Source organism: Cognatishimia sp. MH4019 (assembly GCF_020177595.1).
In the GTDB taxonomy this organism is placed as follows: domain Bacteria; phylum Pseudomonadota; class Alphaproteobacteria; order Rhodobacterales; family Rhodobacteraceae; genus JAHTBL01.
Genome location: NZ_JAHTBL010000005.1, coordinates 1 through 228423, shown reverse-complemented (window position 1 = coordinate 228423; position 228423 = coordinate 1). Strand labels below are relative to the sequence as shown.

Genomic DNA, 228423 nt, shown 5'->3' with positions numbered 1-228423 from the left:
TGGTTGCTTGCTGCCGCGACATCGCCTTCTTACTTCGCTGTGGCTGACGGGGTGTTGACCTCGGTCTTTGGCAAATTGGTGCTGGTGCTGTCGCTTTGGGGGCTGTGCTATCATCTGCTGGCTGGTCTGCGGCATCTTTACTGGGACAATGGCGGTAGCATGGAGATCGGCTGGGCTGAAAAGCTGGGCTGGGCCTGTGTAATTGGATCGGTCGTGCTGACCGTCCTGTGCCTGCTGATTATCGGAGGGATGTCGTAATGGCCTACATGACCGACCGAAAACGCGCCGAGGGTATGGGCTCGGCCAAGGAAGGGACGCATCACCATTGGTGGATGATGGTCAGCTCTGCCGGGTTGGCCGTTTTGACGCCCTTCTTTCTGTTCACTTTCGCGCCGATGCTGGGCAAACCCCATGCCGAGGTGCTGGCTTATTTCGCGCAGCCGTTCCCGGCGATTATCGCGGCCCTGATGATTGTTGCGACATTTCTGCATTTCAAAAACGGTGTGCAGGCCTTGATCGAGGACTACGTTCACGGAACGGCCCGCAAGATCACCCTGATCGCGACCACCTGTCTTTCTTACGCCGCGGCTGCGACTGGCCTTTTTGCCATCGCCCGCATGGCGCTTTAACGCACGGAGCACCGTAAAATGGCTGCATACGATTATGAAACACATGAATATGATGTTGTGGTTGTCGGCGCTGGCGGCGCTGGCCTCCGCGCGACGCTTGGCATGGCGGAACAGGGCCTGCGCACGGCCTGTGTGACCAAGGTGTTCCCCACGCGCTCGCACACGGTTGCCGCGCAGGGTGGTATTGCTGCATCGCTGGGCAATATGGGCCCCGACAGCTGGCAGTGGCATATGTATGACACCGTCAAAGGGTCTGACTGGTTAGGTGACACGGACGCGATGGAATATCTGGCGCGTGAGGCGCCCAAAGCGGTCTATGAGCTTGAGCATTACGGCGTTCCGTTCTCGCGGACGGAAGCGGGCAAGATTTATCAGCGCCCGTTCGGTGGTCACACGACCGAATATGGTGAAGGCCCCCCCGTGCAGCGCACCTGTGCCGCCGCCGACCGGACCGGTCACGCGATTCTGCACACGCTTTATGGCCAATCGCTGAAGAACAATGCGGAGTTCTATATCGAGTATTTCGCGATTGATCTGATCATGTCGGAAGACGGCGAATGTCAGGGCGTTCTGGCGTGGAAGCTGGATGACGGCACGTTGCATCTGTTTGCTGCCAAAATGGTCGTTCTGGCCACTGGCGGTTATGGCCGCGCCTATTTCAGCGCGACCTCGGCCCATACCTGCACCGGCGATGGCGGTGGCATGATTGCCCGTCAGGGCATGCCGCTTCAGGATATGGAGTTCGTGCAGTTCCACCCGACCGGGATTTACGGCGCGGGCTGTCTGATTACCGAAGGCGCGCGCGGGGAGGGGGGCTATCTGACCAACTCCGAAGGCGAACGCTTTATGGAGCGGTATGCGCCGACCTATAAAGACCTCGCCTCGCGCGATGTGGTCAGCCGCTGCATGACAATGGAAATCCGCGAAGGGCGCGGGGTTGGGGCCGACGGCGATCACATCCATCTGCATCTCAACCACCTGCCGCCTGATACCCTGGCCGAGCGTTTGCCCGGCATCTCGGAAAGCGCGCGCATCTTTGCGGGTGTCGATCTGACGAAAGAGCCGATCCCAGTGCTGCCGACTGTGCATTACAACATGGGCGGTATCCCGACGAATTACTGGGGCGAGGTTCTGAGCCCCACCAAGGATGATCCCGACCGTGTGGCCCCCGGCCTGATGGCCGTGGGTGAGGCGGGCTGTGCCTCTGTGCATGGGGCGAACCGCCTAGGCTCGAACTCGCTGATTGACCTTGTGGTCTTTGGACGTGCCGCCGCGATCCGCGCGGGTAAGATCGTTGATCCGGAGACGGCTGTGCCGACCCCGAACAACCGCTCGGTTGAGGCCGCGTTGAGCCGCTTTGATGGGTTGCGCTACGCCAAGGGTCATGTGCCGACCGCCGAGCTGCGTCTGGAAATGCAGAAGACCATGCAGGCCGATGCTGCCGTCTTCCGCACCGACAAGACGCTGGCCGAGGGCTGCGAGAAGATGGATGCCGTGGGTGGTAAGCTGGAGGATTTGCAGGTCACCGACACGTCGATGGTCTGGAACTCTGATCTGATGGAGACGCTGGAGCTGACCAACCTGATGCCCAACGCGCTGGCCACGATCACCGCCGCCGAGGCGCGCAAGGAAAGCCGCGGGGCGCATGCCCACGAGGATTATCCCGACCGCGACGACGAGAACTGGCGCAAGCACTCGCTGATCTGGTTCAAGGGCAACAAGGCCTCGCTGGGTTTCCGCGGCGTGCATCTGAACCCGCTGACAAGCCATAATGAAGGCGGTATTGATTTGAAGAAGATCGCACCAAAAGCAAGGGTTTATTAAATGCAAAGATCGGTACTTTTGATTGGCTTTGTTGCTGCAAGATGCGGTTTCACCTCTGTCGCTTCGGCAAATTCCGTCAATGGCGCAGTGAGCGATTGCATCCGCGAAACCCGCGCGCCCGGATCGTATTCGATTGTCGGTGGCGGGTCTCTGCCAGTGGTCGCGCCCGCCAGTGGGGCGACACAAGGATCTGCCGCAGCGGTCAATGATTGCCTTTTGGACAAGTACCAAGTTCAGTTTGCAGCCGTACCGACCGCACCTGCCGTGTGTGCGGGCACCCCAGTGCGTCGCAGCACTATGAGCCACTGTGAAAGACTGCTGAACCGAGGGTCGGTTGAGGCATTTGCGCGAAGCGTCGGGACCTCAATCTTTGCGGGCGGAATTGGAGCTGGCATCCATGCCAGCGCGGTTACAGCGAATTTTCAGCGATGCATCCGATCAGGTGCCTATGGTGCGGGAGCAACGTCAGGTGGTTTCGGATCATCCGTTCACACAGCTAATTGCCGGCCCGGTGCTGGCGTTATGCAAGGCGGAACGACGCTTTGCCCCGGTCAAGGTGGCTAGAATGCGGATTGCCGCTGCGGTTTTCGCTTCTGTGGTCCTTGTCGGGTGCGATACCGGCATTGGCGACTCGGTTGCGAGGGAAACAGCACGTAGCGTCGTGAAGCCCATCGTCGCGCAATACTTGCCCGGACCGGGCGGCGAGGCGATCACCGATTGCGTGATCGACAACGCCTCTGGTGCGGAAATTCTTCAACTGGCTCGCGCTGCCGCGACGGGGCCGGACGACAGCACGGTGCAGGTGGTTCTGGATATCAGCCGCCGCCCGGACACGATTAACTGTATTTCCCGCGATGGCCTAAGCGCCGTTTTGGGACAATTCGGATAGGAGGACAGCATGGTCCAACTGACACTTCCAAAGAACAGCCGGATGACCTCTGGCAAGACGTGGCCCAAGCCCGAAGGGGCCACCAATCTGCGCAAGGTCCAGATTTACCGCTGGAACCCGGATGACGGCAAGAACCCGTCGCTGGACACGTATTTCGTCGATATGGACACATGCGGGCCGATGATTTTGGACGCACTGATCAAGATCAAGAACGAGATCGATCCGACGCTGACCTTCCGTCGGTCCTGCCGCGAGGGGATTTGCGGCTCCTGCGCGATGAATATCGACGGGATCAACACGCTGGCCTGTATCTATGGCCTGGATGAGGTGAAGGGCGATATCAAAATCTACCCGCTGCCCCATATGCCGGTGGTCAAGGACCTGATCCCGGATCTGACGCATTTCTACGCCCAGCACGCGTCGATCATGCCGTGGCTTGAGACGAAAACAAACCGCCCTGCGAAAGAGTGGAAGCAGTCGATTGAAGACCGCAAGAAGTTGGACGGTCTGTATGAATGCGTGATGTGCGCGTCCTGCTCGACCTCTTGCCCGTCTTATTGGTGGAATGGTGATCGGTATCTTGGCCCGGCCGCCCTGCTGCACGCGTATCGCTGGATCATCGATTCACGCGATGAGGCGACGGGTGAGCGGTTGAACGATCTGGAAGACCCGTTCAAGCTCTATCGGTGCCACACGATCATGAACTGTGCCAAGACCTGCCCGAAGGGTCTGAACCCGGCAGAGGCGATTGCCAACATCAAGCAGATGATCGTTGAGCGCACGGTCTAGGCTGCACGAGCGCCGAAAAAAAGCCGCGCCCGAAATGGAGCGCGGCTTTTTACTTGTCCGATGGGCGGAGCTTACATGTCATCGCCTTCGATCAGCGTGTCGCGATCCAGATCGGTATCCATGATGGCTTCGGGGTTTTCCATCTCATTGGCGCCGAGCGAAACGTCGGTCTCTGCGCGCACAACCTGCGTCGTGCCGATGATCGTGCCGTCCTTGGCGTAAATCGGCGTTGGCTCTGTCACAACGACTTCGCGCTCTTGAGTAGCGCAGCCTGCCAGAGCAACAGCAGAGGCAGTAATCGCAGTCAGTTGGAAAAAGCGTTTCATAGTGTAAGTCTCCTATAGATGTGATGCTGCTCAACACATGCCATTTCCTTTGGTTCCACAGGAGATCCATATTTATGCCAAGCCGTGCGCCCGTGCCCCCGGTGATCTGTTATCCGGTCGAAACTCTGCCGCGTCCTGACCTGCCTGCGCTGCGTGCGGCCTGTGATGGCATGACCTGCGTTGCAACACATATCGCGCCGCCGCGCGAGGCGGCGTGTTTCGAGGTCAAGGCGGGTCAAGCGTTTCGGATCACCTCCATCGACGGGCCGCAGGTGGGGGATCTGAACCTGTGGAATGCCCATGACCTGAGCGAGCGGTTCTATTCCGGCAAAACGCGGGCGCTGCACGGCACGCATGTGACCGAAGGGCACCAATTGTGGAGCAGTTTTCCGACGCTGCGCCCAATGGTGACAATCACGCGAGACACGTTGAACTGGTATCGGTTCGATGCAGACGGAGGCGGGATACATGACGTGATCGGAACGCGCTGTGACCCCTATACCCACCACCTGCTGAGCGGACAGGATTATCACCACTGCTGTCATTCCAACCTGACGCGCGCGGTGGCAGAGCACCTGAACCTCTCGCTGAGCGAGGCCGAGTGTCATGTCCATGATGTGCTGAATGTTTTCATGTGCACCGGGTTCACGCGGGACACGCAGCAATACTTCATGAAAGCCAGCCCGGTGCAGCCCGGAGATTTCATCGAATTTTTTGCCGAGGTTGATCTGTTGTGCGCTCTATCGGCCTGTCCGGGCGGGGATTGCTCTGCCACGCATTCTAGCGATGAGGCGAAGTGTTATCCGTTGGAGATTACGGTCTATGATCTGGCGCGGGCTCCGGACGGGTGGTCTGCTCCTCAGACGAACGGGTATGACCGCACCCATGGGATTTGAGGTATTTATCGACAAAAGAAGACAGGCGCGCGCGTTAAGGTTAATGCGCGGTTACCGGCTTCTTTTGTCCGAAAATACCTATTTCCGACGGTTTAGGTGAACGCAGCCTCAAGGGCGATTTCCACCATATCGCCAAAGCTGGATTGCCGGTCCTCAGAGGGCAGCGCTTCGCCTGTGATGAGGTGATCTGACACCGTAAGCACGGCCAGAGCGCGCGCTTTGTAACGCGCGGCGAGGATGTAAAGCTCGGCCGCTTCCATTTCGACGGCAAGCGTGCCATGGCGCATCATCTGTTCATTCAAATCCTGGCGTTCGTCGTAGAATACGTCCGACGAATAGATGCCGCCCACATGGGTCGTGCAGTCTTCGCCTTTGGCCGCCTCGGCTGCGGCAGAAAGCAGGTCGTAATCGGCGCAAGGGGCGAAGTTCAGGTCTTTGAAGATGCCTGAGGACGGCGTGTTCAGCGTCGTTGCGGTCATTGCGAGGATGACGTCGCGCAGCTTCACATGCTCCTGCATCGCCCCGGTGGAGCCGATGCGGATGAGCGTCTTGGCCCCGTAATCTTTGAGCAGTTCGTTGGCGTAGATCGAGAGCGACGGCATGCCCATGCCCGAGCCATGGATCGTCACGCGATTTCCGCGCCATGTGCCGGTAAAACCCAGCATGCCGCGCACTTCGTTGACGCAGACGGGGTCGTCGAGAAACGTCTCGGCCGCCCATTTGGCGCGCAGGGGGTCGCCGGGCATCAGGACGGTTTCGGCGATATCACCGGGTTTGGCTGCAATATGGGGCGTCATGGCAGGCTCCTTTTTTCGGACCCTGCCATAGGCTTCGCAAAGGGGGAAGCAGGATTATTCTGCAGCCAACGGGGCCTCATCCACCAGACCGACGAGGTCAATCATGATGCGGTTCAGCTCGAAATCCTTGGGCGTGTAAACCTTGGCAACGCCCATGGCGCGCAAGCGGTCGGCGTCGTCTTCGGGGATGATGCCGCCCACGACCACGGGGATGTGGCCCAGGCCCTCGGCGCGCATCTTTTCCATCAGCTCACCGATCAGAGGGATGTGACTGCCCGACAGGATCGACAGACCGACGACATGGGCCTCTTCGGATTTGGCGGCGGTGACGATTTCATCAGGCGTCAGGCGGATGCCTTCATAGGTGATGTCCATGCCGCAATCGCGGGCGCGGGCGGCGATTTGTTCGGCACCGTTGGAGTGGCCATCAAGGCCGGGCTTTCCGACGAGGAACTTGAGGCGGCGGCCGAGTTTATCCGACACGGCATCGACCTGGGCGCGGATTTCCTCCAGCCCCTCGGTGCGGTTGGAGGGGTTCTTGGAGACACCCGTCGGTGCGCGGTATTGTCCGAAAGCGGCGCGGACGACGTCGCCCCATTCGCCGGTTGTGACACCTGCCTTGGCGGCTTCAATGGAAGGGATCATGATATTGGTGCCTGTGGCAGCGGCTTGGCGGACAGCCTCCAGCGCCTTTTGCACGGCGGCATCATCGCGGGCGTCTTTCCATGCGGCGAGGCGGGCCAGTTGGTCGGCCTCGGCGTCCTTGTCGGCGACCATGATCGCCTCGTCGCCTGCGGTCAGGGGGCTTTCTTCGGCCTCTTGATAGCGGTTCACGCCGACGACGGTGGTGCCGCCGTCCTCAATGCCCATGATGCGTTCGGCGTTGGAATCCACGAGACGGGATTTCATGTATTCGATGGCCTCAACTGCGCCGCCCATGGAGTCGATCTGGGCAAGCTCGGCGCGCGCACCGTCTTTTAATGCAGCGACCTTGCGATCCACGGCAGGGTTGCCGTCGAAAAGGTCATCATATTCCAAGAGGTCCGTCTCAAACGCCATGATCTGTTGCATACGGAGCGACCATTGCTGATCCCATGGGCGGGGCAGACCCAGCGCTTCGTTCCAAGCGGGCAGCTGCACAGCGCGGGCGCGGGCGTTTTTCGACAGCGTGACAGCGAGCATCTCGATCAGGATGCGGTAGACGTTGTTTTCGGGTTGCTGTTCGGTGAGACCGAGCGAGTTCACCTGAACGCCGTAGCGGAAGCGGCGGAACTTGGGGTCCTCAACGCCGTAACGCTCTGCGCAAATCTCGTCCCAGAGTTCGACAAAGGCGCGCATCTTGCACATCTCGGTGACGAAACGGATGCCCGCGTTCACGAAGAAGGAAATGCGGCCGACCATGGCGGGGAAATGTTCTTCGGGGACTTTGCCCTTGAGATCGTCAAGCACGGCGGTGGCGGTGGCCAGCGCGAAGGCCAGTTCTTCCTCGGGCGTCGCGCCGGCTTCTTGAAGGTGGTAGGAACACACGTTCATCGGGTTCCATTTTGGCAGATGCTCGCGCGTGTAGGCGGCGACATCGGTAATCATGCGCAAGGACGGTTTTGGCGGGCAGATATAGGTGCCGCGCGAGAGGTATTCCTTGATGATGTCGTTCTGCACGGTGCCTTGCAGTTTGGACACATCGGCGCCCTGTTCCTCGGCCACGGCGATGTAGAGCGACAGCAGCCAAGGGGCCGTCGCGTTGATCGTCATGGAGGTGTTCATCTTCTCAAGCGGGATATCATCGAAGAGCGCGCGCATGTCGCCCAGATGCGCGACGGGGACGCCGACTTTGCCGACCTCACCACGCGACAGCTCGTGATCGCTGTCGTATCCGGTTTGCGTGGGCAGATCGAAAGCGACCGAAAGGCCGGTCTGACCCTTGGCGAGGTTGCCGCGATAAAGCGCGTTGGAGGCTTTGGCCGTGGAGTGCCCCGCATAGGTGCGGAAAAGCCAAGGGCGGTCTTTTTGCGGCGCGTCGGTCATGGGAGCCTCGATTCGATTTGGGTAATAATCTTCTGTGAGTTCCTAATTCCGCGAAAGATTATAATCAAGCGTTTTCGCTGCGTTGCGGCGTTACGATAGGCTATGGGTCATGCGCGTGGCGTTGGAAAAGCCGAAAAGATAGCGCAGAGGGCCGATATGTTCGGTCTTGCCAGCTTGAAAACCCTCACGCTCGTAAAGCGCGCGGGCGCGGGGATTGCTGTCGATCACGTCAAGGCGGACCTGGGAAAGGTCGCGGGTGCGCGCCTCGGACAGGATGGCGCCCAGAAGCTGGGTGCCGACGCCTTGGCCACGGGCGTTCGCATCGACAAAAATGCCGTCCATCAGAAGAACGCCGGGTTCAAGATCACGTTCGAGGATCGTGAGCAGCAGACCACGCCAGAGACCGCCCCAAGGGCCGTAATGGCGCTGTATGTCGCTTAACTCACCGCCGACAAGTGCGCCATCGGCTGTCTTGAACCCCGCCAGCCCCAAGAGCTGGCCCGCCCCATCACGCGCGCTGATCGCGAAATCGGGGTTCAGCACGTCTTGTAAAAAGGCCAGTGCCTTGGCGTCGGGGCGCATCAGTTTGCCGAGTTTGCCAGAGAAAGCCTGCCAATAAAGCTGCGCGGCATGGGCGCGTTCTGCTTCGCTGAAGCCGGGCGAGAGCGTGATCTTCATACCACGCAAGTAAGACCAGGGATTGGGATTTTCCAGAGTGTGGCATAGGTTGGCGATTAATGTTTACGACCATCACCCTTCCGCTATGGCTTTTCGTGCTGCTGGTGCTGTTTGCAACGGTCACTGCGCTGAGCCATTTTCTGTTTCCATCTGTGCGGTGGTTCTTCCGCAAACGTGCAGAACGCGTCGTGGACAAGCTGAACAAAAAGCTGACACGGCCGATTGAGCCCTTCAAGCTGGCGCGGCGGACGGACATGATCCAGCGGCTATCTTATGACCCCGAGGTCACGCAAGCGATCGTCGAGCATGCCAAGGAGCATGGCGTTCGCGAGGACGTGGCGTTCGAGCAGGCCCGCCGCTATGCGCGCGAGATCGTGCCGTCGTTCAGTGCGACGGCCTATTTCGGGATCGGGACGCGGCTGGCCAAATGGTTGGCGACGGCGTTGTATCGTGTGCGGCTGGGACATTATGACGAGACGCTGACGGGCGTGCCGCGCGACGCGACGGTCGTCTTCATCATGAACCACCGCAGCAATATGGATTATGTGCTGGTCACCTATCTGGCCGCGCGGGCCTCTGCACTGTCTTATGCGGTGGGAGAATGGGCGCAGGTCTGGCCCTTGTCGCGGCTGATCCGGGCGATGGGCGCGTATTTTATCCGGCGCAAGTCGCGCAATGCTTTGTATCGCAAAGTTCTGGCCCGCTACGTGCAGATGGCGACGCGCAATGGCGTGACGCAGGCGGTGTTCCCGGAAGGTGGGTTGAGCCTTGATGGGGCGCTGGCGCCGCCAAAGCTGGGGTTGCTGACTTATATTCTGGACGGATTTGATCCTGAGGGGCGCGATATCGTCTTTGTCCCCGTGGCGATTAACTATGATCGGGTTCTGGAAGATCGCATCCTGATTGCGGCAGGGGAAGCGGGGAACCGTAAGTTCCGCGCGCGGATGAGTGTTGTCATGGGGTTCGTGCTGAAGCAGCTCTGGCTGTGGGTCACGTTCCGCTATCACCGGATGGGCTATGCAAGTGTGAGCTTTGGCAAGCCGCTGTCGCTGAAGGAATACACGGGCTCGTCGCCGCGCGCTGAAATCAAAGCGCTGGGCCGGGCATTGATGGCGCGGATTGAAGATGTGATGCCGGTCTTGCCGGTGCCGCTGGTGAGCCAGATCCTGTTGACGGCGGACGGTCCCCTGTCACGCGCGCAGATCGAGGCCGAGATGCAAGCCCGTCTGAACGAGATGGACACTGCCCATATCCATCTGCCGCGTGATGATCTGGCCTATGCCGCCGAGGTCGGTCTGCGCCAATTGCGCAAGCGCAGCCTGATCATCGAGCAGGACGACAATTACACAATCGCCCCTGAGGAAGCCCATGTTCTGCGGTATTATGCGAACTCGATTGCCCATGTGAATGCTGCGGATGCGGCATAACTCGCGCAACTTTCTGCGGCTGCAAGGTTATAAAGTTACAAAAATCTTTCAAATCGGATTGCTTTATTACCTAAATCCCAATATCTGAGTCGGCAAGACGGCGCGATTCTGCGCTGCGGCACTTGCGACCTGGAGGTTTTCATGGCTCTCGATACGAATACTGAAGTGTTCACTTACGACGCTCCGGAAAAGGAGCTTTACGATGTGGGCGAGATGCCTCCGATGGGGTTCGTGCCTCAGAAGATGCACGCATGGGCGATCCGCCGCGAGCGTCATGGCGATCCTGATACCGCGATGCTGAAAGAAGTCGTGGACGTGCCGGAGATCGACAGCAACGAAGTGCTGGTTCTCGTGATGGCCGCGGGTGTGAACTATAACGGTGTGTGGGCCGCTTTGGGTCAGCCGATCAGCCCATTTGATGGGCACACGCAACCCTATCACATCGCAGGCTCTGATGCCGCGGGCATCGTCTGGGCTGTGGGTGACAAGGTCACGCGTTGGAAGGTGGGCGATGAGGTGGTCATCCACTGCAACCAGGATGATGGGGACGACGAGCATTGCAATGGCGGCGATCCGATGTATTCGCCCAGCCAGCGCATCTGGGGCTACGAGACGCCTGATGGATCGTTCAGCCAGTTCACCCGCGTGCAAGCGCAGCAACTGATGCCGCGCCCCAAGCATCTGAGCTGGGAAGAGGCGGCGTGCTATACGCTGACACTGGCGACGGCATATCGGATGCTGTTCGGGCATGAGCCGCACGATCTGAAACCTGGTCAGAATGTTCTGGTCTGGGGCGCGTCGGGCGGGCTGGGCTCTTATGCGATCCAGTTGATCAACACGGCGGGTGCCAACGCGATCGGAATTATCTCTGAAGAGGATAAGCGCGATTTTGTCATGGGGCTGGGTGCAAAAGGCGTTCTGAACCGCAAGGATTTCAACTGCTGGGGGCAGCTGCCGAAGGTCGGCACGCCGGAATATGCTGAATGGTTCAAGGAAGCGCGCAAATTCGGCAAAGCGATCTGGGACATCACGGGCAAGGGCAACAATGTCGACATGGTGTTCGAGCATCCCGGTGAGGCGACGTTCCCGGTGTCGACCTTTGTTTGCAAAAAGGGCGGCATGGTCGTCATTTGCGCTGGTACCACGGGCTTCAACCTGACCTTTGACGTGCGCTACATGTGGATGCACCAGAAGCGTCTGCAGGGCAGCCACTTTGCCCATCTCAAGCAGGCCTCTGCCGCGAACAACCTGATGGTGGAGCGTCGTCTGGACCCGTGCATGTCCGAAGTGTTCCCGTGGGATGATTTGCCCGAAGCGCATATGAAGATGCTGCGCAATGAGCATAAGCCGGGCAACATGTCGGTGCTGGTTCAAGCGCCGAAGACGGGTTTGCGGACGTTGGAAGATACGCTCGCTGCACAGTAAGTATTACCAAATTAAAGCGGCTGTCAGTTTGGTTTGACAGCCGCTTTTTTCGTGCGACTTTACAGGTGGCGCAAACCTCACCTCAATAAATTCAAAGACTTAGGTTGCGCTGGCCCCACCAGAATAGGGTTAGTCAATGTTGCTAATTCTTTTGTAACGCTGCTCGTGCTAGAGTTGAGTTAATGTTTTGTTAACCTTCTCTAGAGAGTGTTAAATGGCAAATGATTGGATAATTGACGTTCTGGCCGATCTGCGTACCTTCGCAGGCGCCAATGGTCTGAACGCACTCGCAGAACAGCTTGACGATGCGGCGCTTGTCGCGGCGGCTGAGCTTGCGACTAGGGGAGAGTGTGCCACGGATGGTGCGCAATTTGGAATCGCTCATCGATCGCCTTTGGCGCGCCCAATCGCGTGACGATCTTCAAACGCTCTCGGTCGAGCTGCGTGATTACTACGAAATAGCTCATATCGTTTATCATTGGGTGAATAGCGACGGCGAGCAATACGGCGTCGGCACCTACCCGATGACATGGGTCGAACACTATCTTGAACACGATTATCTGCGTGTCGATCCGGTCATACAGGGTTGCTATCAGCGGTTTCACCCGGTGGATTGGAAGCGGTTGGACTGGTCCAGCAAGGCCGCGCGCAACTTCATGAAAGAAGCCATCAATTTCGGGCTGGGCAATCAGGGCTTTTCGATCCCGATCCGGGGGCCGCAGGGGCAATTTGCGCTGTTTACCTTGAATGACACCGCGACCGATGCGGAATGGGCGTCTTTCACTGAGCGCAATTTGCGCGATCTGATCCTGATTGCGCATTTCTTTAACCAAAAGGCCCTGGAGTTCGAGCCCAACGCCCAACCGGATGCCGCGCGCGCGCTGTCGCCGCGCGAGGTAGATGCGATGACCTATCTGGCGCTGGGCTATTCGCGCGCGCAAGTCGCCAACACGCTTGATATCTCGGAGCACACGTTGCGCGCCTATATTGAAAGTGCGCGGTTCAAGCTGGGCGCGATGAACACCACCCATGCAGTCGCGCGGGCGACATCTTTGGGACTGATCGTCGTTTGACGCTTTGAATGGCGGATGCCGGGTTTAGGTATTTTGAGACAAAAGAAAGCCGGGCGGGGCGTTAACCTTAACGGTTTCTTACACCCATCGGGCGCAGCCATTTTTTAACCAACTTGGCACAGGCTTTTCTTCAGCAACGTGACGGAGAGCCCCCATGATCAGATTTCTTTATGCAGACCAACTAAATGCGTTTCCCAAGCTGCGCGACGCGATGTTTCGGGACCGCGCGGACCAGTTCAAGCGGCGGCTTGGGTGGGAGGTGTCGGTGGATGGCGATGGCTTTGAGCGCGATGAATATGATGATCTGAACCCGCTTTACGTGATCTGGGAGACGCCGGACGGCGGGCATGGTGGCTCTATGCGGTTTTTACCAAGTGTGGGGCGCACGATGGTGAATGATCACTTTGCGCATTTGTCGAACACTCAGATTAGCAGTCCGGGGATTTGGGAGTGCACGCGGTTCTGTCTGGCTGCCGATGCGACCGCGAATGTCTCGGCACTGTTGATGCTGGCGGGGTCTGAGTTAATGACGCGGTTTGGGGTCACACATTTCGTTGGAGTGTTCGATGCGCGGATGGTGCGCATTTATCAAAGGATTGGTGCGCCGCCCGAGGTGCTGGGCAGTGTGGGTGAAGGGCGTGACCAGATCAGCGTGGGGCTTTGGTCGTTTACGCAACCGGCCTTGCTTCGCTTGCAAAAGCGCGCAGGCGTGAGCTTTGAGGTCTCGCGCTATTGGGCGCTGCGGGCGTTTGGCGGGAGCGATCAAACGGCCTGGGCCGCATAACCGCTGGCCCGTGCGGCGTGGCCCTTGTAGGGTCGCGACATGACTGTTCCCGCACTCACATTTTCTGACGATCAGGCCGAAGCTTATGACGCTGTGGCCGAGTTGATGGCACGGGCTGGTGTTGATCTGCACGAAGGCACATTGATGCCGCCGGGCAGTGGCACGTCTGGTGTGATGGCGGTCATTGGCAAGGCGGGATCGGGTAAAACGCTTTTGTTGGCAGAGCTTTACAAGGCGCTGGCCGAGGCGGGGGTCGATGTCGTCTCAGGCGATTATGAGGGGCGCAAGCGCAAGGATCGGCGGACACTGGCGATTTTGGCGCCGACGAACAAGGCGGCAAGTGTGCTTCGGAACCGCGGGGTTCCGGCGACGACGATCCACCGGATTTTGTACACGCCGGTTTATGATCCGGAATATGAGAAAATCGCGGAATGGCTTGCCGGGAACGGATCACGCCCGACGATTGACGGGCTCACCGAGATCGCACTGGATCGGGCGGCAGCGTTTTACGAGCATAACAAGTCGATCCCCGGCGCCTTGGCGGCTGCGGGCCTGCGCGGGTCGGATTTCATCACCGGATGGAAGCGGCGCGAGGAGCCTTTGGACATCGGGTTCGTCGATGAAAGCTCGATGCTGGATGCCAAGCAATATGAGGATTTGCAGGAGATCTTTCCGACGCTCTTGCTGTTTGGCGATCCGGCGCAACTGGCCCCGGTGAACCAGTCGGGCGGCATGGTTTTTGACGAGATCAAGGGGCCGCGTAAGCGTGAATTGAACCGGGTATTTCGGCAGGCGGAAGATAATCCGATCCTCGATCTGGCGCACGCTTTGGGCGATGACAGCATCGGGTTCGAGCAGTTCGAGCGGATGGTGGAGGATGCCGCGAGGCGCGATGACCGCGTGGTCTGGGCGCAGCGGGTGGAGGCGGACTTGATGGCGCGCTCGCCTGTGCTGGTCTGGCGCAACGCGACGCGCATTCGGTTGATCCACGCGTTTCGCAATGCGTTTGGCGCGCCGGAGACGGAGTTGCTGCCTGGCGAGCCGCTGATTTGCGATGGGATCGAGCTGCCATTGAAGCACCGCAAAAAGCGGCTGGATCTGGAAGCACGTGGGCTGATCAAGGGGGCGCAATGCGTTTACCTTGAAGAGGGGCGCAAACCGGGTTTCTCTAGGCTGCACGTGATGGGCGCGGAGGACCCGCAGGTCAGTGCGGCCTCGATCATCAAGATCGAGATGCCTGACGAGGAAGAGCCGTTCATCCCCTTTGCCGCACGTATGGGGGCGGCCTTTTTGCATGGGGCGGCGGTCACGATCCACAAGGCGCAGGGTTCGCAATGGGAAAACGTGCAGGTCTTTGCGCCGGATTTATATGCCGCCGCGCGGATGGGGCGGACGGAAGCGGGGCAACCGTTATGGAAGCGCCTAGCCTATGTGGCGATCACACGCGCGCAGAACCGGTTGTTCTGGGTGGTGCGCAATCGGCTGTCGCGCCCTTCGGGGCCTTTGCGGACAGATGATCTGGCCGTGGCCCCACCGCCGTTGACGCTTGAGGGAGAGGTTGAATGAAGACAGCGATTGTGACCGGAGCCAGCAGCGGGATCGGTTTGGCGACTGCACAGGCGCTGATCGCTGCGGGTTGGACCGTAGGCGTCTTGGCGCGGCGCGAGGACGCGTTGGCCAAGATCGAAGGTGGTATCGTTTTGCCCTGCGATGTGGCGGATGCGGAGGCTGTGCAACGCGCGTTTGACGCCTTCGTTGCGCAAGTGGGTCGGCTCGATTTGCTGTTCAACAATGCGGGGATTTTCGTGCCTGCCGCCCCATTTGACGAAGTGCCGCTGGAGGATTGGCACGCTTCCGTCGGCGTTAACCTTAACGGGATGTTTTATGCAGCGCGGGCGGCGTTCAAGCAAATGCGCAGGCAGGACCCACAAGGCGGGCGGATCATCAATAACGGCTCGATCTCGGCGCATTCTCCGCGTGAGGGCGCGGTGTGCTACACGACAACCAAACACGCGATTACGGGGCTGACGCGGCAGATCTCATTGGACGGGCGGCCCTTTGATATTGCTTGCGGGCAAATTGATATCGGCAACGCCCGAACAGGTATCCTTGAGGATATCGCAGAGGCCGCACAAGCCAAGGGCGAGGTGTTGCCGCCCATGATTTCACCGGAGGATGCGGCCAACGCGGTTGTGCATATGGCGGCGTTGCCGCTGAATGCAAATGTGCAGACGATGACGCTGATGGCGACCAAGATGCCTTACGTGGGGCGTGGTTAACCCTTGATCATGCGGAACACCGCAGAGGCACCCCAGCCCGCCGCGATGGCGATTGCGAGTGACATCAACCCGTAAAGCAGCGGCGTGTCATGCGCCATGTTGTAGAGCCAGCGTTCAAGCCCGACTTTACGCACGTCGATGATCCGCTCGTAGGTGTTGATTACCTCGCCGCCGCGGGTCAGGAAGATGCGGGTCTTGTAGCCGCCTTCGACCAGATTGGCGGGCATGTTGATCTGGGTGCGGAACAGCGTCTGCTGGGCAAGCTCTACGTTGTTTTCAAGGGTTTGATAAAGCTCTGCCTCTTTTCGGATACGGATCAGGGCTTCGGTGAATTTGCCGCTATCGGTGATCTGTTCCGGTGCGCCGACAAAGCGGATCGCGCGGTTGATCGTAATCTTGTGGCGCAGGTCTTCGGTGTTGCTCAGCACCTCTTCAATCGGGCCGGTAGAGGCAACGGCATAGAAGCTGGGGGCCTCGTCAATGACGACCGCATCGACATTGATCCAGATGCCCAAACGCTTGTCTTTGCGGCGCACGGTCAAGGGTTCTAACGGGCCAGCAACGGCCACGATCACCTCAAGCGGGTCGCCATTGGGAATCGGCTTTTCGCGCTTCACGGCCCCGAAAATGAGGATGTCGTCGCCGTCAAATGTCGCATTGATTGCGACCTCGTCCTGACTGAGGCCAAGAACGACCTCTTCAGCGGAAACAGGCGTGACGAGCAGGAGAAAGGCGAGAGCGAGGCGCAGCATCTAGTGACCCTCGAACCCGATGGAGTAGAGCTCGGACGGCATGACAAGCAGGTCAAAAGCGAGCTTGCCGCAAACCGCGAGCACCATGATGGCGAGCAGAATACGCAACTGTTCGGCCTTCATCTTGACCCCGATCTGGGTGCCGATCTGTGCGCCGATCACGCCGCCCAGAAGCAACAACACAGCAAGCACGACATCCACGGTGAAGTTCGTGGTGGCATGCAGCAACGTGGTAAACGCGGTGACAAAAATGATCTGGAAGAGCGAGGTGCCGACAACGACTTTTGTTGGCATGCCCAGCAGGTAAATCATAGCTGGCACCATTATGAAGCCACCACCCACGCCCATGATCGCGGCAAGAATGCCGACGGTGATCCCCACCACAATCGGGGGGATGACCGAGATATAAAGACCAGAGACGCGGAACTTCATCTTGAAGGGCAGCGCGTGGATCCAGTTATGCTTCTTCCGCTTGGGCTTCGCCGCAGGATTTTTTGAGCGCCGGATCGCGTTGAGGCTTTCGACAAACATCAACGAGCCCACGACGCCAAGGAACAGCACGTAGCAAAGTTTCACCAGCAGATCGACCTGGCCGAGCGCCTTGAGATAGTTGAAGATCACGACGCCAACAGCGGCCCCGATCAGGCCGCCGATCAACAGGACTGTGCCCATCCTCAGATCGACAGTGCGCCGTCTGAGATGCGCCAGCACGCCACTGAAAGAGGAGGCCACGATCTGATTGGCTTCGGTCGCCACTGCAACGGCGGGTGGGATGCCGATAAAAAAGAGGAGCGGGGTCATCAGAAAGCCGCCGCCGACGCCGAACATGCCGGAAAGCACGCCCACAATTCCGCCCAGCCCCAAAAGCAGGAAAGCATTCACCGAAACCTCGGCGATGGGCAGATAGATTTGCATGGGGCATCGACTCCTTAACCTGCCTTACAAAAGGATTTGGCCTGCGTGTAGCCCCCTTGTTGCGACAAATCGGATCGACGGTCGTTTTTTGACGCGATTAACGCTCTTTCACGTAAGGCGCACCCCCGGCGCGCGGGGGGATCGCCTTTCCAACGAAGCCTGCGAGGATCACCACGGTGAGGATATAGGGCAGCGCCTGCATGAACTGCACAGGCAGGATAAACCCTGCAAGTTCAATGCTTTGATAGCGGTTACCGATGGCCTCCAGAAAGCCGAACAGCAAACATGCATAAAGCGCATGCCAAGGTCGCCATTTTGCGAAGATAAGGGCCGCCAGTGCGATAAATCCGCGCCCGGCGGTCATGTCTTTGACAAAGCCAGCGGCCAGACCGGTGGCCAGATAGGCCCCCGCGATCCCGCACAGCAGGCCACAGATGATGACGGCGGTGAAGCGCAGGCGCACGACGGAAATGCCGGCAGTATCAACCGCGCCCGGGTTCTCGCCCACGGCGCGCAGACGCAGGCCAAAGCGCGTGCGGAACAGGATATACCAGGAGGTCGGGACGGCGAGCAGGGCGACATAGACAAGGATCGAATGGCCAGAGATCAGCTCGGCATAAAGCGGGCCAGCGACGGGGATATCGGCGAGGGTTTCGGCCAGCGGCCATTCAAGCGGATTAAACCGTGCGTCCCCGGCAAGAGAAGGCGTGCGCCCGCCAAGGCCGAACCAGCTTTGCCCGACAATCACCGTCAGGCCTGCGGCCAGAAAGTTGATCGCAACGCCGGAAATCAGCTGATCGCCCCGGAAGGTGATTGAGGCAAGACCGTGGATCAGGGCAAGCGAGATGGAGGCGCCGACGCCTGCCAGAAAGCCCAGCCAGACCGAGCCTGTGGCGGCAGCAACAGCAGCGGACAGGAACGCGGCGGCGAGCATTTTGCCCTCCAGCCCGATATCGAAAATGCCCGCGCGTTCCGAGAAAAGACCAGCGAGGCAGGCCAGTAAAAGCGGCGTGGCCAGCCGCATCGTGCTGTCGAGGATTTGGATGATCGTCAGGAAATCCATCAGGCGGGCTTTCGTTTCGCAAAGAGCTTTTCAACCGGGCCGCGCACCATGCCGTCGAGCGCGCCAGTGAGCAGGATCACGAGGGCCTGGATCACGATGACCAGCTCGCGGGGGATGTTCTCCCACAACGATAGTTCGGCCCCGCCTTGGTAGAGGAACCCGAACAACAGTGCCGCCAGCAGGATTCCCACCGGGTGCGAACGCCCCATGAGCGCGACAGCGATGCCGATGAAGCCCGCCCCTTCGACAGAGTTCAGGATCAGGCGTTCGGCCTCGCCCATGACGTTGTTGATCGCCATGAGGCCCGCGAAGGCACCAGAGATGAGCATCGCGATGACCGTGATTTTGACAGGGTTGATGCCCGCGTAGATCGCCGCGGATTCTGATTGGCCGAAAGCGCGGATTTCATAGCCTAGGCGCGTGCGCCAGACGAGGGCCCAAAAGAACACCAGACAGGCGAGGGCAACGAGGAAGCTGACATTCGCAGGCGTGTTGCGGTTGAACTCAATGCCCAGCGGGGCGAGCATTTCGTGGAAGGTGGGCAAGGACGCGCCCGGCGGGAAGGGCGAGGTTTCCGACGCCATGGAGCCGGGGGCCTTGATCACCTCGACCAGCAGATAGCCCATCAGGGCGGCTGCAATGAAGTTGAACATGATCGTCGTGATCACGATATGGCTGCCACGTTTGGCTTGCAGATAGGCCGGGATAAACGCCCAAGCCGCACCGAAAACCGCGCCGCCGACCATCGCGGCGGGTAGGGCAATAAGCCAGTGCGGCCACTGGATCGAAAGGCACACAAGCGCGACGCCAAGCCCGCCCAATGCGGCTTGGCCTTCGCCGCCGATATTGAACAATCGCGCGTGAAAGGCGATGGCCACAGCAAGGCCTGTGAAGATGAAATTCGTTGTATAATAAAGGGTATAGCCGATGCCGTTGGTGGACCCGAAAGAGCCCTGGACCATCGTCTGCAAGGCGACAACGGGGTCTTTGCCGATGGCCAAGATGACCAGCCCGGAAAGCGCAAAAGCGATCAGCAAGTTGATCAGCGGGATCAGCAGGACGTCCGCCCATTTTGGCATCCGGTCCATCTAGGCGGCCTCCCCTGAGATGCCTGCCATCAGCAGGCCCAGTTCTTTCTCGTCGGTTTGATCAGGCAGGCGCTCGCCCATGATCTGGCCGTCAAACATCACGGCGATGCGGTCCGAAAGCGACAGGATTTCCTCAAGCTCGACCGAGACAAGCAGGATCGCCTTGCCGGTATCGCGCAGGGCGACGATCTGCTGGTGGATGAATTCAATCGCGCCGATATCAACACCGCGGGTGGGCTGGCCGATGAGCAGCAAGTCGGGATTCCGCTCAATCTCACGCGCCAGAACGATCTTTTGTTGGTTCCCGCCCGAGAAGTTTTTGGCGTGCAGGTTGCAATTGGGCGGGCGGACGTCGAAACGCTCCATCTTGGCTTCGGTGTCCTTACGGATCGCGACATTGTCCATCAGCAGGCCACGATTATAGCGGGCGTCTTTGTGATAGCCGAAGGCGGTGTTTTCCCACGCGTGGAAATTCATGATCAGACCTTCGCGCTGGCGGTCCTCCGGTACATGGGCGATCCCGCGCGCGCGTCTTGTCTGCGCGTCGGAGGCGGAGCCTGTGATGTCGATCTCTTCACCATTGACGCGGATCATGCCAGAGCCGTTGGCATAGCCGCCCAGCACCTCAAGCAATTCGGACTGGCCGTTGCCTGCGACACCTGCGATGCCGAGGATTTCGCCGGCGCGCACTTCAAGGTGGATACCCTTGACGCGCTCGACGCCCTTGTCGTCAACAACGCGAAGGTTATCAACTTCCAATACTTTAGCGCCCGGTTTTGCGGGTGTTTTATCAACACGCAACAGAACTTTGCGGCCAACCATCAGCTCGGCCAGATGCTCGGGCGAGGTCTCGGCCGTCTTGACTGTTGCGGTCATTTCACCGCGCCGCATGACCGAGACGGTGTCGGTAATCTCCATGATCTCGCGCAGTTTGTGGGTGATCAGGATGATCGTCTTGCCCTCGTCCCGCAGGCCCTTGAGGATGCGGAACAGGTGATCGGCCTCTGCGGGGGTCAGCACGCCCGTGGGTTCATCCAGAATAAGGATATTGGCGCGGCGGTAGAGCGCTTTGAGGATTTCAACGCGCTGTTGATGGCCGACACTGAGGTTCTCGATCAGAGCTTCGGGATCGACGTTCAACTGATATTCTGTCGCCAGTTCAGTGAGCAGTTTGCGGGCCTTGCCGAGCGAAGGGGTCAACCGTGCGCCGTCTTCGGCACCCAGGACCACATTCTCAAGCACGGTGAAGTTTTCGACCAGTTTGAAGTGCTGGAACACCATGCCGATGCCCGCGGCGATCGCGGCCTGACTGTCAGGGATTGTCGTCTCGGTCCCATTGATCAGGATCGTGCCGCTGTCGGCTTTATAAAACCCGTAAAGGATCGACATCAGGGTCGATTTCCCGGCCCCGTTTTCGCCGATGATCCCATGGATCGTGCCTGGCTGGACGCTGATCGAGATGTCCTTGTTCGCCTGCACCGGCCCAAAGGCCTTTGAGATGCCGCGAAGTTCAATGGCAGGAGCGGCCGTTGCCAGCCGCTCCTCAGTCTTGTGCCCATCCATCGGGATTACATCACCGGGCAGCTGTCATCGGACATGTAGTCGTGCACGGTGATTTCACCGGCAACGATTTTGGCCGTTGCTTCTTCAACCGCGGCTGTCATCTCGTCGGTGATGAGGGGTTCGTTGAACTCGTCAATTGCAACGCTGACGCCGTCATTGGCCAGACCCATGACGTTGAAGCCGGTCTCGACATCGACGCCTGCGCTGAACGCCTCATAGACGGCGTTGTCCACGCGCTTCATCATGGAGGTCAGGACCTGCCCGGGGTGCAGATAGTTCTGATTGCTGTCCACGCCGATCGACAGGATGCCTTCGTCGGCTGCGGTTTGCAGAACGCCTACGCCGGTGCCGCCGGCGGCCGCGTAAACCACGTCAGCGCCTTGGCTGATCTGCGCCTTTGTCAGCTCGCCACCTTTGACGGGGTCATTCCACGCAGCAGGCGTTGTGCCGGTCATGTTCTGGATGACTTCGGCGTCCGGGTTCACTGCTTTGACACCCTGGACGTAGCCGCAGGCGAACTTGCGGATCAGGGGGATATCCATGCCGCCAATGAAGCCGACCGTTCCGGTCTCGGAGGCTTTAGCGGCCATCATGCCGACCAGATAGCTGCCTTCATGCTCGTTGAAGACGACCGAGCGAACATTGGGCTGGTCGACGACCATGTCGATGATGACGAATTTGGTGTCGGGGAAATCGGGAGCGACAGTTTCAAGCGAGGAGCCGAACGAGAAACCCGCCATCACGATGGGGTTCAGGCCAGCTTCGGCGAACCGGCGCAGAGCCTGCTCGCGCTGGGCTTCTGACTGCAGCTCGACTTCGCGGAAAGAGCCGCCGGTTTCTTCGGCCCAACGGGTCGCGCCGCCAAAAGCAGCCTCGTTGAAGGATTTGTCGAACTTACCGCCCAGATCGAAGATGAGGGCGGGCTCGGCAAAGCTCGCGCCTGCGCTGAGGGCTAGGCTGGCGGCGGCGCCGAGAAGCGATTTCATGAGGCTCATATGTGGTCTCCCAGGTTTGGTTTTCGGTGCGGAGGGTTTACCCACCTTTTATGCACCCACAGACAGATCTGTCCGATCCTGCAAGGGAGTAGGCCGCAGGGTGGAAGGACCGTCAACCGGTTTTTGGGTAGAACGCGGCCTGTGTGCGCGCGATTTCACAATTGTGACGCATGGTTAGTCACTTACCGGGTCTCGCACCATGATCAGCGCGTCAATTTTGGTGCCGTCGGGCGTGCGGTAATAGTCTTTGCGGTGCGCCTCGGCCCGGTAGCCAGCATGTGTGTAGAGAGCTTTCGCGGGCTGATTGTCAGCCGCGACTTCAAGGAAAATGCGCCCGGTCTGGTTTTCGTGCAGCTGGTCGAGAAGGCGTTGGGCATGACCTTTACGGCGATGATCCGGGTGCGTCGCGAGGGTCAGGATTTCGGTTTCGTCCAAGACCGTGCGCACCATCAGGAACGCTGTCGGATCGCCCAGCAGGTGAATGTGGGGGCTGGCTAGAAGATCGGTGAACTCGACCGCAGACCATGGGCGCGGTGTGGTGAAGCTCAGCGCGTGGGTGGCGGCCAGATCGGCAGCAGTCATGACAGGATGACAGGGGCCGGATCGCGCGGCGGGGCGGCATCAGCTGGCCGGATATAGAGCGGCTTGGGACGCGGTTGCGGCTCTGACAAGCGGGTGGCAGCGACCAGTGCCAAGGCTTCCGCCAACGGGTAGGCGGAGGCGGTCGCGCGCGCGTCAAGCTGGCGGCTGACCGCATCACTGCGACCGCCGATAACCGTCAGGCCGGGAGGGCTGGCGAGGCCAGCGATTGTGTCGAGGGCACGCTGTTGCGGCGGCGGAGCATCTGGGTAGCCAAAGCCCTGGAGGTAGACCTGATCGCGGCGCGCATCGACGGTAGACAGAACCGGGCCGGGCGTGTCGAAGGCCTGCGCCTCAAGCGTGCTGACGCCAATGGCCGGGATGCCCAGGCCCAAGGCCAGCCCCCGCGCGGCAGAGACCGAAATGCGAATGCCTGTGAAGTTGCCCGGCCCGGTGCCAACCGCGATGGCCGTGAGGTCGGCATAGGTCGCGCCCGCTTCGCTCAGCACCTCTTGCAGCAGGACCATCAGGCGTTCGGCTTGGCCTTTGGCCATGTCCTCATGGGCGTGCGCCAGGACCTTGCCACCCGACAAAAGGGCTGCGGTGCAATGGGCCGCAGAGGTGTCGAAGGCGAGGATCATGTTTTGCGCGATGCGCCTGCGCCGCTCAGCCGGGCGCGGCCAGAGCCTTCCGCTTGCGGAAGCGTATCCGTCAGGCAAAGCCATGGCAGTTTGGAGCCGCTATGAGAATGGCTTTCCGGCTTTAGCGACGTTGCATCATCGAAAAGGCCAATCGGCACATAAAGCTGATCGGGCAGATAGTCATAATGCGCCTGTAAGTGCGTTCCACACTTGGCGCAAAACCAACGGGTCACACCGGGGGCGACCGTGACAGAGGTTTCGGGTGCAGGTGTGATCGTAATGTTTTGCGGATCGAAAGCGGCGAAAGCAGAGACTGGCGCGCCGCTGACACGGCGGCAATCTGCGCAGTGGCAATAGGCAACTGTCAGCGGTGCGCTCGCAGACAATGAAAAGGCGCCGCAATAGCAGCGCCCTGTCAAAACCGGGTCCTCCGAGGTGGGGGCGTCAGGCGGCAACCGGGCGCACCTCGATCACTTCGGGGATGTAGTGGCGCAGCAGGTTCTCGATCCCCATTTTCAGCGTCAGGGTCGAAGAGGGGCAGCCCGCGCACGCACCCTGCATGTGCAGATAGACAATGCCGCGATCAAAGCCGTGGAAGGTGATGTCGCCACCGTCCTGCGCCACAGCCGGACGGACGCGGGTATCCAGCAATTCTTTGATCTGGCCAACGATTTCAGCGTCTTCGCCCGTATGCTCTGCATGGCCCGAAGCGGTTTCGGCATCGCCTTCAAGCACCGGCTGGCCGGATTGGTAATGCTCCATGATTGCGCCCAGAACCGATGGCTTGATGTGATCCCAGTCGGTTTCATCCGCCTTTGTCACCGTCACGAAGTCATTTCCGAAAAAGACACCTGTGACGCCATCAACCGCATAGATACGCGTGGCCAAAGGCGACTTGTGCGCCGTCTCTTTGGAGGGGAAGTCCGCTGTTCCGGTTTCCAGCACGGTCTGACCGGGCAGGAATTTCAGTGTCGCGGGATTCGGGGTCGATTCGGTTTGAATGAACATGGCGCTGCCTCCGGTGGGTAGACCCAAGATATGCGGTCGGCAGGGAGGGGTGTCAAGGTTTAGAACTGTTCTAAAACGTCGCGCTGATGCGCTCAGGTGATGGCCTCAAGCCGCTCCTTGGACAGATCGCCCGGCACAATCGTCATCGGGATCGGCAATTCACCGGCATTCTTGGTCAATTGCGTGATCAGCGGGCCCGGACCTTTTTTGTCCGTCGCAGCCCCCAGCACAAGCACACCGATCTCGCCGTCTTCTTTGACCTGCGCCATAATCTCCGGCACGGCTTCGCCTTCGCGGATCACCAGTTCGGGATCGACCCCCTGCTTATCCCGCATCCACTTCGCGAAAACCTCGAAATGGGCGATGATCCTCTCGCGCGCTTCTTCGCGCATGATGTCACCGACACCGATCCAGTGGTTGAACTCATCGGGCGGAATGATCGACAGGATCTCGACGCCGCCCCCGGTGTGAGAGGCGCGCATCGCCGCAAAGCGCATCGCGTTGAGGCACTCGCGGCTGTCATCAAGAACGACCAGAAACTTGCGCATGAAACCTCCCAGAAATCGCCTTGCATCATGACCGAGCGTGCGGCGGGTGGCAATTCTTTTCAGCCGGTGGAATGCGCCCAATCCCAATACATCTCGCGCACCCTCTTGGCTACGGGGCCTGCCTGATACCGGGTGTCGTCAAACGCGGTCACGGGGGTAACCTTCATCATGTTGCCCGAAAGGAAAACCTCGTCAGCCTCGTGAAAATCATTGAAAGACAGGACTTTTTCGACAACCTCCTGGCCGTCTTCGCGCAGGTTGTGGATGTGACGCGCCCGTGTGATGCCTGCCAGAAACGTGCCATTGGGGATGGGCGTGAAGACCACCCCGTCGTGCACCATGAAGACATTGGCCGTCGCGGTTTCCGCCACGTTGCCCATGGCGTCGGCCACCAGCGCATTGCCAAAGCCCTTGCGATTGGCCTCCAGCAGCATCCGCGCGTTGTTAGGGTAAAGACAGCCCGCCTTGGCATTGCACACATTGTCTTCCAAGACCGGGCGGCGGAACTGCGTGCGCGTCAGCGTGGTGGCTGTGCCAGCGGCGGGCATGGGGATCTCTTCAAGCGAGATGGCAAAGCCCGTGGCCCCTTCCTTGGGCAACACGCCCAACGGCCCGCCCTCGAGCGCCCAATACATCGGGCGGATATAAACGGCTGTGTCTTTCGAATAGGCCGCAAGCCCGTCCCACACGATCTCGACCATGTCGCTGGCAGAAATGGTGGGCGTGATCATCAGCGCCTCGGCAGACGCGTTCACCCGCGCGCAATGGGCATGAAGATCGGGGCAGACGCCATCGAAATACCGTGCCCCATCAAAGACGGACGAGCCAAGCCACATGGCATGATCGGCGGCCTTCATTACGGGGATGTCGCCGTCGTGCCAGGTGCCTTCGAAATAGGTGCGGATATTGATGCCGGTGGCCATGATCGTGTCTCCCTCGCCGGGCAAGCTACGGGTGCGGTTCGTAAACGTCCAGCTTTGCGCAAGGGGCAAGGCTGAGATCAGGTATTTGTAGACAAAAGAAGACAGGCGTCGGTCCCATTAACCTTAACGCGCGCCGCCCCTTCGCTTTTTCCAAATATCCTCGCCGAAGGCCTGCGCCTAGCTTTGGATCATCCCGACGATGTCATAGGTGCGGGCCAGAATGGGGTGCGCGATCTCACGGGCGCGCGCGGCCCCTTTACCGAGAATTGCGTCGATCTCGGCAGGATCATTCATCAGCCGGGCCATTTCATCGGCGATGGGGGACAGCTTGGCCACAGCCAGATCGGAAAGCTGGGGTTTAAAGTCGCCAAACTGTTTGCCTTCAAACTGGGTCAGCACGGTCTGGGCGTCTTCTTCAGCAAGGGCTGCGTAGATATTGATCAGGTTACGCGCCTCGGGGCGGTCAGACAACTCATCGAGCGTGGCGGGCAGCGGTTCAGGATCGGTCTTGGCTTTGCGAATTTTCTTGGCGATCGCGTCCGCATCATCGGTCATGTTGATCCGGCTCATATCGGACGGGTCCGATTTGGACATCTTCTTCGATCCGTCCCGCAGGCTCATCACGCGCGTGGCGACGCCTTCGATCACAGGCTCGGTCAGCGGAAAGAAATCGACGCCGAAGTCGTGATTGAACTTGGTGGCGACGTCGCGGGTCAGCTCAAGGTGCTGTTTCTGGTCGTCGCCCACAGGCACATGGGTCGCATGATAAACCAGAATGTCAGCCGCCATAAGCGCAGGGTAAGTGAACAGCCCAACTGACGCATTCTCGCGGTTCTTGCCGGCCTTGTCCTTGAACTGCGTCATGCGGTTCATCCAGCCCATACGGGCGACGCAATTGAAGATCCACGCAAGCTGGGCATGCTCGGCGACCTGGCTTTGGTTGAACATGATCGACTTGGCCGGATCGAGGCCTGCCGCAATGTAGCCCGCCGCCAACTCGCGGGTCTGATGGCGCAGTGCTTCGGGGTCTTGCCAGACAGTGATCGCATGCATGTCGACCATGCAATAGATCGTCTCGAAATCGTCTTCCTGCATGTCCACAAAACGCTTGATCGCGCCCAGATAGTTGCCCAGCGTCAGCCCGCCGGACGGCTGGATGCCGGAGAAAACACGCGGGGTGAAGGGGCTGTCGGACATGGGGTCTCTCATGCTGGCGTTTCAAGTCGGGTTGGCTTACCCATGGTGTAACGGCCCGTCAAGAAAGAGAGCCAGATGAGCGAGCAGAACAATATCTCACCGGTCAATCCATTGCCGCCTATTGTGGTGGCGCTGTTTTTGTTCATTGCGGGGATCGAATTGATGTTCCTGCTGGGCGAGCGCGGCATCCTTGGCGGCCCGGAGGCCGTTGGATGGCGCAATCAGGCGATCAACGATTATTCGTTTTTCAATCAGGTTTTTGACCGAATGGTGGCGCGGGGCGAAGGCACGGCCAGCGATTGGATGCGGTTTGTCAGTTACCCGTTCGTGCATCTGACTTTCACGCACACGCTTTTTGTCTGCGTGTTCCTCTTGGCGCTGGGCAAGATGGTGGGTGAGGTATTCGCCGCCTGGGCCGTGCTGGCCGTTTTTGTGCTGTCCTCGGTCGCCGGGGCCTTGGCCTATGGCTTGTTGCTGGATGAGACCTTTCCGCTGATTGGGGGATATCCGGCGGTTTACGGGCTGATTGGCGCGTTCACCTTTTTGCTTTGGGTGCGGTTGGTAAACGATGGTGCAAACCAGTTTCGAGCGTTCACCCTGATCGGGTTTTTGTTGTTTATTCAGCTGATTTTTGGGCTGCTCTTTGGTGGCGGCATGGATTGGGTGGCCGATATCGCAGGCTTTGTTGCGGGGTTTGTGGTGTCCGTTTTTGTGTGTCCGGGTGGATGGCGTTATATCAGGCAGCGCATTCGGCGGGATTAACGACGCAATGCGGCGCGGAACTCGGACAGACGGAACGCGCCGATGAGCTGACCGATCAGGGCGTAGCTGGCCATGCCGATGCTGATCAAGGCGAGAAGCGCGATATAGCGTATACCAGCCGTGTTGAGGCCCGGCGTCATCAGAAGGGCAGCGACCCAAAGCACCGCGCCCATGCCGATTGAGGCCAGTGTGATCTTGAAAATGCGAGTGCCGAACCCGGCTGCAAACCGCGCCTCGGGCCCAAGCTTGCGCGCCCCGACAAGCAGCAAAAGCACCATGACCCAACCCGCGACAGTGGCCGCGATGGCCGAGGCGAGCCAGCCGATGGAATATGCCAGACCCACCGCGAGCACGGCATTCACGATCATGCCAACCAAGGCGAAATAGAACGGCGTTTTGGTGTCTTCGCGGGCAAAGTACAGCGGTTGAAGCACTTTTTGCAGCACGAAAGATGGCAGGCCGAGGCCGTAGATCGCGACAGCGGCAGCGGTGGCAGCAGTGTCTTGGGCGGTCACAAGGCCGCGCTCAAAGAGGACCGAGACGAGCGGGATGGGCACGATCATCAACGCCACAGCCGCAGGGATCGTGAGCGCGAGCGCCAGTTCTCCGGCGCGGGTGAGGGCGTGTTGGCCACCCTCTGCATCGCCTGCGCGCAAGCGGCGGGACAGGTCGGGGAGCAGGACGATACCGATGGCAATCCCGACGACGCCAAGAGGCAGTTGATAAAGGCGGTCGGCGTTATAGAGCCAGCTGACCGCGCGGTCGTAATAGCTGGCGACTTGTTGTCCAACGACAAGGTTGATCTGCACAACACCGCCTGCAAGCGCAGCAGGGGCGGCGATCACGGCAAGGCGTTTGAGATCAGCGGTCATGCGCGGCCAGCGGAAGGTCAGTCGGAACCCCGCGCGGGAGGCCGCGACCCAGACCAGCGCAAGCTGCGCAACACCCGCCACAGGGATTGCCCAGATCAGCCAATCGGCGACGCTTCCGTCGACTAGAACCGCGATGGCGACCGCAGAAATGAAGAGGATGTTCAGCAGAACCGGCGCGGCAGCGGCGGCGGCAAAGCGGCCCGTGGCGTTCAGCACCCCCGAGAGCAGAGCCGCCAGTGAGATGAACAGAATATACGGAAAGGCGATGCGGGCGAAATCGACGGCGATGTCGAATTTCTCCTGACCGGCAAAGCCGCTGGCGATAGCGTAGATCAGCCATGGCATGAAGAGCTGCGCGACGAGTGTCAGCACGATCAGGATAGACGCCAACCCGCTAAACGCATCTTGCGCGAACTCATGCGCGCCATCCTGCGCCTCGACCTTTTTCGAAAACATCGGCACGAAGGCCGTGTTGAACGCGCCTTCCGCAAAGAAACGGCGGAACATGTTGGGTAGCCGGAACGCGACCACATAGGCCTCATACAAAGGCCCGGTGCCCAGCAAAGCGACAATGGTCGCGTCGCGCACAAAGCCCAAGACACGGCTGAGCAAGGTCCAGACGCCAACGGTCAGAAACCCCGAGACCAGCCGGATAGGCTTCATTCGGCAGCCCGTTCAACGCCTTTGGCGATGGCATCGCGCAAGCGTTTTTCGATAGTTTTCTGCTTGGCGTCAGAATGGAATTTCAGCCCGAACATATCCTTGACGTAGAACGTATCCACCACCTGCTCGCCATAGGTCGCGATCACGGCACTTGCGATGTAGATGTTGGAGGCGACAAGCGTCTGCGTCAGATCATGGAGCAGGCCGGGGCGGTCGCGGGTATCGACCTCGATGATGGTGTAGATATCCGATCCTTCATTGTCGAAGGTGATCGAGGTCGGCACTTTGAACGCCCGCTCGCGTTTTTTGATCTTGTCCTTGGGGGTCAGAGCTTCGCGCGCGATGACATCGCCTTTGAGCGTTTTCTCGATCATCTGGTTCAGGCGCGGCAGTTTGCTGGCCTCGTAGGGCGCGCCCGAGGCATCCTGGATCCAGAAGGCTGCGGTCGCGAACCCGTCTTGCGTCGTGAACGTGCGCGCATCGACAATATTGGCCCCGACGATGGCCAAGGCCCCGCAGACACGGCTGAAAATGCCAGGGTGATCGGCCATGGCAAAGCAGGCGCGCGTGGCGTCGCGGTCTTCATCCGGATGCAGGTCGATCTTGATCTCGTCGGCGTCGATATCGCGCAGCATATGGGCGAAAACCACATGAGCGGTGACGTGAAGACCTTGCCAATAAGGATCGTAATGACGCGCGGTTTCCGTGCGGATCGCCTTGGCATCCCAGCCATCCAACGCCTCGCGCAAAGCCTTCTTCGCTTCCGCACCACGGTTCTCGCGGTTGAGGTCTTCAAGCCCGGTTTCCAGCGCGCGGCGGGTCTGCCTGTAAAGCGCGCGGATCAGCACGGCTTTCCAGTTGTTCCATGTATTCGGACCAACGCCGCGGATGTCGCAGACGGTCAGTACGGTCAGCAGATCCAGCCGCTCTTTCGTTTTCACAGCCTTGGCAAAATCACGAACGGTGCGCGGATCGGCAATATCGCGTTTCTGCGCCATATCCGACATCAGCAGGTGATAGCGCACCAGCCATTCCACCGTGTCGACTTCTTTCTTCTTGAGACCAAGGCGCGGTGCCACTTTGCGCGCGATCCTGGCCCCCAGGACCGAGTGATCCTCGTCCCGCCCTTTGCCGATATCGTGGAGCAGCAAAGCCACATAGAGAACCTTGCGGTTCACGCCATCCTTTAGAATGCCAGAGACGACGGGCAGTTCTTCAACCAGTTCCTTGCGCTCGATCTGCGCGAGGTTCGAGATGCATTGGATCGTATGCTCATCGACTGTGTAGCTGTGATACATATTGAACTGCATCATCGCGACGATGGGCTCAAATTCCGGGATGAAAGCTGACAGCACGCCCAGTTCGTTCATGCGTCTCAGCGCCCGTTCGGGGTTGCCGTGCTTGAGCAGCAGATCAAGAAAGATGCGCCGCGCTTCGGGTGTGTCGCGCATCTCATCATCAATCAGGTCCAGATTGGCGGCCACAAGGCGCATTGCATCCGGGTGGATCAGGTAGCCTGTGCGCAAAGCCTGCTCGAAGAGGCGCAGCAGGTTCAGCTTGTCGGCCAGAAAGGTCGCCTCGTCTGACACTGTGATCCGGTTGTGCAGGATCTTATACCCCTCGGGCACCTTCTTCTTGCGCTTGAAGAACCGCGCCAGCATCGGCTCGGATTTGGCGTGGATGGCTTCAAGCCCGGTCAGGAAGATGCGGGTCAGATCGCCGACCGAGGTGGCGTGGCGGAAGTAATCCTGCATGAAATGCTCAACCGCGCGGCGGCCCGCCCGGTCTTTATACCCCATGCGGTCTGCCACTTCGACTTGCAGATCAAAGGTCAGCTGATCCATCGCGCGGTTGGTGATCAGATGCAGATGGCACCGCACCGCCCATTGGAAATCCTCGGCCTGAATGAATGTCTCGAATTCCTCGTCCGAAAACATGCCCAGATCAACCAATTGGCGGGCATCTGTCACGCCATGCATGTATTTCGCGATCCAGAAAAGCGATTGCAGATCGCGCAGCCCGCCTTTGCCTTCTTTCACATTCGGCTCGACCACATAGCGCTGACCACCTTGTTTGCGGTGGCGTGTGTCCCGCTCGGCCAATTTGGCGTCGATGAAATCGCTTGAGGTGCTTGAGAAAAGCTCGCTCGACAGCCGGGTTCTGAGCGCTTCGGCCAGCCCGGCCTCCCCATCGAGCCAGCGCATCTCAAGCAAAGACGTGCGGATCGTGTAATCCTCCCGCGCAAGGCGCAGGCTGTCTTTGACGGTGCGGCTTGCATGGCCGACCTTCAGGCGCAAATCCCACAGGATATAGAGCATCGATTCAATGACGCTCTCGGCCCAGGGGGTGATCTTGTAGGGTGTGAGAAACAGCAGATCGACATCGCTATGCGGTGCCATCTCGTTCCGGCCATAGCCGCCTACAGCGATGACGCAAAGCTGCTCGGCCTCGGTGGGGCTGGGCAGGGGGTGCAGTGTTTCGGTAGCGATGCGGAAGGCGGTCGTGACAAGACGGTCCGTCAGCCAGGCATAGCTGCGTGTTGCGTCGCGGGAATTGAACGGATCGGCGGTAAAGGCCTCGGCGATACGGGCGCGGCCTTCCTTGCGCGCAGCAGACAGGTGCTTGACGGTTTCGGCCCTGATCTTTCCGTGATCGCTCAGCCCTTCGAGTGCGGTATCAAGGGCGGTTTTCCGCGCCTCGACATCAAATATCTCGCCAGCCGGGCAGATCAGCGCCGGGGCTGTCTCGAATGTCAGCTCGTCCGGGTTAGAAACCAGCGCCGCGGAAACTTGTTGGGGCAGGGTCAAGGATCACCACCTGATTGTTGCGGACCGTCGCAACGGCCAATGACCTTTGATTAGTCCCATCCGCGCGCAAACGAAAGACGCCATTCGTCCCGACAAACCCGGAGGCTTGTGTCAAACCGCGCCCGCGCAGGGCATCCCGGTTGCCTTGACCCACCAGCGCGCCAATGGCGGCGATCCCGTCAAAGGCGAGACCGGCCAGCGGGTGCGGAGCTGCACCGTAGGCGGCTTGATAACGTGACCGGAAGCGCGATGACATGGTCGGGTCAGGCAGTGCGAACCAGCCACCCTGCACACCGGGCAGCGCCAGTGTTTGCTGCGGGATATCCCAGCGTGTGAGGCCGATAAACTGCGTGTTATCCGGTGTCACACCCGATTCAGGCAGCATCTGTGCGAATAGCGGCAAAGCCCCTGCAGTGTCCGATGTCAGGAAAATCGCATCTGCGTTTTGCGCGGTGATCGCGCCTTCAATGCGCGGCACAGCGGCCAGAACACCTTCTTGCGAGAACTCGTAATCGGTGATGCCGGCTTGCGCGACACCGTGACGGGCCAGCGCTTTGCGGATCGCGTCCCGCCCGACTTCACCCGCCAGATTGCGTGCATGCACCACAAGGATGCGCTGCTTGCCTTGACGTTTGGCGTAGTTCACCAGACGGTCGGCGGTGTTGTCAAATGTGTTGCCCAGCACGAAGACATTGCCGCCCGCGATGGAGGTGTTGTTGGAGAAAGACAGCACATTGACACCGTCATCGGCCACAGCGACGCCTGCTGCGTTAGCGGCTTCGGCAAAGAGCGGGCCAAGGATGATCTTGGCTCCTTCATCAACCGCACGCTGGGCCAAAACGGCAGCCTGCTGGGCGTTGCCGCCAGTGTTGTAGACCCGCAGATCAATCTGCACGTCGCGCAGATCGGCCATTGCCAGACGGGCCGCGTTTTCAAGATCGCGCGCGACGATGCCGTCCCCGGCACTGCCCCCTCCGGGCACCAGAAGAGCCACCGGCACAGGCGCATCTGTGTTGATCGCCGGGCCACTGCCACCTGCAGGCCCTGTCATCTGGATCGGCTCACAGGCCGCGAGCAGCGCAAACGACAGTGCCACCAAAGCACGGGTGGCCGACTTGCGGGTCTTCTGGAAAACGGCGATCATGATGGTAACACTCCCTCGAAGCGGATTCTCCGCATTTGAGACGGAGCATAAACGCCTCAACCAAGGGGTCTAGGCTTGAATCACCGCATCGTGCCATTATCCGCCGGTCTCACCTTCGTGGCGACCCCTATCGGCACGGCCCGAGATATCACGCTCAGGGCGCTTGATGTGCTGGCCTCTGCCGATATTCTGGCCGCCGAAGACACGCGGACCTTGCGAAAACTGATGGAAATTCATGGCGTTCCGCTAGGGGATCGTCAGGTCGTGGCGTATCACGAACACAGCACGCCTGCTGTGCGCGACCGGCTGGTCGCAGAAATGCGCGCGGGCAAATCCTTGGCCTACGCATCTGAGGCGGGAACGCCTTTGGTGGCCGATCCGGGCTATCAATTGGCCCGTTCTGCAATCGAGGCGGGTATTGCCGTCGACAGCACACCCGGCCCATCCGCTATTTTGGCGGCTTTGACCGTTGCAGGGCTGCCAAGCGACCGGTTCTTTTTTGCGGGCTTTGCGCCCTCTGCCAAAACACAGCGCCAGACATGGTTGTCGGAGCTACGCGAAATCAGCGGGACATTGGTGCTTTACGAAAGTCCCAAACGTCTCAACGCCTTGTTAACCGACGCGTGCGATACCCTTGGGCAGGATCGGCAGGCCGTGATATGCCGTGAGTTGACGAAGAAGTTTCAGGAAGTGGCGCGGGGCAGCCTTGGAACTTTGTCCGACGCATTCGCAACGCGTCGTATCAAAGGTGAAGTTGTCGTGTTGATTGATCGACCCGGCACGGTTGAAACGGATGAGAAAGATATAGAGGCAGCTTTGAAAGACGCATTGAAAACCCATTCAGTGAAAGACGCTGCGACCGTTGTTGCGGGTGCATTGTCGGTTCCGCGTCGTGAGGTGTATCAAATGGCGCTCGCGATGGGGAAATCCTCGTGAGCGGGGCTGTTGCATATCACAGCGGTCTGGCTGCGGAACATGCGGTCATGCGTCAATACGGGGCGGCAGGCTGTGCGGCTTTGGCGGAACGCTGGCGCGGTGCGGGCGGTGAGATCGATTTGATCCTGCGCGATCCCCAAAACGGTGGTGTCATCTTTGTCGAAGTGAAAAAGGCGCGTGATTTTGCGGCTGCGGCTGCTCGCGTCTCCGGGCGGCAGATCGGTCGCATCATGGCTTCCGCCGCACAATTTTTGGGCACCCAGCCTAACGGGCAGGATACCGATGCCCGGTTTGACGTCGCCCTTGTTAATGACAGCGGGGCTGTCGAAATCCTCGAAAACGCTTTCGGGCAGTTCTGACGCCATTGCACCTGCCGCAGTGCTGGGCCATGTAGGGGAACCGCTGCAAAGAAGGGCCGCTCGATGTCTGTCAAACCCCTTAAAGTCGCCTTCCAGATGGACCCGATTGACCGCGTCGACATCAATGCCGACAGTTCTTTTCGACTTGCTGAAGAAGCGCAGGCGCGCGGTCACAGCCTCTTTTATTATGCGCCTGACAAGCTGGCTTATGAGGCTGGCAAGATCACCGCGCGCGGTCATGATTTCACGGTAAAACGTGTCCAGGGCGATCATGTTGCATTGGGTGAAGAGCGATCCGTTGATCTGGCCGAGTTCGATGTTGTCTGGCTCCGTCAGGACCCGCCATTCGATATGTCCTACATCACGACAACCCATCTGCTGGACCGCGTGCACCCGGACACACTTGTTATGAATGACCCGTTTTGGGTGCGCAATTACCCTGAAAAACTGCTTGTGCTAGATTTTCCGGACCTTACGCCACCAACGACCATCGCCCGCGATCTGGAAACGCTTAAAGCATTCAAGGCCGAAAATCGCGACATGATCCTCAAGCCGCTTTACGGCAATGGCGGCGCAGGTGTTTTCCGCCTTGGCCCGGACGATCGTAACCTCGCCTCTCTGCATGAGCTTTTCACCGGCATCAATCGCGAGCCGCTGATTGCGCAGAAATTCCTGCCGGATGTCTCCAAGGGCGACAAGCGCATCATCCTTGTCGATGGCACCCCCGTCGGCGCGATCAACCGCGTTCCCGCCGCAGGTGAAACGCGCTCGAATATGCATGTGGGTGGCACGCCCGAAAAAGTTGGTCTGACGGCGCGCGAGCATGAAATTTGCGAAGCAATCGGGCCGACTTTGCGCGACCATGGACAAGTCTTTGTCGGTATCGACGTGATTGGCGATTACCTGACGGAGATTAATGTCACCTCCCCAACCGGCATTCAGGAGCTTGAGCGGTTTGACGGCATAAACGTGGCGGAAAAGATCTGGCAAGCCATTGAAGGCAAGCGCTAACTTTCGCGCGCCATGACAAGGCGGTAGCTGACGGCTTCAGCGATATGGGGGTGTCTGACATTCTCGACGCCATCCAGATCAGCGATGGTACGCGCGACCCGCAGCACACGGTGATAGCCGCGCGCCGACAGGCCAAAACGCTCTGCCACCTTGTTCAGAAAGGCACGCCCCTCGGCGTCTGGCGTGGCGATGTCGTTCAGCAAAGGCCCTTCCGCGTCGGCGTTCACGCGGGCGTTCGCGTTACCCTCGAAACGAGCAGTTTGGATCGCGCGCGCGGCTGCGACCCGGGTAGCAACCTCGGCCGAGGTATTGCCGGAAGGCGGCAGATCGAGATCCTGATAGCCAACGGGGGGAACTTCGACACGCAGGTCGAACCGGTCCATCAACGGACCAGAGATGCGACCAAGATAATCCTCGCCGCAGTGCGGAACGCGGGCGCAGGCGCGCGCGGGATCGCTGAGATAGCCGCATTTACAAGGGTTTGCCGCAGCGATCAGCATGAATTGGCAAGGGTAGCGGATGTGCGCGTTGGCGCGGGCGACCATGACCTCGCCGGTCTCGATGGGTTGGCGGAGGGTTTCCAGCACGGCGCGCGGAAACTCGGGAAACTCGTCCATGAAAAGAACGCCATTATGGGCGAGCGATATCTCCCCCGGTTTTGCCCCGCGCCCGCCGCCGACGATGGCCGCCATGGAGGCCGTATGATGCGGTTCGCGAAAGGGTCGCGCGCGGGAAATGCCGCCTTCATCCAGCAGCCCTGAAAGCGAGTGGATCATCGAGGTTTCCAAAGCCTCCACCGGTGCCAGCGGCGGTAGAATGCCCGGCACCCGTGCGGCCAGCATCGACTTTCCCGAACCGGGCGTGCCGACCATGAAAAGGTGATGGCGGCCTGCGGCTGCGATCTCCAACGCGCGTTTGGCGCGCTCTTGCCCTTTGACGTCGCGCAGGTCTTTACCCGATCCGGCCAACGCCACTTCGCCGGGCTCCGACGCGTCGATCACCCGCTCGCCGGTGAAGTGCCGCACGACGTCCAGCAAGGTGTGCGCTGCCGTGACTTTTGTCGCGCCGACCCAAGCGGCCTCGGCCCCACAGGCTTTCGGGCAAAGCAAACCGCGTTCCTGTTCCGCCGCGGCCATCGCTGCGGGCAGTGCGCCGATCACAGGCACCAACACCCCATCGAGCGCCAGTTCCCCCAAAGCGACACATCCTTCGACGTCTTCGCCGGGGATGATGTCAAGCGCGGCCAGAAGCGCCATCGCGATTGGCAAATCGAAATGCGAGCCCTCTTTTGGCAGGTCTGCAGGTGACAGGTTAACCGTGATCCGCTTGGAGGGGAGCGCGATTGACATGGCCGTCATCGCTGCGCGCACGCGTTCTCGCGCCTCCGAGACCGCTTTGTCCGGCAGGCCAACGATTGAAAAAGCGGGCAGCCCCGCAGTCACGGCGCATTGCACCTCGACCATCCGGGCTTCGACGCCCTCAAAGGCGACCGTGTAGGCGTGGGCGACCATGATATCTCCGTTAACCGCTGTTAGGGATGGTTAACGCAGAAGGTGTTTACGATTGGTAAATGGCCGTGAAGTCGGGCCAGGCTTCCGGGTCTTGAATCGTCTTGTCACGGCAGAAAGCGTTGCAAAAGCCGTAGACCTTCCCGCCGGTCTCCATGAAGTCCCTAACCGGATCGCCGGAATAGGGACAGGCGGAGTTTACCGATGGGCCGGTCTGGATTGGACGAGCCGGGATTGGTGTCGGACCGGGCCAAGGACGTGTCTCAAGCGGTTGCGTGTAGGGCATCGGCGCATAGCTGACCGTCGCCCCCATCGCACGCCATTGCCGGAAAAGCGGATCTGCCAGATGCGCATCGACATAGCTTTGAGCAGCCGCACTCACCGGCAAACCATAGCCGGCGATCCGTGCTGCGATCGGGGCGTAGAACACATCGGCCAAAGAGTATTTTCCGAACAGCCAAGGACCACCGGACCCGAATTTGGAACGTGCCTCGGACCAGAGTGTTTCAATCCGCGTGAGGTCGGATTTCACGGCGTCGCTGACCGGAAAATCCACCCAGCTCGTGCGTAAATTCATTGGGCAGGCCTCGCGCAATGCCCCGAAACCGGAGTGCATTTCCGCGGCGAGCCAGCGGGCCAAAACACGGGCGGACTGGTCTTTCGGCCAGAGCCCGGCATCGGGGTGACGTTCGTTCAGGGTCTCGGCCATGGCGAGGGTATCCTGGCTGACATCGCCCTCTGGCGTGCGCAGCACGGGGACCAGTCGGGCGGGCGCAAGATCGGCCAGATCATCGGCCATTGTGCCTGAATAAAGCCCGACAAGATGGGTGCGATGGGGCAGGTCAAACGCCTTGAGCATCAGCCAGCCGCGCATGGACCACGACGAAAAGCTGCGGTCTCCGATATAAAGATCATATGTCGTGGAATGAAGGTTAAGCGCCGGAAACACGCATCGCAAAGCGCGAAATTGTTGGATTTTGCATCACGGGCGGTGATTGATCGCGCCGATATGCCAGCTGTTGTCGAAGCTCAGATCGGTGACGGAGAGGTTGTCGATCTTGTTGGCAAATGCGTCATAGGCGCTGATCCCGAGGGCGCGTTGAACCTGCGTCAGGATCACCCCGAAATGACAGACGACGATGATGTCAGGGGCAGTTCCGATCAACCCGTCAATGACTGTGTTCACCCGCGTCTGCACATCGTGCCAGCTTTCGCCGCCGGGTGGGCGCACGTCGCCGGGTTGTTCCCAATAGGCACGGATCAGGTCGGGGCTTTCGGCTTCTACATCGGCGAAGCTGCGTTGCTCCCATGCGCCGAAATTGATCTCGCGCAGATCGCGGGTAGGGGGCAAGCGTGGACGCTGGTCCTGGATCGCATCAGCGGTTGCCGAGGCGCGGATCAAGTCAGAGGAAATCACGGGCGCGTCTGGCAGGTAGGTGCGCAAGCGTGCGAGGGCGCCTGTATCGCTCAAGTCGGCTGGAAGGTCTGACCAACCGACCATTGTCTTGGCATGTGTCGGCCCATGGCGAACCATCCAAAAGCGGCTCATGGGAGGCGGCCTTTCAGGACCATCGGAAGCCCGGCCATTACGGCGACGGCCAGATCAGCCCGTGCCGCGATCTTCTGGTTCAGGCGGCCCTGCGCCTCTCGAAACTCACGGGACAAGGCGTTGTCTGGCACGATGCCCTGACCCAGCTCATTCGTCACGACGACGATCTTTTGCGGAGCGGCGACAAGTGTCTCGACCAGTGCGTCCGAGGCCTCCTCCAATGGCGCCTCAGCCAGTAGCTGATTGGTTAACCAAAGCGTCGCGCAATCCAGCAAGATGGTTTCCGCATTGGTCATCTTCGTTAACGCCGCTGCAATATCGAGCGGTTCTTCTATGGTCAGCCACCCCGCGCCGCGCATCTTTTTGTGACGCTCAACCTTGGCTTCCATCTCGGCGTCCCAGATCTGCGCGGTTGCCAGATATCCACGCGCGCCACCATCCGCGATCACAAGATTTTCGGCGAAGGCGGACTTCCCGCTGGCTGCGCCTCCAATCACCAAAGACAAGGGCGGCAGCGATTTTTTTTCGTTTTGTTGTGATCCAACCACTTTGTCGCACCGTAACCCATTTAAACGCCACAAAACGTGGCTGCCATTTACCGGGGGGTCAACTCATGGCACTTGATGGTTACTCAGATCAATCCCTTTCCCGCCGCGCCATGCGCGCTGAACTTCTGGACGCCGAGACGGAATTGCGTCTCGCATATGCTTGGCGCGATGAACGCGACGAGGCAGCGCTGCACCGTTTGGTGACAGCCTATATGCGGCTGGCGATTTCGATGGCGTCCAAATTCAAACGCTATGGCGCGCCGATGAACGACCTGATTCAGGAAGCAGGTTTGGGCCTTATGAAGGCCGCAGACAAGTTTGACCCGGATCGCGGCGTACGCTTTTCGACTTATGCGGTCTGGTGGATCAAAGCCTCGATTCAGGATTACGTGATGCGCAATTGGTCGATGGTGCGCACTGGCTCCACATCTTCGCAGAAATCGCTCTTCTTCAACATGCGCCGCGTTCAGGCCCGTCTTGAGCGTGAAGCGGCCTCGGCCGGGGAGCGTTTGGACAAACACCAGATGCGCCAGATGATCGCGACCGAAGTGGGCGTTCCGCTTCACGATGTCGAGATGATGGAAGGCCGTTTGGCGGGTTCTGATTACTCGTTGAATGCGACGCAATCCACCGAAGACGAAGGTCGCGAATGGATTGATGCGCTTGAAGATGATGGGCCGCAGAGCTCTGATATCGTGGAAGATAACCATGATAACGACACGCTGCGCGAGTGGCTGCTTTCTGCACTGTCCTGCTTGAATGAACGCGAACGCTTCATCGTGCGAGAGCGTAAACTGCGTGACGAATCACGGACTTTGGAAAGTCTCGGCAACGAGCTGGGCCTCTCGAAAGAGCGCGTGCGTCAGCTGGAAGCGGCGGCCTTTGGAAAAATGCGCAAGAGCCTTGAGACGCAGTCGAAAGAAGTCTTTGAGTTCTTTAACTAATCTGATCGGCGCGGCGTTTTTTCTAGCCGCCGCGCCTGTCTTTGCGCTGGACCTGCCCGACGTCGATGTCGTCATTCTTGGTGAGGTTCACGACAACCCCATTCACCACATCAAACAAGCCGAAGCGGTCGCAGCGATTGCGCCATCGGCTGTCGTCTTCGAGATGCTGACGCCTGAACAGGCTGGGCGCGCGACGCCGGATAGTCGCACGGATTTGTCCACCTTGGAGGCCGCCATTGGCTGGAACGCGACGGGATGGCCGGATTTCGCGATGTATTATCCGATTTTTGAAGCGCTCGGCGACGAGGCAATCTACGGCGCGGCCTTACCCCGCGAGAGCGTGCGCGCCGCCATGACCGAAGGGGCAGCGGCTGTTTTCTCGGGCGAGCCGGCCATATTTGGGCTGTCGGATCCGCTGCCCGAGGCGCAGTTACAGGCGCGCAAGCAATTACAGGACGACGCTCATTGCAACGCAATGCCCGCTGAAATGCTGGGCGGTATGGTAGAAGCACAGCGCCTGCGCGACGCCGCATTTGCGCAGACCACATTGCAGGCGTTGCGTGACACAGGCGGGCCGGTGGTCGTCATCACGGGCCATGGTCACGCGCGCAAGGATTGGGGCATCCCGGCCAAGATCGCGCTGGCCGATCCAAAGGTGGATGTCTGGTCAGTTGGCTTTCTCGAAGCAACCCCGCCAAGTAGTGAACAGTTTGATTTCATTGAAATTACAGAGCCCGCACCCCGCGAAGACCCTTGTGCGGCATTTCGCTGAGAACCTTGCCACGCGCGCTGCTCTTGCCTAGAGCTTAGGCATTCGAACACCGAAAGGCGCGGCGATGTTGGCTGGCAAACATGTTCTTTTGATCGTCTCCGGCGGGATCGCGGCGTTCAAAGCGCTCGACCTGATCCGCCGGTTGCGCGAGCGATCTGTACAGGTGACCCCTGTCTTGACCCGCGCGGCAGAAGAATTTGTGACCCCGCTGTCCGTCTCAGCCCTTGCTGGCACGAAGGTTTACCGTGACCTCTTTGATCTGACCGATGAAGCCGAGATGGGCCATATCGAGCTGTCGCGCGCCGCCGACTTGGTCGTCGTGGCTCCGGCCACGGCTGATCTGATGGCCAAAATGGCGTCTGGATTGGCGAATGATCTGGCCTCGACCCTGCTTTTGGCAACCGACAAACGTGTCCTGATCGCGCCAGCGATGAACGTCCGCATGTGGGAGCACCCCGCGACACAGCGCAATCTGACGACCTTGCAAGGTGACGGCATCCTGACGGTCGGTCCGAATGATGGCGATATGGCCTGTGGCGAGTTCGGCCCCGGACGCATGAGCGAACCACTTGAAATTGTTGAAGCTATCAGTGCCGCACTTGGGGACGGACCGTTGAAAGGTCGCCGCATCCTAGTCACGTCGGGCCCAACTCACGAGCCGATTGATCCGGTGCGCTACATCGCGAACCGCTCGTCTGGTGCGCAAGGCACAGCGATTGCAGAGGCGCTTGTCGCGCTGGGTGCAGAGGTGCAGTTCATCACTGGCCCTGCCAGCGCGCCGATGCCGCGTGGAGCGCAGATCGTTAAGGTTAACTCTGCACGCGAGATGAAAGATGCGGTGGACGCTGCACTGCCAGCCGAGGTTGCAATTTTCGCCGCTGCCGTGGCCGATTGGCATGTGGCAGGTGCGTCGGACAGCAAGATCAAGAAAGACAAAGACGGTCTGCCGACGCTCCAATTTGCCGAAAACCCGGACATTCTGGCGGGTGTGTCGCAGATGAAGAAAGGGCGGCCCAAGCTGGTGGTCGGCTTTGCAGCAGAGACTGATGATGTCATCGCCAACGCCACCTCGAAGCGTCAGCGAAAGGGCTGCGACTGGATCGTGGCGAATGATGTCTCGCCTGAAACGGGCATCATGGGGGGGGCTGAAAATGACGTCACGCTGATCCATGGGGATGGATCGGAAGACTGGCCACGGATGAGCAAAACCGCAGTTGCACAACGTCTGGCGGCACGCATCGCAGAGGCGTTAAAATGACGCCAACTCTGAAATTTCAATGGGTTGAGGGGGCGGATACCACGCTTGGCTTGCCCTCATACGAGACAGCAGGTGCCGCTGGTGCCGACCTGCGCGCCAATCTTGAAGCGGATGCGCGGGCAGCTGGCCATATGCTGCAGCCCGGCGCGCGGCTGCTCATCCAGACCGGCCTTCGTGTCGCGATCCCGGCTGGGTTTGAGGTGCAGATTCGCCCGCGCTCGGGCCTTGCGCTGAAGCACGGGATCACCTTGCCCAACAGCCCCGGCACAATCGACAGCGACTATCGTGGCCCCCTTGGCGTCATCGTGATGAATGCCGGGCAGGAGGCGTTCACGATCACGCACGGCATGCGCATTGCACAAATGGTGGTCGCCCCGGTGGTGCAAGCTAAGTTCGAACTTGCCGAGGCATTGCAAAGCACAGAACGCGGGGCATCGGGGTTCGGATCCACGGGAACGCATTAACTATGATTTCAGTCCTATGATTGTCGTTTTCACCATGGCGATCACGCTTTGGGTGATCGGTCATTTCATGCGCGCACCGCATCAGGCGCGATGGATCATGATCGGCCTGCTTTATGTTGGCGTGATGATCATTCAGGTGGCGTTGCCCGACGGACACCCTTTGCGCGAAGCGACAGGATATAGCCCCCAGCTTTGGCTGCTGATCGGTGCGGCTGTCGGCGTGGCGCTGCTTTACAAGCGTGGCCTCATGGCGATCCGGGCGCGCACAAATCCGGTCAGCGCGGACCCTGAACCGACCAAGCCCGGCACCTTCGGCACGGTCGAGTTGGAGCGTTACGCCCGCCATATCGTTCTGCGCGAAATTGGCGGTCCGGGCCAAAAACGTCTGAAAACGGCCCGTGTTCTTGTGATCGGAGCCGGGGGGCTGGGCTCTCCGGCGTTGATGTATCTGGGGGCGGCGGGGATCGGTACAATCGGTGTGATTGACGATGATGTGGTCGACAACTCGAACCTGCAACGGCAGGTCATCCATCGCGATGCCGATATCGGCACGCCAAAAGTCTTCAGCGCCGAAGCCAAGATCAAAGCGCAAAACCCCTTTGCCGACGTACGCCCTTATCATCGCCGTTTGACCGAAGAGATCGCGAAGGATCTGATCGCGGATTATGACATCATCCTTGATGGATCGGACAATTTCGACACGCGTTATCTGGTTAATCGGGTGTGCGCCGCGCTTGGTAAGCCTTTGATATCAGGCGCGTTAAGTCAATGGGAAGGCCAGTTGAGCGTTTTCGACCCGCAGCATTCCGGCCCCTGCTATCAATGCATTTTCCCCCAAGCTCCTGCTGATGGATTGGCCCCAAGCTGCGCCGAAGCTGGCGTGATTGGCCCCTTGCCTGGCGTGGTCGGCGCGATGATGGCGATGGAGACGATCAAGCTGGCCACCGATGCGGGCGCACCTTTGCGTGGCGAGATGCTGATCTATGATGCGCTCTATGGTGAGACCCGCAAGATCGCGCTGAAAAAGAGGCGGGATTGCCCGGTTTGTGGCACCGGCTGAATGGACAACACCCCATGGCGCGCCTACCTATTTGGGAAAGGAGACGCCCATGACCAACCCGCTGCTCGCCGACTGGACCACCCCGTTTCAGATGCCGCCCTTTGCCGAGGTCGAAGACGCTCATTTTGAGCCAGCTTTCGATAAAGCGCTTGCCGAAGCGCGGGTTGAGATTGATGCGATTGCCGATCAGGCCGAAACTCCGACCTTCACCAACACGATTGAAGCTCTTGAAAAGGCCGGTAGAAAGCTCGATCAAGTGCTGACCGTTTTCTACACGGTTGCTGGTGTCGACAGCAACGAAACGCGCGAAGGATTGATGCGGACATTCTCGCCGCAACTGGCTGCGTTCTCAACGGATGTGACGCTGAATGCCGCGCTTTTTGATCGCATCAACGCACTTTGGGAGAGCAAGGATAGCCTTGATCTGACCGAAGAACAGGCCCGTGTTCTTTACCTCAAGCACCGCAATTTTGTCCGCGCGGGGGCGGCTCTGCAAGGGGCGGACCGCGAGCGGTTGAAAGAGATTAACACCCAGCTGTCTCAGCTTGGTACGCAGTTTTCCCAGAACCTTCTGGCGGATGAGCGCAATTGGTTCATGGAGCTTGAGATGGGCGATCTGGACGGTTTGCCCGATTTCTTGCGCTCGGCTGCGAAATCCGCAGGGGAAGAGAAAGACGTTCAAGGGCATGTCATCACACTGTCGCGGTCGCTTATCGTGCCGTTCCTGCAATTCTCCTCCCGTCGCGATCTGCGGGAAAAAGCCTATGAGGCCTGGACGTCCCGCGGGGCGATGGGCGGTGAGACGGACAACCGCGATCTGACACGTCAGATGCTTGAATTGCGTCACGAGCAGGCGCAGCTTTTGGGCTACGAGAACTACGCCACCTATCGCCTTGAAACCGAGATGGCGAAGACCCCGGAGCGGGTGCGCGAGCTGTTGATGAACGTCTGGAAACCCGCTAAGGCGCAGGCCGATGCTGATGCATGGGTCCTCAAACAGATGATGCAAAGCGATGGCGTGAACGGCGATCTGGAGCCGTGGGATTGGCGTTATTACTCCGAACAACGGCGCAAGCAGGATCACGATCTGGATGAGGCGATCTTGAAGCCCTATCTGCAGCTCGACCGGATGATCGAGGCGGCGTTTGATTGCGCCTCGCGCCTTTTCGGGCTGGAGTTTTCATCCGTTGATGTGCCGCTTTACAACGCCGATTGCCGCGCCTGGGAAGTCAGCCGCGATGGCGAGCATGTCGCGATTTTCGTGGGCGACTATTTTGCCCGTAGTGGTAAGCGCTCCGGTGCGTGGTGTTCCGCGATACGGGCGCAACAAAGGCTCGAAGGTAACATCCGCCCCATCGTCGTAAATGTGTGTAATTTTGCGAAACCGCCCAAAGATCAGCCCGCTTTACTGTCGTATGATGATGCGAGGACATTGTTTCACGAGTTTGGACATGCGCTGCACCAGATGCTCAGCGATGTCACTTACGAGATGGTCAGCGGCACATCCGTCCCGCGCGATTTTGTCGAACTGCCCAGCCAGCTTTACGAGCACTGGCTCGAAGTGCCAGAGGTGTTGGCGCAATTCGCGACCCATGCCGAAACCGGCGAACCGATGCCGCGCGACATGCTGGAGCGTCTGCTGAAAGCCGCCAATTACGACATGGGGTTTCAGACGGTGGAATATGTTGCCTCCGCCCTCGTGGATCTGGAGTTTCACGATGGCCCCGCCCCGCAAGACACGATGGCCAAACAGGCCGAGGTGCTGGACAGCATCGGAATGCCCCCCGCGATCAGGATGCGCCATGCCACCCCGCATTTTGCCCATGTGTTCTCGGGCGGGGGCTATGCGAGCGCCTATTACAGCTACATGTGGTCTGAGGTGATGGATGCCGACGCCTTCGCCGCGTTCGAAGAAGCGGGCGGTCCGTTTGATGCTCAGATGGCAAAAAAACTGGAAGACACGATCCTGTCGACAGGCGGCTCCCAGGACCCAGAGGCGCTTTATACAGCGTTCCGGGGGCGGTTGCCGGGGGTGGATGCGTTGCTGAAAGGGCGTGGCCTCGACACGGCGGCCTAGGCCGCTAGGTCTTGCGGCATGAACATGCAACGCAACGATCTGACGATCTATAACACTGTGGCCGCTGACTGGTGGTCGGACGAAATCCGTTGGGTGCGCACCCTCAAGAACATGGTGCCAGGTCGCTTGTCATATTTCGATAAGTTCATGGATTGGGATGGGAAAACCGTCCTAGACCTTGGCTGTGCAGGTGGTTTCATGGCGGAGGCTTTGGCCGAGCGTGGCGCGCAGGTCACGGGCATTGATCCCGCCGCCGATGCGATTGCCGCAGCGCAAGTTCATGCGCAGCAGTCGGGCCATGACATCCGGTATGATGTCGGCGTGGGCGAAGCGCTGCCATACCAAGACAGCAGCTTCGACGCGGTTGTCTGCGTCGATGTGCTGGAGCATGTCAGCGATCTGCAAAAGGTTCTGCATGAAACCGCTCGAGTGCTGAAACCGGGCGGAATGTTGTTGTTCGACACGATCAATCGCAACCCGATTGCGCGGCTTGCGGTGATCACGATGGCTGAGAACATCCTGGGACTACTACCCAAAGGCACCCATGATCCGGAGATGTTCATCAAGCCGTCCGAGCTGAAAGCGGCCCTTGCCGAGGCCGGTTTCGAGGTTGGCGCGTTGACCGGGCTTGGCCCGCGCGGCATCAACAAACGGCTTGATTTCACATTCGGGCGGTTGCCCGGTACAGCGATCATCTACATGGGCACGGCGCGTAAGGCCTAGTCGCGCAGCTCGTCCTGAGCGACACCCCAAAGCTTGGATTTGTCGGCCCAGCCGCGATGGCCGCCTGCGGTCACCCGGCACCACGTTTCGTTACACGGGCCCAGCCGCGCCACGACGCCCAACTCCAGTTGCGCGACAACAGACGCTTCCGGCTCAGGTTTGCTGCGGATTTGCAGCAAGTCCTCATCCACGATCACAGTGCGCGTGCCCGATAGCAGAGAGTAATGTACCCAGCCACCTGCACCGTCACGGTCCTGCACCCGCCGCCAATGGCCATGCTCGGCGGTGATGCGCAGCGGCATATCGCGGTGTTTGAAGACCCAATCGATACGGTGGGTCAGCGATGGGCCGCGCCGCACATTCCCTTCCGAGGCTTTCAACGACACATAGCGCGGGATCGGCAGATTCGTCACAGGGCCGCGCTCGGACGCGACAGCCTGTGCGCCGATCACGCACAGCACAGCGAATGCCACACATTTTCCCAGTGTTTTCATACCAACCGCTCGTTTGCCCGTTTTTCCCGCGCGCTCTTGTGGCGCGTGTTTAATGCTGCCACTTTGACAGCAACGAAGACGTAAGGGAAGCATCAGGAGGGGCTCTATGCCGACCAAAAGGCTGAGTGTTGTCGTGACGCGACGGTTGCCAGAGGCTGTCGAGACGCGGATGAAAGAGCTGTTTGATGTCGATTTGCGCGGCGATGATGCGCCGATGTCAAAGTCCGAATTGGCCGAGGCGATGAAGCGCGCGGATGTGTTGGTGCCGACGGTGACCGATACGATTGACGCCGCGATGCTGGCCGGCGCGGGTGAGCGGCTCAAGCTGATAGCGAATTACGGGGCAGGGGTAGACCATATCGACGTCTCCACCGCGCGCCAGCGGGGAATATTGGTGTCCAACACGCCCGGCGTGGTGACGGAAGACACAGCAGATATGACGATGGCGCTGATCCTCAGTGTGACGCGACGCATCCCCGAAGGGCTTGCGATGATGCAGACCGGTCGGTGGACCGGGTGGGCCCCCACGGCGTTGCTCGGTGGTCGGGTTGGCGGGCGCCGTCTGGGCATTCTGGGCATGGGCCGTATTGGTCAGGCCGTAGCGCGCCGCGCCAAGGCGTTCGGCATGCAGATCCACTATCACAACCGCAAGCGCCTGCGCCCCGAGATCGAGACCGAGCTGGAGGCGACCTATTGGGAAAGCCTCGACCAGATGGTGAGCCGCATGGACATTCTGTCGGTCAACTGCCCGCACACGCCCTCGACCTTCCATCTGATGAATGCACGGCGCTTGAAGCTGATGAAGCCCTCCGCGGTGATCGTGAACACGTCGCGCGGTGAAGTGATCGACGAGAATGCGCTGACACGGATGCTGCGCGCGGGCGAAATCGCCGGTGCTGGCCTCGACGTCTATGAGCACGGCGTGGACATCAATCCGCGCCTTCGTGAGCTTGGGAATGTCGTTCTGTTGCCGCATATGGGATCAGCGACCGAAGAGGGCCGGATGGAGATGGGCGAGAAGGTTTTGATCAATATCAAGACGTTCGATGACGGCCACCGCCCGCCCGATCAGGTCGTCCCGGCGATGCTTTAGGTGCGCCCACCAAGATGTCGGGCCTGACGTTTCATTTGCATACTCCGACCGATCCAGACAAGGCGCGTGCTCTTCATGACGGATTGGTTCAAACTGGCGAAACCCTGCGGACCTCTGATCTTGAGACCTTCCTGCTCACGCTTGAAGACGAGGCAGGGGCGCTTTGCGGCGGCTGTAAGGGCGATATCGCGTTTCGCAGTGCCCATATAGCAGAGCTTTGGGTCGACGAGACCTACCAGGGCCAGGGGTTGGGCCGCCAGCTTTTACACCGTGCCGAGACCCACGCGCTGGCCCGCAATTGCATCCGCATCCATCTCGAAACCCGCAGTGAAGTCGCCCGAGCGCTGTATCAAAAAGTTGGGTACCGTGTCTTTGGGCAGCTGAGCGATTACAAGGGGTCGCAAGCGTTTTATTATCTGGAAAAGCGTCTCGATTAAGAGTGATGCTTTAGGCCGGGGCACGATTTTCCGATGTGATGTCTTGTTCTTGTCTCACGCGGCGCAGCACTTCAAAGAACCCGGCCAGAAACACCGCTTCGGCCATCAATTTGCAAACTTCCTCAAATGTGCCGAGCATCCTTTTCAGGGTCGAGACCATCGTGTCAGACAGGCCCATCCACTCCAGAACAGCTTTGTCGTTGGTTACGGCGTCCAGAACGACAGAGACCGCGACGATGGCAAACCCGACGGCAAGGTAGCCGAACAGCATCTTATACCGCATGATTTCAGCTCGGGCGAGATACAGCGCGCCTGCTCCAAAAATCGCATAAGCGCCGATTATGAAATCATCCAACCGATCCGTTAGCGGGGTCTGGGTCATGCCAAAGAACCGGTGAATGTCTCGATCAAACCCCTCGTGGAACTTGAACTGGTCGTCATAGGCCAAAAAGACAAAACCAACGGCCATAAGCAACCAAATCAGGTGGCTGCGCCGTTGCAGAAAAATCCGAAAGTTCGTTACACCTAGCAAAAGCAGCAGAATCACCGAGATATATGTCCCAGCCCTGCGCTCGTCGTAATGCTTGAAGATATTGTCATCCAGATAGCCAAGCAAAATCATGATGGCATTCAGGATCAACACGGTCGTGACCAGCCGACGGCTGCTCCAATAGGTCAAATCGCGCATTGTAATGTCCCTCACCCAAAGGCGTCATAAAGCTGTTACATGGCTTTATAGAGTGAAGGACGTTAAGGGAATAAGCTTTTTTGCAGGGCACTGCGGTCAGGAATAGGTCTCAGCCTCTGTCGGGAAGGCCCGCGACTTAACCTCGTCGGCATATTGGCTGACCGCTTCTTCGATTTGCGGGCCGAGATTGCCGTAGACTTTCACAAATTTCGGCGTCCATGCGTTCAGACCCAGCATATCCTCCAGCACAAGGATTTGTCCGTCGCATTCGACAGACGCGCCGATGCCGATGGATGGGATCGGGATTTGTTTGGTGATCTTGGCAGCAAGTGGTTCGACCATGCCTTCCAGCACAATCGCGAATGCGCCTGCTTCGGTTACGGCTTTCGCGTCGGTTTCATGCAGGGGCCAGCTGTCTTCGTCCCGCCCCTGGGTTTTAAAACCGCCCATCACATGGCTTGATTGCGGCGTCAGACCGATATGGGCCATCACCGGGATGCCGCGCTCGGTCAGAAAGCGGATCGTGTCGGCAATCCGCGCGCCGCCTTCCAGCTTGACCGCGCCGCAGCCGGTTTCCTTCATGATCTTGGCCGCGTTGCGGAAGGCAATCGCTGGGGATTCCTCATAGGTCCCAAAGGGCATATCGACCACGATCAGCGCCTTTTGCGTGCCGCGCACCACCGCTTTGCCATGGGTGATCATCATGTCGAGTGATACGCCGACTGTGCTGTCCATGCCGTGCATCACCATGCCCAGACTGTCGCCCACCAGAATAAAATCCGCGTATTTGTCGACAATCGCCGCCGTGTGCGCGTGATACGAGGTGAGCGAGACGATCGGCTCCCCGCCTTTGCGCGCGGCGATCTGCGGGACGGTGTTGCGGCGGATCGGGGTCTGAGTGCTCATGGGTTAGTCTCCAGGTGTGACGACATGTTGGTCGATCAAAAGAACCCCGCCAAACTCGGCAGAGATCATAATGGCCGTGGGCCCTTTCAACGGCCCGGATACGGGATCAAGGCTCTCGGCCTCGACAATATCGACTGCTTTCAAGGTCGCGCGCGGCTCGGCGGTGATCATGTCGGCGATCACGGACCACATCTCTTCGACTGTGGTGCCTTTGGCTGCCGCAGCGTCCGCTGCCATCAACGACTGATACAGAACCGTCGCTGCCGCGCGGTCCTCGGCTCCAAGGCGCACATTACGCGAAGACATCGCCAACCCATCGCTTTCTCGCACGGTCGGCACGCCTTCAATCGTCAGGGGCATTTGCAGATCGCGCACCATCTTCTTGATGATCTGAAGCTGCTGGTAATCCTTCTCACCAAAAAAGGCGGCGTCTGGCTGCACGATGTTGAACAGCCGCGCAACCACCGTTGTCACCCCGCGAAAATGGCCTGGACGGACCTTTCCGTGCAGCATATTCGCCATGCGCGTCGTCTCGACAATCGTCTCGTCCCCGGCGGGATAGATCGTGGGCGCTTTCGGCAGGAAGACACAATCAACGCCCTCATCGCCAAGCATCTCCAGGTCGCGTTTGTCATCGGATGGATAGGTCGCCAGATCGGCCATCTGCCCGAACTGCGTCGGGTTCACAAAGATCGTAGCAATGACCCGGTCATGATCCGCCCGCGCCGCGCGCATTAGCGTCAGATGCCCCTCATGCAGCGCGCCCATTGTTGTCACCAACCCCACGGTCTCGCCCGCCTTGCGGTAGGTCGCCACCTGCGCGCGGGTCTCGGCCACGGTGCTTGTCGTCTTCATCAACAATAGTCCTCTTCACGTGCTGCGTTTGGGTTTAGCCACCGCCCAAGCCCTTGCCAAGCGCGCCAAGGTCGCATTTTCGCTGCATTAGGTCGGGTGAACGATCCGGCCCGCGCGCTGGCGCGCTAAAAGAAATGCGAAGAATTGCGCGGAGAGTCCCATGAAAACGCATGTCAAAGCCCTGGTCGTCGGTGGTGGCGCTGTCGGCACCTCGATTGCCTATCACCTCGGCAAGGCCGGGTGGGACACGATGCTGCTGGAGCGGGACGAGCTGACCTCAGGCTCCACTTGGCATGCCGCTGGTCTGCTGCCCTATTTCAACATGAGCTATGCCACCACGCATATCCACGACTACTCCATCAAGTTCTACAAAACCCTTGAGGAAGAGACGGGGTTGAACGCGGGCTTTTATGTTGTCGGCAACCTCCGCATGGCGCAAACCGACGAGCGTATGGACGAGTATATGCTCTATGCGTCCACGGCGGAAACCTGCGGTGTGCCTTATGAATGGCTTTCGCCCGCTCAGATCAAAGAGCGTTATCCATTGGTGCGCACCGAAGATCTGAAAGGCGCCATTTATCATCCGACCGACGGCTATATTAACCCCGCCGATGTTACGATGGCGATGGCCAAAGGTGCGCGTCAGCACGGCGTCACGATTGAGCGTAAATGGCAGGTCGATGGCTACGAATGGACCGGCTCGGAATGGCGCGTGACGATCACTAAGATGGTCGAAAAGGGCGGCAATCTGGTCCCGTCAGACGAGCAAAGCGTGATTACGGCGGAACATGTCGTGACCGCCACAGGTAACCACGCGCAGCGCACGGCCAAGCTGCTGGGCATCAAGATCCCCGCCATCCCGGTGGAGCATCAGTTTATCGTGACCGAGCCTGATCCAGCGCTTGTGGAATGGCGCAAATCGAACCCCGAACACCCGGTGCTGCGCGATGCGGACGCCAAATGGTATGTCCGCGAAGAACGCGGCGGCTGGATTCTTGGGCCTTATGAGTTGAATGCGCCTGCGCGCTTTGAATACGCCGTGCCCGATAGCTTCCGCGCCGACCTCTTCCCCCTCGATCTGGAGCGGATCGAAGAAGAATACATGTCGATGATCCACCGCATCCCGACCACGGAAGAGGTTGGTTTGAAAGATGATTTCAACGGTCCGATTTGCTACACACCCGACGGGAATCCGCTGATCGGCCCTGCGCCGGGCTTGCGTAACATGTGGCTGGCCGAGGGCTTTTCCTTCGGCATCACTGCGGCTGGCGGGGCAGGTCACTACCTGGCCCAACTCATGACCGAAGGCGAGGCCGAGATAGACATGGCCTCCCTCGATCCCAAGCGCTACGGCGACTGGCAGACCACCGAATACAGCGCGCGCAAGAATGAAGAAGCCTATGAGCACGTCTACATCCTGCACCACCCAGATGAAGAGCGCCCCGCCTGCCGTCCCCTGCGCACGGCCCCTGTCTATGATCGCCAAAAGGCGCGCGGCGCGCAGTTCGGCTGTGTGAATGGGTTTGAGCGGCCCAACTATTTCGGCCCCCTTAATGCGGACGACAATTTCGATCACGACGCGCGCTCGTTCCGGCGTGGCGGATGGTGGCAATATGCCGTCGAGGAAGCCAAGGCGATCCGCGAAGGCGTCGGTCTGGTCGACGCCACTGCGTTTACCAAACATGTCGTCAAAGGCCCCGGCGCGACCCAGTTCCTGGATTGGTTCACCTGCAACAAACTGCCCAAAGTGGGTCGCATCAATCTGACATATGCCTTGACCGCCAAAGGCACCACCCGCACCGAATACACCATCGTGCGATTGGCCGAAGACGAATATTACCTCGTCTCTGCAGGGGCTTGGACAGATTACGATGCTGATTTCTTGCGTAAAGCCGCCGAGGATAAAGCGCCCGAATTCGGCTATATCGAAATTCAGAATGTCACGACCCAATGGGGTGTCTTTGCGATTGCAGGTCCGAAATCTCGCGACGTTTTGAATGAGATCGTTAAGGATGCTGATCCGTCCACGGTGCTCTCCAACAAGCGGTTCCCGTGGCTGTCGTGCCGCGATATCGAACTGGGCATGTGCCCTGTTCGCGCGATCCGCGTCGCTTATACCGGTGAGTTGGGGTGGGAGCTGCATCATCCTATCGAGATGCAGAATTACCTCTTCGATCTGATCGAAAGAGCCGGTGAAAAGCACGGGCTTAAACTGGTTGGCGGGCGCGCGCAGAACTGGCTCCGTCAGGAAAAATCTTACCGCGCCTTTGGCACCGAACTGGGCCGCGACGCGACCCCGCAAGAGGCTGATCTGCCTCGGTTTATCGACCTCAGCAAAGACTTCCACGGCAAGGACGCCATGGTCGAAACCGGCGTGCGATCCAAATGTGTAACGCTGTTGATTGACGGCCCGGACGACGCCGATCCATGGGGGCGCGAGGCGCTCTATCACGGCGACACCCGCGTGGGACGCTTGACCTCTGGCGGCTATTCCGTGGCCTTCTCGAAGTCGATCGGGATGGGGTACGTCACGCCCGATCTCGCGGTGTCGGGAACCAAGCTGAAGGTGCGCATGTTCGATCAGCTTTGGGATGCGGAAATCGTTGAGGATAGCCCCTACGATCCGACAAATGCGGCAATCCGCGTTGACGGTTAACCTTGACGTAGAGCGTTTCAACCCTTCTTAGATCAGTATGATCCGCGTGATTTTCTTTAGCGCCATCGGTTTGCTGGTGGCCGCCCTCGCTATCCTCCTGATGGTCCGCAGCTCCGATCCGGTTCAGGTCCATCTGAGCGGGGATGCGGCGGCAGCCTTGCGTGCAGAAATCACATTGCCTGACGGGCTCAGCTACACCGACGATATCAATGCAGCACGCTTACGGGTCGTGACCTTTGCCGAGTGGTTCAACCTGAAATTCGTCCCCGAAGCGGTCGAACAATGCGGCACAGCCTGTCAGTCGGAAGACGCCCCCGATCTGGTTAGGGTCATCTCTTTGCGCCCTTCAGGCAGCCTGAAGACGGTGCTTCTGAATGCGGAGTTTTTGACGAACCTGCGGGCAGAAGATGCGCCTGACCCGCAGGCACTCGACTGCTTGGCGCGGATCATCGAGGCCGAGCTGACAACGCTTCAGGCAGCCACGCCACCGCCTTGCGCAGACGGATTAATGGTCTTGAAACGGCGAGAGCTGCCCTTCGGTTTGGGCTACTTTTGAGCGATGAGTGCGATGTTGTTCGCAGGCATCTTCTGACATGTGACAGCCAGATCAAGCTCTTGAAGATAGGCAGTAATTATCTCGATATCTTTGTATCCGGCTTCCGCATCATCCGCTTGGATTTTCGCGTGAAACGTCGCATCGCCATCGCTGGTCGTTTGACCGTTTCGCAAAAACGGACCGTAGATCAACGCTGTGCCATTATCCTCCAGCGCCTCTGCGATGCCATCCAAAACGGCTTCGGCAGCGGTGTCCGAGATCAGGTGAAGCAGGTTGATCAGAACGACCAGATCAAACGGATCATGCGCCATCGCCCAGCCAGGTTCGGTTGCGTCCAATGCGATCGGGGACAGCAGATTATTCCCATAGTGATCGCGCGCCCAGTCTTCGATCGAGGCAAGTCGTTCGGGATCGACATCGGAGGGTTGCCAGTCAATCTCAGGCATCGCATGCGCAAAATGCAACACATGTTCGCCTGTGCCACTTGCGATCTCTAACGCGCGCCCGCTAGGCGGTGCGATGCGTTCCAGAATTGCGAGGATCGGCCCGGCGTTTCGTGCCGCCGAAGGGGAAACCAGACGTGTCATGAGAACCTTTCCGACGACAATGCCGCCACCACATCCGCGCTCAATTCAGGTGCTCGCCCTAGCGCTATGTCCGCGCATAGACGCGCGGCCGCTGGGGCGGTTTGAAAACCATACCCGCCTTGCCCTGCCAACCACAAAAAGCTGTTCTCTGCGACGTCGCGCCCGATAACCAAGGCTCGATCCGGTGCGAAACTCCGCAAGCCTGCCCAAGTGGTTTCGACCCGCGTGACCTCTTCGGTGACCATCTCCTGATACCGTGCGATCCCTTCGGCCAGAACCATATCGTCGGGCCAAGCGTCATGCGGCGCGACCGGGTCTTCATCTGCAGGGGAGATTAACCATTTCCCCGCGTCGGGCTTGGCATACCATGCCTCATTGATCCCATCGACGAAGGGCCAGTCCGAGGTGTCATGCCCCCCCGGCGCAGGGACCCGCGCCATCGAGCGGCGATATGGTAGAATGCCCAAAGGTGCCACACCGGCAAGCTGCGCTACTTCGTCTGCCCAAGCGCCCGCTGCGTTTACCACGATATCCGCCGTCCAGCTTCGCGCGCCCGCGCGTACATGCCACTTGCCCCCGGTCTGCTCGACCGCATCGACCTTCACGCCGGTGATAAACGTGGCACCGGCGGCCAAAGCCGCTTTCCGGTAGGTTTGCACCAATAGGTCCGTATCCAGATCCTGCGCCGTGTCCAGATAACCGGCATAAGCGCAGGTTTTCGGGTTAATGATGGGCAGTTTCTGTAGTGCCTCGCCACTCGTAAGTCGCTCCATCCCAAAGCTCAAACGCTCTGCTTCAAACGCCTCTGCTTCCTCTGGTTTGCCTAGCAACAGCATGCCACGCTGGGATAAAACGCCTGCAGCCAAATGGCCGGCTTCCGACGCCTCGTTCAACGCGCGGATCGTTTGATTGCCATATGTTTTCAAAAACATAGCCGCCGAGCGACCCGAGGCATGATAGGCCAGCGCGTTCTCGGCCTCCAGCACGGTTACGGACGCCCCCACCGCCAGTTCCGCCGCGGCAGAGACCCCGGCGATCCCGCCGCCAATCACAATAATATCGGTCAATGCTGCCCCCTGTCTGGCGCGTCTCTTGTCAGGAATGCACGCTACTCGGGGCACTGCATCTTGCAAGGTCGTTTTTCGCAGCGCGACCGCTTCCATCGGGCCGGACACGGCGATACGGTCAAGCAATGAGCAGCCAACCCCGATTCATTCATCTCCGCGTTCACACGGAATACTCCCTCCTTGAAGGGGCGATTCCGGTCAAGAAACTCCCCGGTCTGTGCGTCGATATGGGCATGCCTGCCGTGGCTGTGACCGACACCAACAACATGTTCTGCGCGCTCGAATTCGCGGAAGGCGCCGCGAAGGTTGGCGTGCAGCCAATCATGGGCTGTCAGGTCGATCTGGCATATGATCCGGCAGAACCCGGAGCCCGCCCAAAAGATCCTGCGCCCCTTGTTTTGTTGGCTCAGAACGAGCTTGGCTACGAGAACCTGATGCAGCTGAACAGTTGTCTTTACGTGGACAAAGGCGATCAGCTCCCGCAGGTGACGGTCGATGAATTGACCGCACGGGCTGAAGGTGTGATCTGCCTGACCGGCGGTCCTGAAGGCGCGCTGGGCAAGCTCTTGCAAGCCGGTCAACGCCCGAAGGCCGAGGCGTTGATGACCCGCCTCGCCGCTGCCTTTCCCAACCGGCTTTACGTTGAGTTGCAGCGCCACCCGTCCGAGGAGGGCCAGCCCGAAGCCGAGCGTTTGACCGAACGGCCATTTGTCGAAATGGCCTATGCGATGGATCTGCCATTGGTCGCGACAAACGACGTCTACTTCCCGAAAGCAAAGATGTATGAGGCCCATGATGCGCTGATTTGCATCGCCGAAGGAGCTTATGTCGATCAGCAGGAACCGCGCCGTCGGTTGACCCCGCAGCACTACCTGAAGACACCGCAAGAGATGGCGACTCTGTTTGCTGATCTTCCGGAAGCGCTTGATAATACGGTAGAAATTGCGCAGCGTTGCGCGTTCAAGGCGTATAAGCGCGACCCTATCCTGCCGAAATTTGCGGATGACGAGATTGACGAGTTGCGCCGGCAATCAGTGGAGGGTCTTAAAGAACGCCTTGCTGTCATCCCTCATGCCGCCTCGGTCGAGGAATACGAAAAGCGGCTCGAATTTGAGCTGGGCATCATCGAAGGCATGGGCTTTCCGGGCTATTTTCTGATCGTTGCCGATTTCATCAAATGGGCGAAGGACAACGATATCCCGGTGGGGCCAGGGCGGGGTTCTGGCGCAGGTTCACTGGTCGCCTATGCGTTAACCATTACCGATCTGGATCCCTTGCGATATTCGCTCCTGTTCGAGCGGTTTTTGAACCCCGAACGGGTTTCCATGCCTGACTTCGATATCGACTTCTGCATGGACCGCCGCGAGGAAGTGATCCGCTACGTTCAGGAAAAATACGGCCGCGACAAGGTCGGTCAGATCATCACCTTCGGCGCGCTTCTGTCCAAAGCCGCCGTCCGCGATGTGGGGCGCGTTTTACAGATGCCTTATGGCCAAGTGGATCGCTTGTCGAAGATGATCCCGGTTGAAGGCGTTAAGCCTGTTTCCATCGAAAAAGCGCTCGCGGATGAGCCGCGCTTGCGTGAGGAAGCGAAAAACGAAGAGGTTGTCGCGCGTCTTCTGGACTACGGTCAACAGGTCGAGGGGTTGCTTAGAAACGCCTCCACCCACGCCGCAGGTGTCGTGATCGGCGACCGCCCGCTGGACGCTCTTGTCCCACTCTATCAAGACCCGCGTTCGGATATGCCCGCCACCCAGTTCAACATGAAATGGGTCGAACAGGCGGGCCTCGTGAAGTTCGACTTTTTGGGTCTCAAGACCCTGACGGTCATCCAGAACGCCTTGAATTTGCTGAAAGATCGTGGGGTCGAGATCGACATCAACGCGATCCCGCTGGATGATGAACCCACCTACGCGCTTTATTCCGCCGCGAAGACCGTCGCCGTGTTCCAGGTGGAAAGCAGCGGCATGATGGATGCGCTCAAGCGCATGAAACCCAACTGTATCGAGGACATCATCGCGCTCGTCGCGCTCTACCGTCCCGGACCGATGGAGAACATTCCGAAATATTGCGAGGTCAAGAATGGCCTGTCGGAACGCGAGGGGTTGCACCCTTCCATCGACCATATTCTGGACGAGACGCAGGGCATCATCGTTTACCAAGAACAGGTGATGCAGATCGCGCAGGAAATGGCCGGATACTCCCTTGGCGGCGCTGATCTATTGCGCCGCGCCATGGGTAAGAAAATTCAGGAAGCCATGGACGAGGAACGCCCCAAGTTCCTCAAAGGAGCGGCTGAAAACGGCGTCGATAAAGACAAGGCGATGGAGGTTTGGAACCTTCTCGACAAGTTCGCGAACTATGGCTTCAACAAATCCCACGCCGCCGCCTATGCGGTCGTCAGCTACCAGACAGCATGGTTAAAGGCGAACCACCCGGTGGAGTTCATGGCCGGTGTCATGAATTGCGATTTGCATCTGACCGACAAGCTCGCGATCTACGCCGATGAGGTGCGCAAACCCACAGACCGCGGCGGCCTCGGGATCGAGATTATCCCACCTTGTGTGAACCGGTCCGAGGCGACGTTCAGCGTATCCGAAGGGCGCGTCGTCTACGCATTGGGTGCATTGAAAAACGTCGGTGTCGAGGCGATGAAACTGGTGACCGACGCGCGCGGTGACAAACCGTTTACCACGCTTTTCGATCTTGCGCGCCGGGTTGATCTGAAACGCGTCGGTAAACGTCCGCTGGAAATGCTGGCCCGCTCCGGGGCGTTCGATCAGCTTGATTCGAACCGCCGCCGCGTCTTTGACAGCCTTGATGGTCTCGTCGGTTACTCCGCCGCGATTCACGACCAGCGCAACTCCAATCAGGTGTCTTTGTTTGGGGAGGCGGGCGACGATCTGCCTGAACCGCGCCTCAGCCCGGTGGACGATTGGTTGCCTGCCGAACGTCTGACGGAAGAATTTACCGCGATCGGGTTCTACCTTTCGGGACACCCGCTGGATGACTACATGGGGCCGCTCAAACGCAAAGGCGTGTTGACGCTGCATGAGGTGACGCAAAAGGCCGAGCGTGGCGCGCATGTTGCCAAGATGGCCGGTACCGTTGCAGGCCGGCAAGAGCGTAAATCGGCCCGCGGCAATCGCTTTGCCTTTGTGCAACTGTCCGACACGACGGGTGCCTACGAAGTCACGATGTTCTCTGACACGTTGGAAACCGCGCGCGATCATCTGGAGACCGGAGCCAAGGTGATGCTGACGGTTGAAGCGACAATGGAAAGCGATCAACTCAAGCTGCTCGGGCGTTCCGTCACCCCGTTGGATACCGCCGTGATTGACACCAGTTCCATGGGCCTCAAAGTGTTCGTCGAGGCTGAAACGGCGGTGCAATCCGTCGCTCGCGTCCTGCAGGATTTGCCCAAAGGCGGGCAAGGCAAAGGCCCGATCCAGCTTTGTCTGATGACCGAGGGTCTGCCCGGCGAGGTCGAGATTGACTTGCCCGGAACCTATCCCGTCTCCCCGCAAATCAAAGGCGCGATCAAATCGCTAACCGGCGTGCTGGACGTCGAGGAGGTCTAGGCGGACCCGCGCTGCCCGTGCTTGATCCAGACGCGCGCACTCGCTAAAAGCGCTGGATCATCTCTGGGGGGAGATTTCTTGCGCTATTTGTCGATCATCCTGTGCATGGGTCTGTTGGCCTGTGGCCCGGCGCTTGAGGATTTGCCGAACATCAATGATGTCGAGGTTGATCCCGAAACCGCGTCGGTCGAAGCCGTGAGCACCGAGGAACCTTTGTCCGAAGGCGGTTTGCTCAGCACAATCATGGAGCCGGAGGCGGAAGGGGAAAGCGCTGTCGCCACAGCCCCCACCACAGCCCAGGGTCCGTTCGGGTTCTTGCGCCGGTTGCGGGGCGGTCCGTCTGATCCAGAGATGGCGGAGGCACCGACAGACGAAACCGTTCAGACGGTCGAAGCAACTCCGGCCAATCCCGAAGACACCGAAATCGCAGCTGTAGAACCTGCGGCAGAGGCCGCGCCCGGTCGCGGTTTGGGCGGTTTGTTCCGCGCCGCCCTGCCGCAAACGCCGAATGCCGCGCCGGATGCTGCGGCTGCCGATGCGATACCAGAAGTCCCGCGCGGGACGTTGTTGCCCTATGGCACTCTGGCCCGGGTCTGCGGGCTGCGCGGCGCTGATCTGGGCACCGAGGTTGCGCGCTATCCCGAGCGAGGTCGCGGCTATCGGCTCTATGACACGAACCCGTCAAGCACCGGGTTGCGGACCCATTTCGTGACTGGCTTCAAGGACAATTGCGCGCGCCAGTTTACCGCCGCCCTCGCCATTTTTGGCGAGACAGAAACGCATGAGGCCGTCCGCTACGATCGCTCAAACCGTGATCTGGCCTTTACGGAAACCGATACTGCGTATGAAAAGCTGAAATCTCGCGTCTGTCGCGTGGGCCGCGAGACGCCCTGTTCTGACCGCCGCCGTGCTGCGCTGGACAAAAATACCGTGTTTGTCAGCGTATACGAACGTTTCCTCGGCAATCCACGTTGGGCGGATATGCTGCTTCATGATGGCCAGGTGCTGGCCAAGGATTTGAAAGAACGCTGAAACGAAAACGGCCCTCAAGGCGGGAGGAACCTTGAGAGCCGTTTCGCTCAGGAGAGGCGGGCGTTAGGTCTTAGCGGGCTGCCAACTCTGCAGGCGATGTGACGCCCAGCTTTGCCGACACGTCGACGTTTTGGGTGGAGATCACGTCATTGCCGACGGTACCTTCACCGGCGATCTCAGCGGGGGAGGTTTTGCCCAGATCGTTCGAGGCCACGAAGCTGGTCTCAAACCCGTGCTGTGCATTGGCTTCAGCAGGTGAGGTGATGTCAGCGAAAGCCGGAGCGGCAGCGACGACGAGTGCGGAGATAAGAGCGAATTTCATTTTGGTAGTCCTTTGTGTGTGTTGTGTTTGCGTTGTGTGTGTTTGGAAGTTTGCGCTTCCGATGACAGACAAATGGCATTCCACAGTGGACCTGAAAACGCGCACGGTGATCTTGGCGTATGTGCGCGAACGCACATCACGGGTCCGTGACGGGGTATTGCGTGATTTTGGTAACGGCGGTGTGAGCAAGGCTCCCCCCGTCCCGGACCTGATCCGGGACCCCGCTGCCACTGTTGCGCAACCCCAACCCGAGAGGCCCCGGATCAGGTCCGGGGCGGGCACGACAGTGCCCAAGGCTGAAAAGTTTTCCGCAAACTTACCCAAAAACTCTTCTAAAGAGTTTTCGCCCCACCCCTAGTAATGCGGTGGTTTCTGATCCGCGAGCGGCACAGTGCCACCTTCGCTGAACTCCCGCTCCGCCTCGCGCTCCATTACCATTTGCAGACGTCGTTTCAGCAAAGCGATCTCTGTCTCTTGTCGCGCGACCACGTCAGACAGCTCTTCGACCACACGGGTCAGATGGGCGACGGTTTCTTCCAGCGCGATACTCATGGCGGTGTCCTTTGTGGCGTTGGGGTCCTCATTGCATATCGCGCGTCCCGGCTCAACTTGCCCCGCGCGCGCGGGCGCGGTAAGCGTCGCGCCAAACGCCAGCCCTTGAGAGACACCGATGGCCAAACAAAAGAAACAGCCGCGCCCCAAGGCGCAGACGCCCAAAGGCTTTCGCGACTATTTCGGCGCAGAGGTCACAGCGCGCGCCGAAATGCTGATCCAGATTGCCGAGGTCTATCATCGCTATGGCTTTGATGCGCTGGAAACGAGTGCGGTTGAGACGGTCGAGGCGCTGGGTAAATTTCTGCCCGACGTGGATCGCCCGAACGAGGGCGTTTTTGCGTGGCAGGAAGAAGATGACGGCGACTGGTTGGCCCTGCGCTATGACATGACCGCGCCGCTCGCCCGCGTCTTCGCCCAGCACCGCAATGACCTGCCCACGCCCTATCGCCGCTACACAATGGGGCCCGTTTGGCGCAACGAGAAGCCCGGCCCGGGCCGGTTTCGTCAGTTTTATCAATGCGATGCGGATACGGTTGGCTCCGGCTCTGTCGCCTCGGATGCCGAGATCTGCGCGATGCTCAGCGATACGCTCGAAGCCGTCGGCATTGAGCGCGGCGATTACATCGTGCGCGTCAACAACCGCAAAGTGCTAAACGGTGTGATGGAGGTGGCAGGTGTCCTGGACCCATCCGATCCCGCCAAGTTCGAGGCTGAGCGCGGCATCGTTCTGCGCGCCATCGACAAGCTGGACCGTCTGGGTCTGGACGGCGTCCGCGCGCTTCTGGGCGAGGGACGCGAAGACGAAAGCGGCGATTTCACCAAAGGCGCTGGGCTGAATGCCGATCAGGCCGAGGTCGTGATCGGCTTCATGGAAGCCAAACGTGCGACCGGGGCCGAAACCGTCGCCCGCCTGCGTGAACTTGTGCAAGGCTCTGACATGGGCATCGAAGGCGTCGCCGAGCTTGAAGAGATCGCAGCCCTGCTGGACGCCCAAGGCTACGGCCCTGACCGGATTGAGCTTGATCCTTCCGTCGTGCGCGGCCTTGGCTACTATACCGGTCCCGTCTACGAGGCCGAGTTGACCTTTGAAATCCTCGACGAGAAGGGCCGCAAACGGCAGTTCGGCTCCGTCGCGGGGGGCGGCCGCTATGACGATCTGGTCAAGCGCTTTACGGGCCAGACGGTGCCGGCCACAGGCGTCTCGATTGGCGTTGACCGGCTCTTGGCGGCGCTTGATGCAAAGGGCCGTCTTGAGAAAGCCGCCCAAGGCCCCGTCGTCGTCACCGTTATGGATCGCGACCGCATGGCGGATTACCAAAGCATGGTCGCCGAACTGCGTCAGGCCGGCATCCGGGCCGAGGTCTATCTGGGCAATCCCAAGAACTTCGGCAACCAGCTGAAATATGCGGATCGTCGTGGATCGCCCGTTGCTGTCATCGAAGGGGCCGATGAAAAAGCAAACGGCAAGGTACAGATCAAAGACCTGATCCTTGGGGCGCAAATCGCCGAGAATGCAACGCTTGAGGAATGGCGGGAGCGTCCCTCGCAATTCGAGGTGCCGCGCGATCAGTTGGTTGCGAAAATTCACGAAATCCTGGACGAGCAGGGCGAGGCGAATGGCCAGTAAAGCCAGCATACGCAGCGCGGCAGCAGGTTATCTGGACGGCTTCAAAGCTGCCGGGGCCGAGGTTGTGGAGGCCGATATTCTGCAGCCTGCCAGCACGCTTCTAGATCTCTATGGGGAGGATATTCGCGCGCGCGCCTATGTCACTCAAGACCCTCTGCGCGGGGAGCAGATGTTGCGCCCCGACTTCACCGTGCCTGTTGTGCAGATGCATATGGCCGAGGGGGCCGAACCCGCGCGCTATACCTACATGGGAGAGGTGTTTCGCCGTCAGGAAGAAGACACCGGGCGGCCGTCGGAGTATTTGCAGGTCGGCTACGAGGTCTTTGACCGCGACGCGCCAGAGGCCGCCGATGCCGAGGTTTTTGCCTTAATCGCCAAAGCCTTGGCCCCGCTCAACCTACGCGCCGCAACTGGTGATATCGGGATCCTGAAAGCCGCCGTGACGGGGCTGAAAACCTCTGATCGGCGCAAAGCGGCACTCTTGCGGCATATCTGGCGACCGCGCCGGTTCCGCGCTTTGCTTGACCGGTTCGGGGGGCGCAGCGCGCAACCTGCCGCCCGCGAGGCGTTGCTGGAGGCCGCCGATCCGATGGCCTGCGATGTCCCTCTAACTGGCTTGCGCACCCGTGTGCAGATCGCCGAGCGTATCAGCGCCTTGCAAAAAGACGCCGCCTTGGCGCCTATTTCGGGTGAAGAGGTCGAGCTGCTCGACACGATCCTCAGCCTGCGAGAGACCACGCCGAATGTACTGACCGCCTTGCGTGACATCGCCGTTGATATGCCTGCTTTGCGCCCTTCGGCAGACAAACTCGCCCGCCGGTTGGAGGCGCTTGCCAAGCAAGGTATCGACGTCGATCACCTCGAATTCGAGGCCAGCTATGGCCGCACGGCGCTGGAATATTACGATGGCTTCGTCTTCGGTTTTTATGCCGAAACGCGCCCCGATCTGCCCCCTGTCGCGACGGGCGGTCGCTATGACGCGCTGACCCAGGTGCTGGGACAGGGGCGCGAAATTCCTGCTGTCGGTGGCGTAATCCGCCCCGGCATCGCCGCTGAGATCGCAGAGGGCGCAGCATGACGATCAAACTTGGCGTACCCTCCAAAGGCCGCTTGATGGACAAAACGTTTGAGTGGTTTGGCAAGCGTGGCATCATGCTCAGCCGCACCGGATCAGACCGCGAATATGCCGGCGCGGTTGAAGGTGTCGAGGGCGTCGAACTGGTGTTGCTTTCCGCTGGCGAAGTGCCGCGCGAACTGGCCGCTGGGCGCATCCATCTGGGCGTGACCGGGACGGATATGGTGCGCGAAAAGCTGGCCTCCTGGAGTGACCGTGTGACGGAACTGACCACGATGGGTTTCGGTCATGCCGATCTGATTATCGCCGTGCCTGGCGCTTGGGTTGATGTAGATACGCTTGATGATCTGGACGCCGTCGCTGCCGCGTTCCGGCGTGATCACGGGTTCCGCTTGCGGATTGCAACCAAGTATCACCGGCTTGTGCGTGAACATTTGAAAGACGCAGGCGTCGCCGATTATCAGCTGGTCGACAGCCAAGGTGCGACCGAAGGCACCGTCGCCAATCTGACGGCAGAGGCGGTGGCTGACATAACCTCGACCGGTGAAACCCTGCGCGCGAACCACCTCAAAGTGCTCAGCGACGGGCCAATCCTGCGCTCGCAAGCAACGCTTTTCAAATCGCGGATGGCAGAGTGGTCAGATGAAGATCGCACAGCGCTCACAGCACTGAAGGCCAAGCTGGCCCTTTAACGAACCCCGATTTCGGCCAGGGCAGCGCTCAGCTCAACGGGCAGTGATTCCTCCCGTGCGCGGGTGCCGGTCAGATCGCTCGGCGCGTCCTCATTGGTCAGATACCGCCACCCTTGGAAGGGCCGTCGCATCGCGTGTTCGGTGCGGTGCACCTCTTTGTCCAGCACGATGCCGCAGCGCCGAATGCCGTCCTGCCCGATGACCTCGTCCAGCCGCAAAATGCGCTGACGACACAGGATCACGCCTTTGAAAACCCAGTAAATTGAGCCGCCGTTCAGGATTTCCGCCTCGCGCTTGGGCCACATGCGTGTGACATGACGCGGCTTGCCATCCGGCCCCTTGGCGCGCGGTTGTTTTTGCCAATGCAGCAGATCCTCGACCTTCTCGGCCCCGACGCACAGCTTCACAAGATTTATGGATTTATCCACAGATTCACCCCCAGTGATGGTATAAGAGTAGCAGTTTTGCGTCTCGGTTCAAGTTGACCGAATGCCAGTCACACGCTATTCTCATCAGTCTTCCACGCTGCCAAAGGTCACTGCCATGAGCCGTTTCACCGCCCCCATTGCCGAGCAAATCTGGGACATGAAATACCGCTTCAAAGAAGCGGACGGCACGCCTATTGATCAAACAGTCGAAGACAGCTGGCGGCGCATTGCGCGCGCGCTTGCGTCGGTCGAGGCAGAGCCGCAGGTTTGGGAAGATAAGTTCTACGCGGCACTTGAGGATTTCAAATACCTCCCCGCAGGCCGCATCACCGCAGGTGCCGGCACCGAGCGCTCGGTGACGCTGTTCAACTGCTTTGTCATGGGCACGATCCCCGACAGCATGGGCGGCATTTTCGATATGTTGAAAGAGGCCGCGCTGACCATGCAGCAGGGTGGCGGCATCGGCTATGATTTCAGCACGATCCGCCCGAAAGGCGCGGGCGTCAAAGGCGTGGCGGCAGACGCGTCCGGTCCGCTCAGCTTCATGGATGTCTGGGACGCCATGTGCCGCACGATCATGTCCGCAGGTTCCCGCCGCGGTGCGATGATGGCCACGATGCGGTGCGATCACCCAGATATTGAGGATTTCATCACCGCAAAATCCGACGCGGCCCGCCTAAGGATGTTCAACGTTTCGGTGCTTGTCACGGACGATTTCATGGACGCCGTTAAGGCCGACGCGTCGTGGGACCTCAAATTTGATGGCACCATCTATCACACGGTTCAAGCGCGCGATCTTTGGAACAAGATCATGCGCTCGACCTTTGATTATGCCGAGCCGGGCGTGATTTTCATCGACCGTATCAACGCGATGAACAATCTCAACTACTGCGAAACCATCGCCGCAACGAACCCATGTGGCGAGCAGCCCCTGCCGCCCTATGGCGCGTGCCTGCTTGGCTCAATCAACATGGCCAAGCTGGTCAGCGACCCCTTCGAGGACGGTGCGCAGTTGGATGAAGCTGCGCTGACCGATCTGGTCGCGACCGCCGTGCGCATGATGGATAATGTTGTTGATGCCAGCCGCTTCCCGCTGGAGGCGCAAGCCCAGGAAGCGGCAGCCAAGCGCCGCATCGGCCTTGGCGTCACCGGGCTGGCCGACGCGCTTCTGATGGTTGGCCTGCGCTACGGCTCTGATGAAGCCGCAGCCCAAACTGACACATGGATGAAGCAAATTGCCCGCGCGTCTTATCTCGCGTCAGTTGATCTGGCGAAGGAAAAGGGCGCTTTCCCGCTCTTTGACGCGGACAAGTTCCTCGCCTCTGGTGCGATGCAAGCGATGGACGACGATGTGCGCGCGGCCATCGCCGAACACGGTATTCGCAATGCGCTGCTGACATCCATCGCCCCCACTGGCACGATCAGTCTTTATGCCGGCAATGTCAGCTCGGGAATCGAGCCGGTCTTTGCTTACGCCTACACCCGCAAGGTTCTACAAAAAGACGGCACCCGCACCGAAGAAGAGGTGGTGGATTACGCCGTCCAACTCTGGCGCGAGAAATTTGGCGATGCCGAGCTGCCCGACTATTTCGTCAACGCCCAAACTCTCGCTCCGCTCGATCACGTCAAGATGCAGGCCGCAGCGCAGAAATGGATCGACAGCTCCATCTCGAAGACGATCAATTGCCCCGAAGACATCAGTTTTGAGGCCTTTAAAGAGGTCTATATGGAGGCGTGGGACACGGGCTGCAAAGGCTGCACGACCTATCGCCCGAACGATGTCACGGGCTCTGTTCTCAGCGTGTCTGAAGCCTCCGAAGACGCGCCCGAGGCCGATACCGGCGCCGATGTCGTCTATATCGCCGAACCACTGGACCGCCCGCAAGCCCTTGAAGGCAATACATATAAGCTGAAATGGCCCGATAGCGAGCATGCGATCTATATCACGATCAATGATGTGACCATCGGCGGACATCGCCGCCCGTTTGAGGTGTTCATCAACTCCAAGAACATGGAGCATTTTGCCTGGACCGTCGCGCTGACCCGCATGATTTCAGCGGTGTTCCGGCGCGGGGGCGATGTGTCTTTCGTGGTCGAAGAGCTCAAGGCCGTCTTCGATCCCCGTGGCGGCGCCTGGATGAAGGGTAAATACATCCCGTCGATCCTTGCGGCCATCGGCGGCGTGATCGAGCGTCATATGATCGAGATTGGGTTTATCGCAGGCGAAGGCATGGGCCTGAAATCCGACCCGCAAGCCGCTGTCGTGAACCTGACTGAAGGACGCGGCAAAGCCTGCCCGTCCTGTGGTCAATACGACATGCGCATGGTCGAAGGCTGCATGACATGTGGCTCTTGCGGGCACTCCAAATGCGGCTGAGTCAAAAGTTTTCTGAAAAATTTCTAATAATACTCGTCTGAAGATTTTCCCTGCTCTGAAAAATATCCGCTGTGGCCGATTGGCACTAGCGCACCGATTCGCGTCACGGTAGAAGAGCTTTGCCGGGGGGCGCAAACGGATGGGTTTTTATGATGCGTCGCACGCTCCTGGGTGGTCTCACCGCAATTCTGGTTTCCACAACACCGGCTCTGGCCGAGGGTTTTTTTGACCAGCGCGAGACGCTGGGCTTTGGCCGCCTGTTCACCAATGACTTTCTGGGCGATGGCGAAGATCGCTGGCGCACGGGGTCTTATGCGATCTCGTGGATGCGCGGCCCGGCTTGGGAAGGCCAGTTGCCTGCAGGCTTCGGCGATCTGATCGAATACCGCTTCCGGACCGAAATTATCGCGCCCGACAAACTGAACCGCACTGTCCCTGATGATCGCCGCTACGTCGGTGCGGCCTCCTTGGGTATGCATACCCATTTCCTGCGCGGCGCGACCGAATTCTCCCTAGGTGCGGACGTGGTTTTCGTGGGCGAGCAGACAGGTCTGGGCGAGTTCCAGAAAGATTTTCACGACCGTGTGGACGCGCCCGAGGTTGAAATCCTCGACGACCAGCTGGACGACAATGTCTACCTCACCGGTCTGGCTGAGATTGGCCAGCCCATCCGCCTGCAAGACAATCTGACGGTGCGCCCCTTTGTCGAGGCGCAAGCAGGTGTCGAAACCCTCGTCCGCGTGGGCGGCGATCTGCACTGGGGCCTTATTGGCCAGTCCGATCTTTATGCCCGTGACGTCACGACCGGCCATCGCTACCGCGCGACGAACAGCGATGATGCCTTTGGCATCGCCCTCACCCTTGGCGGTGATCTGGCCTATGTCGGCGACAGCGCCTATATACCTGACGATGGCTCGGTCGAGTTGAAGGACAGCCGTCACCGCTTGCGCGCAGGCATGAGCATTCAGGGGCTTGGCCCGTCAGTCTTTTATGGGCTGACCTATCTGGGCGAAGAGTTTGAAGAACAGGACGAGGGTCAGCTGACGGGTTCGCTCCACGTTAACTTCAAGTTCTAAGCGTCTGACTCTGAAAGATTTCTCTTCCCAGACGAATCGCTTTTTGTTAAGCTGATGCTATAAAAAGAAACAAAAGGCAGGTTATCAGGCAATGGAAACGGGCTTTCGGGGCGCGTTTGTCATCTCCTGGTCGCAAACAGAAACAGACGGTCTCAAAGCTGCACCAATAGACACCCTTGCAGTGGGTGCGACGTGGCAATGGACCGGTGAGTTGGTTCGGGTCGATGGCCCGGCAGAGCTCATGCTTCTGGAGAGGGGCAAGGAAGAGGCAAACCTTCGCAGGCGGGCCGCACGATCAGTGCGTCGTCTGGTAGGCGCAGCAATGACAGGGGTGTCATTGGATCAAATCGAGGTCGATGAGCCGCTGATGGATAGCGGATTTGTCGTCACCGATGGGCGTCAGACATACACAATCACCGTGGTCGAGGTGGACGGCGCGAGACCGTTGTTGATGTTCCTTGATCATGTTCCACCGCGGGGGCGCGATCTTTGGATCGTGCATCGCAGTATTGACGAAACGCAGCGCTCACGCTCGGCTGAACTCGCCGGCGGCGTGATTTGCTTTACCCCCGGCACACGGATCGCGACCGAAGACGGGCCCCGTTTGGTCGAGGATTTGCGCCCCGAGGACAAGATCCTCACCAAGGATAACGGCGCCCAGCCGATCCTGTGGAAAGGTTCGCGCCGGATGACAGGCGCACGGCTTTTCGCCATGCCCGAATTCCGCCCGATCCGTTTGCGGCGCGGATCCGTTGATGGCTCAGTTCCGGACAGCGAGTTGCTGGTCTCGCCCGAGCATCGAATGCTGCTGAAAGGTGACGCCGCGCGTGCGCTTTTCAACACGTCCGAAGTGCTGGTGGCCGCCAAAGAGTTGGTGAATGGTCACTCAATCATCCGCGACCGCTCGGTGCGCGAGGTGACCTATGTGCATCTGCTGCTCGAACAGCATCAGATCGTCTGGGCCAACGGCATCGAAACAGAGAGCTTTCACCCCGCAAACACCTCGCTCAGCCTTGTGCCGGACGACCAACGCGCGGCGCTCTTTGAGCAACTGCCAGAGTTGGAGCATGACCCGCATCTTTATGGCAGTTACGCTCGGCGAAACCTGTCCAAAGCGGAAACAGCCGTCTTGCTTCAGGACGTCGCCGCCTAAAGCCCTTTCGCGGGTGGTTGACAGCCCAAATGGCCGCTGTATAAGCGCGGCTTCATTTGGTGTTGGTGGCCCCCGCAAGGGGATGCCTGTCGGCAGCGCCCGCAAGGGGCAACGCAAAGGACAGCACCTTTCATAAGCTGAAAGGATCCAGATCGTGACCAAACGCACGTCTGCCAAACATAAACTTGATCGCCGGATGGGTGAAAACATCTGGGGTCGTCCGAAATCCCCCGTCAATCGTCGTGAATATGGCCCCGGTCAGCACGGTCAGCGCCGCAAGGGCAAGCTGTCTGACTTCGGTCTGCAGCTGCGCGCCAAGCAGAAGCTGAAAGGCTACTACGGCGATCTGACCGAAAAGCAGTTCCGCCGCATCTTTGCCGATGCCGAGCGTATCAAAGGCGATACCGGTGAAAACCTGATCGGCCTGCTGGAAAGCCGTCTGGACGCAGTTGTCTACCGCGCCAAGTTTGTTCCGACCGTGTTTGCGGCCCGTCAGTTCGTGAATCACGGCCATGTCCGCGTGAACGGCAAAAAGGTTAACATCCCCTCCTACCGCGTCAAAGAAGGCGATGTGGTCGAGGTGCGGGATCGCTCCAAGCAGAACGCTGCTGTGCTTGAGGCCGTTCAACTGGCCGAGCGTGATGTGCCTGATTATATCGACGCGGATCATTCCAAGATGGTTGCAACCTTCACCCGGAAGCCCGGCCTGTCTGACGTGCCGTATCCGGTGATGATGGAACCGAACCTCGTCATCGAATTCTACGCTCAGAACTAATCTGAGCCCCAGATTTCCGAAAGGCCGCGAGGGGAGACCTTCGCGGCCTTTTTTGTTGCTTTCCAGACGTGAAACAGCCCGCTACAAACACCGAAACGGAGACGGATATGACCCGCATCACACCGCAACCCGGCATCATGGACATCGCGCTTTATCAGGGCGGGGCGAGCCATGTGGATGGCGTGGTGGACGTGATCAAGCTCAGCTCGAACGAGAACCCGTTCGGCCCGTCGCCCAAGGCGATCGCCGCCTGTCAGGCGTCCGCTGCGGGTCTGCACCGCTACCCCTCCACCGATCACAGCGCGCTGCGCAGCGCCATTGCCGAAGTCTACGGCCTTGATATGAAACGCATTATCTGTGGCGTCGGCTCGGACGAGATCATTCACTTCCTCTGTCAGGCCTATGTCGGGCAGGGGGACGAGGTGATCCATACCGAACATGGTTTTGCGATGTATCGCATCTCGACCCTCGCCGCTGGCGGCACGCCGGTCGAGGTCCCCGAGGACACACGCCGCGTTGATGTGGACGCGATCTTGGCGGCTTGTAATGACCGCACCAAGCTTATCTTCATCGCCAATCCCAACAACCCGACGGCCACGATGATCGGGCTGGAGGAAATCACGCGTCTGGCCAGCGGTTTGCCGCCGCAAGCGCTTCTGATCCTTGATGGGGCCTATGCCGAATACGTCCCCGACTATGACGGCGGTGCCGCCTTGATCGAGGCGCGCGAAAATGTCGTGATGACACGCACGTTCTCCAAGATGCACGGGCTCGGCGGCCTGCGCGTCGGCTGGGGCTATGCGCCAAAGGCGATTATTGACGTGCTCAACCGCATCCGCGGCCCGTTCAACCTGTCGACCACTGCGCTGGAAACGGCAGAAGCCGCTGTGCGGGACACTGACTATGCTGCCATGTGCTTTGCGGAAAACGCCAAGTGGCGCGAACGGCTCGCCTCCGAGTTGGACAAACTGGGCATCCCGTCGGACAAGTCCGAGGCGAACTTCATCCTCGCACGCTTCCCGTCCGAGGCGGACGCCAACGCCTGCGACGATCACCTGAAATCGCAAGGCATCCTTGTGCGCCGCGTGGCGGGGTACAAACTGCCCACCTGTCTGCGCATCACCGTAGGCGATGGCCCATCCTGCCAGCGCGTTGTCGCAGCCATTAAAACCTTCTGCGAGCAAGCCGCATGAGCACACCGATCTACAATCGCGTCGCGCTGATCGGTCTGGGCCTCATTGCGTCGTCCATGTTCTGGGCGATGAAGCGCGGCGGCTTGGTGGGCACTGTCACCGGCTACGCGCGTTCGGAAGACACGCGGAACACCGCCCGCGACATTGGCTTATGTGACGAGATTTACGATACAGCTTCCGAGGCCGTAAAAGACGCTGATCTTGTGGTGCTGTGCGTGCCCGTCGGTGTGATGGGCGCAGTCGCCGCCGAAATCGCGCCCGCGCTGAAAGAGGGCGCGACGATCACCGATGTCGGATCCGTCAAACGCGAGGTGATCGACGCCGTTGGTCCGCATCTACCGGGAAACGTTCATTTTATCCCCGGTCATCCCCTTGCGGGCACCGAGCATTCCGGCCCACGCTCCGGTTTTGCCGAATTGTTCGACAACCGCTTTACCCTGCTGGTTCCAGTTGAAGGCAGCGACCCGAAAGCCACCGCGACCTTGCGCGCACTTTGGGAAGGCATGGGGGCCAAGGTCGAGGAAATGGACCCCGATCACCACGATCTGGTCCTTGCCGTCACCAGCCACGCGCCCCACCTGATTGCTTACACAATGGTCGGAGTGGCCGACGACCTGCGCCGCGTGACCGATAGCGAGGTTATCAAATACTCCGCCGCCGGTTTCCGCGACTTCACCCGGATTGCGGCCAGCGATCCGACCATGTGGCGTGATGTGTTCCTGAACAACAAGGACGCCACGCTCGAAATTCTGGGCCGTTTCACCGAAGAACTATTCGCCCTGCAACGCGCCATCCGCACCGGTGATGGCGATCACCTTTATGACTATTTCACCCGGACCCGTGCCATTCGGCGCGGGATCATCGAGGCTGGTCAGGACACCGACGCGCCTGACTTCGGCCGTTCGAAGGTGAAGACATAATGCGTTGGGCCTTGGCTCTGCTTTTGGCGGCATCTGCTGTGACGGCAGCGCCTGAGCGTTCCATTCGGCCCGAAGCTCGCCCGATTTCAGCGGACGCCGCGAGGATGAATACCATCGTCGCAGGCGTCATTCTGGCGCGGGGCGGGGCAGGGCCCATTGTCTCGATCCGGCCAGACAATCGCCCCGCAAACCTTCATAAAGCCATGTCGCGCCGCGTTCCCAACGCAGGCGGCGGTATCTGCAACGATCCCTCGATCCAGGGCGAGAGGATCGCGCCTATTCCAGGCCGTATTCGCGGCTGTGGCGTGCCCGACGCTGTTCGGGTGCGCGCTGTGTCCGGCGTGGCGCTGACCCAATCGGCGACCATCGACTGCCCAACCGCCATCGCCTTACGCAAATGGGTCGACAAGGGCGCACGGCCCGCCGTCGGCAATAAGGGCGGCGGCATCAAGTCCTTGCGCGTGGCTGCGCATTACGCCTGCCGGACGCGTAACAACCAAAAAGGCGCGCGGATCAGCGAGCATGGCAAAGGCCGTGCGATTGATATCTCGGCGATCAATCTGCAAGACGGCAGCCAGATCTCGGTGCTGCGGGATTGGGGTGGGGGCCGCAAGGGCCGTGCGCTACGGGACATGCACCGCGCGGCCTGCGGGCCGTTCGGCACAGTGCTTGGTCCGAATTCAGATCGCTTTCACCGCGACCATTTCCACTTTGATACCGCCCGCTACCGCAGTGGCCCCTTCTGCCGCTAACGCAAGCGCAGCACCGGTGCTGGTCCCACCGGGATCGGCCCGACGCTCATCAGGCCACCTCGGAAATTGAGGGTTGTGTTCAGCGATGTGCTGCTGCCGGAAAACCCGGCGACAAGCTCTAACCCGCGCTCAATCGTTGGAGCGATCTCCTCCGGGATGACCCCGCCAGCGACCGCCATTTTCAGCATTTCCCGCCACTCGGTCGCCTTGATGTCGATGCTGCCCTCGGGTCGCCCGTCGGCATCCACGGTTACTGCGCCCACCGCGCTCAGCTCCAGCGGCCCCCATTGTGCTTTGGCCAACCGCAAATCAAACGCCGTTGGTTGAGGCCGCCTCTCTTCAATCGCAGCGCGATCCCAAGGGGCATCAAAATCCGCCGTCATATCCAGTTGCAACGTCTCCAACGCGTCTGGCAAGATGTCAGATGTGTCAATAACCTCAACAAGTTGCGTGCCGGGTGTCACACCTGTCGCTGAAAAATTGATAACATGCGCCGTGGTCGAGCCTTCGTCCAGCCGCGTCGTGAAAACCCCGCTTTCCACGGCGCTTTCCCATCCTTCCGATGACTGCAAAACCACCTGATCCAGCGTCGCGTCCATCGTCTCCAATGCCAGTGATGTGTTCGGCGCAAACCGGACGCCCGCGCGCATCTCCTCCGACAGGATCGTCACACGCTCTTCCGGTGACGCGATCACCTGCTCGCTTGGCCAGACCACGTCAATCTCTGTCGGGCTGGCGCTGGCCGATTCCACGCGGAACATCGGCGCTTGCCACGCGACGCCCGTTTCCGGGTCGGCCAGTTCCAGCGCTGTGATTTCAGTATCAAACCGGCTTGGAAAGCCCCCTGTCGCGAGATCGGCATAGTCCGCAACCCACCCTTCCGTGCGACGATCCTCGAACCACTGTTCCAAGCCCGCCTCATACGCAGATTTGCCCAAGTACCAATAGCCGCCCCAACCGGCGACGGCCAAAACTACAATCATCCCCAAGATGCGCATGGAGGTTCCTTTCACATCAGCTTGCCCTCGTTTATAGGGCAGATATCAGGAGGACCAGCAAGATGACGCTATGGGTTTTCGGCTACGGATCGCTGATCTGGAACCCCGGTTTTGAAGTGGGCGAGCAAGCGCTGGCCACGCTGTCGGGTTATCACCGCAGCTTCTGCATGTGGTCTGTACATCACCGCGGCACCCATGCCGATCCGGGGCTGGTGCTGGCGCTGGATGAAGCGGCAGAGGCAACATGTGAAGGCGTCGCGTTCCGCGCCGCTGACGGCCATGAAGACGCAACCTTGCAAGCCTTGCGCGAACGCGAACTGATCTCGTCGGCCTATCTGGAAAAATGGGTTGATGTGCGCCTTGTCGACGGTCGTCATATCAACGCGGTGACCTATGTGATCGACCCCAAGCACGCGCAATATACCGGGGCGCTGCCCCTCTCCAAACAGGCCGAAGTGATTTCGCGCGCGGTGGGCGGGCGCGGTCCGAACACCGAATATCTGCATAATACCGCCGATCATCTGGCGGAACTCGGCATCCATGACCCCGATATCGACTGGCTGTCGAAGCACCTGAACGGGCGCGCGGATTAACCTTGGATAATTGCCCAGACTGACGTAAGTTTGGCCCAACAAAACAAAGCGTCAGGAGCGGACCAGATGGCCCTCACCGACCTCGAGGCCGAGCCGTATTTCTCAAGACCCCGCAGTCAGGTGATGCTGATGCTGGTCTCTCTTGGATTGGTGGGCGTGGGCGTCTACCTCGCCTTGCCGCGCATCGGCCCGGTTTTCTACGCCAACCCGTATCTTAACGGTTTCATCGTTCTGGTCTTCGCGCTGGGCGTGCTGGCGTGCTTTTGGCAAGTGCTTCAACTGATCTCATCCGTGCGCTGGATCGAAGGGTTTGCCTCGCAGCGCCTTGGCTCTGACATCCCGCAGCCGCCCGCGCTTTTGGCGACTTTGGCAGCGATGCTGCGCACGAAGGGCGCGCGAAGCCAGCTCAACGCGACCTCTACCCGGTCGATCCTCGAATCCGTGGCAACCCGCATCGACGAAGCGCGAGAAATCACGCGCTACATCGTCAACCTTCTGATTTTCCTTGGCCTTTTGGGCACGTTTTACGGCCTTGCCACCACCGTGCCCGCGATGGTCGACACTATCCAATCGCTGAATCCTGAAGAAGGCGAAGGCGGGGTCGAAATCTTTGGTCGCCTGATGGGCGGTCTGGAAAGCCAGTTGTCGGGCATGGGCGTCGCCTTCGCCTCCTCGCTTCTAGGCCTCGCCGGATCTTTGATCGTCGGCCTGTTGGAGCTGTTCGCGGGCCACGGCCAGAACCGCTTTTATCGCGAGCTTGAGGACTGGCTCTCCACGATCACCCGCGTCGGGTTCACCGCCGCCGAAGGCGAAAGCGGGGCCGAGCAGAACTTCATGGCCGGTGTCCTCGATCATATGTCCGAACAAATGGATGGCTTGCGCACGGTTTTTCTGCAAAGCGATGCGAGCCGCGCTGCCGTTGATGACAAACTGACTCGAATGACCGAAGCCATGGCCTTGCTGACCCAACAACTGGCGGGCCAAGACAGCCCTAACGCGATGCTGGCCCGCGTGGCCGAAGGCCAAGAACGCCTGATCGACCGCATGGATGGCGACGGTCTGGACGCTGAAAGCCGGATGCGGCTGCGCTCTATTGATGTGCAACTGCTTAAAATCTCAGAAGAATTGGCCGCTGGGCGTCAGGACGTGATCAGCGAATTGCGCGCCGATCTGGGGTCGCTGACCCGCGCGCTTGCCGCGCAACCCCCGAAAGACGGGGCCTAGATCATGGCCCTGTCGCGCAGAACCGGCGCGCGGTTTCAGGCCTCCATCTGGCCGGGCTTTGTCGACGCGATGACAGCGCTTTTGCTGGTGCTGATGTTCGTGCTGACGATCTTTATGGTCGTGCAATTCATTCTGCGCGAGACGATCACCGGGCAGGAAAGCGAGCTTGACGCGCTGTCAGTCGAACTGGCCTCGCTTGCCGATCAGTTGGGCCTTGAACGCGACCGCACCGCCGATCTGCAATCCCGCCTGGGCGCGCTGTCCGCGACGCTTGCCGACACCCGCGCCGAATCCGCCGACCGCGCCGCGACCGTCGCCGCGCTGCAAGGCACGTTGGCCGAACGGGACACCGCGCTGGCCGAAGCTGAAACCCGGATCACTGGCTTTGAGGCTCAAGTCGCGGGCCTGTTGGCTGAACGCGATCAGGCTTTGGGTCGCGTTGCCGAACTCGAAGGGACCGAGGCGGAATTGCTCAGCCAGCAAGAGCAGTTGAACCTTGCCATCGCCCAAGCCCGCTCCGAGATCGACGCACAGACCGAAGCCGCCCGCCTTGCTGCCGCGCAACGTGAAGCATTGGAAGCGATGATCGCCGATCTGCGCGCCGAAAATGCGACCACAGCGGAGGCGCTGTCGGATGAAGAAACCGCTCGCCTGGCCGAAGCCGCCGCCGCCGAAGCGTTGCGCGAACGCCTGCAAAACGCCCAGACCGAGTTGACCGCAATGACGCTGGCCTTGGAGGAACAGCGCCGCGAGGCCGAGGAGACGCTGACCCTGCTGGCCGCAGCCCGCGCCGCCCGCGATGAACTGGCGGCCACCTCAGAAACGCGCCTGAGCGAGGCAGAAGAACAAGCGGCCTTGCTGGCATTGGCCGAGTCGGAGCTTTCCGAAAAGGAAGCGCAATCGCTTGAAGATCAACGTCGGTTGGCCTTGCTGAACGAACAGGTTGCGGCTTTGCGCGGGCAGTTGGGATCGCTCCAAAGCCTTCTGGACGAAGCGCGCGCCCGCGATGAGGCCGCGCAAGTTCAGCTTGATACCCTTGGCACGCAGCTCAACACCGCGCTGGCCCAAGTCGCTGCCGAAGAACGCCGCCGCCGCGAACTGGAAGAGGCAGAGCGGATCCGCCTTGAGGCCGAAAACCAGAACCTTGAACGCTACCGGTCCGAGTTTTTCGGTGCGCTCCGCGATCTGCTGGGCAATCAAGACGGCGTGCGCATCGAAGGCGATCGGTTTGTATTCTCGTCCGAAGTGCTATTTGCCCCCGGCAGCGCCACCTTGTCCTCCGAAGGGCAGGGCGAAATTGCCAAGGTTGCCGCCATCTTGCGCGATGTGGCTGCTGACATTCCCGATCAGCTGGATTGGGTGATCCGCGTCGATGGCCATACGGATAACGTGCCGTTGTCGGGATTTGGCGCGTTTGCCGATAACTGGGAACTCAGCCAGGCCCGCGCCTTGTCCGTTGTGCGGTATATGGTTAATTTTCTGGGCCTGCCGCCCGACCGGTTGGCCGCAAATGGCTTCGGCCAATACCAACCCGTGGCGCAGGGCGACAGTGCAGAGGCACGCGCGCAGAACCGCCGGATTGAGCTGAAATTGACGGAAAAGTAGCTACTCGACCGTCGCTGCGATCTGCGTCGTATCAATTGTCACGCCGTCCCGGATCAGGCTCAGTGTCGCGGTATAGAGGCCGCTGGCCCACCCATCGGGCGGTCTGCGTTTGCCGACAAACCGAAAGCTCTGCGCTTGGGTCCGCTTCTGCGTGACCTCTTCCTGGACAATCTCGCCATCCGGGCCGGTGATTTCCATCCGGTAATTGTCGCCCTCTTGCGCACCAAAAGAGTGCATCCAGACCGCAAGGATGTCCGATTGCGGCGTGAAATCGGTCACACTGGGCTGCCCGGCCTTGATCGCCTCATAGGTCGGGGCGGCATCGGCAAATCCGGCGCGGATGATGCCGCCGTTTTGAAACACCGGCGTTTCAGCCCAAAGCGTGTCCTTGGGCAGATCACATATACGCCTGCCTTCAGGGGCGAACGGGTCCACGACCTGATCGTTCTTGCGCAGGGTCATATGTAGATGTGGAAACTGCGTTCGGCCCGAAAGCCCGACTTCCCCTAATACGGCACCCGCTTCGACAATCTGCCCTCTCTCGACGACGACAGAGCCTTGTTTGAGGTGGCAGTATTGCGTCCGCCATCCGCTGCCATGGTCGATCACCAGCCCGTTGCCACAATCGCGCCCGTCGATTTCTGCGGCACGTTCGGCCGTATAAAGCAGGTCTTCCATCCCGTCGCGCGTGGCCACCACTCGGCCAGCTGCAGCCGCCAAAACATCGACGCCTGCCTTCATGATCGACAGGTCATCCAGCGCGAAATCGGTGCCTTTATGGGTGTCATAGGTCAGCGGCCCGCACGCGAAATCCGAGGCCGAGGCATTCGGGTCGTGATCCACGAATTGCTGGATGTAGCAATTCTCGCCCAGTGTGCAGTCAATGGGCAGCTGCAACGAAAAATCGCTCGCAACCGCGGGGGCTGCGAGCGATATCAGCGCAATCGCGCGTTTGATCATTCCGCCGTGAGAAGCGGTGGTTTGTCGCCCGAAATCTGGGCTTTTTCGGGGGCTTCAAGCCGCAGGTCAATCTTGCCGTCCTTGACGCCCACCTTGACCACACCGCCCTTGGCGAGCTTGCCGAACAGCAACTCTTCCGCGAGAGGTTTCTTGATATGCTCCTGAATGACGCGACCCAACGGGCGCGCGCCCATCTTGTCATCATAGCCTTTGTCGGCCAGCCATTCCGTGGCAGCTTTCGTCAGCTCGAACGTCACATTGCGATCCATCAGTTGGGCTTCAAGTTGCAGCACGAACTTCTCGACCACTTGCAGGATCACCTCTTTCGGCAATGCCCCGAAGGAGATCACGGCATCCAGACGGTTGCGGAATTCCGGCGTGAAGGTGCGTTCAATCGCTGCCGTATCCTCACCCTCGCGGCGATCGCGGCCAAAGCCGATGGCCGCCTTCGCCTGCTCGGACGCACCGGCATTCGACGTCATGATCAGGATCACATTGCGGAAATCCACCGTGCGCCCGTTGTGATCCGTCAGCGTGCCGTGGTCCATGACCTGCAGCAAGATGTTGTAGACATCCGGGTGCGCCTTCTCCATCTCGTCCAGCAGCAGAACACAATGCGGATGCTGGTCCACACCGTCGGTCAGCATACCGCCCTGATCAAAGCCGACATAACCCGGAGGCGCACCGATCAGACGCGAGACCGCGTGCTTCTCCATGTATTCCGACATATCGAAACGCAGCAGCTCAACACCCAAAGTATCTGCAAGCTGCTTGGCTACTTCGGTTTTACCCACACCGGTCGGTCCGGCGAACAGGTAGTTGCCGATGGGCTTTTCAGGCTCACGCAGACCCGCACGGGCCAGCTTGATCGCAGAGGACAGCGCATCAATCGCCGCATCCTGCCCGAAGACCACCCGCTTGAGGCTGGTCTCAAGGTCCTTCAGAACCTCGGCATCATCCTTGCTGACATTCTTCGGCGGAATACGCGCGATTTTGGCAACCACGGCCTCAATCTCTTTCGCGCCAATCGTCTTGCGACGCTTGCTTTCCGCGACCAGATGCTGGGCCGCACCGGCCTCATCAATCACGTCAATCGCCTTGTCGGGCAGCTTGCGGTCATTGATATAGCGCGCAGACAGTTCCACGGCGGTCTTGATCGCATCCGAGGTATATTTGATCGCGTGGTGATCCTCGAAATAAGGCTTAAGGCCCTTCAGGATTTTCACGGCATCATCGACAGACGGCTCCGCCACGTCGATTTTCTGGAACCGGCGGCTCAACGCGCGGTCCTTCTCGAAATGCTGACGGAATTCCTTGTAGGTGGTCGAGCCCATGCAGCGCAGCTTGCCGCCCTGAAGCGCAGGCTTCAGCAGATTTGACGCATCCATCGCGCCACCCGACGTGGCCCCAGCACCAATCACGGTGTGAATCTCGTCGATGAACAGCACCGCATCCGGGTGATCTTCCAGCTCGGTCACAACCGCTTTCAGGCGTTCCTCGAAATCGCCGCGATAGCGTGTGCCAGCCAGCAGCGCGCCCATATCCAGCGAATAAATCGTGGCAGAGGCCAGAACGGCAGGCGTTTCACCTTGCACGATCTTGCGCGCCAGACCTTCGGCAATCGCCGTTTTACCAACGCCCGGATCGCCCACCAGCAGCGGGTTGTTCTTGCGGCGGCGGCACAGCACTTGCACGCAGCGCTCCACTTCGCTGTCGCGACCGATCAGCGGGTCGACGTCGCCCTTGCGGGATTTCTCGTTCAGATCGACGCAGTATTTGGCGAGCGCAGATTCCTTCTGCTCGCCCTCAGTCACGCCGGACACAGTCTCTTCCTCCAACTCAGAGGCACCAGAGACCGGGCGCGGTTCGCCAAAGGACGGATCCTTTGCCACGCCGTGCGCGATGAAATTCACCGCATCATAACGCGTCATGTCCTGTTCTTGCAGGAAGTAGGCGGCGTTCGACTCGCGCTCTGCAAAGATTGCGACCAGCACATTGGCCCCGGTTACTTCGGTGCGGCCAGAGCTTTGCACATGGATTGCTGCGCGCTGGATCACGCGCTGGAAGGCGGCGGTTGGCACCGCTTCTGATCCGTCAACATCCGTCACCAGCGTCGACAGATCATCGTCGATGAAGTCTTCAAGCGTCTTTTTCAACGCTTCCAGATCGACGCTACAGGCTTGCATGACCTTTGCGGCGTCAGGTTCGTCCACCAGCGCCAGCAAAAGATGCTCCAACGTTGCCAACTCATGGCGACGGCTGTTCGCCAACGCCAGGGCCGAATGAATGGCTTGCTCAAGGGTATTCGAGAATGAAGGCACGTGCAGTGCTCCTCTGATCGGGGTCGTGGTGGGGATCGAGCCCCGCCGTAACCGTGGCCTCTTAGGTATTAAAGTTCGGTTTTTATTCCGAACCTTCAAGCGTTTTTTCTCACTATACTGTCACATTTTGCGTGAATGACAGGCAAACGCTGGAAATATAGTCAGTTAGGTCTGGCTTGCTGACCTAAAACCGATCCTTGCGCGCGCGGATCGCGGCAAAGACCTCTAGGGGTGAATGATCTTCCATACCAACAGCGGCACGAAAGGCGGGATCGTCCGCTCGCAGGAACGGATTGGTCGCTTTTTCCAGCGACAGGGGGTTTGGAACGGTGGGTTTATCAGCGGCGCGGTTGGCCGCATCGGCGTCTATCCGAGAGATAAGCGCGTCGTTCTCTGGTTCAAGGGTGATCGCGAAAGCGGCATTGCTCTTACTATATTCATGCGCGCTGTAAATTGCGGTATCTTCTGGCAGCGCGCGCAGCTTCAACAGGCTGGGCCACATCATCTCGGGCGTGCCTTCGGTGAGCCGCCCGCATCCCAGCGCCATCAGGCTGTCGGCGGTGAACGCGGCTTTGAGGCCGGGCATGTAAAAGGCGATATGCCCAATCGTATGGCCTGACACATCAATGACCTGTGCCTCTTGCCCACAGGTGGTGAATGTATCCCCGTCCGCCACGGTCAGATCCAGCGCAGGCAGACGATGCGCATCCGCTGCCGCACCGACAACGCGCGGGGCATAGCGTTTTCGCAAAGCGGGAAGCTCGTCGATATGATCCCAATGGTGGTGGGTCAGCAGCACATCCGTCAGAACCCAGCGCTTGGCATCCAGCACCGCCTGAATAGGGGCCGCCTCGCTGGCGTCGATCAATGTGGTCTCACCACTTTCGTCATTATGGATGAGAAAGCAGAAATTGTCTTGCAGACAGGGAATGGTGAGGATTTCAATGCCCATGGTAATTGATCTGGCTCTTGTTATGGTCGGGTCAAGGTAGGCTGTGAAACTGGCGTGAAAAGGAGCCCCGCGCAATGCATCTCGACGTGCTCGACTTGCGCAACTTCTATTATCGCTCGCCGCTGGGCCGGGCGGCGCAAAAGGTGATCCGTGATCGGCTGGTCGAGATGTGGCCAGAAGCCAAGGTTCAGACCGTGGTCGGCTTTGGTTTTGCCGCCCCGCTTTTGCGCCCCTATCTGGCCGACGCGCGCCGGGTCATCGCTTTGATGCCCGCGCCGCAAGGGGTGATGCCATGGCCTGCGGGGATGGCCAATGTGTCGGTACTGTCGGAAGAAATGTGGTGGCCGCTGCCCACAGGCTTTGTCGATAAGCTGGTCGTGATGCACGGGCTGGAGACGTCAGAGAACCCGTCCTCCCTGCTCGACGAGGCGGCCCGCGTCCTGGGCCCCGGTGGCAAGGCGCTTTTCGTGGTGCCGAACCGCGCGGGCCTCTGGGCGCGTAATGACCGCACGCCTTTCGGCTACGGCCGCCCCTATTCGCTGGGCCAGTTCGAAGCACAACTCAAACGCCATGGCTTCGTGCCTGAACGCCATATCTCCGCACTTTATCAGCCGCCCTCGCACCGCAAGTTCTGGCGCAAGACCGCTGGTCTGTTTGAGCGTGTCGGGCGGCGGGGGCCGTTGATGGCCGGTGGCGTGCTGATGGTCGAGGTGGTCAAGCAAGGCCATCCCAAACAGACCTCGGGCCTAAAGGATGCAGTGAAAAAACCACTCGGCGCGTTGGACGGCCTGATCCGCCCGACACCGAAGCCCGCCTATCGCGCCTAAGGCGCGCGCAGACGCTTCTCGACAGAAATCGTGTAGAGCGCGCAGCTCAAGCACAACAGCGACGCGCCGAGGATGCACAGGATCAGCGGCAGAACCCCGGAATATGCGGTCAGCAACAGCCCCGACAGCGTCGATAAGGCGGCGCCTCCAAACGTCATGATAGAGCCTGACAACCCCGAGGCCGAGCCTGCCAAATCGGGCCGTACGTCCAGAAGGCCTGCACTGGCTGACGGCAGGATTATCCCGTTGCCCAAGCCTATCGAGAAGGTGAAAAAGAAGAACCCCAGCGGATGGGTGACGCCCAAGCCCCATGCGACCAGCGTCATTGACATGAAGCTCAGCGTGATAAGCGCGCCCAAGAGCAGCATTCGGAAGATCCCGATCCGCATCGCAAACCGGCCCGAGATGAAATTGCCGATCACATAGCCCGTCGGTGTGAAGGCCATATAAAGGCCGACGGCTCCGGCGCTTAGCCCGTAGACATTGACGCCGACATACGGCGCGCCGCCCAGATAGGCAAAGAAAGTGCCCGATGCGAAGGTGGATAGCAGCGTGTAGCCCCAGAACCGGCGCGAACGAAACAGATCTGGGTAATTCCGCATCTGCGCGCGCATCCCCGCGCCGCTGCCATGAAAGGTCTCGCCCTGATCGAAATAGATCAACGCCAGCGCGACGATCCCGAACACCGTCAGCGCGTGGAAGCTGGCCTGCCAGCCGAACGCATCGCCCAAAGCCCCACCGATGGCAGGCGCAATCATCGGGGCCAGCGCCTGGCCCATGGTGACATAACCCAACAGGCTCGCCGCTTTCTCACGCGCGACCTGATCGCGTACGACCGCGCGCCCGACAACAAAGCTCGAGACGACCGCCGCCTGCAATGCACGGAACAGCATGAAGACCGCAAAGCTCTGCGCGAAGGCCGCCCCGATGGAAGCGGCGATGAACAACGCAAAGCTCCACAACATCACCGGGCGCCGCCCGTAAAGATCGGACAGCGGCCCCAGCACAAGGATCGCCACGCCGGTCAGCGCCAGATAGACCGTCAGCGTCAACTGGATCACCGCATAGGGCTTGCCGAAAAACGTAGCCATCTCGGGCATCGAGGGCAGGAAGATATTGATCGTGACCGATCCCACAGCGGTGCTCAGCACCAGCGTGGTGATATGGGGCGGGCTGAACCGGTCCAGATAACGGGAGGCGGGCAGGGTGGTCATGGCTCAATCGCTAGTGCCTGCAACACGCCTTGTCGAGGCTGCGCCGCCCGCGTATGCCCGTCCCAACAGGGAGAGAGACATGACCATCACACGCACCACCCAATCCGAACGCGCCAGCAAGATCGTCCAGCATAACGGCGTGATCTATCTGTCCGGCCAGGTCGCCGCCGATACCTCAGAAGGCATTCAGGGCCAGACGCAAAGCTGTTGCGACAAGATCGACGCACTGCTGGCCGAGGCGGGCAGTGACAAGGGCCGCCTTCTGTCCTGCACAGTTTTCATCCGCGACATGAAGGACTTTGCCGCGATGAACGAGGTCTGGAATGCGTGGGTCGCCGATGTAGGCAAACCCGCCCGCGCTTGTGTTGAGGCGCGGATGGCCCGCCCCGAATTGCTGGTCGAGATTTGCGTGATCGCAGCCGCGCCTGACGCGGACTAACACCATATCGGCACGAAGGAATCGCCTGTTTGCGCTCTCATGAGCGCAAGAAAATTAGGCATTCGCATGTGCATAGGGTCGCAGCCCGCGGAAGCCCCTGAAAATAAGGGGTTTTGAGCATGACCGCTTTTTACGCTGGGAGGTTGCGGGGCCAGAATTGCTCTGCTACATCCACGACGATTTTACAGCCTTGATACAAATCAAAGGCTCACTACTTGCCAAGCAAGCCTGTTTTCAGCCCATAACGGGCAAAAGCGGGGTCACAATAAAAGTCGGAAGGGTGGACGTGTCCGAACCAGCTTCGATCTCTACTGGCATTGCCGCGCGCTATGCCACTGCCGTTTTTGAACTTGCCAAAGAGGGCAAGAAACTCAAAGCCATTGAAACCGATGTCGACGCGCTGGCCGCCGCGATGGACGAAAGTGCGGATTTCCGCGACCTGATCCACTCGCCCGTCTACAGCCGTTCGCAGCAGGAAGACGCGATCACCGCGATTGCCAAGAAGATGAAGCTTTCGCCCGTCCTCGGCAACACGCTGGCGCTGATGGCGCAGAACCGTCGCCTGTTCGTGCTGCCGCAGCTGGTTGCCAGCCTGCGTGCGCTGATTGCCGAAGATAAAGGCGAAGTGACGGCCGATGTTGTGGCCGCCAAGGCGCTGACCAAGACGCAAGAAACCGCTCTTGCGAAGTCTCTCAAGTCCAGCGTCGGTAAAGACGTCAAGATCAATGCGACCGTCGATGAAAGCCTCATTGGCGGTCTTATCGTAAAAGTGGGTTCGAAAATGATCGACACGTCGATCCGCTCGAAACTTGCAGCACTCCAGAACACAATGAAAGAGGTCGGATAATGGGTATCCAAGCAGCCGAAATCTCTGCGATCCTCAAGGATCAGATCAAGAACTTTGGTCAGGAAGCAGAAGTCGCAGAAGTAGGCCGTGTGCTGAGCGTCGGGGACGGCATCGCGCGCGTTTATGGTCTGGACAATGTGCAGGCCGGTGAGATGGTCGAATTTCCGGGCGGTATCATGGGCATGGCCCTGAACCTGGAAAGCGACAATGTCGGCGTCGTGATCTTCGGCTCTGACCGCGAGATTAAAGAAGGCGACACCGTCAAGCGCACCCAGTCCATCGTGGACGTGCCCGCCGGTGACGAACTGCTGGGCCGCGTTGTTGACGGTCTGGGCAACCCGCTGGACGGCAAGGGCCCGATCAAGACAAAGAACCGCGCTGTGGCGGACGTCAAAGCGCCGGGCATCATCCCGCGTAAATCGGTGCACGAGCCGATGGCGACAGGCCTCAAATCCGTTGACGCCATGATCCCCGTTGGCCGTGGCCAGCGCGAGCTGATCATTGGCGACCGTCAGACCGGTAAAACAGCCATCGCGCTCGACACCATTCTGAACCAAAAATCCTACAACGACGCCGCTGGCGACGACGAAAGCAAGAAGCTCTACTGCGTCTACGTGGCTGTCGGCCAGAAGCGCTCCACCGTGGCGCAGCTGGTGAAGAAGCTCGAAGAGACCGGCGCGATTGAATACTCGATCGTCGTGGCGGCCACCGCATCTGACCCTGCGCCGATGCAGTTCCTGGCCCCTTACGCCGCGACCGCCATGGCGGAGCATTTCCGCGACAACGGTCGCCACGCGCTGATCGTCTATGATGACCTGTCCAAGCAGGCCGTGTCCTATCGCCAGATGTCGCTGCTGCTGCGCCGCCCGCCGGGCCGTGAAGCCTATCCGGGCGACGTGTTCTACCTCCACTCCCGCCTGCTTGAGCGTTCCGCGAAGCTGAATGAAGACAATGGCGCGGGCTCGCTGACGGCTCTGCCGATTATTGAGACCCAAGGTGGCGACGTGTCGGCGTTTATTCCGACCAACGTGATCTCGATCACCGACGGCCAGATCTTCCTTGAGACCGAGCTGTTCTACCAGGGCATCCGCCCTGCCGTGAACACCGGTCTGTCGGTGTCGCGTGTGGGCTCGTCTGCTCAGACCAACGCAATGAAATCTGTCGCGGGTCCGGTGAAACTGGAACTGGCGCAGTATCGCGAAATGGCGGCCTTTGCGCAGTTTGGCTCCGACCTGGATGCCGCCACCCAGCAGCTGCTGAACCGTGGTGCACGCCTGACTGAGCTGATGAAGCAGCCGCAATACTCGCCACTCACCAACGCCGAGATCGTGTGCGTGATCTACGCAGGCACCAAAGGCTACCTCGACAAGATCGACGTCAAAGAGGTCGGCCGGTTCGAGCAAGGCCTGCTGAACCACCTGCGTTCCAAGCACAAAGAGCTGCTCGACATGATCACCAACGAGGACCCGAAAATCAAAGGCGATGCGGAAGACAAGATCAAAGCCGCTCTCGACGAATTCGCCGCAGATTTTTCGTAAGGGAGGCAGACAATGCCTAGCCTGAAGGACCTTAAAAACAGGATCGAGAGTGTCAAAAGCACTCGGAAGATCACCAAGGCCATGCAAATGGTGGCCGCCGCAAAACTACGGCGGGCCCAGGAAAGTGCCGAGGCCGCACGCCCCTACGCAGAACGGTTCAACGCCGTGATGTCCGGGCTGGCGCAATCGGTTGGTGGCTCTGATAGCGCGCCCCGGCTTCTGGCCGGGACGGGCAGCGACCAGACACAATTGTTGATCGTGATGACCGCCGAGCGTGGCCTCTGCGGTGGCTTCAATGGCAATATCGCGAAACTTGCCAAGACCCACGCCGCCAAATTGGTGGCCGAAGGCAAGACGGTGAAAATCCTCACCGTCGGCAAGAAAGGCCGCGACGCGATCAAGCGCGATTATGGCGACCACTTCGTCGGCCATGTCGATCTGAGTGACGTGAAACGTGTGGGCTACGCCGACGCGCAAAGCATCGCGAAAGATGTGCTGACCCGCTTTGACGCTGGCGAGTTCGACGTCGCCACGATCTTCTTTGCAGAGTTCGTGAACGTGGTCACCCAAGTGCCCACCGCCAAGCAGATCATCCCCGCCAGCTTTGAAGAAAGCGAAGACGGGGAGGCCGGTGAAAGCACGCTTTACGACTACGAGCCCAGCGAAGAGGCCATTCTGGCCGACCTGCTGCCGCGCGGCGTTGCGACGCAAATCTTCACTGCTCTGCTGGAAAACGGCGCCTCTGAACAGGGTGCCCGGATGTCCGCGATGGACAACGCGACCCGCAACGCAGGCGAGATGATCGACAAGTTGACGATTGAGTTCAACCGCTCCCGTCAGGCCGTCATCACCAGCGAACTTATTGAAATTATCTCGGGCGCCGAGGCGCTCTAAGACCGAACCGGAGACACGAAAATGGCGAATGCTAAAGGCAAGATCACGCAGGTTATCGGCGCCGTGGTCGACGTGCAGTTCGACGATCACCTGCCGGAGATCCTGAACGCACTGAACACAGACAATGACGGCAAGACGCTGGTTCTTGAGGTGGCACAACACCTCGGCGAGAACACGGTTCGCACGATTGCCATGGACGCGACCGAAGGTCTGGTCCGCGGTCAGGAAGTCACCGATACCGGCACCGCGATCACCGTGCCCGTCGGCACCGCGACGCTGGGCCGGATCATCAACGTGACCGGCGACCCGATCGACGAAAAAGGCCCCATCGAGACCGATGAGCGCCGCCCGATCCACGCCCCCGCACCGGACTTCTCCGAGCAGGCAACGGAATCTGAAATCCTCGTCACCGGGATCAAGGTGATCGACCTTCTGGCCCCTTACGCCAAAGGCGGTAAGATCGGCCTCTTTGGCGGTGCTGGCGTTGGTAAAACAGTTCTTATTCAGGAACTCATCAACAACATCGCGAAAGTGCACTCGGGTCTCTCGGTGTTCGCTGGCGTGGGTGAGCGGACCCGCGAAGGCAACGACCTTTACCACGAGATGATCGAATCCGGCGTTCTGACCCCCGACAATCTGACCGACTCCAAGATCGCCCTGTGCTTTGGTCAGATGAACGAGCCTCCCGGTGCCCGCGCCCGGATCGCCCTGACCGGCCTCACCTTGGCCGAGCAGTTCCGCGACGCCACCGGTGCAGACGTTCTGTTCTTCGTCGACAACATCTTCCGCTTCACGCAGGCAGGTTCCGAGATGTCCGCTCTGCTCGGCCGTATTCCTTCGGCCGTGGGCTACCAGCCGACACTCGCCACCGATATGGGCGACATGCAGGAACGCATCACCTCGACCAAGAACGGGTCGATCACGTCGATCCAGGCCGTTTACGTCCCTGCGGACGACCTGACCGACCCCGCACCGGCCACGACCTTTGCGCACTTGGACGCGACGACGGTTCTTAACCGCGCCATCTCCGAGCTGGGCATCTACCCCGCCGTGGACCCGCTCGACTCCACATCGCGCCTGATGGACCCGCAGATCGTGGGCGAGGAACACTACGCTGTTGCCCGTGACGTTCAGGGGATCCTGCAAAGCTACAAGTCGCTTCAGGACATCATCGCCATTCTCGGCATGGACGAACTCAGCGAAGAAGACAAACTGACCGTGGCCCGTGCGCGTAAAATCCAGCGCTTCCTGTCGCAGCCTTTCGACGTGGCGAAAGTCTTCACCGGCTCTGACGGTGTGCAGGTTCCGCTCGAAGAAACCATCGCGTCCTTCAAAGCGGTTGTGGCTGGCGAATATGACCACCTCCCCGAGGGTGCCTTCTACATGGTTGGCGGCATCGAGGACGTAAAAGCCAAAGCCGAGAAAATGGCAGCGGAGGCCGCCTAAATCATGGCAGATACGATGCAATTCGATCTGGTCTCACCGGAACGCAAGCTCGCCTCGGTCACCGCGACCGAGGTGCAGATTCCGGGCGCAGATGGCGATATGACGGCAATGCCCGATCACTCGCCGGTCATCACGACCCTGCGCCCCGGCGTTCTGACCGTGACCGGTGCCGACGGCACCACCCGCTACGCTGTCACAGGTGGGTTCGCGGAAGTGACGCCCGAAGGCACCTCCGTGCTGGCCGAACGCGCCATGCCCGCTGATGAGGTGACCGCCGATGTCATCACCCAGCTTATCTCGGACGCGACCGAAGCCGCGGCCAACGCGGCGGACGACACCCGCGACGCGGCCAACAAACTGGTTGCCGACATGGAAGCCTTGCGCGTCGAATTGGGCGTTTAAGGCTTGATGCACTCCCGATTTGCCCCGCCGCCGTGCGGGGCTTTTCATTTCAAGACCTAAATTTTGTCGGAATTCTAAGATTTATGACCCAGTGAAGGGGTCCACATGATGCGGTTAAGCGGACATTCGGTCGGGGTGCAGCAAGGCGAAGAACTGCTCTTTTCCGACTATCAGAACGGGGGCGAGATGTGGACCGGCACCGGCCCGCGCGAACGTCGCACGCCTGTGACTTTTGATACGCCGTTTTCCGAAGTCCCTACCGTGCAGGTCGCAATCTCGCTGTGGGATCTGGACCGCAACACCAACCTGCGCGCCGATATTCAGGCCGAACAGGTCACGGCCGAGGGCTTCGAGATCGTCTTCCGCACGTGGGGCGACACCCGCATCGCCCGCATCCGCGCGACATGGACGGCCATCGGCACGCTTCCCCACGACGACGACTGGCAGCTCTACTAAGGCAAAACGGCCCTCAAGGCGGGAGGAACCTTGAGAGCCGTCAGCGGTAGGATGGTGTAGCGACTTAGCGTGCGGCCAGTTCGGCAGCCGATGTGACGCCCAGCTTTGCCGACACGTCGACGTTTTGCGTGGAGATCACGTCATTGCCGACGGTGCCTTCACCAGCGATCTCGGCGGGGGAGGTTTTGCCCAGATCGTTGGAGGCCACGAACGAGGTTTCAAACCCGTGCTGTGCATTGGCTTCAGCAGGTGAGGTGACGTCAGCGAAGGCCGGAGCGGCAGCGACGACGAGGGCGGAGATAAGAGCGAATTTCATTTGTTTAGTCCTTTGTGTGTGTTGTGTTTGCGTTGTGTGTGTTTGGAAGTTTGCGCTTCCGATGACAGACAAATGGCATTCCACAGTGGACCTGAAAACGCGCACGGTGATCTTGGCGTATGTGCGCAAACGCACATCACAGGCCCGTGACGGGATATTGCGTGATTTTGGTAACGACGGTGTGAGCACAGCGCCCCCGTCCCGGACCCGATCCGGGACCCCGCTGCCACTATTACACAACCCCAAACCCAAGAGGCCCCGGATCAGGTCCGGGGCGGGGGCACGACATCACCCAACCCTAAAAAGCTTTCAGCAAACTTACCCAAAAACTCTCCTAAAGAGTTTTCGCCCAACAGATTACAAAGGAACCAACCTCCACCTCACACGTTCCTCACGACAACGCCATTGCGCCCGAAGGACCCAATCTCCGCCTATGATCTCCAAGACCTTCTTTGAATTGCGCCGCATCAGCCGCATCCTTTGGGTGCGTATCGCGTTGATCCTCATTCTCTCGGTGATCGCCGCGCTCAGCGCAGAGCTTTTCGATCCGCTGATCCCCGAGGAGCTCAAGGACCGCTTTTCGGCCAGCGCCACGCTGCCCATCCTCACGATCCTTGCCAATTCCATGCTTGCTGTGACCACCTTCTCGGTTGGTGTCATGGTCACATCGCACCGCGCCATCGGCGATCAAACGACGCCGCGCATTCACCGTTTGTTAATGGAAGACACCCGCACACAGAGTGTACTTGCCACTTTTATAGGCGCTTTTACCTATGCGCTCAGCGCGATCATCCTGTTTCGCGCAGGATATTACAGCCCTGCCGCTTCGGTGATTGTTTTTGCGGCAACTGTTCTGGTTGTCGCGATCGTTGTCGTCTCGATCCTGCGCTGGATCGACCATCTCAGCGCGCTCAGCAGCCTTGATCATGCGCTTTCTGTCGCCGAAGACCGCGCGAGCGACACGCTGAAAACCCATGCTGAGCTGCCCACGCTGGGTGCGACACCTATCGTCGATCTTGATGAGATCCCCGCAGGGACGAAACCCATCCTGGCCTCGACCTCTGGCTATATTCGCTGGATTGATGTCAAACCGCTGGGAGAAGCCGCGAAAGATGCAGATGCAAAGGTCTTTTTGACCCGTCTGCCCGGCGACACGGTGCTGGAGGGGCAAGCCATGGCGCAGGTCAGCCAAGGCGATGCGGATTTGTGTGACAGTCTGACTGAACATTTCGCCATCTCTCCCAACCGCAGCCCCGAACAGGACCCGCGCTACGCGCTTCACGTGCTCAGCGAAAGCGGCAGCAAGGCGCTGTCACCCGGGATCAACGATCCGGGCACCGCGGTGGAGGTGATCATCCGGCTAGAGCGGCGTTTGTGGGAGTGGTCTCACACCTCTCCTGCGGAAGAGCCGGTCAAGCGCAGTGCCGTTTATTGCTGCGCCTTGGGTGCTGCAGAGTTGCTTGAGACAGCGTTCAACAGCTTGATGCGCGACGGGGCCGGGCAAATCGAAGTTCTGCTCCGCCTGCAATCGGCTTTGATGACTTTGGCCGAAGGCGGCTCTGACGAGATGAAAGAGGCTGTTCCGGATATGCTTAAGCGCTTGGAGGATCACGGTGATCAGGCGTTGCCCACCGAGGCTGACAAGGATCGTCTTCGTCAGGCGCGCAAGCGGTTCAGCGCGGCGTGAAGGGATCGTCTGGATAGCCGACACCGGCCAAATAAAGCCCTTCCGGAGGGCAAACCGGCCCGCAAGCTGCACGGTCCCGCGCCTCAAGCGCTGCTTTCACATCGCCCGGCTCCCAACTGCCCGCGCCCACACGTTCCAACGTGCCGACAAAGCTGCGTACTTGATTGTGCAGGAATGACCGCGCACGGACATGAAAGCGAAACTCGTCCCCGTGGGGAACTGCATGTTGCGTGATCTCCAACGCATCAAGCGTACGCACCGGGCTATCAGCCTGACAGATCGACGACCGGAACGTCGTGAAGTCATGCCGCCCCAGCAAGTGCTGCGCGGCCTCCTGCATCGGGGCGAGGTCCAACGTATGCCCCACCTGCCAGACCAACCCTTTGTCATGGGTCGCAGGCGCGCGCCGCGATAACAGCCGAAAAAGATATCGCCGCTCCACCGCTGAAAAGCGCGCATGCCAATCCTCAGACACCTGCGCCACCTGCAAAATCGACACCGGGTTCGGCTTAAGGTGGAAATTCAACGCCTCGGACAGGCGAAACGGGTCCCAATCCTTCTGCAAATCCGCATGGGCGACCTGCGCCAACCCGTGCACGCCCGCATCCGTGCGGCCCGCAGCGGCGATCGTGTGCGGCCCCGGCTCGAGCTTGGCAAGCGCGGCCTCGATTGCACCTTGCACCGAGGGCTGATCGGCCTGCCGCTGCCATCCGGCAAACGGCGCGCCGTGGTATTCGATCTGAAACGCAAAGCGGGGCATGACCTGTCCGTAACCCGCTGTCCCGCTAGGGACAATACCCTAGCGAAGCCGCGCTGCCGCGCTTATGTTAACGCGGGTAACAAAGAAGGCTTGGGGGCAGTTTTGGTCATTTCCACCATCGCAGATGGGCTGACGCGCAGTGTTGAGCAAGTCACGAGCGCGTTGACCGATCCGTTCTCGACCCCGCGTGTCCGGCTGGGCGTGACGGGTCTGAGCCGTGCGGGCAAGACGGTGTTCATCACCTCGCTTGTCGCCAATCTTCTGGATCGCGGGCGGATGCCGCAACTTTTGGCAGCGGCCAATGGCGGTATTCGCAGCGCCTATCTGCAGCCCCAACCCGACGATACCGTGCCGCGGTTTGAGTTTGAAAAGCACCTAGCGGCGCTCAGCAGCACCACGCCAAGCTGGCCCGACAGCACCCGTGCGGTCAGCCAGTTGCGACTGTCGCTCAAGGTGCAGCCCACGGGCATCATGGGGGCGGTCAGCGGACCGCGCACAGTGCATCTGGATATCGTGGATTACCCCGGCGAGTGGCTGCTTGATCTGGCGCTGCTTGAGAAATCCTATGCCCAATGGTCCGAGGAGACCCTGGCCCGTGGTGTTCCCCGCGGGGAACATAAAGCCTTTGAAACATTGGTAAAATCCACAGATTCTTCGGCCAAGCTACAAGAACCTGTGGCTCAGGAACTGGCCGATACATTTACCCAATATTTACAAGATGCCCGTCAGGCGGGCTTTTACGACTGCACGCCGGGGCGCTTTTTGCTGCCCGGAGAGATGGCCGGATCGCCAGTGCTGACCTTCGCGCCGCTGCCAGCGCCCTCTGGCACCGCCCCGCGCAAATCGCTTTACCGCGAGATGGAGCGCCGCTTTGAGGCGTATAAATCCCGCGTCGTGAAGCCCTTCTTTCAGGATCATTTCTCGCGGATCGACCGGCAGGTCGTTCTGGTTGATGCGCTGGGCGCGATCCACAAAGGCCCGCAAGCGGTCGAGGATATGCGCGGCGCGATGGCTGACATTCTGGGGGCCTTCAAACCGGGGCGGAACGCATTTCTGACTCAACTTTTTCGCGGGCGACGGGTGGAGAAGATCCTTTTTGCGGCGACCAAAGCGGACCACCTGCACCATAGCCAACACCCGCGCCTGACCGCGATCATGGAGGCGTTGGCCTCGGACGCGCGCCGCCGCGCTGATTTCGCAGGCGCGCAGACGGCGGCGATGTCGATTGCATCGCTGAGGGCGACGGTTGAGGAAACGCTGGATCATAAGGGTCGCACGCTGGACTGCGTGCGTGGCACGTTGTTGGACACCGGCAAACAGGCCGCGTTTTATCCCGGCGAGCTGCCCGAAGACCCCGCGCATCTGCTGGGACCTGCGCGCGAGGGGGCGGAGGCTTGGCTGGACGAGGATTACCAGATCATGTCCTTTGCGCCTGCACGGATGACGTTGAAACCGGGGGAAGGGCCACCCCATATCCGCTTGGACAAGGCGGCGGAATTTCTGATCGGGGATCGGTTGAGATGAGCAGACGCAAGGACGGACCAGTTCTGATCGACCTCGAAGACGCCGAGGCGGCAGAGCCTGCGGCGGCGCCACCAGTACCAGACCTCGCAGCCCCTGCGCCCACGGGGCAAGCGATGCAAACCATGGCCGCGCTGGCAGCGCGCAAACCCTCTAAGCTGGCGCGGTGGTTCTGGTCGGCTCTGGTGGCGCTGGTGGGCTTTGTGGCCTCGGTCACGGCGTATGATTTCGTGATGGGTTTGTTGGAGCGCAACCCCGTTCTGGGCCTGACCGCGCTGATCCTGATTGGCTTTTTCTGCGTGATCCTGCTGGCGATTGCGGTCAAGGAACTGGCGGCCTTCGGGCGGCTGAAAAAACTCGATGTGATCCACGCAGACGCTCAGGAGGCCATCGCCTCGGACGATCTGAAAGCCGCGCGCAAGGTCACTGGCGAAATCGTGGCGCTTTACAAAGCGCGGCCCGAGACCGAATGGGGCCGCGCGCGGATCGCGGAACGCCAAGGCGATATGTTTGATGCTGACGGATTGTTGGGGCTGGTTGAAACGGATTTGCTCGACCCGCTCGACAAGGCCGCCCGTCGCGAGGTCGAAGCAGCCGCCCGCCAAGTGGCCACCGTTACGGCGATTGTGCCGCTGGCGCTTGCCGATCTGATTGCGGCACTGACAGCCAATCTGCGCATGATCCGCCGGATCGCCGAGATCTATGGCGGGCGCTCGGGCACGCTGGGCAATTGGCGGCTGACCCGGTCGGTGCTGACCCATCTTGTGGCCACCGGCGCTGTCGCCGTGGGCGACGATCTGATCGGATCGGTCGCGGGAGGCGGCGTTTTGGCCAAGGTTTCCCGCCGGTTTGGCGAAGGCGTGGTGAACGGCGCGCTGACCGCGCGTGTGGGTGTGGCGGCGATGGAGGTTTGCCGCCCGCTGCCTTTCCGTGCGGTGCGCCGCCCGTCTGTGACGAACTTGGTGAAACAGGCGCTGACCGGCCTATTTGGTAGCGCTGACAAAGAAGGATAGCCCATGGACCGAATGGCCCCCGATCTGCAGACGATGATCCGCACACCTCTGCACGACGACCATGTGCGCGCCATGCGCCGTGTGGGCGAGGAGAAAGCGTTTGAGCCGGGCGATCTGATCTCGGAACTGGGCGCGCCGATCACAACGTTTTACTACGTGGTCGAAGGCGAGGTTGAGGCGATTGATGCGCGCACCGGCGGGCGTTATGGCAACGGCTCCCTTGGGCCGACGCAGTTTTTTGGCGAGATCAGCTTTCTCAACGGTGGTAACGCGGTGATGGGGGCGCGCGTGGTGCAGCCCAGCCGCTTGCTATGCGTGCCGCGCGAGGAAATGCTGCGGCTGATGTCGGACATTCCCGAGATGAGCGATATTATCGTCACGGTCTTTGCCGCGCGCAGGCGGCGCCTGCTGGAAAGCGGTGATGCCAGTCTGACGCTGATCGGGGCCGAGGTGGACCGCAACATCCGCCGGATCGCCGCCTTTGCCGGGCGCAACCGCATCCCCTTTCGGTCGCTGTCGCTGGATGAACATGAGGCCGAGGCGGTGGCGCATCAATGCAGTATTGGCGAGGCGCAACCTGCTGTGATCTTTGGCAAGACCCAGGTGGTTAAGGATGCGACGCCCTCGGGCATCGCCAAGCTGCTGGGGCTTGATCTGGATATCGCAGAAGACGAGGTTTTCGACGTGCTGATCGTGGGCGGTGGCCCTGCGGGTGTTGCGGCGGGGGTGTATGCGGGGGCGGAAGGCCTCCACGCGTTGGTGATTGAGGATCTGACGATCGGCGGGCAGGCGGGGACCTCTAGCCGGATCGAGAATTACATGGGCTTTCCGACCGGCATCAGCGGCGCAGATCTGGTCTGGCGCGGCGAAGTGCAGGCGATGAAATTCGGCACGCGTTTTGCCGTTCCGCGCCGGGCGGCCAAGTTGGAACAGCGCGAGGACGGTGTCTTCTGCGTGACGCTGGAGCGGGGTGATATCATCTGCGCCAAGGCGGTGATCGTGGCGACCGGTGTGCAATATCGGCGGCTTCCGCTGGAGAACCTTGAGGCGATGGAAGGGGTCGGCGTTTACTATGCGGCTACCGATATCGAGGCACGCTATTGCCGCGATACCGAGGTCGTGGTGATCGGCGGCGGCAATTCTGCAGGCCAGGCCGCGATGTTCCTGAGCCGGACAGCGCGCCATGTGCATGTTCTGGTGCGCGGCTCGTCCTTGGCGGCGTCGATGTCGGACTATCTGCTGTCGCGGCTTGAGGCTGATCCGAATATCACGATCCACTACCAGACCGAAATGAAAGCGCTGCATGGCGACGATCATCTGGAACGCGTCACCATCCGCGATAAGGCGAGCGGACAGGATTGGGATATCAACAGCCGGGCAGCGTTCATCATGGTCGGTGCTGCACCAAACACGGACTGGCTGTCGGGTCAGGTCGAGTTGGACGAGAAGGGCTTCGTGAAGACCGGCGCTTCGGTCGGCGTGTCCTCGTCCTATGAGACCTCGCATCCAGGGATTTTTGCCGTCGGCGATGTGCGCGCAGGCTCGGTCAAACGGGTGGCCAGTGCTGTGGGCGAAGGGTCGGTCGTGATCTCGAAAGTCTGGGATCATGTGAACGCGGATTAAATTCCTTGAGAAAGGAATTTGGGCAAAAGCCTTGTGAAGGCTTTTGGGTCGCGCTTGTGCCGGACGGTGGGGCCTCTTATAAGCAGCGTCATGATGACATTCGCGATCATTATTCGAATTATATCCCCGGCGCTCTGATTGCTTGAGCCGCCGGGTTTCAGGCGTTTGAGACCTCGCGCCGCCCCCTCTCCCTGACATAGATTTTCGCTCAAAGGACGCCTGACATGGCCGCCGAGACGCCCGACTACAAAGACACGTTGAACCTGCCCAAAACCGATTTCCCGATGCGTGCGGGACTGCCCAAACGCGAGCCTGAATGGCTGGCGCGCTGGGCCGAGATCGGCATCTACGACAAGCTGCGAGAGAAAGCTTCCCTTGCCCGGACGGGCAAAAATAATGACTCTCCGCGGGAGAGCTTCACGCTGCATGACGGCCCGCCCTATGCGAACGGTCACCTGCATATCGGCCACGCGCTGAACAAGATCCTCAAGGATATGGTCGCGCGCTCTCAGCAGATGATGGGCAAGGACGCACGCTATATTCCTGGTTGGGACTGCCACGGTCTGCCCATCGAGTGGAAGATCGAAGAGAAATACCGCCAGAAAGGCCGTGACAAGGATGCGGTTCCGGTGGTCGAGTTCCGTCAGGAATGTCGCGACTTCGCTGCGGGGTGGATCGACATCCAGCGCGATGAATTCAAGCGGCTGGGCGTGACCGGTAAATGGTCCAAGCCCTATCTGACGATGGATTTCCACGCCGAGCGCGTGATCGCCGAAGAGTTTCAGAAGTTCCTGATGAGCGGTGTGCTTTATCAGGGCTCCAAGCCTGTGATGTGGTCTCCGGTGGAGAAGACGGCACTGGCGGAGGCTGAGGTCGAGTACCACGACCGTCAGACAGATGCGATCTGGGTGAAGTTCCCTGTGGTGTCGTCAGAGGCGAGTATTTTTACAAAGGCGAAGACACAGGTCGTGATCTGGACGACGACCCCTTGGACGATCCCGCAGAACCGCGCGATTTGCTTCGGCCCCGAGATTTCTTACGGGCTTTATGAGGTGACCGGGCGGCCTGAGGAGTGCTGGGTCTCTATCGGGGATCGGTATTTGCTGGCAGATGAGTTGGCTGAAGAAGCACTGAGTGCCGCGCGCCTGGAGCCGTCGATGTATCGGCGTTTGGACGGTGTTTCGCCTGCCGAGCTGGCCGGGATCACGTGCGCGCATCCGCTGCGCGGGGTCGAGGGTGCGGACGGCGAGTGGGACTTTGATGTGCCCTTGCTCTCTGGCGATCACGTCACGGACGATGCAGGCACGGGCTTTGTGCACACGGCGCCCAGTCACGGTGATGATGACTATGCGATTGGCGTGAAGCACAAGTTGCCGATGACGTTCAATATTCTGGATGACAGTTCCTATCGCGCCGATCTGCCGTTCTTCGCGGGCGAGAAGATCATCCAGCCCAACGGCAAGCCTGGCAAGGCGAACCGGGTTGTGATCGACAAGCTGAAAGAGGTGGGCGCGGTGATCGCGACCCGCCGTCTGACGATTTCGGACGCGCATAGCTGGCGCTCCAAGGCCCCGGTCATTCGTTTGAACCGGCCTCAATGGTTTGCGGCCATCGACCAGAAGGTGGGTGACGGACAGGACACCTATGGCGAGACGATCCGCGAGCGGGCGCTGACTTCCATCGACCAACTGGTCACATGGACCCCGCAGACGGGGCGCAACCGGCTCTATTCGATGATCGAAGCGCGGCCCGATTGGGTTCTGTCGCGTCAACGCGCCTGGGGCGTGCCGCTGACCTGTTTCGTGAAGGTCGGTGCGAAGCCCGACGATGCCGATTATCTGCTGCGCGATCCGGCTGTGAACGCGCGGATTTTGGACGCGTTCGAGGCTGAAGGCGCGGATGCGTGGTATCAGGACGGCGCGAAAGAGCGGTTCCTGGGCAATGACTATGTCGCCGATGAGTGGGAGCAGGTTTTTGATATTCTTGATGTGTGGTTCGACTCAGGTTCGACCCATGCCTTCGTGCTGCGCGACCGCGAGGACGGCTCCGACGACGGTCTGGCCGACCTCTATCTCGAAGGCACGGACCAGCATCGCGGGTGGTTCCATTCCTCGATGCTGCAGGCTTGCGGCACCAAGGGGCGCGCGCCTTATCGCGGTGTGCTGACCCACGGTTTCACGCTGGACGAGAAGGGCATGAAGATGTCCAAATCGCTGGGCAATACCATCGTGCCGGAAACGGTCGTCAAGCAATATGGCGCGGATATCCTGCGGCTTTGGGTGGCGCAGACGGATTATACCAATGACCAGCGGATCGGGCCGGAAATCCTGAAAGGGACGGCGGACAGCTATCGCCGCCTGCGCAATACCATGCGGTTCCTGCTGGGCTCGCTCAGCGATTTCACGGATGCGGATCGAGTCGATCCCGCGGATATGCCCGAGTTGGAACGCTGGGTTCTGCACCGTTTGGCAGAGCTGGATCAGGTCGTCCGCGAGGGCTATGCGAAATACGACTTCCAAGGCGTATTTCAGGCGGTGTTCACCTTTGCCACCGTTGATCTGTCGGCGTTTTACTTCGACGTGCGCAAGGATGCTTTGTATTGTGATGGCGATACGGAGCGGCGGCGCGCCGCCCGCTCCGTGCTGGATATCTTGTTCCACCGGCTGACCACGTGGCTGGCGCCTGTTCTGGTCTTCACGATGGAAGAGGTCTGGTTGGAGCGGTTCCCCGGCGCGGAAAGCTCGGTCCACCTGACCGATATCCCCGACACACCCGCCGGTTGGCGCGACGAGGCGCTGGCTGCGAAATGGGCCACGATCCGTAAAGTGCGTCGGGTGGTAACGGGTGCGTTGGAGGTCGAGCGGCGCGAGAAGACTATCGGCGCATCGCTGGAAGCGGCTCCCATCGTGCATGTGGATGCCGTAGCGGCAGAGGTGCTGGCCACCGTCCCGTTCGACGATATCTGCATCACCTCCGACATTACGGTTTCGACCGACCCTGCGCCCGAAGATGCGTTCCGCATTGAGGGGAGCGAAGGCGTCGCGGTGGTCTTTGCCAAGGCCGAGGGCAAGAAGTGTCAGCGCTGCTGGAAGATCCTGCCCGATGTGGGCCTGTTCGCCCATCCGGGCGTCTGCGGGCGCTGTAACGACGCGCTCAGCTAAGCCTTGCGCGGTGGGAAAACCTGCTGCGCAACACCGGCCAGCATCAGGTAGATGCTGGTCGCCACCAATCCCCAATGCGCCCAGCTGTTGGGATAGAAATCCACCCAGGCAGCCCAGCCTGCGAACACGGTCCAGGCCAGCGCCATCGGGAGCGACACCGCGCGCCAACGGGCGGTGCGCACCGGGTGAATAAACTTCAGCGGCAAGAACATAGCTACAGCCAATGCTGCCACGATAAACGTCGTCACCCAGAAATTCGGCTGCGTCGCGAAGAGGACGAGAACCAGCATATTCCAGCACCCCGGAAAGCCGGAAAATGAATTGTCCTTCGTTTTCATTCGCGTATCGGCGAAATACATGGCCGAGGCAAAAGTGATGACGATGATCGCAAACCAACCGGTCCAGCCGGGCAACAGCCCCGATTTAAAGAGCGCGTAGGCCGGAATAAACACATAGGTCAGGTAGTCGATGATGAGGTCCAGAAGGACCCCGTCAAATTGCGGCGCGTTCACCTTTACGTGGTATTTGCGCGCCAGCGGGCCGTCGATGCCGTCCACGGCGAAAGCGACAACGAGCCAGAGAAACATCAGGCTCCATTTTTCTTCAACCGCTGCCAACATGGCGAGCATGGCAAAGACTGCTCCGGAGGCGGTGAGAAGGTGGACGGACAGGGCCTGAAAACGCAACAGCATCCGGCGGTGATGCCGGAACGCGCGCCGAATGGCAATGGGGTGCGGCGGGCCAAGGAGGGCGGGCCGCTGCGCGTCTGGCGCAGGGTGTTGAAATAATCCTTGCTTGGCATGTGATTCTATCCATATATCTGGATATATGGATAGATTTGCGGCGATCGCAGATGCTGCACGCTTGCGCCTAAAGGGAGGCTTGGATGACCAAGGATATCTATAACGTCTTGTTCCTGTGTACCGGCAATTCCGCCCGCTCGTTGATTGCCGAAGCGATCATGAACCGCGAAGGGATGGGCAGGTTCAAAGCCTATTCGGCGGGTTCACAACCCGGACCGGCACCCAATCCTTACACGCTTGATCTGCTCAAAGGATTGAACCACGACACAAGCTTCGCGCGGTCCAAGAGCTGGGACGAGTTCGCGGGGCCGGATGCGCCCGAGATGGATTTCGGCTTTACGGTTTGCGACAACGCCGCGGCAGAGGAGTGCCCGTTCTGGCCGGGTCAGCCGATGACAGCCCATTGGGGCGTCCCGGACCCAGTGAAGGCCGAGGGGCCGGATGCGGTAAAACGTCAGGCTTTTTCAGAGACATACCGGATGCTGCGCAGTCGAATCTCGATCTTTGTGAGCTTGCCGCTGGGATCGCTGGACGAGTTGGCATTGCAAAAGCAGCTGGATGAGATTGGCAAGGACAAGGCCGAGGCCGCGACATAAGGCTTACGCCTTTGGATGCGTTTTCTCGTAAACCTCCATCAACCGCGCGGTATCCACGGCCGTATAGGCTTGCGTCGTCGAGAGCGATGCATGGCCCAGTAACTCCTGAATAGCGCGCAGATCACCGCCCGCCGACAGCAGATGTGTCGCAAAGGAATGGCGCATGGCGTGCGGGGTCGCGGTGGCGGGCAGGCCCAGCTGCATCCGCGCCTGCGCCATCACTTGCTGGATTGCGCGGGGGGCCAGTTTGCCGCCGCGCACTCCGCGGAAGAGCGGAGCGTCAGGCTCCATCGGGTGAGGGCACAGCGACAGGTAGCGTTCAACCGCTTGACGCGCAGCAGGCAGGACAGGCACGATCCGTTCCTTGCCGCCTTTGCCTTTGATCCGCAGCGTATCGGGCAGCGGCGCATCGCGGCCCAGCAGGCCCAGCGCTTCGGAAATCCGCAGCCCGCAGCCATAAAGAAGCGTCACGACCGCCTGATCTCGCGCGGCGACCCAGTCTTTCATCGACTGCAACTCGACCGTATCGATCATTGCTTTCGCGGCATCTTCGGCCAAAGGGCGGGGCAATTTCTTGGTGAACTTCGGCGACCGGGTGGAGAGCACGGCGGTCGGCTCGAACCCTTCGCGCTCGGCCAGCCATGTGTAGAAGGACTTCACCGCCGACAACGCCCGCGCCAAAGACCGCGCCCCAACGCCGCGCCCGCGCTCATGCGCCATCCAGCTACGCATGTCGCTGATGGTGATTTTGGACAGGGGCGCAAGGCCCTGCGCCTCCCCATGGTGCTGGGTCATAAAGGCCAGAAATCCCAAAACATCCGTGCGATAGGCGGTGATCGTATTCTCGGCAGCGCCGCCAAGGGAGGTCAGATGGGTTAACCATGTCTCCAGCGCGTCACGGGCGGCTGGAGAGATCATGCTCACGCCAGCCAGCGCCGCATGGCGCGTTCAAAGACGCCGGCAAAGAAAGCCAAAAGATCGGTGCCTTGCTGCGGCGCGAATTGGTGGGGGTCTTCGGCCCCGAGGGCCAGCATGCCGGGCAGGCGGCCGTCGCCAAGATCCAGTTTGAGGCAGGCTTCAGAGCGGATCCACCCGCTGGTTTCACCATACAAATCATCGGCTTCAGGATGCACTTGGCGCAGGGTGACAGGGCGCACAGGCGTGTTGCGGCCCATGGTGATGTATTGATCAATCACGCCGGGTTCGGCGACAGACAGCACATCGCCCAAGCGTTGAACGGCGGGGCTGGCTTCATCCTGGACGCTTTCCAGCACCAGTTTCACGCAATCCACGCGCAGGATATCGGCAACCTCGCCACCCAGATCCTTGAGGAAATTCTCAAACTCCACCGGATCAAGCATACGCAGAATAGCGCGGTGCACCTGATTGGTGCCTGCGAGGTTCTCGTATGCGGCTGCGATCACCGACCGGTGCGTATCCTCAAGACGGTCCAAACGCGCCTCAAGCCGCTCCATCGCGATGCCGCGCAGATCCACGATATTGCTGCCCATCGCACGCTCGTTTGCGGCGATGAGGGCGGCCATCAGATCGGGGTCCTCAAGGATCACCTCGGGCGCTGCGATGATCTTGTCCCGCAGGGTTTCGTCGAATTTGGGGCTGCTGCTCATAGCGGGCCTCGGATTGGTGTTTTCAGGGTCTATAGCAGACCCTTACAGGATTTTCTGCCCTGTTTTTGCCCAATCGGCCAGGAAAGTTTCCAGACCCTTATCGGTCAGCGGGTGCATTGCCAGCTTTTTAATCACTTCCGGCGGCGCGGTCATCACATCGGCGCCGATGCGCGCGCTTTCCAGCACATGGTTCACGGTGCGGATGGAGGCGGCGAGAATTTGCGTCTCGAACCCGTAATTGTCATAGATCGTGCGGATATCCGCGATCAGGTCCATGCCGTCGATGTTGATGTCATCCAGACGCCCGATGAAAGGCGAGATGAAGGTCGCGCCCGCTTTCGCGGCAATCAGCGCCTGATTGGCCGAGAAACACAGCGTGACATTAACCATTTTGCCTTCGCCCGACAGCACCTTACAGGCTTTCAGCCCGTCCCAGGTCAGCGGCAGCTTCACGGTGATGTTTTCGGCGATTTCCGCCAGCTTGCGGCCTTCGGCGATCATTTCGTCGGCTTTGGTTGCGACCACTTCGGCGCTGACCGGACCGTCGACCAGATCGCAAATCTCTTTCGTCACTTCCAGAATATCGCGCCCCGATTTCAGGATCAGCGAGGGGTTCGTCGTGACCCCGTCCACCATGCCCAAATCGTTGAGTTCGGCGATTGCATCAATCTCGGCAGTGTCTACAAAGAACTTCATCGGGCAGGTCCTCATCGGGTTCGCGTTGTTTGCGCTACCGTCTAACGAATTCAGGGCCGGGGGTGAACCCCAAAGCGGAGAAGCGCGTGGACGAGCGGTCATTCTTTGATGAAGGCGAATTGGTGGGGGTGCTGACGACACAGCCGCTGGACCGTCTGCTGGATTACAAAGCGCCGGAAGGCGGCTGCTTTCTCGGCGCGTTTGTCGAGGTTCCGCTGGGCCCGCGCAAAGTGTTGGGCGTGGTTTGGGGGGCAGGCAAGGGCGATTATGACCGCAGTAAAATCCGGCCCATGAACCGCGTTTTGGACGCAGCCCCGATGCGCGAAGAGATGATGTTGTTCCTACGCCGCGCCGCCGATTACACGTTGACCCCGATGACAGCGATGCTGCGCCTTGCGACCCGCGCGCCGGGGCTCAGCGACCCGCCGTCGATGCGCAAAGTCTACCGGATGGGATCGGGTGCGCCGGATCGGGAGACGGCGGCGCGCACGAAGGTGTTGGCGGTGCTCAGCGACTATGGCGGGCTGTCCTTCACGCTGAAAGAACTGTCGGACATGGCGGGGGTCACGTCTTCGGTCGTCAAGGGCTTGGTCAAGCAAGGGGCCGTGCGCGAAGAAGACGCGCCGCGCGACACGCCTTACCCGATGCTGGAGCCCGCTTTGCCCAGCAAGGAATTGACCGCCGATCAAGCCGCAGGCGTCGCCGCCTTGAAGCAGGCCGTCGCGTCGGGAACTTACGGCACGACGCTGCTGAAAGGCGTCACCGGATCGGGCAAAACCGAGGTCTATCTTGAGGCCGTCGCGGAATGCCTCAAGCAAGGTCGCCAAGCGCTTGTCCTGCTTCCTGAGATCGCGCTAACCGCCGAATTCCTGACGCGGGTCGAGGCGCGCTTTGGCGCAAAACCCGCCGAATGGCACTCCGGCGTGACCATGACCGAACGCCGCCGCGCGTGGAAAATGGTCGGTCAAGGCGGCGCGCAACTGGTCGTCGGCGCGCGCTCGGCGTTGTTTCTGCCTTATCAGGACCTTGGTTTGGTGGTGGTCGATGAGGAACACGACACCTCCTACAAGCAAGAAGACGGGGTGCTGTACAACGCCCGTGATATGGCCGTTTTGCGTGCGTCGATCTGTGGGGCGCATGTGGTGCTGGCGTCGGCCACGCCGTCGTTGGAAAGCTGGGCCAATGCCGAGGCTGGCAAGTATACCAAGCTGGAATTGACCTCGCGCTTTGGCGAGGCCGTGATGCCCGACATGCGCGCGCTGGACATGCGGTTGGAAAACCTGCCGGGCACCCGGTGGATTTCCCCGACGCTGCAACGCGAGGTGCAAGCGCGCGTCGAAAAGGGCGAACAATCGCTGCTGTTCATCAACCGTCGCGGCTATGCCCCCGTCACCATCTGCCGCGCCTGCGGGCACCAGATAGGCTGCGATAATTGCGATGCGCGCATGGTCGAACACCGCTTTCTGAAACGCCTCATGTGCCACCAATGTGGTGAGACGAAACCCATGCCAGAGGCGTGCCCGTCTTGCGGAGTGGAGGGTAAGCTGGCCCCTGTTGGGCCGGGGGTTGAGCGGCTGGCCGAAGAAACCAAAGAGCTCTTTCCCGATGCCCGCGTCGCGGTCCTTTCGTCTGACCTCTTCGGGTCCGCCCGCGCGTTGAAAGAGCAGATCGAGGTGATCGCCGCAGGCGAGGCCGACATCATTGTCGGCACGCAATTGGTCGCGAAGGGGCACAACTTCCCGCTGCTGACATTGGTGGGTGTGATTGATGCTGATCTGGGCCTTCAAGGCTCCGACCTGCGGGCGGCGGAACGGACGTTCCAACTGATGCGCCAAGTTGCGGGCCGCGCCGGGCGGGCCGAAAAGAAAGGCACCGCCCTGCTGCAAACCTATCAGCCCGAACACCCCGTGATCCGCGCGATCCTGTCGGGGGATGAGGAAGGCTTTTGGCAGGCCGAAGCGCGCGAGCGTCAGCATGTGGGCGTGCCGCCTTACGGGCGCATGGCAGGCATCGTTTTAAGCAGTCCGAATGTGCAGGAGGTCTTCGATCTGGGCGGCGCGATGGCGCGCGAGATCAAGCCGCTTCACGCCATCGGCGCGCAGGTTTTTGGCCCTGCGGCGGCCCCTATTGCGCGCATCCGGGGGCGTCACCGCGTCCGCCTGCTGGTGAAAGCCGACAAAACGGCGCCGCTGCAAAGCGCGTTGCAAAAATGGGTGGCTCAGTTCAAAATTCCAGGCAATGTCCGGCTGTCGATAGATATCGACCCGCAGAGCTTTTACTAAGCCGGCACGCCAAGCCCGCGCGGTTCCAGCAGCAGTGTCGCCAAGACCCCGCCGACCCACATGAAGAACAGCGCGCACCACGCGGTCGCTACCATGATCGAGCCGCCCGTGACGCCCGCGCCAATCGCGCAGCCCCCCGCCAGCATGCCGCCAAAGCCCATCAGGGCCGCGCCCGTCATGGCGCGACGCATGTTGGCCTCGCCTTCAAAGCCCTGGAACTTGAACTCTCCGGCAAGCAAAGCGGCGACCCCAGCCCCGGCGAAGACCCCAGCAATCAAGCCGATATCGAAGTCGATCAGCGCATCGCGGCTGAGAAAAAACATCAGCGTGTGGGCCGACGGCCCGGTGAAAGTCGCGCTTTCTATCTGCACCGGCTCGAACGCGACTTGGGCGAGTGCGAAGGTCAATATCCAGCCGACCGCCACGGCAAACCCGACGCCCGAGGCGAAGACCAGCCGCCGCGCACCGATCCGGTTGCGCCGTGCCAGAACCAGCGCGAGCACGGCCAACGCGAGACCGCCAATCAGCGGCCCAAGCCCCGGCACTCCAAGCGCTGCGGCAAGGTTCACATTCGTGCCACCTTGAGTCGTCCATAGCGCTGCAAGGCTGTCGCGTGCAGGCGTCAACCAGCCCGACAGGCTCATCTGTGCCACCACCGCAAAGATCAGCCCCGATACGACCGACCGCAAGTTGCCCGTCGCCGCCAGCACCAGCAAGCGGCCTGAACAACCGCGCGCCAGCACCATGCCCACGCCAAATATCAGCCCGCCGATCACGGCCCCCGACCAACTGCCCGGCACCGCCATCATCCGCGCATCCTCGCCTCGCATCAGGCCAAGCGCCTGTGCGCCTTGAACCCAAACCAGTGCTGTCGAAAAGGTCAGCAACCACACAGCGACCTTGTCGCCCAGCTTGCCATGGGCAAACTCCACTGTCGCTGCCCGCAGACAAAACCGCGAGCGCTGGGCGGCGACGCCGAAAATCAGCCCGGTTATCAACCCGAAGAGAGCGGCGGCGTTGGCCTCTCCGATCCGTTCAACCAAGGGCAGGATGTCGATACTCATGGCGGCGTTCATATGCGCCAAATTGAATACCTACCTTGATGCAGATCAGTTTTCTCTCGCCAAGCGGGCAGCACAGGCGTAGACCCGCGCCATGAAGTTGCACCCCAATATCCTGCCGCTCGCCGAGGCCCGGCACCTGCCGGTTTGGCGTCGCCCGATCGCGCTGCTGTTTTTGATGTCGGCGGCAATGCCCATCGCCTTTGCCACGTGGTCTGCGCTGCTCAACAACTTTGTGATTGAGGTCGCGGGCTTTGACGGCTCTGACATTGGCTGGCTGCACACCGTGCGCGAAATCCCAGGATTTTTCGCCATCGGCGTCATCGCCATTATCATGGTGATGCGCGAGCAAATCCTTGGCGTGATTTCCCTGCTTTTGCTGGGTGTCGCCACTGCGCTGACGGCGTATTTCCCGACCATGGGCGGCATCCTGACGATCACCATGCTCAGCTCGATCGGGTTTCATTATTACGAGACCGTCAACCAAAGCCTGCAATTGCAATGGATCGACAAGAAACGCGCGCCGCAAACGTTGGGCTGGCTCATCGCGGCAGGCTCTGCGGCGACTTTCGTGGCCTATATCTGCATCGTGCTGACATGGCGGGCCTTCGATCTGTCCTACAACATCGTTTACATGATTGCGGGCGGTATCACGGCGGCAATGGCGCTCTTTGCGTTCCTCGCCTATCCGCAGTTTGAGGCGCCCAATCCGCAGATCAAGAAAATGGTGCTGCGCAAACGCTACTGGCTTTATTATGCACTGCAATTCATGGCAGGCGCACGGCGGCAAATCTTTGTCGTTTTCGCAGCCTTCATGATGGTGGAGCAGTTCAATTTCGAGGTCGACCAGATCACCTCGCTGTTCTTGATCACACTTGTGGCCAACATGGTTTTCGCCCCAATTCTGGGCCGCATCGTCGCCCATTTCGGAGAGCGCAATGCGCTGGTTTTTGAATATGCCGGGCTGCTCTGCGTGTTCCTGGCCTATGGCGGGATTTACTGGTTCGGTTGGGGCGTCGTGGTGGGCGCTGCGCTTTACGTGATTAACCACATTTTCTTCGCACTGGCTTTGGCGCTGAAGACCTATTTTCAGAAGATCGCGGACCCCGGAGATATCGCCCCCACCGCTGCTGTGGCTTTCACGATCAACCATATCGCGGCGGTCTTCCTGCCAGCCGCGCTGGGCTATCTTTGGCTGACCTCGCCTTCTGCCGTGTTCCTGCTGGCGGCGGTAATGGCGGGCGTGTCGCTGACCCTCGCGCTGCTGATCCCGCGCCATCCCGAGCCAGGGAACGAGACCATCTTTTCGCGCCCCATGGGCGTGCCTGCCGAATAAGGACCGCCGATGACGACCTTCACCGCGCTTACCACACTGACCGGCAAAGGTCCTGCCGAGGCGCTGGGCCTCGCCATGGAACGCCTTGAGCCCGAACCCACCGGCGTGGGTGTCTTCGAGATCGAGGATGGCTCCGGCTTGTGGGAGGTCGGCGGTTACTTTGTCGAAACGCCAGACGAGGCTGCGCTGGCCGTGCTCTCGGCCGCGTTTGACGCAAAGCCCTTCGTCGTATCCGAACTGCCTGAAACCGATTGGGTCGCGAAAGTGAAACGCGAGTTGGCTCCCGTCGCCGCGGGGCGCTTCTTTGTCTATGGCAGCCATGATGCCGACAAGGTGCCAGAGGGGGCCGAGCCGTTATTGATCGAGGCCGCCATGGCCTTTGGCACCGGACATCACGGCACGACACTGGGATGCCTTCTGGCGCTGGATAAGCTGGTGGGCGAGGGCGTGCCTGTCGGCTCCACCCTTGATGTGGGTTGTGGCACCGCCGTGCTCGCCATGGCCGCCGCGCGCATCTGGGATCATGAGGTTGTGGCCAGCGATATCGACGCCGTCGCGGTCGAGGTGGCCGAGGCCAATATGCGTGCCAATGGGCTGGAAGGCCGGGTTTTATGTCTTGAGGCCACCGGCACCGATCATCCCCGGATTGCCGCCCGCGCGCCTTTCGATCTGGTCTTTGCCAATATCCTCAAAGGACCGCTGATCGCTCTGGCGCCTGATTTGGCCGAAGTCACTGCGCCCGACGGCCACGCCATCCTGTCCGGTCTTCTGAATGAACAGGCCGAGGAGGTCGCCGCCGTTTACAAAGAAAACGGATACAATCTTGTCGATCACCAGCAGATTGGTGAATGGAGCACGTTGCTTCTCCGCAAAAGACCCTCGAATTAACCTGAATTGAGACAAGTTTTAGGGGTTTGCCCCAATTTCGCCGTATTCCTGCGCGTTAATACTTCATCTTTTTTTAAGGCATCATTTGGAGGCTGCCATGGGAGAGTCCCATCTCCAGTTCGATGACAGAGTGCGCGGTCTGCAACGCAAACACCAGAAATTAGCAGGTGGCGTAGTGCATTCGGTCAACCATGACGGACTGATTATAGCAAGGCCCAGGCGTGGCCGTATTCAATTCCCCATCAAAGGCTTGTTCCTGATGGTCAGCGCCTTTTTCATCTTCAAGTCTTTCCTGCTGGGGTATCTTGGCTCAATCACCTATCTGGAGCGGGTCGAGAAACTGTCACTTGGCACGATTGTCGAACAGGCTGGCGCGGCCCTTATGAAGCCCGACCCGATTTCGATCTGGCTATTGGACACATATCGCCTGTTCTTTTGACGCTGGCTGAAACGCACAAAAAAAGCCGCTCTGATCGTCAGCGCGGCTTTTTCTATCTTATGAAGTGGCAGATTGCGCCTTAGCGGCGGGACCAGTTCATGTCGTCCACGTCGGCAAGGCTCAGGCCGATGTCTTCCAGCTCACGTGCGGTGAGTTTCGACAGGCTCTTGCGGGTCACGCGTGCGTCGTTCCATGCGGCGATCATGCCGACAACATCAAAGATGCGTTTCATCAAGCCGCCTGCCAAAGCAGGGGATGCGGCCATCGGGCGGGTAGTATCAAAAGCGGCCATTTTCGATGTCCTTCCAGGAATGTGGCGTAGCGTTTTTGCTGTTCTGTAAGCCGCACCTAGGAGCGTTTTTTGCGTCGCACAAGCTGCTAAAATCGCATGGGTGTCATGCTGGAATTGCATAGCTCAAACGAGCGTTAACACCTTGTTGAACAATGTAAAAATCCGACTTCAAAAGTGTCGTTTTTGAGCCTGTGAAAGGCGAAAGCGACGCCTTGCCCAATCGAAAACGACACGAGCCTTTCAAATTGTTCGCACTATTCGTTCTTGGCGTTTGTTCGCCTTTCGTGCTACTGCGTCAGAAAAGCAACAATAGCAGGGGCCGAGCATGCGCGTTTTGGGGATTGATCCCGGTTTGCGCAATATGGGGTGGGGGGTGATTCACGTCTCCGGCCCGCGCATCACCCATGTCGCGAACGGTGTGTGTCGCTCGACTGGCACGGATCTGGGCCAGCGGTTGTTGCAACTTCATCAGGCGCTCAGCGCGGTTCTGATCGAACACGCCCCGGAGACGGCGGCGGTCGAGCAGACATTCGTCAACAAAGACGGCGCTGGCACCCTGAAATTGGGTCAAGCACGCGGCATCGCCATGCTGGTCGCCGCTCAAGCGGGCCTTGCGATTGGTGAATACGCCCCCAATGCCATCAAGAAAACCGTCGTCGGCGTCGGCCATGCCGACAAGCGTCAGGTCGATCATATGGTCCGCATGCAATTGCCGGGTGTGGAAATCGCCGGGCCGGACGCGGCGGATGCCTTGGCAATTGCGATCTGCCACGCGCATCACGCGCAATCCGCCAACCATCTTGAAGCCGCCTTGAAGCGGGCATCCGCATGATTGGCAAGCTCTCCGGCCGGATCGACTATCGCGGGTCAGACCACGTCCTGATCGACGTGCGCGGCGTGGGCTACATGGTCTATTGCAACGAACGCACGCTGGCGGGTTTACCCGGTGTCGGCGAGGCCGTGGCGCTCTACACCGACCTTCTGGTGCGCGAGGACCTGTTGCAACTGTTCGGCTTCACGTCATTGGTGGAAAAAGAATGGCACCGCCTGCTGATGTCGGTGCAAGGGATCGGCGCGAAAGCGTCGATGGCGATCCTTGGCACGCTTGGCCCCGACGGCGTCAGCCGCGCGATTGCGCTGGGCGACTGGAACGCGGTGAAGGCCGCCAAAGGGATCGGCCCCAAAACCGCGCAACGCGTGGTGATCGAGCTAAAGGACAAAGCGCCAACGGTGATGGCCATGGGAGGCAGCGCCCCACCGACCGCCACAGAGGTCGACACCGATGTGATCGAGGTGATCGAAACGCCCGCCACCCCAGTCTCCGGCGCGGCCCAATCCGAGGCGCTGTCTGCCCTTGTCAACCTCGGCTATGCGCCGGGTGAAGCCGCCAGCGCCGTCGCTGAAGCTGCGGGCAACGATCCCTCTGCCGACACCACGACGCTGATCAAAGCGGCGCTGAAACTGCTGGCTCCGAAAGGGTAGGGCATGACAGAACCCGACCCGACATTGCGCCCCGAACGCCAAGCCGAAGACGCGGATCGCGCGCTTCGGCCCCAGCACTTGTCCGAATTCATCGGTCAGGCCGAGGCGCGGGCGAACCTGTCGGTGTTCATCCAATCCGCCCGCCAACGCGGCGAGGCGATGGATCACACGCTGTTTCATGGCCCCCCTGGTTTGGGCAAGACGACGCTGGCGCAGATCATGGCGCGCGAGTTGGGTGTGAATTTCCGAATGACCTCGGGGCCGGTGCTGGCCAAGGCGGGCGATCTGGCGGCGATTCTGACCAATCTGGAAGCACGCGACGTGCTGTTCATTGATGAGATTCATCGTCTGAACCCGGTGGTCGAAGAGGTGCTGTACCCCGCGCTCGAAGACTTCGAGCTGGATCTGGTGATCGGCGAAGGCCCCGCCGCGCGCACCGTGCGGATTGAGCTACAGCCGTTCACGCTGGTCGGTGCCACCACGCGCCTCGGCCTGCTGACCACGCCGCTCCGCGACCGCTTTGGTATCCCGACGCGGCTGCAATTCTACACTGTGGAAGAGCTGCACGAGATCGTCACCCGCGGCGCGCGCCTGCTGGGCGTGCCGATTGAAGAAGCCGGTGCGCGCGAGATTGCAAAACGGGCGCGCGGCACGCCCCGGATCGCCGGGCGGCTGTTGCGCCGGGTGGTGGATTTCGCGCTGGTCGAAGGCGACGGGCGCATCGGGCAGGCGATTGCCGATAATGCGCTGACGCGCTTGGGCGTGGATCATCTGGGGCTGGATGGGGCCGACCGGCGCTATCTGCGCCTGATTGCCGAGCATTATCAGGGCGGCCCTGTCGGCATTGAGACCATGTCCGCCGCGCTATCGGAAAGCCGCGACGCGTTGGAAGAGGTGATCGAGCCTTACCTGCTGCAGCAAGGTTTGATCCAGCGCACGCCGCGCGGACGGATGCTGGCCCAGCGGGCGTGGACGCATTTGGGGCTGGAGGCGCCCAAGGGGCAAAACGATCTATTCGGTTGAGCCTTTGGCGACAGGATTCTATGCCTGCGGCGCGAGTATTTTTGCAAAGATGAAAGGGCATCAATGACACCCCATCAGGTGCAGGCACTGTTTACGCGCGGCGATGGCAGTTTCCTGTTTGCCCGCTGGGGGCGCCCGATTGCGCCTGTGGCCTTTGGGGTCGAGGATCAGACAATTGGTGTGCTGAAAGGCGCGATTGAGGCGGTTTGCGCGCTGGCCGGGCATCAGATGGCCGAGACTGATCCAGAGCTTGGCAGCAACATGATGCTGTTTTTCTGCCGTGACTGGGACGAATTGCTGGGTGTGCGCGATTTGGATCGTCTGGTGCCTGATTTGGGGCCTTTGGTGGCGCGCCTGAAAGACGCGGATGCCAATCAATACCGGATTTTCCGCTTCGACGAAGCGGGCGCGATCAAAGCCTGTTTCATCTTCCTGCGGATGGACGAACAATTATCTGCGGTGCCGGCGGAGACTTTGGCACTAAGCCAGATTGTCCAAAGTATCGTGCTCTGGTCGGATGTGGCGTTTCGCGAGGCCTCGCCGCTGGCGGTGGCGGGGGAAACCACGGTGCTGCGCCCTGACATCGCGCAGGTGATCCGCGCAGGCTATGATCCGGTCTTGCCCGCTGTCGCCCAAGATGCCAGCCACGCGTTGCGCTTGTTTGCCCGTATGGAGGTCCCCCAATGAGCCACCGGTTTGAGCTGCGTGTGTATTATGAAGACACAGATCTGGCGGGTATTGTCTATTATGCCAACTACCTGAAATTCATCGAACGCGCCCGCAGTGAGTATGTGCGCGAGATGGGCGTCGATCAGGTCGCTATGAAAGACGAAGACGGCGTCGTCTTTGCCGTGCGCAAGGTTGAGGCCGACTATCTGTCGCCTGCGAAATTCGATGACGAGCTGGTGGTTGAGACCACGACCGAGGCGATGACCGGCGCGCGGATCATCTTTCGCCAAGACGTCAAACGGGCAGATCAGTTGCTCTTTAGCGCGCTTGTGACCATCGTGGCCATCAACGAGGCGGGCCAACCCGCCCGTCTTCCAGCGAATATCCGCCGACAGGTTCACTAAGACGCGCCAGTCTCGCGCTTGTGAGATGCAATTTGTTGGCGTTTGGCCAAGGAATGCGGTAATTCTGACGTCATAAGAGGTCAGAGAGACCCGTAACGGCGAGAGCAGGCAATTATGGAATCAGTCGATTTCTCGATGTGGGCGCTATTCGCGCGCGCAACGATCACGGTCAAAATCACGATGATATTGCTGATTGTGGCGTCCTTCTGGGCGTGGGCGATCATCATTCAGAAAACCCTCAACTACCGGGCCGCGCGACGCGAGGCGGCGGTCTTTGATGAGGCGTTCTGGTCCGGCCAGCCCCTTGATGGGCTGTTCGACAAGATCGGGCCGAACCCGTCAGGGCCGTCCGAGAAGATATTCGCGGCCGGAATGTTGGAATGGCGCAGATCGCATCGCACCGATGGTGGGCTGATCGCCGGGGCGCAAAGTCGGATCGACAGGTCCATGGATGTGGCCATCGCGAAAGAGGCGGAAGGGCTGCAAAAGAATTTGGCCGTGCTGGCGACCGTGGGCTCCACCGCGCCGTTTGTGGGGCTTTTCGGCACCGTTTGGGGCATCATGAACGCGTTTATCGAGATTGCAGAGCAGCAGAATACCTCGCTCGCCGTGGTCGCCCCCGGCATTGCCGAGGCGCTTTTGGCCACTGGTCTGGGTCTGCTGGCCGCGATCCCGGCGGTGATCTTCTACAACAAGCTCAGCGCGGATAGTGATCGCATTGTCGGCAATTACGAATCCTTTGCGGACGAGTTTGCCACCATCCTCAGCCGTCAGTTGGACAGCTGATATGGGCGGCGGGGTCATGCAAAGCGACGGGGGTGGCGGCGGCAGACGGCGCCGCAAAAGCCGCGCGCAACCGATGGCAGAGATCAACGTCACGCCGTTTGTGGATGTGATGATGGTGCTGCTGATCATCTTCATGGTCGCAGCCCCCTTGATGACGGTGGGCGTCCCGGTGGAGCTGCCGAAAACAGCCGCCAACGCGCTGGAAGCAGGTGAGGAAGACGAGCCGTTGACGATCACGCTGACCGCCGAGGGCAGCCTGCAGCTGATGACGACCGAGATTGCCGATGACGATCTGATCCCGCGCCTGCGCGCGATTGCTGCCGAGCGGGTCGATGACAAGATCTTCCTGCGCGCGGATGGGGCCATTCCCTACGCGCGCGTTGTGCAGGTCATGGGCGCTTTGAACGCGGGCGGGTTCAGCAATATCGGGCTGGTCACGGATACGGGCGGCCCGACGCTGGGCGGGAACTGAGGCCATCGTGCAGACGGGGTATTATATCTCAGGCGCGGGCCACGCGGCTTTGATCGGCTTTTTGCTGTTCGGTGGGGTGCTCTCGACCGAGCCTTTGCCGTTTGAGACGACAAGCAATGTGTCGATCATCTCGGGCGATGAGTTCGCGGCCCTGATCGCGGAAAGCAGCCCCGATGCGGTCGCGTTGACCCCGGATCAGGCCGATGCGCCCCAAGCCGAAGAAGCGCCCGATGTGGCTGCTGTGACGCCGGTCGAGGAAGCGCCGCCGCCCCCACCGCAAGAGGCCCCCGCGCCTGAGGATCCGCCGGATGTGAGCACGCTTACGCCACCTGTTGCCGAAGTGGAGCCCGAGGCCCCCGCAGAGCCTGCGCCGCCTGTCCCGGTCGAGCCGGTGACGACTGCCTTGCCTGAGGCCGAAGAGGCGCAGGAACAGCAAGCCGACCGTGTGGCGCCAGAACCTGTTGCGCCGCCTGCACCGGACACGCAAGTGGCAGACACCGTTCAAGACGCCGTCACTGAAAGCGATGAAGGCACTGAACAGGCCGAAGAAGCCCCTGAAACCGCGCCCGAAGCCGCCGCGACCGAGATCGTGACCGAAGCCGAGACGCCCGCCAGCGCGCCGCAGCAATCCATGCGCCCGCAAGTGCGCCCGTCGCGACCCGCACCTGCGGAAACGCCCGAAGAGACGCCCGCGCCGGACGCACCAACAAATGATGCGATTGCCGATGCGGTCGCCCAAGCTGTCGCCAATCAGCAAAGCACATCGGACGTTCCCAGCGGCCCGCCCCTGACACGGGGCGAGAAAGACGCGATGCGCGTCGCGGTCTCCAGCTGCTGGAATGTGGGTTCGCTGTCGACAGATGCGCTCGGCACCACCGTCGTTGTCGCCGTCGAGATGGCCGAGAACGCAACGCCTGTGACCAGCTCCATCCGGATGCTGTCCTTTGAGGGCGGATCTGAAGCGGGCGCACGGCAGGCTTTTGAAGCCGCACGGCGAGCGATAATCCGCTGCGGTGCACGGGGCTATAATCTTCCCCGTGAAAAATACGGCCAATGGCGCGAAATTGAGATGACATTCGATCCAAGCGGAATGAGGTTGAGGTAATGCGGGCAATTCTGATCTTTCTGGCGATGGTGTTCAGCCTCGCAATCGGCTCCGTCGCGGTGGCGCAGGACGGCCCTTTGAGGCTGCGGATCACCGATGGTGTGATTGAACCGATGCCGTTCGCGATCCCGGCCTTTCAGGCGGAAAGTGCTGCCGCCGGGCAGCTCGCCAGCGATATCAGCCGCGTCGTAGCCGCTGACCTGACGGGAACCGGGCTCTTTCGTGAAATCTCGCCTGATGCGTTCATCTCGACGGTCAGCAATTTCGCCTCTCCGGTGCAATATGCCGACTGGAAGGCGATCAACGCGCAAGCGCTGATCACCGGGGCCGTGAACGCGGACGGGCAGGGCAATATCAACGTGAAATTCCGCGTCTATGACGTGTTTTCTGGGGCCGAGCTGGGCACGGGTCTGCAATTTGCAGGCACTGCCGATGGCTGGCGGCGCATGGCGCATAAAGTGGCCGATGAGGTCTATTCCCGCATCACCGGCGAAGGGAAATACTTCGACAGCCGCGTGGTTTTCGTGTCGGAAACCGGCCCCAAGAACGACCGTCGCAAGCGTCTGGCGATCATGGATTACGACGGCGCGAATGTGCAGTATCTGACCGACAGCAGCGCCATCGTTCTGGCCCCGCGCTTCTCGCCCGATGGCAGCCAAGTGCTTTACACCAGCTACGAGACGGGCTTTCCGCGCATCTACGTGCTGGACGTGAACAATGTGGGCCGCCGCGCGATTGATCTGCCCTCTGGCACCATGAGCTTTGCACCGCGCTTTGCGCCTGACGGGCAAACGGCGGTCTTCTCTCTGACCACAGGCGGCAACACCGACCTTTATGCGGTCAATCTGAGTTCTGGCAATCTGACGCGGCTGACCTCGGCTCCGTCGATTGAGACCGCGCCCAGCTTTTCGCCCGATGGCAGCCGGATCGTCTTTGAGAGCGACCGCAGCGGCAATCAGCAGCTTTACGTGATGCCTGCTAGCGGGGGCGAGGCGACGCGTATCAGCTTTGGGGCAGGGCGCTACGGTACGCCCGTGTGGTCGCCGCGCGGCGATCTGGTGGCGTTTACCAAGCAAAATCGCGGACGCTTTCATATCGGTGTGATGCGGCTGGATGGCTCCGAAGAGCGCTTGCTGACCGCGTCGTTCCTCGATGAAGGCCCCACATGGTCGCCCAATGGCCGCGTGATCATGTTCACGCGTGAAACCCAAGGCGCGCAGGGTGCGCCCTCGCTTTATTCGGTCGACATCTCGGGCCGGAATCTGAAACCTATCCGCACCGAGGGTGGTGCATCCGACCCCTCATGGTCGCCGCTGCAACGCTGATTCCCTTGGGCGGGCAAAGCTGATAGACTGATCTGAAATGAGCATAGAAAAATACAGGATAGCACCATGAACAGTTTGAAAATCGCAGTGTTGGTCGGGGCGGCTTTCGCTCTGGGCGCATGTACGAATGCGGGCCGCTTTGACAATGACGGCGGGTTTGGAGCGGATGGCGCAGGCGCGGGCTTTGACGTGGGATCGGCGCAAGACCCCAACTCGCCCGCCTATTTCAGCCAGACCATCGGCGACCGGGTGCTGTTTCTGGTCGACCAATCCTCGTTGACACCACAAGCGCAGACGGTGTTGGCAGGCCAAGCCGCATGGCTCGCCAATAATCCGGAATTCACCGCCGTGATCGAAGGTCATGCGGATGAGCAAGGCACACGCGAATACAACCTCGCGCTGGGCGCACGCCGGGCCAATGCCGTGCAGGAATATCTGGTCAGCCAAGGGGTTGCGGCCACGCGCCTGCAAACGCTGACCTTCGGAAAGGAACGCCCGCTTGAGATTTGCTCGGACGAGAGCTGCTATGCCAAGAACCGCCGCGCGGTCACGGTGATCGCAGCAGGCGGCACCAGCTAAGGAGCTGACGTGATGTTTCGACTCCTCGCTCTTGTTCTGGGCCTTGCCTTGGCGCTGCCCGCTGCGGCTCAGGACGACCAGACACTGGCTGATATCCGGCAGGAACTGTCGGTGCTGTTTGTGGATATTCAGCGCCTCAAGCGGGAGCTGTCCACAACGGCCGCACCCAGTGGCACGGGCGCAGGCGGATCGGTTCTGGAGCGGGTCGATGCCATCGAGATGGAATTGCAGCGCCTGACGGCAAAGACCGAACAGCTGGAGTTTCGCGTGAATCAAGTCGTGAGCGACGGCACCAACCGGATCGGTGATCTCGAGTTCCGCCTCTGCGAGCTTGAAGCAGACTGCGATATCGCCTCCCTTGGCGAAGGCTCCACCCTCGGTGGCGGCGCGGCCCCTGCCACGCCTGTGGCCCCCGCAGCACCCGCGCCGCAAACGGACGTGTCGCAATTGGCTGTCGGCGAAGCAGAGGATTTCCAGCGGGCGTCGGAGGCGCTCGCATCCGGTGACTTTCGAGCCGCCGCTGACCAGTTGGCGACCTTTAATGAGACCTATCCGGGCAGCCCAGTAGCCGTCAAAGTCGACCTGATGCGCGGCGAAGCGCTGGAAGGTCTGGGTGACATGACCTCTGCCGCGCGCGCCTATCTCAACGCGTTTTCGGGTGATCCCAACGGGGCCGACGCCCCGCGCGCTTTGTATAAGCTGGGCGCATCGCTGGGCGCTTTGGGCCAGACGAACGAGGCCTGCGTGACACTGGCCGAAGTGCAGACGCGCTTTCCCACATCGGCATCCGTCGCGGATGCACAGGCCGCACAAAGCTCTTTCGGCTGCTCGTGACGCTGGAGGCGTCGTTTGCAGCAGCCTGCACGCGCGCTCTAGGGGCCGGGTTTTCTGATAAAATTGGTGTCGCTGTGTCTGGCGGCGGGGATTCCACCGCCCTTCTGGTCCTGGCTTGTGGCCATTTTGGGCCGGACCGTGTCACCGCGCTGAGCGTCGATCACGGTCTGCGCCCCGAGGCCAAGCGCGAGTTGGCGCAAGTGGCTGACCTTTGTGCGCTTCTGGGTTGCGCCCACCGCATTTTCACATGGGACGACTGGGACCAGCGCGGCAACCTGCAGGCCGAGGCCCGTGCCGCGCGTCACCGCCTGATGGCCGAATGGGCCACGCAGACGGGCATTCAGACCATTCTTCTGGGTCACACGGGCGACGATCAGGCCGAAACCGTGTTGATGCGCCTTGCTCGTGGTTCCGGCGTGGATGGCCTGGCTGCAATGCAGCCTGTGCACACCCAAGACGGGGTCCGCTGGGTGCGCCCGTTGCTGGAGATGGCCCGCCAGGACCTGCGCACATTCCTTCTGGCACGCGGCACCGTCTGGTCCGAAGACCCCACCAATGAAGACGAAAGTTTTGACCGCATTCGTCTGCGCAAAATGATGCCGGAGCTGGCCAAGATCGGGCTGGACCGCGCGCGGCTGGTGCAAACCGCCGCCCATATGAGCCGCGCCCGCACTGCCCTGCGCCAGCAGGTCAAGGCGCTTGCTGCCCAGACAGTTCAGCAACAGGCCGGTGATCTGCTGATCGCCCGCGCGGGCTTTGAGGCCGCGCCGCCCGAACTGCAAAGCCGTCTGATGTCAGACGCGCTCTGTTTTATCAGTGGTCAGACCTACCCGCCGCGCTACGCGGCCTTGTCGGCGCTGCTGCAAGACGGTGCCGGGACGTTGCATGGCGCATTATTGGTCTCAGACGCCAAAACCCTCCGCCTGACACGCGAAGCTGCCGCCTTGCGCGATGCGGATTGCGGCCCCGACGCCCTTTTTGATGACCGCTGGACGCTGATCGGCCCGATGGAGCCGGGCCAACGCGTGCGCGCCTTGGGCGAGGCTGGTCTGGCTCAGCTCGACAGCTGGCGCGCCAGTGGTTTGCCCCGTGCCAGCCTTGCTGCCAGCCCTTCAATTTGGCACGGCGAGACGCTGATCGCGGCCCCTTTAGCGCATTTTAACCCCGCATGGCGTGCCGAATTGGTCGGAAATCGCGCGGATTTCGCCGCATACCTGCCGGACGTGTGATTTATCGCATTGAAGTAGCCCGCCTGATCTCTATCTTAAGTGGGTGGCTGATGGATTCCGTCGTGGTCTCCACCGTGCCGACAGATTTTTAAGGAGAATTTCCTTGGGCAACGCGAGAAACATCGCCTTCTGGGTGGTCCTGTTTTTGGTCATCCTTGCGCTCTTCAACCTGTTCAATGGCGGGCAGAACAATCTGCAAAGCCGTTCGATCAGCTATTCCGAGTTCGTCGCCGCCGTTGATGGCGGCAACGTGGCGCAGGTCACGCTGGATGGCGAGCAGGTCCGCTTTCGTGGCAATGACGGCAATGACTATGTGACGATCAAGCCGACAGATGCCGAGATCACGCAAATGCTGATCGACGCCGACATCCCGGTGCAGGCGCAGGCTCAGGAACAGTCTGGCTTCCAGACCTTCATCCTGTCGCTGCTGCCGTTCCTGCTGCTGATCGGTGTCTGGATTTACTTCATGAACCGCATGCAAGGCGGTGGCAAAGGCGGCGCGATGGGCTTTGGCAAATCCAAAGCCAAGATGCTGACCGAAAAGCATGGCCGCGTGACCTTTGATGATGTCGCTGGCATCGACGAGGCCAAGGAAGAGCTGGACGAGATCGTGGAATTCCTGCGCAACCCGCAGAAATTCTCGCGCTTGGGCGGCAAAATCCCCAAAGGTGCGCTGCTGGTGGGCCCTCCGGGTACTGGTAAAACGCTGCTGGCCCGTGCTGTGGCCGGTGAAGCGGGTGTGCCCTTCTTTACGATTTCCGGTTCCGATTTTGTGGAGATGTTCGTGGGTGTCGGCGCGTCTCGCGTCCGCGACATGTTTGAACAAGCCAAGAAAAACGCGCCTTGTATCGTCTTCATTGACGAGATCGACGCCGTGGGTCGCCACCGTGGCGCAGGTTACGGCGGCGGCAATGACGAACGCGAGCAGACGCTGAACCAGCTGCTGGTCGAAATGGACGGCTTTGAAGCCAACGAAGGCGTCATCATCCTTGCCGCGACCAACCGTAAGGACGTTCTGGACCCCGCATTGCTGCGCCCCGGTCGTTTTGACCGTCAGGTCACTGTCGGCAACCCCGATATCAAAGGCCGCGAGAAGATCCTTGGCGTGCATGCCCGCAAGACCCCGCTTGGCCCCGATGTGGACCTGCGGTTGATCGCGCGCGGCACGCCCGGCTTCTCGGGTGCTGATCTGGCCAATTTGGTGAACGAGGCTGCCCTCATGGCCGCTCGTGTCGGACGTCGTTTCGTGGCGATGGAAGATTTCGAGAACGCCAAGGACAAGGTCATGATGGGAGCCGAGCGTCGCTCTATGGTGCTGACGCCCGAGCAAAAGGAAAAGACCGCCTGGCACGAAGCGGGTCACGCGATTGTGGGTCTCAAGCTGCCCAAATGCGATCCGGTCTACAAAGCCACGATCATCCCGCGCGGCGGCGCGTTGGGGATGGTGGTGTCCTTGCCTGAGATTGACCGTTTGAACTGGCACAAGTCCGAATGTGAGCAGAAGCTCGCCATGACGATGGCTGGCAAGGCGGCGGAAATCCTCAAATATGGTGAGGATGAAGTGTCCAACGGTCCGTCTGGCGACATCCAGCAAGCCTCTGGTCTGGCGCGCGCGATGGTGCTGCGCTGGGGTATGTCCGACAAGGTCGGCAACATTGATTACCAGCAGGCCCATGAAGGCTATATGGGCAATGGTGCCGGTGGCTTCTCGATTTCCGCGGCAACGAAAGAGCTGATCGAGGACGAGGTCAAGCGCATGATTGATGAGGCCTATGTGAAGGCCAAATCCATCCTTGAAGAGAACTATGAGGAGTTCGAGCGTCTGGCCAATGGTCTGCTGGAATACGAGACCCTGACCGGCGACGAGATCAAGCGTGTCATCGCGGGCGAGCCGCCCCATGTCGAGGACGATGATGATGGCTCTGACGCAGGCAATGCGCCGTCGATCACCGCAATTCCGAAAACGAAGCCGAAAAAGCAGCGTCCGCCGGAAGGCGATCTGGAGCCGGAACCCACCGCCTGATCCGATCGTAAGACAACATGCAACGCCCCGTTCTGAAAAGGACGGGGCGTTTTGCATGTTGGGGGAGCCTTCGGCGAGGATACTTGGAAAAAGCGAAGCGGCTTCCAGTAAAGAAATCTAAAAAGCGAAGCGGCTTCCAGTAAAGGACTCAAAAAAAGCGAAGCGGCCTCCGACAAAGCCTTAGCCGAACCGACGAGGCGCGCGCAATTTTAGATAAATCAGCAAAGTTCAGATTGCGGATCGGCAAAGGGCAAGGCAGGTTTCGCACAGCTGATCCGGAGACCCCCAATGCCCGCTTTGATCCCCACATCTTTCACTGCCAAGATTACCTTTCTGGGCCGCGTGCCGGATCGCGAGGCCTCCTTGCGCTCAGAGCCGCTGGACGAGGTTTTCGCCAGCTTTTCCGGCGTCGCCGGCGAGGATCACGGGGGTGAAACGCGCGCCTCTTGCAGCCGGGTGATCTCGCAACATCCGCGTGGGACGACCATCCGCAATGTGCGCCAGTTCGCCATCGTCTCGGCCGAGGAAATGGCCGAGGTGACCGCAAAAATGGGCGTGGACCATTTCGATCCAACCTGGGTCGGTGCGTCGATGGTGATCGAAGGCTTGCCAGATTTCACCCATCTGCCGCCATCGTCCCGCCTGCAATCAGAAGCGGGCACGACGCTGGTTGTCGATATGGAAAACCGCCCGTGCCATCTGCCCGCCAAGGTCATTGACGAGGATGCGCCGGGGCATGGCAAAGCCTTCAAGGCCGCGGCCAAGGGCAAGCGCGGGATCACTGCCTGGGTCGAGCGGGAAGGGCCGCTGAAACTGGGCGACACGCTGGTACTCCATATCCCCGATCAGCCCGTCTGGCCCCATCTTGAGGCTGCGCGCAAAGGCTAGACTGGCACCATCGTGCCTTGCAGTATCGCGACATGGGTCTCGGTCTCGCCCTTGAGCGCGTAGACATCGGCAGCCGTGACGAACAGCCGTCGCCCCGGTTTGATCACCCGCCCGCGGGCAATCAGCTGCTCTCCTGTCGCGGGGGCCAAGAGGTTGATCTTCATCTCGGCGGTCATCACCTCGGCGTCGTCGGGCATCATGGTCAGCGCCGCATAGCCCGCCGCACTGTCGCCCAATGCAAAGGTCAGCCCCGCATGGACAAACCCGTGCTGTTGCAAAGCATGCGGCTGAATAGGCGCGCTGAGCGTAACGCCGCCCTCTGAGATCGCTGTGATCTTGGCACCAAAACCTTGCATCATTGCCTGACGGTCAAAGCTATCGGTGATCTTACGCGCACGAATTTCGTCGATATTGATCTTGCTCATGGACCCCTCTAAACTGATTAGTCTATTTGCATTATACCTAGCAGTGCTTAGGCGTTGTCTCACAGTTCACTTACGAGAGCATCTCAAGATCGGCCAGATACTTCATACTCACAGTTACCTTGATCGGCTCAAAGACGATCTGCGCAATCGATATGGCAGTCCGATCCCTATTTCGATCTGCTGTTGCGCCACCATTATCCTGACATTGATCGGCCCGTTCGGCACCTATGGCAAGGCCACTGATCTTCAGATGTTCCTCTATTGGGGGGGCATCGTGTTCTGGGCGGCGATCACGTCGATCTTTTTGTCCAGCCTTGTGCGGGTGTCGATGTCATCGCCCAGCATTCTGGCCACCTCGATCTCGGCTTTTCTCTTCACGCTGACATTCACGCCCTTCCTAATCTGGTTCAACAACGCTGTTCTGGGAGATGCCGCGGGCCAGCGACCGTCAAACCTGAAATTGGGGTTGTACGTGCTGATCATCACATCGGCCATCGGCGGGCTGATTTATCAGATCGAGAAAAACTTCAAGATGTCCAAACCGACCGGCCCGCGCCTTTGGCGTCGCCTGCCGCAAGCGTTGCAGACCGACGTGATCCGTCTGTCCAGTGATGGGCATTTTGTGTCTGTGCATACGGTCGCCGGTCTGCACCGTCTCCGGATGCGCTTTGCGGATGCCACGGCCGAGATGGACAATGTCGAGGGCGGCTGCGTGCACCGTTCTCACTGGATTGCGCGCGCGCATGTGCGCGAGGTGCGTACTCAGAACAATCGCCCGTTGCTGGTGATGTCGGATGGCACAGAAGTGCCCGTCAGCCGCACCTATCGTGGCGAGGCCGAGCGGATGGGCCTGCTCCCGTCAGAGCGTAAACCCGCAGGCCTACAAACCTCCCGACAGGCATAGCGGAATGCGCTGGGGCGCTGGCCCCATCAGAACCGCATGGGCGTCCGCCGCCAGCAACCGCGCAAACGCCGGATCATCCGCGCGCAAACCGCCGGTATAGGTGCCATAAGACGGCATGATCAGCCGCGACGTATCAAAGAGAAACGCAGGCCGCGAGATCACGCGTCCGCGCGTCGGCAATTGCACTTTGGGATGATAATGCCCCGAGATTTCGCCAGACGCGCCAGGCCTTGCGATATGGCGCAGCACCAGCGGGGCGAGCGGCAGTTCGGCCAGATGTGTGCCGCCGAAATCCAGCGGGCCGGGGTCGTGATTGCCCTCAATCCAGACCCAGCGCCTCCCGGCTTGCAACCGTTTGATCCACAGGCGTTCATCCTCGGACAGGCTTTCAGCGGCGCTGCGATCATCAAAACTATCGCCCAAACAGATCACGCTTTGCGCGCCTGTGGCCGCGATATCCGCCTCCAGCCGCGTCAGCGTATCGCGTGTTTCATAGGGCGGAAGCATCATGCCGCCGCGCCGGGCGATGCGCTCGGACTTGCCCAGATGCAGGTCTGACACGATCAGCATCTGCCGATCCGGCCAATGCAGCGCGCCGGTGCCAAGGGCGATCAGGCGACACCCGGCCAGAGACAGTTCAACTCCGTTCATGCTTTGTTCAATGCCCGTATTGCCTCCCCGTTTCAAGGGTTTAGTAAGGCACGCGCCACTGCTTCTTTTCCGGCTCAGGCGTCTCGCCCCGCAGGGCAATCGCCATCAGACGCTCGGCCTCTTCGGCCAACAAGCGCTCTTCGGCCAGCCCTTTGACTGGCACGCGCCCCGGTTCCAACAACAGCGGAGCGGCCAGCGGCGTCAGGCGCGGCAACGTGCGATGATCAATCCGCGCGCCGACCCGTTCGATCATCTCTTCGATGCGCCCGAAATCGACCAGACCGCGCGTTGCCTCCTCCTGCGTGATTTGCATCATCAGGTGATCGGGCTCGTATTTCTGTAGCGTGTCATAAAGGATATCGCTTGAAAACGTGGCCTGCCGCCCGGACTTGCGCTGGCCAAGCGAATTGCGTTCCAAAAGCCCCGCGATATGCGCGCTGGCCTTGAAGGTGCGCTTCATCACAGCGTTGCCCGCCAGCCAAGTCTCGAACCCGTCGCGCAAGGTCTCACGTTGGAAAATCGGCGCGGGATCGGTCAGCGGATCAAGCCCCCAGATCATCGTTGCGTAATCCGTGGCGACGAATCCCAGCGGGTTCAGCCCCATCTCTTCCATTCGTTTGGTGACCAAAAGCCCCAATGTTTGCATGGCATTACGCCCCGCAAAGCCATAAACGACCGTATAGGGGCGGCTGTCCAGATCGAAACTTTCGATCAGCAAGCGGTCAGGCTCGGGCAACTGGCTGACCTCGCGCTGTAGCCGCAGCCAATCCGCTGTATGTCTGGGCAACTCCGGCCAATCCTCTTGCTGAAACATCCGCAAAATGCGGTGCGACAACTGGGTTGAGGTCGCAAATTTCGTGCCCAGAAACGTCGCGATTTTCGGATTGTCCGAGCGCCTGCGCGTGACCTCGACCGTCATCTCGCGCAGGTTCTCATAGCGCACGACCTGCCCGCCGATCAGGAAGGTATCGCCGGGGGTCAGGGTCGCGGCGAACCCTTCCTCGACCTCGCCCAAAGGCTTGCCTCCCGCGCGGTTTTTCAGCCGTACTTTCAGCGTGTCGGTGTCCTGAATCGTGCCGATATTGGCCCTGATCCGCTGCGCCGCGCGTGGGTCCCGCAACTGCCAGCGCCCGTCGGGCAGCTGCTTCAAACGCTGCCAGCGATCATAGGCGCGCAGCGCGTAGCCACCTGTCGCACAAAACGCGACGCAATCGTCAAATTCAGCCCGCGTCAGGTCCGCATAGGCCCCCGCGGTCGTGACTTCCGCATAAAGCGCATCCGCCTCGAACGGGCCAGCGGCGGCCGTGATCAGGATATGCTGGCACAGCACATCACGCGGCCCACGCCCGCGCGGGTCGCCATCCAGATCAGCCTCTTTCACGGCGTTCAGCGCGGCGATGCATTCCACCACCTCGAACCGGTTGGCGGGCACCAGCAACGCCTTGGACGGCGCATTATAGCGGTGGTTCGCCCGCCCGATCCGCTGCACAAGGCGTTTCACATTCTTCGGCGCACCGATCTGGATCACCAGATCCACGTCGCCCCAGTCGATACCCAGATCGAGGCTCCCTGTGCAGACAATCGCCTTCAACGACCCGTCCACCATCGCCTGCTCGACCTTCTCGCGCTGCGCTTTCGCCAGCGATCCGTGGTGGATGCCGATGGGCAATCCTTCGTCATTCGCCAGCCACAGATTGTGAAAAAACAGCTCGGCCTGCGCACGGGTGTTATGGAAAATCAGCGTCGTGTTGTGCTTGCGGACTTGTTCCAGAACCGCAGGGATCGCATATTTCGCACCGCCACCGGCCCAAGGAGGCGGCTCGTCAATCGTGAGCATCTGGATATCGGGTGCAGGCCCCGGATCGGCGTGAATAATCTGCGTCGGGTCAGGATGCTTGGCCAGAAACCGCGCGATGGCCTCGGGGTCTTCGACCGTGGCCGACAGGCCCACCCGTTTCAGGTCAGGGCACAATGTCTGAAGCCGCGCCAGCGCCAGCATCAGCTGGTCCCCACGTTTGGATTCCGACAGTGCGTGGATCTCGTCCACGATGATCCTTTTCAGCCCCTTGAACATGCGCGGGGCGTCTTCATAGGACGTTAACAACGCTAGACTTTCCGGCGTGGTCAGCAAGATATGCGGCGGGTCCGCGCGCTGGCGTTTCTTGCGCGTGGCGGTGGTGTCTCCGGTGCGGTCGTCGATGCGAATGGGCAGGGCCATTTCATCGACCGGCGTGCGCAAGTTCCGCTTGATATCAGCGGCCAAGGCCTTGAGCGGCGAGACATACAGCGTGTGCAGCCCTTCATGGGTACCATCCGCCAAGTCATTGAGCGTAGGCAGAAAACCCGCCAGCGTCTTGCCCCCGCCCGTTGGTGCGATCAGCAATAGCGACGGCGCGTCGGCCTTTTCCACCATTTGTTGCTGATGCGGATGCACGGCCCAGCCTTTCGAGGCGAACCAGTCATGAAAGATCGGCTTTAAATCCATACCGTTCCATATAGGGCGACGGTTGGGATTTTGAGTATTTTTACAAAGATGAAGCCACAGGACGGAGCTTTAATATCACCTGGCGCACCGCTTCGGGCAGGGCGGTATCCGCATCTTCCGGCAAGGCATCGAGCGCTGCATTGATGTCTTTGACAAGGATGCCGATCGAATTGTCGTCCTCGAACCCGTGCTGGGCGAATTCGATGGTGTTCCAGCCCGACGCAAGCCAGTTCTGGCCCGAGGATGTCTCGATCAGATGCAGCAGTTTTTCCTCGTTCAGTCCGGCCTCTTGCGCCCACGCCATGACCAGTCGCGTCATCGCAGTAGAGCCTGCGGCCAGCAGATTGTTCAGCACCTTCGCCTGCGCGCCATTGCCGAAGGGGCCCATTCGGTGCTGATGCGCGCCCATGGCCTCAAAAAGCGGTTGGAGTTGATCTAGCGTTTCGTTGTCGCCGCCCAGCATGAAGGACAAACGCGCCTCTTGCGCGGCGATCACGGCGCCGGACATGGGCGCATCGACCAAGGCGATGTGATCCGGCACGCGGGCGCGCAGCGAACGGACGTATTTCGGCGAAAGGGTCGATGAAATGACGATTGTGCGCAGCGTTGGCGAGGCGATAAAATTGCCCCGTCCGAACAGCACATCATCGGTTTGCGCGTCATCGCGCACCACCGAAACCAGCGTCTCAACCCCATCTGCGGCCTCGGTGGGCGACGTCGTGATCGGCAGATTGCTGTCCTTTTCAACCAGATCATAGCCGCGCGCGGGAAGGCCCGCCGCGACCATCGCGGCGAGCATCGGGTGGCCCATGCGGCCGCATCCTGCGAGGGTTATCTTAATGGACGATCTCTTCCTGCTTGACGAACATGTTGGCCCAAGCGCGGTCGATCAGCTCGGGCGTCATCTGGTAGGGTATCCCCTCAAACTCGCAGATGGCAATCATTTGGTCGATCAGGAAGACGGGTTGGTAGTTGGCATAGACATTGTCGATGGTCGGATATTTGACCTTCAGCAGATGGATCAGCGCGGCCTCGTCCAGCGGCATTTTCTTTTTGCGGGCGACGAGCGAGAAGATTTTCAGGAAGTCTTTCTGCTCGGGTCCGTCGATCTTGATCTTGAAGAAAATCCGGCGCAGGGCCGCTTTGTCGAAGATCTCGTTCGGGTGGAAGTTGGTGGAGAAAATCACCAGCGTGTCGAAAGGCACTTCGAATTTCTCACCTGATTGCAGGGCCAGGATATCCTTTGATTCCTCAAGCGGAACGATCCAGCGGTTGACCAGCGCCTGGGGCGGTTCTTCCTGACGGCCAAGGTCGTCCACGATGAAGATGCCGCCGGTGGATTTCAGTTGCAGCGGCGCCTGATAGGTCCGCGCGGTGGGGTTGTAGACCAGATCGAGCATCGAGAGCGACAGCTCACCCCCCGTCACGACCGTGGGCCGTTCGCAGCGGACATAGCGCGTGTCATAACGGTTGCCAGTACGGCGCAGGCAGTTGGGATCGTCGGATTGTTCCTCGGCAGCGGAATGCACGATGGGATCGTAAACGGTGATCACCTGACCGGAATACTCAATGGCGCGCGGGACATAGATCTTGTCGCCAAGCGCATCGCGGATGCCGTTCGAGATAGAGGATTTACCGTTGCCCGGAGGGCCATACATCAGGATCGAGCGACCGGCGGAGACCGCAGGCCCGAGGTGATCCAGAAGCTCATTCGGTAGCACCAGATGCCCCATCGCATTGGTCAGCTGGTCGCGCGTGATCTGGATGTTGCGGATCGACTGGCGCTTGACCTGCTCGCGGTAGACATCCAGCGGGACGGGCATCGCGCCGTAATATTCGGACTGCGACAGCGCATCGAGTGCGCGCGATTTGCCTGCGTCGGTCAACTGATACCCCATTTCACCGCCGGAGTTGGCGTGCAGCGTACCCGTTGCCTCAAGCAGTTTTTGTTCACGGGCGAGATCGACGAGTTCCTGTGTCACCGGGACGGGCAAACAGATCGCCTTTGACAGCTCGGTCACCAGATCAAGGTTCATGCGGAACATCGTTTTCAACAGAATGTCGCGCATCATCACCTGACCCAGCTTCATCTGGTCGAGGGTCTTGGGGGCCGGGGGCGACATCACGCCGGTGGTCTGCATATTCATGGGCTCAAAAACCTGCTGCTGCTCATTTTATGCAGGCGTAATCGGCCTTTATGGCGATATTAGGGACGTGTTGCCAAAACATGGACAAAATGCCGGATTATTGCGGGATCAAACGCGAAAAAAGCGACAATTGAAAAGACTTGAGGAACGGGTGGCATGGTGCAGGCAAATCCATTGAGGCTGGTGGGCCTTTTGATCGCAACACTGGTGGTGTTTGGCGGGCTGGGCCTGATACCGGGGGCGTTTCACGTGGGCCAGCACGAAGGCGACACGTTCCACTTCGTGCAGATCGTGATGCGGATGGCCTCGGGCGAGGTGCCGCATATCGACTTCATGACGCCGATTGGCGCGCTGGCGTTCGCGCCGGTGGCGTGGCTGGTGAGCATGGGGCTGGGCGTGGGCATGGCGTTTTTGGTCAGCCAGATACTGGTGGCGAGTGTGCTGTTGCCGGTGATCTGGTGGGTGGCCTATTCGCGGCTGTCGCCGGTGCTGGCCTATGTTTTCGGGTTTTTCGCGATGATCCTGATCTTGGCGCTGATCCATGGCGGCACGGACAATGTGGCGTCGCTGTCGATGCATTATAACAGGTGGTCTTGGACGGTGGCGTTCTGCGCGATCCTGCTGGCAGTTTTGCCAAGCCGGGGCGCGTCGCGACTGACATTGGATGGCGTGCTCATCGGCGCGCTGATGTTCACGCTGGTGCTGACCAAGATGACCTATTTCGCAGCGTTCCTGCCTGCAATCATCGTGGCGCTGATCAAGACCGGACGGGCGAAGGCTTTGGGGCTGGCACTGGTCACGGGGCTGGTGCTGACGGGGACGTTCACGGCTGTTTATGGCGTGCAATACTGGCTGATGTATCTGGTTGATTTGTTGACCGTGATGGGCTCGGACCTGCGGGCGGCTCCGGGCGATACATTCACCGATATCCTGAGCGCGCCAGCCTACGTTGCGGGAACCGTCACAGCTCTGGCGGGCGTGGTTTTGCTACGCCAGGCGGGGCGCGAAACCGAAGGGCTGGTGCTGCTTCTGCTGGCCCCTGCGTTCTTCTATGTAACCTATCAGAATTTTGAGAATGACCCGCAATGGCTTGGATTCCTTGGGATTTTGCTGATCGCGATGCGACCCGAGGCTGGCAAGGTGAACGGCTGGGGCTGGGACTTGCGCCAAGCGGTGACGATCACGGCAGGGGCCGCGTTCGCGCTGAGTGCCGCGTCTTATGTGAACATGACCACAAGCGTGTTTCGCCATGCCAATCTGGACGCGGAGGACTTTGTGCCGCTGATCGCAGGCACTTCCGAGCATACGGACTTGCTAGCCTTCAAAGAGCGCGTTTACCGGATGGATATGAGCCAGCCGATGGACGGCGAAGGGTCGGTTTATGCGCGCTTCCGGGAACAGGCGAACCGTGGTGAGCCGGTGGTGTTTCGCGGCGAAACGCTGCCGGAATGCGAGATCAATATCGGGATGTCGGCATGGATGGATGCGCTGACCGACGATCTGGAAGGGGCCGGTCTGGCCGATGGCAAACGTATTTTCATGGTTGATCTGTTCTCCAGCATCTGGCTGTTCTCGGACCAGCTTCTGCCGCTCAAACGGGGCGCGCCGTGGTATTACGGGGGGCTGCCGGGGATCGAGAGCGCGGATTATGTGCTGGTGCCGCAATGCCCCGTTCTGAGTGCTGCGCAGCGACCTATTGTGGAGGCGCTGAATGAGCGGACCGAGATTGGTCTGACGGAAATCAGGCGCAACGAGATGTATATCCTCTATGCGGTGGAGATGGGCGAGGAGAGCTAAGGTTTCGCGCGCGAAACCCTGTTTTCAGAGCGGCTGCATTGATCTTGCTGGATAAATTTCTGCAAGACTTAACATAATATTTTAATGCGCCCTAGCGCACTGTATTTAAACGAAATATTGAAGCTTTTCGAGCGATGTGAGCGGTTGGGACCTAACCGAAGAGCGCCTGTATCCACTCTTGTCGGGCGAGCCACGGGATCCAGTTGGCCTGCGTCGCGCCAAGGAGCAGATAGATGCCAAGCGCACCGCCCAAGGCAAAGCCCATCGGGTAATCCTGACCTGTGCTCCAGCTTTTCCACTCGGGGGCCAGTTTCTTCAAAGCGCTGTATTTCGCGGCGCGATGCGTGACCCATGTGCCCAGCAATGTGGCGGTGAAGATGATGAGCACGAACATCCCGTCCTCTGGCGCAATAAGGGGCGCTGCGGCGGCGCAGAACTTCGCGTCACCGGCCCCGAAGGCGCGGGCCATGTTCAGCACAAAGCCGATGGCCAGCACGATCACGCCGTTCAGCAAGCGCCACGGGTATTCGGGTAGGGGCACTGCGACCAGGCCGATCACCACAAAGACGGCCAGCAAGGTCACGACCGCGCGGTTTGGGATTTTCATCGTGCGCAGGTCGCTCCACGCGACGTAGAGGCAGATTGGCAAGACGAAGGGCAAGAACCACAATGCCGCGTAAGTCGTTATGGCCATTGCTTAATTCGAGACGTTGGCTTCCAGCGCGTCAAGGCTGCGGACGGCGGCCTCGAAATGCTGGGGATGCGTTTCGATGGCGTCTTTCAACAAGCCCTTGCCGGTCACGATGTCGTTTTGCTTGATCGCGGAAAGGCCCAGCGTGTGCAGAAGTTGCGCGCGTTCGACCTGGCTCATCGGGATGAGGGGCAGGTCATATTTGCGCTGCGCGCCGCGGGCCAGAACGAGGTTGTTCTTGGCGGTGAACAGCTTTTGATCCTGCCGCAGGGCATCGCCGAACAGACGCTCTGCCCCGGCAAAATCACCGCGGGTCAGTTTGGAATAGCCCCAGTTGTTCAGCACACCGGCGGGCTGCGTCGTCAGGCCAACGGCGGTCTGGTAAAAGCTGTCGGCCTTGTCCCAATCCTTGTTGCTGTCGGCGATCATCGCCTCAAGACGGTAGCGTTTGAAGGTCTCAAAGGTGGGCGGCACCTGATTGAGCTGCGCCTCGGCCTTGTCCCACTCGTTCGAGCGGATCAGGGCATCGGCCATCTCGACACGGTCGGCGGCCTCGGAGTTGGGATCGTCAATGACGCGCTGCCAGGCGGAGACGGCTTCAACCGGGCGTTTGGCGCGCACAAGGCTGACGGCAAGACCGCGTTTGAACTCAAGCCTGTCCGGGTCCTGACCAAGGGAGCGCTGGAAATAGGCCACAGCCTCGTTCGGATCAGCTGCGGTGAGCATGACTTGATTGAGGTTTGTGCTGTCGATGACATTGACGTCCTTGATCGCGCGATCGACCTCGGCGTCAGAGGATTTCTGGCACGCGGCCAGACCAACGGTGCCGATCAGGCACACGGAAAGAAGAATAGAGTGGCGCATTTTGCCTGCGTCCTTTTACTGCTCTTGCCTCATTCAGGGCGTTTGCAGGATCAGGAAATCGCTGCTGCCCCGTCGCACCAATTGATATGGCGTCTGTATCTCATCTTCATACTCGGAATTTTCGGTTTTTGCGATAGCCAAGCGAAGATTGTCGCGAATTTGGTCAGAATTGCCACTATCGAGCGCATAGGCATGGCGAAACACCTGCCGTGCTTCGATGGTTTCGCCTTTTTCCATCAAAACGACGCCCAGATTGTTCCAGGCGGGGACGAAATCAGGCTCTTCGCGGGTGGCACGACGTAACAGTTCTTCGGATTGGTTCAGACGGCCCAGTTTCAGGTTGGCCGAACCAAGGGCTGAGAGGACATCAGGAGAGAAACCCTGATCGCCGATCGCGCGGGAATAGGCCTTCAGCGCCAGCTCGTATTCGCCCGCCGACATCAGGCGGTGCCCGACAATGAGTCCATCAACGGCTTCACCCCCAGCAAGACCGGGGGCGAAAGGATTGTCAGGATCGGGGGTTTTTGCTGCCGGATCGCAGGCGACCAGTGTCGCCACGGCCAGTGCGATCCCCACCCATTTGTGCATCATGCCATTAGAAATTCGCGTTGCTCATCATTTCGTAGATCCCGTAAACCGAAGGTCCGATCAGGATGATCAGCAACGGCGGAACCGTAAGCATCATAGTGGCAAGTGTCATCTTTGTGGGCAAGGTATTTGCTTTTTCTTCGGCCCGCATCACGCGCTTGTCACGCATTTCCCCGGCATAGACCCGCAGCGCTTCGGCGATTGACGTACCAAATGCGTTGGATTGCTTGAGTACGGTCACGAAAGAGGTCACGTCCTGCACGCCGGCGCGTTCGGACATGTCTTCCAGCACCGAGTTCTTGTCCTTACCGGCTTTCATTTCCTGTGCGACGATATCAAATTCGTCTGCCAGTGCGGGGTAGCCTGCACGAATTTCGGCGGCCACGCGGACGATGGATTGATCCAGCGATTGACCGGCTTCCACGCAGACGAGCATCATGTCGAGGCTGTCGGGAAAGCCGTTCACGATCTCTTCCTGCCGTGTTTGCAGGCGGCGCTGCACCCAGTATTTGGGCAGCATATAGCCCGCGCAGGCCGGAAGCAGGGTGGCCAGGATCAGCGATTGGGTCGTCGGCTCCCCGGTGGCGGAGCTGATGAAGGCATAGATCAGACCCAGCACCAGTAGGCTGATGCCCAGGGCGAATTGCGCGAAGTAATAGGTGCGCACAGCGTTTTTGGTGCGGTAGCCCGCTTGCATCAGTTTCAGGCGGACGGCGGAAAATTCTTCCTCGTCCTGAGGCTCAAGAAAGTTCGAGTATTTCTCGAGCTTGTCATTGCCGCCATTGCGCAGCTTTTCGCGGTCTTTCTTGCCAGTGGTGATCCCGGTCGCGTTCTCTTTGATCTTGTCGAGCGGGTCCGGCTTGCGGTTCATCAGGCTCGGCACGGTCAGCAGGATCATGAAAAGACCCAGAATACCGACCAGCAAGAGCGGGCCGAAAGGACCGAACATATCGGTCAGCATGGTGTTGAATTGCTCAAGCATATCGGTTCCTCACACCTTGATATTCACAAGGCTGCGCATGACGAAGATGTTGGTGATCAGGAAACCAGCAACGACCAGACAGGCAGGGATGAAGACGGCGGTTTCTTTGACCTCGTCGTAGTAATTGGGCTGCAAAAGGTTGATCCCGATCATCGCGACGATGGGGAAACCCGACAGGAACATGCCGGACCATTTCGCCTCGGCGGTGATGGCTTTCACGCGGCGAAAGAGTTTGAAGCGCGAGCGGATCACGAGGCTGAGGCCGTGCAAAATCTCGGCAAGGTTACCACCTGATTGCTGCTGGATGGTCACGGCGACCGCGAGGAAGCGCAAATCCTGCATATCAAGGCGTTCGGCCATGGCTTTGAGCGCATCGCCCACGTCGCGACCATACGCGGCCTCGTCTGCGATCATGCCCATTTCGGTGCCGAGCGGGTCAGCCACTTCGGTCGCCACGATGTTGATGGCACTTGAAAACGGGTGCCCCACGCGCAGGGAGCGGACCATCAGGTCCACGCCATCGGGCAGTTGCTCTTCAAACAAAGCCATACGCTTTTTGGCGCGATTGTTCACCCAGACATAGACGCCGCCCACACCCATCACGAAGGACAAGCCGATGCGGATGGGCAGGCCGGTGCCGGTGCCCATGGTCAGCCCCACAAATGCGACAGCGCCCAGAAGGCCCATGATGAGGATCAGCTGAATGGGCGAGAAGGCGATATTGGCCTTTTGCGCTTTCTCGGCCAGGACCGAATACAGCGGGATGGACCGCGAATTCATGTGTTGGCCCATCTCCTTGCGGAGCTGTTCCATCACCTTTTCGCGGCCTGCGCCCTTTTCAAGAAGGGCAAGGCGGCGGTTGACGTTGCGGTTCAGGCTGATCGACTTGCCGAAAGCCACCAGATAGAGGCCTTCGACAATTGCGAGAACTGCGAAGAAGATCAGGCCGTAGACGATGATTTCCGGATTGATGGTCATGTGACGTTACTCCGCCGCAAAGGGTTCAAAGATTGAGGCGGGCAGATCATAGCCCCACATGCGGAACCGCTCGGAATAGTGCGAGCGCACGCCGGTGGCCGTGAAGTGACCGATGATCTTGTTTTCGGGCGTCAGGCCCACGCGCTGGAAGCGGAAGATTTCCTGCATGGAGATCACGTCGCCTTCCATCCCGGTAATCTCGGTGATGGACGTCATCCGGCGCGAGCCGTCCTGCAGACGCGAGGCCTGCACGATGAGGTTCACAGCCGAAGATATCTGGCTGCGCACCGCTTTCAGGGGCATCTCGATACCGGCCATCGCGATCATGTTCTCCAGACGGCTGACGCCATCCCGTGCAGAGTTCGCGTGGATCGTGGTCATCGACCCGTCGTGGCCCGTGTTCATGGCCTGGAGCATGTCGATCACTTCCTCGCCCCGCGTCTCACCCACGATGATGCGGTCAGGACGCATACGCAGCGCGTTCTTCAGACAGTCGCGCTGAGACACAGCACCTTTGCCTTCGACGTTGGCGGGGCGGCTTTCCATCCGGCCCACATGGGTTTGTTGCAGTTGAAGTTCGGCCGTATCCTCGATCGTGAGGATGCGTTCGGCGTCGTCGATGAACGAAGACAGCGCGTTGAGTGTGGTCGTCTTACCAGAACCCGTACCACCGGAGACGATGATATTCAGGCGCGTGGCCACGGCGGCTTGCAGGTAGGCAGCCATCTCTTCGGTGAAGGCACCGAAGTTGACCAGATCGTCAATCGCCAGCTTTTCTTTCTTGAATTTACGAATGGAGACAAGGCTGCCATCCACCGCAATCGGCGGCACCATGGCGTTGAAACGCGAGCCATCGGCCAAACGGGCGTCCACATAGGGGTTGGATTCATCAACGCGGCGACCCACGGCGGACACGATCTTGTCGATGATCCGCAACAGGTGCTTTTCATCCTTGAAGGTCACATCCGTGAGCTCAAGATTACCGTCGCGTTCCACGAAAATCTGCTGGGGGCCGTTCACGAGGATATCGTTCACGGTATCGTCTTTCAAAAGCGGCTCAAAGGGCCCGAGGCCTACCACTTCGTCGAACAAATCCTGGCTGAGTGACTGGCGTTCTTCGCGGTTCAGAACGATGCCCTGCTCGGCCAGCACTTCGGTCATGATCGCGCCGATTTCGTTGCGCAGATCAGCCTCGGACGCGCTTTCCAGCGCGGAGAGGTTCAGACTGTCGAGAAGTTCTTTGTGGAGCGCCAGCTTGATCTCGGACAGCTTCTCCTTGCGCTTTTTTTCCTTCTCACCAAGGCCCGTATCCGCCTTCACCGGGGCCGCTTTGCGCAGCGACTTGGTCGGCGCGGCGGCGGCTTTGGGGGCAGGCACGGCCTTCAGGTCGGGCTTGCTGCCGCCGGTTGAGGGTTTTTTGTAACGTGAAAACATAAATAACGGTCCTTGAAAGTGCCTCAGGCGGCGGCTTCAGCCGCAACATTCAGCGCGTGGATTGAGCTTGCGAGCTTCGCAATCTCTTTACGCAGCGGATTTTTGGCGGCGGTCTCTGCCAGGGGAACGCCGTGATCGGAGCCTTGCGTGACCTGCTTGCCACCATCGGGCAGCAGCACTTCGATGGCCACGTTCAGGCTTTCGGCCAGACGTTTGACGCGGGAGCGCCCGCTGAGGTCGGTGATCTTGGGGGCGCGGTTCATCACGAAACGCAGTTTCTCGAACGGCAGGTCTTCGGCCTTGAGGGCTTTGACCATGCGTAGCGCGTTCTGAGCGCAGCGCATGTCCAGCTCCAGCGGGCTGAAATAGACATGCGCATGCTGCAGGACAATCTCGGTCCAGCTCACCAGCGTGGATGGCATGTCGATCACGACATAGTCGAAATTGGTCTTGGCCACGTTGATCAGACGCTCGACATCCTCCGGCCCGATCAGATCGAGGGGGAGCATATCCTGCGGTGCGGTCAGAACGTGCAGCTTTTCATTATAGGTCAGCAGCGCGTTCATAAAGCTCTCGCTGTCCATGGATTCCGTGTCCGAAATCAGCTCGTAGATCGCTTCGCGGCGGGGCAGATCAAGGAAGGTCGAGGCGGTGCCAAATTGCAGATCGAAATCCAGCAGGCACACGCGCACGGGTTTTTCGGACGGCGTGTTCGCAAGCTCCCATGCAAGGTTCACAGCCATGGTCGTAGCCCCGGTGCCGCCCGCAAGACCGTGGACAGGAAGGACAACGCCGTCCTTGTCGCCGGTGGCTTTGATCTTGGTCTGCATATCAGCGGGAACAGGCTCTTCCTCGGGCGTTTGCAAACGCTCGATGGCTTCGTTCAACTCGTTCTCGGGAAGCGGGTAGGGGACAAATTCGTCTGCGCCCTGACGCAGCAACTGGTGCAGCGCGATGGAGCTGACATCCTCGGCGATCAGAATGACCTTGATGTCGCGCGCTTTCGCGGCGTTCAAGACTTCGGTGATCAGAGGCAGGTCCGTCTCGTCATCGGCGTCAATGGCGACGGCCACAAACTCCAGCGCGTCCGCATCGGGCTGGTTAAAAAACGCGATGGCGTCGGTGAAACCAAGATCACCCCAGCTTTCGCCCATGGCGGCTTCCATGTCTTCGATCAGAAGATCAAAGTTCTGCACATCTCGTGAGATCGTGCAGGCCAGGATCGGTGCTGCCTCCGGCTGTAATAATGCGCTACTCATTGCCTCTCGTCCTTTTGTCATGCCGACATGGACGGGGCTTATTCTTATGCTGCGCGACTGCTCGTAGTATGCGCGCGGCATGTACCCCGTTCGGTCGACCCCACATCAACAATCGACGCGGAAAACTCCCATTGGAGATTTTTTGACGGGGAAAGAGGGCAAGATTGCGGCCAAAAGGTAATCAAACTGGGGTATTTACCCCTGATTGGTTAATTGCCCGTGGCCACCTCGGCACCGGCGATGCCTTCCAGTTCGCTGCGGATCTGCGCACCATTTGTGACGTAATCGCGGAAGATCACCTCGGCATATTTGCCGTTCAGCACGGATGGATGCGAGCTGACAAAGCCCGAAACTTCGGTGACGGTGCGGCGGTTTTGCCGTTCGCGCCCCTCAGAGACAATCAAGGGTTGGGTTTCACCAAACGAGACCAGCGCTTCGAGCCGCGACCGGCTGATGCCTTGGCTGGACAGGTAGTGGACAACCGCGTTGGCGCGTTGCTTGCCCAGACGTTTGTTGTAACTGTTGGAGCCGACGGCATCGGTGTGCCCGTAGACCCGGAAGCGGACTTCGGGGAATTGACGGATCCAGTTCGCCTGTTGGCGCAAAGCAGCCTGAGCTGCGGCATCCAAGCGTGCGGAATTAAAGGCAAAATTTACGGTCGAAGGTGTCTCGGCCGCGAAGCGGCGGGACAGGTCGATCACGAAGTTCTTCTGACCGGTCTGCACCAACACATTGTTCATTGTCGGGTTGCCGAAATTTCCTTCATCCAGAAGCGATCCCGCTTCTCGCCCAAAGGTCGAGAAACTGGCGTCACTGCTTGCGCAAGCGGTCAAAGCCAGAAGGCTTGCGGCGGAAATCAGAATTTTCATATGCCCCAACATCAAATCAATCCATTACGTAGCCATAAGACCCGCTAAAGTCTTGTTTGGCAACTTCTCCGGCGGCACCGCGCTTGGGGGTGGAGGCCGTCTTGCCAAAGAGGAAAAGTTCACGCTCGGTCGGGATGGCCACGCGGTCGGTGGGCAGCGCAAGGGCTTCGCCACGGGTCGGTGTCACCAGATGCGGCGTCACGATTATCACCAATTCTGACTGGGAACGCTCGTATTCCGCGCTGCGGAAGAGCGCTCCGAGGATCGGGACATCGCCCAACCACGGCACCTGACCGTTCAGGTCGCGGAAATCGTCCTGCAGCAGGCCTGCGATGGCAAAGCTTTCGCCATCGCGCATTTCAACGGTGGTTTTGGCTTCGCGGCGACGGAAAGCGTCGATCGACAGGCCGCCGGCGACGACACCGTTGCCGGGGTCGATTGAGGAAACAGCCGCTTCGAGCGTAAGGTTGATCAAATCGCCATCGACCACACGCGGGATGAAGTTGAGCTCAACACCGAACGGTTTGAATTCGACGGTGATCACGCCCTCTTCCTGCGAAACGGGGATCGGGTATTCGCCACCGGCAAGGAACTTGGCTTCCTGACCGGACAAGGCGGTCAGGTTCGGCTCTGCCAGAGTGCGAACAACGCCTTTGCTTTCAAGGGCTTGCAGGAGATATGAAAATTCAACGCCAGCGACGTCGAAGCGCACGCCAAGCGCACCCTCAGCGCCGTCGTTGATCTGCCCGCCTGCAACAACACTTCCGTCAAGCCCGTTTCTTAGGGCGGAGTTCGTCCCACCCACAGCAAAGCCGGTGCCGTTCACATTCGTGTTGAAACCAAGCGATGACCCCAAGGCCTTTGAAACATTGCGCTGCATCTCAGCAAAGCGCACCTTCAGCATCACCTGCTGAACACCGCCCACGGTCATGAGGTTCGACACGCGCTCAGGCGCATACCGGTTGGCCAGATCAAGCGCGCGATCAAGGCGCGCGATGCTGGAGACCGTGCCGGACAGCACGATGCCGTCATTGGCGGTGCGCACTTCGATATTCTCACCTGGAAGGATCTGGCGCAGCCGTTCCTTGAACTCCGAGATATCCGGAGCGACGCGCACTTCTACATTGGTGATCAAGCGACCATCGGCGCCTAAGAGCGTCAGCGACGTGCGACCAGGGGCCTTGCCGAGCACGTAGATCGTGCGATCCGACAAGGTCGAGATGTCTGCGATGCCGGGGTTGGCGATGCTGAGTTCCGCGAAAGGAACGTCGCTTTCGACGACCACTGCCCGGTTCATCGGCACGCTCAATTCGGTCGAGGGCGCACCGCGCAGCACGCGCAATGTCTCGGCCGACGCGCTCAATGGGATGCTTGTCGTTGTAAGGGCGAAACCGATGAGGGCCGCCTTAATAAATTTATTTAATGTCATTGTGACCTGCCTCTCCGATCACGCCCGATTTACGGATCTTTTTGTCCGCATTTTTCAAAACCCTGCCTTAGTTTTCTTTTTTTTGCAAGAATCAATGGTTTGGGGCGCGAAGTTTATGTGGATAACTCGCAACAGATACGAAAACTGGTATGTAAACGAGGCGGGCGACACCCGATATGGGGGTCGCCCGCATGTCTTTGATTTGGCTTAGTTTGTGCAGGGGATCGGAATTTCGACCACTTCTGCGCCGCGCCGTGTCTTGATCGTGCAGCTCCGTTCGGCCTCAACCTCGACCGCGGCTTCACGCTCGATCCCGAGCAGAAGGCGTTGGTCGATTTCGACCTGCTGGGCGACGGTATCATCTGAAGCACCCACCAGAGCGAGGGTCAAAGACCCGGTTGCCTGGGCTTGAGCGAGGGCGGCCACTTGTGTCGGCGTGACCTCAACCGTGACCGTGCGAGCGATAGTCGCGCGATCAAGGTTGTTGTCGGACGTTTGGTCGACCGCGATCAGATGGACGCGCGATTGGATCAGTTTGGTGATCTCGCCTTCGGTCTCGTCGCCATCCAGCGTGCGGCCTGACCAGTAGACGTCCACATGGTCACCCGGTCGCAGGAAACCCGACACACCGCTGGTCACATCCACACGGATCGCAAAAGCACGCATACCTTTCTTGAGGCGCGAGGTCAGGCCCGCATCTTCGCCGGGCTCGGTGACCTTTGCTGCTAGAAGCGGCTCGTATTTCTGGATCGGACGCAACGCGGTGCGCAGCACGCCGTCGCCTGCCGAGAACCATTCTTCTTCGCCGAAGAATGCCCCTTCCGGGATGAACTTTTCGGGCCAGCGGGCGAAGATGATGTCATCTTCCATGATCTTGTCGCCATAGTTCAGATCACGATTTGCAATGAAGATCGGCTTCATCGGCACGTTTTCTGCCCGCGCGGCCTCTTCGGCGAGGCGGTAGGCGGAGACGTAGTTCTGCGCCATGTAGACGGCAAAGCCTGCCAAGCCTACGCCGACGATCAGCACCAGTCCAAAAACCAGTCGCATTGTGTTTCCTTTCATCGCTCGAACGCTTGCGCGTCTCAATTCATTTGGAGCCAGAGCTATCGGCTAATTGCGGCAAATCCGTGATCAAAGCGTGGTCCGCGCAAGGAATTTGCACGTTTCAGCAACACTGCGTCCGCTTAGAGAAGCATAAGTGACACGGCCGCGAAGCCTGCGCTTGCCATACCTGCGAGCAAGATCAGCCAGTCAAAAGAGAAGCCGCGCTTTGATGAGGAAAGCAGTTTTCGAAGATACACCATGGCACGTGTCACTTGGGAAATGTCTTTTGGTCACTGTCGGAAACGAAAAAAGCCGCCCATCAATGATGGACGGCTTTTTTTGGCTGATCTCAGCCATACGTCGATTAGTTGACGACGTATTTGGAAACCGTAGCGGTCGCCAGCTCTTGGCTGATTTTCTTGGTCAGCGTCATGGACGACTTACCAACAGCGTTGAGAACGGCAATACCCAGGCCAACAACAGCGGCGGTCAGCACGACCCAGTCCACAGTCACAGCACCGTCTTCGTCTTGCTCAAAACGCTTCCAAAGCTTAAACATTTCCATTTTCAAGTCCCTCCAAAGGATGTTCGCATTTCATGTTAACCGCCTCGGATCTTCTCGGGCCGGCCTCTTGTTTGGCTCGATCCCCGACTTGGTATGCCGCTATATAGCCCCCCGAATGGGGCAAGACTTAGGCACCATTCGTTCCATTTTTGGTCTGCCTGAAAAAAGATACAAAAATCTTTTAACTTTTTGAAATCGTTTAAAAAGTTTTCTTGTTTTTTTGCTTTGCGTCGGGTTTTTCGTTTCCGTCAGCGCGCCATTCGAAGCTGTCCTGCGTCCATTGTTTCAAATTTCTGGTCTTGTGGCCCAATATTTGCGAGTGTTGTCTTAACAAAAAGATAAAGAGGCAGGCATCCGCATGAAGCGGCTGGCAGGTATTTTAAATATATTGGCTATTGTAGCGGCTCAGGGCGTCCTTGCAGAGGAGCCTGAACCCTTTCCCGATTTCACGTTCAAGAAGGTCACGCCCCCGAAAGCGGGGAGCGGCAAACGGATTCGTGTGCAGATCGACACCGCCACCGGTGCGATCAAGGCGCCTGCGCTTGCCGAGGGTGGCAAGACGCCGGCCGCCAAGCCGGTTTACGAATGGTATTGGGCCAAGGTCTCTCCGAAGTTGGAGGACAAGAGCGTGGCCCGTCTTGAGGCTGCCGTTAACCATTTGTCGCAAGCGCCGGGCGGGCAAGGCGTGAACGCGCCGCGCATGCAAGCCATGCAGAACATCGCGCAGACCTATGGCACGGATATTCTGAAAGCGACGATTGGCACCAAAGTGTCGCCGGCTTTGGTTCTTGCGGTGATCGCGGTCGAGTCGGCTGGCAAAAAAGATGCGGTCAGCAGCGCGGGCGCTGTGGGGTTGATGCAATTGATGCCTGCCACGGCAGAGCGGTTCGGTGTGACGGACCGCACGATCCCCGGCGCGAATATTCAAGGCGGGGTCGCCTATCTGGACCAGCTGATGAGCGATTTCGACAATGATGCAATCTTCGTGCTGGCCAGCTACAACGCGGGCGAAAACGCGGTGCGCAAACATGGCGGCGTGCCGCCTTTCAACGAGACGCGCGCCTATGTGCCAAAGGTTCTGGCGGCCTGGACCGTCGCGCGGGGCCTGTGCATCACGCCGCCCGAACTGGTCAGCGATGGCTGCGTCTTCGCGATCCAGGGAGCAGGGTAGAATGGCCGAAGCCAAGCCGCTGGTGCTGGATGTCGACGGGACATTCTTGCGCACCGATATGTTGTTTGAGTGTTTCTGGGCGGGGTTGGGACGCGATCCGTTGCGGGTCCTGCGCATCGCGATAACGCAGTTTCGCGACCCCGCACGGTTGAAACGCTCATTGGCGGAGGTGGCCGAGATCCGCACGGATTTGCTGCCGGTTCAGCCCGAGATGAAGAAACTGGCAGACGAGTCCATTGCCGCAGGGCGGCCTGTGATCTTGGCCTCGGCCTCGGATGAAAGCCAGGTGCGTCGGTTGGCGGCGGATCATGGGATGTCCGATCAGGTCTTCGCCTCGGACGGCGACGTTAACCTTAAAGCCCACGCGAAAGCCGAGGCATTGGTCGCGACTTACGGCGAAAAGGGCTTTGACTACGCGGGTAATGAGGCGGCGGATCTGGCCGTCTGGGAACATGCGGAAAATGCGCTGATCGTCGGGCAGGACGCATCATTGGCGCGCAAGCTGACGGCTGAGGGGCATAGCGTTACCGAATATACTGACGGCTGGGCGATGCGCGATCTGATCCGCGCGTTGCGACCGCATCAATGGGTCAAGAACGTGCTGCTGCTTTTGCCGATGCTGGCCGCGCATACGTTCGAGGTCGCGCCGCTGTTGCTGGTGCTGCTGGGAATGGCGTCCTTTTCGGCCGCAGCGTCGACTATATATATAGTGAACGATTTGCTGGATCTGGAAGCGGATCGGTTACACCCCAAAAAGAAGAACCGCCCCTTTGCGAGCGGGGCTGTTCCGATCCGGATTGGCATGATCGCAACGGCGGCGATGGGCGCGATTGCGCTGGGTATCGGCGCTTTACTGGGACCCGCGTTTTTGGGTGTGGTGATCCTCTATATGATCCTGTCGCTGGCCTATTCGTTGAAGCTCAAGCGGATGCGCTGGGTCGATATCGCGACGCTGGCGGGGCTTTATACCTTGCGCGTGGTGGCTGGGGCTGCGGCGTCTCAGGTCGTGGCGTCGGGCTTCATGCTGGTGTTCATTTTCCCGATCTTCATCACGCTGGGCTGTGTGAAGCGGATGACAGAGCTGACATTGGCCACCTCGGATGAACGCTTGCCCGGACGCGGTTATGCGCGGACGGATCGTGGTGATCTGCTGAACGTGAGCGGGTTGGGCATGGTTGGCGCGTTGCTCATCTTCTTTCTCTATTCGATGAGCGAGCAGGCTCAGACGCTGTATCCGGATCGCTGGCTGTTATGGGTCGCATTGCTGCCGATTGCGTGGTGGATGTTCCGCATGATCCGGCTGGGATATTTCGGCAAGCAGGATTACGACCCAATTGTCTTTGCATTGAAGGACAAGCGCGGGTTGGGGATTTTGATGATTACGCTGTCGCTGATGTTTTACGCGGCAGGGTTGTTGCCGCAGTGGTTTGGGTTTTAGGGCAACAAAGGGAGGCGCCCGACGATGCTGGGTGCCACCAGAACTCTGTTAGATCGACAGCTTCTTGAAGATAGGTTCGGGCACCGAGCGGATGATCAGCATGATGTAGCGCCAGAAGAAGGGCGTATAGATCACGTTCTTCTTCTTGCGCACCGCTTTCAGCAAATCGCCTGCCACCTGATCGGGGGAGGCGACGAGGAACATCCCCTCAATCCCCCAAGTCATCGCGGTGTCGACAAAACCCGGCTTCACGGTCACCACATGCCCGCCTGAGCGGGTCAGGCGGTTGCGCAGGCCCGACAGATAGGTGTGAAAACCTGCCTTGGCTGCGCCATAGACGTAGTTGCCCACGCGCCCGCGATCTCCGGCGACGGAGCCGACGCCGACAACAGTACCGCCTCCGCGCTCTTCCATCATTGGGGCCAGCATTTGCAGGAACCGTGCGGGGCCGGTGAAGCTGTCGGTGACGGTGCCGTCGATAAGGGACGGATCGGCGTCGATATCGGCCTGATCGGGCATGGAGCCGACGAAGACAGCGGCGTTCAGCATGCCTTCCTCTGCGCCCATCGCGTCGATGATTGGCGTGAACGTGTCGGGCTTGCGGGCATCAAATAGCACTGCGTGCGCATTCGCTGCACCGCGCGCTTTGCAATCGCCCGCGCTGGCTTCCAGATCGGCCATATCGCGGCCTGCCAGATAAAGCGTTGCGCCCTCTTCGGCCAGTTTGCGCGCGAAGGCCCGCGCCATGGAGGACGTGGCCCCCAGGATGATCCATGTGTCGGTCATATCAAGCGCTCCTCAGCTCAAGGCGGCGGGTCATATCGGTTTCAAGCGCGCCTTCGGGGTCGGCTTTCTTGACGACTTTCAGCCAGTCTTTCCACTCGGGATACATGGCTTTCATCCGGTTTGGACGGGCAAGGGCGTCTTTGGCGAGGTAAAGGCGGCCACCGGCTTCTTCGGTCATCTCTTCGAGCTTCGAGATCAGCAGTTGCGCGGCCGAGCGGTTCGGGAAATCGACGGCGAGCGTATAGCCCTCCATCGGGAAAGAGAGGTATCCGGCGCGGCCCGGCCCCATCCGTTTGAGCACGGCCAGCGGCGAGGCGAGGCCGGAATTGGCGATCATCTCAAGCATCTCGCGCAGGGCCGGGGCTTTGGCGATGGGAACGACGCATTGAAACTGGTGGAAGCCGCGTTTGCCGTAAAGCTTGTTCCAGTCGTGGATGCGATCCAGCGGGAAGAAGAAATCGTTGATTGGCTTGACGCTGGTACGCCCGTGATCGGGGACACGGCGGTAATAGGCATTGTTGAAGGCTTTGACGATGGGTTTGCTCAGCGCGAAATGCGGCGCGTTGAACGGCACTTTTTTCGAGGCTTTCTGCTTGGGCAGCAGCCCCGCGCCTGTCTCGCCTTCCTCAAGGATACCACGACCAAGGGCATCGCCTTTGGCGGTCGCGTCGATCCAGCCGACAGTGTAGGTGGCTTTGCTGTCATCCAGCACTTGCAGGAATTCATCCCATCCATCGACACGGCGTTCGGTGACCATCATCACGTCGCCCTTGCAGGCAATCATCTGCAGCGTCGCGCGGACGATGACGCCGGTCTGGCCAAGCCCGCCAATGGTGGCTTTCCAGAGGCCTGCGTTTTTCGGGGTGATCGTCACCTCTTTGCCGTTCTGGTTCAGCACGATTTGCGTGACGTGCTGGCCGAAGCTGCCCAGCCCGTGGTGGTTCTTGCCATGCACATCATTGGCGATGCAGCCGCCGACGGTTGCGAAACCGGTGCCGGGCATGACGGCAGGTAGCCAGCCTTGGGGTGCGTATAGCCGCGAGATTTCACCGACTTGCAGGCCTGCCTCAACCTCGATCAGGCCGGTTTTTTCATCAAAAGACAGCACGCGGTCCATGCGCGTCATGTCGATCACGCGACCGTCGTCATTCAGGCAAGCGTCGCCGTAGCTGCGGCAATTGCCGATGGCGGGCGCAGGGCTGTCTTTCATCAGCGCCGCCAGCGCCGAGGCGCGTTCGGGGCGCGCAATATCGCCCGTGGCGGTCAGGGCGCGGCCCCAGCCGGTGTAGCTTTCAGTTTTCCAACGCATGTCGGGTCCTCAGTGAATAACGCTCGGCAACAGGGAAAATGGCGAGGCCAATGCCGATGGCGAACCAAAGTGTAGTCAGACGAATGACGGCCGTGGCGGGGATTGAAACCTCAAGCGGGACGCCTTCGAGTGTGAGCAGGGCAACCATCGCGGCCTCGGCCCCGCCGACGCCTCCGGGCGCGCCGGTCAGGCCGCCTGCGAGGGTCGAGAACACGAAGATTGCGACGGCTTTCCAAAAGCCGATATCAACGCCCATCCACATCAGCAGAAGGTGGAACGCGTAGCCTTCGGCGAGCCAGCCGATAATGCCGAGGCCAGCGGCCAGCGCCAGAACGGTGGGGTTTGTGAATTTCGACAGGCTGCGGGCGGCGACGCGCAGGCGGCCCATCAGGCGGGGGAAAAGGCCGGTGGCCTTGTAGCTGTAGGTGACGACCGCTTTGAACAGCGTGGGGCGCGTGACGATGACAGCGGCGGCGAATGCAAGCACCGTGACGGGCAGAGCGAAGGCGATGCCGCCAGCGGAGAGCGCCAGCGCGACGCCAAGGATCACGGCCATCGCCGCAAGGTCCGATGCGCGATCCACCAGCACCAACGGCGCTGTGCGCTCAAACGCCCAACCGGTTTCGCGTTTCAGCCAACGCATGCGGATCAACTCGCCGACGCGGCCGGGGGTTACGCTCATCGCGAAGCCGCCGAGGAAATGGCGGATGTCTTGCCAGAGCCCCGTGGGCAGGCCAAGGCGGCGGGCAAAGATGTGCCATCGCAGGCCGCGAAAGAGATAGTTGACGAGGGACAGGGCCAGCAGGACGCCAACCTCCCACGTGGTCAGCTTCATCAATTGCGCTTTGGTCTCTTCCCAACCGGTTGCTGCGGCAAGGCCAATCAGGCCGAACAGCATCAGCGCGAAGAGCCCGCCAAGGATCGCAACATCCCGCCAGCGCCGCGCTTGGGGCGCGGGGGCGGAGAGGTCTTGGGATGGGTTTGTACTGCTCATTGTCATTGCCCTGCCATTTAGAGACAGAATAGGGCAAGAATATGATGCTGTTTCGATTTTCTGAACAATAATTGGCGAGCTTTTCGCAACTGCTGCGCGCGCCTATCATGCATTCGGGAGGTTGACGTCCCTGACTTGATCCGGGACCTCCTTTTCTGGGCCAGAGGCCCCGGATCAGGTCCGGGGCGCGCTGTCCAATAGCTTAGGGTAAATTACACGTTAAAGACGTCTGCCCACTCTGGATGCTTGCGGCGTTGGGCGTTCACAAATGGGCATAGCGGGACGATCTTGACGCCCTCGGCGCGCGCATCCGCCACGAGCCGTTCGACCAGTTGCAGACCAACGCCCTGGCCTTTCCACTCCTCCGGCACGCCGGTGTGGTCGGCAATGATCAGGGTGGGCGAGGAGATGGAGTAGGTCAGCTCCGCCTCCAGCCCGTCTTTTGCGAGCACGTAGCGGCCTTTGGAGCCGCTGACGTCGCGCGCGATGTCAGACAATGGTGGCTTCCGTTGCGGCGCGCAGCTCATCCTCAGTCACGCCGTCCGCGGTCTCGACGATCTTCAGACCGCCCTCGACCACATCCAGAACGCCCAGATTGGTGATGATCCGGTCCACGACGTTTTTGCCAGTCAGCGGCAAGGTGCATTCTTTCAGCAACTTGCTGTCACCATGCTTGTTGGTGTGGTCCATCACGACGATCACGCGGCCGACGCCTGCGACCAGATCCATCGCGCCGCCCATGCCTTTGACCAGCTTGCCGGGGATCATCCAGTTGGCCAGATCGCCGTTTTCGGCCACTTCCATGGCGCCCAGAATGGCCGCCGCGATTTTGCCGCCGCGGATCATGCCGAAGCTTTGCGCGCTGTCGAAATAGGCGGTGCGGGGCAGCTCAGTAATGGTCTGCTTGCCTGCGTTGATCAGGTCCGGGTCCTCGTCGCCTTCCAAGGGGAAGGGACCCATGCCGAGCATGCCATTTTCCGATTGCAGGGTGATGTCCTTGTCGCCGACATAGTTGGCGACCAACGTCGGGATGCCGATGCCAAGGTTCACATACCAGCCGTCTTCCAGCTCGTCCGCCGCGCGGGCGGCCATTTGATTGCGGTCCCACATTATGCTGTCCTCACGGTGCGTTGCTCGATGCGTTTTTCGTGCTCGCCTTGGATGATGCGGTGCACGTAGATGCCGGGCAGGTGAATATGATCGGGGTCAAGCGAGCCTGTCGGCACGATCTCTTCAACCTCGACCACGCAAACCTTGCCGCACATCGCAGCGGGCGGGTTGAAGTTGCGGGCCGTCTTGCGGAAGATCAGATTGCCTGTCTCGTCGGCTTTCCAGGCCTTCACGATGGAGAGGTCGGCGAAGATGCCCTCCTCCATGATGTAGGTCTCGCCGTTGAAATCCTTGTGGTCCTTGCCCTCGGCAATCACGGTGCCGACGCCGGTCTTGGTATAAAAACCGGGGATGCCGCAGCCCCCCGCGCGCATGCGCTCGGCCAAAGTGCCCTGGGGGTTAAATTCAAGCTCCAACTCGCCCGAGAGATACTGGCGCATGAATTCGGCGTTCTCACCAACATAGGACGACATCATCTTCTTGATCTGCTTGGTGTCGAGCAGCTTGCCCAGACCAAAGCCGTCAACACCGCAATTGTTCGACGCGATGGTGATGTCTTTCACCCCGCTTTCGACCAGTGCGTCAATCAGCAATTCGGGTATGCCACACAGGCCAAAGCCGCCCGCTGCGATCAGCATGCCGTCGTCCAGCAGCCCCTCCAGCGCCTTGTCGGCAGAGTCATAAATCTTCTTCATCAAACGCCCCTCATCCTTGCGTGGCCCACTTTGTGACGACGCGTAAGGAGAGAGTCAACGAATATGCCGCAGTGCGGCAGACCTCTGGTTCAGACGACCACGTCATTGTCCCGCTCTTCCTCGCGGGATTCGTCATGGGCGGCCAGTGCGATACCGAATGTCAGGATGCCGACACGGCCTGCAATCATCAAAACGATGATGATAATCTTACCCAAGGGGCTGAGATCGCCGGTCAGTCCCATGGACAGCCCGACCGTGCCGAGGGCCGAGATGACCTCGAACATGACGGTCTCAAAGGCGGCGGCGGGTTCGGTCATGAGCAGCAGGAACATCGCGATGGCGAGAAGCGCCATGTAGTAGGTCAGCGATGCGGTCGCGGTTTGCAACTTGTCCGCAGGCACGCGGCGCTTGAAAAACCGCACCTCGTCGCGCCCTTTGAGCGAAGAGCGCACAAGCCCGACCAGCACGGCAAAGGACGTTGTTTTCAATCCGCCACCCGTCCCCGCAGGTGATGCGCCGATGATCATCAGAACGAAGATAACCATGATGACCGACAAGGAGAGCGCCCCAATCGGGTAGGTGTTGAAGCCCACGGTGGTCGTGGCGGTCATCGTTTGAAAGAAGGCTGTCAACAGCCGCTCTGACGGGGGCAGGTCCCGAAAGCCCGGCTCGATTATGAACAAGAGCAACGTTCCGAAGAACAGGAACATCAGCGTCATGCGCAGAATGATCTTGCTGGTAAAGCCGAGATATTGCTTGCGACCAAAGAGGTTACGCCAGAAATCGACGATAATCAGGAAGCCCATCGCGCCCAGCAGGCTGAGGGCCGAAATGACAAGGACGACGCCCGTGTCACCGCGAAACGCCTCAAGCGAGGTCGAGAAAAGGCTGAAGCCTGCGGTGCAAAAAGCCGAAACGGCGTGGAAGATCGCCGCCCATGCAGCATTTTCGACCCCTTGGGCGCTAAAAAGGGCATAGAGCGCGAGCGCGCCGATGGCCTCGCAGGTCAGCGTGAAAATGATGACAGAGCGCACGAAAAGCCCGGCGCGTACATTTTCGGGAAGATTGAACGCGGCGCGGGTGGTTTTCTCACGCACACGGCTGAGGCGGTTCTGGATCGTCAGCAGCGCGAAGGATCCGACGGTCATGTAGCCAAGCCCGCCGATCTGGATCAGCAGCAGGATGACCAACTCTCCGAAAAAGGTGAAGTTGCCGCCGGGATCGACCGTGACAAGCCCCGTGGTCGAGACCGCAGAGGTTGCAATGAAAAGCGCATCAAGGGCCGCAACCGCCTGTTCTTGCGCGACCGGCAGGCTAAGCAGCGCCCAGCCGATGGCGATATACGAACAATAGCCCAAAAGCAGGAGCTTTGCCGGTTGAACGGTGCCCAGAGCGTGACGCAGGCGTGCCATGACGCGGCGCGAAGAACTGGACTTGGTCGCTTTGGCTGACATCACGATGATCCCTTACCCAAACCGCTCAACGCGATTTGCGACCGGAAGTTCCTCTATGTCAGGCCTTTTTCTTGGCCGGGGCTTTCTTCTTGGCTGCGGGTTTGCGCCGCGTGCCTTTCTTGGCCGCTTTCTCGGCGATTAACTCGACGGCCATCTCCATCGTGACGGCGTCAGGTTCGGTGCCTTTGGGGATAGTCGCGTTGACCTTTTCCCATTTCACGTAAGGCCCGTATTTGCCTTCCATGATGTTGACCGGCCCGCCATCATCAGGATGCTCGCCCAACTCGCGAATGGGCTTGGCGGCGACACCGCGCCCACCCCGGCTTGCGACCTTCTCGGCCAGCAATTGCACGGCGCGGTTCATGCCGACCGTGAACACCTCATCCAGGCTTTCCAGATTGGCGTTGGTGCCACCGCGTTCTGACGTGCTGGCAGCGTGCTTCAGATAGGGCCCATAGCGGCCGATATTAGCCCAGACCATCACGCCATCTTCCGGATGCGGCCCGATCTCGCGGGGCAGCGACAGCAGCTTGAGCGCTGTTTCCAGCTCGACCTCTGCGGGCGGCCATTCCTTGGGGATCGATTGGCGTGGGGGCTTCTTGTTCTCGTCTGTCACCTCGCCGCGCTGCACATAGGGCCCGAACCGGCCTTTGAAGGCGTAGATCTTGTCGCCTGCATCCTCGCCAAGTAGCTTGCCTTCAGGCGGAATGCCGGTGTCGTCTTCCTTGCCGGGCGGGCCGAAGGCGCGGGTGTATTTGCATTCGGGATAGTTAGAGCAGCCGATAAACGCTCCGCCCGACCGTGCCGTGCGCATACTAAGCCGACCGGTGCCGCAATTAGGGCAAAGGCGGGGATCACCACCCTCTTCGGTGGGCGGGAACAGATGCGGCTCCAGCACCTCGTTGATCTTCTCAAGCACCTCGGTGATGCGCAGATCGGCGGTTTCCTCAATCGCGGCGGAAAAATCGCGCCAGAACTTGGCAAGCACATCCTTGTAGTCGGCATCCCCGGCGGACACATGATCCAGCTGCGCCTCAAGGTCGGCGGTGAAATCATAGCCCACATATTTGCGGAAGTAATTCGACAGGAAGGCTGTCACCAGCCGCCCTTTATCTTCTGGAATCAGGCGGTTCTTGTCCTTCCGGACATATTCGCGATCCTGGATTGTGGTGACAATCGACGCATAGGTCGAGGGGCGGCCGATGCCCAGCTCTTCCATCTTCTTGACCAACGTCGCCTCGGTGTAGCGGGGCGGGGGCTGGGTGAAGTGCTGCTCGGGCGTGATTGACAGTTTCGCGGCCTTTTCGCCTTCGGCCAGCTGTGGCAAGCGCTTGTCGTCATCATCCACGACATCATCGTCGCGGCCTTCCTCATAGACCTTCAGAAAGCCATCGAACAGCACGACCTGACCGGTCGCGCGCAGCTCCACCTGGCCATCGGCACTGCCTATATCAACGGTCGTGCGCTCCATCCGGGCGGCTTCCATCTGGCTGGCAAGCGTGCGCTTCCAGATCAGATCATAGAGCTTGCGCTGATCAGGTTCCGACACTTTCAGCTCGGCCGCCGAGACGGTCATATCCGTGGGGCGAATACACTCATGCGCTTCCTGCGCGTTCTTGGCCTTGTTCTTGTAAATGCGCGGCTTTTCCGGGACGTAATCCTTGCCGTAGCGATCCCCGATCGCGTCGCGCGCCGCGGACACGGCTTCGGGGGCCATGTCGATGCCGTCGGTTCGCATATAGGTGATGTAGCCGGCCTCATAGAGGCGCTGGGCGGTGCTCATGGTTTGCCGCGCGCCGAAGCCGAACTTGCGACTAGCCTCTTGCTGCAGGGTCGAGGTCATGAAGGGCGCGGACGGGTTGCGGTTTGCCGGTTTCGCCTCGACCCGCTGGATCGTCAGATCGCGGCTGTCGACCGCTTTGACGGCCAACTCAGCGGCAGTCTCATTCGCGATGTCATATTTATCGAGTTTCTTGCCGCCCAGAACCGTTAGGCGCGCATCAAAGGTCTGGCCCCGGGCCGAGGTCAGCTGGGCTTTGACCGACCAGTATTCGCGGGCATTGAACGCCTCGATCTCCATCTCGCGCTCAACGATCAGGCGCAGGCAGACCGACTGCACACGGCCCGCGGATTTGGAGCCGGGCAGCTTGCGCCACAGCACCGGAGACAGGTTGAAGCCGACCAGATAATCCAGCGCACGTCGGGCCAGATAGGCCTCCACCAGTTCCATATCGACCTGGCGCGGATTTTGCATCGCCTCGGTCACGGCCGTTTTGGTGATCGCGTTGAATACCACCCGGCTGACGGGGGTGTCTTTCTTGATCGACTTGCGCTTGGTCAGCGCTTCTTGCAGGTGCCAGCTGATCGCCTCACCCTCGCGATCCGGGTCCGTGGCAAGGATCAGTTCGGGGTCGTCGGCAAGGGCGTCGGCAATCGCTTTGACGTGCTTTTTGCTATCGCTCGCGATCTCCCATTTCATGTCAAACTCATGGTCAGGGTCGACCGATCCGTCTTTCGGGGGCAGGTCGCGGACGTGACCATAAGAGGCCAGAACGGTATAGTTGGACCCCAAATAAGTGTTGATTGTCTTGGCCTTAGCAGGCGATTCAACGACGACAACGGGCATGAACTTCCTCACGACTCAACAGGGGGGTATTGGACGCGCAAGATGTGGGGTTGGATTGAGGGATGTCAATCGGACTTGGTGATGGCGTGACAGTGGGGGTCTATTTTGCCGCTTCTGTCCGGGCCAGAAGGCCGCCCGCTTGGCGCTCAATCAAGCCGCTCATTTCCATGTCCACCAGCACGGGCGCGACGGTCTGCGCGGGTTTTGCCATGTCGCGGATCAACTGGTCTTCGGCGACCGGGGACGGGCCGATGCGAGCAAGGATTTCTGAGTGAAGCGCTGCAGTGTCGCGCAAGCTGCGTGCGTCGGCGGGCAGAGGATTGGGCGCTTCCAGTGGCAGTTCTGGGGCCGCAGGACGCGCCAGTGCTTCGATGACGTCGTTTGCCCCGCGCACAAGAGTTGCGCCATCGCGGATCAGCATGTTGCAGCCCGACGCACGGGCGTCAAACGGATGACCCGGCACGGCGAACACGTCGCGCCCTTGATCCAGCGCGTTGCGCGCCGTGATCAGGCTGCCCGATTTGGCTGCGGCCTCGACCACGACGACCGCTTGCGACAGGCCCGAGATGATCCGATTGCGCCGGGGAAAGTGACGCGCGATGGGCTGCAACCCCATCGGTTGCTCGGAAATACGCAAGCCCTTGCGCGCAATCTCTTGCGCCAATTCGCTGTTCTCGGCGGGATAAAGTACATCGACACCGCCTGCGAGAACAGCAATCGTGCCGCTTTCCAATGCCGCATGATGGGCCGCGGTATCGACACCCCGTGCCAGACCAGAGGCGATGACATAGCCGTCCTCGCCCAGATGACGGGAGAGTGATTTGGCCATACGAGTGCCTAAAGAAGAGGCATTGCGCGCGCCGACCAAGGCGATGGTGGTTTTGTTCAGGAGCCCAAGATTGCCCAATGCCCAAAAAACGGGCGGAGGATCGGGGATATCGCAAAGCGCCTTAGGGTATTCAGGCGTGCCGTAGCGTACCAAGGTCGCCCCCGCGCGCCGACCTGCGGCCAGTTCGGCCTGAACGACGCCTTCGGGGCAGACCTGATAACTTTGAACGCCTGCGGCCTTGGCCACGTCCGGCAAAACCTCAAGGGCGGCCTCGGCGGTCCCGTGTTCTTTCAAAAGTCGGAAAAAGGTGGTCACACCAACGCGGCGTGAGCGCAAGAGGCGGAGCCACGCAACCAGTGTATCTTCCGTGGTGGGTGGGAGTGGGGGGTGAAAGGAAGAAAGGTGTTCTTCGGTCATCCGTCGCTCCGTCTCTTGCAGAATCAGGTATAGCCGCAGGTCGGTTAACAAGGCGTAAACCGCCGCGAACTCTCGACTCGCCTTTCGCTTTTCCCAAATATCCCCGCCGGAGGCCGCGCGGGTTTGCAAAGCAAATCCGCGCGCGGCGACTGCGAAGCAGGCGCAAAACCTCTTTAGGCGGCGGACCCACCGACAGTCAGACCGCCGATCATCAGCGTGGGCTGGCCCACGCCAACCGGCACCCATTGGCCGGCTTTGCCGCAATTGCCGATACCGGGATCCAGCGCCATGTCATTGCCGATCGCTCTGATCTGGCGCAGCGCGGTCGCCCCGTCACCGATCAGCGTGGCCCCTTTCACCGGCGCGCCGACCTTGCCGTTCTTCACGCGGTAGGCCTCGGTGCACGAAAACACGAACTTGCCGTTGGTGATATCGACCTGACCGCCGCCAAAGCCCACCGCATAGATGCCATCTTTGAGATCTGCCACGATATCCTCGGGCGCGGACTCACCGCCCAGCATATAGGTGTTGGTCATGCGCGGCATCGGCGCATGGGCATAGCTTTCGCGCCGCCCGTTGCCGGTGGGGGTCACGCCCATCAGGCGGGCGTTTTGGCGGTCCTGCATGTAGCCGACCAGCACGCCATCTTCGATCAGGACGTTCTTGGCAGAGGGCGTGCCTTCGTCGTCAATCGTGATGGAGCCGCGGCGATCCGGGATCGTGCCATCATCCAGAACCGTCACGCCTTTCGCAGCGACTTGTTGGCCCATGAGACCGGCAAAAGCAGAGGAGCCTTTGCGGTTGAAATCCCCTTCCAGCCCGTGCCCTACGGCTTCGTGGAGCACTATGCCGGGCCAACCGGGGCCAAGGACCACGTCCATAACGCCCGCAGGCGCAGGCTCGGCCTTCAGGTTGACCAGTGCGATGCGCAGCGCCTCGCGGATCGCGGGCTGCCAGTGGCCGGGTTCCATCAGGCGGGCCAGACCGTCGCGACCACCCGAGCCGGTGCCGCCGCTTTCGCGGCGTCCATCCTGTTCGACAATCACGGACACATTGAGACGCGACATCGGACGCGCATCGCGCACGCGCGTGCCGTCGGGGCGCATGATCTCAATTTCCTGCATGGACGCGCCCAGCGAGGCAGAGACTTGCACCACACGCTGATCCAGCCCGCGGGCGAAGGCGTCGATCTCGCGCAGAAGGTCGATCTTCACGGGAAACTCAAACGCCTCCATCGGATTGTCATCACCATAGAGCTTTTGATTCGTGGCAACCGGCCCCGCGGCGAGCGTGCCGCCGCCATCGCCGACCGCCAGACGGGTTGTGCCAACCGCGCGCATCAAGGCGCTTTCGCTGATTTCGGAGGAATGTGCGTAGCCCGCAACCTCGCCCCGCACGGCGCGCAGACCGAATCCTTCAGAGGCGTCGTAGCTGGCCGTTTTGACCCGCCCGTCATCAAACGAGATCATTTCCGAGCGTCGACGCTCCAGAAAAAGTTCTCCGTCATCGGCACCTGCTGTGGCCTCGCGCAAGGTAGACAAGGCTGTGTCGGCGTCCAAATAGGTTTCAAACGGGCGAAAAACGTCTGTTGGCATAGGGTGTCCTTATTATTTGGCGCGCGCCGAGAAACTTGATCCAGATCAAAAAAGCGTCCGTTTGCCGCAAGGGACAATCTTGTTCTGCCCCCTAGAATATGGTTCACAGAGCGCTGAATACAACGGGATTCCGCCTCCCGCAGGAGGCCTCCGTCACGATGGGTGAACCACACCCGCAACCGATGGGAATACATACATGCGATTGATGACGAAACTCGCCGGTCTGGCCGGTTTTCTGACAGCGGGCGCCGCCCAGGCGCAGGACGCGCTGCAAGACCTCGAAGTGATCGGGCAGCCGATTGACCGTGGCATCGGCTTTCAGCCTGCTGCGACCGAGCTGGCCCGCGACCTGCAATGGCTCGACGGCATGATCTTGGTGATCATCACGATCATCACGCTTTTTGTGACGGCTTTGCTGGTCATCGTGATGGTACGCTACAACCGCCGCACCAACCCGACGCCTGCCACGTTCACCCACCATTCCGCGCTTGAGGTGACATGGACCGTTGTGCCGATTGTCATCTTGATGTTCATCGGCGCGTTCTCTTTGCCGGTGCTGTTCAAGCAGCAGGAAATTCCAGAGGCAGACATCACGATCAAGGTCACCGGATACCAGTGGTATTGGGGCTATGAATATGTCGATCATGACTTCGCCTTCGACAGCTTCATGCTGCAGCGCGAAGAGCTGGCAGACTACGGCTATGAGGATCAGGCCTTCCTGCTAGCAACGGATACCGCTGTTGTCGTCCCTGTGGGTAAGACGGTTGTGATGCAGGTGACTGGGGCGGATGTTATCCATTCGTGGACGATCCCCGCCTTTGGCGTGAAGCAGGACGCCGTGCCGGGCCGCCTGGCTGAGCTGTGGTTCGCAGCTGAGAAAGAGGGCGTTTACTTCGGCCAGTGTTCCGAGCTTTGCGGTAAGGACCATGCCTATATGCCGATCACCGTCAAAGTGGTCAGCGAAGAGGTCTATGCCGAATGGCTGGACGGCGCGATTGAAGAATATGCCGGGACGCCACGCAGCATTGACGTGGCTTTGGCTGAGTAAATCTGGATGGGGCAGGGCCGACCTGCCCCCTTTCGCTAAGGGAGCGATATGAGCGACACGAGCATCAACAAGCCAGAGACCGGAGAGGCGCAGTTCAGCGACTTCTTCGCGCTGCTCAAGCCCCGTGTGATGTCACTGGTGATCTTCACCGCATTGGTGGGCCTTCTGGTCGCGCCGGGCTCGATCCATCCGTTTATTGCCTTTTGCGGCATTCTGTTTGTCGCCATCGGGGCAGGCGCTTCGGGCGCGCTGAATATGTGGTGGGATGCGGATATCGACCGTATCATGCGCCGCACGCAAAAGCGGCCTATTCCCGCGGGGAAGGTCACGCCGAATGATGCGCTGGCTGTGGGGTTGGCGCTGTCTGGTTTTTCGGTTGTCTTGCTATGGCTGGCAACGAACGCGTTGGCCGCTGGGCTGCTGGCCTTCACGATCTTCTTTTATGCTGTCGTCTATTCGATGTGGTTGAAACGCTCGACCCCGCAAAACATCGTGATCGGTGGCGCTGCAGGCGCGTTCCCTCCGATGATCGGCTGGGCGATTGTCACCGGTGACGTTTCGCTGGAATCGGTGCTGATGTTCGCGATCATCTTCATGTGGACGCCGCCGCATTTCTGGGCCTTGGCGCTGTTTATGAAGTCCGATTACGACGATGCGGGCGTGCCGATGTTGACCGTCACCCATGGCCGTCGCACCACGCGCAACCATCTGCTGGTCTACACGCTGTTGCTGGCCCCGGTCGCGGTGGGTCTTGGCTTTACGGCCATTGCCGGGCCGATCTATCTGACAATCGCGATTGCGCTGAACGCATGGTTCATCAAAGGCGCGTTCGAAATCTGGCGCCGGGATGAAGCGCAGGCCGAAGCCGATCACTATAAGACCGAGAAAGCGTTCTTTAAGTTTTCGCTGCTTTATCTGTTCCTGCATTTCGGGGCGCTGCTGGTGAAACCGGCGCTTGCACCCTTCGGAATGGGAGGCTGGTAATGGCGTTTTCGAAAGATCACGAATTGCATACCCGCCGCTTTGGGCGGAACGTCTCATTGGCCGTCGTGTTGGTCGCGTTGATCGGCATCGTGTTCGGCCTGACCGTTGTCAAAGTCACCACGGGGCAGCCGCTTGAAGGCTTCGATCATGTGGCCCGCCCCCATATGATCCCGCAGGAGGGCAACTGATGCTGGGACTGGAAGGCAAACAAAAGACACTCGCCCAGACTGTGGGCGTCGTGGTGCTGATGGGCGGGCTCGCCTGGGCCTCTGTCCCGCTTTACGATTGGTTCTGCCGGGTCACAGGCTATGGCGGGGCGACCAATGTGGCAGAAAGCGGCAGCGACACGATCCTGGATCAGACCATCAAGATCCGCTTTGACGCATCGCTCGAGCGTGACATGCCGTGGGAATTCAAGCCCGTGCAACGCGAGATGGAAGTGCGGATCGGAGAGACCGGTCTGGCCTTTTACGAGGCCTATAACCCCACAGATCGCCCCGTAGCAGGCTCTGCCGCCTATAACGTGGCACCTTACGCTGCGGGTGCTTTCTTCAGCAAGATCCAGTGTTTCTGCTTTGAGGAACAAATCCTGCAACCCGGAGAGCGCGTGACGATGCCCGTCACCTTCTTCGTGGACCCCGAAATCGTCGATGACCGTGAAGCGAAATTCGCCAAGCACATCACGCTCTCATATACATTCTACGAAATTGACCTCCCCGAGGACACAGCTCAGCTGACGGTCCCCTCGGACGGGGCCGTGAACTAATCAAGGACCAGGGAACAGACCATGGCACATGCTAAGAACCACGATTACCACATCCTGAACCCCTCAGCGTGGCCGCTGATTGCGTCAGTTGGGGCCTTCGTCATGCTCTTCGGGGCTGTTTTGTGGATGCACGGCTCTGGCCCGTGGATGTTCCTGATGGGCTTTGTCGCTGTGCTTTACGTCATGTTCGGCTGGTGGTCGGACGTGGTGACTGAAAGCCAACAGGGCGATCATACGCCTGCGGTGCGCATCGGCCTGCGCTACGGTTTCATCCTGTTTGTGATGTCCGAGGTCATGTTCTTTGCGGCATGGTTTTGGTCGTTCTTCAAGCACGCGCTTTATCCGATGGACGAATATATCGGCTCCACCTATGTGGCGCCTGAGTTCTATCAGGTCGATGCCTTCCACCTGCCGCTGATCAACACGTTGGTGCTGCTCCTGTCGGGCTGTGCCGTCACTTGGGCGCATCACGCGCTGGTGCATAACGAAAGCCGCAAGGATGTTGAGTGGGGCCTGCTGATCGGTGTCTTGCTGGGTATCTTCTTTACCTTCCTGCAAGCCTATGAGTACCGCTATCTGCTGGTCGAGCAGGACTGGACCTTTGGTGGCGACAAGTTCTTCTCGAACTTCTTCATGGCGACGGGCTTCCATGGCCTTCACGTCATCATCGGGACGATCTTCCTGTTCGTGTGTTACCTGCGGGTGCGCAAGGGGCATTTCACCGCTGAAAAGCACGTGGGCTTTGAAGCGGCCGCCTGGTACTGGCACTTCGTCGATGTGGTCTGGTTGTTCCTGTTCGCAGCCGTCTATATCTGGGGCATATAAGCCTCTCACCGACGATACATTTTCAAAGGCGCGGAGGCTCAGCTTCCGCGCTTTTCACTTGGGGACATCATGACGGCTCGTCTTATCTTTCCATTGCTGCTGGGCTTTATCGGTGCGGCCATTCTGGTGTCGCTCGGTGTGTGGCAGATGCAGCGGCTGGAGTGGAAACAGGGCGTTTTGGCGGAGATCGACGCGCAGATCAGCGGTCCTGCGATTGCGCTGCCGATCGACGCAGACCCAGAGGCGGATCGCTATGCACCAGTTGAACTTACCGGGACGATTGGGCGGCCCGAAATTCCGGTGCTGGTGTCGGTCAAGCGGGTCGGCCCCGGCTATCGTCTGATTGTCCCGTTCGAGACCCAAGGGCGCCGCGTCCTGCTGGATCAGGGCTTTATCCCGCTGGATGCCAAAGACGCTGCCCGGCCGACCGGAGAGGTCACGATCCGCGGCAATCTGCACTGGCCTGACGAGATCGACAGCTACACGCCCGATAATGATCTGGACGCCAATATTTGGTTCTCACGTGACGTGCCGACATTGGCGGAAGCGCTGGACACCGAACCGCTTTTGGTGATTGCGGCGACGCAAACGGACCCCTCTGTGACGCCCTTGCCGGTAGACAGCAGCGCGATCCCGAACGATCACCTGAACTATGCGATTACGTGGTTTTCGCTGGCTGTCGTCTGGTTGGGGATGACAGCGTTTCTTGTCTCGCGTATCAGGCGGACGACGACGAAAGGCTAAGACGACAATGCGCTATATTTCGACCCGCGGCACCGCGCCTGTTTTAAGCTTTGAGGAGGCGATGCTGACCGGTCTGGCCCGCGATGGCGGCCTTTACGTGCCAGAGGAAATCCCGACGATCAGTGCGGCTGATATCAAGGCGCTGCGCGGCCTGTCCTATGAAGAGGTCGCCTACCGCATCATGCGGCCTTTCATCGGCGACACGTTCACCGATGCGGAGTTCACCGACATCATCGCCCGCTCCTATGCGGGCTTCGGCCATGATGCCCGCGCACCTTTGGTGCAGATCGGGCAGAACCACTATCTGCTAGAGCTGTTCCACGGGCCGACGCTGGCCTTCAAAGACTTCGCGATGCAGCTGATCGGTCAGCTCTTTGAGGCGGCTTTGACCCGCTCGGGCGAGCGTGTGACGATTGTGGGCGCGACGTCGGGCGATACCGGATCGGCGGCGATTGAAGCGTTTCGTGGGCTGGATGCGGTGGATGTGTTCATCCTGTTTCCCAAGGGCCGGGTCTCCGAAGTGCAGCGCCGCCAGATGACGACGCCGTCGGAAGCCAACGTGCATGCGTTGGCAGTTGAGGGCGACTTTGACACCTGTCAGGCCGCCGTGAAGGACATGTTCAACGATTTCGACTTCCGCGATGGGGTGCGACTGGCGGGTGTAAACTCGATCAACTGGGCGCGGGTGCTGGCGCAGGTTGTTTATTATTTCACCTCTGCTGTGAGCCTTGGCGCGCCGGATCGCGCGATCAGCTTCACCGTGCCGACGGGTAATTTCGGCGATATCTTCGCAGGCTATATCGCGCGGCGCATGGGGCTGCCGATTGAAAAGCTTGTGGTTGCTACGAACCAGAACGACATTCTGGATCGCTGCCTGAAAACCGGTGTTTACAAAACAGAAGGGGTGACGCCCTCGATCAGCCCGTCGATGGATATTCAAGTGTCGTCCAACTTTGAACGCGCGCTGTTCGATGCCTATGGGCGCGATGGTGCGGCTGTGAAAGCGCAGATGGATGAGTTGAAGGAAACCGGTCAGTTCACGGTCTCTCAAGGTGCGTTGGAAAGCCTACGCGAGACGTTTGCGTCGGGGCGGGCTTCGGAAGAGGAAACATCGGCCACGATCACGCGGGCGCATAAGACGATGAACGAAATCCTGTGTCCGCACAGCGCCATCGGAGTGCATGTGGCCGAGGCGCATCTGAGTGCCACGCCGATGATCACGCTGGCCACAGCGCATCCGGCAAAATTCCCCGACGCTGTGGAAGCCGCCATGGGCGCACGGCCCCCCTTGCCCAGCCGCATGGCAGACCTTTATGACCGGTCGGAACGGATGACCGAAGTGGCCGGAGGTCTGCCGGAAATCCAGTCGATCATCAGGGACCGGATCAAAGCGTGACAGTCGAGATACACACACTCTCCAACGGGTTTCGCATCGTGACCGAACAGATGCCGGGGCTGCAATCGGCATCCATCGGGGTTTGGGTCAATGCGGGTGGCCGCCATGAGCGGATTGAACAGAACGGCATTGCCCATTTCCTCGAGCATATGGCGTTCAAGGGAACCGAACGGCGCACGCCTTTGCAGATCGCCGAGGAAATCGAGGATGTCGGCGGCTACATCAACGCCTACACTTCGCGCGAGATGACGGCCTATTACGCCCGCGTTCTGGCCAATGACGTGCCGCTGGCGCTGGATGTGATCGCGGATATCCTGCTGAACCCCGTCTTTGACGAGGCCGAGATCGAGGTTGAGCGCGGCGTGATCCTGCAAGAGATCGGACAGGCGCTGGATACGCCGGACGATATCGTGTTCGACTGGCTGCAAGAGGTCGCCTATCCCGAACAACCTCTTGGCCGCACGATCCTTGGGCCAAGCGAACGGGTGCGCAGCTTTGGCCGTGCTGATCTGTCGGGCTTTGTGGCCGAGCATTACGGACCGAACCAGATGATCTTGGCCGCTGCGGGCGCGGTCGATCACGCGAGCCTTGTGGCGGAGGCTGAAAAGCTGTTCGGGCATCTTGAAGCGGTGGCGGAGTTCACACCCCAAGCCGCGGCCTTTACAGGCGGCGAACGGCGCGAGGTCAAGGACCTTGAGCAAGTGCATTTCGCGCTGGCCCTTGAAGGGCCGGATTACCGCGATCCGGCGATTTATACCGCGCAAATTTTCGCGACCGCTTTTGGCGGCGGTATGTCCTCCAGGCTATTTCAAGAAGTGCGCGAGAAGCGCGGGCTCTGCTACACGATCTTTGCGCAGGCGGGCGCTTACGCCGACACCGGCTTAACCACGATCTATGCGGGCACCAGCGCCGACCAGATTGGGGAACTGGCCCATATCACCATGGACGAGTTGAAGCGGGCTGCCGATGACATGTCCCCCGAAGAGGTGGGCCGGGCCCGCGCGCAGATGAAAGCAGGCATGTTGATGGGTCTTGAAAGCCCGTCCGCGCGCGCCGAACGTCTGGCGCGGATGGTGTCGATCTGGGGCAGGGTACCCGAACTGGAGGAGATCGTGGCCCGCGTGGATGCGGTCACGACAGGCGATGTCAAAGACTACGCAGCGCATCTGGCACGGAACGCGGGTTCGGCTTTGGCGCTTTACGGTCCGGTGGATCAGGCGCCGAGCTTGGAGGCTCTGCGCGAACGGCTGGCAGCCTGATGCTGATACGGCGGCGCAAGGTTCGGATCGAGACAGAGCGCTTGACGCTGCGCCCGCCGACCCATGCAGATTTCAGGTTCTGGACCGCTTTGCGCAGTGAAAGCCGCACCTTTCTGGCCCCGTGGGAGCCAAGCTGGGCGGATGATCATCTGTCCCGCAAGTCCTTCACAAATAGGGTCTATTGGGCGCAACGCTCGGTTGCCAGCGGCTCTGCCGTGCCGCTGTTTTTGATCCGGCGCGAGGATGAAACGCTGCTGGGCGCGATCACTCTGGATAACGTGCGTCGCGGGCCTGCTCAGGCGGGCACGCTTGGATATTGGGTCGGTGCCGCGCATGCGCGGCAGGGTTATATGCGCGAGGCTATTCAGGCGGTGGTGCATTATGGGTTTACCCAGCTGGATCTGAGTCGGATCGAAGCGGCGTGCTTGCCCGAAAACAGGGCCTCGCGCGGGGTGCTTGAGAAATGCGGCTTCAAATATGAAGGCGTCGCGCAAAGCTATCTGCAGATCAATGGACGCTGGCGGAACCATGTTCTTTACGCGAACTTGCGCGGGGATCGGCGCGGGAAAACTGACGCGGGCTAGGCGTATCCTCGCTAAATCTACGTGAAAATGCTGACGCTGTCATATGTGCAGATAACGGGCGTGATACGCTGCCTCAACCTTTGGAGGCACAGATGGCACGCACAATTTTCAAGATAGGCGGGGCGACCGGCTTTCTAGCGGCGCGGTTTCAAAAGGGCTTTTTCGGCACCCGCGAGTTAACCACATCTGAAGGCGAGACGGTCCGCCTGCCCAAGCACGGTTCGGTCCGCCAGATCGTGAGCGACGGCGATACGGTGAACGTGTCGTCTGACGCGAACTTCCCGATCCGGTTTCTGGGGATTGATACGCCGGAAAGCAGTCTGATCTCACCCCAGACAGGCCAGTTCATCGCGACGGATTCCGAGATATTTCAACGGCTCTTGGCGGATCCGTTTGGATCTGACTTCGACGCGATCGAGGGGCTTGATCCGCGCCTGCAAGCCTATCTGGAGGACAAAGCCGGGCCAGAGGCCGCCGAAACCCACAAAACCTATGCGGAGGCGGCGGAAGACGCGTTGGAGGCGCTTATTCTGAACGATCAGTCGGCTTTGCAGAGCGAGAAGTTTTTCCTCGCCTTTGCCTATGATGCGCTGGACGGGTTCGGGCGTTTGCTTGCCTTTGTGCATCCCAATCAGCCTGACACTCCGCGCGCAGAGCGGCTGCCAAGCTATAACGCGCGATTGCTGGAGACGGGGTTAGCGGCGCCCTACTTCATCTTCCCGAATGTCGATCCGTTTCGGACGCGCGGATCGCCGGTAGAGGCTGCGGCCATGGCGGAAAACCCGCAGATCATACTGGACAATGCGCCCAGCCTGCGGGCCGCGCGGGAGGCGCTGCGAGCGTCACGAGACGCGGAGCGAGGGGTCTTTGATCCCGCAAAGCCAATTGGGTTTGAGGCGTTCGAGTTTCGCTTTCTTGCAAGGCGATCAGTGCCGTCGCGTTGGGTGATGGATCTGTCTGGCGACGCTGCGCGGTTGATCCCTCCGCAGCGCTATTTCGAGATTGAAAACCTCGAGGATCGGCTCTTTGTGCCGTCCGAGTTTGTCCCGCTTTTTGCTGCCGCCGGATGGGAAATCGAAGGCGACGTGATGGAGATGGTTTGAAACCGGATAAACCGTCTGTTTTTTGGGCAAACGCGATGGGTTGCGTTTTTGCGGGTTGCCTCCGGCGCAAATTTCGGGACGGCGGGGGCCTCTGAGCTATCTTCACGCCCAGGAGGTGCTGCCATGATCCGACTGACCTTTGCCTTGATCCTGATCGCCAGTGCGGCTACGGCGCAAGATCGCAGGCCGAGCCATTGCATCGCTTTGGCGGATGCGACGGATGGTTTGGAATATGTCCAACTGGCCAGCTTTACCGATCCGGTGGCGGCGTTTTCAGTGCGGCTGCGCTATGTCGATCACGCGACGTTTCTGATCCAGACGCCCGGCGGGCACTCTATTGCGACGGACTATGCTGGCTTTTTGGGGGCGACGACTTTCCTGCCAGAGGTCGTCACGATGAATATCGCCCATGAGACCCACTGGACTGCGTTTCCCGATCCTGCAATTCCCCATGTCCTGGAGGGGTGGGGCACGGCAGAGGCACCGCGTGATCACTATCTGGAGCTTTCGGATGTGCTGGTGCGCAATGTCCATACGGATATTCGCAGCCGGTTCGACGGTGAGCCGCGGGTGAATGGCAATTCGATCTTCGTCTTCGAGGTCGAGGGGCTTTGCATTGCCCATCTGGGGCATCTGCACCACGAGCCCGATGTGGGGCAATATGCGGCTTTGGGGCGGATTGATGTGGTGATGGTGCCGGTCGATGGCGGCTTTACCATGGACCAATCCGCGATGATCAATGTGCTGCAACGACTGCGCTCGTCTGTGGTGATCCCGATGCACTGGTTCGGACAAAGCAATCTGGAGCGCTTTCTGGACGGCATGGCCGCCGAATTTGCGATTGATCGGCGGGAGGGTTCATCTTTGGAGGTGTCTCTACGCAGCTTGCCGGACCGGCCTACGGTGGTTGTTCTGCAGCCCGAGTGGCTGGCGGATGCGCGCGAGTGACTTGGCAACTCGGTCTGCGCGTGCTTGATAGCTGTCTATGACCTTGACCCCCGTTTCAAAGGCCCTTGAGGCCGAATTACGTGCAGCTCTCCCCGAAGCTGCGTTTCGCGAGCTGACCCCTGCCTATCTGGAAGAGCCGCGCGGGCGGTATACAGGGGATGGCGGGCTGCTGGTCGCCCCTGCCTCTGCCGAGGAGGTGTCGGTTGTTGTGAAAGCGGCCAACGCGCACCGGGTCGGGATCGTGCCTTACGGCGGCGGAACCGGATTGGTGGGCGGTCAGGTCGCCCCCGATGGTCCGGCACCAATCATCCTGTCGATGGAGCGGATGAAAGCCGTCAGATCTATGCATCCGTTGGAAAACGTGATGATCGTCGAGGCAGGTGCAATTTTGGCCGATGTGCAGGCCGCGGCCGAAGAGGTGGGCCGGTTGTTTCCGCTCTCGCTGGCCTCGGAAGGATCAGCACGGATCGGTGGAATTCTTGCGACAAATGCGGGTGGTGTGAATGTGTTGCGCTACGGCAATGCGCGCGATCTGTGTTTGGGGCTGGAGGCGGTATTGCCTGACGGGACGATCTGGCAGGGGCTGTCACGGTTGCGCAAGGACAACACCGGCTATGATTTGCGCAACTTGCTGATTGGATCGGAAGGCTCGCTTGGGATCATCACCGCAGCGACTTTGAAGCTGTTCCCACGACCCGTGGGCGTGAGTGCGGCCTTGATGGTGGTTGAAGGCCCCGAAGCAGCACTTGAACTGCTGGCTTTGGCCGGTGAGCGGATTGGCAGCGGTGTTTCGGCGTTCGAGTTGATCCACAGGCAGGGCCTGGAGTTCCTGGCCGAGAAGGTGCCAGAAATCCGGCAGCCTTTTGAGGACGCTCCAGACTGGACTGTGCTGATCGATGTCGGAATGCCAGCCGGTCTGGACCCGGCGGAGGCGTTGGAAGGGCTGTTTGAAGTGGCTTTGGAGGCGGAGCTTGTCAGCGATGGTGTGATTGCGCAATCCGAGCAGCAACGCGCAGATTTCTGGTCGATCCGGGAGCATATTCCAGAGGCCAATCGCCGGATTGGGGCGGTGTCATCGCATGATATCTCGGTCCCGATTGGAAAGATCCCCGAGTTCATTGCAAAGGGCGGTCCGGCGCTTGCCGAGATTGGGGCGTTTCGGATCAATTGTTTCGGTCATGTGGGCGACGGAAACCTGCATTACAATGTCTTTCCGATGCCTGGAAAGTCGCGCGCGGACCATGAAAACCAGCGCGATGCGATCAAGCGTTCTGTGCACGATCTGGTGCACGCGATGGGTGGTTCGGTCAGTGCGGAACACGGGATTGGGCGTTTGAAAGTTGCAGATTTAGAGCGCTATGGCGACCCGGCCAAACTGGCAGCAATGCGGGCGATCAAGAATGCGCTGGATCCGAACGGTGTGATGAATCCGGGCGCTATTCTACCTGTTTAGGGTTTGCGCCGCGCTGACGCGCGTCGCTACGCGGGGCTCTGCCCCGCACCCCGGGATATTTTGCAAAAGCGAAGGGTCAGAGCCCGTCGAACTCGCAAAGCGTGTGCACATCGACACCGAGCCCCTCGATACGCTTGCGGCCCCCGAGTTCGGGTAGGTCGATCACAACAGCGACGCCGGTGATCTCGGCTCCGAGCCGTTCGAGCAGTTTGATGCCTGCCTCTGCGGTGCCGCCTGTGGCGAGCAGGTCATCGACGACAAGAACTTTCTCTCCGGGTTGGATGGCGTCGTCATGAATTTCGACAATCGCTTCGCCGTATTCCAGCGTATAATCCTGTGAGATCGTGCGCCCGGGCAACTTGCCTTTCTTGCGGATCGGGACGAAGCCGACAGAGAGCTGGTGCGCGATGGCACCGCCAAGGATGAAGCCGCGCGCCTCAAGGCCAACAACCTTGTCGATGGGCTGGCCCGCATAGGGGTGCAGCAGTTGGTCGATGGCCATGCGGAATCCGCGTGGGTCTGCAAAAAGTGTGGTGACATCGCGGAACATGATCCCCTCATGAGGAAAATCGACGATGGTGCGGATATAGTCTTTGACGGTTTTCATATTGGTTCTCAGGGTGTTGCGCGGCGCAGGGTGGCTGTGAGCGCGCCCATGCCGATGAGGGTAACGCCGCCTGCTTGGGTGAGGCGGCGCAGGATCAAAGGTTTGCGAATGTATTGCCGCATCTTGTCGGCAAGAAGCGCATAGACGAGCGCATTGATTGCGGCGAGGGCGACGAAGGTGGCGATCAGGATTGTTGCTTGCGGGATGTAGGCCGCCGTCGGGCTGATGAATTGCGGCACGAAGGCTATAAAAAAACCGATGCTTTTCGGGTTGAGCGCGGTGACAAGCGCCGTGTGCCCAAGGGCTTGGCGCGGGGTCGCGCTGGCGTCGGTCTCCATCAGGGATGCGCCTTCCTTTGGGGCGGAGCGGAGCATCTTGATGCCGAGATAAACCAGATAGAGTGCGCCGGCCCATTTCACGATCGTGAAGGCAGTGGCAGAGGTCGCGATGAGCGCGCCGAGGCCGATGAGCGAGGCGGTCATCGCGATCAAGTCGCCCAATGCCACTCCGGTGGCGGTTGCGACGGCGACCTTGCGGCCTTGGGTCAGAGCGTAGCTGAGGACCAGTAGCACGGTCGGGCCGGGGATTAGCAGCAGTGCCGTGGAGGCGGCGACGAAGGCCAACCAAAGATCGAGAGGCATGTTAGAGGACCCTTCCGGCGACGGCGTCGAGTTTTGCGACAAGCGCGGGATCGCGGTTGTCAGGTTGGGTGAGAATGGCGAATTCCAATGCGCGGTCGCAGCCATGATCGCAAGGTGCGCGCTCGGATCCAAGCAGTTTGGGCAACCGCGCGACGAGCCCGCGCGCATTGTCAGCATTGCCGATCAGCGTCTTGATGATCTCGGTCACATCAACCTCACCGTGGTCGGGGTGCCAGCTGTCATAATCGGTAATCATGGCGACGGAGGCGTAGCAAAGTTCGGCTTCGCGGGCGAGTTTCGCCTCGGGCATGTTGGTCATGCCGATCACGTCACAACCCCAGACCTCGCGATAGAGCTTGGATTCGGCCAGAGTAGAGAATTGCGGACCTTCCATGGCGAGATACGTGCCGCCTTTATGCACCTTGATGCCTTGGGCGGTCGCGGCCTCAAAACAGGCATCGCCAAGACGCGGGCAAGTGGGATGCGCCACGCTGACATGGGCAACGCAACCGGTGCCGAAGAATGATTTTTCCCGCGCGAAGGTGCGGTCGATGAACTGGTCGACGATCACGAAATCACCCGGCGCCATTTCCTCGCGGAACGAGCCGCAGGCGGAGACCGAGATGACATCCGTCACGCCCACCCGCTTCAACGCGTCGATATTCGCGCGGTAAGGAACCGTGGTGGGCGACAGTTTGTGACCCCGCGCGTGACGGGGCAGGAACACCATCTTCACGCCATCCAGATGACCGATCAAAAGATCATCACTAGGCGTGCCCCATGGGCTCTCAACAGAGGTCCACTCCGCGCCTTCCAGCCCATCAATCTCGTAAACGCCCGAGCCGCCGATGATGCCGATCACTGTGTCTGTCATGTGGGTCTCCTGTCCGTGCCGATCCTCAGCCTAACGGGCTAGTTTGGAATGAAAAGCGACTGTGGCCTTCATCTTTGCAAAAATACTCAATCACTCGGGCCGTTTGATGGAAAACGCATCAGTGACGCGGGTGTAATCCATGTATCCAAGGCGGGCGAGGGCTTGGAAGCTGGTGATGTCAAAGAGGCCGTCTTTCAAACAATCGTCACGGATATGCACGCCGGTGACTTCCCCGAAGCACGCGAGGTTTGCGGCTCCGGGCAGTTGCAAGATCTGGGTGAGCTTACATTCGAGGGAGGCGGGCGCATTGGCTACGTGGGGGCAGTCAATGGTCTCGCATGCCGCCTTTTCGATCCCCGCGAGCGCGAATTCATCGGTCTCTTTGTCCCACGCCCCAGAGGTCTGGTTCATGCTGTCACGCGCTGCATACTCGACGATGTTGACGCTGAATACGCCTGTGTCGCGGATATTGGCGATGCTGTCTTTGGTGTCACCGCGATCTTCCTTGGCGGAGGTCGAGGCAAACATGACCTGCGGCGGCATATAGGCGACTGCGTTGAAAAACGAATAGGGCGCAAGGTTGTGCGACCCGTCCGCCCCGCGTGTCGCGATCCAGCCGATGGGGCGCGGGGCGACGATGGCGTTGAACGGGTTATGCGGCAGGCCGTGGCCGTCTTCGGGTCTGTAGAACATCGCGATTTCCCCTGTTTGCCCAAGGGTTAGCCACGTGCTAGGCGCGATACCAGCTAAAAACGAGGGCAGGCGTGTATCGGATCGCGGCAGAGCAGACAGAAGATTGGTGGGAGGTCGAAGCCCTCTATGATCTGTGCTTTGCACCGGGGCGCGAGGCGTTGTCCTCCTATCGCTTGCGTGATGGAGTGCCGCCGGTGGCCGAGCTGTCACGCGTGGCACGCGATGATCTGGGCGTTTTGGGTGGGGCGATCCGGTTCTGGCCGGTGCGCTTGGGCGATGCAGAGGCGTTGCTTTTAGGTCCGATTGCGGTGCACCCGACGCGACAAGGTGAGGGGCTGGGTGGGCTCTTGATGCAAGACAGTCTGGCCGCAGCGGCGGCTGCCGGATGGGCGCGTGTGGTGCTAGTGGGCGATGCGCCCTATTACAGGAAATTCGGGTTTCGGAGGCTGGAGGGTGTCAAGATGCCACCACCGACCAATCCCGAGCGTGTGTTGGGCCTGGAGTTAGTTCCGGGCGCTTGGGCTAAGATCAGCGTGCCGGTCGATGTAAAGCCCGCCGCGCCCCAGACTTGATCCGGGGCCTTGCGGGGCGGGCCGAGGTCCCGGATCACGTCCGGGACGGGGTCAGTGTTTGGCGAGGTAGTCCATCACCGCAGGGCGGACGGATTGGGAACCACTGTCGCGTGCCTCATCAATGACAGCTTTGACGTCATCCAGATTATGCTGCCGTAACAAATGCTTGACCGGACCGATAGAGGCCGGGCGCATCGACAGGCCGCGCATGCCGATAGCGGCAAAACACAAGGCTTCCACCGGGCGGCCAGCGTCTTCGCCACAGAAACTCAGCGCCGTGTTGGTGGCTTGGCAGCGATGCACGATGGTTTCCAGAAAACTCAGAAAACTGACGTTGAGCGTGTCATAGCGACGGCGCACGCGCTCGTTCTCGCGGTCGGCGGCAAAGAAGAACTGTTTCAGATCGTTGCCGCCGATGGAGAGGAATTCGACTTCTTCAAAGAACTGATTAGGCGCAAACGCCAGCGATGGGGTTTCCAGCATCGCGCCGACCTCGACAGAGGCGGGCAAGACGTGGCCCAGCTTGCGTTCGCGTTCCAATGTGCGGTCAAACTCGGCCTTCGCCGCGCGGTATTCGTCGTATTGGGCGACGAAGGGGAACATCACTGTCAGCGGGCGTCCGTTGGCGGCCCGGATCAGCGCTTGCAACTGCATCCGCATGACACCGGGTTTATCGAGGCCAACGCGGATCGCGCGCCAGCCAAGGGCCGGGTTCGGCTCGTCATTGGGTTTCATATAGGGCAGCACTTTGTCGGATCCGATATCGAGCGTGCGGAACACGACGCGCTTACCTTGAGCGGCGTCCAGCACACGGGAATACAGCGCCGAGAGCTCGGCCCGGCGGGGCATCTGGTTGCGTACGAGAAACTGCAGCTCGGTCCGGAAGAGGCCGACGCCTTCAGCACCGGAGCCTTCAAGTGATGGCAGATCGGCCATCAGGCCTGCGTTCATATGCAGCGATACAACAGAGCCGCATTTAGCCTTCGCGGGCTTGTCGCGCAGGGAGGTGTAGCGCTCCTGCGCTTTGGCCAGCATCGCGATTTTGTCGCGAAACGCGGTGACAACGGTGTCGTCGGGGCGCAGATGGACGATACCTTGTTCGCCATCGACCATGACGTTGTCGCCGTTCAGCGCCTCGGTGGTGATCTTGGACGCGTGGATCACCAGCGGGATCGCCAGCGCGCGCGCGACAATGGCGGCGTGGGAGCCGACAGAGCCTTGTTCCAGCACGATGGCCTTGAGCGAACGGCCATAATCCAGCAATTCGGCGGGGCCGATATTGCGCGCCACAAGCACGGGATCATCGGGCATTTCAGCGCCGGTATCGGCCCCTTGGCCGGTCAGAATACGCAGCAGGCGATTGCTGAGATCGTCCAGATCATGGAGCCGTTCGCGCAGATAGGAATCGTTGGACTGCGTCATGCGGTTGCGAGCGATGGATTGCTCTTTCTCGACGGCGGCTTCGGCAGACAGCCCGCGCGAGATGTCTTCTTCCATCCGGCGCAGCCAGCCTTTGGAATTGGCAAACATCCGGTAGGCTTCAAGAACTTGCAGCTGTTCAGCGTCGCCAGCGCGTGCGCCTGCCAGCATATCGTCGACAGAGACGCGCAGGGTGTCGACTGCATCGCGCAGGCGGCCTGCTTCAACCTCGGGATCATCGGCGATGGGGTTCGTGACGACAACGCGGGGTTCGTGCAGGTAAACCCGGCCTTCGGCCGCGCCTTCCTGCCCGACAGTGCCCCGGATCATCACGGGTTGCTGATGGCGCGCGGAGAGTGCGGCCCCTTCGCCAAGGAAGGCACCAAGTTCGGTCATCTCGGCAATGACCATGGCGACGACTTCCAGCGCGTAGACCTCATCGCCAGAATACTCGCGGGCGTCTTTGGATTGCACGACCAGGACACCAAGGGCCTCGCCAAGCCGCTGGATCGGGACACCGAGGAAGGAGGAATAAATCTCCTCCCCCGTCTCTGGCATGAAGCGGAAACCGGGGGCTTGGGGGGCATTCGCGGTGTTGACGATGCGGCCCTTCTTGGCGACGCGGCCCACCAGACCTTCGCCAAGGCGCATGCGGGTCTCGTGCACGGCTTCTGGGTTCAAACCTTCGGTGGCGCAAAGCTCAAGCGTTTCGGGGTCACGGAACAGATAGATCGAGCACACTTCGGTGCGCATCGAATCGGCGATCAGATGGGTGATGCGATCAAGTCGTGCTTGCCCTGCGCTGTCCTCAGCCAGAGTGTCCCGCAAGCGTTGCAACAGCTTGCGACTTTGGGTTTCCAGTCTTTCGGGCATGAAACGGGGGGTGCCCCTTTAGGCTGCTTTCTCCAACTCGAAAGCATCATGCAGGGCTTGCACGGCAAGTTCCATATATTTCCGATCAATGAGAACGGAAATTTTTATCTCTGAAGTTGTAATGACCTTGATATTGATCCCCTCAGAGGAGAGTGCGTCGAACATTTTGGCGGCCACACCTGCATGGCTGCGCATGCCGATCCCCACGACCGAGACCTTGGCAACGTCGGTATCTGCGACCAGCTGCTGGTAGTTGATCTCGCCCGATGTCTGGGCGTCTTCCATCGCCTTCTCTGCGCGCTTTACCTGATCGACAGGGCACGAAAAGGTCATGTCTGTGCGCCCCTCTTCCGAGATGTTCTGCACGATCATATCGACATTGACGCCCGCTTCCGAGAGCGGGCCGAAGATAGCAGCGGCGATACCGGGGCGGTCGGCCACGGACAGAAGGGTCATTTTGGCTTCATCACGCGAATACGCGACACCGGCGACGACATTGGATTCCATGATTTCCTCCTCATCGCAGACAAGGGTGCCTGCCTCGTCTGATTGTTCTTCAAAGCTGGAAAGCACCCGCAGCTTGACCTTGTAGCGCATCGCCAGCTCGACCGAGCGGGTTTGCAGGACTTTTGCGCCCAAGGACGCCAACTCCAGCATCTCCTCGAACGCGATCTTGTCGAGCTTGCGGGCCTTGGAGCTGATCCGCGGGTCGGTCGTGTAGACGCCATCCACATCCGTATAGATATCGCAGCGCTCAGCCCCGAAAGCAGCGGCAAAAGCAACGGCGGTGGTGTCAGAGCCGCCCCGGCCCAGCGTCGTGATGCGGCCTTCGGGGGAGATGCCCTGAAAGCCTGCGACCACGGCCACGCGCATGCCTTCGGCAAACTTGGCGTTGATATTGTCGGTCGGAATTTCCTCGATCCGGGCGGAGGCGTGGGCGGAGGTCGTTTTCAGAGGCACCTGCCAGCCTTGCCAGCTGCGCGCGGGCACGTCCATTTCCTGCAAGGTCAGCGACATCAGGCCTGCGGTGACATTCTCGCCCGAGCTGACGACCGCATCATATTCGCGCGCATCAAAAAGCGGCGAAGTCTCGTTCACCCAGCCGACCAGTTCATTGGTTTTTCCTGACATGGCCGAGACAATGACGATCACGTCATAGCCCTTTGCCACTTCGACGCCGACCCGCTTGGCGGCGCGTTTGATGCGGTCGAGCGTGGCAACGGATGTGCCGCCGAATTTCATCACCAGAACTGGCATTTTAGATGTCCCTTACGTTCTGGCGGGGGTCATATGGGATGGGGCGGGAGAGGGCAAGGTCTTGCGCCACACGCCTTCGGCGCGCGTTGCGGTGCTGGGGGGCTTTGCCTCTATCGCCCTTGTGCCTGAACCAATCGCAATCCGCTGGATATCTGGAAAAAGCGAAAGGTCAGTAGGGGTGGGGTTCGCCCTCAAAGGTCTCGAAGCACCCCGTGGTGTCGAGGCTCAGCGCGTCGAAGCGTTTGATCAGACCTGCGGCAGAGGCTTGCGGGGTGGTGGGGGCGGTGCCGCCACCCATATCGGTCGAGACCCAGCCGGGGTGATAGATGCCCACAGCGATGCCCAGATCATGCAGATCGGTGGCCAGGTTGCGGCCCAGGTTAAGAGCTGCGGCTTTGGAAGCGCGATAGATATAGCTGCCGCCTGGGGCGCGCTCGTGGGAGGCCATCTGTGACGAAAGGATCGCGATTTTGGGCTGCGCGCTGGATTGCAACTGCGGCAGCAGCGCCTGGACCGTCAGAAAAACGCCAGTGACATTGACCGCGAAGCTTTGCGCCCAAAGCTCCGGCGCGTAGCCATTGGCAAGGTTTTGGCCCTTGTCCAGATAGACGCCTGCATTGCAGACCAGCAAGTCGATCGTTTGGCCGTCAAGTTTATGTGCGAGAGCGGTCACAGAGGTGGCGTCGGTCACATCAAGATTAAGCAGGTCTGCGTTGGGCGCGCGCGCGGTGCCTTGAGCCTCGCGATTGGCCGCGTGATATTGCGTCAGCAGCTCTGCGCCAATGCCGCGATTGGCGCCGGTGATAAGGATTGTCATCGCTTAGTTCGTCTTTCTATTGGGGTTGAAAGGCAGTGGTACGACCGGGACGCCATCTTCGATCAAAGCGCGGGCCTCTTTGGCGTTTGCCTCGCCATAGATCGCGCGATCCGGGGCGCTGCCGTCATGGATCTCTCGCGCTTCTTTGGCAAAGCTCTTGCCGACATAATCCGCGTTTTCTTCGACATGTTTGCGCATCTCGGCCACGGCCTGTTCTGCGGGGCTGGCCGGGGCGGACAGCGGCGCGTCGTCGTCGCGGGCGGCGCTCACGCGGGGGGCCATAATGTCTTTCTCTACACCGGTCGAGCCGCAGATCGCGCAAGCGACATGGCCTTGCGCCTTCAGCGTCTCGAAAGCTTCGCCAGAGGCGAACCAGCTTTCAAAGCGGTGGTCTTTGTCGCATTTCAAAGCAAATCGGATCATCAGGGGTCCCAATAGCTGACCCGCGATATGTAACCGGATCAGCCATGCCTTCAAGCATGCCTAGCGCCGCAGTAGCCGCGGATCGAAGCCTTTGAGGATCGCGCGCAGCTCAGGCTCGCTGATCTTTTCGGCTGCACGTTTAATGGGCAGCCATTTGCGGCGGCGCTCGTTCTTTTCGGGATAGGTGCTGAGCACGCGTTTGACCTTGAGCGGGAAAACCATGGCCAGACAGGGTAAGTCGGGGCCGTTCTCCATCACCTTGTTATAAGAATAGACGCCGACGCAGACGTCATAGGGTTTGCCACGCACACCGGCTTCCTCGAACGCCTCTTCGGCGGCGGATTGGGCGGGGGTCATGCCATCCATTGGCCAGCCCTTGGGCAGAATCCAGCGCTTCGTGCCGCGGCTGGTAATCAGCATCACCTGCACCTTGTCCTGCACGATGCGAAACGGCAGCGCGGCAAATTGGGTGCGCACGTCGCGCTTTGCGGCGTCTCCCAGAGAGATGGGGTGTTGGTGAATACGCATAATGGACATGGAATTCTGAATAACGGCGGCTATCTGTTTGTCTGCTATCTTTGTAAAGATACTGTTTTTTGTCGTGAATGCGATACTTAACTCGGATTTCACGGCGGTTTGACACCACAAACAGCGCCGAATGTGGCAAATTCCACCACATTTGGTTGCCTGGAGGAGGATCAAATGACCGATAAACCGACCCGACGTATGGTTCTGGGTGGTCTGACTGCGATGCTTGCGGCACCCGCCTTTGGCGAAACCGGCACATTTCGGTTTCCGTCGATTGATGGCGGTGAATACCGGCTGAGCGATTGGGCTGGACGCCCGGTTCTGGTGGTAAATACCGCCTCGCTATGTGGATTTACTGATCAGTATGAAGGGCTGCAGGCGCTCCAGGACCGCTTTGCGGATCAAGGGCTTGTGGTGCTGGCAGTCCCGTCGAATGATTTTCGGCAGGAGCTGGCAAGCGAAGACGAGGTCAAGGAGTTTTGCGAGATGACCTTCGGGCTGGATCTGCCAATGACCGAGATCACATCGGTGCGCGGACCCGGCGCGCATCCGTTTTATGCGTGGTTGCGCGCCACTCATGATTTCACACCGCGCTGGAATTTCAACAAAGTGCTGATCGGCGCGGATGGTCGGTTCATTGAGGCGTTCGGATCAAACGTGCGACCCACGTCGCGCAAGCTGGTGCAAGCCATCGAGGGGCAGCTGACCTCGTGAGCCTGACGGCCCCGCTTTTTCTGGGCTCCGAAATCTATCGCGGCTCAAGTTATGGCGATTGGCATCCGCTGAGGGTGCCGCGCGTTTCAACCGCGATGGATCTGAGCCGAGCGTTGGGATGGCTGCCCGACCAGCAGTATGTGAACTCGCCGCGTGCCAAGCCAAAGGCGCTGCATGTCTGGCATGAGCCGGACTATGTGGCGGCGTTACAAAGGGCAGAGGCAACGCAAGAGATTTCCGAGGAAGATTGCAAGCGGTTTCAGCTGGGCACGGTGTCGAACCCGATTTATCCAGAGGTGTATCGGCGGCCTGCCACAGCGGCTGGTGCCTCACTTTTGTCGGGTGAATTGCTGCGCGATGGTGGTGTGATTTATCATCCCGGCGGCGGCACGCATCACGGGATGCCGGGCTATGCGAATGGCTTTTGCTACCTCAACGACCCGGTGCTGGCGATCCTGTCGCTCAAGCGCAACGGCGCGCGGCGGGTGGCCTATATCGATATCGACGCCCACCACGCGGATGGGGTTGAGCATGGGTTTGCGGATGATCCCGACACATTGCTGATTTCCGTGCACGAAGAGGGGCGCTGGCCGCGCACAGGCGCTTTGACGGATCGCGGGGTTGGGCAGGTGTTTAATCTGCCCGTGCCGCGCGGGCTGAATGACACTGAGATGGCGATGGTACGAGATCGGCTGATCGTGCCGCTGGTGTCGGATTTCGCGCCGGATGCCATTGTTTTGCAATGCGGTGCGGACGCGGTAGAGGAAGATCCGCTGTCGAAACTGACCTTGTCTAACAATGCCCATTGGGCTGTGGTGTCGGCTTTGAAAGCACTCAGCGCGCCGCGTTTTCTGGTGCTAGGCGGGGGCGGATATAACCCTTGGAGCGTTGGGCGTCTCTGGACAGGCGTTTGGGGTGTGCTGAATGGACATCACGTGCCGGACGTTCTGCCAGTAGAAGCGCAAGAAGTGTTGTTGGCGCTACGCTGGGATGGCGCGCGGCGTGGCAAGAACCGCCCCGAGCATTGGGTGACCACGTTGCGCGATGCGCCGCGGGAAGGATCAGTGCGAACTGCGCTGCGCGACCGGGTAGACTGGCTTTTGAGCGATCAGACGACGCAGGCCTTGCGGGTCGGGTAGGAATGCCCTGACGGGCGGTGGCCTCCGGCGGGGGAGCGCGCGCGTCGTGGTTCGGGCCCGTGTGGTTCGGTTCTTGGTGGTTCGTTGGGGAAGCGTCAGAGCGTTTTACGGATCGCGTCGATCAACGGATCAAGACTGCCTTTCTGGGCATGATAGGCCTGTGCAGCTTGGCCCATATCGCGCAGTTTGGACGTCTTGGGCAGCGCGATGAACGCGTCTTTCAATGCTTCTGCGTTCGGTAGAATCTGCGCGGCCCCGGCATTTTGAAGCGCCTCAAAATGCGGCTCGAAATTCTCGATATGCGGCCCGGTGAGAAGGGCCATGCCATGGGCGGCAGGCTCGAACGGGGTATGGCCCCCTTTCTCCACAAGGGACCCGCCGATAAAACACAGCCCCGAAGCGTCATACCAGTGCGCCATTTCGCCCATCGTATCGGCAAGCCAGATCGGTGTGGTCTCGTCAAAAGCCGCGCCAGCGCTGCGTTGGGCGATGGCAAGCCCATGCTGGGCGGCCGCCTCTATCACTGCAGATGCGCGGCGCGGATGGCGGGGGGCGATGATCAACCGGAGCTTGGGGTTCAGCCTATGGGCCGCCGCAAAGGCTGCAATCACCTGCACGTCCTCGCCGTCATGGGTCGAGGCAGCAAGAATTGTCTGCGCGCGATCTGTCTTTGGCGGCGTGACCTTGGGCGGAGTATAGAAGAGCTTGAGGTTCAACTCGGACAGCATCTTGGCTTCTGGCAATCCCAAATCGAGAAAGCGCTGAGACGATGCAGGATCTTGCGGGGAGAGCGCGGTGATGCCTTGCGTCATGCGCTGGGCCAATTTCGGCAAATAGCGCCATCGTCGGGCTGAGGTTTTGGACAGACGGGCACCCGCAACCAATACCGGCACCCCACGCGCATGGGCGGTGAGGATCTTATTGGGCCAGAACTCATTCTCGATGATCAGGATAGCGGCGGGCTTTACGACCTTCAGAAAGCCCTCGATACGCCAACGCAGATCAAGCGGCGCATAGCTGACATGGCTGCGCGGGAGGTCCCATCCCCGGACCGCCTCCACCGCGCTGGGGGTGTTGACCGTGATGGCAAGATGCAGCGCAGGATCGCGTTCCAGAAGAGCGATCAAGAGCGGTATGGCAGAGGTAATCTCGCCATTGCTCGCCGCATGGATCCAAAGCGTGCGATTTGCGCTGGCCAAAGGATGACTGGGAAAAATCGCCTCGCGCGCGCCGCCTGCGCGCCAAATGCGATGCGCCCAAAGCAGCGGGGCCGCAAGGCCGATGAGGAGGCGGTAGATCCACATCCTCTTGGCTTAGAGGGCGCACCGCGCAGGCTCAAGACTGGAATTGAGCATGCGTTGATGTTTGGCCTGTCGAGGTGTCGGCGCCGTCAGCTTGGGCGGTGGTAGCAGAGTGAGCCATTGACGCTGTTTGCTCTGGGCAAATGTGCTACCTGACCGAAAGCTTGAGTTGCTGCTGTCTGACAGTCAGACCGTGCTGGTTTCTGCTGGTGGCTTTGACGCCCGTGATGACGCCGGGTGTGATAATGTCTACGGCATTGAGGTCATCGTCAGTCATGTCACCCGCAAGCGGTCGCGGTCACAGTCAGGGATACGTTGGAACCTTTGGACTTGAGCGGCCAACAACCGGACAGGGATTGATTACTCAGGGCGACGCGGCGGGGGAAGAGGCTGGCTTTGCTGTACCCGCTGCCGGGGATATGAATGGGGACGGTTTGACGATCAGATTATTGGTCCGCCTCAGGGCGACGATGGCGGCCTTGAGATGGGAGAGGCCACGTTATCTATGGCGGTTCAACGGGGACGGAAAGCACCACGTCGGTGTCGGGTGTGGGAAAAAAAGTGCTGCCGATCATCAGCGCTGCATTTGGGGTCTGCACTGCAAGAGCGCGCAACTGGAGGTAGAGCGTGTTCCTGCGTTTCTGAGATCCTGTGCTTATGATTGCATCAATATCCGTTTGGTCGATAGAACCGTAGCTTATCCGGACATGTATGGCGTAAGAGCGCAAATGCTTGTGTAAAGAACACGGCTGTCCTTTGCTTTGTGAAAATACCGTAAAAGTTGTTTACAGCGCTATTCACAATTCCTAAGGCGTACTTAAAAGCACCTCTATCCCATTCACCCAATGAGGCTCAGGCGAACCACTTACAAAGAGAAATGTACGGCGCAAGTCTCAGAAACATAACCAATCTGACCTTTATAAAGAGGACTCAATGAGTATCTTCAACCCTATCCTGGGGCTTTGTGTTGCTGGTTCTATCGCGACTGCAGCGCATGCTGATGTTGAAACGGGCATCGTCCATCTTGAAGCGGGTGACATTGCGAACGCTGTCACCGCATTTCAAACCGGATTTGACGCCGGGGACGCCGATGGGGCTTTTTACCTTGGTCGGTTGTTTGAGCTGGGCTTGGGCACCGATGTCGATCTGCAGCGTGCCGCGGCATTGTACCGGGCAGGCGCAGATGCGGGGAGTGCCAAGGCGCAACACCGGCTTGGTCTGATGCATCTCGAAGGTGCCACGGTTTTGCAAGATTTCGGACGGGCAGCCGAACTGATCTGCGATGCTGCTGAAACCGGCGATCCGGAGGCGCAGTTCAACTGTGGCTTGCTGCACGCCCAAGGTCGGGGTGTTGCTGCAGATCAAGCGCAGGCGGTAACGCTTTGGACAGCAGCGGCGGCGCAGCATCATGTTGCAGCGCATAATCTTCTGGGCCAAGCCTATCAGGAAGGGGCGGGTATAACCCAAGACAATGTGCAAGCCGTTTATCATTTTGCCAAAACCGCTGCCGCAGGCAATGCGATGGGCCTTTACGAGGTTGCGCGGGCGCATGCATCCGGCGAAGGCCTCGCGTTGGACCCGGTCAAGGCGCATGGTTTCGCCAATCTCGCCGCAGTGCGCGGTTTGGGTGAGGCGCAGGCGCTGCGAGATCGCCTGAGCACAGAACTGAACGCGGACGAGCTTGCACAAGCGCACGCATTTGCCCGTGACTGGAAAGCTGTTCCTATCGATCAGGCGCAGTGAACTGGTTGGCGCGCCTATGATCTTCCGACTGCTCCTGCTCTGTACTGTGCTGATAGGTGCGCCTGTCAACGGGGTTGCACAACCGGTTCCGCAGGACACGCGTGTTTTTCAGGATTGGCGCTTGATCTGTGCCGATCAGGCCGATGAAGATATCGCGGGCAGTTGCCAAATCGTACCCAGTGGTGATCCACAAGAAGTCGTTTTGTTTAGTATCTCAGCTGATCCGGAAGGTGCCGGCGCATATGGCGTTATCACTGCTCCGGTCGGGATTTACCTGATCCCTGGGGTTCAGCTGCGAGTCGATCAACGGCGCCCATTCAAGGCGCTCTACGAGGTGTGTGATCAAACCGGGTGCCATGCAGGCTTTAAAGTTTCGGGTGCCTTGCTGAAAGCGTTTCAGCAAGGGCTTAATCTGCGCTTGCGGGTCTGGACCGAGGACGCGAAAGGCACCGAGTTCAACTTCTCGCTGCGCGGGTTCTCTGCCGCCTATCAGGCATTGTTGGAGAGCCGCGCACCATGAACGGGCTTCATGCAAAACGCGCCTTTTGGGGATGGCTTGCAAGCATTTCTGTATGGTGTGCAGGCCCTGCGGCAGCTCAAGACGTGCCCGCGCGAGATTTGCGCACCCTCGATGAAGAGGTGCGACGGCAGGAGCAGGCGCAAGCGGAGGCTGCCGAGAGGGCGCGTCGCGCACAGATAGAGGCACGGGCGCGACAGACGGCACCCGTTGCGACGGGGTTTGATCCTTTCGCGCCGCCCTCTGGCGGGCCATGCTTCGAGATTGAGGATATCATCCTCAGCGGCTTTGATCCTTTCGGTGCGCCTCCGCTCGGGTATCGCGATCTTGCAGGGACCTGTGCCACCGCTGCGGATATCGCAGCGGCGCTGAATGCCATCAACAGCTACTACCAGCAAGAGGGGTATATCACGACCCGGGCCTACGTCCCGCAGCAGGACGTGGCCGATGGATCGCTTGAAATCACAATCGTTCCGGGGCGGCTTGAAGGCTATGTCTATGCGGATGGCAGCCCGTCTGACACGCGTATTTGGGCAGCGTTTCCCACTGGGCGGGGCGATCTGCTGTCGTTGCGCGATCTGGAGCAGGGGCTGGAAAACCTTAATGCGCTACGATCGACCAGCAGCCGGTTTGAATTGATCCCCGGCGAGGTTGCAGGTGGCTCTTTCGTGCAGGTTGATCTGCAACAGGATCGACCATGGCATCTGGGCGTTGAGTTGGACAATTCGGGATTTGAAAGCACTGGAGAGATCAAGGCAACGGCGCGTCTGGGGTTCGACAATGTGCTGGGGCTGAATGACTCTCTCACATTGCGAACGAGTGCCGTCGCGTTTGAGAACCGTAACAAGAAATACTCCGATAACGTGTCGCTAAATTGGGCAGTGCCATTCGGCTACTGGTCCTTTGGTCTTGGAAAGGGCACCAGCCGCTACGCTTACGCTTTGTCCGGGATCAACCAGTCTTACATGATCGAGGGCCAGTCACGCTACACGACCTTCTCTGCAGAGCGTTTGCTGACGCGCAGCCAGACCACGCGGATCTATGGCTACGGTGATCTCGACATTCTACGCACCCGCACATTCATCGACGATGTTGAGCTCAAGGCGCAGCGTCGCAACCTGACCGTCGCGTCCCTTGGGGTGAGGGGCGACAGTCGCTGGGGCGACGGGCGGTTGCGATGGGATTTAAGCACGCGCTTCGGCCTTGATGCGTTTGACGCCTATGTGATCGACGACAGTTCCATTGACCTGCAATTTCGGTTTGTGCAGGGCCGCCTGGATTATGCCTTGCCATTGGGAAAGAGCGGCCTGACCTACAATGCCACGTTCTTTGCGCAGCAATCCAATGATATTCTGCCCGGCAGCGAGCAGATCAGCATTGGCAGCTGGTCCACCGTGCGCGGGTTTCACGGCGATAGCCTATATGGCGAAAGCGGAGCCTATCTGCGCAACACGCTGATCTGGGATGCGGATCTGATCTCGGCGATGGATCTGCGCCTGACTGCAGGGCTCGATATCGGTTACGTCGAACCCTCGGACCTGCGTCGCTGGTCGCAAGATCACATCGCGGGTGTTAGCCTTGGGGCAGATATTCAGGTGCAGGAAGATGCTGTCTTGTCATTGCAGATCGCCCGCGCTGTCAGCCGCCCGGATCAAAGCGGACCTGACGAGCAGCCTGCCTTCGAGGAGGATGACATTGTTGGGTATTTTAACCTTCAGGTGGAGTTCTAGGTCGTGAGAAAGCAAAGCATAAAGCGCCGAGGAAGCGTCTCACGGCGATTGCAGGCTTTCATCAGCAGCGTCCTGATTGGCGTGCTTGCCGTCCAGCCTGCTATACTCTCTGCCCAGACGATTACCCATGCCAGTGGAAAAGATGGATCGCCCCCCGATCTGGAAGCCGCCGCAAACGGGACACCGGTCCTGAACATCGGCAAGCCGAACGGTGCGGGGGTCAGCCACGATGTCTTCACGGACTTCGAGGCGGATGATCTGATCCTCAATAACTCCGCGAAAAGCGTCAACACAGGACTGGCGGGCTGGATTGAGGGCAACCCGAACCTACGCCCTGGCGAAGAGGCTGAGGTGTGGATCGGCGAGGTGGTGGGCGGCAATCAGACCCAGCTGAACGGCCTTCTCGAGGTCGGTGGCAAGACGATGGATGTCGTGCTGGCCAACGAGTTCGGGATCACCTGCAATGGCTGTGGGTTTGTGAACACGGGTCGGACGACCCTGACGACCGGCAAGCCGATCTTTGCAGGCAATGGAGCTCTCGCCGGGTTCGATGTCCGGCGGGGCACGGTCACCATCGGAGCAAACGGACTGAACCCCGAAAGCCGTCTGGCATTTGCAGACACATCTCGCGTCGACGTGATTGCGCGGGCTGCGGTTCTCTATGGCAAGATGCGGGCCAAAGAGATTGGAGTTGTCGCCGGGGCCAACAAGGTGGATTACGATTGGTCCTACGACCCCGAGACCGGGCAGGTGACCGGCGTGACCGAGCAAGCGGGCAAGGGATCTGTGCCTGCCTTGGCCGTCGACGTTTCGGCCCTGGGAGGCATGTATGCCAATGCGATCCGTATGGTTGCCACCGAGGATGGTGTTGGCGTGCGCGTGCACGGTGAGATGGCCTCTTCGACCGATATCGCGCTGCGCGCTGATGGACAGCTCTCGATGGGGGCCACGACGGCGGCGTCCCAACCGCTTCTTAAGGCGCGTAGGGATATCAAGATCCGCAATCGGGGCCCGCTGCTCTTGGAGGGGATCATTGCTTCGGAGACAGGGGCCAATGTCGATATCCGGACCGATCAGGGGGACTTGGTGTTCACTGGCGAAATCGCCGGCGGTGCTGTCACGCTCGAAGCGGCGGGCCTGACCACGATTGCCGGGGCGCTTGTCGCGCGCCAGTCCCTTCGCGTGGCCTCGACAACGCGTAATGTCGTCATGGATCAATCCGCTCGGGTCGCGGCCGAGCAAGCGGTTATTCAAGCTGCCAAAGACGTGATGGTGGATGCAACGATCGGCGTGAACAAGCGCTTCACGATCACCGCGGGAGAGTGGCTGCGCACCGGAGCGAAATCGAGCCTCAGCGGATCGCAGCTGGTCTTTCGCGCAGATCAGGTCGCCCTTGCAGGGATAGCCACTGGCTCAACCGAGTTCGTCGCCGAAGCGCTTTCAGGAACGCTTGAGACTGTCGGCACCCTGTCTGGTGGCAATATCATATTGGCGGGGCCCGCTGTGAAGAACACAGGAACGGTTCTTGCGTTTGAGCGCGCGCGGGTTACGAGCTCTGTCGGCCAGATCGAAAACAGCGGGCTCTTGAGCGGCGACACAGTCGCGTTGTTGTCAAAAACAGACATCGAGAATGCGGGTCAGATTGTCGGCCAAACACAAGCGCAGCTGAATGCGGAAGGTAGAGTTCTTAATGCATCGGCGGGGCGCATTTCGGCGCGTGGGGTCGCCGTGCAAGGCAGTTCTGTCACCAATGACGGCGAGGTCACAGGCAATGTCATTGCGGGTAAGGCGACGGGCGTCTTGCGCAATACAGGGCAGATCACCGCATCGGGTCTTGTTACGCTTGATGCCGCGACGCTGCGGCAGGCAGGCGACATAGCCAGTCTTGATGTTGCGCTCAACGCGGTCGACCTTGTGAATGAGGTCAGCGGTGATGTTCAAGGCACAAGGGATGTCGTTCTGACAGCAACGGACAGCTTCACCAATTTAGGCCAAATCCTTGCGGGTGAAGTATTGAGCGTATCGAGCGGCGCGGCTGGGCTGGCAAACGCCGGAATGCTCAATGGGCGTGTTTTGAACGTAGAGACCTCCGGCGCGGTCCGCGTGACAGCAGGCGGACGCTTGGTCGGACAAACCAGTTTGGATTTAAAGGCCGGTGGGTCAAGTGGAGCCGGAGTATCCAGCCTGCAACAGCTCTACAGCGGTGGCATTCTGCGGCTGAAACTGTTGAACCAGGGTCTGTCGGTCGCACAAGGCGACAAGATCGTTGCTGGTGGTGACTTGCATCTAGACCTGGACGGCACTCTGACCTCGAAAGGGCTGATACAGGCTGCCGGCGATCTGATCCTGACTTCGCAAGGCCATCTGACAAATAATCAAGGCATCTTCAAATCAGGCGCTGATATGCGGCTGACCGCAGCGGGTAACATCACCAATATCTCTGGCTTGATAGAGGCCGATGGCGACATGGAGCTGTCTGCTCAGACTGTCGTCAATCGTTACGTGTCGGTGAATGTCAAAACGTTGGATGGCAGCCAAGGCCGGATGGTGGGCCGCCATACTTTCATGAAAACTGTCTGTAGGGATGGTGATTGTGACCTGCGGCTTAGACCGCGCTATATCGATCAAACAGTCTCACTGGTGGGCGACTTTCAAGGTGGATGCCCGTCCAGTCCGGTCCCATGTGGCCTTGTAGGCGCGCCAACTCTTGAAGGGCGAGGTTCAGTTTACTGGAGCGCCGGCGAAGATGTCACGGCTGTTGGTTCTACCCCTAGGATCGCTTCGGGGCAAAATTTACAAATAGAGGCGAATGTTCAGAATCGGGCAGGTTTGTTGTCGGCTCGCGGCGATCTGAATGTCACGGCTGCAAGTCTGGTGAACACATCATACATCGATACGATCCGCCGCGTGTCCGCTGACTACTTTAGTCGAAATAAGACTTGTCACGATAAGGACTATTGCGGGGCTGCCAATAAAAAACAGCAAACATACTTTTTTAAGGACTTCCGCGACCGTGGACCTGCTCAGGGTAATGCAACGATCACAGGTAAAATCCTTGGCGGTGGCGATGTGTCAATCCTGTCTGACAGCACCAACAACTCCGGCACCATAGCAGCGGGCTCGTCTCAGACCTTGGTGCCTCAGATCACAGACCTAACCGCAAGTGGCGCAAACTTGCCCGCACTGAACCTGACCATTGATCCGAGCAAGGTGGCGCTTGCAGACCCTTTTGCTGTGCCGGGTCTCACACTCGCCGGATCGGTTGCGAACCCAATCGGCGTCAAGCCACAGCTGACCGCAACACCAACCCTTGCGGGCCTGATTGGCCAACGCCATAGCACTTTTAAAGAGACCGATCTGGATTTTGTTGATTATGCCCGCTTCGTTGGCGCCCTCTACCCGGATGATCTTCAATTGCTGCGACGTCTAGGCGATGTGACCGTGCAGCAAGACATCGCGACCAACCCTGATCTCAGCTTCTCGATCGGAGATCGCGCGTTCAGTCTGCAGGAGCTTGCCGATCTCTATGACAGTACGGCGGGCGTACGGGTGCCCGACCGGCTTTTGCTGACGCCCGAGCTGCTGGAGCTCGCCTTGCAGGACAACAGCGCCGCGCAGCCTGAGCTTGCGCCCGTGACGCCGCGCGGCCCGCCTTCTGGCAATCTGTCTGTGACCGCCTTCAGCATCATCGGCAGCGGCGGGCAGTTCTCGGCAAATGGCGGCGATGTTACGCTCACCGCGCTCGGACCGATCAACCTGTCGGGGACGGCTCTGGACGGCATTGATATCCGCATCGTCGCCGGCACGGATTTCACTGGGCGCGGCGTGCAGATCAAAGCCCTCAACGATCTCTCTGTTACTGCCGTTCAAGGCGATGTTGCACTGCTTGAGATTGTAGAGGATTATCAATCATTCGCTAAACGCGGCAGGGGGACAAATAGCGGTACGCGCGTGACACAAACCGCCCTCAGCGTGGGCGGTGATCTGACGATCCAAAGCGGACGCGATACGACGTTCTCTGCCGTCAAGGCGCAAGTGGGTGGCGATGCAACGCTCACTGCAGGGCGCGATCTTTCCATTCTGGCGGCACAAGAGGCGTTTGAAGAGAAGGGCCGGTCCGGCGGCACCCGGTATGAGAAGACAAGTGTCACTTCGATTGTCTCGTCGCTGAGCGTCGGTGGTGATTTCAACGCGACTGCCGGGCGAGATGCGACGCTGGTTGGTACGCAGATTGCAACCGGCGGGGATGCCGGTTTGACCGCCGGTCGAGACCTTGTTCTTGTGGCGGCTCAGGATGTTGAAAAAGGCTCGTCGCGCTCCAAGAAGAGTGGCTTTCTGAGCCGCAAGACTACGACCAAATCCTATCTCGACATCACCAATCGCGGCGTCTCGATCACGGCGGGTGGTGATATTGCGCTGCAGGCTAAAACGGGTGATCTGACCACGGCTGGCTCCAGCTTCAATGCACAGGGCGGTGATGTGTCCTTGAGCGCAACTCAGGGCGATATCCTGGTCGGGACATACACCGACATTCGCCAGCGCAGCAAAACCGTCACGCGCAGTATGCTTGGCGGCCTGTTGGGTGGCACGGATCACCGCTCGAAGACCGAGCAGATCAGCACAGGCACCGACGCGTTAGCCGCGTTGGACCTGTCGATCGTCTCGGGCGACGACACCACCCTGATTGGCGCGCAGCTGAAGGCCGGGCAGCAACTGACGATCCGCACCGGAGGTGATCTGTCCGTGCAAGGTGCCGTCAGCAGCACCCGCGAAGACCGCCACAGCACCAACAATGGCCTCATCACCTCGACCACCATCACCGAGCGTAGCTTCCGCGAAACGGTCGCCCTGACCTCCCTTCTGGCTGGACGCGCGGTTGATCTTGATGTGGGCGGCCGCACCGAACTGGTCCTCTACGCGCTGGAGGGTGCCGACGCCCCGCGACCAGAGGACCTCTACCCGGAAGAACTGCTTGCCCTTGACGGGCTTGAGCTGCTCTCCCAGGACTTGGCCGACGAATACTTCTACGAAAAAGAAACCGCCCTCAGCCCGGCGTTTAAGGCCTTGGTTGCGGTTGCTCTCTCGACTACAGGCGTTGGAGCGCAGCTTGGATCGAGCCTTGTTGGAGCAATCAGCCCTGGCGCGGTGAACGCCGCCTTTACCTTCAATTCAGCGGGCGTTGTCACAAGCGTTGCACAGGGCAGTGTCATCGGTGCAGCATCCACATCCTTCGCATCCACTTTCGCGCTCGAAACCCTCGACAGCGCCGTGTCCGGCGACTTCGACGTGGCTGACATCCTCGAAAGTGCCGTCTTCTCTGGTGCGACGGCGGGGCTGACATCCGGGATCAATCTCGATGATCTGGGGATTGAGCTGGGAAAGGCGTCTCAAAACCCTCTCCTTGGGTTTGGCAAGATCGACGGCAACGGTCTGACTCTGTCCAATCTGTTGGAAGGCAGTCTGGATAGTGTGATTTCCTCGGGGCTGAGTTCCGCCGTTCACGGTACGGATTTCTCAAACGGTTTGTCGGACACGCTGCTCAAGACGGTGGTCAACCTCACCCTCGCCGATGCGCAATTCGAGATTGGCGAACTGCACTTGCCCGAAGGCTCCGCCCAACACGCGCTTCTGCACGGCCTCGCGGGGTGTGCAGCGGCCAGTGCGCAAGGGGGCAGTTGTGCGGCAGGGGCTGCGGGCGGCATCGCGCAGAGCCTCTATGCGGGGACGCTGGAGGAACTGACGGCGGACCAGAGGAACATCGCGCTGGCGCGGTCCGAGTTGATTGGTGCTGTCGCAGGCTTTGCGTTCTCTGGCGGGAACGAAGTGAATGTTGCCATTGCGGCGGCCGTCGCTCAATCCGGGTTCAAAAACAATTACCTGACGCACGATCAGTGGGGGGACCTGATCGCCGACCTTGAAGCCTGCGGGACTGATAGAGACTGCCAAGAGCAACGTCTGAAGCGCGCGAATACTCGGTCTATCAGCCAGAACGACGCTTTGTCTTCATGTGTCGCGGCAGGAGACGCGACTTGCGTCCAACGGATCCTGAGTGAATTACGCACGTTGGATGCGGCCTATGCCGAAACCATAGAAAAACTGAGTGGCGTTGCGTCGGTTGCGCAGCTTGATATTGCACGCTCTGAGGCCCTGAACACGCTGTTCAATCTAGACAGCGATGGCGTGCAGATTGGTCAACGGTTGTCCTTCAATAAAGGCAGTCTTGACGGAGCGCTTCTGGATGACTTCTCGGACTTTGCCAGCACAAACTGCGTAACTGGTGAGGATTGTCTTCGCCGTTTTTCGGAAGCACGTTACGACGAGTATCAGAATGCAACAGCCACACTCGCATCCGCCGGCATTATCCTTGCTACCGGTGTTCTAGCACCAGCCGCCGCGTCAGCCTGCCTCGCCAGCCAAAGCTGTTTATCCGCTTACTTAGCTTTCGAAACAGCAGGAACAATCAGCGATCTCGCCGCGTGCGGAGCGAGCAACACAACCGCCTGCGCCGCTGCCGCTATCCCCCTCGCAACGACCGGGGGGCTAGGTGATGAGGCCTTCGCAGCTTTTAAAGGCGCTACAAATAGAACAGGAACAGGTGCAGATAACGTTGCGACGTATAATCCGCTAAAAGCAGAATTGGCGGCTGAAGAAATTGCACAAGGCCATGGCTTCCAAAAGCATGTTATCAACGGTCGCGAATTTGAGGACTTGGGCATCACTGAAAGATACCAGTATCAAGCTCACGTGGAAAACGTGATCAATAATCCAAGCGATGTTAGATACTACGTTGATGGGCGGTCTGTTTATTTGGACGCTGAAACGCGAACAGTTGTAGTGCGCAATCCAAGTGCTGGTGAGAGTACGGCGTTCAGGCCAGCAGAAATCGACTACGACGACTACATTTCAACACTGCCGAAAAGAAATGAGCCATATATTGATGACTGATCAATCATATAGTCAAATTGCCAAAATCCTTAAGCGATCACTTCGCGAACTGGAGGATAGGGGCGATATTGTCATTTGCACTCAATCTGAGGATGCATTAGTGAAATTCTTGTGCGAAAGATTGGCGCAATATTTCCCAAACCAAGAAATTTCTGTTTCAGAGTTCATAGGCATTAGGGCACTGATCTTCCAAGCAACCGGTAACTCTGCATTCTTTGATTGGGAGATGCCAACTCTGACTGGTTTCAGCAAAGAAGAGTTTGAGCATATCGCTCAGAAACTGCCAAAAGGTTAGTTTCCGCAAGTTGGTCAAAAGTTATGCGTCATATCATCGGCTTCATTGCTGCGCTGATATTAACCGCTTTGAGTGCAGTGCCCATACCATTGGCTCCTACAGCACGGCATCAGATCGATTTTTTTCACAACAAAATACGGTCGTAGCTGAACACACCACCGTTCACTTCGCGTGTGGAGCGAACAACACAACCGCCTGCGCCGCTGCCGCTATCCCCCTCGCAACGACCGGGGGGCTAGGTGATGAGGCCTTCGCAGCTTTTAAAGGCGCTCCAAATAGTGCAGTTAAACCGATAACGGTTTCGACTGATGTGAAAACGTGGAACCAATTTCAATCAGCAACAAAAGGTCAGTTTGTCTCACGCGCTGATGCCGCAAAAGGTTGGGATCTGTACAAGCAAGCGAACGGAGTTCAGACAGGAACTGTTCGTAGCCAAGCGGCGAAATCATTCTTTTTGAAACAGCTTGGTGCAAGTGGAAAAGCGCCGAAATGGATGAACCAGTATTTGTCGAACGGAATAGTTCCGCCAGGTTATCATGTCGATCACTTGACGCCAATTTCGGTTGGTGGCGCAGATAGTCCTTTAAACATGCGGTTAAAAGACATTGCTACTCATGTCACACGCCACACATATTACAGACCGTGGGAATAAGAGAATGACGAAGAAGATGTTGGTCCCATATTCAATGGCCAAAGGTAAGTCAGTCGGAAAATCTTTTGTTGTGCCACTTAGTGATGGCGGACAAAGAAGCTTTGTTGCACTGAGCAATGGGTCTAAGGTGGAGTATGCAACGGTAGTTTATGTTGGCAGAACGATATCTGTGGAAGATCTTTTCAAGAAGATCATTGATGCGGGTTTTGCCGTGTTACCAAACACAGATGAAATGGTTAAATCATTATCGAGCTACATTGATCTCGTTTCAAACTTGAAGATCGGCGATGTTGTGAAAGTTGGTTTTGATGAAGCTGACCAACAGCGACTTGAGAAGCAGCCAAGACCACAATCTGCCCAAAAGAGCCGAAAATTGCCTTAGACATATTGATCACCGTTCCAACTCTTTTGCGACATTCATCAGCTCCAATTCAATCGTCACACGCTCAACCAAATCTTGCAGCTCTTCGTGAGCCTGGTTGAGATTGAAGGCATAGCTCTTGCCGAAATGCGGATTGGCGATGGAGCTTGCCGGTATGCTCTTCGTCACTGACAATTTCGCGACTTAGTACCCCTTTAAGCTGTCTGCCATTGAGAGGCCCGTCATGGCGGGGCCTGCCTCCATGACGATCTGCGCGATATCCAGCGCGCATTCAAAGAGCTGTCCAACGCCCGCGATGCGGCGCTTGTTGCCAATTGTATGGGCAATATAGCTTGCATCAACGCGGCGCAGGCCGAGACGATCACGGCTGATCTGCCGCAAGAGACGCCGCCGACCCCCCGCTGACCCGGGTCGTTCAGGTGTAGAACACGCTCCTGTTTCTTTCTCTTGATGGGGTTCCGGTCACGGCCTGTTGAGCGGAGCCTTTGCACAGCTCGGGCCTTCATTGCCGGCGCAGCGCTTATTCTTGGTGATGCGGAGTATGAGTGGATTGAGGCCTTGTCGCCGCGTCTTGCGCCGGCCACAGATCGATCAGAAGAAGCTGAGCCCTAGGCGGGGCCTGGCATTTCACCTTCCCAATGCTCGCCCATCGCGACAATGCACGAGGTGCCGTTTGCGTAGCTCTGTACAATCATCCAGTCGCCGCTCGCGCGCTTGACCCAGACCTCCAACATCGTTTCGGGATCGCGTAAACCCATACCTTGACGCTCAGCGCCAAGCACTTGTGTCAGTGTTTGCGCCATACGGTCACTGTCATCGCAACTGACATCGGCGATCTGCGCCTCCCCAAGAGAAGGGAGAGCGAGGCTGACAATCAAAAGAGAGGCAAAACGAGGCCACATGAACAAAGCGTAGCGGCTTCACCCACAAAGTGTAACAGTTTTATGACTTCCTGTGGATAAAATCATGTGCGGCGGCTTTTGCCGACTGTTGTCACAAATCCTTTGCAGAGCTGTAAAGGAATTGAGTCAAAACCGTCATGTAGCTTTGATTTTCGCCCTCTATTCGCCTCTCAAACACCGGGGGTGACATGCTGAAAATTGAAACGCTGACCAAGCGCTTCGGGGATAAGACCGCTGTTGATGCGGCCAATATCTCTGTCGAGAAACCGACGATGATCGGGATCATCGGGCGCTCTGGGGCAGGTAAGTCTACGCTGTTGCGCATGGTCAATCGGTTGAGTGATGCGACTGAAGGCACGATCCTCTTTGAGGGCGAGGATGTGACTGCCCTGCGCGGCGCGGCCCGGCGCAACTGGCAGTCACGCTGTGCGATGATCTTTCAGCAATTCAACCTTGTTCCTCGGATGGATGTCGTGTCGAACGTGTTGCACGGCACGCTGAACAAGCGCTCGACCTTTGCGACGATGTTCAATCTCTATCCGCAGTCCGATATCCATCAAGCCATTGAAATTCTTGATCGTCTTGGCATCGCCGAGCAGGCGCCAAAGCGGGCCGAGGCGCTGTCAGGTGGCCAGCAGCAGCGTGTCGCGATTGCTCGTGCGTTGATGCAGGACCCCAAGATTATTCTGGCAGACGAGCCCATCGCTTCGCTGGATCCGATGAATGCGCAAGTGGTGATGCAATCGCTGCGCACCATCCATGAGGAAGACGGGCGCATGGTCATTGCAAACCTGCACACGCTGGATACGGCACGGCGCTATTGTGACCGGGTCATCGGGATGCGCGATGGGAAGATCGTCTTTGATGGCACGCCCGAGCAGCTGACCACAGGCGCTGCACGCGATATTTACGGGGCAGGCGCGGATTTTTCCGAAGCCGCCACATCCACCGAAATTGAGACACTGGACAGTTCAGAGGTCCGCAACGCGGAAGCTTACGTCTGAGCCAGTTTTGCCCGTGCTGTTGCGGGCCACCTTCATCAAACCTAACGGAGAGATCGATGAAAAAGACCCTTGCACTGGCGCTCGCCGCCACCACTGCCCTCAGCTCTGGCGCGTTTGCCGAAGAGATCACCGAATTCCGCATTGGCCTGTTGGGCGGTGAAAACGCACAAGACCGCGTCAACGCCTATCAGTGTCTGGCCGAATACGCCGAAGAAGCTCTGGGCGTTCCTGTCAAGATTTTCACGCCTGCTGACTACAACGGCGTGATCCAAGGCCTGCTGGGTGGCTCGCTGGATATGTCGTGGCTGGGCGCGTCGGCCTATGCGGCGACCTATCTTCAGGACCCTGAAGCTGTTGAGCCTGTTCTGGTCAAGGTTAACCTGGACGGCTCCATTGGCTATCACTCCATCGGTTTTGCCCGCCAGGACAGCGGTGTCACCTCGTTGGATGACATGGAAGGCAAGGTCTTTGGCTTCGGTGACCCGAATTCCACCTCCGGCTACCTGATCCCCTCCATCGAGATCCCCCAGTATAAGGAGGGTATCACCATGGAATCCGGTGACTATTTCGGTGAGGTCAAGTTCACCGGTGGTCATGAGCAGACCATCGTTGCAGTTGCCAATGGCGATATTGACGGCGGCGTGACCTGGGCTGACGGTCAGGGCAATTGGGAAGACGGTTACAACTCGGGCGCACTGCGCAAGGCCGTGGACGCTGGCCTCGTTGACATGAACGATCTGGTGCAGATCTGGAAATCCGAAGTGATCCCGGAGGGCCCCGTTGTTCTGCGCAAAGCGCTGCCGACGGACGTGAAAGCGACCATGACCGAACTCGTCGACAATCTCTACGAGACCGACCCTGAGTGCACCTACAACATCTTCGCCGGTGACAATCTGGGCGCACGCCCCGTAACCCACGAGACCTACATCTCGATCGTTGAAGCACGCAAAGCCAAGATCGGCGGCTAAGCGTCAAATACCTTTTACCGGCGGCCCCCAAGGGTCGCCGGTTTTTCATGTTTCGGGGGTCGGGGATGTCAAACGCAACCATTGGGGGCGCGCCGAATAGCGTAGACAGCATTCAGTCCAGCTATACGGCGCAAGTGCAGCGCCGAAGGCTTTACGGTGGTCTGACGCTGCTGATTTTCGTGCTGCTGATGGTCTCGGGCTTTAACGTGGCTGACGGTCGTAATGCGGGGGGCTTCTGGGAAGGCTTGCACCAGGTCGGGGACTATCCGACAGATGTTTTGTCCGAGGCATGGGAAAAACGCGCGGAGCTTCCCGCTCTGATCGCCAAGTATTTCCCGGCTCTGATAGAGACCATCAATATCGCAGCCGTTTCGACCGTAATCGGCGCCATTGGCGGCTTGCTCTTGTCGCTTCTGGGCACGCGCGGGTTGGCCAAATGGCCCCGCCTGATCCCGCTCTTTCGCCGCATCTCCGACATCATGCGCGCCGTGCCAGAGATCGTCATAGCGCTGGTACTGATCTTTGTTCTGGGCGGCGGCCCGGTGCCCGCCATGATCGCCATCGCGATCCACACTGCAGGCGCGCTGGGCAAGCTCTTTTCCGAGGTCGCAGAGAATGCAGACCTCAAGCCCGTCGAAGGTCTCGTCTCCACCGGGGCCACGTGGTCTCAGCGGATGCTGCTGGGGGTGCTTCCTCAGGTGGCACCCAACTATGTCAGCTATGGCTTGCTGCGGTTCGAGATCAACATCCGCGCCTCGGCCATTCTGGGTTTTGTCGGCGCAGGTGGCCTTGGCTACGAGCTGCGCAATGCGATGGCCTGGGGGCCGGGCCGCTTTGACGAGGCCGCCGCGATCTTCATTCTGCTCTTCGGCACCATCGTTTTCTTCGATCAGGTGTCCAGCCATTATCGCAACCGTCTGACCGAGGGGCAGGGCCAATGACTGCAACTGATATCGGCACTGGGCCGCAGGCCGATCTGACCCAAGCCAAAGTGCAGGCCGATGGCCTTTTCCGCCGCAAGCGCCTTATCGGGTTCAGTGTTCCTGCGATTATTGCGATCTACTTCGTCTACATCTTCTTTGCATTTGATCTGCCGGGCCTCGCGCAACGCGCCAATCTGGACAACGCGGTCACACTGGCGTCGGATAGTTGGTCTCACAAAGTCCATGTCACGCGTGACAATCGCTCTGGCGCGATCACCTATGCGGTCGAGGGGGAGCGTAAAGGCACCTATCCCGAAGGCAACCGCCCTGACTGGGTCAGCGGTGATGAGGTCATTACAATTGATTTGGGCGGGGATCATATCGTTCGCTATCTGTCCGACAACCGGACAGAGATTGAGATCCCCGGTTTCCCGATGATCGAGGTGCAAGCCGAAGGCCGCAGTCTGACCAGCAATCTGCCCGAGGATGTGCCGGACTGGATTTCCACCTCAAACCGCCGCATCGGGATCACCACGCCGGAGGGCCGGATCACCCTGACCGGTGCGCGTACCGAGGTTTTCAATTACTTCCCCGGATGGGAGCTGTTCTGGTTCACGCTCGACAGCCCTTATCATGGTCAGAGCTTTGCCACGATTTTGTTCGGCGACCGCGTGGACCCGGATCGGTCGAACATCGCAGGCGCTCTATCGGATTGGTGGAACAACGCCATGTGGCGCCATAAAGACGTGGCTTGGGCCATTGGCGAGACAATCCTGATGGCGTTTCTGGGCACTATGGGCGCCGCCATCATTGCCCTGCCTTTGGCCTTTGTCGCGGCCAAGCGGTTCTCGCCGATCATGTTGCTGCGCGCCGCAACGCGGCGATTTTTTGACTTTGTGCGCGGCGTCGATGCGCTGATCTGGACGGTGGTTCTGGCCCGCGCCTTCGGGCCGGGGCCGCTGACGGGCGCGCTGGCGATCCTGATCACGGATACCGGCACATTCGGCAAAATCTTCTCGGAAGCGTTGGAGAATGTGGACCAGAAACAGATTGAGGGCGTCGCCTCTACCGGGGCCAAACCGTTGCAGCGCTACCGCTTTGGCGTGATCCCGCAGGTGGTGCCGGTGCTCTTGGCGCAGATCCTGTATTTTCTGGAATCCAACACACGCTCTGCCACGATCATCGGGGCGATCACAGGCGGTGGCATCGGTCTGATGCTGACCCAAGCGATCCAGACCCAGAAAGACTGGGAAGAGGTCGCCTATTATATCGTTCTGGTCATCGCGATGGTGATGCTCATGGACTGGGTGTCCGGCTGGCTGCGTGGCAAACTGATCGGACGCAAAGACTGATGTCGCGACTGTCTGCAAAGGAGCCGTTCCTCCACCCCGACTGCGAGATCGCCGATAGCCAGTTTGGTGCCTATGTCGAGATTGGCAAAGGCAGTCGCGTCGCGCATTCGACGTTTGGTGACTACGGCTATTGTGATCGCTTCGCGGATATTGCCAACGCTCAAATCGGCAAGTTCGCAAACATTGCCGCCTTCAGCCGGATCGGCGCGACAGACCATCCATTGCATACGGCGACGTGCCATCACTTCCTTTATCGTTCGGACGACTACTGGGACGATGCTGACCGGGACGAGGTGTTCTTTGCCCACCGTCGATCCCGCATCGCATATATCGGGCACGATACGTGGATCGGGGCAGGGGCCATGATCAAACCGGAGGTTACGCTGGGTGACGGTGCCGTCGTGGCCGCTGGCGCTATCGTTACCAAAAACGTGGATCCCTATACGATTGTGGCCGGAACGCCCGCCACTCCGATCCGTCTGCGTCAGCCGCGCGAAATTGCGGACAGGCTGATTGCGCTGGGCTGGTGGGATTGGTCGCACGAGGCGCTGCGCAGCGCGCTCAAGGATTTTCGAACGCTCACGGCTGAGGCGTTTCTGGAGCGCTACGAGCGCTAGCCCTCCAGTGTCAGTGTCACACGGTCGCCTACGAACCATGTGCGGCCATACTCGACCGGGTTGCCCTGCGCATCCACGTTCACGCCCGACGATCTGAGCAACGGATCGCCTTCCTGCACATGCAAATGCAGCGCTTGCGTGGCCGTCGCGCGGACGGCTGTCAGGCGGGTTACGGCGCGGGTGTAATCCGCGATGCCTTGAGCGATCAGCGCCTCGGTCACGCTGCTTGTGTCTTGAAGGGCTGCGCGGATACCGGGCAAGCGCTCTCGCGGAAAGAGGCTCTCAAAGACGGCAATGGGCTGACCGTCGGCCAGCGACAAGCCATGATAGGCGCAAACGGGCGCGCTGGGTGCAAGCTCCAATGCTTTGGCTTCACCGTCCGAAGCGGCGCGCTCCTCCACATGCAAGACCCGCTTTTCAGGCCGCCGTCCCGCAGCGATCAGGTTTTCATGGAACCGGACGCGCGTGCCGATGGGGTAGTCCGTTGGTGTCGCTGCGACAAAGGCACCGGCCCCACGGCGCGTGCGGATCAAACCCTCGTCCACCAGCGCAGCGATACCGTGGCGTACTGTGTGACGGTTCACCCCGAACCGATCCGCCAGCGCGGCCTCGGTCGGCAGCTTGTCACCGGGGGCATACCGCCCCTCGGCCAGGTCGCTGCGCAAGGCCTGCGCAATGGCTTTCCAGATCGGCGTCTTGGCGGAACTGTCACGCAAGTTTCACAAAACTCCTCTGTCGCAGAGCGGCGAATATGATAAGATAAGTATAGTTGTATAGTATACGGAATAGTTGTCGAGATGAAAGACACTTTCGATCAAAACGCACCCCGCAAGGCGTGGATGGGCCTTCTGGCCAAGGCCCCCGAAGGCCGGATTGCGGCACTGCTTGACGCAACGATCGCGCGACCCGGCTTCACATGGCTGCGCGCGCCTGAAATCGGCAGCACCATGGTGCGCGCCCGCGCAGGCGCGGTCGGCGCGCCGTTCAATCTTGGCGAAATGACCGTGACCCGCTGCGCGCTGACGCTTGAGACCGGCGAGGTTGGTCACGCCTATATTCAAGGCCGCCGCAAGGCCGATGCAGAGGCGGCAGCCCTTGTCGATGCCTTGATGCAAACTGGTGCGGCTGACCGGCTGCGAAAGGCGGTTCTTGAGCCGCTTGAGGCCGAGAGTGCCGCCGCCAAAGCCGCGCGCGCCGCGAAGGCGGCAGCGACGAAGGTCGATTTCTTCACCATGGTCAGAGGAGAGGATTGATGGAGGCACAGGTGCTCTCCGGGGGTTTCACTGATCCGGCTGTTCAGTCGGCCCACGCCTTTCGCAGCGTGATGGAGGCCATGGCCCGCCCTGGCACCTTGCACGCCGTTTCAGGCGCTGTGCCGCCTGCACCCCTTTCTGCTGCGGCAGGGGCCATTCTACTGACGCTTTGCGACACGGATACGCCTGTCTTTCTGGCAGGCGCTGCAGACTGCGACGCCGTGCGCAGCTGGCTCGCATTTCACACAGGCGCGCCCTTGGCAGGGCCGTCGCACTGCATGTTCGCCCTTGGCACGTGGGATGGGCTTGCGCCGCTCTCAGCATATCCAATTGGCACTGCTGAGTATCCCGACCGGTCCGCCACGCTCATCGTGGAACTGCCAGAGCTCAGTACGGCCGGATCGGTCCTGACAGGGCCGGGCATCAAGGACAAAGCGGCGCTTTCATTGCCTGAGGTGCAAGCATTCCAAGCAAATCATGCGCTCTTCCCGCTTGGGCTGGATTTCATCTTTACCAGCGGCGACCACGTGGCGGCGCTGCCCCGATCAAGCGAGGTGGGCTGATGTATGTGGCTGTCAAAGGGGGCGAGCGGGCGATTGAGAATGCTCATGCCTGGCTTGCCGAAGAACGCCGGGGCGACACAAGCATCGCTGAACTCAGCGTTGCGCAAATCCGCGAACAGCTAAGTCTAGCGGTCGATCGTGTGATGGCCGAGGGCTCGCTCTATGATCCCGATTTAGCGGCCCTTGCGATCAAGCAAGCGCGCGGCGACCTGATTGAGGCGATCTTCCTTATCCGCGCCTACCGCACGACGTTGCCGCGCTTTGGCGCCTCCGAGCCAGTCGATACGGGTGCGATGGCCTGCGACCGACGTATCTCGGCAACTTTCAAGGATCTGCCCGGCGGACAGGTGCTGGGCCCAACCTTTGACTACACGCACCGCTTGCTGGACTTCAAGTTGGTGGCTGATGGTGAGGTTCCAGACGCCCCGACGCGCGATCCCGAGCCAGGTGATGTGCCCCATGTCACCGATTTTCTGAACCGCGAAGGGCTGATAGAGGAAGCCCCGCAAGATGACACGCCGCCCTCCGATCTGACCCGCCAGCCGCTGGAAATGCCAGCGGAGCGCGCCTTGCGCCTGCAAGCCCTGACCCGCGCGGACGAGGGCTTTACGCTGGGCCTCGCCTATTCCACCCAACGTGGCTATGCGCGCAATCATGCGTTCGTGGGGGAGTTGCGGATCGGTGCAGTCCCCGTCGAAATGGACATCCCCGAGCTGGGCTTCGCCGTTGAGATCGGGGAGGTAACCCTCACCGAGTGCGAGACGATCAACCAGTTCAAGGGGTCCAAAACCCAGCCGCCGCAATTCACCCGTGGCTATGGACTGGTCTTTGGTCAGAGTGAACGCAAAGCGATCTCCATGGCGCTGGTAGACCGGGCGCTGCGGTGGGAAGAGCTTGGCGAAGATTTCGAGGGCGCGCCAGCGCAGGACGCTGAATTTGTCCTCTATCATGCGGATAATATTCAGGCGACGGGTTTTCTGGAGCATATCAAGTTGCCCCATTACGTCGATTTCCAGTCGGAGCTTGAGCTGGTCCGCAAACTGCGCCGCGAAGCCGGAGCGGATCAAGTGCAGGAGGCCGCGGAATGACGATTGATGCGGTCGTTTTCGACATTGGCGGCGTGCTGGTAGACTGGCAGCCCCATCTGGCATGGGTCGATGAGTTGGGCGAGGCTGAGGCCAAGGCATTCATTGCGCGCACCGGCTTTGACAAGATCAACCTTGCTTGCGACGGCGGCGTGCGCTTTGAAGACGCCGCAGCGCATTTGAGCGATCCGAACGATCAAGCCCTGCTGGCAAAATATGTTGCGCGCTATACGCTGACCGTTCCCAACAAGATCACCGAGACCTGGGATCTGCTTTATGCCCTCCAGAACAAGGGTGTGCTGCTTCACGCGATCACGAATTGGTCGGCCGAGACGTGGCCAGAGGGGCTGAAAGCGCACCCTGAACTGGGGACGGTCTTCGGCATCACCATCGTCTCTGGCGAGGTCGGGATCGTGAAGCCCAGCGTCGGTATCTTCCAGCTCCTGTGCGACCGGGCCGACCTGCGGCCTGAGCAATGCGTCTTCATTGATGATGGGTTGCACAATTGTCTTGGGGCGAAGGCGGCAGGCATGGACGCGATCCATTTCACGGGCGCCCATGACCTTCAAAACCATTTGACTGCACGAGGGCTCTTATGACCGATCAAGCCTACAATTTCGCCTACCTGGACGAGCAGACCAAGCGGATGATCCGTCGTGCGATCCTGAAAGGGTTGGCGATCCCCGGCTATCAGGTGCCTTTCGCCAGTCGCGAGATGCCGATGCCTTATGGTTGGGGGACGGGCGGGGTTCAGGTCTCTGCGGCGGTGTTGACGCCAGATGACAGATTCAAAGTGATCGACCAAGGCGCTGATGACACTACGAATGCCGTGTCGATCCGCAGCTTTTTTGAGCGCACCGCAGGGGTCGCCACAACCACCGTAACTGCCGACGCAAGCATCATCCAAACCCGCCACCGTATCCCTGAAGAGCCGCTGACCGAAGGGCAGGTTCTTGTCTACCAGGTGCCGATTCCCGAACCTCTGCGCTTTCTGGAGCCCCGCGAGAGCGAGACCCGCAAGATGCACGCGCTTGAAGAGTATGGGCTCATGCATGTGAAGCTTTATGAAGATATCGCGCGCCACGGGCATATCGCGACCTCCTATGCCTATCCGGTCAAGGTCGAGGGGCGTTACGTGATGGACCCGTCCCCGATCCCGAAATTCGATAACCCAAAGATGGGGGATATGGCCGCGATCCAGCTGTTTGGGGCGGGCCGCGAACAGCGGATTTATGCGCTGCCGCCCTACACGCAGGTCATATCGCTTGATTTTGAGGATCACCCGTTCGAGGCGTCCAAAGCCAATCATGCCTGCGGCCTTTGCGGCTCTGAGGACAGCTATCTGGACGAGGTTATCATCGACGATGCAGGCGGGCGGATGTTCGTCTGCTCTGACACCGATTATTGCGAGGCGCGCCAAGCTGCAGGCCACAAAGGGCAGGATGCTGCATGACCGATCGTGCGATTTTTCTTACCCATGCCGAGGTGCAAATCGACCCGGATGTACCAGTCCCCGACTGGGGCCTGTCCGAGCAAGGTCGCACCCGTCACGCTCGATTTGCCACCAGCGATGACTGCGCACCGGTCACAATGCTGTTCTGCAGCGATGAACGCAAGGCCCGCGACGGGGCGGAGATTACGTCGAAGGCCATTGGTGTCGCCCCGGTGATCCGCCCATTGTTGGGAGAGAATGACCGCAGCGCGACTGGCTATCTGCCAAAACTTGAGTTCGAGGCGATGGCCGATGCGTTCTTTGCCCGCCCTGACGAGGCCGTCAATGGATGGGAACGCGCGTGCGATGCCCAAGCCCGGATCGTTGCCGCCGTTGCCGAGGCGCTGGCCGAGCCGCGCCCCGAAGGCGACGTATTGTTCGTAAGCCATGGAGGCGTCAGCGCTTTGTTGCGCTGCCATCTTCTTGGCATACCGATCACGCGGGCGCAGGATCAGCCCGCTGGGGGTGGTTGCTGGTTCAGCTTCGCGCCCGACCTGACTTCCCCACCGACCGAATGGAGGGTGATATGATACCTTTGTTGTCCGTCTCGGATATCTCGAAACATTACGGCGCGCATATCGGATGTTCTGATGTCTCGTTCGACCTTTACCCCGGTGAGGTCATGGGCATCGTCGGCGAAAGCGGGTCCGGCAAATCGACGCTGTTGAACTGCCTTGCAGGTCATTTGGTGCCGGACGCCGGGACAGTCGTCTTTGACACCCGCGCCGACGGCCCGCGCGACACTGTCTCCATGTCCGAGCCTGAGCGGCGCATGCTGTCGCGCACCGACTGGGCTTTTGTGCATCAACACGCCCGCGATGGGCTGCGCATGGGCGTCAGCGCTGGCGGCAATGTCGGTGAACGTCTGATGGCTGTGGGTGATCGCCATTATGGCGACATCCGCGATAAGGCCACTGACTGGCTGACCCGTGTCGAGATTGACGCCGCGCGGATCGACGACCGCCCCACGACATTTTCGGGCGGCATGCAGCAACGCTTGCAGATTGCGCGCAACCTCGTCACCGGCCCGCGTCTGGTTTTCATGGATGAACCCACGGGCGGGCTAGATGTATCGGTGCAGGCACGTTTGCTGGATCTGTTGCGGGGTCTGGTGCGCGACATGGGCTTGTCGGCGATCATCGTCACCCATGATTTGGCCGTCGTGCGCTTGTTGGCCGACCGGCTGATGGTGATGAAATCGGGCCGCGTGGTGGAGGCCGGGTTGACCGATCAGGTGCTCGACGATCCGCAACACGCCTATAGCCAGCTGCTTGTCAGCTCTGTTTTGCAGGTATGACTGATGATTGACCTTAAAGACGTCTCCAAGACCTTCACACTGCACAATCAGGGCAGTGCCGTAATCGAAGTGCTGCGTGATGCGTCGCTTTCCGTGGCCCCCGGCGAATGCGTGGCGCTGACGGGCTCTTCAGGGGCGGGCAAGTCCACGCTGATGCGCATGATATACGGCAATTACCTGACCCAAAGCGGCTCTATCAAAATCGGCGATGTGGATCTGGTGAAGGCCAAACCGCGCGACGTGATCCAGCTGCGTCGTGAAGGGTTGGGCTATGTCAGTCAGTTCCTGCGCGTCGTGCCGCGTGTGGCGACGCTTGATGTGGTTGCCGAACCGCTGCGCGCTGTCGGCGTCCCGGTGGCGCAGGCGCAAGACCGCGCGCGCGCGCTTCTGGCGCAGCTCAACATCCCCGAACGGCTTTGGGCGCTCTCTCCGACCACGTTTTCCGGTGGTGAGCAGCAGCGCGTGAACATCGCGCGGGGCTTTGCCCACAGCTATCCCGCGATGCTGCTGGACGAGCCAACCGCCAGCCTTGATCCGGCCAATCGTGAGGTCGTCCTGACGCTGATCGAAGACGCGAAAGCGCGGGGTGCCGCGATCATCGGCATCTTCCACGACGAAGCGGCCCGTAACCGGGTCTGCGACCGCGAGATTGATGTGAGCCGTTTCACACCTGGTCGGGCCGCATGAGCGTCGGCCGCCTTATTGCTGTCGTCGGCCCGTCGGGCGTCGGCAAAGACAGTGTGATGGCGGGCCTGCACGAGGCGCTGCCCGCTCTACATCTGGTGCGCCGGGTCATCACCCGTGCGCCGGATTTAGGCGGCGAGGATTACGAACCGGTGTCGGTGGAGGCGTTCAAGGTGATGGCTGCGCACGGAGAGTTCGCCATCCACTGGGGCGCTCACGGGTTGCACTATGGCATTCCGGTCTCGGTGCAGAACGAGCTTGCGGGCGGCACAGATTGCCTGGTCAACTTCTCGCGCAAAGCTTTGGCCGAGGCCGCCAGGATCTTCCCGCGGTTTATTGTGCTCAACATCACGGCAAAGCCAGAAACCCTTGCGCGTCGTCTGGCGGCTCGGGGGCGCGAAACCGAAGCCGAGATCGCGAGGCGATTGGCGGTGGCAGACAAGCCCCTACCCGCGGGGCCTGATGTGATACATGTGTCCAATGACGGCCCACTGGCCGAAACGGTTGCCCGCGCCGCGGCGGCCCTTCAACCGGCAAGAGTATAGCGATGCAACAGCTCAAACCGACCATCTTCCCGCGCGGCGCAGAGCGCGATCTGATCGACGACAAAGGGCGCTGGCAGGTTGGGCAAATAGCGCTGCACGGTGTCACTCCATGCGAGGATATCCTCCTGCTGCAACCGACCCGACAAGGTCAGGTGGAAGCGAAATTCTTCCATCACATAGGGATAGCCCCATTCCGTCAAAAGCGCCTCTTGCCGCGCGCTCAGACCCGCCGCATGGCGTCGGGCCAGTTCGGCGTCGGACGGGGGCGCGCGGAATGGGTCGAGGCCTCGCACGCAGGCCTCCGCCGTCCGTTGCAATCCGGATGTATCCCCCTGGGGTGTGAGGGCAAGGAAACCACCCAGCGTCGTCAGCACAAGGCCAGCGCAGGACGCAGGCGCAAGACCGGACGCGAGATCAGCGGTGGCCGCTTTCAAATCTTCAACTGTCTGACCTTTGGCCAGATGAAAGGGCGGTTTGAGCGTCCCGTGAAATCCGTATTTGCGCGGTGTCATGGTAATGTCATGCAAACCGGGCACATCCAGCTGGTCCGTCTCGCACCCCCGCGCGACGTCCCAGCCCAACCACGCCGCGCCGAACTCTGCCAGAGAGCCGTCTGGCGGCAAATAATAAATTGCAAATCGAGAGTATGACATGAATTCCCCTTTTTCCGCCTCCTCTTTGGCCAATGCGTGTGACAGCGAGATGTCAGGCAACCTGTGCCTGGCCAATGCGCAACTGGTTTTGCCCGAGCAGGTGGTAACGGGTTCGGTGACGATCGAACAGGGTGTGATCACCGAGATTGCAGAAGGAGACCATGTGCCTACAGGCGCTGTAAATTGTGCGGGCGATCTGGTGTTGCCCGGCTTGGTGGAACTGCACACTGACAATGTCGAGCGTCACATAGAGCCACGCCCGGAAGTGGATTGGCCTCATTTGCCTGCGCTGATTGCGCATGACGCCGAACTGGCCTCGACGGGGATCACGACCGTCTTTGATGCGCTGCGCGTCGGCTCGATCCATAGCGGCAAGGGCCGCTATGTCGATTATGCCCGCAAACTGGCCGACGAGCTGTTGGCCGCGCGGGCCCAAGGCCTCTTCAAGATCAGCCACTTCCTGCACCTGCGCGCCGAGATTTGTTCCGAGACGTTGCTGGAAGAACTGGCCGCGTTCACGCCCGAAGACCGCGTCGGCATTGTCAGCCTGATGGATCACACACCGGGCCAACGCCAGTTCCGCGACCTGACCTCTCTGAAGGTCTATGTCGCAAAGAAACGCGGTATGAATGACGCCGAATTTGCCGAACATGTAGCCAATCTGGTCGACCTGCAAAAACGCTTTGGTGCCAAGCACGAGACCGGGGCCGTGGTGGAAGCCAACCGCCTTGGCGCGGTGCTGGCCAGCCATGATGACACCACGACTACCCATGTTGAGATATCTGCAGCAAATGGCGTCGGCTTTGCAGAGTTTCCGACCACTGTCGAGGCGGCGGAAGCCTGCCGCGGCCACGGCATCGCTGTCATGATGGGCGCGCCGAACCTGATCCGGGGCGGCTCTCATTCGGGCAATGTCGCAGCAGAGGATCTTGCTAAGGCCAATCTGCTTGATATCGTTTCTTCGGATTACGTCCCGTCGTCGCTGCTGTTGTCAGCGTTCTATCTGGCCCGGATTTGGGAGGACCTGCCGCGCGCTGTCGCGACCGTTACGCGCAATCCGGCCAAAGCGGCGCATCTTGAGGATCGCGGCTCTTTGAGTGTCGGTGGCCGCGGCGATGTCTTGCGCGTGCGCCAGATCGCCGAGACACCTTTGCTGCGCGGGGTCTGGAGCCAAGGCAACAAGGTCGGCTAACGCTTCATGTGCGCTGTGCCGAGATCGGGGTTGCCCCAAAGCAACCCGCTCGTGCCGTCACTATGACCTATCGCGAATAGGCTTGCCTTGTGTTGCGGGCGGACCGATAGCACGGACATGTTCAAAGACCGCGCCATAATTTTTGTCCTTATCACGCTGATGATCGACGCCATCGGAATTGGCATCGTTTTCCCGATCATGCCCGATCTAATGGACCGCGTCGGAGCGGATACAACAGGGCAGGGCGCGTTCTGGGGCGGGGTGTTGATGGCCGCCTATGCGGGGGCGCTGTTCCTATGTGGCCCTATCGTTGGCAGTATCTCGGACGCAGTGGGGCGCAGGCCGGTTCTGATCGCCGCATTGGTGATGCTTGCGGTGGACTATGTGATCATGGCCTTGGCTGACAGCTTTTGGATGCTGCTGGTCGGGCGCACGCTGGCAGGGCTTGCCGGGGCCACCTACATCACCGCAACGGCCTATGTCGCTGATATATCGACGCCTCAGAACAAGGCCGCCAACTTCGGATTGATTGGGGCGGCGTTCGGGATTGGCTTCGTGCTAGGCCCCGCCATCGGCGGCATCTCGGCCGAGTTTAGCCTGTCTGCGCCGTTCTGGATTGCCGCCGCCTTGTCGGCAGCCAACGCGCTTTTTGGGCTGTTTGTACTGCCTGAAAGCCTGGCACTTGAAAAGCGACGCCCTTTTGGACGGCGCGATCTCAATCCGTTCCGATCCATATTCGATGCGTTCCGCATGCCAGGACTGGCGGTGCCGCTTGTTTGCATCCTGATCTTCGAGTTCGCCAACATGGTTTACCCGACCATCTGGGCGTTCTGGACACGCGAGGTGTTCGGGTGGTCCACGCTCTATATCGGCCTGTCACTGGCGGCCTACGGCGTTTTGCTGGCACTGGTGCAAGGTGGCTTGATGCCGATCCTGATCCGGCTCATGGGCGATTTCCGCACGTTGATGCTGGGTATGAGTGCTGCTCTGATCGCAATGATTGGCTTTGGCTTTACCAGCACCGTGACGCTGTTGGTGATCTTCCTGCTGTTGGCGGCGTTGTCTGATCTGGTGCCAGCTTTGATGACGGCGATGGCGTCCAATCAAGTAGGTGATGACAAACAAGGGGTCGTCCAAGGTGTAATCGCCTCGCTGTCCTCGATGGCGGCTATTTTGTCCCCGATTGCCATGACCAGCCTGTTTCAGGTCTCTGTTGATGGCGAGGGGATCTACCTGCCGGGCGCACCGTTTTTCTTCGCCGGCCTCTTGGTTCTGGCGATGTTCCCGCTGGTCATCAAACTTCGGGGCCACGCGTCGGTCTGATCCAAGATCGCTTTCGGGCGTGCAACTTTTTCATTGCTTCATCCTTGGGTGTATACATAATGCATACAACCAAGGAGCGTACATGACCCGATTCTCGAAAAGCGACTGCATCGACGATCTGCGCCGCCGCATCCTCGCGACAGAGCTTGCCCCCGGTCTCGATCTTGAGGAAGCCGGGCTGTCCGAGCATTACGGCATGTCCCGCACACCGCTGCGTGAAGTGCTGCAAAGGTTGCAAGGCGAGGGCTATGTTGAGATCAGTGAAAATCGCGGCGCCAAAGTCGCGTCGATGGACATTGCGGTGCTGCGCACGTTCTTTCAGACCGCGCCGATGGTCTACGCCAATATCGCGCGACTGGCCGCTGAAAACCGCACGACCGTACAGCTTGATCGTCTGAAAGACGCCCAACAGATATTCGCCAAAGCAGCGATTGGGGGCAAGGCTGATGAGGCTGCCCTCGCCAATCACCGCTTTCATGCAGTCATCGGCGAGATGGCCCAGAACCCGTATCTTGTTGCCTCTCTTGCGCGGCTGCAGATCGACCACACCCGGATGAGCCAGACATTCTACCGACCTGCCGCCCCAGCTGAATCTGTGCTGGTGCACAAAGCGGTCGAACAACACGACGCAATGATTTCCGCCATTGAAAGCCATGAAGGTGCCATGGCCATTGATCTGACCTTGCAACATTGGGACCTTAGTCGCGATCGGATGGAGCGTTTCGTGCGCCCTGATCCGTTGCCGGTTGATGTGGTCGCACTCAAGGACCGCCGCAATGCAGTTTGAAGGCATCTACACACCGCTGGTGACCCCCTATCATGCGGATTTCTCGCTGAACGAGGGTGCACTCGCCGCCACGGTCGAACATCTTATCTCTGCTGGTGTCCATGGGATCATCGTGGCGGGCACAACTGGTGAATATTACGCCCAGTCCCCCGAAGAGCGGGTCGACATGATGGGGCGCTGCAAGGACCTGATTGCGCGCCGCGTTCCGATGATCGTCGGCACCGGCGCGATCCGGACCGAAGACAGCATCCTTTATGCCCGCGCCGCGAAAGAGGCCGGAGCCGATGCTTTGCTGATCGCCACGCCCCCTTACGCCTACCCCACAGGTCGCGAGATTGCGCTGCACGCCTTGGCCGTCGACCGCGCTGCAAACCTGCCGGTGATGCTCTATAATTACCCCGGTCGGATGAGCGTGGATATGGACGAGGACTGCCTTGATCGTCTGGGCCGTTCGCCTAATTTTTGTGCAATCAAGGAAAGCTCAGGTGATGTGAACCGGCTCCACATGCTGGCCCGCGACTATCCCCATATCGCGCTGAGCTGCGGCATGGATGACCAGGCGCTGGAGTTCTTCGCTTGGGGCGCGCGCTCATGGGTTTGTGCGGGGTCCAACTTTGCGCCTGCCGCGCATATCGCGCTGTATCAGGCATGCGTCGTCGAAGGGGATTTCACCAAAGGCCGCGCGATCATGTCGGCGATGCTGCCGCTCATGCGCGTTTTGGAGCGGGGCGGCAAGTTCGTCCAATGCATAAAATACGGTCTGACCTTGCGAGGCATTGACGCGGGGCCACCCCGCAAGCCCCTGCAACCGCTTAACAAAGACGACAAACGCGAACTGGCCGAAGTGATCCGTACCTTGGACACCGCCATCGCACACATCACGGGGCATGCCAAATGACAGAGCTTCTGACACATGCGGAATATCAGGCCTTGGCCGAGGCGCTCGACCCGCCACGCACGCCTTTCATTGATGGCAAGTACCATCGCGGAAGCGGGCCGATGATGGCGACGGTGAACCCGGCGACCGGGGCCGAGATTACGCAGATCTCGACGGCGGGGACTGAGGATATTGAGCTTGCGGTTGCCAAGGCGCGCGAGGCTTTTGATCAGGGCCATTGGGCCAAGCTGGATCCCGACGCGCGCAAAGATGTGCTGATCCGGCTTTGCAAGTTGCTGACCCGGAACCGCCGCGAACTTGCCGTGATGGAGAGCCTTGATGCGGGCAAGCCGATCCGGGATTGCGAGCTGATCGATGTGCCTGAGACGATCCACTGCCTGAAATGGCATGCCGAGGCGATTGACAAAATCTATGATCAGACCGCGCCCACAGGTGACGGCGCGTTGGCGATGATCCTCCGCGAGCCAATCGGTGTCGTCGCTGCCATTCTCCCTTGGAACTTTCCGCTGATGATGCTTGCGTGGAAAATCGGGCCCGCTCTTGCAGCGGGTTGTTCGGTGATCGTGAAACCCGCCGAGCAGACCAGCCTGACCGCTTTGCGTGTTGCAGAATTGGCGGCCGAGGCAGGCATCCCGCGCGGTGTGCTCCAAGTGCTGCCCGGTGACGGGCCGTCCGTTGGCGAACCGCTGGGGCGGCACACGGATGTCGATATGGTCAGCTTCACAGGCTCGACCGAAACCGGGCGGCGGTTTCTGCATTACGCCGCCGACAGCAACCTCAAGAAGGTTGTTTTGGAATGCGGCGGCAAGAACCCGGCGGTCGTTTTTGACGATGCTGAGAACCTCGATCACGTGGCCGAGCATGTGGTGAACGCGGCGTTCTGGAACGCGGGGCAAAACTGCTCTGCCACATCGCGGTTGATTGTGCACAGCGCCGTAAAGCCTGCCCTGATGGAGCGGATCGAGGCGCGTTTGCGCGATTGGAAAACCGGTGATCCGCTTGATCCGGCCAATCATATCGGCGCGCTGATTGATGCAGGCCATTGCGCCAAGGTTCGCGGCTATCTCGACACTGCCGAGGACAGCCCCTTTGTGGCACCTGTGGTGATTGAGGTGAGCGCCGATGACACGCGCGCGCAGGACGAAATCTTTGGCCCTGTGCTGAGTGTGATCGAGGTGGCCAGCAATGATGAGGCGGTGCAGGTCGCCAATGACACGGCATATGGGCTGACCGCATCGGTCTTTTCTAGCGGCGGGCGTAGCGCGATCCGTGCCGCGCGCGATATCCGTGCGGGGACCGTCACGGTGAACTGCTACGGCGAAGGCAACATCGCAACGCCCTTTGGCGGCTACAAGCAATCAGGCTTTGGCGGGCGCGACAATGGCCTGCACGCCCATGACCAATACACCGAAGTGAAGACAATCTGGATTGATCTGACCGATCCGGCGGACGGGGATAACGTCACATGAGCGTGGATGCGGTTGGAACCGTGCGGCGCGGTCGCGGTGCGCGCAAAGCGCTCCGCCAGACTCGCGATATCAAGATGCTGCCGGCCCTCAAACGCAGGTTGCCCCATACAGAACCCATGTCGCCTGAGCAGATCGAAAAGATCGACGCGGCCTCCATGGATATTCTTGAGAATGTCGGCGTTCAGTTCCGGGACCCGATTGCACTCGAGGACTGGAAAAGAGCAGGGGCCAAGGTCGTGGGCGAACTGGTTTACCTGGATCGTAACCTTGTGCGCGACTTGATTGCCACGATCCCAGAAACCTTCACCTATCACGCACGTAATCCCACGAAGAATCTACCTTTCGGCCAGGATCACAGCATTTTCGTGCCCATGACAGGCGCACCTTACCTACGCGATCTCGATGATGTGCGGCGCAACCCGACGCTCGATGATCTCGCGAATTTCCACAAGCTCAGCCATATGCTGCCCGCGATCCATTCCTCGGCGCATCACATCGTTGAGCCCTACGATCACCCAATCAGCCAGCGGCATCTGCGGATCACTTATTCGTCGATGAAACATTCAGACAAGACGTTCATGGGCATGACGACCAGCCCCAAGAACGCTGAAGACGTGATCGAGATGTGCGCGATCCTCTTTGGTGAGGATTTTATCGACACACATCCGGTGGTGACCGGTAATTGTAACGGTAACTCGCCGCTCGTTTGGGACGAGACGATGCTGGGTGCCATGCGGGCATTCTCCAGGCGCAACCAGCCGGTGTTGTGCTCGCCTTTCGTGTTGGGTGGCGCGAACACGCCTGCCAGCGTCCCCGCTACCGTTGCGCAACTGAATGCCGAGGCGCTCAGCGCGCTGGCCTACACGCAGGTGATCCGAAAAGGCTGCCCTGCGATCTATGGGCATTACTTATCGACGGTCAGTATGAAGTCCGGCGCACCCATGGCGGGCACGCCAGAGATTAGTTTGATGAACTTCATGATCGGCCAGATGGCCCGGTTCTATGGGGTGCCGTGGCGCAGCTCGAACACCTTGGGAGGGGCCAAGACTTTTGATGCGCAAGCTGGCTACGAAAGCGCGATGACGCTGAACGCCGTGCTGATGGCCGGGGCCAATTATATCTGGCATTCGGCAGGCTGGAACGAGGCGGGGATGCATTGTTCTACCGCGAAATTCATCGTCGATGCTGAAATGTGCGAGATGGGCTATCGGATGGCCCAAGGGATCAAATGGGATGATTTCGAGGACGCTCTGGCCGCCGTTCCCGATGTGGGACCAGGCGGACATTACCTTGGCCACCCGCACACACTTGAGCATTTTCAGCAGGCGTTCTTCATGCCTGAGATGTTTGACAACAACGCCATTGAGCAATGGCAGGCCGAAGGGAGTGTAGAGATCAACGAACGCGCTTTGATCCGGGCGCGTGCAATGCTCAACGAGTATGAAGAGCCCACGTTGGACGCAGCTGTGAATGAGGCTTTGCTTGACTACATTGCCCGTCGAGAGCGCGAGATCCCCGCGGCAGACGCGCTCAATCAGGAGCATTAGCCATGCAGGTGGCGCGTCTTCCGCGCGATCCCGGTCCGGCAGCCTGGAACCGCCTTCTGCCGGAGCCAGAGCCGCCTGTTCCGCTTGAAGGCAAGCAGACGGCCGACTGGCTGGTCATCGGCGCTGGCTTTGCGGGGCTTGCCGCTGCGCATCGGTTGTCCAAGCTCTCTCCCGGCGACCGGATCATGGTGCTGGATGCCGTGCGGGTTGGGGATGGTCCTGCAGGGCGCAACTCAGGCTTCATGATTGATCTGCCCCATGACCTGACCTCGGATGATTATGGCGGCGCGCTGCAAACGGATCTGGCCCAGACAGAGGACAACCGCCGTGGCATTGCCCACGCTGCCGAGATGGCCACGGAGTTTGGCCTCAGCGAAGAAGCCTTCACGATGTCTGGTAAGATCAACGGGGCGGCAACGGCCAAGGGTGACGCGCGTAACAAGGCCTTCGCGGGCCATCTCAGCGCGATGGGCGAGCCGTCTGAGATGTTTGACGCAGCGCAGATGCGAAAGATAACCGGTACGCAATATTACCAAAGTGGCCTTTTTACGCCGGGCTCTGCGATGATCCAGCCCGCGATGTTTGTGCGGGGTGTCGCGGTGGGGCTGCGCTCTAATCGATTAACGATCCACGAAAACAGCCCGGTCACGGCGCTAGAGCGGCAAGGCGATTGGGTTGCCACAACGCCCAAAGGGCAAGTGACGGCCCCGCGTGTCATTCTGGCGGTGAACGGTCATTTGAACAGCTTTGGATACCTGCCCGGACGGCTGATGCATGTGTTTACCTATGCCTCCATGACCCGCGTGTTGACCGCGAAGGAAAGCGCGTGTCTGGGCGGTCAGGCGGTCTGGGGGCTGACACCCGCAGACCCGATGGGCACAACGGTGCGACGCATCTCTGGCACCGGGGGTGACCGGATCATCATCCGCAACCGCTTCACCTTCGATCCGACGATGGAGGTTGATGCTACCCGGATCGACGATGTCGCCCGAGACCACGATACCGCCTTTGCCGCGCGGTTTCCGATGCTGCCACATGTCACGATGGAGCATCGCTGGGGCGGTCGGCTCTGTCTCAGCCGCAATGGTGTTCAGGTCATTGGTGAACTGGATGAAGGGCTTTATTCTGCGTGCTGCCAAAACGGGCTCGGCACTGCGAAGGGCACCCTAGCAGGGGGTCTTGCGGCAGAACTGGCGATAGGCCAGTCCTCTCCTGCGCTCAAGCGCGCGCTGGGTGCTGCTGACCCGTCACGCTTGCCGCCTGTGCCAATCGCGAAACTGGGTGCGGCGTTACATCTTAGATGGAACGAATGGCGCGCCGGACGCGAGCTTTGAGCGCGGATCGCAGGACGTCCGCGTTCGGACCCTGACGTGCTCGGCCGTCAACTGCCCAAGAGCGTTGAGCCATTCTTCGACGTGAACGGTGAGTCATCAAACACTGCGCCGGTTGGTTTACTGTGCGGCCTGCTTTGATTAATCGAGAAGACATCAATTCAGACTGGAATCGGCAATCCTTCGTCGAGAGACTGAGCCGCTGCGTCCGCAAGTATTTGAGCTTTCAGTCCGTCATGAATGTTTGGGATTGCAACACTCGAATCTGATAGGTGGGCGATAAAGGTTCTCATCTCACTTGCGTAGGCTTGCTCGTACCTTTCCAAGAAAAAATTTACGGGCGGAGCTGCTTGGAAGCCCGCTGCTGTTGCAAGATCGACAGTGTTTTCCAACACGTTGGCTGCGCGCAGCATTCCGGCGGAACCGTGCACTTCAATACGTTGATCATATCCATAGGTGGCCCTGCGCGAGTTGCTGATCTGGCAGATTTTGCCTGTTGCGGTTGTGAGGGTGACTGCGGCGGTATCCACATCGCCAGCTTTGCCGATCTCGGGATCAATGAGACAAGACCCTGTCGCGTAGACACTGATTGGATCTTCGCCAAGCAGAAACCGCGCCATATCCAAGTCATGGATCATCATATCGCGAAAGATACCACCGGAGGATCCGATGTAGCTGATGGGGGGCGGGGAAGGATCGCGGCTGAGGATTGTCACGATTTCGACCTGTCCAATTTCGCCCGCGACAATGCGGTTCCTGACATTGGCAAAATTCGGATCAAAGCGACGATTGAACGCCGTGAAGAATGCGATGCCTGCTTTGTCGACATGGTCGATAAGTTTGCCAATGTTGTCTGCGGACATGTCCACCGGTTTTTCGCATAAGATGTGTTTGCCAGCTGCCGCGGCGGATTTGACGATGTCAAAGTGGGTATCCGTGGGGGTTCCAACGACGACTGCGTCGATGTCTGGGCTTGCGATGATGTCATCAGTGCTGCGCACCTCTGCCCCACACTGTCGCGCAAGGGTTTCAGCTGCCTCGGGGAAGAAATCAGACACGGCGACGATGGTTGCGTCGTCCATGGTGCGCAGGGTGCGCGCGTGGACCTGCCCAATGCGGCCACAGCCGAGGATTCCGATACGGATCATGGTGTTTCTCCCTTGAGAGCGCGCAGCACGCTGCGGGTGGCCGCGACGAGCGGATCGTGGGTGTCTTTGAGGATTTGATTGCGATCAAAACGATCCGGGTCAGCATTGACCGCCGCGCGCAGGCTTGCACCGAAGGCCATCCGCAGCTCGGTTCCGATGTTGAACTTGCAGATGTTGGAGGTGCGGGCCAGCGTGCTGCGCTGGAGCACAGGAACGCCGGACCCGCCATGAATGACCAATGGCGTCTCGGTCACGGCCTCAACGGCGCGGATACGCGGTTCGTCTAACCCGCCGTCCTTATTTTGTTGCAGGTGCACGTTGCCGACTGAAATGGCCATGGCATCAACGCCCGTTTGGGCGGCAAACTTTGCGGCCTCCGCGGGGTCGGTGCCTGCGGATTTTTCGCCATTGGCATAGCCCACAAAGCCGATTTCGCCTTCGCATGAGACGCCCGCGTCATGTGCCATTTCGGCGATTGCGGCGGTCTCGTCGATGTTTTGTTGCAGCGGTTTGCGCGAGCCGTCGAACATCAGGGAAGTGAAGCCAGAGTCGAGCGCCTCTTTGCAATCTTCGTAGGTATAGCCGTGATCGAGGTGGGCGACGACCGGGACTGAGGCGCGTTCGGCGAGGTGTCGGAACATTTTGCCCAAGATCGGGAGGGGCGTGTATTCCCGACATCCCGGTCCGGCTTGCAAGATCACAGGCACGTTCTCGGCTTCGGCGGCGGCGACGTAGGCGCGCATGTCGTCCCAGCCCAAGGTTACAAGGCCCGCAACGGCGTATCCGTTGTGCAGGGCGGGTTGGAGGACGTCACGCAGGGTAACAAGGGGCATTGGTAATCTCCAAGCGGCACCGTGGGGCGCGTTTTTGGCAAGATGAAAACGGTGTGGCGCTATTTGAACTTTGCGACCATGTCTTTGATGCCGGGGATGGTTTCGACCTGATAGGCGTGGGTCGGCTGGAAAAACTGAACCAGACTGCGTTGTGAGTGACCGCCCAGAATGGTGAAATAGTACATCTCGTAGCCCGGCATCACGACACAGGGGTGATAGCCTGAGCCCAGCAGGATCGTGGAACGGTCCATCAGTTGATAGGCGTCTCCCGGTTTGCCTTCTTCGTGCTGGATGATCTGCACGGCTGACCCGTGGTTGGGGCGGAAGCGGAAGTTGTAGGTTTCGTCGTGTTTGGTTTCGATCAGGTTGCCCGCGTCGTCCCAACGGTCAGTGTCATGTTTGTGGGCGGGAAAGCCCGACCAGCCACCTTGGCCCACAGTAAAGAGTTCAGAGACCAGCAGGCGGCCGACTTTGTCATGCTGCTTTTGGCCCAAGATGTGCTTGATGCAACGGTGGGTTTTGGTGTCATCTGATCCGTATTGCACGAAGTCATGTTCGCGCACGTCGAATGGATCGAGAACCTTGTCGTATTTTGCGCCCGCAATGAAGGTTTCCGTGTCGGTGGTCGCGATGATTGTCGCCTTGGCACCCGACGGGATGTAGACGCCCTGCGGTTCCCCGTCCCAGACATCGGCACCGCGCCCACCGAGGTCGGCGTAGGTCAGGCCCTCGACCTCGACCGTGACGGTTCCGGTGGCAGGCACAACGCAGGTTTCGTAGCCCGGCACCTGATAGCTGAACGCTTCGCCCGCCTTGAGTTTGACGATGTTGAAGTAGTTCAGCGGGACCGTCGGGTCGTCTGCATCCACGATCGGCTTGTTCTGGTTGTCATGTGGCGCGATGTGCATCGGATTATCCTTATTGAGTAGGGCCGGGCGTTGGTCCCGGATGATCGAACAGAAAGGTTTCGAGTTGGTCGGTCTCGGGCATTGCGGGGGCGCAGCCTGGCTGGGCGACGACGATAGACGCGCAGGCAGAGCCGCGCAGGATCGCCTGTTTCATATCGCGCCCCTGTGCGAGGGCAGCGAGGAAACCGGCCATGAAACTATCACCTGCGCCGGTGGGTTTGACGGCTTCGACAGGGAAGATACCGGTGCGAATTTCGTCGCCTTCGGCAAGGGTGATCGCGCCGTGTTGGCCCATTTTGTAGACGACAATTTGCGCCGAGGTGGCGGCAAGATCGCGGGCCTTGGCCAGCCCTTTGTCCATGCCTCCGGCCATGAAGCCGAACTCTTCGTCATTGCCGACGATCACGTCTGACACGTCACCGGCGCGGGAAAGAACCTCTGCCGCGACCTGAGGGGAGGGCCATGAATAGGGCCGGTAATCCACGTCGAAGATGATCGGAAGGCCGGCCATTTTTGCGAGTTCAAATGCGCGGAAGGTCGCGGCACGGCTCGGCTCGGCGGCAAAGACGGTGCCAGCGGTGATGAGCGCGGTGAACTGGCTGTAGTCTACGGCTTCGACGTCCTGCAGGGACATCTGGAAATCGGCGGCGTTGTTGCGATAGATCACCGACTGGTGGTCCGCGACACGGGTTTCATAGACGGCGAGCGACGTGCGCTCTTCGCCCTGAATGGTGCGCACGTGGGTGCGGCCCACGCCGTACTTGTCCAGTTGATTCAGGCAGTAAAGCCCAACCGCATCATCGCTGACGCAGGTGACAAGGTCAGCATTGAGGCCCAGTTTCACAAGTCCGGCGGCGATGTTGGCGGAGGAGCCGCCCATGGCAACAAACATCTCGGTGGCATGTTCTGTCTGCGCGCGGTCAGTTGGCGAAAGGTCCATCCCGACGCGGCCTATGACAATAAACTTGCCACCCTTGATGCCATTCAATGCGGTCATACACGGCCTTCCGTATTGCCTGCTTTCGCGGCGTCCAGAACCTCCGGGTAGGGATAGTTGAGGCCCAAGAGCTGGCGCATGTCCGCATTGGCGTTGTCCAGAAAGGGCTGCGGCAGGGCGGCGGGCATGTCTTCCATCGGTTTGACCCATTTGGGCAGATACTGGATCAACACCGCATTGCGGTCATGCTCGGCCTTGTTGGGCATGGCGCAATGCCATGTGGCGCCGTAAAACAATGCCACGTCGCCTGGTTCACCCAACATCCGTTCCGCCTTTGCATGGAAGTCATCGGCCTCGTTTGGGTAGCGCAACTCATGCTGTGATCCGGGCACGTAGGCCGTGGCACCACTTTGTTCGGTGAAAGGATCAAGGATAATAGAGACCTGTGCATTCATCGGGAAGGAGCCGTTCAGCCCCATAGGATGCGTTTCGGGGCTGTGAAAGTCCCAATAGGGATAGTCCACATGGGGTTCTTGCCCTGGTCCGCCGGGAAGAATGCGATTGGCCGCGATAGACCCCATGATGAATTCGCTGCCCAGAAACTTGCGCAGGATATTCATCAGCACCGGATGGGTGGCCATCTTGGAAAACACGTCGCCTTTGGCCAGCAGGTTCCAGACGCGTCGTTGCAGGGCAATCTTGCCATCGGCCTCTGCGGCCCCTTGAAAATGGGTCGCTTTGTTCGCGTCGTTTTCCGAATGCTCCATAATGATAGCGCGGGCCTCGGTGATCTGGTCGGGCGTGAACAACCCCGAAATCTTGACGGCACCGCCGCCGTGCAGCAATTCGGCGACGACCGCATCTGGATCCGCAGTCCGTGGGTTAAACGCTTTCATCAGAGACCCTTTCTTTGTTTGGGGCGGCTGGATTCCCAATCTGTATGGGCATCACGCACTTTGGGGCTGTCGGAGACTTCGGGTGTGCCGACCTCCCACCATGCGTGGCCCTCGGTCGTCCAGCCATCGTAGGCATCGACTTTCATAACAATGACAGTGGTCTTGTCGGAGGCCTTGGCGCGTTTGAAGGCCTCGGCCAGTTCCGCCGGATTGGCCACGGTTTCAGCGTTGGCCCCCATAGAGGCGGCGTGGGCTTCAAAGTCCACCGTAAACGGTGTGGCTGTCGGCGTGTCGGCGATAAGGTTGTTGAAGCTTTCGTTGCCGGTGTTGTTTTGCAGCTTGTTGATGACAGCAAATCCGCCGTTATCGAGCACAAGGATGATGAGTTTTTTGCCTGTCAGGACGGAAGAATAGATATCGCTGTTCATCAACAGGTAAGAGCCGTCACCCGTGAAAACGATGGTGTCTTTGTCGGGTTCTCGTTGGCTTTGGGCGATGCGCGCACCCCAGCCGCCAGCAATCTCGTAGCCCATGCAACTAAATCCGAATTCGACGTCGACAGTGCCGATGTCCAGCGTGCGCCAGTTGGCGGTGATTTCGGCGGGCAAACCGCCGGCGGCCGCGACGATCCGGTCGCGTGGATCGCAGAGGTCATTCACCACGCCGATGGCTTGGGCGTAGGAGTTCGCATGGTTCCCCGGTTTGACGTTTTCGGCGACGTATACATCCCATTTGGCGCGCTCGCCTTGGGCGAACGCTGTCCAATCGGCCGGGGCCTTGTAGTCACCTGCAAGGGACGCCAGACAAATTGCGGCGTCGCCAACGACAGGGAGAGACATGTGTTTCATTGCGTCGTGGCGGCCCACGTTGATGCCGATGATTTTGGCATCCTTGGCAAAGGCTGTCCAAGACCCTGTGGTGAAGTCCTGCAGGCGAGTGCCCACGGCAATGATGACATCGGCCTTTTCCGCGATGGCGTTTGCGCTGTCGGACCCTGTGACACCAATTGGGCCACAGTTAAGAGGGTGGTCGGATTTCATGTTGGCGCGGCCTGCGATTGTCTCGACCACGGGAATGCCGGAGTCTTCGGCAAACGCGGTGAGTTCAGCCACAGCGCCGGAATATTGCACACCGCCACCGGCGATGATCATGGGGCGTTTGGCCGTTTGCAGCAGGGCGAAGGCGTCGACGACTTCTTCCATATCCGGGGCCTGTTTACGGATGCGGTGCACCCGCTTCTCGAAGAAGGCAATGGGGTAGTCATAGGCCCAGCCCTGCACGTCTTGTGGCAGGCCGATGAAGGCGGGGCCGCAATCGGCGGGGTCGAGCATTGTGGCGAATGCTGCGGGCAGCGATTGAATGACTTGCGCAGGATGCGTGATCCGATCCCAGTAGCGGCTGACCGCCTTGAAGGCGTCGTTCACACCCAGCGTCGGATTGCCGAAGTGTTCCAACTGTTGCAGAACGGGATCGGGCAGACGGGTAAGGAAGGCATCCCCGCAGAGCATCAACATCGGCAGACGGTTTGCGTGAGCCAGTGCGGCAGAGGTTAGCAGGTTCGCGGTGCCCGGACCGGCCGAGGCAGTGCAGAACATAAACCGCCGACGCAGCCATTGTTTGGCATAGGCCGCAGCAGCGAACCCCATGCCTTGTTCGTTCTGGCCGCGATACAGCGGCAGGGTGTCTTGGACGTTATAAAGAGCCTCGCCCAGACAGGTGACATTGCCATGCCCGAAGATGCCAAAGCCGCCGCCGCAGACGCGGAGTTCTTCGCCATCGATCTCGATAAACTGGTTGTCCAGATAGCGGATGATCGCCTGCGCGGTGGTTAGGCGAATGGTCTGATCGCTCATCGCGAAAGCTCCTCCAAATCGCAGGGTCGGCTTGTTGACACTTGCGTAACTTCGAATCCAAGGATACAAATTTTGCAACCGGTTGCAAATAGTTTTCCGCAAGGAGATTTCAGTGAGGGAATGCAATGACCGAAATCGGAATCGGAGTTGTCGGTGGCGGCTACATGGGCAAGGCGCATGCTGTCGCCATGTCTGCGGTGGGTGCGGTCTTTAACACCGCACTGCGGCCACGGTTGGAGATGGTTTGTGCGTCCTCGACGGTGTCGGCTGAGGGATATCGCGCGGCCTTCGGGTTTGCGCGCGCGACGGAGGATTGGCGAGTGCTGGTCGCGGATCCGAAGGTCGAAGCGGTGGTAATCGCGGCCCCTCAGGCCTTGCATCGGGTCGTGGCCGAGGCCGCGTTTGCTGCTGGCAAACCGGTATTTTGTGAAAAGCCACTAGGCACAAATGTGGACGACAGCCGCGCGATGGTTGCCGCAGCCGAAGTTGCCGGTGCGATCAACATGACCGGTTTCAATTACATCCGCACACCCGCCAGTCAGTTCGCGCGCGACCTGATCGAGAGTGGTGAGATTGGTGAGATCACCGGATTTCGTGGCGAACATACCGAGGATTTTCTGGCCGATCCCAGCGCCCCTGCAAATTGGCGCACGTCAGGTTTGCCTAACGGCACGATGGGTGATCTTGCGCCGCATCCGATCAATTGCGCGCTGCGGCTGATGGGTCCGATCCAGAGCCTGATGGCCGAGATCGAGACAGTCTATCATGACCGCCCCGGCGGCACAGTTACAAACGACGATCACGGGCATATGTTGTGCCGCTTCGAGAGTGGCGTTCTGGGGTCAATCTATGCCAGCCGCGTCGCGACGGGGCGCAAGATGGGATATGCTTACGAAGTGACGGGCTCCAAGGGGGCGATCCGCTTTGACGGCGAAGATCAGAACGCGATCCACCTTTACAAGATGTCCGGCCCAGAGGCGCAGCGCGGTTTTACCAAGATTTTGACAGGGCCCGCGCACCCGGATTACGAGCCCTTCTGTCAAGGGCCGGGGCACGGCACCGGCTATCAGGACCAGATCATTATCGAGGCGCGCGATTTTCTACGAGCGATCGAGACATGGCAGAATATCTGGCCGACCTTCCGAGATGGAATGGCGGTCAACCAAGTAATTGCGGCGGCCCACGCGTCCTCGGATGCGAAGGCCTGGTGCAACGTCAACGACTTCTAAAGGACCAACACATATGACCATCCGTATTGGCAATGCGCCGTGTTCATGGGGCATCGAATTTGCTTCCGATCCGTCATATCCGGCTTGGCAATCCGTGCTGCAGCAATGCGCGCAGGCGGGTTACAAGGGGATCGAGCTGGGGCCGATTGGCTATATGCCCGAGGATCCTGCGGAGCTGCGCGACGAGCTGCAAAAGAACGATCTGAGCATTATTGGAGGTGTCGTTTTCCGCCCGTTTCATGATGCGGACAAGTGGGACGAAGTGCTGGACGCCTCGGTTCGCACCTGCAAGGCGCTGGTCGCCCATGGGGCGGAACACCTTGTTCTAATTGACTCGATATCTCATCGTCGTGCGCCGACGGCGGGGCGTGCGGATGAGGCGGAGCAGATGGATGCGCCCGAGTGGGCCGCTTATCGTGATCGCATCGCGACCATCGCCAAGATGGGGGCGCAAGAGTATGGGCTGACCGTGGGCATCCATGCCCATGCGGCGGGGTTCATGGACTTTGAGCCGGAACTGGAACGGCTGCTGGATGAGGTGGACGAAACGATCCTGAAAATCTGTTTTGACACGGGCCATCATTCCTATGCAGGCTTTGATCCCGTTGCCTTCATGAAGCGCCACATGAGTCGCATTTCATATATGCACTTCAAAGACATCGACCCCAAGGTGAAGGCCGATGTCGTTGCAAATCGAACGGATTTCTACAAAGCCTGCGGGCAGGGGATTTTCTGCAATCTTGGGCAGGGAGATGTCGATTTCCCGACCGTGCGGCAGGTGCTCCTGGACGCCGGTTTCGAGGGCTGGTGCACCGTGGAGCAAGATTGCGACCCGAGCATGCCGGGCACGCCGATGGAGGACGCAAAGGCGAACCGCGAGTACTTGGAAAGCATCGGTTTCACCTAAGAAAGCTTGATATGGGTCTGGTATGGCTCTCAAACCAGCCAACCGGCGTTGGAGGATATCACATGAAACGATTGAATTGGGGCATGATCGGCGGCGGTGAAGGCAGTCAGATCGGGCCAGCACACAGGCTGGGCGCGCAGGCAGATGGCAACTTCGTACTGGCCGCCGGAGCGCTGGATCACAATGCTGAAGCCGGGCGCGACTATGCGCAACGTCTGGGTGTGGCGGCGGACCGCGCGTATGGCGACTGGCGCGAGATGCTGGCCGGGGAAACCGCGCGCGAGGATCGCGTTGATCTGGTCACTGTGGCAACGCCAAATTCCACACATTTCGAAATCACCAAGGCTTTCCTTGAAGCGGGGTTCAACGTGCTGTGCGAAAAGCCAATGACAATGACCGTGCAAGAGGGTGAGGAGATTGTGAAAATCGCCGAGGCTTCGGGCAAGATTTGCGCAGTCAACTATTGCTACTCCGCCTATCCTATGGTGCGCGAGATGCGCGAGATGGTGCGCACAGGCCAGATTGGCAAGGTGCGTTTGGTGGTCACGAACTTTAGTCACGGGCACCACGGTGATGCGACGGATGCAAACAATCCGCGGGTGCGGTGGCGTTATGATCCTGCAATGGCGGGCGTGTCGGGGCAGTTCGCCGATTGCGGCATCCACGCGCTGCATATGGCGTGCTTCATTGCGGGCGATCAAGTGCGTGAGTTGAGCGCGGATTTCGCGTCAACCATTCCCAGCCGCAAGCTGGAAGACGATGCAATGGTGAACTTCCGGATGGAGGGCGGCGCGGTTGGGCGGCTTTGGACCAGCTCGGTTGCAATTGGGCGCCAGCATGGGTTCGACATTCAGATCTTCGGAGAAACGGGCGGAATGCGTTGGCGCTCCGAAGAGCCGAACCAAGTCTATTATACACCCGTCGGTGGGCGCACGCAGATCATGGAAAAGGGCGAAGGCGGTTTGTCAGACGAGGCGGGCCGGATGAGCCGTGTGGCGATTGCTCATCCCGAAGGGTTCCCTTTGGCGGTGGCCAATATCTATGTCGATCTGGCGGCGAGCATTCGGGGTGACGTTCGTGATGGATTGCCATTGGCAGAAGATGGGCTGCGGTCGATGGCGGCTGTGCATCAGGCCGCAGCCTCGGCCAAGGACAAGGGTGCATGGGTGGACGCGCGCCCGCTGATGTATCGTTAAGGGCGGCGCGCTATGACAGGGGCCGCAGGGTGCCGCGTTCGATCAGTTTGCAGGGAAACAAGCGGACCTCGGGGGAGCGATCGGGATCGTCAAGCATGGAGACCATCAGATCCACTGAGGATTGCAGGATCTGGTCAATGGGCTGGCTGATCGTGGTCAGATTGATGTTCTCCCAGCGGGCCATTTCCATGTCATTGAAGCCTATGATGCCAAGGTCCTGTGGGACATTCAGCCCCGCATCGGCCACTGCGGACAGCGCACCGATCGATAAGACGTCGTCGCCGCAGAAATAGGCATCGGCCATGTCACCCGCCGCGATCAGGCGTTGCATTTCGGCGCGCCCCGCGTCGAAGGAATAGGCCGCAGCAAAGCTGTGGGAATGGGCGACGTGGGGGTGTTTGGCGAGTTCCTGAAAAAAGCCCCGAAAGCGGTCTTGGGTAGAGGTGGCGGCCTCTGGTCCACCCAAGAAAGCGACGGTTTTGTAGTCTCGTTCGACCAGCGTGCGCGCGGCCATGCGCCCACATTCGGAGTTGTCGACGCCGACCACGTGGACCTCTGGCGAGGTCGAGAAGCGCCCGAAGGAGTTGACCACCGGCACACCCGCATCGCGGAAGGACTTGGAGAACTCTGGCGGCAGGGTCGAAGAGGCGACGATCGCCCCGTCGACCGAGTATTGCTGCAACATGCGCACAGCCGTCTTGGCGTCGGTCTCGCCTGTCAGGTTAAGCAATAGGGGGCGCAGCCCGCAGTCCTGCAATTTGCGGGTCAGCAGGTCGAAGACCTGCAGGAAGATCGGGTTCTGGAAGTTGTTGGACACAAGGCCGATCAGTTTGGTGCGTCCGGTCGTCATCGCCGAGGCCAGCGCGTTGGGGGAGTAGCCCAGATCCCGGGCGGCCTTTTCGACCTTGCGCCGCATTTTCTCAGACACCGAGGCACCGTCGGTGAATGTGCGCGACACTGCGGAGGGAGAAACTCCGGCACGGGTGGCGACATCTCTGAGGGTGATGGGCATGGTATATGTCTTTGGTTTTCCGGTTAGGTTTTGTCTTCATACAAGGCTTTGGTTCCAAGGGCAGCATGGAATTTCTACGAAAATTTTGCAACCGGTTGCAAAATTAAACGACTCATGCTTTGATTAGGAGAGAGGGGCAACAGACCTCTCTTTGAGAGCGGAATAAGAATTCCTTGGGAGGAAAAACATGAACATGATGAGCAAACTTTTTGCTACCGTAGCGATCGTGGCAGCACCCTTTGCAGCCGTAACTACCGCATCCGCAGAAGGGAATGGCGACGATCTGAAGTACATTCTGGTCAGCCACGCGCCTGACAGTGACAGCTGGTGGAACACCATCAAGAACGGTATCGCGCTGGCTGGTGATCAGCTGGGCGTTGAGGTCGAATATCGCAATCCGCCGACTGGCGACCTTGCTGACATGGCCCGCATCATTGAGCAGGCGGCAGCGTCCAACCCTGATGGCATCATCACTACGCTGTCCGATTACGACGTCCTGAAGGGCCCAATCATGGCGGCTGTTGACCAAGGCGTTGACGTGATCATCATGAACTCTGGCACGCCCGCGCAGGCGGCCGAAGTTGGTGCGCTGATGTATGTTGGTCAGCCCGAGTATGACGCCGGTTTGGCGGCAGGTCAGCGGGCGGCACGTGATGGTGTATCGTCGTTCCTGTGCGTGAACCACTACATCTCTTCGCCATCCTCAACCGAGCGTTGCCAGGGTTTCGCGGACGGTCTGGGCGTCGATCTGGGCAACCAGATGATTGATTCCGGTCAAGACCCTGCAGAGATCAAAAACCGTGTTCTTGCGTACCTGTCTGCCAATCCTGAAACCGATGCGATCCTGACGCTTGGCCCGACCTCTGCGGACCCAACGCTGCTCGCGCTGGATGAAAACGGCATGGCTGGTGACATCTACTTTGGCACCTTTGACCTTGGTGAAAACATCGTTGAGGGCATCAAGGCTGGCACCATTGAGTGGGGCATCGACCAGCAGCCGTTCCTGCAGGCTTACCTGCCTGTGGTCGTGTTGGCCAACTATGATCGTTACGGCGTTCTGCCCGGCAGCAACATCAACTCCGGCCCAGGTTTCGTAACCGCTGACGGGCTCGAGAAGGTCGAAGCGTTCGCAGGCGAGTTCCGCTAAGATCCGCTAAAAGGATACCGCTAAGAGGGGCGGCCATGGCCTGAGCCGTGGTCGCCCTTCTTATTATCAAACACACATCACACACTCATCGAGCCAAGGAGGTTGGCGATGTCTGAGGCCAGTCAAACCGACGAACGCGTCAAGGAAATTTCCGGTTTTCGCCAAGCGCTGATCCGCCCCGAGTTGGGCGGTATTGTGGGGACCGTCGCCGTCTTTGTTTTCTTTCTTTTATTCGCCTTTGACAGCGGCATGTTCAACGCGCAGGGCGTGCTGAACTGGTCGGTGGTGTCGGCACAATTCATGATCATTGCCGTGGGTGCCTGCCTGCTGATGATTGCCGGGGAATTCGACCTTTCGGTTGGGTCAATGATTGGCTTTGCGGGTATGATGATCGCCATTTTCGGTGTCACGCTGGGCTGGCCGATGTGGATGGCCATCACAATAACCTTTGTGATTTGCGTCGCCTTTGGGGCGCTGAATGGATACATTGTCGTCAAGACGGGTTTGCCGTCGTTTATCGTAACGCTGGCCACGCTGTTCATCTTGCGCGGTTTCACCATTTTCATCCCCCAGACGGTTGAACGTAAGACGATCATCGGGGGTATCCGAGAGGCTGCCGAGGGTGATTGGCTGGCGCCGATTTTCGGCGCCAAGATCGGTGGACCCATTTTCCAATGGCTGGGCGATGCCGGAATTATCGCCACATTTGAACGGGGCAATCGTGTGGGCGAACCCGTGGTCAATGGCATTCCGATGCTGATGATCTGGGCCATCGGTCTGGTGATTTTCGGGCACTGGCTGCTGACGCGCACGCGTTTTGGCAACTGGATATTCGCCTCTGGCGGGGACGCGGATGCGGCGCGCAATTCTGGTGTTCCGGTAAGTGCCGTCAAGATCCAGATGTTCATGTTTACCGCGTTTTGCGCCACGGTATTCGCGGTGTGTCAGGTGATGGAGTTCGGCTCTGCCGGTGCTGACCGTGGTCTTCTGAAGGAGTTCGAGGCGATCATTGCAGTGGTCATCGGGGGTGCTTTGCTGACCGGCGGATACGGCTCGGTTATCGGGGCGGCGCTGGGTGCTCTGATCTTTGGTGTCGTGCAACAGGGCCTGTTCTTTGCGGGCGTCGAAAGCTCTTTGTTCCGCGTATTCCTTGGTGTGATCCTTCTCGCGGCGGTGATCTTGAACACCTACATTCGCCGCATCATCACGGGGGAGCGTTGATATGTCCGAACCGATCATCCAGATGAAAAACATCGAAAAACACTTTGGCAGCGTTATCGCGCTGGCAGGGGTTTCGGTTGATGTGCGCGCGGGCGAATGTCATTGCCTGCTTGGCGACAACGGCGCAGGAAAATCGACCTTCATTAAGACAATGTCGGGGGTGCATAAACCCACCGCTGGCGAGATCATATTTGAAGGCAAGCCAATGAACTTCGCGCGGCCACGTGATGCAATCGAGGCGGGCATTGCCACGGTGCACCAACACCTTGCAATGATCCCGCTGATGAGTGTCAGTCGGAACTTCTTTATGGGTAATGAGCCGATCAAGAAGGTCGGCCCGATCCGTCTGTTTGACCATGACTACGCCAACGAAATCACCATGCGTGAGATGAAAAAGATGGGGATCAACCTGCGCGGGCCGGATCAGGCTGTGGGCACATTATCAGGAGGGGAACGCCAGACGGTGGCCATCGCCCGTGCGGTGCATTTCGGCGCGAAGGTCTTGATCCTGGACGAGCCAACCTCCGCGTTGGGTGTGCGTCAAACCTCGAATGTTTTGGCGACGATCGACAAGGTGCGTAAGCAGGGCATCGCGGTGGTGTTCATCACCCACAATGTGCGCCACTCGCTTGCGGTGGGGGACCGTTTCACAGTTCTCAATCGCGGTAAGACCCTTGGGACAGCGATGAAGGGAGAGATCACTCCTGAAGAACTGCAGGACTTGATGGCAGGCGGGCAGGAGTTGGCGACCCTTGAGGGTAGCCTGGCAGGCACCGTTTAGAACTACATTCCAAAGGAGTTGGGGGCGGACGGGGGTGGATCACAGCGAACGCCGACTATTTCGACCGCGCAACATCTGCGACCGGGTTGCCATAAATCTCGGCAACGAGATGACATACGCCTCACTGGCGGCTTTGAGGACCGACGCTCAGGCTGTTTCGAAACCTGCTTGGAAGAGTGGTACAACTGAACAAGGGCCCATAAAAACTTCGGCGACAAATCGATGTCACGGCTAGGGGTGGTTTGGATGTTAAACGCGAAGCAAAGCCCATTTAGGACCAAATCAAATACACGCGCTGCGCTATAACACTACAAATGCTGCGACGGGGGAAAATTCTGCGCTAGTGAAGTGCGGAATTCGAATGGCAGGTTTGTCCGCTAGACGATCAGTTGGTTGTTCGCTCGATTTTGCGCCTATAGCGAACGGCAGGTTTAACAAGCCGCACCGCATCCAAGGTCGGTTGTGAGGCGATTGTGTTGAAAAACTCTTGCTTGATCGAAGTGGTAATCGCTGATTCAATTCCTTTATTGATTGGGGGATTTGGCGATGATGGGACCAAAGCAGGAGGCACAAGCGGCGCTGTTTTACGAATTCT

223 protein-coding genes (1 of these 223 only partly in view) are annotated in these 228423 nt (G+C 59.8%); 127 read left to right on the top strand and 96 right to left on the bottom strand.

The window, feature by feature from the left end:
- The 5 genes from sdhC to KUW67_RS11065 all read left to right on the top strand — a co-directional run.
- Positions 1 to 258, top strand: partial view of a succinate dehydrogenase, cytochrome b556 subunit gene (gene sdhC / locus KUW67_RS11085; protein ID WP_224825371.1) — the 3' portion only. Its footprint begins 138 nt before the window's first position; only the last 258 of its 396 coding nucleotides appear in the window; its start codon lies off the left edge, out of view; its stop codon occupies positions 256 to 258.
- Entirely contained in the window at positions 258 to 629 is a 372-nt protein-coding gene (gene sdhD, locus KUW67_RS11080; RefSeq protein WP_224825370.1) for a succinate dehydrogenase, hydrophobic membrane anchor protein, read from the top strand. Before sdhC ends, sdhD begins: the two co-directional genes overlap by 1 nt.
- A gap of 18 nt (positions 630 to 647) precedes the next feature.
- Positions 648 to 2453 (top strand): succinate dehydrogenase flavoprotein subunit, encoded by a 1806-nt coding sequence (sdhA, locus tag KUW67_RS11075; protein ID WP_224825369.1) that lies wholly within the window; start codon positions 648 to 650, stop codon positions 2451 to 2453.
- 397 nt (positions 2454 to 2850) lie between these two features.
- Entirely contained in the window at positions 2851 to 3342 is a 492-nt protein-coding gene (locus KUW67_RS11070) for a hypothetical protein (RefSeq protein WP_224825368.1), read from the top strand.
- 9 nt (positions 3343 to 3351) lie between these two features.
- Positions 3352 to 4131, top strand: coding sequence for a succinate dehydrogenase iron-sulfur subunit (locus KUW67_RS11065; protein WP_224825367.1), 780 nt, complete (start codon positions 3352 to 3354; stop codon positions 4129 to 4131).
- A gap of 71 nt (positions 4132 to 4202) precedes the next feature.
- Here the strand turns inward: KUW67_RS11065 and KUW67_RS11060 are convergent, their stop codons facing one another.
- Complete coding sequence (locus KUW67_RS11060) at positions 4203 to 4457, bottom strand: hypothetical protein (RefSeq protein WP_224825366.1); 255 nt, start codon at positions 4455 to 4457, stop codon at positions 4203 to 4205.
- A 74-nt stretch (positions 4458 to 4531) separates the two neighbouring features.
- Here KUW67_RS11060 and KUW67_RS11055 point away from each other — a divergent pair, with 74 nt between their 5' ends.
- Positions 4532 to 5353: a DUF1989 domain-containing protein gene (locus KUW67_RS11055; protein ID WP_224825365.1), complete on the top strand. Its 822-nt coding sequence runs from the start codon at positions 4532 to 4534 to the stop codon at positions 5351 to 5353.
- 92 nt (positions 5354 to 5445) lie between these two features.
- Here the strand turns inward: KUW67_RS11055 and deoD are convergent, their stop codons facing one another.
- From deoD to KUW67_RS11040, 3 genes are all read right to left on the bottom strand, one after another.
- Positions 5446 to 6150, bottom strand: coding sequence for a purine-nucleoside phosphorylase (gene deoD / locus KUW67_RS11050; protein ID WP_224825364.1), 705 nt, complete (start codon positions 6148 to 6150; stop codon positions 5446 to 5448).
- Between the two features lie 54 nt (positions 6151 to 6204).
- A complete protein-coding gene (locus KUW67_RS11045) occupies positions 6205 to 8175 on the bottom strand; it encodes a protein meaA (RefSeq protein WP_224825363.1) in 1971 nt (656 codons plus the stop codon).
- Positions 8176 to 8265: 90 nt separating this feature from the next.
- Positions 8266 to 8853, bottom strand: coding sequence for a GNAT family N-acetyltransferase (locus KUW67_RS11040; RefSeq protein ID WP_224825362.1), 588 nt, complete (start codon positions 8851 to 8853; stop codon positions 8266 to 8268).
- Positions 8854 to 8912: 59 nt separating this feature from the next.
- Between KUW67_RS11040 and KUW67_RS11035 the strand changes: the two genes are divergently transcribed.
- Both KUW67_RS11035 and ccrA read left to right on the top strand, forming a co-directional pair.
- On the top strand, positions 8913 to 10280 hold the full coding sequence (locus KUW67_RS11035) for a 1-acyl-sn-glycerol-3-phosphate acyltransferase (RefSeq protein ID WP_224825361.1): 1368 nt from the start codon (positions 8913 to 8915) through the stop codon (positions 10278 to 10280).
- 141 nt (positions 10281 to 10421) lie between these two features.
- The gene (gene ccrA, locus KUW67_RS11030; RefSeq protein WP_224825360.1) at positions 10422 to 11705 is read left to right on the top strand and encodes a crotonyl-CoA carboxylase/reductase; all 1284 of its coding nucleotides are present in this window, start codon (positions 10422 to 10424) and stop codon (positions 11703 to 11705) included.
- 190 nt (positions 11706 to 11895) lie between these two features.
- Here the strand turns inward: ccrA and KUW67_RS11025 are convergent, their stop codons facing one another.
- The gene (locus KUW67_RS11025) at positions 11896 to 12090 is read right to left on the bottom strand and encodes a hypothetical protein (protein ID WP_224825359.1); all 195 of its coding nucleotides are present in this window, start codon (positions 12088 to 12090) and stop codon (positions 11896 to 11898) included.
- Here KUW67_RS11025 and KUW67_RS11020 point away from each other — a divergent pair.
- From KUW67_RS11020 to KUW67_RS11005, 4 genes are all read left to right on the top strand, one after another.
- Entirely contained in the window at positions 12065 to 12778 is a 714-nt protein-coding gene (locus KUW67_RS11020) for an autoinducer binding domain-containing protein (protein WP_224825358.1), read from the top strand. The two genes, KUW67_RS11025 and KUW67_RS11020, sit on opposite strands and share 26 nt — an antisense overlap.
- A gap of 154 nt (positions 12779 to 12932) precedes the next feature.
- Positions 12933 to 13562, top strand: coding sequence for an acyl-homoserine-lactone synthase (locus tag KUW67_RS11015; RefSeq protein WP_224825357.1), 630 nt, complete (start codon positions 12933 to 12935; stop codon positions 13560 to 13562).
- A gap of 39 nt (positions 13563 to 13601) precedes the next feature.
- The gene (locus KUW67_RS11010) at positions 13602 to 15128 is read left to right on the top strand and encodes an ATP-dependent RecD-like DNA helicase (protein WP_224825356.1); all 1527 of its coding nucleotides are present in this window, start codon (positions 13602 to 13604) and stop codon (positions 15126 to 15128) included.
- The gene (locus KUW67_RS11005; RefSeq protein WP_224825355.1) at positions 15125 to 15841 is read left to right on the top strand and encodes an SDR family oxidoreductase; all 717 of its coding nucleotides are present in this window, start codon (positions 15125 to 15127) and stop codon (positions 15839 to 15841) included. Before KUW67_RS11010 ends, KUW67_RS11005 begins: the two co-directional genes overlap by 4 nt.
- Here the strand turns inward: KUW67_RS11005 and KUW67_RS11000 are convergent.
- The 13 genes from KUW67_RS11000 to trpS all read right to left on the bottom strand — a co-directional run bounded on the left by KUW67_RS11000 (position 15838) and on the right by trpS (position 27113).
- The gene (locus KUW67_RS11000; protein ID WP_224825354.1) at positions 15838 to 16593 is read right to left on the bottom strand and encodes a TIGR02186 family protein; all 756 of its coding nucleotides are present in this window, start codon (positions 16591 to 16593) and stop codon (positions 15838 to 15840) included. The two genes, KUW67_RS11005 and KUW67_RS11000, sit on opposite strands and share 4 nt — an antisense overlap.
- Complete coding sequence (locus KUW67_RS10995) at positions 16594 to 17508, bottom strand: sulfite exporter TauE/SafE family protein (RefSeq protein WP_224825353.1); 915 nt, start codon at positions 17506 to 17508, stop codon at positions 16594 to 16596.
- A gap of 97 nt (positions 17509 to 17605) precedes the next feature.
- Positions 17606 to 18571: an ABC transporter permease gene (locus KUW67_RS10990; protein WP_224825352.1), complete on the bottom strand. Its 966-nt coding sequence runs from the start codon at positions 18569 to 18571 to the stop codon at positions 17606 to 17608.
- Complete coding sequence (locus KUW67_RS10985; protein ID WP_224825351.1) at positions 18571 to 19659, bottom strand: ABC transporter permease; 1089 nt, start codon at positions 19657 to 19659, stop codon at positions 18571 to 18573. The genes KUW67_RS10990 and KUW67_RS10985 overlap by 1 nt, the downstream gene beginning before the upstream one ends.
- The gene (locus tag KUW67_RS10980) at positions 19660 to 21222 is read right to left on the bottom strand and encodes an ABC transporter ATP-binding protein (protein ID WP_224825350.1); all 1563 of its coding nucleotides are present in this window, start codon (positions 21220 to 21222) and stop codon (positions 19660 to 19662) included.
- A gap of 5 nt (positions 21223 to 21227) precedes the next feature.
- A complete protein-coding gene (locus tag KUW67_RS10975; protein WP_224825349.1) occupies positions 21228 to 22217 on the bottom strand; it encodes a BMP family protein in 990 nt (329 codons plus the stop codon).
- A gap of 174 nt (positions 22218 to 22391) precedes the next feature.
- Positions 22392 to 22799, bottom strand: coding sequence for a GNAT family N-acetyltransferase (locus KUW67_RS10970; protein WP_224825348.1), 408 nt, complete (start codon positions 22797 to 22799; stop codon positions 22392 to 22394).
- Positions 22796 to 23437, bottom strand: a complete 642-nt coding sequence (gene tsaB / locus KUW67_RS10965; RefSeq protein WP_224825347.1) for a tRNA (adenosine(37)-N6)-threonylcarbamoyltransferase complex dimerization subunit type 1 TsaB — start codon at positions 23435 to 23437, stop codon at positions 22796 to 22798. Before tsaB ends, KUW67_RS10970 begins: the two co-directional genes overlap by 4 nt.
- Complete coding sequence (locus KUW67_RS10960) at positions 23434 to 23823, bottom strand: GFA family protein (protein WP_224825346.1); 390 nt, start codon at positions 23821 to 23823, stop codon at positions 23434 to 23436. The genes tsaB and KUW67_RS10960 overlap by 4 nt, the downstream gene beginning before the upstream one ends.
- 58 nt (positions 23824 to 23881) lie before the next feature.
- Positions 23882 to 24445, bottom strand: coding sequence for a NifU family protein (locus KUW67_RS10955; protein WP_224825345.1), 564 nt, complete (start codon positions 24443 to 24445; stop codon positions 23882 to 23884).
- A 92-nt stretch (positions 24446 to 24537) separates the two neighbouring features.
- Positions 24538 to 24993 (bottom strand): universal stress protein, encoded by a 456-nt coding sequence (locus tag KUW67_RS10950; protein WP_224825344.1) that lies wholly within the window; start codon positions 24991 to 24993, stop codon positions 24538 to 24540.
- A gap of 59 nt (positions 24994 to 25052) precedes the next feature.
- Positions 25053 to 25916 carry a branched-chain amino acid aminotransferase gene (locus KUW67_RS10945; protein ID WP_224825343.1) on the bottom strand — a complete coding sequence of 288 codons (864 nt, stop codon included), beginning with the start codon at positions 25914 to 25916 and terminating at the stop codon, positions 25053 to 25055.
- 177 nt (positions 25917 to 26093) lie between these two features.
- Positions 26094 to 27113: a tryptophan--tRNA ligase gene (gene trpS / locus KUW67_RS10940; protein ID WP_224825342.1), complete on the bottom strand. Its 1020-nt coding sequence runs from the start codon at positions 27111 to 27113 to the stop codon at positions 26094 to 26096.
- Between the two features lie 75 nt (positions 27114 to 27188).
- Here trpS and KUW67_RS10935 point away from each other — a divergent pair, with 75 nt between their 5' ends.
- Positions 27189 to 27875, top strand: a complete 687-nt coding sequence (locus KUW67_RS10935) for a rhomboid family intramembrane serine protease (RefSeq protein WP_224825341.1) — start codon at positions 27189 to 27191, stop codon at positions 27873 to 27875.
- Here KUW67_RS10935 and murJ read toward each other — a convergent pair.
- The 3 genes from murJ to KUW67_RS10920 are packed head-to-tail and all read right to left on the bottom strand — an operon-like array spanning position 27872 to position 33361.
- Entirely contained in the window at positions 27872 to 29410 is a 1539-nt protein-coding gene (gene murJ, locus KUW67_RS10930; protein WP_224825340.1) for a murein biosynthesis integral membrane protein MurJ, read from the bottom strand. The two genes, KUW67_RS10935 and murJ, sit on opposite strands and share 4 nt — an antisense overlap.
- A complete protein-coding gene (locus tag KUW67_RS10925; RefSeq protein WP_370634964.1) occupies positions 29407 to 32217 on the bottom strand; it encodes a [protein-PII] uridylyltransferase in 2811 nt (936 codons plus the stop codon). Before KUW67_RS10925 ends, murJ begins: the two co-directional genes overlap by 4 nt.
- Positions 32177 to 33361, bottom strand: coding sequence for a penicillin-binding protein activator (locus KUW67_RS10920; RefSeq protein WP_224825339.1), 1185 nt, complete (start codon positions 33359 to 33361; stop codon positions 32177 to 32179). Before KUW67_RS10920 ends, KUW67_RS10925 begins: the two co-directional genes overlap by 41 nt.
- A gap of 75 nt (positions 33362 to 33436) precedes the next feature.
- Between KUW67_RS10920 and rsmI the strand changes: the two genes are divergently transcribed.
- The 3 genes from rsmI (at position 33437) to gshB (ending at position 35667) form a co-directional block, all read left to right on the top strand.
- The gene (gene rsmI, locus KUW67_RS10915) at positions 33437 to 34297 is read left to right on the top strand and encodes a 16S rRNA (cytidine(1402)-2'-O)-methyltransferase (RefSeq protein ID WP_224825338.1); all 861 of its coding nucleotides are present in this window, start codon (positions 33437 to 33439) and stop codon (positions 34295 to 34297) included.
- Complete coding sequence (locus KUW67_RS10910) at positions 34294 to 34656, top strand: YraN family protein (protein ID WP_224825337.1); 363 nt, start codon at positions 34294 to 34296, stop codon at positions 34654 to 34656. Before rsmI ends, KUW67_RS10910 begins: the two co-directional genes overlap by 4 nt.
- Before the next feature lie 63 nt (positions 34657 to 34719).
- Positions 34720 to 35667, top strand: coding sequence for a glutathione synthase (gene gshB / locus KUW67_RS10905; RefSeq protein WP_224825336.1), 948 nt, complete (start codon positions 34720 to 34722; stop codon positions 35665 to 35667).
- Here the strand turns inward: gshB and KUW67_RS10900 are convergent.
- From KUW67_RS10900 to cobU, 4 genes are read right to left on the bottom strand one after another with little or no spacing between them, the layout of a single operon-like run.
- Positions 35664 to 37178 (bottom strand): YifB family Mg chelatase-like AAA ATPase, encoded by a 1515-nt coding sequence (locus KUW67_RS10900; protein WP_224825335.1) that lies wholly within the window; start codon positions 37176 to 37178, stop codon positions 35664 to 35666. The two genes, gshB and KUW67_RS10900, sit on opposite strands and share 4 nt — an antisense overlap.
- A 46-nt stretch (positions 37179 to 37224) precedes the next feature.
- Positions 37225 to 38124: a glutathione S-transferase gene (locus tag KUW67_RS10895; protein ID WP_224825334.1), complete on the bottom strand. Its 900-nt coding sequence runs from the start codon at positions 38122 to 38124 to the stop codon at positions 37225 to 37227.
- A gap of 33 nt (positions 38125 to 38157) precedes the next feature.
- Positions 38158 to 38724 carry a histidine phosphatase family protein gene (locus KUW67_RS10890; protein WP_224825333.1) on the bottom strand — a complete coding sequence of 189 codons (567 nt, stop codon included), beginning with the start codon at positions 38722 to 38724 and terminating at the stop codon, positions 38158 to 38160.
- Complete coding sequence (cobU, locus tag KUW67_RS10885; RefSeq protein WP_224825332.1) at positions 38721 to 39272, bottom strand: bifunctional adenosylcobinamide kinase/adenosylcobinamide-phosphate guanylyltransferase; 552 nt, start codon at positions 39270 to 39272, stop codon at positions 38721 to 38723. Before cobU ends, KUW67_RS10890 begins: the two co-directional genes overlap by 4 nt.
- A 65-nt stretch (positions 39273 to 39337) precedes the next feature.
- Between cobU and KUW67_RS10880 the strand changes: the two genes are divergently transcribed.
- From KUW67_RS10880 to ubiG, 7 genes are all read left to right on the top strand, one after another.
- Complete coding sequence (locus tag KUW67_RS10880) at positions 39338 to 40216, top strand: RNA polymerase factor sigma-32 (RefSeq protein ID WP_224825331.1); 879 nt, start codon at positions 39338 to 39340, stop codon at positions 40214 to 40216.
- Positions 40200 to 40988 (top strand): ChaN family lipoprotein, encoded by a 789-nt coding sequence (locus KUW67_RS10875; RefSeq protein ID WP_224825330.1) that lies wholly within the window; start codon positions 40200 to 40202, stop codon positions 40986 to 40988. The genes KUW67_RS10880 and KUW67_RS10875 overlap by 17 nt, the downstream gene beginning before the upstream one ends.
- A gap of 64 nt (positions 40989 to 41052) precedes the next feature.
- Entirely contained in the window at positions 41053 to 42246 is a 1194-nt protein-coding gene (gene coaBC, locus KUW67_RS10870; RefSeq protein WP_224825329.1) for a bifunctional phosphopantothenoylcysteine decarboxylase/phosphopantothenate--cysteine ligase CoaBC, read from the top strand.
- Positions 42243 to 42710, top strand: coding sequence for a dUTP diphosphatase (dut, locus tag KUW67_RS10865; RefSeq protein ID WP_224825328.1), 468 nt, complete (start codon positions 42243 to 42245; stop codon positions 42708 to 42710). The genes coaBC and dut overlap by 4 nt, the downstream gene beginning before the upstream one ends.
- 16 nt (positions 42711 to 42726) lie before the next feature.
- Positions 42727 to 43770, top strand: a complete 1044-nt coding sequence (locus KUW67_RS10860; RefSeq protein WP_224825327.1) for a HesA/MoeB/ThiF family protein — start codon at positions 42727 to 42729, stop codon at positions 43768 to 43770.
- 49 nt (positions 43771 to 43819) lie between these two features.
- The gene (locus KUW67_RS10855; RefSeq protein WP_224825326.1) at positions 43820 to 45847 is read left to right on the top strand and encodes a M3 family metallopeptidase; all 2028 of its coding nucleotides are present in this window, start codon (positions 43820 to 43822) and stop codon (positions 45845 to 45847) included.
- An 18-nt stretch (positions 45848 to 45865) separates the two neighbouring features.
- Positions 45866 to 46570: a bifunctional 2-polyprenyl-6-hydroxyphenol methylase/3-demethylubiquinol 3-O-methyltransferase UbiG gene (gene ubiG, locus KUW67_RS10850; protein ID WP_224825325.1), complete on the top strand. Its 705-nt coding sequence runs from the start codon at positions 45866 to 45868 to the stop codon at positions 46568 to 46570.
- Here ubiG and KUW67_RS10845 read toward each other — a convergent pair.
- A complete protein-coding gene (locus KUW67_RS10845; RefSeq protein WP_224825324.1) occupies positions 46567 to 47064 on the bottom strand; it encodes an SH3 domain-containing protein in 498 nt (165 codons plus the stop codon). The two genes, ubiG and KUW67_RS10845, sit on opposite strands and share 4 nt — an antisense overlap.
- A 106-nt stretch (positions 47065 to 47170) precedes the next feature.
- On the opposite strand from KUW67_RS10845, the gene KUW67_RS10840 reads away from it, so the two are divergent.
- Together KUW67_RS10840 and KUW67_RS10835 are read left to right on the top strand one after the other, a co-directional pair.
- Complete coding sequence (locus KUW67_RS10840) at positions 47171 to 48157, top strand: D-glycerate dehydrogenase (RefSeq protein ID WP_224825323.1); 987 nt, start codon at positions 47171 to 47173, stop codon at positions 48155 to 48157.
- Positions 48158 to 48171: 14 nt separating this feature from the next.
- A complete protein-coding gene (locus KUW67_RS10835) occupies positions 48172 to 48594 on the top strand; it encodes an N-acetyltransferase (RefSeq protein ID WP_224825322.1) in 423 nt (140 codons plus the stop codon).
- A 10-nt stretch (positions 48595 to 48604) separates the two neighbouring features.
- Here the strand turns inward: KUW67_RS10835 and KUW67_RS10830 are convergent, their stop codons facing one another.
- From KUW67_RS10830 to panC, 3 genes are all read right to left on the bottom strand, one after another.
- Entirely contained in the window at positions 48605 to 49282 is a 678-nt protein-coding gene (locus KUW67_RS10830) for a hypothetical protein (protein WP_224825321.1), read from the bottom strand.
- A 96-nt stretch (positions 49283 to 49378) separates the two neighbouring features.
- Positions 49379 to 50188 carry a 3-methyl-2-oxobutanoate hydroxymethyltransferase gene (gene panB, locus KUW67_RS10825; protein WP_224825320.1) on the bottom strand — a complete coding sequence of 270 codons (810 nt, stop codon included), beginning with the start codon at positions 50186 to 50188 and terminating at the stop codon, positions 49379 to 49381.
- 3 nt (positions 50189 to 50191) lie between these two features.
- Entirely contained in the window at positions 50192 to 51043 is an 852-nt protein-coding gene (gene panC / locus KUW67_RS10820) for a pantoate--beta-alanine ligase (RefSeq protein WP_224825319.1), read from the bottom strand.
- Between the two features lie 160 nt (positions 51044 to 51203).
- Between panC and KUW67_RS10815 the strand changes: the two genes are divergently transcribed.
- Positions 51204 to 53699, top strand: a complete 2496-nt coding sequence (locus KUW67_RS10815) for an FAD-dependent oxidoreductase (RefSeq protein ID WP_224825318.1) — start codon at positions 51204 to 51206, stop codon at positions 53697 to 53699.
- A 37-nt stretch (positions 53700 to 53736) separates the two neighbouring features.
- Positions 53737 to 54255, top strand: coding sequence for a hypothetical protein (locus KUW67_RS10810; protein ID WP_224825317.1), 519 nt, complete (start codon positions 53737 to 53739; stop codon positions 54253 to 54255).
- Here the strand turns inward: KUW67_RS10810 and KUW67_RS10805 are convergent.
- Positions 54246 to 54842 (bottom strand): DUF938 domain-containing protein, encoded by a 597-nt coding sequence (locus KUW67_RS10805; RefSeq protein WP_224825316.1) that lies wholly within the window; start codon positions 54840 to 54842, stop codon positions 54246 to 54248. The two genes, KUW67_RS10810 and KUW67_RS10805, sit on opposite strands and share 10 nt — an antisense overlap.
- Positions 54839 to 55909 carry an FAD-binding oxidoreductase gene (locus KUW67_RS10800; protein WP_224825315.1) on the bottom strand — a complete coding sequence of 357 codons (1071 nt, stop codon included), beginning with the start codon at positions 55907 to 55909 and terminating at the stop codon, positions 54839 to 54841. The genes KUW67_RS10805 and KUW67_RS10800 overlap by 4 nt, the downstream gene beginning before the upstream one ends.
- A gap of 125 nt (positions 55910 to 56034) precedes the next feature.
- On the opposite strand from KUW67_RS10800, the gene dnaE reads away from it, so the two are divergent.
- Both dnaE and KUW67_RS10790 read left to right on the top strand, forming a co-directional pair.
- Positions 56035 to 59490 (top strand): DNA polymerase III subunit alpha, encoded by a 3456-nt coding sequence (gene dnaE / locus KUW67_RS10795; RefSeq protein ID WP_224825314.1) that lies wholly within the window; start codon positions 56035 to 56037, stop codon positions 59488 to 59490.
- Between the two features lie 78 nt (positions 59491 to 59568).
- Positions 59569 to 60522 carry a hypothetical protein gene (locus tag KUW67_RS10790; RefSeq protein ID WP_224825313.1) on the top strand — a complete coding sequence of 318 codons (954 nt, stop codon included), beginning with the start codon at positions 59569 to 59571 and terminating at the stop codon, positions 60520 to 60522.
- A gap of 70 nt (positions 60523 to 60592) precedes the next feature.
- Here KUW67_RS10790 and KUW67_RS10785 read toward each other — a convergent pair whose 3' ends face one another.
- Entirely contained in the window at positions 60593 to 60844 is a 252-nt protein-coding gene (locus KUW67_RS10785; RefSeq protein WP_224825312.1) for a hypothetical protein, read from the bottom strand.
- A 354-nt stretch (positions 60845 to 61198) separates the two neighbouring features.
- Positions 61199 to 61396 carry a SlyX family protein gene (locus KUW67_RS10780; protein WP_224825311.1) on the bottom strand — a complete coding sequence of 66 codons (198 nt, stop codon included), beginning with the start codon at positions 61394 to 61396 and terminating at the stop codon, positions 61199 to 61201.
- Between the two features lie 118 nt (positions 61397 to 61514).
- On the opposite strand from KUW67_RS10780, the gene hisS reads away from it, so the two are divergent.
- Genes hisS through hisG form a run of 3 tightly spaced genes read left to right on the top strand, consistent with a single transcriptional unit; the run spans position 61515 to position 64793 of the window.
- Positions 61515 to 63026 carry a histidine--tRNA ligase gene (gene hisS / locus KUW67_RS10775; protein ID WP_224825310.1) on the top strand — a complete coding sequence of 504 codons (1512 nt, stop codon included), beginning with the start codon at positions 61515 to 61517 and terminating at the stop codon, positions 63024 to 63026.
- A complete protein-coding gene (locus KUW67_RS10770; RefSeq protein ID WP_224825309.1) occupies positions 63016 to 64104 on the top strand; it encodes an ATP phosphoribosyltransferase regulatory subunit in 1089 nt (362 codons plus the stop codon). Before hisS ends, KUW67_RS10770 begins: the two co-directional genes overlap by 11 nt.
- Positions 64101 to 64793, top strand: a complete 693-nt coding sequence (hisG, locus tag KUW67_RS10765) for an ATP phosphoribosyltransferase (RefSeq protein WP_224825308.1) — start codon at positions 64101 to 64103, stop codon at positions 64791 to 64793. Before KUW67_RS10770 ends, hisG begins: the two co-directional genes overlap by 4 nt.
- Here the strand turns inward: hisG and KUW67_RS10760 are convergent.
- Positions 64790 to 65221: a DUF1489 domain-containing protein gene (locus tag KUW67_RS10760; RefSeq protein ID WP_224825307.1), complete on the bottom strand. Its 432-nt coding sequence runs from the start codon at positions 65219 to 65221 to the stop codon at positions 64790 to 64792. The two genes, hisG and KUW67_RS10760, sit on opposite strands and share 4 nt — an antisense overlap.
- 115 nt (positions 65222 to 65336) lie before the next feature.
- Here KUW67_RS10760 and KUW67_RS10755 point away from each other — a divergent pair, with 115 nt between their 5' ends.
- The 7 genes from KUW67_RS10755 (at position 65337) to KUW67_RS10725 (ending at position 73467) form a co-directional block, all read left to right on the top strand.
- Positions 65337 to 67598, top strand: coding sequence for an adenosylcobalamin-dependent ribonucleoside-diphosphate reductase (locus KUW67_RS10755; protein WP_224825306.1), 2262 nt, complete (start codon positions 65337 to 65339; stop codon positions 67596 to 67598).
- A gap of 152 nt (positions 67599 to 67750) precedes the next feature.
- Positions 67751 to 68674: a lipid A-modifier LpxR family protein gene (locus KUW67_RS10750; RefSeq protein ID WP_224825305.1), complete on the top strand. Its 924-nt coding sequence runs from the start codon at positions 67751 to 67753 to the stop codon at positions 68672 to 68674.
- Between the two features lie 91 nt (positions 68675 to 68765).
- Positions 68766 to 69827, top strand: coding sequence for a Hint domain-containing protein (locus tag KUW67_RS10745; protein ID WP_224825304.1), 1062 nt, complete (start codon positions 68766 to 68768; stop codon positions 69825 to 69827).
- Positions 69828 to 69981: 154 nt separating this feature from the next.
- Positions 69982 to 70602: a 30S ribosomal protein S4 gene (gene rpsD / locus KUW67_RS10740; protein ID WP_224825303.1), complete on the top strand. Its 621-nt coding sequence runs from the start codon at positions 69982 to 69984 to the stop codon at positions 70600 to 70602.
- A gap of 107 nt (positions 70603 to 70709) precedes the next feature.
- Positions 70710 to 71795, top strand: a complete 1086-nt coding sequence (hisC, locus tag KUW67_RS10735; protein WP_224825302.1) for a histidinol-phosphate transaminase — start codon at positions 70710 to 70712, stop codon at positions 71793 to 71795.
- Positions 71792 to 72715, top strand: a complete 924-nt coding sequence (locus tag KUW67_RS10730) for a prephenate/arogenate dehydrogenase family protein (protein WP_224825301.1) — start codon at positions 71792 to 71794, stop codon at positions 72713 to 72715. Before hisC ends, KUW67_RS10730 begins: the two co-directional genes overlap by 4 nt.
- A complete protein-coding gene (locus KUW67_RS10725) occupies positions 72715 to 73467 on the top strand; it encodes an extensin family protein (RefSeq protein ID WP_224825300.1) in 753 nt (250 codons plus the stop codon). Before KUW67_RS10730 ends, KUW67_RS10725 begins: the two co-directional genes overlap by 1 nt.
- Here KUW67_RS10725 and KUW67_RS10720 read toward each other — a convergent pair.
- The gene (locus KUW67_RS10720) at positions 73464 to 74465 is read right to left on the bottom strand and encodes a DUF2125 domain-containing protein (protein WP_224825299.1); all 1002 of its coding nucleotides are present in this window, start codon (positions 74463 to 74465) and stop codon (positions 73464 to 73466) included. The two genes, KUW67_RS10725 and KUW67_RS10720, sit on opposite strands and share 4 nt — an antisense overlap.
- A 62-nt stretch (positions 74466 to 74527) precedes the next feature.
- On the opposite strand from KUW67_RS10720, the gene KUW67_RS10715 reads away from it, so the two are divergent.
- The 3 genes from KUW67_RS10715 to KUW67_RS10705 all read left to right on the top strand — a co-directional run bounded on the left by KUW67_RS10715 (position 74528) and on the right by KUW67_RS10705 (position 77887).
- Positions 74528 to 75058, top strand: coding sequence for a gamma-glutamylcyclotransferase (locus tag KUW67_RS10715; RefSeq protein ID WP_224825298.1), 531 nt, complete (start codon positions 74528 to 74530; stop codon positions 75056 to 75058).
- Between the two features lie 66 nt (positions 75059 to 75124).
- Positions 75125 to 76282, top strand: coding sequence for a biopolymer transporter ExbB (locus KUW67_RS10710; protein WP_224825297.1), 1158 nt, complete (start codon positions 75125 to 75127; stop codon positions 76280 to 76282).
- A gap of 3 nt (positions 76283 to 76285) precedes the next feature.
- Positions 76286 to 77887 carry a peptidoglycan -binding protein gene (locus KUW67_RS10705; protein WP_224825296.1) on the top strand — a complete coding sequence of 534 codons (1602 nt, stop codon included), beginning with the start codon at positions 76286 to 76288 and terminating at the stop codon, positions 77885 to 77887.
- On the opposite strand, the gene KUW67_RS10700 is transcribed toward KUW67_RS10705, so the two are convergent.
- From KUW67_RS10700 to gloB, 3 genes are all read right to left on the bottom strand, one after another.
- Positions 77888 to 78847 (bottom strand): M23 family metallopeptidase, encoded by a 960-nt coding sequence (locus KUW67_RS10700; protein WP_224825295.1) that lies wholly within the window; start codon positions 78845 to 78847, stop codon positions 77888 to 77890.
- Complete coding sequence (clpA, locus tag KUW67_RS10695) at positions 78844 to 81168, bottom strand: ATP-dependent Clp protease ATP-binding subunit ClpA (protein WP_224825294.1); 2325 nt, start codon at positions 81166 to 81168, stop codon at positions 78844 to 78846. The genes KUW67_RS10700 and clpA overlap by 4 nt, the downstream gene beginning before the upstream one ends.
- Before the next feature lie 184 nt (positions 81169 to 81352).
- Complete coding sequence (gloB, locus tag KUW67_RS10690) at positions 81353 to 82120, bottom strand: hydroxyacylglutathione hydrolase (protein ID WP_224825293.1); 768 nt, start codon at positions 82118 to 82120, stop codon at positions 81353 to 81355.
- 74 nt (positions 82121 to 82194) lie between these two features.
- On the opposite strand from gloB, the gene KUW67_RS10685 reads away from it, so the two are divergent.
- A complete protein-coding gene (locus KUW67_RS10685) occupies positions 82195 to 82947 on the top strand; it encodes a methyltransferase domain-containing protein (RefSeq protein ID WP_224825292.1) in 753 nt (250 codons plus the stop codon).
- Here the strand turns inward: KUW67_RS10685 and KUW67_RS10680 are convergent.
- Positions 82944 to 84161, bottom strand: coding sequence for a multidrug effflux MFS transporter (locus KUW67_RS10680; protein WP_224825291.1), 1218 nt, complete (start codon positions 84159 to 84161; stop codon positions 82944 to 82946). The two genes, KUW67_RS10685 and KUW67_RS10680, sit on opposite strands and share 4 nt — an antisense overlap.
- Positions 84162 to 84240: 79 nt before the next feature.
- Here KUW67_RS10680 and KUW67_RS10675 point away from each other — a divergent pair, with 79 nt between their 5' ends.
- The 7 genes from KUW67_RS10675 (at position 84241) to KUW67_RS10645 (ending at position 90183) form a co-directional block, all read left to right on the top strand.
- Complete coding sequence (locus tag KUW67_RS10675; RefSeq protein WP_224825290.1) at positions 84241 to 84600, top strand: RidA family protein; 360 nt, start codon at positions 84241 to 84243, stop codon at positions 84598 to 84600.
- Between the two features lie 286 nt (positions 84601 to 84886).
- Complete coding sequence (locus KUW67_RS10670; protein WP_224825289.1) at positions 84887 to 85447, top strand: F0F1 ATP synthase subunit delta; 561 nt, start codon at positions 84887 to 84889, stop codon at positions 85445 to 85447.
- Positions 85447 to 86985 (top strand): F0F1 ATP synthase subunit alpha, encoded by a 1539-nt coding sequence (gene atpA, locus KUW67_RS10665; protein ID WP_224825288.1) that lies wholly within the window; start codon positions 85447 to 85449, stop codon positions 86983 to 86985. The genes KUW67_RS10670 and atpA overlap by 1 nt, the downstream gene beginning before the upstream one ends.
- A 12-nt stretch (positions 86986 to 86997) precedes the next feature.
- Positions 86998 to 87879 (top strand): F0F1 ATP synthase subunit gamma, encoded by an 882-nt coding sequence (locus tag KUW67_RS10660; RefSeq protein WP_224825287.1) that lies wholly within the window; start codon positions 86998 to 87000, stop codon positions 87877 to 87879.
- 21 nt (positions 87880 to 87900) lie between these two features.
- Positions 87901 to 89325 carry a F0F1 ATP synthase subunit beta gene (atpD, locus tag KUW67_RS10655; RefSeq protein WP_224825286.1) on the top strand — a complete coding sequence of 475 codons (1425 nt, stop codon included), beginning with the start codon at positions 87901 to 87903 and terminating at the stop codon, positions 89323 to 89325.
- A 3-nt stretch (positions 89326 to 89328) separates the two neighbouring features.
- Entirely contained in the window at positions 89329 to 89727 is a 399-nt protein-coding gene (locus tag KUW67_RS10650) for a F0F1 ATP synthase subunit epsilon (RefSeq protein ID WP_224825285.1), read from the top strand.
- Positions 89728 to 89832: 105 nt separating this feature from the next.
- Complete coding sequence (locus KUW67_RS10645; protein WP_224825284.1) at positions 89833 to 90183, top strand: H-type lectin domain-containing protein; 351 nt, start codon at positions 89833 to 89835, stop codon at positions 90181 to 90183.
- Positions 90184 to 90247: 64 nt separating this feature from the next.
- On the opposite strand, the gene KUW67_RS10640 is transcribed toward KUW67_RS10645, so the two are convergent.
- Positions 90248 to 90499 (bottom strand): hypothetical protein, encoded by a 252-nt coding sequence (locus tag KUW67_RS10640; RefSeq protein ID WP_224825283.1) that lies wholly within the window; start codon positions 90497 to 90499, stop codon positions 90248 to 90250.
- A gap of 433 nt (positions 90500 to 90932) precedes the next feature.
- Between KUW67_RS10640 and KUW67_RS10635 the strand changes: the two genes are divergently transcribed.
- Entirely contained in the window at positions 90933 to 92186 is a 1254-nt protein-coding gene (locus tag KUW67_RS10635) for a DUF2254 domain-containing protein (RefSeq protein ID WP_224825282.1), read from the top strand.
- Here KUW67_RS10635 and truA read toward each other — a convergent pair.
- Positions 92173 to 92946, bottom strand: a complete 774-nt coding sequence (gene truA / locus KUW67_RS10630; RefSeq protein WP_224825281.1) for a tRNA pseudouridine(38-40) synthase TruA — start codon at positions 92944 to 92946, stop codon at positions 92173 to 92175. The two genes, KUW67_RS10635 and truA, sit on opposite strands and share 14 nt — an antisense overlap.
- A 102-nt stretch (positions 92947 to 93048) precedes the next feature.
- Between truA and KUW67_RS10625 the strand changes: the two genes are divergently transcribed.
- The 4 genes from KUW67_RS10625 (at position 93049) to ileS (ending at position 100264) form a co-directional block, all read left to right on the top strand.
- The gene (locus tag KUW67_RS10625) at positions 93049 to 94470 is read left to right on the top strand and encodes a YcjX family protein (protein WP_224825280.1); all 1422 of its coding nucleotides are present in this window, start codon (positions 93049 to 93051) and stop codon (positions 94468 to 94470) included.
- Positions 94467 to 95480, top strand: coding sequence for a YcjF family protein (locus KUW67_RS10620; RefSeq protein ID WP_224825279.1), 1014 nt, complete (start codon positions 94467 to 94469; stop codon positions 95478 to 95480). The genes KUW67_RS10625 and KUW67_RS10620 overlap by 4 nt, the downstream gene beginning before the upstream one ends.
- 3 nt (positions 95481 to 95483) lie before the next feature.
- The gene (locus KUW67_RS10615; RefSeq protein WP_224825278.1) at positions 95484 to 97103 is read left to right on the top strand and encodes a cyclic nucleotide-binding domain-containing thioredoxin-disulfide reductase; all 1620 of its coding nucleotides are present in this window, start codon (positions 95484 to 95486) and stop codon (positions 97101 to 97103) included.
- 224 nt (positions 97104 to 97327) lie between these two features.
- Positions 97328 to 100264, top strand: a complete 2937-nt coding sequence (ileS, locus tag KUW67_RS10610) for an isoleucine--tRNA ligase (protein ID WP_224825277.1) — start codon at positions 97328 to 97330, stop codon at positions 100262 to 100264.
- Here ileS and KUW67_RS10605 read toward each other — a convergent pair.
- Positions 100261 to 100956 (bottom strand): phosphatidylcholine/phosphatidylserine synthase, encoded by a 696-nt coding sequence (locus KUW67_RS10605; protein WP_224825276.1) that lies wholly within the window; start codon positions 100954 to 100956, stop codon positions 100261 to 100263. The two genes, ileS and KUW67_RS10605, sit on opposite strands and share 4 nt — an antisense overlap.
- A 194-nt stretch (positions 100957 to 101150) precedes the next feature.
- On the opposite strand from KUW67_RS10605, the gene KUW67_RS10600 reads away from it, so the two are divergent.
- The gene (locus KUW67_RS10600; RefSeq protein WP_224825275.1) at positions 101151 to 101663 is read left to right on the top strand and encodes an arsenate reductase ArsC; all 513 of its coding nucleotides are present in this window, start codon (positions 101151 to 101153) and stop codon (positions 101661 to 101663) included.
- A gap of 3 nt (positions 101664 to 101666) precedes the next feature.
- On the opposite strand, the gene KUW67_RS10595 is transcribed toward KUW67_RS10600, so the two are convergent.
- From KUW67_RS10595 to fsa, 3 genes are read right to left on the bottom strand one after another with little or no spacing between them, the layout of a single operon-like run.
- Positions 101667 to 102581: a tyrosine recombinase XerC gene (locus KUW67_RS10595; protein WP_224825274.1), complete on the bottom strand. Its 915-nt coding sequence runs from the start codon at positions 102579 to 102581 to the stop codon at positions 101667 to 101669.
- Between the two features lie 2 nt (positions 102582 to 102583).
- Positions 102584 to 103291, bottom strand: coding sequence for a DUF484 family protein (locus KUW67_RS10590; RefSeq protein ID WP_224825273.1), 708 nt, complete (start codon positions 103289 to 103291; stop codon positions 102584 to 102586).
- A gap of 42 nt (positions 103292 to 103333) precedes the next feature.
- On the bottom strand, positions 103334 to 103987 hold the full coding sequence (gene fsa, locus KUW67_RS10585; RefSeq protein WP_224825272.1) for a fructose-6-phosphate aldolase: 654 nt from the start codon (positions 103985 to 103987) through the stop codon (positions 103334 to 103336).
- A gap of 86 nt (positions 103988 to 104073) precedes the next feature.
- Between fsa and KUW67_RS10580 the strand changes: the two genes are divergently transcribed.
- Positions 104074 to 106269: a primosomal protein N' gene (locus KUW67_RS10580; RefSeq protein ID WP_224825271.1), complete on the top strand. Its 2196-nt coding sequence runs from the start codon at positions 104074 to 104076 to the stop codon at positions 106267 to 106269.
- Here the strand turns inward: KUW67_RS10580 and KUW67_RS10575 are convergent.
- A complete protein-coding gene (locus tag KUW67_RS10575; protein WP_224825447.1) occupies positions 106266 to 107327 on the bottom strand; it encodes a YeeE/YedE family protein in 1062 nt (353 codons plus the stop codon). The two genes, KUW67_RS10580 and KUW67_RS10575, sit on opposite strands and share 4 nt — an antisense overlap.
- 97 nt (positions 107328 to 107424) lie before the next feature.
- On the opposite strand from KUW67_RS10575, the gene KUW67_RS10570 reads away from it, so the two are divergent.
- The 3 genes from KUW67_RS10570 to KUW67_RS10560 all read left to right on the top strand — a co-directional run bounded on the left by KUW67_RS10570 (position 107425) and on the right by KUW67_RS10560 (position 109993).
- Complete coding sequence (locus KUW67_RS10570) at positions 107425 to 108666, top strand: MFS transporter (RefSeq protein WP_224825270.1); 1242 nt, start codon at positions 107425 to 107427, stop codon at positions 108664 to 108666.
- Positions 108667 to 108675: 9 nt separating this feature from the next.
- Positions 108676 to 109554: a 50S ribosomal protein L11 methyltransferase gene (locus KUW67_RS10565; protein WP_224825269.1), complete on the top strand. Its 879-nt coding sequence runs from the start codon at positions 108676 to 108678 to the stop codon at positions 109552 to 109554.
- Between the two features lie 259 nt (positions 109555 to 109813).
- Positions 109814 to 109993, top strand: coding sequence for a hypothetical protein (locus KUW67_RS10560; RefSeq protein WP_224825268.1), 180 nt, complete (start codon positions 109814 to 109816; stop codon positions 109991 to 109993).
- A 79-nt stretch (positions 109994 to 110072) separates the two neighbouring features.
- Here the strand turns inward: KUW67_RS10560 and KUW67_RS10555 are convergent, their stop codons facing one another.
- The gene (locus KUW67_RS10555; RefSeq protein WP_224825267.1) at positions 110073 to 110285 is read right to left on the bottom strand and encodes a DUF1127 domain-containing protein; all 213 of its coding nucleotides are present in this window, start codon (positions 110283 to 110285) and stop codon (positions 110073 to 110075) included.
- Between the two features lie 325 nt (positions 110286 to 110610).
- On the opposite strand from KUW67_RS10555, the gene ruvC reads away from it, so the two are divergent.
- From ruvC to KUW67_RS10485, 14 genes are all read left to right on the top strand, one after another.
- Positions 110611 to 111117 (top strand): crossover junction endodeoxyribonuclease RuvC, encoded by a 507-nt coding sequence (ruvC, locus tag KUW67_RS10550; protein ID WP_224825266.1) that lies wholly within the window; start codon positions 110611 to 110613, stop codon positions 111115 to 111117.
- Positions 111114 to 111767: a Holliday junction branch migration protein RuvA gene (gene ruvA / locus KUW67_RS10545; protein WP_224825265.1), complete on the top strand. Its 654-nt coding sequence runs from the start codon at positions 111114 to 111116 to the stop codon at positions 111765 to 111767. Before ruvC ends, ruvA begins: the two co-directional genes overlap by 4 nt.
- Positions 111768 to 111770: 3 nt before the next feature.
- Complete coding sequence (gene ruvB / locus KUW67_RS10540) at positions 111771 to 112790, top strand: Holliday junction branch migration DNA helicase RuvB (RefSeq protein ID WP_224825264.1); 1020 nt, start codon at positions 111771 to 111773, stop codon at positions 112788 to 112790.
- A gap of 63 nt (positions 112791 to 112853) precedes the next feature.
- A complete protein-coding gene (locus tag KUW67_RS10535) occupies positions 112854 to 113477 on the top strand; it encodes a hypothetical protein (RefSeq protein WP_224825263.1) in 624 nt (207 codons plus the stop codon).
- Positions 113474 to 113863, top strand: coding sequence for a tol-pal system-associated acyl-CoA thioesterase (gene ybgC / locus KUW67_RS10530; RefSeq protein WP_224825262.1), 390 nt, complete (start codon positions 113474 to 113476; stop codon positions 113861 to 113863). The genes KUW67_RS10535 and ybgC overlap by 4 nt, the downstream gene beginning before the upstream one ends.
- Before the next feature lie 114 nt (positions 113864 to 113977).
- Entirely contained in the window at positions 113978 to 114649 is a 672-nt protein-coding gene (gene tolQ, locus KUW67_RS10525) for a protein TolQ (RefSeq protein WP_224825261.1), read from the top strand.
- Position 114650: 1 nt separating this feature from the next.
- On the top strand, positions 114651 to 115121 hold the full coding sequence (locus KUW67_RS10520; protein WP_224825260.1) for an ExbD/TolR family protein: 471 nt from the start codon (positions 114651 to 114653) through the stop codon (positions 115119 to 115121).
- Positions 115122 to 115128: 7 nt separating this feature from the next.
- Positions 115129 to 116226, top strand: a complete 1098-nt coding sequence (locus KUW67_RS10515) for an energy transducer TonB (RefSeq protein WP_224825259.1) — start codon at positions 115129 to 115131, stop codon at positions 116224 to 116226.
- Positions 116226 to 117551, top strand: a complete 1326-nt coding sequence (tolB, locus tag KUW67_RS10510; RefSeq protein ID WP_370634960.1) for a Tol-Pal system beta propeller repeat protein TolB — start codon at positions 116226 to 116228, stop codon at positions 117549 to 117551. The genes KUW67_RS10515 and tolB overlap by 1 nt, the downstream gene beginning before the upstream one ends.
- Positions 117552 to 117617: 66 nt before the next feature.
- On the top strand, positions 117618 to 118130 hold the full coding sequence (gene pal / locus KUW67_RS10505) for a peptidoglycan-associated lipoprotein Pal (RefSeq protein WP_224825258.1): 513 nt from the start codon (positions 117618 to 117620) through the stop codon (positions 118128 to 118130).
- A 12-nt stretch (positions 118131 to 118142) separates the two neighbouring features.
- Entirely contained in the window at positions 118143 to 118964 is an 822-nt protein-coding gene (ybgF, locus tag KUW67_RS10500) for a tol-pal system protein YbgF (protein ID WP_224825257.1), read from the top strand.
- 74 nt (positions 118965 to 119038) lie between these two features.
- Positions 119039 to 120193 (top strand): tRNA lysidine(34) synthetase TilS, encoded by a 1155-nt coding sequence (tilS, locus tag KUW67_RS10495; protein WP_370634959.1) that lies wholly within the window; start codon positions 119039 to 119041, stop codon positions 120191 to 120193.
- Between the two features lie 103 nt (positions 120194 to 120296).
- Positions 120297 to 122216, top strand: a complete 1920-nt coding sequence (gene ftsH, locus KUW67_RS10490) for an ATP-dependent zinc metalloprotease FtsH (protein WP_224825255.1) — start codon at positions 120297 to 120299, stop codon at positions 122214 to 122216.
- Positions 122217 to 122504: 288 nt separating this feature from the next.
- Complete coding sequence (locus KUW67_RS10485; RefSeq protein WP_224825254.1) at positions 122505 to 123104, top strand: MOSC domain-containing protein; 600 nt, start codon at positions 122505 to 122507, stop codon at positions 123102 to 123104.
- Here KUW67_RS10485 and KUW67_RS10480 read toward each other — a convergent pair.
- On the bottom strand, positions 123101 to 123529 hold the full coding sequence (locus tag KUW67_RS10480) for a PaaI family thioesterase (RefSeq protein WP_224825253.1): 429 nt from the start codon (positions 123527 to 123529) through the stop codon (positions 123101 to 123103). The two genes, KUW67_RS10485 and KUW67_RS10480, sit on opposite strands and share 4 nt — an antisense overlap.
- 43 nt (positions 123530 to 123572) lie before the next feature.
- Between KUW67_RS10480 and KUW67_RS18480 the strand changes: the two genes are divergently transcribed.
- Positions 123573 to 124433, top strand: a complete 861-nt coding sequence (locus KUW67_RS18480) for a LytTR family DNA-binding domain-containing protein (RefSeq protein WP_224825252.1) — start codon at positions 123573 to 123575, stop codon at positions 124431 to 124433.
- On the opposite strand, the gene pdeM is transcribed toward KUW67_RS18480, so the two are convergent.
- The 4 genes from pdeM to KUW67_RS10455 are packed head-to-tail and all read right to left on the bottom strand — an operon-like array spanning position 124410 to position 129716.
- Entirely contained in the window at positions 124410 to 125084 is a 675-nt protein-coding gene (gene pdeM, locus KUW67_RS10470; protein WP_224825251.1) for a ligase-associated DNA damage response endonuclease PdeM, read from the bottom strand. The genes KUW67_RS18480 and pdeM overlap by 24 nt on opposite strands.
- Positions 125085 to 125124: 40 nt before the next feature.
- Positions 125125 to 127569, bottom strand: coding sequence for a ligase-associated DNA damage response DEXH box helicase (locus KUW67_RS10465; RefSeq protein WP_224825250.1), 2445 nt, complete (start codon positions 127567 to 127569; stop codon positions 125125 to 125127).
- A gap of 40 nt (positions 127570 to 127609) precedes the next feature.
- Positions 127610 to 128380 (bottom strand): NAD(P)-dependent oxidoreductase, encoded by a 771-nt coding sequence (locus KUW67_RS10460; protein WP_255596796.1) that lies wholly within the window; start codon positions 128378 to 128380, stop codon positions 127610 to 127612.
- Positions 128381 to 128405: 25 nt separating this feature from the next.
- Positions 128406 to 129716, bottom strand: a complete 1311-nt coding sequence (locus KUW67_RS10455) for an ATPase (RefSeq protein ID WP_224825249.1) — start codon at positions 129714 to 129716, stop codon at positions 128406 to 128408.
- Between the two features lie 156 nt (positions 129717 to 129872).
- Between KUW67_RS10455 and KUW67_RS10450 the strand changes: the two genes are divergently transcribed.
- Positions 129873 to 131513 (top strand): hypothetical protein, encoded by a 1641-nt coding sequence (locus tag KUW67_RS10450; RefSeq protein WP_224825248.1) that lies wholly within the window; start codon positions 129873 to 129875, stop codon positions 131511 to 131513.
- A gap of 151 nt (positions 131514 to 131664) precedes the next feature.
- Here the strand turns inward: KUW67_RS10450 and KUW67_RS10445 are convergent, their stop codons facing one another.
- From KUW67_RS10445 to KUW67_RS10395, 11 genes are all read right to left on the bottom strand, one after another.
- Positions 131665 to 132207, bottom strand: coding sequence for a prepilin peptidase (locus KUW67_RS10445; protein WP_224825247.1), 543 nt, complete (start codon positions 132205 to 132207; stop codon positions 131665 to 131667).
- Between the two features lie 3 nt (positions 132208 to 132210).
- A complete protein-coding gene (locus KUW67_RS10440) occupies positions 132211 to 133068 on the bottom strand; it encodes a lipopolysaccharide assembly protein LapB (RefSeq protein ID WP_224825246.1) in 858 nt (285 codons plus the stop codon).
- Positions 133069 to 133101: 33 nt separating this feature from the next.
- Positions 133102 to 133659, bottom strand: a complete 558-nt coding sequence (locus KUW67_RS10435) for a tetratricopeptide repeat protein (RefSeq protein ID WP_224825245.1) — start codon at positions 133657 to 133659, stop codon at positions 133102 to 133104.
- Between the two features lie 4 nt (positions 133660 to 133663).
- The gene (locus tag KUW67_RS10430; protein WP_224825244.1) at positions 133664 to 134638 is read right to left on the bottom strand and encodes a type II secretion system F family protein; all 975 of its coding nucleotides are present in this window, start codon (positions 134636 to 134638) and stop codon (positions 133664 to 133666) included.
- Positions 134639 to 134647: 9 nt separating this feature from the next.
- On the bottom strand, positions 134648 to 135616 hold the full coding sequence (locus KUW67_RS10425) for a type II secretion system F family protein (protein WP_224825243.1): 969 nt from the start codon (positions 135614 to 135616) through the stop codon (positions 134648 to 134650).
- A gap of 6 nt (positions 135617 to 135622) precedes the next feature.
- Positions 135623 to 137050: a CpaF family protein gene (locus KUW67_RS10420; RefSeq protein ID WP_224825242.1), complete on the bottom strand. Its 1428-nt coding sequence runs from the start codon at positions 137048 to 137050 to the stop codon at positions 135623 to 135625.
- Between the two features lie 23 nt (positions 137051 to 137073).
- Positions 137074 to 138309, bottom strand: coding sequence for an AAA family ATPase (locus KUW67_RS10415; protein WP_224825241.1), 1236 nt, complete (start codon positions 138307 to 138309; stop codon positions 137074 to 137076).
- A gap of 209 nt (positions 138310 to 138518) precedes the next feature.
- Positions 138519 to 139178 carry an OmpA family protein gene (locus tag KUW67_RS10410; protein WP_224825240.1) on the bottom strand — a complete coding sequence of 220 codons (660 nt, stop codon included), beginning with the start codon at positions 139176 to 139178 and terminating at the stop codon, positions 138519 to 138521.
- A gap of 16 nt (positions 139179 to 139194) precedes the next feature.
- A complete protein-coding gene (locus KUW67_RS10405; RefSeq protein WP_224825239.1) occupies positions 139195 to 140607 on the bottom strand; it encodes a type II and III secretion system protein family protein in 1413 nt (470 codons plus the stop codon).
- Between the two features lie 207 nt (positions 140608 to 140814).
- A complete protein-coding gene (gene cpaB / locus KUW67_RS10400) occupies positions 140815 to 141657 on the bottom strand; it encodes a Flp pilus assembly protein CpaB (RefSeq protein WP_224825238.1) in 843 nt (280 codons plus the stop codon).
- A 361-nt stretch (positions 141658 to 142018) separates the two neighbouring features.
- Positions 142019 to 142219 carry a Flp family type IVb pilin gene (locus KUW67_RS10395; protein WP_224825237.1) on the bottom strand — a complete coding sequence of 67 codons (201 nt, stop codon included), beginning with the start codon at positions 142217 to 142219 and terminating at the stop codon, positions 142019 to 142021.
- A gap of 358 nt (positions 142220 to 142577) precedes the next feature.
- On the opposite strand from KUW67_RS10395, the gene KUW67_RS10390 reads away from it, so the two are divergent.
- Positions 142578 to 143390 carry a lytic transglycosylase domain-containing protein gene (locus KUW67_RS10390; RefSeq protein ID WP_224825236.1) on the top strand — a complete coding sequence of 271 codons (813 nt, stop codon included), beginning with the start codon at positions 142578 to 142580 and terminating at the stop codon, positions 143388 to 143390.
- A 1-nt stretch (position 143391) separates the two neighbouring features.
- On the top strand, positions 143392 to 144828 hold the full coding sequence (locus tag KUW67_RS10385; protein ID WP_224825235.1) for a UbiA family prenyltransferase: 1437 nt from the start codon (positions 143392 to 143394) through the stop codon (positions 144826 to 144828).
- A gap of 48 nt (positions 144829 to 144876) precedes the next feature.
- On the opposite strand, the gene KUW67_RS10380 is transcribed toward KUW67_RS10385, so the two are convergent.
- The 10 genes from KUW67_RS10380 to tldD all read right to left on the bottom strand — a co-directional run bounded on the left by KUW67_RS10380 (position 144877) and on the right by tldD (position 156643).
- Complete coding sequence (locus KUW67_RS10380; protein WP_224825234.1) at positions 144877 to 145614, bottom strand: SDR family oxidoreductase; 738 nt, start codon at positions 145612 to 145614, stop codon at positions 144877 to 144879.
- A gap of 1 nt (position 145615) precedes the next feature.
- Entirely contained in the window at positions 145616 to 146923 is a 1308-nt protein-coding gene (locus KUW67_RS10375) for an FAD-binding oxidoreductase (RefSeq protein ID WP_224825233.1), read from the bottom strand.
- Entirely contained in the window at positions 146907 to 147917 is a 1011-nt protein-coding gene (locus KUW67_RS10370) for a lysylphosphatidylglycerol synthase transmembrane domain-containing protein (RefSeq protein ID WP_224825232.1), read from the bottom strand. The genes KUW67_RS10375 and KUW67_RS10370 overlap by 17 nt, the downstream gene beginning before the upstream one ends.
- A gap of 212 nt (positions 147918 to 148129) precedes the next feature.
- Positions 148130 to 148414 carry a GNAT family N-acetyltransferase gene (locus tag KUW67_RS10365; protein WP_224825231.1) on the bottom strand — a complete coding sequence of 95 codons (285 nt, stop codon included), beginning with the start codon at positions 148412 to 148414 and terminating at the stop codon, positions 148130 to 148132.
- Positions 148407 to 149030 carry a 3-oxoacid CoA-transferase subunit B gene (locus KUW67_RS10360; protein WP_224825444.1) on the bottom strand — a complete coding sequence of 208 codons (624 nt, stop codon included), beginning with the start codon at positions 149028 to 149030 and terminating at the stop codon, positions 148407 to 148409. Before KUW67_RS10360 ends, KUW67_RS10365 begins: the two co-directional genes overlap by 8 nt.
- A complete protein-coding gene (locus KUW67_RS10355; RefSeq protein ID WP_224825230.1) occupies positions 149027 to 149722 on the bottom strand; it encodes a CoA transferase subunit A in 696 nt (231 codons plus the stop codon). The genes KUW67_RS10360 and KUW67_RS10355 overlap by 4 nt, the downstream gene beginning before the upstream one ends.
- 89 nt (positions 149723 to 149811) lie before the next feature.
- A complete protein-coding gene (locus tag KUW67_RS10350) occupies positions 149812 to 151176 on the bottom strand; it encodes a TrkH family potassium uptake protein (protein WP_224825229.1) in 1365 nt (454 codons plus the stop codon).
- A 58-nt stretch (positions 151177 to 151234) separates the two neighbouring features.
- Positions 151235 to 153802 carry a type I DNA topoisomerase gene (topA, locus tag KUW67_RS10345; RefSeq protein WP_224825228.1) on the bottom strand — a complete coding sequence of 856 codons (2568 nt, stop codon included), beginning with the start codon at positions 153800 to 153802 and terminating at the stop codon, positions 151235 to 151237.
- 100 nt (positions 153803 to 153902) lie between these two features.
- A complete protein-coding gene (gene dprA / locus KUW67_RS10340) occupies positions 153903 to 155048 on the bottom strand; it encodes a DNA-processing protein DprA (protein ID WP_224825227.1) in 1146 nt (381 codons plus the stop codon).
- A 173-nt stretch (positions 155049 to 155221) separates the two neighbouring features.
- Positions 155222 to 156643 (bottom strand): metalloprotease TldD, encoded by a 1422-nt coding sequence (gene tldD, locus KUW67_RS10335; RefSeq protein WP_224825226.1) that lies wholly within the window; start codon positions 156641 to 156643, stop codon positions 155222 to 155224.
- Positions 156644 to 156839: 196 nt separating this feature from the next.
- Here tldD and coxB point away from each other — a divergent pair, with 196 nt between their 5' ends.
- The 12 genes from coxB (at position 156840) to KUW67_RS10275 (ending at position 167753) form a co-directional block, all read left to right on the top strand.
- The gene (gene coxB / locus KUW67_RS10330) at positions 156840 to 157691 is read left to right on the top strand and encodes a cytochrome c oxidase subunit II (RefSeq protein ID WP_224825225.1); all 852 of its coding nucleotides are present in this window, start codon (positions 156840 to 156842) and stop codon (positions 157689 to 157691) included.
- Between the two features lie 48 nt (positions 157692 to 157739).
- On the top strand, positions 157740 to 158675 hold the full coding sequence (cyoE, locus tag KUW67_RS10325; RefSeq protein WP_224825224.1) for a heme o synthase: 936 nt from the start codon (positions 157740 to 157742) through the stop codon (positions 158673 to 158675).
- The gene (locus KUW67_RS10320; protein WP_224825223.1) at positions 158675 to 158863 is read left to right on the top strand and encodes a hypothetical protein; all 189 of its coding nucleotides are present in this window, start codon (positions 158675 to 158677) and stop codon (positions 158861 to 158863) included. Before cyoE ends, KUW67_RS10320 begins: the two co-directional genes overlap by 1 nt.
- A 2-nt stretch (positions 158864 to 158865) precedes the next feature.
- A complete protein-coding gene (locus KUW67_RS10315; RefSeq protein WP_224825443.1) occupies positions 158866 to 159441 on the top strand; it encodes a cytochrome c oxidase assembly protein in 576 nt (191 codons plus the stop codon).
- A gap of 21 nt (positions 159442 to 159462) precedes the next feature.
- The gene (locus tag KUW67_RS10310; RefSeq protein WP_224825222.1) at positions 159463 to 160266 is read left to right on the top strand and encodes a cytochrome c oxidase subunit 3; all 804 of its coding nucleotides are present in this window, start codon (positions 159463 to 159465) and stop codon (positions 160264 to 160266) included.
- A 69-nt stretch (positions 160267 to 160335) separates the two neighbouring features.
- Entirely contained in the window at positions 160336 to 161010 is a 675-nt protein-coding gene (locus KUW67_RS10305) for an SURF1 family protein (RefSeq protein ID WP_224825221.1), read from the top strand.
- Positions 161011 to 161017: 7 nt separating this feature from the next.
- Positions 161018 to 162406 (top strand): threonine synthase, encoded by a 1389-nt coding sequence (gene thrC / locus KUW67_RS10300; protein ID WP_224825220.1) that lies wholly within the window; start codon positions 161018 to 161020, stop codon positions 162404 to 162406.
- Positions 162403 to 163665: a pitrilysin family protein gene (locus tag KUW67_RS10295; protein ID WP_224825219.1), complete on the top strand. Its 1263-nt coding sequence runs from the start codon at positions 162403 to 162405 to the stop codon at positions 163663 to 163665. Before thrC ends, KUW67_RS10295 begins: the two co-directional genes overlap by 4 nt.
- On the top strand, positions 163665 to 164249 hold the full coding sequence (locus tag KUW67_RS10290; protein WP_224825218.1) for a GNAT family N-acetyltransferase: 585 nt from the start codon (positions 163665 to 163667) through the stop codon (positions 164247 to 164249). Before KUW67_RS10295 ends, KUW67_RS10290 begins: the two co-directional genes overlap by 1 nt.
- A 92-nt stretch (positions 164250 to 164341) precedes the next feature.
- A complete protein-coding gene (locus tag KUW67_RS10285; RefSeq protein WP_224825217.1) occupies positions 164342 to 165352 on the top strand; it encodes a hypothetical protein in 1011 nt (336 codons plus the stop codon).
- Between the two features lie 123 nt (positions 165353 to 165475).
- Entirely contained in the window at positions 165476 to 166300 is an 825-nt protein-coding gene (locus tag KUW67_RS10280; RefSeq protein ID WP_224825216.1) for an MBL fold metallo-hydrolase, read from the top strand.
- A 37-nt stretch (positions 166301 to 166337) separates the two neighbouring features.
- Positions 166338 to 167753 carry an FAD-binding oxidoreductase gene (locus tag KUW67_RS10275; protein WP_224825215.1) on the top strand — a complete coding sequence of 472 codons (1416 nt, stop codon included), beginning with the start codon at positions 166338 to 166340 and terminating at the stop codon, positions 167751 to 167753.
- A gap of 76 nt (positions 167754 to 167829) precedes the next feature.
- Here KUW67_RS10275 and KUW67_RS10270 read toward each other — a convergent pair whose 3' ends face one another.
- The 4 genes from KUW67_RS10270 to KUW67_RS10255 form a co-directional block, all read right to left on the bottom strand.
- Complete coding sequence (locus KUW67_RS10270; RefSeq protein ID WP_224825214.1) at positions 167830 to 168360, bottom strand: adenine phosphoribosyltransferase; 531 nt, start codon at positions 168358 to 168360, stop codon at positions 167830 to 167832.
- 8 nt (positions 168361 to 168368) lie between these two features.
- Positions 168369 to 169001 (bottom strand): LysE family translocator, encoded by a 633-nt coding sequence (locus tag KUW67_RS10265; RefSeq protein WP_224825213.1) that lies wholly within the window; start codon positions 168999 to 169001, stop codon positions 168369 to 168371.
- A gap of 1 nt (position 169002) precedes the next feature.
- Entirely contained in the window at positions 169003 to 169875 is an 873-nt protein-coding gene (locus KUW67_RS10260) for an S-methyl-5'-thioadenosine phosphorylase (protein ID WP_224825212.1), read from the bottom strand.
- A 90-nt stretch (positions 169876 to 169965) separates the two neighbouring features.
- A complete protein-coding gene (locus tag KUW67_RS10255) occupies positions 169966 to 170568 on the bottom strand; it encodes a flavin reductase family protein (RefSeq protein ID WP_224825211.1) in 603 nt (200 codons plus the stop codon).
- A gap of 71 nt (positions 170569 to 170639) precedes the next feature.
- On the opposite strand from KUW67_RS10255, the gene KUW67_RS10250 reads away from it, so the two are divergent.
- Positions 170640 to 171140 carry a GNAT family N-acetyltransferase gene (locus KUW67_RS10250; RefSeq protein ID WP_224825210.1) on the top strand — a complete coding sequence of 167 codons (501 nt, stop codon included), beginning with the start codon at positions 170640 to 170642 and terminating at the stop codon, positions 171138 to 171140.
- A 51-nt stretch (positions 171141 to 171191) separates the two neighbouring features.
- Here the strand turns inward: KUW67_RS10250 and ptsP are convergent, their stop codons facing one another.
- The 5 genes from ptsP to KUW67_RS10225 all read right to left on the bottom strand — a co-directional run bounded on the left by ptsP (position 171192) and on the right by KUW67_RS10225 (position 176466).
- Positions 171192 to 173432 (bottom strand): phosphoenolpyruvate--protein phosphotransferase, encoded by a 2241-nt coding sequence (gene ptsP / locus KUW67_RS10245; RefSeq protein WP_224825209.1) that lies wholly within the window; start codon positions 173430 to 173432, stop codon positions 171192 to 171194.
- Between the two features lie 18 nt (positions 173433 to 173450).
- Positions 173451 to 174689 carry an aspartate kinase gene (locus KUW67_RS10240; protein WP_224825208.1) on the bottom strand — a complete coding sequence of 413 codons (1239 nt, stop codon included), beginning with the start codon at positions 174687 to 174689 and terminating at the stop codon, positions 173451 to 173453.
- A gap of 169 nt (positions 174690 to 174858) precedes the next feature.
- Positions 174859 to 175506 (bottom strand): SDR family NAD(P)-dependent oxidoreductase, encoded by a 648-nt coding sequence (locus KUW67_RS10235; protein WP_224825207.1) that lies wholly within the window; start codon positions 175504 to 175506, stop codon positions 174859 to 174861.
- Positions 175507 to 175509: 3 nt separating this feature from the next.
- Positions 175510 to 175929 carry a DUF1178 family protein gene (locus KUW67_RS10230; protein WP_224825206.1) on the bottom strand — a complete coding sequence of 140 codons (420 nt, stop codon included), beginning with the start codon at positions 175927 to 175929 and terminating at the stop codon, positions 175510 to 175512.
- 60 nt (positions 175930 to 175989) lie between these two features.
- On the bottom strand, positions 175990 to 176466 hold the full coding sequence (locus tag KUW67_RS10225; protein WP_224825205.1) for an NUDIX hydrolase: 477 nt from the start codon (positions 176464 to 176466) through the stop codon (positions 175990 to 175992).
- A gap of 165 nt (positions 176467 to 176631) precedes the next feature.
- On the opposite strand from KUW67_RS10225, the gene KUW67_RS10220 reads away from it, so the two are divergent.
- Both KUW67_RS10220 and KUW67_RS10215 read left to right on the top strand, forming a co-directional pair.
- Entirely contained in the window at positions 176632 to 177171 is a 540-nt protein-coding gene (locus tag KUW67_RS10220; RefSeq protein ID WP_370634954.1) for a glutathione peroxidase, read from the top strand.
- 2 nt (positions 177172 to 177173) lie between these two features.
- Positions 177174 to 178310, top strand: a complete 1137-nt coding sequence (locus KUW67_RS10215) for an acetoin utilization protein AcuC (RefSeq protein WP_224825441.1) — start codon at positions 177174 to 177176, stop codon at positions 178308 to 178310.
- Positions 178311 to 178405: 95 nt separating this feature from the next.
- On the opposite strand, the gene KUW67_RS10210 is transcribed toward KUW67_RS10215, so the two are convergent.
- Positions 178406 to 179614, bottom strand: a complete 1209-nt coding sequence (locus KUW67_RS10210; RefSeq protein ID WP_224825204.1) for a 3-deoxy-D-manno-octulosonic acid transferase — start codon at positions 179612 to 179614, stop codon at positions 178406 to 178408.
- Positions 179615 to 180544: 930 nt separating this feature from the next.
- Between KUW67_RS10210 and KUW67_RS10205 the strand changes: the two genes are divergently transcribed.
- The 7 genes from KUW67_RS10205 (at position 180545) to KUW67_RS10175 (ending at position 191875) form a co-directional block, all read left to right on the top strand.
- A complete protein-coding gene (locus tag KUW67_RS10205; protein ID WP_224825203.1) occupies positions 180545 to 181354 on the top strand; it encodes a tetratricopeptide repeat protein in 810 nt (269 codons plus the stop codon).
- Between the two features lie 16 nt (positions 181355 to 181370).
- Entirely contained in the window at positions 181371 to 181874 is a 504-nt protein-coding gene (locus tag KUW67_RS10200; RefSeq protein WP_224825202.1) for an invasion associated locus B family protein, read from the top strand.
- Between the two features lie 83 nt (positions 181875 to 181957).
- Positions 181958 to 183601 (top strand): ShlB/FhaC/HecB family hemolysin secretion/activation protein, encoded by a 1644-nt coding sequence (locus KUW67_RS10195; RefSeq protein ID WP_224825201.1) that lies wholly within the window; start codon positions 181958 to 181960, stop codon positions 183599 to 183601.
- A 48-nt stretch (positions 183602 to 183649) separates the two neighbouring features.
- Entirely contained in the window at positions 183650 to 190546 is a 6897-nt protein-coding gene (locus tag KUW67_RS10190) for a DUF637 domain-containing protein (protein ID WP_224825200.1), read from the top strand.
- Positions 190539 to 190841 (top strand): hypothetical protein, encoded by a 303-nt coding sequence (locus KUW67_RS10185; RefSeq protein WP_224825199.1) that lies wholly within the window; start codon positions 190539 to 190541, stop codon positions 190839 to 190841. The genes KUW67_RS10190 and KUW67_RS10185 overlap by 8 nt, the downstream gene beginning before the upstream one ends.
- Entirely contained in the window at positions 190807 to 191493 is a 687-nt protein-coding gene (locus KUW67_RS10180; protein WP_224825198.1) for a hypothetical protein, read from the top strand. The genes KUW67_RS10185 and KUW67_RS10180 overlap by 35 nt, the downstream gene beginning before the upstream one ends.
- 4 nt (positions 191494 to 191497) lie before the next feature.
- Entirely contained in the window at positions 191498 to 191875 is a 378-nt protein-coding gene (locus KUW67_RS10175) for a hypothetical protein (RefSeq protein ID WP_224825197.1), read from the top strand.
- Between the two features lie 9 nt (positions 191876 to 191884).
- Here KUW67_RS10175 and KUW67_RS10170 read toward each other — a convergent pair whose 3' ends face one another.
- From KUW67_RS10170 to KUW67_RS10160, 3 genes are all read right to left on the bottom strand, one after another.
- A complete protein-coding gene (locus KUW67_RS10170; RefSeq protein ID WP_224825196.1) occupies positions 191885 to 192043 on the bottom strand; it encodes a hypothetical protein in 159 nt (52 codons plus the stop codon).
- A gap of 15 nt (positions 192044 to 192058) precedes the next feature.
- Positions 192059 to 192256, bottom strand: coding sequence for a hypothetical protein (locus KUW67_RS10165; protein WP_224825195.1), 198 nt, complete (start codon positions 192254 to 192256; stop codon positions 192059 to 192061).
- A gap of 227 nt (positions 192257 to 192483) precedes the next feature.
- Positions 192484 to 192777: a hypothetical protein gene (locus KUW67_RS10160; protein WP_224825194.1), complete on the bottom strand. Its 294-nt coding sequence runs from the start codon at positions 192775 to 192777 to the stop codon at positions 192484 to 192486.
- 188 nt (positions 192778 to 192965) lie between these two features.
- Between KUW67_RS10160 and phnC the strand changes: the two genes are divergently transcribed.
- From phnC to KUW67_RS10135, 5 genes are all read left to right on the top strand, one after another.
- Entirely contained in the window at positions 192966 to 193781 is an 816-nt protein-coding gene (gene phnC / locus KUW67_RS10155; protein ID WP_224825193.1) for a phosphonate ABC transporter ATP-binding protein, read from the top strand.
- A gap of 56 nt (positions 193782 to 193837) precedes the next feature.
- On the top strand, positions 193838 to 194749 hold the full coding sequence (gene phnD / locus KUW67_RS10150) for a phosphonate ABC transporter substrate-binding protein (protein WP_224825192.1): 912 nt from the start codon (positions 193838 to 193840) through the stop codon (positions 194747 to 194749).
- Between the two features lie 65 nt (positions 194750 to 194814).
- A complete protein-coding gene (phnE, locus tag KUW67_RS10145) occupies positions 194815 to 195690 on the top strand; it encodes a phosphonate ABC transporter, permease protein PhnE (protein ID WP_224825191.1) in 876 nt (291 codons plus the stop codon).
- Positions 195687 to 197024: a phosphonate ABC transporter, permease protein PhnE gene (gene phnE / locus KUW67_RS10140; RefSeq protein ID WP_224825190.1), complete on the top strand. Its 1338-nt coding sequence runs from the start codon at positions 195687 to 195689 to the stop codon at positions 197022 to 197024. Before phnE (KUW67_RS10145) ends, phnE (KUW67_RS10140) begins: the two co-directional genes overlap by 4 nt.
- Positions 197024 to 197641, top strand: a complete 618-nt coding sequence (locus KUW67_RS10135) for a DapH/DapD/GlmU-related protein (protein WP_224825189.1) — start codon at positions 197024 to 197026, stop codon at positions 197639 to 197641. The genes phnE (KUW67_RS10140) and KUW67_RS10135 overlap by 1 nt, the downstream gene beginning before the upstream one ends.
- Here the strand turns inward: KUW67_RS10135 and phnF are convergent.
- Positions 197638 to 198357: a phosphonate metabolism transcriptional regulator PhnF gene (gene phnF, locus KUW67_RS10130; RefSeq protein ID WP_224825188.1), complete on the bottom strand. Its 720-nt coding sequence runs from the start codon at positions 198355 to 198357 to the stop codon at positions 197638 to 197640. The two genes, KUW67_RS10135 and phnF, sit on opposite strands and share 4 nt — an antisense overlap.
- 81 nt (positions 198358 to 198438) lie before the next feature.
- On the opposite strand from phnF, the gene phnG reads away from it, so the two are divergent.
- Genes phnG through phnN form a run of 9 tightly spaced genes read left to right on the top strand, consistent with a single transcriptional unit; the run spans position 198439 to position 204560 of the window.
- On the top strand, positions 198439 to 198894 hold the full coding sequence (phnG, locus tag KUW67_RS10125; RefSeq protein WP_224825187.1) for a phosphonate C-P lyase system protein PhnG: 456 nt from the start codon (positions 198439 to 198441) through the stop codon (positions 198892 to 198894).
- On the top strand, positions 198894 to 199457 hold the full coding sequence (gene phnH, locus KUW67_RS10120) for a phosphonate C-P lyase system protein PhnH (protein WP_224825186.1): 564 nt from the start codon (positions 198894 to 198896) through the stop codon (positions 199455 to 199457). The genes phnG and phnH overlap by 1 nt, the downstream gene beginning before the upstream one ends.
- On the top strand, positions 199457 to 200545 hold the full coding sequence (locus tag KUW67_RS10115) for a carbon-phosphorus lyase complex subunit PhnI (protein WP_224825185.1): 1089 nt from the start codon (positions 199457 to 199459) through the stop codon (positions 200543 to 200545). The genes phnH and KUW67_RS10115 overlap by 1 nt, the downstream gene beginning before the upstream one ends.
- The gene (locus KUW67_RS10110) at positions 200542 to 201141 is read left to right on the top strand and encodes an HAD-IA family hydrolase (protein ID WP_224825184.1); all 600 of its coding nucleotides are present in this window, start codon (positions 200542 to 200544) and stop codon (positions 201139 to 201141) included. The genes KUW67_RS10115 and KUW67_RS10110 overlap by 4 nt, the downstream gene beginning before the upstream one ends.
- Positions 201138 to 201995 (top strand): alpha-D-ribose 1-methylphosphonate 5-phosphate C-P-lyase PhnJ, encoded by an 858-nt coding sequence (locus KUW67_RS10105; RefSeq protein WP_224825183.1) that lies wholly within the window; start codon positions 201138 to 201140, stop codon positions 201993 to 201995. The genes KUW67_RS10110 and KUW67_RS10105 overlap by 4 nt, the downstream gene beginning before the upstream one ends.
- The gene (locus tag KUW67_RS10100; RefSeq protein WP_224825182.1) at positions 201992 to 202564 is read left to right on the top strand and encodes a histidine phosphatase family protein; all 573 of its coding nucleotides are present in this window, start codon (positions 201992 to 201994) and stop codon (positions 202562 to 202564) included. The genes KUW67_RS10105 and KUW67_RS10100 overlap by 4 nt, the downstream gene beginning before the upstream one ends.
- Positions 202561 to 203331, top strand: coding sequence for a phosphonate C-P lyase system protein PhnK (phnK, locus tag KUW67_RS10095; protein ID WP_224825181.1), 771 nt, complete (start codon positions 202561 to 202563; stop codon positions 203329 to 203331). Before KUW67_RS10100 ends, phnK begins: the two co-directional genes overlap by 4 nt.
- A gap of 3 nt (positions 203332 to 203334) precedes the next feature.
- Entirely contained in the window at positions 203335 to 204018 is a 684-nt protein-coding gene (gene phnL / locus KUW67_RS10090; RefSeq protein WP_224825180.1) for a phosphonate C-P lyase system protein PhnL, read from the top strand.
- A complete protein-coding gene (gene phnN, locus KUW67_RS10085; protein WP_224825179.1) occupies positions 204015 to 204560 on the top strand; it encodes a phosphonate metabolism protein/1,5-bisphosphokinase (PRPP-forming) PhnN in 546 nt (181 codons plus the stop codon). Before phnL ends, phnN begins: the two co-directional genes overlap by 4 nt.
- On the opposite strand, the gene KUW67_RS10080 is transcribed toward phnN, so the two are convergent.
- Positions 204542 to 205213, bottom strand: coding sequence for a DUF1045 domain-containing protein (locus KUW67_RS10080; RefSeq protein ID WP_224825178.1), 672 nt, complete (start codon positions 205211 to 205213; stop codon positions 204542 to 204544). The genes phnN and KUW67_RS10080 overlap by 19 nt on opposite strands.
- On the opposite strand from KUW67_RS10080, the gene KUW67_RS10075 reads away from it, so the two are divergent.
- The 7 genes from KUW67_RS10075 (at position 205212) to KUW67_RS10045 (ending at position 213763) form a co-directional block, all read left to right on the top strand.
- Positions 205212 to 206405 (top strand): alpha-D-ribose 1-methylphosphonate 5-triphosphate diphosphatase, encoded by a 1194-nt coding sequence (locus KUW67_RS10075; protein ID WP_370634953.1) that lies wholly within the window; start codon positions 205212 to 205214, stop codon positions 206403 to 206405. The two genes, KUW67_RS10080 and KUW67_RS10075, sit on opposite strands and share 2 nt — an antisense overlap.
- Before the next feature lie 117 nt (positions 206406 to 206522).
- Positions 206523 to 207728, top strand: coding sequence for an MFS transporter (locus KUW67_RS10070; protein ID WP_224825177.1), 1206 nt, complete (start codon positions 206523 to 206525; stop codon positions 207726 to 207728).
- Between the two features lie 82 nt (positions 207729 to 207810).
- Complete coding sequence (locus KUW67_RS10065) at positions 207811 to 208515, top strand: GntR family transcriptional regulator (protein ID WP_224825176.1); 705 nt, start codon at positions 207811 to 207813, stop codon at positions 208513 to 208515.
- Positions 208505 to 209413 (top strand): dihydrodipicolinate synthase family protein, encoded by a 909-nt coding sequence (locus KUW67_RS10060; protein ID WP_224825175.1) that lies wholly within the window; start codon positions 208505 to 208507, stop codon positions 209411 to 209413. Before KUW67_RS10065 ends, KUW67_RS10060 begins: the two co-directional genes overlap by 11 nt.
- A complete protein-coding gene (locus tag KUW67_RS10055; protein ID WP_224825174.1) occupies positions 209410 to 210882 on the top strand; it encodes an aldehyde dehydrogenase in 1473 nt (490 codons plus the stop codon). The genes KUW67_RS10060 and KUW67_RS10055 overlap by 4 nt, the downstream gene beginning before the upstream one ends.
- On the top strand, positions 210879 to 212429 hold the full coding sequence (locus tag KUW67_RS10050) for a trimethylamine methyltransferase family protein (RefSeq protein ID WP_224825173.1): 1551 nt from the start codon (positions 210879 to 210881) through the stop codon (positions 212427 to 212429). The genes KUW67_RS10055 and KUW67_RS10050 overlap by 4 nt, the downstream gene beginning before the upstream one ends.
- A gap of 2 nt (positions 212430 to 212431) precedes the next feature.
- Positions 212432 to 213763 (top strand): FAD-binding oxidoreductase, encoded by a 1332-nt coding sequence (locus tag KUW67_RS10045; RefSeq protein WP_224825172.1) that lies wholly within the window; start codon positions 212432 to 212434, stop codon positions 213761 to 213763.
- A gap of 158 nt (positions 213764 to 213921) precedes the next feature.
- Here the strand turns inward: KUW67_RS10045 and iolG are convergent, their stop codons facing one another.
- From iolG to iolD, 6 genes are read right to left on the bottom strand one after another with little or no spacing between them, the layout of a single operon-like run.
- Complete coding sequence (gene iolG, locus KUW67_RS10040; RefSeq protein ID WP_224825171.1) at positions 213922 to 214908, bottom strand: inositol 2-dehydrogenase; 987 nt, start codon at positions 214906 to 214908, stop codon at positions 213922 to 213924.
- Entirely contained in the window at positions 214905 to 215741 is an 837-nt protein-coding gene (locus KUW67_RS10035) for a class II fructose-bisphosphate aldolase (RefSeq protein WP_224825170.1), read from the bottom strand. The genes iolG and KUW67_RS10035 overlap by 4 nt, the downstream gene beginning before the upstream one ends.
- 59 nt (positions 215742 to 215800) lie before the next feature.
- Entirely contained in the window at positions 215801 to 216649 is an 849-nt protein-coding gene (locus tag KUW67_RS10030) for a 5-deoxy-glucuronate isomerase (RefSeq protein ID WP_224825169.1), read from the bottom strand.
- Between the two features lie 10 nt (positions 216650 to 216659).
- Positions 216660 to 217646 carry a 5-dehydro-2-deoxygluconokinase gene (iolC, locus tag KUW67_RS10025; protein WP_224825168.1) on the bottom strand — a complete coding sequence of 329 codons (987 nt, stop codon included), beginning with the start codon at positions 217644 to 217646 and terminating at the stop codon, positions 216660 to 216662.
- Positions 217643 to 218482 carry a phytanoyl-CoA dioxygenase family protein gene (locus tag KUW67_RS10020; RefSeq protein WP_224825167.1) on the bottom strand — a complete coding sequence of 280 codons (840 nt, stop codon included), beginning with the start codon at positions 218480 to 218482 and terminating at the stop codon, positions 217643 to 217645. The genes iolC and KUW67_RS10020 overlap by 4 nt, the downstream gene beginning before the upstream one ends.
- Positions 218482 to 220335, bottom strand: coding sequence for a 3D-(3,5/4)-trihydroxycyclohexane-1,2-dione acylhydrolase (decyclizing) (gene iolD, locus KUW67_RS10015; RefSeq protein ID WP_224825166.1), 1854 nt, complete (start codon positions 220333 to 220335; stop codon positions 218482 to 218484). The genes KUW67_RS10020 and iolD overlap by 1 nt, the downstream gene beginning before the upstream one ends.
- 125 nt (positions 220336 to 220460) lie before the next feature.
- On the opposite strand from iolD, the gene KUW67_RS10010 reads away from it, so the two are divergent.
- The 3 genes from KUW67_RS10010 to KUW67_RS10000 all read left to right on the top strand — a co-directional run bounded on the left by KUW67_RS10010 (position 220461) and on the right by KUW67_RS10000 (position 223667).
- The gene (locus tag KUW67_RS10010; RefSeq protein ID WP_224825165.1) at positions 220461 to 221564 is read left to right on the top strand and encodes a Gfo/Idh/MocA family protein; all 1104 of its coding nucleotides are present in this window, start codon (positions 220461 to 220463) and stop codon (positions 221562 to 221564) included.
- Positions 221565 to 221577: 13 nt separating this feature from the next.
- The gene (locus tag KUW67_RS10005; protein WP_224825164.1) at positions 221578 to 222471 is read left to right on the top strand and encodes a sugar phosphate isomerase/epimerase; all 894 of its coding nucleotides are present in this window, start codon (positions 221578 to 221580) and stop codon (positions 222469 to 222471) included.
- A gap of 62 nt (positions 222472 to 222533) precedes the next feature.
- Entirely contained in the window at positions 222534 to 223667 is a 1134-nt protein-coding gene (locus tag KUW67_RS10000) for a Gfo/Idh/MocA family protein (protein ID WP_224825163.1), read from the top strand.
- A 10-nt stretch (positions 223668 to 223677) separates the two neighbouring features.
- Here the strand turns inward: KUW67_RS10000 and KUW67_RS09995 are convergent, their stop codons facing one another.
- Positions 223678 to 224679, bottom strand: coding sequence for a LacI family DNA-binding transcriptional regulator (locus KUW67_RS09995; RefSeq protein ID WP_224825162.1), 1002 nt, complete (start codon positions 224677 to 224679; stop codon positions 223678 to 223680).
- A gap of 187 nt (positions 224680 to 224866) precedes the next feature.
- Between KUW67_RS09995 and KUW67_RS09990 the strand changes: the two genes are divergently transcribed.
- The 3 genes from KUW67_RS09990 to KUW67_RS09980 all read left to right on the top strand — a co-directional run bounded on the left by KUW67_RS09990 (position 224867) and on the right by KUW67_RS09980 (position 227828).
- Positions 224867 to 225826, top strand: coding sequence for a sugar ABC transporter substrate-binding protein (locus KUW67_RS09990; protein WP_224825161.1), 960 nt, complete (start codon positions 224867 to 224869; stop codon positions 225824 to 225826).
- Positions 225827 to 225934: 108 nt separating this feature from the next.
- Positions 225935 to 227047 (top strand): ABC transporter permease, encoded by a 1113-nt coding sequence (locus KUW67_RS09985; protein ID WP_224825160.1) that lies wholly within the window; start codon positions 225935 to 225937, stop codon positions 227045 to 227047.
- 1 nt (position 227048) lies between these two features.
- Entirely contained in the window at positions 227049 to 227828 is a 780-nt protein-coding gene (locus KUW67_RS09980; protein ID WP_224825159.1) for an ATP-binding cassette domain-containing protein, read from the top strand.
- 385 nt (positions 227829 to 228213) lie between these two features.
- Here KUW67_RS09980 and KUW67_RS09975 read toward each other — a convergent pair.
- On the bottom strand, positions 228214 to 228423 hold a 210-nt coding region (locus KUW67_RS09975; RefSeq protein ID WP_224825158.1), incomplete at its 5' end, for a hypothetical protein.

Bases quoted from the DNA above. Each gene is read 5' to 3' on its own strand.
- sdhD (WP_224825370.1), top strand. From the start codon at position 258: ATGGCCTACATGACCGACCGAAAACGCGCCGAGGGTATGGGCTCGGCC.
- sdhA (WP_224825369.1), top strand. From the start codon at position 648: ATGGCTGCATACGATTATGAAACACATGAATATGATGTTGTGGTTGTC.
- KUW67_RS11070 (WP_224825368.1), top strand. From the start codon at position 2,851: ATGCCAGCGCGGTTACAGCGAATTTTCAGCGATGCATCCGATCAGGTG.
- KUW67_RS11065 (WP_224825367.1), top strand. From the start codon at position 3,352: ATGGTCCAACTGACACTTCCAAAGAACAGCCGGATGACCTCTGGCAAG.
- KUW67_RS11060 (WP_224825366.1), bottom strand. From the start codon at position 4,457: ATGAAACGCTTTTTCCAACTGACTGCGATTACTGCCTCTGCTGTTGCT.
- KUW67_RS11055 (WP_224825365.1), top strand. From the start codon at position 4,532: ATGCCAAGCCGTGCGCCCGTGCCCCCGGTGATCTGTTATCCGGTCGAA.
- deoD (WP_224825364.1), bottom strand. From the start codon at position 6,150: ATGACGCCCCATATTGCAGCCAAACCCGGTGATATCGCCGAAACCGTC.
- KUW67_RS11045 (WP_224825363.1), bottom strand. From the start codon at position 8,175: ATGACCGACGCGCCGCAAAAAGACCGCCCTTGGCTTTTCCGCACCTAT.
- KUW67_RS11040 (WP_224825362.1), bottom strand. From the start codon at position 8,853: ATGAAGATCACGCTCTCGCCCGGCTTCAGCGAAGCAGAACGCGCCCAT.
- KUW67_RS11035 (WP_224825361.1), top strand. From the start codon at position 8,913: ATGTTTACGACCATCACCCTTCCGCTATGGCTTTTCGTGCTGCTGGTG.
- ccrA (WP_224825360.1), top strand. From the start codon at position 10,422: ATGGCTCTCGATACGAATACTGAAGTGTTCACTTACGACGCTCCGGAA.
- KUW67_RS11020 (WP_224825358.1), top strand. From the start codon at position 12,065: ATGGTGCGCAATTTGGAATCGCTCATCGATCGCCTTTGGCGCGCCCAA.
- KUW67_RS11025 (WP_224825359.1), bottom strand. From the start codon at position 12,090: ATGAGCGATTCCAAATTGCGCACCATCCGTGGCACACTCTCCCCTAGT.
- KUW67_RS11015 (WP_224825357.1), top strand. From the start codon at position 12,933: ATGATCAGATTTCTTTATGCAGACCAACTAAATGCGTTTCCCAAGCTG.
- KUW67_RS11010 (WP_224825356.1), top strand. From the start codon at position 13,602: ATGACTGTTCCCGCACTCACATTTTCTGACGATCAGGCCGAAGCTTAT.
- KUW67_RS11005 (WP_224825355.1), top strand. From the start codon at position 15,125: ATGAAGACAGCGATTGTGACCGGAGCCAGCAGCGGGATCGGTTTGGCG.
- KUW67_RS11000 (WP_224825354.1), bottom strand. From the start codon at position 16,593: ATGCTGCGCCTCGCTCTCGCCTTTCTCCTGCTCGTCACGCCTGTTTCC.
- KUW67_RS10995 (WP_224825353.1), bottom strand. From the start codon at position 17,508: ATGCAAATCTATCTGCCCATCGCCGAGGTTTCGGTGAATGCTTTCCTG.
- KUW67_RS10990 (WP_224825352.1), bottom strand. From the start codon at position 18,571: ATGGATTTCCTGACGATCATCCAAATCCTCGACAGCACGATGCGGCTG.
- KUW67_RS10985 (WP_224825351.1), bottom strand. From the start codon at position 19,659: ATGGACCGGATGCCAAAATGGGCGGACGTCCTGCTGATCCCGCTGATC.
- KUW67_RS10980 (WP_224825350.1), bottom strand. From the start codon at position 21,222: ATGGATGGGCACAAGACTGAGGAGCGGCTGGCAACGGCCGCTCCTGCC.
- KUW67_RS10975 (WP_224825349.1), bottom strand. From the start codon at position 22,217: ATGAGCCTCATGAAATCGCTTCTCGGCGCCGCCGCCAGCCTAGCCCTC.
- KUW67_RS10970 (WP_224825348.1), bottom strand. From the start codon at position 22,799: ATGACTGCTGCCGATCTGGCCGCCACCCACGCGCTGAGCTTCACCACA.
- tsaB (WP_224825347.1), bottom strand. From the start codon at position 23,437: ATGATCCTCGCCTTCGACACCTCTGCGGCCCATTGCACCGCAGCCCTT.
- KUW67_RS10955 (WP_224825345.1), bottom strand. From the start codon at position 24,445: ATGTTCATTCAAACCGAATCGACCCCGAATCCCGCGACACTGAAATTC.
- KUW67_RS10950 (WP_224825344.1), bottom strand. From the start codon at position 24,993: ATGCGCAAGTTTCTGGTCGTTCTTGATGACAGCCGCGAGTGCCTCAAC.
- KUW67_RS10945 (WP_224825343.1), bottom strand. From the start codon at position 25,916: ATGGCCACCGGCATCAATATCCGCACCTATTTCGAAGGCACCTGGCAC.
- trpS (WP_224825342.1), bottom strand. From the start codon at position 27,113: ATGTCCGACAGCCCCTTCACCCCGCGTGTTTTCTCCGGCATCCAGCCG.
- KUW67_RS10935 (WP_224825341.1), top strand. From the start codon at position 27,189: ATGAGCGAGCAGAACAATATCTCACCGGTCAATCCATTGCCGCCTATT.
- murJ (WP_224825340.1), bottom strand. From the start codon at position 29,410: ATGAAGCCTATCCGGCTGGTCTCGGGGTTTCTGACCGTTGGCGTCTGG.
- KUW67_RS10920 (WP_224825339.1), bottom strand. From the start codon at position 33,361: ATGATCGCCGTTTTCCAGAAGACCCGCAAGTCGGCCACCCGTGCTTTG.
- gshB (WP_224825336.1), top strand. From the start codon at position 34,720: ATGTCTGTCAAACCCCTTAAAGTCGCCTTCCAGATGGACCCGATTGAC.
- KUW67_RS10900 (WP_224825335.1), bottom strand. From the start codon at position 37,178: ATGGTCGCCCACGCCTACACGGTCGCCTTTGAGGGCGTCGAAGCCCGG.
- KUW67_RS10890 (WP_224825333.1), bottom strand. From the start codon at position 38,724: ATGAGCCGCTTTTGGATGGTTCGCCATGGGCCGACACATGCCAAGACA.
- KUW67_RS10880 (WP_224825331.1), top strand. From the start codon at position 39,338: ATGGCACTTGATGGTTACTCAGATCAATCCCTTTCCCGCCGCGCCATG.
- coaBC (WP_224825329.1), top strand. From the start codon at position 41,053: ATGTTGGCTGGCAAACATGTTCTTTTGATCGTCTCCGGCGGGATCGCG.
- dut (WP_224825328.1), top strand. From the start codon at position 42,243: ATGACGCCAACTCTGAAATTTCAATGGGTTGAGGGGGCGGATACCACG.
- KUW67_RS10860 (WP_224825327.1), top strand. From the start codon at position 42,727: ATGATTGTCGTTTTCACCATGGCGATCACGCTTTGGGTGATCGGTCAT.
- KUW67_RS10855 (WP_224825326.1), top strand. From the start codon at position 43,820: ATGACCAACCCGCTGCTCGCCGACTGGACCACCCCGTTTCAGATGCCG.
- ubiG (WP_224825325.1), top strand. From the start codon at position 45,866: ATGAACATGCAACGCAACGATCTGACGATCTATAACACTGTGGCCGCT.
- KUW67_RS10845 (WP_224825324.1), bottom strand. From the start codon at position 47,064: ATGAAAACACTGGGAAAATGTGTGGCATTCGCTGTGCTGTGCGTGATC.
- KUW67_RS10840 (WP_224825323.1), top strand. From the start codon at position 47,171: ATGCCGACCAAAAGGCTGAGTGTTGTCGTGACGCGACGGTTGCCAGAG.
- KUW67_RS10835 (WP_224825322.1), top strand. From the start codon at position 48,172: ATGTCGGGCCTGACGTTTCATTTGCATACTCCGACCGATCCAGACAAG.
- KUW67_RS10830 (WP_224825321.1), bottom strand. From the start codon at position 49,282: ATGCGCGATTTGACCTATTGGAGCAGCCGTCGGCTGGTCACGACCGTG.
- panB (WP_224825320.1), bottom strand. From the start codon at position 50,188: ATGAGCACTCAGACCCCGATCCGCCGCAACACCGTCCCGCAGATCGCC.
- panC (WP_224825319.1), bottom strand. From the start codon at position 51,043: ATGAAGACGACAAGCACCGTGGCCGAGACCCGCGCGCAGGTGGCGACC.
- KUW67_RS10815 (WP_224825318.1), top strand. From the start codon at position 51,204: ATGAAAACGCATGTCAAAGCCCTGGTCGTCGGTGGTGGCGCTGTCGGC.
- KUW67_RS10810 (WP_224825317.1), top strand. From the start codon at position 53,737: ATGATCCGCGTGATTTTCTTTAGCGCCATCGGTTTGCTGGTGGCCGCC.
- KUW67_RS10805 (WP_224825316.1), bottom strand. From the start codon at position 54,842: ATGACACGTCTGGTTTCCCCTTCGGCGGCACGAAACGCCGGGCCGATC.
- dnaE (WP_224825314.1), top strand. From the start codon at position 56,035: ATGAGCAGCCAACCCCGATTCATTCATCTCCGCGTTCACACGGAATAC.
- KUW67_RS10785 (WP_224825312.1), bottom strand. From the start codon at position 60,844: ATGAAATTCGCTCTTATCTCCGCACTCGTCGTCGCTGCCGCTCCGGCT.
- KUW67_RS10780 (WP_224825311.1), bottom strand. From the start codon at position 61,396: ATGAGTATCGCGCTGGAAGAAACCGTCGCCCATCTGACCCGTGTGGTC.
- hisS (WP_224825310.1), top strand. From the start codon at position 61,515: ATGGCCAAACAAAAGAAACAGCCGCGCCCCAAGGCGCAGACGCCCAAA.
- KUW67_RS10770 (WP_224825309.1), top strand. From the start codon at position 63,016: ATGGCCAGTAAAGCCAGCATACGCAGCGCGGCAGCAGGTTATCTGGAC.
- hisG (WP_224825308.1), top strand. From the start codon at position 64,101: ATGACGATCAAACTTGGCGTACCCTCCAAAGGCCGCTTGATGGACAAA.
- KUW67_RS10755 (WP_224825306.1), top strand. From the start codon at position 65,337: ATGAGCCGTTTCACCGCCCCCATTGCCGAGCAAATCTGGGACATGAAA.
- KUW67_RS10750 (WP_224825305.1), top strand. From the start codon at position 67,751: ATGCGTCGCACGCTCCTGGGTGGTCTCACCGCAATTCTGGTTTCCACA.
- KUW67_RS10745 (WP_224825304.1), top strand. From the start codon at position 68,766: ATGGAAACGGGCTTTCGGGGCGCGTTTGTCATCTCCTGGTCGCAAACA.
- hisC (WP_224825302.1), top strand. From the start codon at position 70,710: ATGACCCGCATCACACCGCAACCCGGCATCATGGACATCGCGCTTTAT.
- KUW67_RS10730 (WP_224825301.1), top strand. From the start codon at position 71,792: ATGAGCACACCGATCTACAATCGCGTCGCGCTGATCGGTCTGGGCCTC.
- KUW67_RS10725 (WP_224825300.1), top strand. From the start codon at position 72,715: ATGCGTTGGGCCTTGGCTCTGCTTTTGGCGGCATCTGCTGTGACGGCA.
- KUW67_RS10720 (WP_224825299.1), bottom strand. From the start codon at position 74,465: ATGCGCATCTTGGGGATGATTGTAGTTTTGGCCGTCGCCGGTTGGGGC.
- KUW67_RS10715 (WP_224825298.1), top strand. From the start codon at position 74,528: ATGACGCTATGGGTTTTCGGCTACGGATCGCTGATCTGGAACCCCGGT.
- KUW67_RS10710 (WP_224825297.1), top strand. From the start codon at position 75,125: ATGGCCCTCACCGACCTCGAGGCCGAGCCGTATTTCTCAAGACCCCGC.
- KUW67_RS10705 (WP_224825296.1), top strand. From the start codon at position 76,286: ATGGCCCTGTCGCGCAGAACCGGCGCGCGGTTTCAGGCCTCCATCTGG.
- KUW67_RS10700 (WP_224825295.1), bottom strand. From the start codon at position 78,847: ATGATCAAACGCGCGATTGCGCTGATATCGCTCGCAGCCCCCGCGGTT.
- gloB (WP_224825293.1), bottom strand. From the start codon at position 82,120: ATGGGCATTGAAATCCTCACCATTCCCTGTCTGCAAGACAATTTCTGC.
- KUW67_RS10685 (WP_224825292.1), top strand. From the start codon at position 82,195: ATGCATCTCGACGTGCTCGACTTGCGCAACTTCTATTATCGCTCGCCG.
- KUW67_RS10680 (WP_224825291.1), bottom strand. From the start codon at position 84,161: ATGACCACCCTGCCCGCCTCCCGTTATCTGGACCGGTTCAGCCCGCCC.
- KUW67_RS10675 (WP_224825290.1), top strand. From the start codon at position 84,241: ATGACCATCACACGCACCACCCAATCCGAACGCGCCAGCAAGATCGTC.
- atpA (WP_224825288.1), top strand. From the start codon at position 85,447: ATGGGTATCCAAGCAGCCGAAATCTCTGCGATCCTCAAGGATCAGATC.
- KUW67_RS10660 (WP_224825287.1), top strand. From the start codon at position 86,998: ATGCCTAGCCTGAAGGACCTTAAAAACAGGATCGAGAGTGTCAAAAGC.
- atpD (WP_224825286.1), top strand. From the start codon at position 87,901: ATGGCGAATGCTAAAGGCAAGATCACGCAGGTTATCGGCGCCGTGGTC.
- KUW67_RS10650 (WP_224825285.1), top strand. From the start codon at position 89,329: ATGGCAGATACGATGCAATTCGATCTGGTCTCACCGGAACGCAAGCTC.
- KUW67_RS10645 (WP_224825284.1), top strand. From the start codon at position 89,833: ATGATGCGGTTAAGCGGACATTCGGTCGGGGTGCAGCAAGGCGAAGAA.
- KUW67_RS10640 (WP_224825283.1), bottom strand. From the start codon at position 90,499: ATGAAATTCGCTCTTATCTCCGCCCTCGTCGTCGCTGCCGCTCCGGCC.
- KUW67_RS10635 (WP_224825282.1), top strand. From the start codon at position 90,933: ATGATCTCCAAGACCTTCTTTGAATTGCGCCGCATCAGCCGCATCCTT.
- truA (WP_224825281.1), bottom strand. From the start codon at position 92,946: ATGCCCCGCTTTGCGTTTCAGATCGAATACCACGGCGCGCCGTTTGCC.
- KUW67_RS10620 (WP_224825279.1), top strand. From the start codon at position 94,467: ATGAGCAGACGCAAGGACGGACCAGTTCTGATCGACCTCGAAGACGCC.
- KUW67_RS10615 (WP_224825278.1), top strand. From the start codon at position 95,484: ATGGACCGAATGGCCCCCGATCTGCAGACGATGATCCGCACACCTCTG.
- ileS (WP_224825277.1), top strand. From the start codon at position 97,328: ATGGCCGCCGAGACGCCCGACTACAAAGACACGTTGAACCTGCCCAAA.
- KUW67_RS10605 (WP_224825276.1), bottom strand. From the start codon at position 100,956: ATGCTGTTGCGTTTTCAGGCCCTGTCCGTCCACCTTCTCACCGCCTCC.
- KUW67_RS10600 (WP_224825275.1), top strand. From the start codon at position 101,151: ATGACCAAGGATATCTATAACGTCTTGTTCCTGTGTACCGGCAATTCC.
- KUW67_RS10595 (WP_224825274.1), bottom strand. From the start codon at position 102,581: ATGATCTCTCCAGCCGCCCGTGACGCGCTGGAGACATGGTTAACCCAT.
- KUW67_RS10590 (WP_224825273.1), bottom strand. From the start codon at position 103,291: ATGAGCAGCAGCCCCAAATTCGACGAAACCCTGCGGGACAAGATCATC.
- fsa (WP_224825272.1), bottom strand. From the start codon at position 103,987: ATGAAGTTCTTTGTAGACACTGCCGAGATTGATGCAATCGCCGAACTC.
- KUW67_RS10570 (WP_224825270.1), top strand. From the start codon at position 107,425: ATGAAGTTGCACCCCAATATCCTGCCGCTCGCCGAGGCCCGGCACCTG.
- KUW67_RS10565 (WP_224825269.1), top strand. From the start codon at position 108,676: ATGACGACCTTCACCGCGCTTACCACACTGACCGGCAAAGGTCCTGCC.
- KUW67_RS10560 (WP_224825268.1), top strand. From the start codon at position 109,814: ATGGTCAGCGCCTTTTTCATCTTCAAGTCTTTCCTGCTGGGGTATCTT.
- KUW67_RS10555 (WP_224825267.1), bottom strand. From the start codon at position 110,285: ATGGCCGCTTTTGATACTACCCGCCCGATGGCCGCATCCCCTGCTTTG.
- ruvC (WP_224825266.1), top strand. From the start codon at position 110,611: ATGCGCGTTTTGGGGATTGATCCCGGTTTGCGCAATATGGGGTGGGGG.
- ruvA (WP_224825265.1), top strand. From the start codon at position 111,114: ATGATTGGCAAGCTCTCCGGCCGGATCGACTATCGCGGGTCAGACCAC.
- ruvB (WP_224825264.1), top strand. From the start codon at position 111,771: ATGACAGAACCCGACCCGACATTGCGCCCCGAACGCCAAGCCGAAGAC.
- KUW67_RS10535 (WP_224825263.1), top strand. From the start codon at position 112,854: ATGACACCCCATCAGGTGCAGGCACTGTTTACGCGCGGCGATGGCAGT.
- ybgC (WP_224825262.1), top strand. From the start codon at position 113,474: ATGAGCCACCGGTTTGAGCTGCGTGTGTATTATGAAGACACAGATCTG.
- tolQ (WP_224825261.1), top strand. From the start codon at position 113,978: ATGGAATCAGTCGATTTCTCGATGTGGGCGCTATTCGCGCGCGCAACG.
- KUW67_RS10520 (WP_224825260.1), top strand. From the start codon at position 114,651: ATGGGCGGCGGGGTCATGCAAAGCGACGGGGGTGGCGGCGGCAGACGG.
- tolB (WP_370634960.1), top strand. From the start codon at position 116,226: ATGCGGGCAATTCTGATCTTTCTGGCGATGGTGTTCAGCCTCGCAATC.
- pal (WP_224825258.1), top strand. From the start codon at position 117,618: ATGAACAGTTTGAAAATCGCAGTGTTGGTCGGGGCGGCTTTCGCTCTG.
- ybgF (WP_224825257.1), top strand. From the start codon at position 118,143: ATGTTTCGACTCCTCGCTCTTGTTCTGGGCCTTGCCTTGGCGCTGCCC.
- KUW67_RS10485 (WP_224825254.1), top strand. From the start codon at position 122,505: ATGCCCGCTTTGATCCCCACATCTTTCACTGCCAAGATTACCTTTCTG.
- KUW67_RS10480 (WP_224825253.1), bottom strand. From the start codon at position 123,529: ATGAGCAAGATCAATATCGACGAAATTCGTGCGCGTAAGATCACCGAT.
- pdeM (WP_224825251.1), bottom strand. From the start codon at position 125,084: ATGAACGGAGTTGAACTGTCTCTGGCCGGGTGTCGCCTGATCGCCCTT.
- KUW67_RS10465 (WP_224825250.1), bottom strand. From the start codon at position 127,569: ATGGATTTAAAGCCGATCTTTCATGACTGGTTCGCCTCGAAAGGCTGG.
- KUW67_RS10460 (WP_255596796.1), bottom strand. From the start codon at position 128,380: ATGGGCCACCCGATGCTCGCCGCGATGGTCGCGGCGGGCCTTCCCGCG.
- KUW67_RS10455 (WP_224825249.1), bottom strand. From the start codon at position 129,716: ATGAATATGCAGACCACCGGCGTGATGTCGCCCCCGGCCCCCAAGACC.
- KUW67_RS10450 (WP_224825248.1), top strand. From the start codon at position 129,873: ATGGTGCAGGCAAATCCATTGAGGCTGGTGGGCCTTTTGATCGCAACA.
- KUW67_RS10445 (WP_224825247.1), bottom strand. From the start codon at position 132,207: ATGGCCATAACGACTTACGCGGCATTGTGGTTCTTGCCCTTCGTCTTG.
- KUW67_RS10440 (WP_224825246.1), bottom strand. From the start codon at position 133,068: ATGCGCCACTCTATTCTTCTTTCCGTGTGCCTGATCGGCACCGTTGGT.
- KUW67_RS10435 (WP_224825245.1), bottom strand. From the start codon at position 133,659: ATGATGCACAAATGGGTGGGGATCGCACTGGCCGTGGCGACACTGGTC.
- KUW67_RS10430 (WP_224825244.1), bottom strand. From the start codon at position 134,638: ATGCTTGAGCAATTCAACACCATGCTGACCGATATGTTCGGTCCTTTC.
- KUW67_RS10425 (WP_224825243.1), bottom strand. From the start codon at position 135,616: ATGACCATCAATCCGGAAATCATCGTCTACGGCCTGATCTTCTTCGCA.
- KUW67_RS10420 (WP_224825242.1), bottom strand. From the start codon at position 137,050: ATGTTTTCACGTTACAAAAAACCCTCAACCGGCGGCAGCAAGCCCGAC.
- KUW67_RS10415 (WP_224825241.1), bottom strand. From the start codon at position 138,309: ATGAGTAGCGCATTATTACAGCCGGAGGCAGCACCGATCCTGGCCTGC.
- KUW67_RS10410 (WP_224825240.1), bottom strand. From the start codon at position 139,178: ATGAAAATTCTGATTTCCGCCGCAAGCCTTCTGGCTTTGACCGCTTGC.
- KUW67_RS10405 (WP_224825239.1), bottom strand. From the start codon at position 140,607: ATGACATTAAATAAATTTATTAAGGCGGCCCTCATCGGTTTCGCCCTT.
- cpaB (WP_224825238.1), bottom strand. From the start codon at position 141,657: ATGCGACTGGTTTTTGGACTGGTGCTGATCGTCGGCGTAGGCTTGGCA.
- KUW67_RS10395 (WP_224825237.1), bottom strand. From the start codon at position 142,219: ATGGAAATGTTTAAGCTTTGGAAGCGTTTTGAGCAAGACGAAGACGGT.
- KUW67_RS10390 (WP_224825236.1), top strand. From the start codon at position 142,578: ATGAAGCGGCTGGCAGGTATTTTAAATATATTGGCTATTGTAGCGGCT.
- KUW67_RS10385 (WP_224825235.1), top strand. From the start codon at position 143,392: ATGGCCGAAGCCAAGCCGCTGGTGCTGGATGTCGACGGGACATTCTTG.
- KUW67_RS10380 (WP_224825234.1), bottom strand. From the start codon at position 145,614: ATGACCGACACATGGATCATCCTGGGGGCCACGTCCTCCATGGCGCGG.
- KUW67_RS10375 (WP_224825233.1), bottom strand. From the start codon at position 146,923: ATGCGTTGGAAAACTGAAAGCTACACCGGCTGGGGCCGCGCCCTGACC.
- KUW67_RS10370 (WP_224825232.1), bottom strand. From the start codon at position 147,917: ATGAGCAGTACAAACCCATCCCAAGACCTCTCCGCCCCCGCGCCCCAA.
- KUW67_RS10355 (WP_224825230.1), bottom strand. From the start codon at position 149,722: ATGAAGAAGATTTATGACTCTGCCGACAAGGCGCTGGAGGGGCTGCTG.
- KUW67_RS10350 (WP_224825229.1), bottom strand. From the start codon at position 151,176: ATGTCAGCCAAAGCGACCAAGTCCAGTTCTTCGCGCCGCGTCATGGCA.
- topA (WP_224825228.1), bottom strand. From the start codon at position 153,802: ATGCCCGTTGTCGTCGTTGAATCGCCTGCTAAGGCCAAGACAATCAAC.
- dprA (WP_224825227.1), bottom strand. From the start codon at position 155,048: ATGACCGAAGAACACCTTTCTTCCTTTCACCCCCCACTCCCACCCACC.
- tldD (WP_224825226.1), bottom strand. From the start codon at position 156,643: ATGCCAACAGACGTTTTTCGCCCGTTTGAAACCTATTTGGACGCCGAC.
- coxB (WP_224825225.1), top strand. From the start codon at position 156,840: ATGCGATTGATGACGAAACTCGCCGGTCTGGCCGGTTTTCTGACAGCG.
- cyoE (WP_224825224.1), top strand. From the start codon at position 157,740: ATGAGCGACACGAGCATCAACAAGCCAGAGACCGGAGAGGCGCAGTTC.
- KUW67_RS10320 (WP_224825223.1), top strand. From the start codon at position 158,675: ATGGCGTTTTCGAAAGATCACGAATTGCATACCCGCCGCTTTGGGCGG.
- KUW67_RS10310 (WP_224825222.1), top strand. From the start codon at position 159,463: ATGGCACATGCTAAGAACCACGATTACCACATCCTGAACCCCTCAGCG.
- KUW67_RS10305 (WP_224825221.1), top strand. From the start codon at position 160,336: ATGACGGCTCGTCTTATCTTTCCATTGCTGCTGGGCTTTATCGGTGCG.
- thrC (WP_224825220.1), top strand. From the start codon at position 161,018: ATGCGCTATATTTCGACCCGCGGCACCGCGCCTGTTTTAAGCTTTGAG.
- KUW67_RS10290 (WP_224825218.1), top strand. From the start codon at position 163,665: ATGCTGATACGGCGGCGCAAGGTTCGGATCGAGACAGAGCGCTTGACG.
- KUW67_RS10285 (WP_224825217.1), top strand. From the start codon at position 164,342: ATGGCACGCACAATTTTCAAGATAGGCGGGGCGACCGGCTTTCTAGCG.
- KUW67_RS10280 (WP_224825216.1), top strand. From the start codon at position 165,476: ATGATCCGACTGACCTTTGCCTTGATCCTGATCGCCAGTGCGGCTACG.
- KUW67_RS10275 (WP_224825215.1), top strand. From the start codon at position 166,338: ATGACCTTGACCCCCGTTTCAAAGGCCCTTGAGGCCGAATTACGTGCA.
- KUW67_RS10270 (WP_224825214.1), bottom strand. From the start codon at position 168,360: ATGAAAACCGTCAAAGACTATATCCGCACCATCGTCGATTTTCCTCAT.
- KUW67_RS10265 (WP_224825213.1), bottom strand. From the start codon at position 169,001: ATGCCTCTCGATCTTTGGTTGGCCTTCGTCGCCGCCTCCACGGCACTG.
- KUW67_RS10260 (WP_224825212.1), bottom strand. From the start codon at position 169,875: ATGACAGACACAGTGATCGGCATCATCGGCGGCTCGGGCGTTTACGAG.
- KUW67_RS10255 (WP_224825211.1), bottom strand. From the start codon at position 170,568: ATGTTCTACAGACCCGAAGACGGCCACGGCCTGCCGCATAACCCGTTC.
- ptsP (WP_224825209.1), bottom strand. From the start codon at position 173,432: ATGCCCGAAAGACTGGAAACCCAAAGTCGCAAGCTGTTGCAACGCTTG.
- KUW67_RS10240 (WP_224825208.1), bottom strand. From the start codon at position 174,689: ATGCCAGTTCTGGTGATGAAATTCGGCGGCACATCCGTTGCCACGCTC.
- KUW67_RS10235 (WP_224825207.1), bottom strand. From the start codon at position 175,506: ATGACAATCCTTATCACCGGCGCCAATCGCGGCATTGGCGCAGAGCTG.
- KUW67_RS10230 (WP_224825206.1), bottom strand. From the start codon at position 175,929: ATGATCCGATTTGCTTTGAAATGCGACAAAGACCACCGCTTTGAAAGC.
- KUW67_RS10225 (WP_224825205.1), bottom strand. From the start codon at position 176,466: ATGTCCATTATGCGTATTCACCAACACCCCATCTCTCTGGGAGACGCC.
- KUW67_RS10220 (WP_370634954.1), top strand. From the start codon at position 176,632: ATGACCGATAAACCGACCCGACGTATGGTTCTGGGTGGTCTGACTGCG.
- KUW67_RS10210 (WP_224825204.1), bottom strand. From the start codon at position 179,614: ATGTGGATCTACCGCCTCCTCATCGGCCTTGCGGCCCCGCTGCTTTGG.
- KUW67_RS10205 (WP_224825203.1), top strand. From the start codon at position 180,545: ATGAGTATCTTCAACCCTATCCTGGGGCTTTGTGTTGCTGGTTCTATC.
- KUW67_RS10200 (WP_224825202.1), top strand. From the start codon at position 181,371: ATGATCTTCCGACTGCTCCTGCTCTGTACTGTGCTGATAGGTGCGCCT.
- KUW67_RS10185 (WP_224825199.1), top strand. From the start codon at position 190,539: ATGACTGATCAATCATATAGTCAAATTGCCAAAATCCTTAAGCGATCA.
- KUW67_RS10175 (WP_224825197.1), top strand. From the start codon at position 191,498: ATGACGAAGAAGATGTTGGTCCCATATTCAATGGCCAAAGGTAAGTCA.
- KUW67_RS10160 (WP_224825194.1), bottom strand. From the start codon at position 192,777: ATGTGGCCTCGTTTTGCCTCTCTTTTGATTGTCAGCCTCGCTCTCCCT.
- phnC (WP_224825193.1), top strand. From the start codon at position 192,966: ATGCTGAAAATTGAAACGCTGACCAAGCGCTTCGGGGATAAGACCGCT.
- phnD (WP_224825192.1), top strand. From the start codon at position 193,838: ATGAAAAAGACCCTTGCACTGGCGCTCGCCGCCACCACTGCCCTCAGC.
- phnE (WP_224825191.1), top strand. From the start codon at position 194,815: ATGTCAAACGCAACCATTGGGGGCGCGCCGAATAGCGTAGACAGCATT.
- phnE (WP_224825190.1), top strand. From the start codon at position 195,687: ATGACTGCAACTGATATCGGCACTGGGCCGCAGGCCGATCTGACCCAA.
- KUW67_RS10135 (WP_224825189.1), top strand. From the start codon at position 197,024: ATGTCGCGACTGTCTGCAAAGGAGCCGTTCCTCCACCCCGACTGCGAG.
- phnG (WP_224825187.1), top strand. From the start codon at position 198,439: ATGAAAGACACTTTCGATCAAAACGCACCCCGCAAGGCGTGGATGGGC.
- phnH (WP_224825186.1), top strand. From the start codon at position 198,894: ATGGAGGCACAGGTGCTCTCCGGGGGTTTCACTGATCCGGCTGTTCAG.
- KUW67_RS10115 (WP_224825185.1), top strand. From the start codon at position 199,457: ATGTATGTGGCTGTCAAAGGGGGCGAGCGGGCGATTGAGAATGCTCAT.
- KUW67_RS10110 (WP_224825184.1), top strand. From the start codon at position 200,542: ATGACGATTGATGCGGTCGTTTTCGACATTGGCGGCGTGCTGGTAGAC.
- KUW67_RS10105 (WP_224825183.1), top strand. From the start codon at position 201,138: ATGACCGATCAAGCCTACAATTTCGCCTACCTGGACGAGCAGACCAAG.
- KUW67_RS10100 (WP_224825182.1), top strand. From the start codon at position 201,992: ATGACCGATCGTGCGATTTTTCTTACCCATGCCGAGGTGCAAATCGAC.
- phnK (WP_224825181.1), top strand. From the start codon at position 202,561: ATGATACCTTTGTTGTCCGTCTCGGATATCTCGAAACATTACGGCGCG.
- phnL (WP_224825180.1), top strand. From the start codon at position 203,335: ATGATTGACCTTAAAGACGTCTCCAAGACCTTCACACTGCACAATCAG.
- phnN (WP_224825179.1), top strand. From the start codon at position 204,015: ATGAGCGTCGGCCGCCTTATTGCTGTCGTCGGCCCGTCGGGCGTCGGC.
- KUW67_RS10075 (WP_370634953.1), top strand. From the start codon at position 205,212: ATGAATTCCCCTTTTTCCGCCTCCTCTTTGGCCAATGCGTGTGACAGC.
- KUW67_RS10080 (WP_224825178.1), bottom strand. From the start codon at position 205,213: ATGTCATACTCTCGATTTGCAATTTATTATTTGCCGCCAGACGGCTCT.
- KUW67_RS10070 (WP_224825177.1), top strand. From the start codon at position 206,523: ATGTTCAAAGACCGCGCCATAATTTTTGTCCTTATCACGCTGATGATC.
- KUW67_RS10065 (WP_224825176.1), top strand. From the start codon at position 207,811: ATGACCCGATTCTCGAAAAGCGACTGCATCGACGATCTGCGCCGCCGC.
- KUW67_RS10060 (WP_224825175.1), top strand. From the start codon at position 208,505: ATGCAGTTTGAAGGCATCTACACACCGCTGGTGACCCCCTATCATGCG.
- KUW67_RS10055 (WP_224825174.1), top strand. From the start codon at position 209,410: ATGACAGAGCTTCTGACACATGCGGAATATCAGGCCTTGGCCGAGGCG.
- KUW67_RS10050 (WP_224825173.1), top strand. From the start codon at position 210,879: ATGAGCGTGGATGCGGTTGGAACCGTGCGGCGCGGTCGCGGTGCGCGC.
- KUW67_RS10045 (WP_224825172.1), top strand. From the start codon at position 212,432: ATGCAGGTGGCGCGTCTTCCGCGCGATCCCGGTCCGGCAGCCTGGAAC.
- iolG (WP_224825171.1), bottom strand. From the start codon at position 214,908: ATGATCCGTATCGGAATCCTCGGCTGTGGCCGCATTGGGCAGGTCCAC.
- KUW67_RS10035 (WP_224825170.1), bottom strand. From the start codon at position 215,741: ATGCCCCTTGTTACCCTGCGTGACGTCCTCCAACCCGCCCTGCACAAC.
- KUW67_RS10030 (WP_224825169.1), bottom strand. From the start codon at position 216,649: ATGCACATCGCGCCACATGACAACCAGAACAAGCCGATCGTGGATGCA.
- iolC (WP_224825168.1), bottom strand. From the start codon at position 217,646: ATGACCGCATTGAATGGCATCAAGGGTGGCAAGTTTATTGTCATAGGC.
- KUW67_RS10020 (WP_224825167.1), bottom strand. From the start codon at position 218,482: ATGAAAGCGTTTAACCCACGGACTGCGGATCCAGATGCGGTCGTCGCC.
- iolD (WP_224825166.1), bottom strand. From the start codon at position 220,335: ATGAGCGATCAGACCATTCGCCTAACCACCGCGCAGGCGATCATCCGC.
- KUW67_RS10010 (WP_224825165.1), top strand. From the start codon at position 220,461: ATGACCGAAATCGGAATCGGAGTTGTCGGTGGCGGCTACATGGGCAAG.
- KUW67_RS10005 (WP_224825164.1), top strand. From the start codon at position 221,578: ATGACCATCCGTATTGGCAATGCGCCGTGTTCATGGGGCATCGAATTT.
- KUW67_RS10000 (WP_224825163.1), top strand. From the start codon at position 222,534: ATGAAACGATTGAATTGGGGCATGATCGGCGGCGGTGAAGGCAGTCAG.
- KUW67_RS09995 (WP_224825162.1), bottom strand. From the start codon at position 224,679: ATGCCCATCACCCTCAGAGATGTCGCCACCCGTGCCGGAGTTTCTCCC.
- KUW67_RS09990 (WP_224825161.1), top strand. From the start codon at position 224,867: ATGAACATGATGAGCAAACTTTTTGCTACCGTAGCGATCGTGGCAGCA.
- KUW67_RS09985 (WP_224825160.1), top strand. From the start codon at position 225,935: ATGTCTGAGGCCAGTCAAACCGACGAACGCGTCAAGGAAATTTCCGGT.
- KUW67_RS09980 (WP_224825159.1), top strand. From the start codon at position 227,049: ATGTCCGAACCGATCATCCAGATGAAAAACATCGAAAAACACTTTGGC.